Genomic DNA, 228895 nt, shown 5'->3' with positions numbered 1-228895 from the left:
AGCAACATGTGGTAATTCGGGGCGGCGAAGTAGATGACGCCTGCCTCGACCGGCTCCTTGTCCTCCACTTCGATGGCGCGGAGCCTGCACTTCGCATCGAAAATCTCGGCCAGTACGCTGTCCTTGTCCGGCGGCACATGAACGACTACGAAGATCGGCAGCGGGAATGTGGCCGGCAGCGCGGGCAGAAGCTGTGACAACGCCTCGAGCGCCCCCGCCGATGCACCGATGATGACGGCTCCGCGGGCTGGGCTGGTCATGAGTCAGTCCTTTGGTAGATTTTTTCGACCCGCACGAAATCACGAAACGCGCGGGCGTGCTCCGAGAATCTCAAGCTTTCCTTCGCGCCCAGCCCCAGGAAACCGTTTCTCAGCAAAGAGTCCTTGAACAGACCCACCGCGCGTTCCTGCAGGGCGCGATCGAAATAGATCATCACATTCCGGCAGGACACCAGATGCATTTCGCCAAAGACCTGATCGGTTACCAGGCTGTGATCCGAAAACACCACGTTACGGCGCAGGCTCTTGTCAAAGACACAGCGGTTGTAACGACTGTGATAGTAGTCCGAAAGAGAGGTCCGGCCACCGGACAGGCGGTGATTCTCGGTGAACTCGCGGACCCGCTCGGCATCGTAAATGCCTGCCTCGGCCTGTGCCAGTGCTTCGGGGTTGATGTCGGTGGCATAGAACAGGGTCCGGTCCTCCAGACCTTCCTCGCGAAACAGAATCACGAACGAGTAGAGCTCTTCGCCGGTGCTGCAGCCGGCGATCCAGATTTTCAGCGAAGGGTAGGTGCGCAGGTGCGGTATCACGCTTTCGCGGATGGCCCGGAAGTAGCTTGGATCCCGAAACATTTCGCTGACCTGGACCGTAAGGTAACGGAGCATTTGCGGCAGCATGTCTGGGTCGTGCAGTACACGCTCCTGCATGGCGGAGATGCTCGAGAAGCCGAGGTCCTGCTTTGCCTGGCGCAACCGGCGCCTGATCGAGGCCAGCGTGTAATTGCGAAAGTCGTAGTGATAACGATGATAGAGCGCCTCCAGCAGCAGGCGAATCTCGATGTCCTCGATCCTTTCGAAGGTTTCGCTCATTGCGGCATCCAGACCCGGACGAGCGACAGCAGCTTTTCCACATCCAGTGGCTTGGCCATGTAATCGTTGGCGCCGGCCTCGATGCAACGCTGCTGATCATCCGGCATGGCCTTGGCCGTCAGAGCGATGACGGGCAGTTTCTTCCAGTTCGGATTCTTGCGGATGTGGCGGGTAGCCGTCAGACCATCCATGACCGGCATCATGACGTCCATCAGCACGAGGTCGATCTGACCGTCTGGCTGGGTGGATGCGCGGTCGAGTTTCTGCAGCGCTTCCTCGCCGTTGCGTGCGATCTCGATGAGCGCTCCGCGCGGCTCGAGGATGTTGGTCAGCGCGTAGACGTTGCGCACGTCATCTTCCACGATGAGGATGCGCCGCCCTTCGAGCAGCGAATCGCGATTGCGCGCCTTGCGGATCATCCGCTGTTGTTCGTCCGGTAGCTCGGACACAACCTGATGCAGGAACAGGGTGACTTCATCAAGCAACCGCTCCGGCGACTTGGCGCCCTTGATGATGATCGACTTGGAATAGCCGCGCAGCAGCTGCTCTTCTTCCCGCGTCAGCACCCGGCCGGTGTAGATGATCACCGGCGGGAACGAGTGCTCGCGGTTCTGACTCAGCGTTTCCAGAAGTTCGAAGCCGGAGGCGTCCGGAAGCGACAGGTCAAGCACCATGCAGTCGAAGGTCTGTGTCTGGAGTAGCGCAACACACTCGGCGGCCGTTCCGGCGCCAACCGTTTCGACGTCATGCGAGCCGATGAGATTACTCACCGCTTCGCGCTGCACCGTGTTGTCTTCCACGATGAGCACGCGTCGCACGTTCTGGGAGATCTTTGCCTCGAGGGTTTTCAGTACGCCGACCAGTTCGTCGCGCTGTACGGGCTTCAACGCATAGCCGATCGCGCCAAGCGACAGGGCGCGCTCGGAATAGTCGTCGGCGGAGATGATATGAATCGGTATGTGGCGGGTCCGCACGTCGCGCTTCAGGCGGTCGAGGACCGACAGGCCGGACTGATCGGGCAGGCCCACGTCGAGCACGATGGCGCTGGGCAGGAACTGTCGAGCCAGCTGCAGTGCCTCGTGAGCGGTTTCGGCCACCAGTGCCTGGAAGTTTGATTCGCGCGCCAGATCGCGCAGGATCATGGCAAACGAGCGATCATCCTCGATGATCAGCAGCCGCCGCGCGCCCTCGTCGGACTTGAGCCGGTCGTCGTCCACGACGTTTCCCAGCGGAACGTAGGCCGAGCCTTGTGCCGGGGAAGGCAGGGAGGCAGGTGCCAAGGGCTGCGGCTGTACATCCGGAGCCTGAATGGCCACTGCGGAAGAGTCATACTGCCTTGGCAGCACAACAGTGAAGGTGCTGCCGGTCCCGGGGGTGCTCTTCAGATGCAGCGTGCCGCCGAGCAACCGGACTACCTCGCGGGAAATCGACAGCCCGAGACCGGTGCCGCCAAACTTGCGGCTGATGGTGCTATCGGCCTGATGGAAGGCTTCGAAGATGCGCGCCTGCTGCTCCTCGGCGATGCCTATCCCGGTATCGGTAACCGACAGGGCCACCTGATTGTCGCTCAGCGAACGCACGGTCAGCGTAACGCTGCCCTTGTCGGTGAACTTGATGGCATTGGCAATCAGGTTCTTGAGCACCTGTTCCAGTCGCTGGGGGTCGGTTTCAATGACGGCCGGGGCGTCAGGCAGGGTTTCCAGTGAGAATGCCAACCCCTTTTCATTGGCGACTGGATCGAACAGATGACGAAGCGAATTGACCATGCGTTCGGTGGACATCGGTTCGGGCCGGATCTCCACATGGCCCGCCTCGATCTTGGACAGATCGAGGATGTCATTGATCAGGTTCAGCAGATCATTACCCGAAGACTGGATCGTCTGCGCGTATTTGACCTGCTCGGGGGTGAGATTGTCGTCCTGGTTGTCGGCAAGCAGCTTGGCCAGAATCAACGAGGAGTTCAGCGGTGTGCGCAGCTCATGTGACATGTTGGCGAGGAAGTCCGACTTGTACCGGCTGGCCTGTTCCACTTCCTGCGCGCGGAGGTTGATCAGTTCGTTGGCCTTCTCCAGGTCGTCGCGCTGACATTCGAGTTCCTGCGCCTGCTGCTCGAGCTGCGTGTTGGTCTGCTCCAGCTCCACCTGTTGCTGCTCCAGACGGGCCTGGGATTCCTTCAATGCTCGGCTTTGCTCCTCCAGCTCCTCGTTGGAGACGCGCAACTCTTCACTCTGGACCTGCATTTGTTCAGCCTGACGCTGCGTCTCCGCCAGCAGGGTCTGGAGTTGGACGCGGAACTCGGCGGATCGGATGGCTGCCGCGATGGCACCGGACGACTGTTCCATCATCGATAGCGCTAGATCCCCGACAGGGTTGAGGAAGCCCAGTTCGAAAACGGCTTTCACTTCGCCGTCTACCATGGCAGGTGCCAGCGCGAGGTAGCGGGGCGACTGCTTGCCGAGAGCAGAACCGAAGGCAATGTAGCCTTCCGGTAGTTCTCCGACGGTAATGGCCCGATGATCCTGCAATACATGCGCGAAGAGACTGTCGTTTCCATCAAATTTGGATGGCAGGGTAACGTCTGTAGGCACGCCATATCTGCCGAGCAACTGATATTCGCCGCTGTTTTCCACGTAGATAGCGCCTGACACGGCTCCGAGATGGCTGGTAAGGAAACGCAGAATGTTTTCGCCCAGCTGTTCGGTGGATTGCTCGCCGAGGACGACCGTTCCCAGGCTCACTTGAGCGTTCTGCAGCCATTGCTCGCGCCGCCGTGCAAGCGTCGCCCGGCGGATCAGGGTAAAGATGGTCAACGTGAGTGCAATGCCCAGTGCTCCGGAGAGAGCACTGGTTATGAAGGCGACAGTGTAGGCACTATGCATCGCCTCCACGCGTTCAGCGCGAACATTGGCGGCTTCATCGCGTATCTGGAGAATCGTGCTGCGTATAGCATCCATCTCCGCTTTGCCACGCTCCAGATTGGCGCCGGCGATCGCCGCCGCCTGACCTTCACGGAGATAGATATTGAGTATCGCCTCGAGTTCGCGGAACCGCGTGTCGACGTACCCTCTCAGGTCGTCGAACCGACGACGTTGCGCATCATCCAGCCGGATCAGCGCCTCGACACGCTTCATCCGGTTCTGCACCTGCGAAACGGCTCGATTGTATGGCTCGAGGTAGCGCTTATCGCCGGTGAGCAGGAAGCCTCGCTGTCCGGTTTCCGCGTCCTGTACTTCCACGAGAAGTCGGTCGATGGCCACGATTGTCTCATGCGTCTGGGCAACGCTCTGGTGGCTTGATCTGAGCAGGTGGGTGTTATAGACGGCGACTGCTGTGCTCAACAGGAAGAACACAAATACGGCCGCGAGGCCTGCGGCAACCTTGGGGTCCAGCCCCAGTACGCCCTTGTTGGTCACTTTCGGGCTTTTTCTGTGCATTGTGACTCACGCGCTCTCAAGTCAGCGTCAGTGCACCGGGCGATCCGCAGCAGTCGAAAGAAGGACTGTCTGGACGGTGTCTCACAGTACGCTGTCGATTAAGGGTTCGCTGGAAATTCCAGAAAAATGTCTGGCGCATTCAACGGCTGGCGGCAAACCGAAGCATTGTAACAGTTTATGAAGCGCCGCCGCAGATTCGCGATGCCGTAGCATTGCGCAGGCGTGTTCGCGCCCGATCCCGCCCCGCAATGTGAAGGTGCGAATGCTAGGCAGGCATGCCCATTCGGGTTTCACCGCGCAGCTTGATAACGTCCGCACGTGGCGGCGCTCCAAACATCCGGCTGTATTCCCGGCTGAAATGCGAGGGGCTTTCATAGCCCACTCGATAGCTTGCGGTGGCGGCCTCGAGCCCTTCGCTGAGCATGAGTCGCCGGGCTTCGTGCAGACGCAGCTTCTTCTGAAACTGCAGCGGCGACATGCGCGTGACCTGTTTGAAACTGTGATACAGCGTGGACTCGCTCATGTTCACGTCTTCTGCCAGTTCGCGCACCCGCAGGGGTTCGGCAAACCGGTCCTTGAGCACGGAAATCACTCGCGAGATTCGATTGGACTGGCTATCCGCCGAGACGAATTCGCGCATCCGTGCGCCCATCGCACCGACCAGGGCACGGTAGATGATTTCGCGCTGAATCAGCGGGGCGAGTATCCGTGCATCGGTGGGGGAGTCGAGCAGTCTCACCAGCCGGGTCATGGCGTCGAGGATGCCCAGGTCCACCTGCGTGACGCATAGCCCGCAGGCGGAGTAGGGGCAGTCGCTGGGCTCCACTGCCGGTACGGCATCACCCAGCTGCAGCACCAGTTCGGCCACCTCGGCCGGGTTGATGTTGATCTTCACTGCCAGAAACGGATGTTCAGGCGACGCATCCACCACCTGCCCGTTCACCGGAAGATCGACGCTGGACACCATGTAGGTGAGCGCGCCGTAGACGATTTCCCGATCACCCAGTTGTACCGTCTTGCGCCCCTGTGCGATGACGCACAGGGAGGGTTCGTAGACGGTCGACATGCACGGAGTGGGTGCGTCCACCCGGAACAGGTCGAGGCCGGGAATATCGGTTTCATATACCCCTTCCTGCGTCACACGGGCCGAGACCAGCTCGGCCAGCTCGCGACACTCGGGCAGTACAGGCAAGGCGGGTGACTGCTGGGGATTGTCCAGCGTAAAAGGAAAGGCGGCGGTATCCATGGCATTTCTCCGAAGACGTGCACGCAGTATATACAGGATTAGGTAAGTATCATGACGGCCTCGTGACGGTTGCAGAATTAGGCAAGTATCCGACAGGATTGCGCAATCGCCCGTATCATAGGGCTCATGGCGGTGCGTTGTTTCAGGCTGATGCACGTTTTTGGACTGGTGTTCACATATGCCTGTGATTCGTTCTACAGGATCAGGCAATCATGCGGCAGTAATCCGCTACCCATGCACATGCTCGCGACCGTATCGTTCAGCCTGTTCGACGCCCTGCGTGCTGAACGACCTGTAACCATGACCCGGATCGGAAGCGAGAACGCCATGCGAACCACCACTATCAACAATGCCAAGGCAGCGATGCTCGCGGCCTTTCTTTCGGCTGTCCTGGCCGGCTGCGATGCCCGAGGCGAGGACGATGCCGCAGCCGTACCCCCTCCGGAAGTCGAGGTGGCGGTTGTCGAAGCCGAGCCGGTAACCCTGTGGGGAGCCTTCAGCGGTCGAGTTGAAGCGCCGCAGACAGTCGAGCTTCGTCCGAGGGTAAGCGGCTATATAGAGGAGGTGCGTTTTCAGGAGGGGGCTCTGGTCAGCGAAGGCGATGTACTGTTTGTCATCGACCGGCGGCCGTACCAGGCTCGCGAGCAGCTCGCCCAGGCCGAGTTGGCCCAGGCCCGCAGTCGGCTGGCATTGGCTTCCAGCGAAGCCGCCCGGTCGGAACAGCTCTGGAAGCGCCAGGCGATCTCCCGCGAAGAGTTCGAGCAGCGTAGCGCGGCAAAGCGCATGGCTGAGGCGGCGGTGGAAGCAGCCAGTGCAACACTCCAGAGTGCGCAGCTGAATCTTGCCTATACCGAGGTCAAGGCGCCGGTCAGTGGGCGGATCGGCCGCGCTGAGGTCAGCCGAGGCAATCTGGCGACGGCCGATACAACCCTGTTGTCCACACTCGTGTCGGTGGACCCGCTCTACGTCTACTTCGAAAGTGACCAGCAGACCGTGCAGGACAATCCGCATGGGCCGAAGACCCCGGTGCGCATCGGGCTGGCGGGACAGGACAATTTCCCCTTCCGCGGGCAGCTGGATTTTGTCGACAACCAATACAACCCCCGCACCGGGACCCTGCAGTATCGGGCTCGGGTAGCCAACCCGGACGGTGCGCTACGCCCCGGTCAGTTCGCTCGGGTCGAAATGCCGATCGCCTCGGCGCCCGAAGCGCTTCTGGTGGACCAGAAGGCGGTGATGACTGACCAGGACCGGCGCTATCTTTACGTGCTGAGCGACGATAACCGAGCCGAGCGGCGGGTGGTGCAGACCGGTCGCAGGGTGGACGGCATGCTGGTCGTCACGGCCGGGCTGGCAGCAGGTGAACGCGTGGTGGTCAACGGGTTGCAGAAGATCGCGTTCCCCGGCATGCAGGTTGCCCCGGCGCTGGTGACCATGCGCAGCTCGCCGGCGCCGGTGGTCGCTGCGACGATGTCTCGATGAGCTAGCGTTCCGCCTTATCCCATCTTCTTTCTGATACTGAATCGGGCGCGTCAACCGACGCGCTCCGGGGGGCTGTTGCCGTGAATATTTCGCGTTTCTTCGTAGACAGGCCGATCTTTGCTTCGGTGCTGTCGATCATCATCTTCGTGGTGGGGCTGATCAGCATCCCACTGCTGCCGGTCAGCGAGTATCCGGAGGTGGTTCCGCCGAGCGTGCTGGTGAGTGCCAGCTACCCCGGAGCCAACCCCCAGACCATTTCCGAAACCGTGGCAACGCCGCTGGAAGAAGCTATCAACGGCGTCGAGGACATGATCTACATGAAGTCGGTCGCCGGCAGCGATGGCAGCCTGGCGCTGACCGTCACCTTCGCGCTGGGTACCGATGCTGATCAGGCGCAGGTTCAGGTTCAGAACCGTGTGTCCCAGGCGCTTCCGCGTCTGCCTGAGGATGTCCGCCAGCTCGGCGTGACCACGCAGAAACAGTCGCCCAATCTGATGATGGCGGTACACTTGACCTCGCCGGACGACAGTCTGGATGCCACCTATATCCGCAATTACGCGGTACTGCACATTCGCGATGAGCTGGCGCGGATCCCCGGGGTGGGGCAGGCCGGGCTGTTTGGCTCGGGTGACTACGCCATGCGGCTGTGGATCGACCCTCAGCGAGCCGCTGCGCTGGGAGTGACGGCTGGCGACATCAGTAATGCGGTGCGCGAGCAGAACATCCAGGTCTCCGCCGGCCAGATCGGCGCGCCGCCGATGCCGGATCGCTCTGACATGCTGATTTCGATCAACGCCCAGGGCCGCCTGGAAAGCGTCGAGGAGTTCGAGAACATCGTGCTCAAGACCGGCGCTCAGGGCGAAGTTACGCTGCTCAAGGACGTCGCTCGTGTCGAGCTTGCAGCGTCGCAGGACGCCCTGCGCGCGCTGCTCAATAACCGTCAGGCGGTGGCGTTGCCGATTTTCCAGGCACCCGGGTCCAACTCCCTCGACGTGTCCGCAGCGGTTCGCGAGAAGATGGCGGAACTGGAAGGCGAGTTCCCCGAGGGTCTGAGCTGGGAGGTCGCCTACGACCCGACGGTATTCGTCAGCACATCGATCAAGGCAGTGATCATCACGTTGCTCGAAGCGGTCGCGTTGGTGGTGCTGGTGGTGATCCTGTTCCTGCAGACCTGGCGCGCATCGCTGATCCCGCTGCTGGCGGTACCGGTGTCGATCGTCGGTACCTTCGCCGTGTTGTTGATGATGGGCTTTTCGATCAACACCTTGACGCTATTTGCCATGGTGCTGGCGATTGGCATCGTGGTGGATGACGCCATCGTCGTGGTGGAAAACGTCGAGCGTAATATCGAGGCCGGACTCGCACCCCTGCCTGCGGCGCATCAGGCAATGCGTGAAGTGAGCGGCCCGATCGTGGCCATCAGCCTGGTGCTGTGCGCTGTCTTCGTACCGATGGCCTTTCTGGATGGCATCACCGGCCAGTTCTACCGCCAGTTCGCCATGACCATCGCCATTGCCACGGTGATTTCGGCAATCAATTCGCTGACCCTGTCACCGGCACTGGCTGCGACGCTGCTCAAGCCGCACGGCGCACTACCGGATCTGCCGGCGCGCCTCATCGACCGCCTGTTCGGCTGGGTCTTCCGCCCGTTCAATCGCTTCTTCCAGCGCAACGCGCAGCGGTACGAGCGGCTGGTTGGACGCAGCCTGAGCCGCCGCGGATCGGTGTTCGGGCTCTATGTGATATTGCTCGGCGGAACGGCGGTAATGTTCGGCCAGGTGCCGGGCGGCTTCATTCCAAACCAGGACAAGACCTACCTGATCGGCAGTATTCGCCTGCCGGAAGGTGCCTCGCTGGACCGTACCGAAGCCGTCGCCCGGCGCGTCAGCGAGCTGGCAATGCAGACCGAGGGCGTGTCAGACGCGCTCGCATTCGTCGGCTTCAACGCCCTGCAAGGGACGAATACGCCGAACGTCGGTACCGTGTTCATGGTGTTCGATGACTTCGATGAGCGCGACCGCACCGCGCAGGAGATATCGGACGACATCAATGCGCAGCTCGCTGGCATCAAGGAAGGTTTCGCGATCACCTTCATGCCACCGCCCGTGTTTGGATTGGGGGCTGGTTCGGGCTATTCGGTGTATTTGCAGGACCGGCGCGGAGCCGGCTACGGCGAGCTGCAGACCGCCACCAACGAGTTGGCCGGTGCCTTGAGTCAGACGCCGGGAATGTTTTACCCGTTCAGCTCCTATCAGGCCAATGTCCCTCAGCTGGATGCCGAGGTGGATCGCATCCAGGCCAAGGCGCAGGGTGTTCAGCTGGACGATCTGTTTGGCAGCCTGCAGCTGTACTTCGGCTCGCAGTACATCAACGACTTCAACCTGTTCGGCCGCACCTACCGGGTCATGGCGCAGGCCGACTCGCAGTTTCGGGACAACCCCAGCGACATTGACCATCTGTACACCCGCAACGCCAACGATGACATGGTCCCGCTCAACACCATGGTCACCCTGCGTGAAAGCTTCGGCCCGGACCCGGTGATCCGCTACAACGGCTATCCGGCGGCGGATCTCATCGGCCAATCGGACCCGTCGGTGCTGTCGTCGGCGCAGACGCTGGCCGCGGTGACGGAGGTGGCGGATGGTGTGCTGCCTGCCGGCATGACCCTGGAATGGACCGACCTGAGCTTTCAGCAGGTGACTCAGGGCAACGCGGCAATGGTGGTGTTCCCGCTGGCGCTTCTGCTGGTATTCCTGGTGCTTGCCGCGCTGTACGAAAGCTGGGTGATGCCGCTGGCGGTCATTCTCATCGTGCCAATGTGTCTGCTCGCTGCGCTGTTCGGCGTGTGGCTCAGCGGTGGCGACAACAACATTTTCGTCCAGGTCGGGCTCGTGGTGCTGATGGGGTTGGCGTGCAAGAACGCCATCCTCATCGTCGAGTTCGCCCGTGAACTCGAACTGCAAGGCCGCGATACGGTGAGTGCCGCGCTGGAAGCCAGCCGCCTGCGCCTGCGTCCGATCATCATGACCTCGGTTGCCTTCATTGCCGGCGTTGTCCCGCTGGTACTGGCCAGCGGCGCGGGCGCGGAGGTGCGCAATGCGATGGGGATCACCGTGTTCACCGGCATGATCGGCGTCACGTTGTTCGGGCTGCTGCTGACCCCGGTGTTCTACGTCGCACTGCGAAGCCTGGCCAAGCGGGGAGAGCGGAGGGCATCCGTGGCCGCCGATGAAGAGCATTCTGCAGGAGCATCCCATGTATAAGATGGCTGGCGTCATTTCTCTCGCGGGACTCCTGGGAGCCTGTGCAGTGGGGCCGGAGTACCAGTCGCCCGAGCCGATCGCATTGAAGCGCTTCACCCACGCGCCGTCGGCCACGGAGCCTTCAGGGGCGTTCGCTGCACCAGCTGATCTGCTGTTCTGGCAGGGTTTTGAAGACCCGCTGCTGGCACAGCTGATCAAGCGCACGCTGGCAGAAAACCAGAACCTTCAGGCTGCCCTGGCTCGCTATCAGGAGGCCGAGGCCCTGTTGCGGGGCGCCCGCCGTAATCAGCTCCCAAGTGTCACCGCTGGCGCTGCTGCCTCGGGTCAGCGTCTGGCCGAAGTAGAGCGACTGCCGTCCGACGAGCAACACCTTGAGCGCTATCAGGCTGGCGTGGCGCTGAGTTGGGAGCTGGATCTGTTCGGACGCTTGCGCCGGGCTACGCAGTCCAGCGAGGCCGAGCTGCAGGCAGCCGGCGCCGATCGGCAGACGCTGCAGGTGGCGCTCGCCGGCCAGGTTGCCAGCAGTTATTTCGAGCTGCGCGGGTTGCAGCAGCAATTGCGTGTCGCGCAGGACAGTGTCCGGCTGCAGCAGGCTTCGCTGGATATCGTCGGTGTGAGGCTGGAAGCCGGACGCGGCACGCTGTTCGATCAGGTGCGTGCCCGTGCCCAGCTCGACACCAACCGAGCAGCTATTCCGCAGCTTGAAGCGTCGATCGGAAGCGCCATCCACCGTATTGGCGTGTTGACCGGACAGAGCCCGACCGCATTGGCCCAGGTTTTGGCAACGCCGGGCGATCTTCCTCGCCGCCAGCCGACGATCAGCGCCGGCAGTCCCGGCGAGGTACTGCGTCGCAGGCCGGATATCCAGGCGGCCGAACGTCGCCTGGCCGCCGCCAGCGCACGCATCGGCGTTGCGACAGCGGACCTGTTCCCGCGGTTCACGCTGGACGGCCTGCTCGGCTCGCTTGCGGGCAACGGCTCGGATCTCTTCACGGGCGGGACGCGTACCGGCCGGGTGGCGCTGGGCGTGGACTGGAGCTTTCTCGACCGCGCGCAGGTGCAGGCTCGCATCGACGCTGCCGACGCTCAATCGGCCAGATTGCTCGCGGATTATCGGCAGGCCGTGCTGCTGGCGCTGGAGGAGACCGAAACCTGGCTGCTGCGCTACCACCATGCGCAGCATAGGGTGATGTTGCTGCAGAGTGCCGCGGACGCAGCAGGCCAGGCGGTCGAGCAGGCGCGTGACCGTTATGAGCAGGGGCTGATCGGTTATTTCGAACTACTGGCCGCTGAACAGGAATTTACCGCCATACGCGATGACCTGGTACGAAGCCAGACCGAGCGCGCGCTGGCCATGGTCGGCGTCTACCGCTCGCTGGCCGGCGCTCCGGACGCTGCCTAAGGCAGACCGGTGCGCAGCAGGCCGCCGCGCGCAAAAGGCTTGACCCTGAAGCCACTACAGCCTTCATGCTCGAATCATTCTTTTCAGGGAGGGCTGCTTGTGGACAGGTGTTGTGAAGACAAGGGGAGCGAACTGGCGCGGTTGCGCGACGCGCAGAGTCGTGTGCTGTACATCGTTCTGGCAATCAATGCCGGCATGTTCCTGATCGAGTTCGCCGCCGGCTGGCTCATCGGCTCCACGGCGTTGCTGGCCGACTCGCTGGACATGTTCGGTGATGCCTCGGTCTATGCGCTGACGCTGTACGTGCTGCATCGAAGTGCCCGGACCCGCGCTGGCGCAGCGTTTTTCAAGGGTACGCTGATGCTGCTGTTTGCCGTGCTGGTAATCGCGGACGCCGCGCGCAAGCTGGTGACCGGCGGTGTGCCGGAGGCGCAGTGGATGGGGCTGGTGGGCGCTGCAGCGCTTGCGGCCAATGCGCTGTGTTTCGCGATGCTCTATCGTCATCGCAGCGACGACCTGAACATGAAGTCTACATGGCTATGCTCGCGCAATGACCTGATCGCCAATTCCAGCGTGATCGTCGCTGCGGTCCTCGTTGGGCTGACGGGCACGCTGTGGCCGGACGTGATTGTCGGGCTGGCCATTGCCTTGCTGTTCCTGCACTCGGCGCGACAGGTTCTGACGGAGTCCTGGATCGAATGGCGACGGGCGTCAGCCGACGACGGAAAAACGGCTTCCATGGAGCGGGCGGACGGCTGCCGCAGCTCGGCAGGAACGCCCGCGGCCCCTGCGTGTGCAACCCCGCAAGGTGAGCACCGTTCGAGCTGTGGCCAGACCGTTCAGGACCCGGTTCCTTGTTGCGAGACCGCTACCGCCGATACCTGCCACGAGCCAGGCTTTACCCGGAGAGGTGAGTCGATGGTTGACGGCGGTGAACGTGCCGCTACGCTTTGGGAAACTGACAGCAAACCGGGATAGGTACTCTCATGCTCGAGTCTCTTCACAACAAATACCTCATGGCCCTGGGCCGCATTCTCCTGGTGCTGATCTACTTCATAGGCGGCTTCGGCCTGCTGGTTGGCGACGTACCTGTCGACTACGCCGCCTCCAAGGGCGTGCCGGCATTTGCGGTATGGATCGGATTTGCCATCAAGCTGTTCGGCGGGCTGGCGGTGATCATCGGGTTCCAGACGCGTATCGCTGCGCTATTGCTGGTTTTGTTCACACTGGGAACCGCTTTCATCTTCCATCCGTTCTGGGTAGAAGGGGAGTGGAACAGCTTCTGGAAGGAAATTTCCATGATTGGCGGGCTGCTGTTCGTAGCCGCAGTGGGACCGGGTGCGTTGAGTGTCGATGAACGCAGGCGGCCTGCGTGAGGCCAGGGTCGAGCATCATGAACCCTGATCCAGGGGAGAGCGTCGCTCCCACATGCGGAGCGACGCAAGCTTAGCAACGGGTACCCGCGGGGACGCTCGACACCCGGCTCTCAGCTACAGCGACATCTCTGCCATTGCGTCACCGGTCGGGCGGTTACTCACCGTGCTTCCAGCTCGACCGGCCCGACCAGTGAAAAGCCAGGCTTGAACTCATCCAGCAGACCAAGCAGTTCGAACAGCTTGCTCCCATCACCCTTGATCTTGATGTGCCCACTTCTGATCGCTTCGGGGAAGCTGGTCTTGCGTAACAGCACCTCGTTCAACGTGGCCCGGGTCAGCGTTACGCTCGCGGCTGCTTCATCGGACTGCCGATCGGGTAGCCAGGTAAGCGTCGCGTTTTGCAGGTTGGTGCGAATGTGTTCATCGGTGTCGGTGAAATGCCAGTTCAGGACGATATGCTTGCCGTCGGCCTTCGGGCCGTTGAGACGCACCCCGAACAGGTCGAATACCATGCCGGTCGTCAGACCCTCAAGCATGTCCCCACTCCCGCCGCTGGAGCCGCCTGAGGGCTTGCTGCTGCCGCGCAGATCCTGGGCGGCAGACAGGTACACGTCACGCCAGGGCCCCGATTCGGCCTGGTAGCCGAGCTGCTCCATGGCATCCGCAGCCAGGTCGCGCGCTTGCTGATTGCCCGGTTCTGCGAACACGGCCTTGCTCATGACCGACGCTACCCAGCGATAGTTGCCTGCTTGGTAATCGGTGCGAGCGCGCTGGATGACCTGATCGATGCCACCCATGTACTCGATCGATTTTTGTGCTTCCTCCACCGGAGGCGGCGGGTCCAGGTTCGCCGGGTTGGCGTCATACCAGCCCAGATAGCGCTGATAAATGGCCCGCGAGTTGTGCTTGAGCGTGCCGTAGTAATCACGTGCAGCCCATTCTCCAGCAAGGCTGGCTGGCAGCTTGATGGTTTCGGCGATCTCGCCGGGACGGTAGCCGTGGTTCATCAGCCGCACGCTCTGATCATGAATGAACTTGTACAGATCGCGCTGCACGGTGAGAAAATGCCTGGCGGAGTCCGTCCCCCATACCGGCCAGTGATGCTGGCCGATCAGCACATCGGTGCGATCGCCGTAGTCTGCCAGCACTTCATCGATATACCGTGACCAGCGACTGGCATCGCGAATTTCTGCCCCGCGCAAGGTGTAGATGTTGTGCAGGTGCTGGGACGTTACTTCGGCAGTGTTGAAAACGCGCTTGTCGGGAAAGTACATCATCATTTCGGCAGGCGCCTCGCTGCCAGGCGCCAGCTGAAAGTCGATGGGCACCCCGGCGATGGTCTGCACGCCGTTGTTGGTAATGATGTCAGTCGGTGCGATCAGTGTCCGTGGACCCATCGACAACCCCTTGCCCAGGCCGGTATCGACGTGGCCCTGCGCATTGATCGGCAGCGCGGTGCCATACATGTACGAGGCGCGACGGGTCATCGCGTTACCTGCGATGACGTTCTCGCTCACGGCATGCTCGAGGAACCCATCCGGTGCGTAAACCTTGACGCGGCCCTGGTCGACGTCATCCTGACTGATCACCCCCTTCACTCCGGCAAAGTGATCGGCATGTGAGTGGGTATACATTACCGCCACCACAGGCTTGTCCGATCGATGCTGGCGATACAGTTCCAGGCCGGCTTTCGCCGTCGCTGGCGTCAGCAGGGGATCGATGATGATCAGGCCTTCCTTGCCCTCCACGATGGTCATGTTCGAGAGATCCATCCCGCGGATCTGATAGATCCCGTCCACCACCTCGAACAGCCCGTGAATCGAATTCAGCCGAGCCTGTCGCCAGAGGCTGGGATTGACGGTATCCGGGGCCTGCTCTGCCTCGAGAAAATCATAGGCGCGGGTCGACCAGATGGTATTGCCCTGGGCGTCGACCAACTGATCCTCGGTGATCCGGGCAATAAAGCCGCGGCGTGCGTCCTCGAAGGATTGCTGATCCTCGAAGTCCAGCTTGTCCAGCACAGCAGCATGGGCTCGCGACGTCGCTTCAGAGGCAGGGTTGGGACCGGCCAGCAGCGATGCTGGCAGGGCGAGGCTGAGCACGGCCAGGCCGCGAGCGAGGCCCTTGGTAGTGGGAGTGCGCATGGATGGGTTCCTTCTTGTTGGTCAGATCACTCTGCCAAGCGGGAACCTATAAATCCAATGCAATCCCGGATCGCGATCAATGTGTTGAGTGCATCAAAAAAGTCGTGCGGTTAAGAATCTTCAGTCGTCTCAGCGTACCGAATTGCTCAGGGGCTCGGAGGCGGGGGAGTGCAGCTCTTACGAGGATTGTTGCTGACGCGCTGCTGGCGCGTGGCGGTGTGCCAGGAAGTGCTCGACAGCGGTACCGCTAAGCTTGCGCAACTCTTTCTGATCGACCAGCACAAGCGAGCGGTGCTTTTGAGCCAGATGCTCCAGCGCCGCGCCCGAATGCCTGCCCACCCATAGCCCGGGCAACACTTCCCGGGCGGGCTCCAGCACAACATTTTGATCTAGAAGATAAAAGAAAGTCTGCATGTCGGGTCTGACCGAGGCGCCTGTGCCCAGTTCACGCGCTGGTCAACCGTTCGTCGCGCTGACGTCAGTTTTCCGTTGTTCTCCGCCGAACGGTCGGCCTCGAACGTTTCTAAGGCTCTGGCTAGGCCTTTTCCGGCTGCTGCGCACTCTGTATGCCCACACCCGGTACGTCAGCCACTGCAAGCGGATAGGTTTGGATTTGTGCGCTGGCGCACAGTATTTTCCCTGACGGCCTGCAGGATGATGGCGATCAGGAACTAAGCCGCGGCACGCTTCGTCGATAGTTTATCGGGCATGCCCGATTCATTTGGTCGTTCGAATTGGCCAGGGAGTAGCAGTGAGAGCCTTCAACGTAGAATTCTATAAAGAATCACCACATCGGCTGATAGAAGAAATAGAAACAGCCTTCAACGCACGGTTCAGTTATGTATTGTCCGCCAATCTGAGTCAGCTGGTGTGCCTGAATCAGCATGGCGATCTCCAGCAGGCCTATGCGAAGGCCAGTCACTGCGTCTGCGACAGCGCCGCGATGCTCTCCTTCTTCAAGCTGTGCAAAAGCGAGCTGCCTCAGGTCGTGCCCATGCGGGAGCTTGCTGAAACTTTCCTCGAGAAGGCCGCGATGAATGACTGGCCGGTGACCGTCATCGGGTGCGAGCCGCGCATCGTACGCATACTGCGCCGACGTTATCCCTCGGTGACGCTCAATCACCATTACCCGCCGATACCTCATATGCACAACAGGGAGGTCCAGGAAGGATGCCTCAGATTCATTTCCGAACATCCGGCCCCGATCGTGCTGTTTTGCCTGCCCTGTCCTGCACAGGAACTGCTGGCGATGCAGACACGCGATCGCGGCAGCATAGAAGGCGTTGGCCTATGCCTGGGCAACGCACTGGATTCACTGATCGAGGAGCAGGAGCCCGCGCCAGCGTGGATGCATACCTTCAAGCTTGAACGCCTGCATGCATCTGCCCGTTCTCTGAACTGCTCGGCGACAGACCTGCTGCGTTTCGCCCCGATCGTCGTGCGTCAGTACTGGGCGAACAGATCAGAACAGAGCTTGGCGAAGCAGACGGCCGCTCCGCACGATTGACCAGCTGCCATGGCCAACCCGTCGGCGGTGACCGGGTTGGCCATGGCCATTACATGACTTCCAGCGCAAAAGCCGGATAATGGCGGCCCTATTCGTTCGTCATCCGGGTGCCCCATGGAAATCAAGGTCAACTTTCTCGACAACCTTCGCCTCGAAGCCAGGTTCGACGATTTCACTGTGGTCTCCGATCAGCCCATTCGTTACAAGGGTGACGGCTCGGCGCCGGGGCCGTTCGATTACTTCCTCGCTTCCTCGGCCCTGTGCGCGGCCTACTTCGTCAAGCTGTACTGCAATACCCGCGGGATCTCGACCGACAACATTCGCCTGTCGCAGAACAACATCGTCGATCCGGATAACCGCTACAAGCAGACCTTCAAGATTCAGGTCGAGCTGCCAGCCGACATGTCCGCAAAGGATCGTCAGGGCATATTGCGCTCGATAGACCGTTGCACCGTAAAGAAGGCCGTTCAGACCGGGCCGGACTTCATCATCGAGGAAGTGGACAATCTGGACGCCGACGCTCAGGCATTGCTGTTGCCGGAGCTGGCGACCGGAGCGGAGACCCGGATCCTCGGCAAGGATCTGCCGCTGGAGCAGACCATTGCCAACATGTCGGCGCTGCTGGCCGGTCTGGGCATGAAGATCGAGATCGCCTCATGGCGCAACATCGTGCCGAACGTGTGGTCGCTGCATATCCGCGATGCGCAGTCACCGATGTGCTTTACCAACGGCAAGGGCGCGACCAAGGAGGCAGCCCTGGCGTCTGCACTGGGCGAGTTCATCGAGCGACTGAATTGCAACTTCTTCTACAACGACCAGTTCTGGGGCGAGGACATTGCCAGCGCAGCCTTTGTGCATTACCCGAACGAGCGCTGGTTCAAGCCAGGGCGAAGGGATGCGTTGCCCGCCGGCCTGCTCGACGAGTACTGCCTGGCGATCTACAACCCGGACGGTGATCTGCGCGGTTCGCACCTGATCGACACCAATTCCGGGAACGAGGCGCGGGGCATCTGCGCGCTGCCGTTCGTGCGGCAGTCCGACGGCGAAGAGGTGTACTTCCCCTCCAATCTGATCGAGAACCTCTATCTGAGTAACGGCATGAGCGCCGGCAACACCCTGGCCGAAGCGCAGGTGCAGTGTCTGTCGGAGATTTTCGAACGGGCGGTCAAGCGGGAGATTCTTGAAGGTGAGCTCGCCCTGCCGGACGTGCCAGAGGCCGTGCTGGCCAAATACCCGGCCATCGTTGCCGGGATCCAGGGACTGGAAGAGCAGGGGTTTCCGGTACTGGTCAAGGACGCGTCGCTCGGCGGTAAATTCCCGGTGATGTGCGTCACGTTGATGAATCCGCGTACCGGCGGCGTCTTCGCTTCATTCGGCGCGCATCCCAGCTTTGAGGTTGCGCTGGAGCGCAGCCTGACCGAACTGCTGCAGGGCCGAAGCTTCGAGGGCCTGAACGACCTGCCGCAGCCAACCTTTGAAAGCCATGCCGTCATGGAGCCGAACAACTTCGTCGAGCACTTCATTGATTCCAGTGGCGTCGTGTCCTGGCGGTTCTTCAGCGCCAGATCGGATTTCGACTTCGTCGAGTGGGATTTCACCAGCCGGGCAGACGATCCCAACGCGGACGAAGCCGCTACCTTGTTCGGCATCCTTGCGGACATGGGCAAGGAAACCTACATGGCGGTTTACGACGACCTGGGCGCAGCCGCCTGTCGCATCCTGGTGCCGGGTTACTCGGAGATCTACCCGATCGAGGATCTCATCTGGGACAACACCAACAAGGCCCTTTTCTTCCGCGAAGACATCCTCAATCTGCACAGCCTGGACGACGACGCCCTGCAGGCACTCGTGGAGCGTCTTGAAGAAAGTGAGCTGGACGATTACACGGACATCACCACACTCATCGGCATTGAATTCGATGACAACACCGTGTGGGGGCAGCTGACCATCCTCGAATTGAAGCTGCTTATCCATCTGGCCCTCAAGCAGTTTGACGAAGCCAAGGAGCAGGTCGAGGCGTTTTTGCAGTTCAATGACAACACTGCCGAGCGCGGTCTGTTCTATCAGGCGCTCAATGCGGTACTCGAGGTACAGCTGGACAGCGAACTGGAACTGGCAGACTTCGAGGTCAACTTCCGCCGCATGTTCGGCAATCCGCGCATGGATGCGGTGATTGGTTCGGTGAGTGGCAGTGTGCGTTTTCATGGCCTGACGCCGACCAGCATGAAGCTGGATGGGCTGGACCGGCACCAGCGGCTGATCGACAGCTACCGGAAACTGCATGCGGCGCGGGGCAGGGCGGCAGGGCTGGCCGGCTGAGATCCACGGTGCTGTATCACCGGCATCATCAAGCCTGTCTACACTGAGGCAATCATGCCTGCTGGAGGATATCCGTGACCGCAACCAACCCCTCGCCACTGCTGCTTGGCGCCAACAACGAGCACCCGGTGGCCATCGAGCCGCGCATGGCGAACCGTCACGGCCTGATCGCCGGCGCCACCGGCACCGGCAAGACCGTTACATTGCAGGTGATGGCCCAGGCGTTTTCGGAAATGGGCGTGCCCGTGCTGGTGCCCGACATCAAGGGCGACTTTTCCGGAATCGCCAAAGCCGGTGTCATGAGCGATCGTCTGCGCGAGCGCGCCGTCCGCGTGGGTCTTGCAGACCTGCAGTTGAACGGCGCGCCCACCGTGTTCTGGGATGTGTATGGTGAACATGGGCACCCGCTGCGCCTGACCATGGCCGACTTCGGTCCGATCATGTTGGCACGCCTGCTGAATCTGAACGAAACGCAGAGTGGCGTTCTGCAAGTGCTGTTCAAGGTTGCAGACGAAAATGGCTGGTTGCTGCTCGATCTCAGGGATCTGCGCGCCATGCTTGCCTACGTGAACGAACACAGAAGCGAGATCGGGCCGCGCTACGGCAATGTCTCTCCCGCCAGTATCGGCGCCATCCAGCGTGCTCTGCTGAGCCTGGACAGTCTCGGTGGGGATGAGTTGTTCGGCGAACCGGCCGTGACGCTCGACGATTTCATGCAGACGGACCAGCATGGGCAGGGCGTGGTGAATATCCTGCATGCGGCGCGCCTGTACCGCGATAGTCCGACGGCCTATTGCAGTGTTCTGCTCTGGTTGCTCTCGGAGCTGTTCGAACAGTTGCCGGAAGTGGGCGATGCAGACAAGCCCCGCTTTGTGCTGTTCTTCGATGAAGCGCACCTGCTGTTCAATGACACGCCCAAAACGCTGGTCGATCGTATCGAGCAAGTCGTACGGCTTATTCGTTCCAGGGGCGTTGGGGTGTACTTCATCACGCAGAGCCCATTGGACGTGCCTGACGCCATCCTTGGCCAGCTGGGTAATCGAGTCCAGCATGCCCTGCGCGCCTTCACCCCCAGAGATCAGAAAGCGGTGCGTACCGCGGCACAGACCTTTCGCAGCAATCCGGAGCTGGACACCGAGGTTGCCATTACCGAATTGGGTGTGGGTGAGGCCCTCGTTTCGGTGCTCGACGACAAGGGTGTACCGACCCCCGTCCAGCGCGTGCTGATCCGCCCGCCTGCCAGCCAGATCGGCCCGATCAGCGATCAGGAGCGCCTTACGCTCGTGCAGCGCTCGGTACTCGCCGGCGCATTCGACCGGCTGCTCGACCGCGAGTCGGCCTATGAAATCCTGCAAGCGCAGGCAGAGCGGGCGTTGTCCGAAGATACGGTCGTGACCCGCCGCCAATCCGAGGCCCGGCAATCCCGAAGGCCTGCGGCAGAAAAATCCGTGGTTGGCGACTTCGTCAAACAGGCCGGGCGCAGTGCCATGCGCAGCATCGGCACTCAACTCGGCAGGCAGATCATGCGCGGGCTACTGGGCTCGTTGAAGGGGCGCTAGCCGCTACGTCACGGTCATGGCGCCAGCGGCAGCTGGCGCTTATGCTCGGTGGCATCGTACTGCTTGATGATCTTCTTCGCAGCCTCTTCGTCAACCGGCTCACCCAGGAGAAACGCGTCAATCTGCTCGTAAGCGACGCCGTGGGCGTCTTCGTCGGGGCGGCCGGGTTGAAGCTCCTCAAGGTCGGCAGTCGGTACCTTCCTCACCAGCGACGCTGGGGCGTTCAGTTCAGCTGCGATGCTCCGCACCTGGTCCTTCACCAACCCGGTCAGCGGCGCCAGGTCACAGGCACCGTCGCCAAACTTGGTAAAAAACCCCATCACTGCCTCGGCAGCGTGGTCGGTGCCCACCACCAGCCCGTTGACGAAATTGGCCAAAGTGTATTGGGCGACCATGCGCGTACGCGCCTTGACGTTACCCTTGACGAAATCACGCTTGCCAGCGTCCGCCTGTTCGCCGGCGAAGTCCTGCATCAATGCATCGACTGTCCCCTTGATGTCGACCGTGCGCAGCTCATCGGGCTTGATGAAATCCAGCGCAGCCTGCGCATCGTGCTCATCCATCTGCACGCCATAGGGCAGGCGCATGGCATAGAACCTGGCGTCGTAACCCTCCTGACGCAGCGACTCGACCGCCATCTGGCACAGCTTGCCGCCGGTTGTGGAATCAACCCCACCGCTGATGCCCAGCACCAGCGCGCGAGTGCCAGAGGCGCGGACGGTGCTTTTGATGAAATCGATCCGTCGCTCGATCTCCTGTCTTATCTCCGCCGACCCCTTGAGGGCAGGGTTGACCTGCAATGCGCTGCGAATCTCAGAGCTACGGCTCGATGCGGTGTTCATGCTTGTCTCCTCGGTGTTCAATAACGATCTACTTTAGGCGTATTCGAGACAGGTTTCACCCCGATCCCACCGCTTCGGTGGTCGATCAGGCGAGCGGGGACCCACTGGCCGATCATGAGCCCCGCCGTCCACTCCGGTTGCCTTGCTGCTCGATCATGCCAGCGCTGGCGTTCCGACATCCGTTTGTACAGAACCTACCGCCGCCTGCAGCGCCTCGACCAGCGCATCCACCTTGCCTATTGCTTCGACAGTTGACGCTGCCAGTACTTCTCCACCCACTTCCTGGCCTTCAACGGCAATGCAATGGAAATGGCTGATGCCGATGAACTCCAGGGCGGTTATCAGGTTCGGCTCCAGGTGGTTCATGTGTGCCATTTCGCCGCCGGGACCAAAGCCCACGCCGCCACGGGCGGTCAGAATCACGACATGCCGCGGCCGGTCGTTGAGCTTGGGTATGTAGGGCTCGACCGGATTGGTCTCGTCGAATTCGAGCGTCAGACCGGGCCGTACGACCTGGTCGATCCAGGCCTTGAGCGAGGCAGGCATACCGAAGTTGTAGAACGGGGTGCCGATCACCAGAACATCCGCGGCGATCAGCTCATTGGTTAGCTGATCGCTTTCGGCAAGAGCATCGTGCATCCAGGGCTCGCGCTGGGCCTCTGGCGTAAATGACGAGGCGATCCAGTCGTGGCTGGTGAAGCCAGGCGGGTGCTGACCAATGTCGCGGTAGACAACAGTGTCGGTTGGCTTTCTGGCCTTCCATTGGCTGACGAACCGGTGGGTCAGGTTGCGGCTATGCGAGTCGTGCGCGTCCCGGCCGGCCAGGCCAGGGCGAGCGCTCGCGTCGAGGTGAAGGATATGTGTCATGGTGAATCTCCTCTTTGCAGTTGAATTCATCTATCGTTAGCAGCAAGCTCAGCCTAGAAAGGCGTCGAGCGCGGGACAAACGATCTTTTTTTGCTGCTGAAGATGAGAGGAATTCATCCATGGCCCACCGCTGGCTTCCCTCGCTGTCTGCACTACGTGCCTTCGAAGCGGCCGCTCGCCATGAGAGCGCCAAGCAGGCCGCGCTGGAACTGTCGGTCACTGCAACGGCGATCAGCCATCAGATCCGAGGATTGGAAGCGTCGCTCGGCGTCGCACTGTTCGTACGCCGGCCTCGGCAGCTGGCGCTGACCGCGCCGGGACGAGAACTGCAGCAGGTGTTGGAAACCGCGTTCGACAGCATCAGCAGCACCGTGGAGCGGCTGAGCGCTGCGCCCTGTCGGCAGGCGGTCACGCTCTCCACCACGCCGGCAGTTGCGGTGCGCTGGCTGGTTTCGTGGGTCTGCATGCTGCGCGATACGCATCCGGATATTGATCTTCGCATCCACGCATCGCACGAGCCGGTCGCACTGGACGGCGTCACCGCGGACATTGCCATCCGCTACGGAGACGGGCATTGGCCAGGCCTGATCGCAGAGAAGCTGTTCGACAACACCTTCATACCCGCCTGCAGCCCCCACCTGGGTTTGAACGACGTTACCCAGCTGCCGGCACATCCGCTGATTCACTTTCGCAACGCAGGCGCGGTGTCATCGCCCATTGACTGGGCGGCCTGGCAGCGGCTGGCACGCGTCCCGGGACTGGACCTCAGCGCCGGGCTGGTATTTTCCGACGAGACCCACGCAGTGTCCGCCGCGGTGGGGGCGCAGGGCGTGGCGTTGATGAGTCGTCAGCTGATCATGGACGAGCTGAACGCCGGACGGTTGATGCAGCCCTTTGGTCCGGTGATCGAGGGCAAGCCATTCTTCCTGGTGTATCCGGAAAGCCGCCGTAGCGATCCCGCGATCATGGCCATTCGCGACTGGGTGATGGCAGTACCGGGAGGTCTGTGCTCGGTTTCTGGCTGAGCTGCAGGCGGGGAAGCGGTAGCGGGTGCTGATCGCTTCATCGGTCTAGATTGATGCACGTGGCCTGCCTTGACTGTTCTTCGCGAGGCCGGATACCGATTGCCAGACAGGCTGCCGCCGCGAACGCGGCCAGCGTGACCGGCACGCCCGCAGACGCCAGCAAGAGCCCGAACAGGGGGGTGCCTACTGTCTGGCCCACCGCCAGAACGAGAAAGGGAATACCCAGGCCCAGGTCCGGCCGATCGGGCAGCAGGTCGATGCCCTGAATCAGGTAAGCGCCTGTGGAGACAATGTACGCGGCCCCGAACACGCTTACCGAAGCAAAACCGTACACGGGCGAAATCAATGTCATGGCCAACCCCAGGATGCCGGTAGCCATCGCCAGCAGCGCAACGGCATGAACGCTCGCCTTGCCGAAGCGGGTGGTGAAAAAGCCGGTAAACGCACCGCTCAACCCGGCAATGCCAAGGGCAATCCAGGCCCAGGCGATGCTGTTCTCGGTAAAGCCGTACTCGACGCGCAGAATATCGGCACCGAAGGTCCAGACTGCGGTGCTTGCGAGCCCCATCAGAAAGGCGCTGCTGCACAGCGGCACAATGCCGGGACGCCGCAGAATGGCTAGCGAGATACCCGTCGGGCCGGTGTTATGCGCGCGGGATGGCAACGCGAACCAGACCCAGACCGTGACCGTCACACCGATCAACGAAAACAGGATGTAGACCTCACGCCATGCGCCGTGAGCGGCTATCGCTGCCACGCCGGACAACACAATACCCGCTGACGTGCCCGCGTTGATCATTCCGTTGGCCTTGGGTCTGTCGCGATCTCGGATTCGTGCGCTGACGGCTGAGGCGAGCGGAGGCGAGGTCAGGCCTGTACTCAGTCCGGCCAGCGCAATGCCCAGACCCAGCGATGGAGCCGAGGACGCCACGACCACCAGGGCCATTCCAACCGTTGCGGCCAGGCCCGCGCCAAGCGCAATTGCACGCGGGCCACGTTTGCCGACGAGCGAAAAGGCGAGAACGATTCCCGCGCAATAGGCGGCAAAGGCCCCACCGCCAATCCACCCGGCCTCGGTAACCTGCAGGCCGAGATCCGCTCGGATCTGGGGCAGCAGCAATCCATAGGCGAAGCGCGCAAGGCCGTAGGCAAGCGCGGTCAACGCGAAGGCGGCCGCGACAAGGTTGAGGCCGCGCTTCACGAGGGGCCCGTTTTCGCGGCGGCCACTAGTGAGAGAGCGGCCACCTTTGCATATTCAATAACCGGCACGCCGGTAATGCTTGCTGCTGCGGTAGCTCCTTCGAACAGCACCCATATCTGCGTGGAAAGCGCAGGGTCGTCATGGCCGAGCGCGTTTGTCACCCGCGTTGCAATCTCTTCACGGAATTCGCGTTTTTGCCTGTCGACCAGGCAGACGATCTCTGCATTTCCCTGGCCATACTCGCTCCGGGCTCGCAGCAGCATGCATCCACGGGCGCCATGCTCTTCTATCCAGCCGTTTAGCGTATCGAACAGTGATCCGACCGGGTCGGCATCGGGTGCTTCGCTATCGGACAGCTGCCTCATGAACGTGCCATGCCTCGCTTCGAGCACGGCGAGAACCAGTCCGTCGCGCGAACCGAAGTGCTTGTATAGCGTGCGAGTGGATGCTCCGCAGGCCGCAATGACCCGGTCGATGCCTACCCCGCGGAAACCGCCGGCCTCGAACACCTGCGAGGCGCCCGCAATCATTTCATTACGCTTGTTCATGGGCGAAGTGTAAAACGATCGTTGTACCCGTCAAGGCGAGCCGACGTATGGAGCACTTTCCCATCGATAAACCGAGTGCAGCAGCGCGGGATTGATTATCGACCGTATGAATGACATTCCATGCCGACCCGTCCGGCCGTGCTTAGCTTCAGCGGGTTTCGTCTCACGGGGTCGTCGTTGGTTGGTCGACCGCAGTCCAGCAAAGGCGACACAGTGTGATGCATTCAAAGTCAGCTGACCGAACGGGCTAAAAAAGACTTCAGAGTCACATTCGCGAATTGTTACCTGGAGCCTAAGCGTCTCATCGCAGCTGCGGCCACCACGACCGGGGTTTTCCCCTGTTGCATCACCCATTCGGGTGGCTACGCTCGAAGAGTGACTCTTCGGTCAGGCTCTCTCTGCCCGTCACTTTTCGGTAAAGCACCACGCTGAATCGTCAAGGTGCCCGCGAGGCTCCATGACAAAAATAATAATCGGAGGCTTTCAGTGAAAACGTTTCTTTCCACTCAATCGGTGCGCTCGGCATTGCCCGCAGCATCGTTGCTCCCCCTCGTCGTCGCGCTATCAGGCTGTCTGGGTGATTCATCAAATAATGACGATGGGCCTACCGCTCGCACCGGGACTTTCGTCGACAGCGCGGTAGCGGGTCTCGATTACGCTGCCGCATCCCATCAAGGCATGACCAACGCAAGCGGCGAATTCTCCTATGCAGAGGGCGAGTCGATTTCATTTTCGATCGGCGATCTCGCGCTTGGCTCTGCGGTAGGTCAGGAGGTGCTGACCCCGTTGAACATCGTTGATGGCGCCGCGTCTGCCGAAGACCAGCGCGTCACCAATATGCTGGTTCTGTTGCAGTCGCTCGATTCGGACGGCAACCTCAATAACGGAATCGACATCAGCGAAGCCATTCGTGACGAGATTTCCGCCAGCGCCGGCAGCCTGAGCCTCGATCAATCGACAGCGGACTTTTCGGCCAATCTCACACCGGTGCTGGACCGGCTGGAAGCGCAGGGCAGTTTCGTCGATACCGACCCGAGGCCGCGCAAGGCAGTCGCGACCGCAGACGCGCTCGAACATTTCTCTCGCTCAACCAGCCCGAGAAACGTGGTGACCACTACAGGCGGTGACCTGAGCGGCTTCGAAGCCGACCAAAATACCTGGCAGTACCTTGGCGTGCCGTATGCCAAACCGCCACTCGGCGACTTGAGATGGCGCGCGCCAGTACCTGCCGACCCGTGGGAGGGCGTTCGCGATGCGACCTCATGGCGCGATCAGGCGGCACAGAACCCTGCTCTGGAACGGTTCGGTGAAGGCGGGATGAGTGAAGACTCGCTCTACCTGAATGTCACGGCCCCCAAGCAGGCCGAGGACCTGCCGGTCATGGTCTGGTTTCATGGCGGTGGCTTCACTTCGCTGACCAGCAATACCAAGCCGTTCAATAACCCCGCTGCAGTTGCCAGCAAGGGCGTCGTTCAGGTCTCGGTCAACCATCGCCTCGGGCCGTTCGGTTATATCGCCCATCCTGAGCTGAGCGCGGAAAGCGGTTATGGCGGGTCAGGAAACTACGGACAGATGGACCTGATCATGGCGCTGCGCTGGGTGCAGGACAATATCGCCGAGTTCGGCGGAGACCCCAGCAACGTCACCATATTCGGTGAGTCTGGCGGCGGACGGAAAGTGCTCTCGCTGATGGCCTCACCAGAAGCCGCGGGCCTGTTCCACCGAGCGATTAGTCAGAGCGGCACGCTGTATCCGGATACCCGCAGCCTCGCGGCTGCCGAGGGTATCGGCAGTGATCTACAAGCGCGGCTCAACGCGGCATCGCTGGAAGAAATGCGCGAGAAGAGCTGGCTGGAGGTGGTCAGCGCCGCAGCCACCATCACGCCTTACACCAACGTCGACAACTTCTACTTGCCGACGACCGAACGCACCAGCTTCGAGACCGATACCGATAACGACGTCCCCTTCATGTTCACGGTGAACACCAACGATACGATCGATCCCATCAACACGGTAAGGGACGTGTTTCCCTGGATGGTCGATTACATCAGCGAACCGACATTCGCGACCCTGTTCAGTCATCAACCCGCCGGATGGAAAGCCCGAGGCGTGCAGGCCTATCACGGCGCGGAACTGGCCTATATGTTCAACATGCCGACAAGCGTCATCACGCACTATCAGCTGGGGCTGGTGATTGATCCTGCGACTGGTAAATCGCTTCAGATCGGAGACCTCAACGGTAACGGCGTGTCCGGTTCGGCAGGCGACCCCGCTGACATATTCGCCTCTGCCGGCTTCGATGAGACTGACGATGAGGTCATCGATCGCATGCTGACCATCTGGACCAACTTCGCCAAAACCGGCAACCCGAGTGTGGAGGGGGACATTCAGTACCCGATATACAACGCCCAGACCCAGGAGTATGTCGATCTGAGCGACACCGCTGAAGCCAAGGCGGACATCGCTGCGGAGTTTCCGGTGGAGTGAGGAACCGCTGACCTTTCAAAGACCAGGCAATAGGCCGAAGCGCGGGTTTCGGCCTCTTTGCTTGCCCCTCTGGCCGCGCGCCGACAACCGGACTTTACCGCTGCGCCTGTAACGGGTTAACGTCCGCTCATGGCAGTGAAGCCAGTGACGCAGGAGCCCATGGATGGCCCGCAGTAGACGTACGACTCCCTTCGACGATCTCATAACGATCCTCGCTCGATTGCCCTGGTGGGCAAGTGTATTGATAGGTCTGATCGCCTGGTTGACCCTCAACCCGATCGCGAACAGCCCGATGCCCGTTCCTCGCGCGGTTACGCCTAACGACATGGGCGGCGTCGTTGCCGGCCAGCTGATACGCACCTTTGCCTCCTTCGGCCAATATTTGATTCCCTTCGCTTGCCTGTTCGGTGCCATCGGCTCGGTGTTTGCCCGTGCGCGCCGGAAAAAGCTATTGGCCGATGTACAAAGCGCCACTCAACCCGGCAAGGCCATCGATGGCCTGAGCTGGCAGCAGTTCGAACAACTGGTCGGCGAAGCCTTCCGCCACCGGGGTTACGCCATCACCGAGACCGGCGGCCACGGGCCGGATGGCGGGGTGGATCTGATTCTGCGCAAGGCCGGCGAAAAGTACCTCGTGCAATGCAAGCACTGGCGCGCGCTCAAGGTCGGCGTGCCAGTCATACGTGAGTTCTTCGGTGCGATGGCCGTGGAGGGTGCAGCGGGCGGGTTCGTCGTTACCTCCGGCCAGTTCACCAAGGAAGCCAAAGCCTTCGCCTCGGGCCGGAACATTCAGCTGATCGACGGTGCTCGGCTCAAGCAATGGCTGACACAGCACCGCACCGCGCATGCGCAACCCAGGCCCACCGAGCCGGTGCAGCCCGCAGATCAACCGGCAAAGCAGGATCCAACCTGTCCGGTCTGCAACAGCGCGATGATCAAGCGATTGGCCAAGCGCGGCGCCAACGCGGGTAATCCATTCTGGGGGTGCTCGACGTACCCAGGGTGCCGTGGGGTGGTAAATGTCTGACCACAAAAAGCTCGAAGATATGTTCCTGCGTGCCGATTGGGACGATACGCCGATGCGCGCGAGGCGGGGGCGAGGCAAGCATAAGCAACTGTTGCTGTCGGTTGTGCTGGTGTGTCTCGCCTTCGGTGCCTTGGCAAATTATCTGGACTCAAGACAGTTGATTCAGCACAAGACCGCTGCGGTGAGGGCAGCTATTGCTGTTCCGCCTACGGCACCGGTTCGTCCTGAGGCGAACCAGCGGATCGCGGCTATCGGACCTATCCAGAATCGGTCCGACGATGCCGGGCAGGTTAACCGCCTGCTGAGCGAACCAGCCCGGCCAATAACCAATCCCGAGCCCAGGCAGACCGTGTTCAATGACGCCAACTACGTGCCGACGACTCGGATAAACACCATCAGCATGGCGCAGCCTCGCGTCGCGGAACCTGTCCAGCCGGTAAAACCGAAGCCTGGGTATGTGACGGTGGTGAAAGAGAGCAAGCCGGATTGCTTTTTTTTCAAGGAAGGCAGCATCGAGTGTCGGCGGTTCAAGAAAGCCGTCAAGAGTGGTCACAATCAGTCCTGCTACCGCAGTGAGAACAAGTATTCAGCGGCTTGTAAAAGAGCCGAGCTCTACAATCCAGTCAATTGACTGCTACGCCTGTGAAAGGCATTTATAACGAGAACAGATGAGCCTCAACACCAAAGCTAACGGATCCTTCGAATACCCAAACGGCAACGAAGCGCGGGTGGCCGTATTGGTCGACTGCGATAACGTCAGGCCGGAAATCCTGCCATATGCGCTGCGCGTGGTTGCCCAGTTCGGCCGCGTCACGGTTCGCCGTGGCTACGGCAACCACACCACGCTGGCTAACAAATGGCAGGAAGCATTGGTGCGTTTGGCGTTCACACCTTGCCTGCAGTATCAGTACGCATCAGGCAAGAACACAGCGGACATCGCGCTCGCGCTCGACGCCCTGGAACAGATGTTCGATCACCGTGCGGATACGTTTTGCCTGGTAACCAGCGACTCAGACTTTGCCTACCTCTGCCGCAAGCTGCGCGAGCGTGGCGCTACGGTTTGCATTGTCGGCGAAGGCAAAACTCCCGATGCGCTGCGGAACGCTAGCGATCAGTTCTTCGAATGGACGCCCGGCGAAGCCGAAGTGGAGGCGAACGCGGATTCCGCAGAGAAGGCCCCGACCAAAAAGGACACTGTGGTTAAGCCGAAAGTCACCAAGCCTGAAAGCCCCGACGCAATCGCCAAGCGCAGACCACGTTTCGTGGTCGAAGCAGTCTCTCTGCTGGCAGGCGACACGTCAGAGGGGAAGGTTGGGCTTGGCCCGTTGGGACAATATCTAAAGCGCACGGATCCCGCGTTTTCGCCTAAAGCCCATGGCCATTCTGGATTGCTCGACATGGTGAAGACCTATGATCTGTTGGAAGTCGAACAGGAACCCAGCGGAGGATGGCAGGTTTGGTTGGCAGAATCGAAGGGCGGCGGTGGCGAAGCAAGATAGTTTCAGTAGTGTTTTGGCTGCCTGACACTCGGCCTGACCGAGCTGCTGGGCAACATGAGACGGATGACAGTTTCCACTGAATAGACGGTCAATCACGGAGTGGACTCAGTTGAACGAACCAGTCGAAAGCGCCGATGTTCATCGGCCCCCATGTACACCGCGACCCCAATTACTTTTCGAAGCGGAAAAAAGAGGGCGCAATGCGCCCTCTGGGTAGCTACTTATGGCGTCACTGGTTTCGCAACCTGTCTGTCCACCATATCCCTGCCCAGCCGGCGCCAGGTCAACAGGAAGCACAGAGCGCTCGCAAGGTACAGGCAGGCCATGATGACCATGGAAGTCTGCAGGCTTTGCGCGTAGACCTGCCCACAGACTTCTTGCAGGTTCTGGTTCAACTGACCAAGTACGGCGGGGTGACACTGATTGCGCGCCAGTTCGCCAGCCGCGACCCCGAGCTCGGCGACGCCGGACTTGAAGAAGATGTCGGAGACCGCGCCAATGAACAGCGGGCCGAAGCCGTAGCCAATCAGGTTGACGAGAAGCAGCATCACGGCGGTAGCCATTGCGCGCACACGCATGCTTACCACACCCTGGCCGATCGTGTACTGAGCGGCTAGATAGCCGTACTTCACGAAGCCGGCGATGACCAGGCCGATGGCAGCGTAGAGCAGATTGTCGGTGGTGAAAGCGAAAATATAGAACGGAACCGATACTGCCAGGCCCATCGCCGGTACCCAGGCTATGGCGCCCGGATGCTTCTTGTAAATTTTGGTTGCTAGCCACCCTGTGGCGAAGGTGCCTATGGCTGCAGACAGGGCTACCGGCGTGTTGATCCAGATCGCTGCCTGGCCGGCGGTGATTTCGTAGGTGCGGACCAGAAAGAGCGACTGGAACGAGGAGATGCCGTAACCGCAGAACGCGGCAATGGTGGCGCCGGCGGTCATCAGCCAGAAAGCAGGCTTGCCCATCAGCTCATGGATGGCCTCGCCGAGGCTGGCTCGTTCTTTCTGCACGGCTTGCTGCGGATCGGTGTAGCCGCGTGGCGGCTCCTTGACCGTGAGTTTGAAAACCAGGGCGACCAGCAAGCCCGGCAGACCGACGACGAAAAAGGCGGTGCGCCAGTCGAACACGTCGGTAACCCAGCCGCCGATCAGGTTGGCGAACATGGTGCCAAGCGTCACGCCCATGGCGTAGAAACCCAGCGCCTGGGAACGTTCACGCGGGATGAAGTAGTCCGCGATCAAGGAATTGGCCGGCGGTGTACAGCCCGCTTCGCCGATACCCACGCCGACGCGACACATCAGCAGAATCCAGAATGCGCCGATGGTGATAGAGCCGATGGTGACATCCGTCGCCAGGCCGCAGAGCGCCGTCATGAGCGACCACAATGCTACGCAGACGGTCATGATCCAAACGCGATGGGCGACATCGGCAAAACGCGCCAGGGGGATGCCCACGGCTGTGTAGAGCAAGGCGAAACCGAAGCCGGTGAGAAGACCGAACTGAGTGTCCGTAATCCCGAGATCTGGCACCAGATCGGGACCGACGACCGCTAGCAGGGCGCGATCGACGAAATTCAGGATGTAGATTAGGGTCAGCGCGAAGAGCACGTAATTGCGGTACGCCTTGGAGCCGTAGCCGACCAAGTGGCCTTGGCTACCCCCATCTCTGGCAGTGGTGGCGCTCATGAACAATCCTCTTCTAGGTACGTTGTTATAAGTAGACGCAAGCTGTAAACCGCACGCTGATACTACCCGGTCCTGGCGGTGCCTGACTGGCCTGTAGAAACTTTAGAGCCCGTTCCAACGAGACCAACCCAGCCACTATATCGATATAGTGGGCACGCTGCCGCGCAGAATCGTCGAATCTGTCTCGCCGGTCATATTCAGGCCTGGGTGAATATCGAATTTCAGGGGCGCAAGAGAATCACCGCGATGCGTGACGTAACAGCGTAGCAGCGGAACGGCCTCTCGCGGTCGAGCCAGACAGCGATTTTTATTATCTGATGCCAATCCATAAGCAAATGAAATAATCAGAGCGCCACGTAACGAGAACTAAGCCAAGGACCGTACACCGGCGATTCGGACGCGGAGTCCCGTCGAGTAGACGGTAAGCCGCTGCGCAGCCGAGGGCACTCCTGCGAGTGCCCCCGTACACGTAGGACAAATTAGAACGAGAAGCGCACCCCTGCAGTCAGGTTGCGCCCTGGTAGCAATACCTCGTCCTTGATGAAGGAGGTGTGTTCGCGTGCCTTTTCGTTCAGCAGATTGTTCGCTTTCAGGTACAGCAGATAACTGGCGTCGCTGACGTCGCCGCTGTAACTCAGCCCGGCGCTGAGCATGTTGTAGCCTTCAGTCTCGCTTTCGAAGGAGGCTAGGCGATCCTGCTGGCGTATGCGATGGAACTGCAGCGAGCCATTGATCGCCGGCGTGAAGCGTTGATTCAGACGAACCCCCAACCGATCGGCGGGAATGCGAGGTAGATCTTCGCCGCCGCTGCGCAGTTCACCTCGAACGTGATCACCGAAGAAGGTCACCGCTGTGCTGGCGGTTGCCTCGAAGCGTACTTCGCCCTCTACACCGGTGAAGATCGCGTCGCGCTGGCGGTACTCGATTTCGCGCAGCTCACCGCCTACGTCACTACCGGTATCGGCTGCGTAGATGAAATCGTCGATGGCGTTGCGGAACAGGCTCACAGTGAACGTGGCCGGACCGGCCAGCTTGCTCAGGGTCAACTCGGCGTTGTACGAGGTCTCTTCGTCGAGGTCGGGGTTGCCCAGCTCCACTGTGCTGGTGGCTGCATGTGGTCCGTTGGCATAGAGCTCTTCGGCGGTCGGCAGGCGCTGAGAGCGCGACAGCCCCAAGCCAAGGGAGTAGTTGGGCCTGAAGGTCCAGACGGCTCCAGCAGAGGCTGATGTTCCCTGGTGCCGTGCGTTGTCCGCCCCGTCGGCGTCGATGTGCTGCCATTCCTGGCGCAAGCCGACTTCGTAGCGCCAGGTTCCGGTGTCGAACTCTTCCAGCAGGAACAGGCCGTGATTCCGCGTCAGCGTATGTGGGACGTACGCTTCTTCGCCGGTGGTCTCGAAGTCGCGGCGCAGCGTCTGGGCGCCGATTACGCCGCGCCAGCCGAGCAGCGAACGGTGGGTCAGTTCGACGCGCGCGTCGGTGGCGTCGTTGCTGAAGCGGGTGCCGACCACACCATTTTCGATTTCATCGTGTTCGTACTGGCTGTGACCGACGCGCACACGCACGGACTCGAACCCGGGCAGCGGTTCGCTGGCCTGGGCGCGCAGGTCCCAGCGCTTGCGCTTCATGTCGACGTAGGGCACTGCCTCATGTTCATGGTCGTGCTCGTGTTCATGCTCGTCTTCATGGCCGGCGTGCTCGTCATGCTCCTCCTCGTGGCCATGCTCGTCGTGGTCGCTGCAATGCCAATCGCGAGGTCCGTGCGTATGGCAGTCAGCGTGTTCATGGAACGGCAGGCCATAGCGGCGGTTCTGTTCGCCATAAGCCAGCCCGATGAAACCGCGGTCGCCGATGAAGCTGCCACCGAGGGTGAATGAGTCGGTGTCGTTGTATGAGCCGGTTTGTTCATCAACCGAGCCGGGGATTTCGTAATCGTCCGTCTTGCGTTTGCTCCCCTCCGCCCTGACGGTGAAGTTGCCGGCCCCGGCAGTTATGCCAAACGCGCCTGCGTGCTCGTTGGCTACGCTGTTGCCGCGCAGCTCCAGGTCGGCCTCGTACCCGTTCTCGGGAATATAGGTGGGGACTTTCCGGTCGATGACGTTGATCACGCCGCCGATGGCGCCGCCGCCATACAGCAGCGCTGCAGGACCCTTGAGTACCTCGATGCGCTCGGCAAGCAGCGGCTCGCTGGTCACTGCGTGGTCGGGGCTGACGGTGGAAGCATCGAGCACATCGACCCCATCGCTGAGCACCTTCACGCGAGCTCCATCGAGGCCGCGTATCACGGGCCGGCCCGCGCCGGCGCCGAAACTGCTTGAACGCAGTCCGGGCAAATGATCGAGGGTCTCGCCGAGGGTCGCCTCTCGCGTCATGACAAGTTCTGTTCCATTCAGTACCTGCGCTGGTACCACCATATCCTGGCTGGGCCGCGCCAGTGCGTTGGCGCTGACGATGACAGGATCGAGCTCGACGGTTTCGGCAAGCGCGCCAGTCGAGAACACGGCGAGACCGATGCCGAGGGCTAGGGGGGTTGGTTTGAGCTTCACGTTGATTCTCCAGACGTGTGACAACAGCCTTCCGAGGCGATGGAAGAGTCAGGCGGGCCGCCAATCGCGACCCGGTCGGGAGATTACAATACGTTATACTATAACTCAAATGTCGCAGCCGGTTGGTGGAGTGGTTGGCTGGCCTCGTCGGGAATGGTCAGCTGCGATTAGGAGAGAGCGTCAGAGGAGGGGCATCGCTGCCAGGCGCGGGTCGCTCACCGAGCGCAGAGGCACCTGGGACAGAGGAGGCCGGATAGGACGTTAGAATGACAACTGCCATGAGGATCGAGCTGAAAGGCTTATTCCGCCGACGGCATCGACTCCGCAGCGCCGCCATGACTCTCGGACGTTTCCATCCCGTCAAGGCTTTCAGGGCTGGTGTCGGCTGCTGGCTGATGCGAAGTAGCCACGAACATAACCGAAAGAATGAGCATGGTTATGCAGATCGCCCGCAGCAGCAGCGACGCCCCGGCGGAGGTAACGTCATCGTCGACTAGTGATCGATGCGACAGGCAGTGCAGGAGCTCCGAAGAACGCCATAGATAGACAGCGATGAGCACCATCGCTATGACAGCCAGGATATTTAGCATGTCGGCCCCTTTTTGAATCAATGTGAGAGTCAGGGGGCTCCATAGCAGAGCGTCCCTTGAAGACTCACTTGTCCGTCTAGAGCGTCACTTTTCCGTTTAGTTCTCTTATTGGTGTAGTTCAGGAAACAAGTGCCTGCCACTGTAAAGACTCTGGTGCACGATGCTCTTGGCCGCGGCGAAGGGGAGGGCCAGGCTGTAGACAGGCGCCGCTGTCAGGCGCTTCGGGCTATTACGCAGGCAGCTTGCAGGCGCTGCTTTCGGTGGACGCCGCAGGTGCCGCAGTGGCCCATATCGGGCAGCAGGTAGGCCAGGCAGCACCCTCTGCGCTGGGGGAAGGCGGTTTGCTGATCGCCAAAACTCACCGGTATCCAGTCGACGAAAGCGCTGGCCTCATTCTGGAAACCTTTCAGCCAGCTTTGCGCGAGTTCGCAGGTAGGGCCTGGTCGGGCCAGGTTCCATACCGCGGCAAAGGGCGCTCCGAGTGCCAGCGCGACGCTGCTCCAGTAGCTACCGGGGCTGACGCCGAGCATCCGTCTGAAGAACGGATACCAGTCAGTGGTCAGCTCGCTCATGCGCGCGACAAACCCCTGCTCATCCACTTCGGTCTGTCCCGCTTCCATGAACCAGCGCAGTTGCCGTTGTCCATCCTGCTCGACCGGAACGACAAAAATCTGCTCGGCCGTCGGAAGGCCGACGCGGCCATCTCGAAAAAGCCGCAGAGCAAGCGGGGCTAGCAGGCTCAACGCCAGATCCTGATGCAGGACCGAGTGGTACGCCCGCTGGAGCCTTGCGCTACTCGCGGCGGGATAGTGCTGGCGGACCTGGCCTGCCAGCAAGTCGGGCGTCTCCATGCACTGGGCCAACGAAAACAGCCTGCGTTGACCCTCATGGATAGGCTGCATTGCGAGCGCCTGAGACAGGATCAGCTCCGCATCGAGCGTGTCATGGGCGAGTCTCTGCCAGTAGCGGTCGCGCCATGAATCGGCTCGAGCACATGCATGCAGGCCGCTATGGATCATGCAAACCCCGTCTGCACTTTCCACTGCGAGCTGTACGCGCCGTTATTGTCCACCAGCGTGGCATGATTGCCCTGTTCAACCACGCGGCCGTTATCGACCACCAGAATCGAGTCTGCGTCGACGATGGTGGAGAGACGGTGTGCGATGACGATAACGGTGCGGTTATGGCCAATGCGTTTCAGCGATCGCTGGATGGCCGCCTCGGTTTCGTTGTCGACGGCACTCGTCGCTTCGTCAAGAACCAGGATCGGCGAATCCTTCAGCAGCGCGCGAGCCAGCGACAGACGCTGACGTTGTCCACCGGACAGACGCGCGCCACGTTCCCCCACGAGCGTATCCAGGCCTTGCGGCAACGCGTCTATGAACGACCAGGCTTCAGCTGTCTTTGCCGCTTCGATGATCTCACTGTCGGTCGCATCCGGCCGCCCGTAGACCAGGTTTTCCCGTACTGTCCCTTCGAACAGGTAGACGTCCTGACTGACCAGCCCGATGCAGCTGCGAAGCGACTGCAGACTGACCGCCCGGATTGGCTGTCCATCCACGAGGATGTCCCCTTGAGTGGGTTCGTAGAATCGCAGGAGAAGCTTGATCAGCGTGGATTTACCCGACCCTGTCGCACCGACAAGCGCCAGAGTATCCCCGGCGGCGATGTTGAAACTGATGTTCTCGATCCCGGCTTTGGCCCCTGGATAGATGAAACTCACGTTGCGAAATTCGACGTTGCCGCGCACCGGTGCTGGCAGGGTCTGGTTGCTCTCGTCATGAGTGAGGACCGGCTCTTCGAGCAGATTCAGAATCCGCCGCGTACTGGCCATGGCGCGCTCAAACAGGTCTATCAGCGACGCCAGGCCCGTCATGGGCCACAGCAGGCGTTGCGTCAGGAAAACCAGTACGCCGTAGGCGCCGACATTCAGCGTTCCATCCAGCGCCATCATGCCGCCGACGGTAAAGGTCGCCAGGAAGCCGGCCAGTACCGCCATGCGTATCACCGGGATGAACGCGGAGCTGATGCGAATGGCTTTGCGGTTAGCCTCCAGATAGGCCTCACTGCTCGCCTTGAGTCGCTCGGCCTCGCGGCCTTCTGCAGTGAAGCTCTTGATGGTAGCGATACCACCGAGATTGTTGGTCAGCCGGGTGGAAAGATCGCCCACCTTGTCACGCACGTCCGCGTACAGCGGGCCCGCCTTGCGCTGGAAATAGAAGGTGCCCCAGATGATGAGCGGGATAGGGGAGAAGGCCAGCAGCGCAACCAGCGGGGAGATAATGAAGAACACCGCGCCCACGGCGACGACAGTAACGACGAGCTGGACCACAGCATTCGCGCCGCCGTCCAGAAAGCGTTCCAGCTGATTGACATCATCGTTCAATGTGGCCACCAGCTGCCCCGAACTTTGCGATTCGAAGAAGCTCATGTCCAGCCGCTGGGCGTGCTCGTAGGTGTCCTGGCGCAGCTCGGACTGCAGCCGCTGGGCGAGATTGCGCCAGAGTATCTGGTACAGGTATTCGAACAGCGACTCGCCAGCCCAGATGAAGAAGGTCAGCACCGCCAATACAGCGATCTGCTGCTGCGCCGTCTCGAAACCCAGCCGGGCAACGAAACTCTGTTCCTGGTTGACGACAACGTCGATCGCCACACCGATCAGAATTTCGGGCGCAATATCAAACAGCTTGTTCATGACAGAACAGAGACTGGCGGTAATGATCTGGCGACGGTATCCGCGCGCATAGCGCAGCAGGCGTCCAAGCGCAGCGAAGCTGCTTGTGTGGGTCTGGTTGCTCATCCTTTGCCTTGACTGAATGCGTGGTGTGCGAAGAGGTGCAAAGGTTAGCGGCTTGGTGCTAAAGTTTAAAGCGAATTATTATCATCTAGATTCGTCAAAGCTAACCTCGCTGCGAGAAGGACGTCATGGCCCGAATTTCTACCGTTTCGTTGCTGCTGTGCTCCATGGTGCTGGTTGCGCCCATTGCGTGTGCGCAGGATTCCGGATTCCCTGTAGTCATCCATCACGCCTTCGGAACCACCACCGTCACCGAACGACCGGAGCGGGTGGCGACCGTGGCGTGGGCCAATCACGAGGTTCCGCTGGCTCTGGGCGTGGTGCCGGTCGGCTTCGCTGCAGCTGGCTTCGGCGACGATGATGGGGACAGTGTGCTGCCCTGGGTGGACGCCAGACTGGATGAGCTGGACGCGGCGGTACCGGTGCTATTCGACGAAGGCGACGGCATCGACTTCGAAGCGGTCGCGGCGACCCGGCCGGATGTCATCCTCGCTGCGTATTCCGGTCTCAGTCGCGCCGATTACGAGACGCTCAGCCGCATTGCGCCAGTGGTCGCCTACCCGAGCTCGCCCTGGTCCACCGGCTGGCGTGAAATGATTGCCCTCAACAGCGCCGCCCTGGGTATGCAGGAGGAGGGCGCCGCGCTGATCGATCGCCTCGAGGCGCAGATAACTGATGCCGCTGCGAGCCATCCTGAGCTCGAAGGCAAGTCTGCCATGTTCATCACGCACCTGGACCCGACCGATCTGAGCGTTCTGCCTTTCTATTCTGCAAACGACACCCGGGTCAGCTTCTTCGATGACCTCGGCATGCACTCGCCCGAGAGCGTGAAGAACCTCACGGGGAAGAATCAGTACGCCGGTTCGGTCAGTGTCGAGCAGATCGATCTGTTTGACGATGTCGATATCTTGGTCACCTATGGCGACAGCTCTCTTCTTGCACCGCTGCAGGCCAATCCGCTTCTGTCGCGGATGCCGGCGATAGAGCGCGGATCGGTGGTGCTGCTCGGCCATGGACCGTTTGCCACGGCGGCCTATCCCACCCCGCTGTCGATTCCTTTTGTGCTCGATGATTATGTCGACGCGCTCGCTGACGCAGCGCGCAGAGCAGAATGACGGCACCGGCTGCCACTGCCCCGGCTCTGGCTCGCGAGCCTAAGCAGCTAGGCAAATGGCTCGGTCTGGTGGCGATAATCGTACTGCTGCTTGCCCTCTGTACGTTGTCCATCGCAGTCGGCACGCGCGAGGTATCCTGGGCAGAAATCGTCGCCGCGCTGCAGGGCAGGGCTGACACGATCGGTGAAGCCGCCGTATCGATGCGCATTCCACGGACGATTCTGGCGGTAGTGGCTGGCAGTGCGCTGGGCCTCGCCGGCGCGTTGTTGCAGGGGATCACCCGCAACCCTCTGGCGGACCCCGGTATTCTCGGCATCAACCTCGGCGCATCATTCGCGGTAGCCATAGGGCTCGCCTGGTTCGGGATGGCCATGGCCCATGCCTACCTGTGGACCGCTATCCTCGGAGCGGGGCTGACAGCCATCTTTGTGTACAGCATCGGCTCCCTGGGTCGTGGCGGTGCCACACCGCTGAAGCTTGCCCTGGCCGGTGCAGCGACGTCGGTGGCATTGTCCTGTCTGACCATAGCGGTGGTACTGCCGCGAAACGATATCGCCGGCAGCGTCCGCTCGTGGCAGATCGGCGGGGTCGGTGGCGCCACCTACGACACGCTGCAACTGGTCGGTCCGTTTCTGCTGGTCGGTTTCGTGATCAGCCTGCTCTCCGCGCGCAGGCTGAACACGCTGGCATTGGGCGACGATCTGGCCGCCGGGCTCGGCGAGAAGGTGGCGTTCGCCCGCGGCAGCGCCGGAGCGGGCGCGATTCTCCTGTGTGGCGCAACTACCGCAGCCTGCGGCCCGATCGGGTTCGTCGGGCTCGTCGTGCCGCATATGTGCCGTCTGCTGGCGGGCATTGATCATCGCTGGCTGTTGCCGTTCTCTGCGCTGGGCGGGGCGAGCCTGCTGTTGCTGGCTGATGTACTGGGCCGCGTCATCGCCAGGCCGGGCGAACTCGCGGTCGGTGTGATAACCGCGTTCGTTGGCGCGCCGTTCTTCATCTGGATCGTCAGGCGGCACAGGGGCCGGGAGCTGTGAGCGCCGCGCTGTCCGGTCTGCATACCCGCGTGCGGCAGGGCCGTCAGCGACGGGCCCGCGCGTGGCTGGGCGTGGTGACCTTTCTGTCTCTTATCCTGATTCTCGGCGTGGCGGTTACGTTGATGCTGGGGCAGTCGTTTACGCCACCGCAGGACGTCCTGCGGGTGCTGCTCGGTGAGAACGTGCCGGGCGCCAGTTTCACCGTCGGCGAGCTGCGTCTGCCCAGGGCGGTACTTTCAGTGCTGGTGGGGCTGAGTTTCGGTCTCGGCGGGGTGGCATTTCAGATCTTGCTGCGCAACTCCCTGGCCAGCCCCGACATCATCGGCGTCAGTTTCGGCGCAAGCGCTGCGGCGGTGTTCGCGATCGTCATCCTTCAGCTCGATGGCGCGGCCGTCTCGGTTTTTTCAGTCGCTGCAGGGCTTGGGGTGGCGCTGCTGATATACGGTCTGGCCTACCGCGACGGCGTAGCGGGTTCACGCCTGATCCTCATCGGTATCGGTACATCGGCGATGATCGAAAGCTTCATCGCCTACATCCTCTCCCAGGCGCCTGCCTGGGATCTGCAGGAAGCCATGCGCTGGCTCACGGGCAGCGTCAACGCCGCACAGCTGGACCAGGCGTGGCCCGTCCTGATTTCTCTGCTCCTGTTCGGCGGTGTGCTGCTGAGCCGAGGCCGTGACCTGGACGCCCTGCGCATGGGGGATGACGCTGCGGCTGCGCTCGGTGTGCGGGTCGGTTCCACGCGGCTGACAGTGATCGTCTGCGCTGTGTGCATGATCGCAGTGGCAACCGCGGTCACCGGACCGATCGCCTTTGTCGCCTTCCTTTCCGGTCCGATCGCGGCGCGGATCATCGGGCCCAACGGCTCGCTTCTAATCCCCTCGGCTCTGGTTGGCGCCTGCCTGGTGCTGATTGGCGATTACATCGGGCAGTTCCTGTTGCCCAGCCGTTATCCGGTGGGAGTCGTCACCGGCGCGCTGGGTGCGCCCTATCTGATCTACCTCATCATTCGCGTGAATCGCAGAGGAGCGTCGTTATGACTGTCGCGCATCGCCTGGTAGTCGAAAACTTGTCTGCGGGGTATGGCGAACGGACGATCCTCGATCAACTGGATCTGGTCATAGAGCCAGGCCTCATCACCTCGATTGTCGGGGCCAATGCCTGTGGCAAGTCCACGTTGCTGCGCACCGTTTCGCGCCTGTTGTCTCCCTCCCGCGGCCAGGTGTTGCTGGATGGCAAATCGGTGCATCGTCGTCCGACTCGTGAGCTGGCGCGCACATTGGGCCTACTGCCGCAGTCGCCGCTGGCACCGGACGGCATCACGGTAGCTGATCTGGTCAGCCGCGGCCGTCACCCTCACCAGGGTCTCATGTCACGCTGGAGTCGTGAGGATGAAGACGCAGTGGTTGGAGCTCTGGAGGTCACCGGCACGACCGGTCTCGCCGACCGGGAGGTGGACGAACTATCCGGCGGACAGCGTCAGCGCGTGTGGATTGCCATGGCCCTGGCGCAGGGTACGGATGTCCTGTTGCTGGACGAGCCCACAACCTTTCTCGATGTGAGCCACCAGGTTGACGTGCTCGATCTGCTGACCGACCTCAACCGCAGCCGAGGCACGACCATCGTCATGGTGCTACACGATCTCAATCTGGCGGCTCGATACTCGGACCGACTGGTAGCGATGCAGGCCGGGCGTCTCTTCGCTCACGGGGCTCCTGAAGAGGTGCTGAGAGAGGAAGTCGTGCAATCCGTGTTTGGCCTGCGCAGCCGGGTCATAGCCGATCCTGTCTCAGGCAAGCCGATGATGCTGCCGATCGGTCGTCATCGGCTGGCAGCGGATTTGCTCTAATCTAAAGCGTAATGCATACGATTCTCATTATTGACAGCAGCGCAGCGACTGCCACAGAATGTCTCGCCTTTGCGATGGACCCTCGCTCGAGGATTCAAGGCTGCTGTTAAGTCATTGAGGATACGGAAATGAGACAGAACGAATCAGTGCCTGGGCTGGCACGCACACCCCGTCAACGCAGCAGGGGCCAAGCGCTCATATGCTGCTTCCCCCTGATTGCCGCTTCGATGTACGGGCACGCTCAAGCTGTCCAGGGTGACACTGGCTCGAGTGGTGTCTACCGGCTATCCCCGGTCATCGTCAATGCACAGGCCTACACCGATGACGACGCGAATTCTGTGGTAGCGCAGGAGCTCTGGGTTGGCGGCAAGGTGGCAACGAGTATTCTTGATACGCCTGCGTCGGTCTCTGTCATTACCGAAAAGGAAATCGAGCAGCGCGACGCGAAGACCACCGAAGAAGTATTGCAATACACCCCCGGCGTGATTACCGACTTCTACGGCACCGATGATCGCAACGACTATTTTCAGATTCGCGGATTTCAGGCTACGACCTACCGTGACGGCCTCACCCTTGGATCGATGCGCGGCGTGCGCGAAGAGCCGTTCGCCTACGAGCGGGTAGAAGTGCTGCGCGGCGCCAACTCAACGCTTTTCGGCCCGGCTGATCCCGGTGGCTCGGTCAACTTTGTCAGCAAGCAGCCTAAATTCAAGCGCTTCGGGGAAGGTTATCTGACCTATGGTTCGTTTGATCGGAAGGAGGCCGGAATCGATGTGGGCAATGCGCTGAATGCCGACGAGACATTGGCCTATCGCCTGACCGGAAAGGTTCAGGACAGCGAACGCGAGTATGATCATTCGCAGGATGACGACGAGTTCGTCATGGGCGGCCTGACATGGGAGCCGACGGCCTATACCTCTGCAACGCTGATCGCGGACTATCTCAACCGTGACACCACGCCCAATAGCGGTGGTTATCCGCTGGACCGGGAATACGACCGCAGCAACTTCTACGGTGAACCGGAGTTCAACTATCACGACGTCGAGCGCAGCAGCATCACCGGTCTGTTCACGCACGATTTCGACAACGGTCTGGTGCTGCGCAGCAACCTGCGTTACAGCGATCTGACTGACGATTTTGGTTATGTCTATCTCTCCGATTCCGCTGCCCGCACCGGCACGGTGATCGGGCGTGATTATTTCGGAACCAGCAGCGAAGCGCAGGAAGTGATCGGCAATATCATGGGTCTATACGATGCTCGCTTCGACGGTATCGACAGCAGCACGCTGGTGGGCATCGAATACCGTGATGCGTCCACCGAAGACAGCTCCTTCTACGGAAATACCGCGCCTATCGATGTCGCCGCCCCGCAGTACAGCGGAGCGCCCACCAATCTGACACCCTATAGCCGCAACAAGCAGGATTACACCACCCGCTCGGCTTTCCTTACGCAGAATCTCGCTTTCCAGGACCGGTTCATCGTCACCGCGGGCGTTCGCAACGACAACATGGATCTGTCCAGCAGAGACATTACCAATGTCACGGCGTCGGACGATTTCTCCGAAACCTCGTACCGCGGTGCGCTGACTTATCGAATCAACGACGAGATCTCAACCTACGTCAGCATGGTCGAATCGGTCGCCCCGCCTACCATTGGGGTAAACCCGGAGCGGGGTGAACAATACGAGATGGGCATAAAGTACTCCCCGGCCACGATCAACGCGCTGTTCTCCGCGGCAGTCTACGATCTGAACAAGGATGACGTGACCATCGCAGTGGTCCAGGACAATGGCAGCATTGATCGGCAGACCATCGGCGAGTCGCGTGTGCAGGGCCTGGACCTGGAGGCGCGTGCCGAGCTAACGGACACCATCAGCCTGTCCGGTGGATACTCCTACATGGAGTCGGAAGTGGTGCGCGGCACCTTGCGCAATGGCCTGTCGATCAAGGGTAACGAGTTCACCGCCGCGCCGAAGCACTCCGCCTCGCTCTGGAGTTACTACACCTTGCCCGCCTCGGGGATGAGCTTCGGCCTCGGTGCTCGTTATACCGGCTCGTACTATTTCGATGCGGCGAACACGGCCGAAAGCGAGTCGGCCACGCTGTTTGATGCCGCGTTCAGCTACGAGATCGGCCAGGGCACAGAGGTGGCGGTCAATGTCAGCAACCTCTTCGACGAGCAGCACGTCGTCGGGTCTGGCACTGCCGACTATTACAATCCCGGCAGAGAGATAAAGGCGACGCTTAGCTACGGATGGTGAGCTGAGTCCGGCCGATTCTGTCGGCGAAAGCATCTCCAGGCTTCGGATAGCGATCACCGTCGACCGCGCTCCGAAGCTCTCCGCCTGGCTCACCTGGGGTGGGCTGATGCACTGTACCCACCCGGCGTTGCGCTGGTGTCATCATCGTCAACTCCCTATCACACCCCGATCGTTTCGCTCGATCACCACCGTGGTGGATCTGGGACGCGTGACGCCATCGCTGGCCGGATAGCTGAGCGCCGGATGCTGCACATTGACCCACATCGTCCGGTAGTCCGGCGTCCAGGTGATGCCGGTTATCTCGGCACCACGCGGCCCCACCAGGAAGCGTCGTACCTCACGGCTGCTAGGGTCCGCGCAGAGCATCTGATTGCAACCGGTGCGCTGGGTATGGGGCGCGTCGTCATCGGAGTCGGTGAGAATCCACAGCCGGCCCGCACCATCGAATGCCAATCCATCCGGAGAGGAGAAGATGTCTCCCCTGATGTCGCCTGTGAGGTGGTCAGGAACCGGTTCGCCGTCGGCATCCAGAGCACCCGGGCGATCGCCGGCGAGCAGAAATAGTTGCCAGGTAAACCGGGTCGCGGCAACGTCGCCCTCCGCTTCGTGCCAGCGCAGGATCTGGCCGTGTTCGTTATGCGGCCGCGGATTGGCTGCATCCACCGGAAACCGCTCGCCACGTTCGGTGTTGTTGGTCAGCGTCACGTAGACTTCGCGTGTTTGGGGGGGAACCGCAACCCACTCCGGTCGGTCCATCGGCGTGGCGCCGGCAACATCGGCGGCACCGCGCGCGTTCAGCAGTACCGCGGCCTGGTCGGCGAAGCCGCGTTCCGGCGTCAGTCCGTTTTCACCCCAGCGAAGCGCCAGCCAGGTGCCACGTCCGTCGCTGTCGAAGCGCGCGGCATACAGGGTCCCCTCGTCCAGCAGCGTTCGGTTGGCCTCCGGTTGCTCGGGCTCATAACGACGTGAAGGCACGAACTTGTACACATACTCGCCGCGGGCATCATCGCCGGAGTAGACGGCAATGCGACCCCGTTCGTCCATGGCCACCGTCGCACCCTCTCTCCCGAGTCGACCCATTGCCGTTCGCTTCACAGGCGTGGCGTCGGGATCGAACGGATCCACCTCCACGACCCAGCCGAAGCGGTTGGGCTCGTTGACGTGGCCGGCATGTGGTGCATCCGGATCCGGGGTGGCGTCGAATCGGATATCCACTGATTCCCAGCCGTAATACCTGCTGTTCCGGCCATTGCCGACCCCATAGCGGGCGTGCGCAGGGCGAGCGGCATGGTCAGCCTTGTCGCGATTGACGAAATAGTTGTGGAAGTTTTCCTCGCACGCCAGATAGGTGCCCCAGGGCGTCACGCCCATGGAACAGTCGTTCAGGGTCCCGAGCACCGTTGCACCCTGCGGATCGCTGGCGGTGCGCATCTGCACATGGCCGTTCAGCGGGCCGGCGATACGTATCGGTGTGTTTGCGGTGATGCGCCGGTTGAATGCAGAGTCGGCGACACGTTGCCATCCCCGCTCGGCATGCCTGCGGATTTCTATCAGGCTCAGACCGTGGGCCGCCTGCTCCTTGCGCACCTGATCGGGCGGCCGTCGAACCAGACCTGCATCGTCTTCATCGAACCCGAACCCGTCGCCATGCAGGGTAGGGTTCACATACTCGTGATTGACGACCAGCACACCGTGACTATCGGGCGCGTCAGGGAAGGGAAAGAAATGCATGCCATCGTGATTGTCTCCGGCTTGAAGCAACTGGTCGCCGGCGCCGTTGGACGCGTCGGGGCGCCAGGCTGGCGCGTGCGCGAGGACAGGATCACCCCAGCGAAAGAAGGCGGTAGCGGTGTAGCCGGGTGGCACGATGACCGCGTCGAAGGTGTCCGATGTCTGCGCCGCCACGCCCTCGAAGCCAAGCAGCGCGTCCCCGGTTGCTGCGGCAACCGAGCGCAGCAGGGGGCTGGGCAGGAAGCCAGCGCAGGCGAGAAAGAGGCCGCACTTCAGAACGTTGCGCCTGCTCCGATCGACGACCTGGTCCAGTGGCTCGTTGGCTGACGGATTGATCGTCCGGTCATCACACTCCTCGAGCATCTGATTGAAGTCGTTGTTCTGCATCATCTACTCCTGAACGCGGGACTAGACAGTGTAATGTATGTCCGCCCGGCACGATCTTCACGTGGAACCCCATTCCGGCGGAATACTGCGCGTGGGGCGCCCCGTCCGCCTGTCTATAATCGGCTGGCGGTCACGGAGCAGTGGAGCCTTCATGAAAATTGTCATCGCCCCCAATTCGTTCAAGGACTGCCTGAGCGCTTCCGACGTCGCCGGTGCTATCGCAAGCGGTTTGAAGGAGGTCTTCCCAGAGGCTGAACTGATGCAATGCCCGATGGCCGACGGGGGAGAAGGCACGCTCGACGCCGTGCTCTGTGCAATGGCCGGCGAACGTCGTACTGCCAGCGTCAGCGGACCTCTTGGAGAAACGGTGACCGCGCGGTGGGGGTGGCTGCCTGAGAGCAAGACCGCCATCGTCGAGATGGCCGAGGCGAGCGGGTTGCAGCTGGTGCCGGGCGGCCGCCGCGATGCATGCCGGAGTACCACCCGAGGTACCGGCGAGCTGATCCTGGCCGCGCTCGAAACGGGCGCCCGCAATATTGTGCTTACCGCCGGCGGCAGCGCCACCAACGATGCTGGCGCAGGTATGTTGAAGGCGCTGGGCGTACGCTTTCTCGACGCAGAGGGCCAGCCTCTGCCCCCTGGGGGCCTTGCACTGGGTTCGCTGAGCCGCATCGAGCTCGCCGGGCTCGATCCACGCCTGCATGGCGTGCACTTTCAGCTCGCTGCCGACGTGAATAATCCGCTGTGCGGGCCGCGGGGCGCATCCTTCACCTTTGGCCGGCAGAAAGGCGCTACCGCGGACCAGATGGTAGCCCTGGATCAGGCGCTGCAGCACTTTGCCAGCTGCAGTGCGGCGGCCCTGGGTGAATGCCATAGCGATGTGCCGGGTGCCGGTGCTGCCGGTGGGCTTGGCTTTGCCGCCCACGCGTTTCTGGGTGCGACCTTCCGGCCCGGGGTCGAGGTGGTCGCGGAGATGGTTTGTCTCTCATCCCGTCTGGCCGCAGCGGATCTGGTCATAACCGGGGAGGGGTGCTGCGACGCGCAAACGCTGCAGGGCAAGACGCCCCTTGGGGTAGCCCGGCTGGCCCGCGAACACGATGTGCCTGTGGTCGTTCTGGCGGGGACCCTCGGGGAGGGTTACGAGGCGCTCTACGCCCATGGCATTGACGCGGCGCTGGCGCTTACGCCCGGCCCCATGACGCTGGAAGCGGCCTGTAGTCAGGCCCCGGAACTGCTTCGGCAGCGGGCGCGGGACATCGGCCGGCTGTTGCGTCTCGGCGGTCGACTGGGTCTGAGCGAAGTGAGGCGAGACTGACGCTCGCCAGCTGTCCGATCAACCCGCGGTTGAGGTCCGCCTAACTCGCCTTCGCCTTGTCCGCGTCTTCGGCTGCCAGCCGCTCCAGAAACATTGCCAGTGCCACTTCTTCGGCCTTCAGTCCCTTGCGTACCCTCGGCCTGGGCAGTGTCGATAACGATCCCAGCGTGAAGTGCTCGAGCACGGCGGGATGGATGTAGCACTTGCGGCAGACGGCAGGCGTGTTGCCCAGCTGCTTGGCGACGTCCTTCACCATGGCCACGACATGTCGTTTTGCGTCCGATTCCGGTTGCCACTCCAGCTCGCGGAGCACCGCCAGCGCCATCGCGGTCCCAGCCCAGGTGCGGTAATCCTTGGCTGTGAAGTCGGCGCCGGTGAGGATGTGCAGATAGGCGTTCACGTCGGAAGAGCTCACGGTATGGCGGTTGCCGTCCTCGTCGAGGTATTGAAACAGATTCTGCCCAGGCAGCTCCTGACACCGCTTCACCACGCGGGCAAGGCGCCGATCCTTAACACTGATCTGGTGTTCGACTCCGCTCTTGCCTCGGAACTGGAACTTGATTTCGCTACCCTTTATGTCCACGTGGCGGGTGCGCAAGGTGGTCAGTCCATAGGATTTATTCTCCTTGGCGTACTGCGTATTGCCGACGCGAATCAAGGTAGCATCCAGCAGCATCACTACCGTTGCCAGAACCTTTTCTCGGGTGAATCCAGGCTGGGCGATCTGTGCTTCTAGCTGCTTGCGCAGTTTCGGCAGAGCCTTCCCGAACGCCTGCAGGCGGGTGTATTTATCGGTATCGCGAACTTCTCGCCAGCGCGGATGATAGCGATACTGCTTGCGTCCGCGGGCGTCACGGCCGGTGGCCTGTAGATGGCCACGCGGGTCGGCGCAGATCCATACGTCGGTGTAGGCGGGCGGCACCGCCAACGCATTGAGGCGTTTGATCTCCTGCGCATCGGTGATGCGCTGGCCATCGGGGTTGAAGTACTGGAATTTGCCTCTGACCTTCCTGCGGCGGATCCCGGGCTGGGTGTCATCAACGTAATGCAAATCGCGAGGCAGGTCGGCGAGCAGCGCGAGATCGGGCATCGGCAAAGTCCTTCACAGCAGTCGGTCGGCTATAGTCCATTGACCGCAGCATGTTGCGCTCGTGCCGGACGGATCGAACAAAGAATGCGTGGCCGGTACAACTCGCACAGGCATCACTTGTCCAGACGTCGGCTATTGTTGACGCAGTCGACTGACTTCACACAGCGCAGGAGGATGATCATGCCTTATGAGATCGCACCCGATAGGCCGCCTGGGGAGGCGCCAACTCCATGAGCGATTGCCCTGCGACTCGCCGCACGACAATCGGACCGGTTCAGCTGATCGATGTCTATCAGGCTCAACCAGGCGAGCCATCGCCATGGGTGGCTATCAGTGATCAGGTCATGGGGGGTCTATCTACCGCCGCGGTGCACGCTGGCGAGCGTAACGGCTCGGCCTGCTCGTGCCTGTCAGGTCGCACGCGGCTGGAGAACAACGGCGGGTTCGTGCAGATGAAGCTCGAGATCGATCCGCACTGGCACGGCAGCGAATACAGCGGGCTGTTCATCGAACTGTGCGGCGCGGTGCACGATTACAACCTCAACATCAAGACCACCCAGCTGGACAGACCGTGGCAATCATTCCGCCACACCGTATCGGTTGGGCCGCAATGGACACGGTTTATCGTGCCGTACGCACAATTGACTGCGCATCGCACTGACGTTGAGCTGGATCCGGCTCGAATCCGCAGCGCAGCCGTCGTCGCCATTGGTTCGGCATTCGATGTCGATGTCTGCGTACGACGCTTCGGCTTCTTTCACCGAATCGACGTCCCGGACTGATCGAGCTGGAAAGCGTGAACGGGTCAGGCTTCAGCGCTGAACCCACACTTCAACGCGTCCGTTGCGCTGGGCGCCGGTTTCGCCTCCGGCCGAACCTACGGGCATGTAATGGCCGTAGCCGGTATGGCCCTGCACCACGGTGCCCATCTCGCGCAGTGCCTTTCTGACGGACAAGGCGCGCACCTCAGAGATCATCTGCGCGTGCAGTTCGTTGTTCTGCTTGTCGGCAAAGCCGATCAGCATCAGATCGCTGCCGCTTTTCCCACTTTGCATGAGAAATTGCTGAACGCGCTGCAGGTCCCGGTTCGCCTTGTTGTCCAGTTTGGTATGCCCCTCGGCGAAGCGAAAGTTGACGGACAATCGCTGATAGCGCTCGGTTAGCCGCTTGAAGGTGTCCGGCACGCTGGCGTCCTGCACAGGGTCGACGGCAAACGGGTTCTGTGAAAAGAACCCTGAAGCGGCCACGATCTCCTGTCCGGCCTGGCTCTGGGCGTACTCGATAAAAGCCTGACTCAGCGAATCAGGCGTCGTCCCGGGTGTGTAGAGATAGAGACGGCGAGACAGGGGATAATCTTCTGTCGCGACCGACAGTTTGCTGGGTTTGAGCGCGGGCGCGGTGCCGTCCGAAATCGCCAGCAGCTTGCTGGCGCCCGCCGAGGCGAAGCCGGCAAATCCGATGCCGGCCGGATCCCGGCTGACGTCCGCAGACAGTTGATCGTTGGATTCGTAGCGCAGTGCCGAACCGGTGAGGTTGTACCTGCCTGCCAGTACCAGATCCTTGAAGGTATCCCAGGTGCCGGACCGATCATCGCGCGCGTATACCCTGATCGCGAGATCAGGACCCCCGACAGCTGACCAGTTGCTGATGTCGCCGGCAAAAATCTGCGCCAGGGTTTCGATGCTGAGTTGCTCCACCGGGTTGCTTGGATGCACCAGGATCGCCAGTCCGTCGATGGCAATGATGTGTTCACTGTCCGCGCTGGTCATGTCGGCCCGGCTCGCCATCGCTTCTGCTTCATCATGCTTGATCCGCCGGGACGCTGCCCAGATGTCGGCGGTTCCGGCCTGCATCGATGTGAACCCTGTGCTCGTGCCGTGTGCAGCCACCAACACGGAAATCGGCATGCCATTCCGGGTGGCGCCGAGCACGGCTTCGTTTTCCATGCCGGTAGAGGTTGAGCCAACCGTCGATCCGGTCAGCTGTTCCAGAAAACCCGTCATCAACATCGGTGCCAGCGTCGCACCGATGGTGTTGGAGCCGTGGATCTCCAGATCGTGAGCGGACGCCAGGCAAGGTAACAGGAGCAGAGCGGACAGCAGATGACGCAGGGGACGGCGGCAGACAGGGTGCATCGGTGTTCTCGTACGGTCGGGAAGTCAGATTGGCCTGACACTGTGCGATATGAAAATGTCATTCATATGACATGACCGTGAGCGAAGCTGGAAAGGGTGAAGGTGCAGTGTCTCAAGTGTTATTTAGTCGAAGACCATGCGAGGCATGTAGAACGCCACCACCACATTGGGCAGGTCGACAATCTCGGTGACGCGCAGATCGCCGCATACCGAACACAGCATGTAGGCCTGTTCGGCGGGCACGCGCTGGGTGGCGGTGAGCCAATCGATCGCACCGCTGACTGCGTCGCGGGCGGCTTGCAGCAGGTCGGGGCCCACGCCGGTGAAGACGTCGTATCCGGCGCCATCGATATGGCGGGTCACCGGCCCGGCAGTACTGAAGCGGGGCATGGCCAGAGGCGTCTGCTTGATCAAATCAAGCTTGACGGTCACGTTCATCGCGCTTTCGATGGCCGTACCGCACACCTCGCCGTCGCCCTGCGCAGCGTGGGTGTCCCCGATCGAAAACAGCGCACCGGCTACCTCGACGGGAAGGTAGAGCGTGCTGCCGGCGCATAGATCGCGCGTGTCCAAATTGCCGCCAACGCGTCGAGGGGGGATGACCGAGTGATTACCCGGCGCTGCTGGTGCGACACCAAGGGTGCCGGCGAAGGGCCGCAATGGAATTCGGGCGTAGGTACCGAAGGCTGCCGGCGCCTGGACCTCGCGATCATAGCTCCAGAGCTGCAGCGCAGGCCTGCTGAACTGGTCGGCAAGCAGCCCGAATCCAGGAATGATGGCTGTCCAGCCGAAGCCGGAAGGAGCGAAGCTGTCCAGCGTGACGGCCAGGATGTCACCCGGCTCGGCGCCGTCCACGAAGACCGGGCCGGTCAAGGGATTTGCCCGGTCCGCGGCCAGACTGCGGACCGTATCGGCCGTAGAGTCCGGCCGGAAGTGCCCGTTGCCGGCGTCCAGACACTGCAGCTCGAGTGTGCTGCCCGGCTCGATGCGAGCTGTCGGTGCGTGGCTGTTGTCCCAGCCCAGATGGTGGCAATGGCTATGAATGGTCTTTATCGGTGAGCGTCTGCTCATGGGTGGCTCCGTCATGTGCTATGCGGTGGCGCGCCTGAGCTGTCCGGTGTGGCGCCACTGAACAGACACGCGTGCAAGCGCGTCAGGTCACCTCAGCATAGACAGTCGTGTCGCGCTGCCGCAGCCGGACGGACTGTCGGCATGCCGCTAGGTGTTTGCCGGACCGATTGCTACAATCGGCGCCTCTTTTTTTGCTGGCATGGCTTTGGTGGTGTGATGGACGCAGATCGTGAGCGCATCCTGATCGTCGAAGACGATCGGAAGCTGGCAGCGTTGATTGGCGACTTTCTCGAAAGTCAGGGGCTGGCCGTCAGTATTGAATCCGATGGAGGCGCAGCGGTGGATCGCGTGCTGGGCGACCCGCCGTCACTGGTGGTGCTTGATCTGATGCTGCCGGGCGAGGATGGGTTGAGTGTCTGCAAGCGCTTGCGCGCGGCCGGCTTCACCCGACCGATCTTGATGCTTACCGCGCGCAGCGATGATCAGGATCATATACAGGGGCTGGAGCTGGGGGCGGACGACTACGTCAATAAACCGGTGCGTCCGCAGGTGCTGCTGGCGCGTATCCGTGCGTTGCTGCGCAGACGTGGCGAGGCCGAGCAGCACGCTGCTCCCAGACGCCTCGAGTTCGGAGCGCTGACGGTCGACCACGGCCGCCGCGAAGCGTGGCTCCATGGCGAGCTGATAGACCTGACCGGAGCGGAGTTCGATCTGCTCTGGCTACTCGCCAGCAATGCCGGACGTATCCTCAGCCGGGAAGAGACTTTCGTTGCCCTGCGCGGCATCGAATACGACGGCCAGGATCGCTCGATCGACGTGCGCATCTCGCGCATCCGGCCAAAGATCGGTGACGATCCTGAGATGCCGCGGATCATCAAGACGGTGCGTAGCAAGGGTTACCTTTTCGTGGCGCCCGAGTCTGCTCAGTGAATTCGATCTTCTTTCGCATTTACGGTGGCATGCTGATAGTGCTGGTCACCGTATCGCTTCTCGGCCTGCTGATCATTCAGGTGGTCAACGGAGCTCGAGCCGAAGATTATCGCGAGCGCATCGCCAGCGGCACGTTTCGCCTCATGGCCGACAATCTAGAGCCCATGGATCACGCCGAGCGCTTGCGTGCGCTGGCGGCCTGGTCGAGGCTCATCGGGGTGCCGCTTGAGCTGGATCAGCTGGATCGGCTCGATCTGGAGTCCAACCAATGGGCACGCTTGATCCAGGGCAAGGTACTGGTGCGACCAGTGGCGCCACCGAGGGTTCGCGTCTACGCAATGGTCGATCTGGCCGAGTCGGTGGTGCTGACCGCGGACATCCAGCGCATATCGGAACAGCTTGGTCGGGCGACACTCTACCTGATCACCGATGAACTGGTGCGCTACCCGGAAGCGGCAATGCCGGAACGCCTGCAGCAGTTGCGACGGCAGAAGGGGTTCGGCTATCCGCTGCATCTGACACCGATCGATAACGGCGATCTGGACCTGGATCAGCGGCGCAGGCTGGAGGAGAGCGACACCGTCATGGCGTTGGGGCCTGAAGGTGATTCGGTGCTGCTTTATGTGAAGATTCCCAATACCAACTGGGTGCTCGGCCTCGGGCCGCTGTACCGAATGGATCCATACCCCCCGCAATTGCTACTGCTGACCGGGCTGCTGGTGCTGACCCTGAGCGGACTGTTCATATATCTGCTGGTGCGCCAGCTGGAGCAGCGTTTACGCACACTCGAATCCGCGGCTTCGCACATCACCCGCGGCAATCTTGATGCCCGGGTAAGCACGGCGGGGCAGGATTCGGTCGGGCGTCTGTCGCGTGCGTTCAATGACATGGCCAGCCACCTGCAGCGGCTGATGCGCCTGCAGCGGGAAATGATTGGCGCGGTCTCCCACGAATTGCGTACACCCGTGGCACGGCTGCGCTTCGGTCTGGAGATGGTTGAAACGGCCGGCACCGATGAAGACCGCAAGCGTTACCTGGACGGGATGGACGGCGATCTCAGTGAGCTCGACATGCTGGTCGACGAAATTCTCACCTACGCGCGTCTGGAGCAGGGCGCTCCGGCCCTGACCCTGGTACCGATCGACGTTCCGGCTCTGGTCGAGCAGGTCATCGCTGAGCTGAGCCCGCTGAGTGGCGTGATCAGGCTTGAGCATAATGATCAGACCCAAGGGCGTGGCACTCAGGTGGACGCCGAGCCGCGGTACCTGCAGCGCGCCGTTGCCAATCTGGTGAGCAATGCAATACGACACGCCACTGGACAGATACTGGTAACTACGCGGGTCGAGCACGGGCGCTGTCGAGTGTCGGTGGAGGATGATGGACCCGGCATCCCCGAAGCCTATCGTGAGCGGATATTCACGCCCTTCCTGCGGCTGGATGACAGCCGTACCCGCGCATCAGGCGGTTATGGTCTGGGTCTTTCGATCGTGCGCAGGGTGCTCTTCTGGCACCAGGGCCGCGCCCGCGCCGAGCAGTCGCGGGTGCTTGGCGGGGCGGCCTTCATTCTGGACTGGCCAGCGCGGCGATCCTAGTTGCAGTGACCGTTGACCAGCAGGCGGAACGCCTGGGACGCCGGGGCCGGGTCGGGCGTGCGTCCACAGATGAGGTCGCAGTAGATAGCGCCTTCACCGATGCGAACGATGAAGTACGCCAGACTTTCAGCATCCATCTCCGGATTGATCCGACCTGCACGTATTTCCTTTTCGAACATCTTGGTCCAGGTGTCGACCAGCCGCTGCTGCAACCCCGACACGTTCGACGTCAGCAGTTGCAGACCCCATTGCGGCTCGTTGCGCAGAAAATCATGCATGGGGCGCGCTTCGATCAGGGCAACATTGATGTCCGTGTAGATCTGGGTCAGATAGTCGATGCCGGTCAGGTCCGGATCCGTCTCGGCCCGGGCAATAGCCTCATCGTAGATGTTTCGGTAGAGCGACCAGAGTATCTCCCCCATCAGCAGATCCTTGTTGCCTACCCAGCGCATCAGAGTTGCTCGCCCCACATCCAGCTCCTCTGCCAGCAGTGACAGGTTGAGACGCCGTCCTTCGAGCCACCAGCGACGAGCCATCTTGAACGCACTCAGCGGAGTAGCGCGTTCATCAGATTTGCGTTGGGACAGGGCCATTGCCAATGGGGTCTGGTTGCTCATATTGATTGCCTATTCGAGAGCCGGGAGAAATAACCAGGCGCTATGGTAGCCCGAGCGATACCAAGAAGAGAAGTGTCTTGTCAGTGGTTCATGTATAAGACGAAGGTCTAAGCAGAGCGTTTGCAACCAGCTGTTACACCTTTCGACTTCACTGTCAATTTTGCCTCTTGGCGAGACAGTTCGATGATCGGGTGTCAATGCGTTGACATCGGTCTGCTGAATGTTCGGGCGATTGACGCTGCCACCACAAACACGTTCAAGTTGCGCTGCCGATCGCTTGCTAGGGTCAGGGAGATGCCTTTGCGTCGCTTTGACAATAACAACAAGCCCGGCAGGCCGGGTCAGGAGATCCTCATGCAACCCACTCAGCTGTCTCTTGCGGTTCGTGGTTCCATCATTTTCGCGGCTTCTCTGGCTCTGGCTGCCTGCATTGGCGGCGATTCGTCCAATGATCCACCACCGCCGGTGACACAGGGTTGTGGCGATTCGGACAGCGCAGTGCGGGTCAACGCGATGTGCGTCGAGCGCTTCGAGCTACCCAGTGAGGCCACGCCCGCCAACACACCCGGCACACCGGGCGTTTCGGTGAGCAATCCCAGGCTCGTTACGCACCTTGGTGCTGACGCTGATCTGAACAAGGCGCTGTACGTTCGCTATGCGCTCGCCGATCAGAGTGACCGTCAGCCGGACGCCATTCTGGTTGCGGTACCCGGCACTCTGGGCGGATCGCACAACTATCTGCGCCTGGCAGAAAACCTGATGGAGCGCGCAGCAGCTCAGGACATGGTGGTCGAGGTGTGGGGATTCGAGCGCCGCTCGACGTTGCTTGAAGATACCGATGGGCTGGATGTGGCTGAACGCGAAGGGGACCCGGAGATCGCGGTCGACTTCCTGTATGGCGACGAACTGGGTCTGGAGTTGTCTCCGGAGCTGGACCGCCGTGCGGTTTTTTACGATCAGGCTGACGTGCCTTTCATGGCCAACTGGTCGCCGCAGGTGCACTCCTTCGACATCGATGCAGTGGTCGAGCGGGCGCGCGAAACTGCCCGCAATGGCAATGTGTTCCTGGGCGGCCATTCTGCCGGCGCAGGATTCGTGACGCGCTACGCTGCCACCGATTTCAATCTGAGCTACGAAGGCGCGCAGGAGCCCGGCTTTGCCAAGCTGCGGGGCATGGTGTTGTTCGAAGGCACCGGCAGCTCGGTCTCCACCGCCGCGCCAAGCGACGCTGATCTGGATGCAGTTATCGCGGCAGCGGACGGAGGGATGTACGCAGCGGCCACCGCCGGTGGCCCGGCGTACATCGTCGCGCCGGGCCTGGGTCCTCGGCAGGTCGCCTCGACGGAAGTGTCGGGTCTGCAGATGGCCGTTGAAGAAACCATCAACGGCAGCCAGGCGCTGCTGCAGAGGGCATTCGGCGAGGACCGCAACGGTCGTACCAACAGCGTCTATCAGCAGGTGGCGAATTTCAATGACCGGCCCGTGCCGGTGACCGCGGGTAGCTCGGTCGGTACCTTCCAGGATGACGATAACTCGGACAGCCCCGTGTTCTACGCCATCTCGATTGGTGCGCCCGGCACGCTGAACGCCGAAGGGTTGCTTGAGTGGCTGGATAACGACCAGCCGCTGCCAGCGTCGGTATTGAACGACAATGGCCCGGCGCCTTCGTCGATGCTGACCACGCCACGCTACTGGGGGCAGGAGGTCGAGCCGACCAATCTGGGACGGCTTACACCGGCGTTCTACGCCGATCCGAGCAATTTCAGCGACTGGTATTATCCATCAACCGGTCTGACCCTTGGCAATGGCAGCACTGGCGGCGCCAATCTCGGCCTGGACACCAGCGCGTTATCGTTGCCGGTCGAGTTGGGTGGGCGTGGCCGGTCGGACATCGTCAATCAGACCCAGGCGAGGAGTATCGATATTCCGGTCATCGCCTTCGGCGGCAGTAACGGTCTGGCTCCGTTGCCTGGCTCCTGGCGCGGAATAGCCAATTCGATAGCCCCGTGTGCGGCACAAAGTTGTGAGGTGGGCACCCCAAGAATGCTCAGTGGCGCGGCAGATCTGAGCGCCTTTCCGCAGTTTGGCGGTGCCGAAGGCGGCTTCGAGGTCTACATCAGTGAAGGCTATTCGCATAACGACGTGCTGACCGCCGATAACGATGAGACCAACAACGTCATCGGGCCGCTGCTTTCGTTCATCGAACGCAACGCGCAGTAAGTCGATCGCGGAAAAGTAAGACCCGGCCTTGCGCCGGGTCTTTTTTTGGATGCTGTCAGCCCCGACCGATGAAGGGCATTTTCGTCGCCATGATGGTCATGAACTGAATGTTGCTTGCCAGTGGCAGGCCGGCCATATGCACCACCGCATTGGCGACGTCCTCGACATCCATCACCGGCTCCGGCGCAATGACACCATGCGCTTGCGGCACACCGCGCTGCATGGGAGCGGCCATGTCGGTCGCAGCATTGCCGATGTCGATCTGTCCGCAGGCAATGTTGTACTGGCGCCCATCCAGCGAAGTTGACTTGGTCAGACCGGTCATGGCGTGCTTGGTCGACGTGTAAGGCGCGGAGTTCGGCCGCGGGGCATGGGCGGATATCGAGCCGTTGTTGATGATGCGCCCTCCCATCGGATCCTGCTTTTTCATCATGCGAAACGCCTGCTGCGTACACAGGAAAGCGCCGGTCAGGTTGGTGTCGACCACGGCTTTCCACTGCTCATAAGACAACTCTTCAAGCGGAAGGGGTGGGGCGCCGGTACCGGCGTTGTTGAACAGCACGTCCAGTCGCCCGAAGCGCTCCTCGAGCGTCGCGAACAGTGCTCTGACCGATTCCGGATCGCCGACATTGGTTACCACGCAAAGGGTATGGACTGCCAACTCGCCTGCCTGCCGTGCCGTCTCCTCCAGAGCCGCGATACGTCGGCCGGCCAGTACTACTTTATAGCCTGCCCGAAGCAGAGCGAGGGCCGTGGACCGGCCGATACCGGTGCCGGCGCCGGTGACCAGGGCGACTTTGGTGATGGTGTTCATTGTATTCCTTATGCAGAGCAAGGCAGAGCGTCTGGTTGTAGTGCAAATCCCGCCGCGCGGCAAGGCAAGCGTTGGGTTCCGTCACGAAAAAGGGCCGCGCCTTGCGGCTGCGGCCCGTTCGTGGACGGTGTTCAGGAGGCAACCGTGTGGCTTATTGGATGCCCTTCTTCTGCACGTCCCAATCGGAGTCGGTGCACAACTCGCAGTTCGAGCCATAGAAGGTGCTTTCTGCGTTGGAATCGCCCATCAGGTGGAAGCGATACCACGCCGTAGAAGGCCCCCGATACCCACCGCCGTCCCCAACCGGCTCGAAATGTCCGACGCCATCGAGGTTGCCCCAGAACACCGGAACATTGGCGTTACGGAATACCGGTCGACCGTTCAGGGTCGGCCCCGCTAGCGTATCGTTGCTGCCGGTCATCAGGAACATCGGACCGTTCTGGTTGCTCTGCGACGAGGTCTCGTGGCCCAGGCCAAGCACGTAAGGCTGGAATGGCGCAGTCGCGGTGATTCGGCTGTCCTGGCCAGCCATTAGCGAGCCGCCGCCGCCCTGGGAGTGCCCGGAAGAACCGACTCTGTTCAGGTTGAGATTGCCAGCGTAAGCGCCGCTGCTGAGTCCGTTGAGCGTTTCCAGACGGTCCAGGCAGGCGAGCATTTCCTGGCCGCTGCCCGCGTCCGATGTGGTGGCCGCAGCGACGACGAAGCCATGACTTGCCCAATGATCGAGCAGATCCGCGTAAGTGCTCGGGGATCCGCCGGTGCCGTTGCCCCAGATGATGACGGGATGGTCCAGGTCGTTCTCGCCAAGTGTCGAGGGCCTGTAGACCTGGCACCCTGTGCCCTGGCGCTCGTTGGTTGTGGAGAAGGGTCCACGGGCAGCAAAGTCCGCTACCGCTGGAAAGCCGGATTCGACTTCCCCGGTCGGCGGGGGGGTGGGGTTTCCTGCGAAGGCGGTGGTGGAGACAAGCAACCCGAGCGCAAGGCCGGACAAGGTGAACAGGGGTGATTTCATCATGTTCTCTCTAGATTGGAATTGTTGTAGATCCATGACAGAGCGCAATGGTGAATCCAACTTCAGTGCTCGGCACCCGGTTACCCTAGTGTCGCCATGCGGCACGGGCACTCACCTATTCGGGTGAAATATCCATACAAATCAAATATATAGAATCATACCGATATCGTTCTCATATTGTTTTGATCCACAAAAAAGCCGGCGACTTCCGTCGCCGGCTCGGAGCTGACCCGCTACGGGATCAATTGATGCCCTTGCGCTCGACGTCCCAGCGGAAGTCAGTGCACAGTTCGCAACCGCTTCCATAGAAAGTGGATTCTGCGCTCTGATCATCCATCAGGTGGAAACGCATCCAGGCAGTGGACGGGCCGCGGTAGTCGCCGCCGTTGCCGACCGGTTCAAAGTGACTGGCGCCACGGCGCTCACCCCAGAAAACCGGGACGTTGGCGCGACGGAAGACCGGGGCGGCGTTCAGGGTCGGGCTGGCGATGGTATCGCTGCCACCGGTCATCAGGAACATCGGGCCGTTCTGGTTGCTCTGCGAAGATGAGCGGTGACCCAGCCCGATGGTGTAGGGTTGGAACGGCGCGGTGACGGTGACACGGCTGTCCTGGCCAGCCATGATGCTGCCGCCGCCGCCCTGCGAATGGCCGGCAGTGGCCACGCGGTTGACGTTGAGATTACCGGAATAGGTGCCGAAGCTGCGGCCGTTCTGCTCTACAAGATAGTCGAGGCAGGCAATCATCTCGCGACCCGAACCGGCGTTGGAAGTGCGCGCCGCTGCTACCACGAAGCCATGGCTGGCCCAGTGCTCCAGCAGGCTGCCATAGGTAGTCGGCGAGGATCCCGTGCCGTTACCCCAGATAATGATCGGGTGTTGACGGCCTTCCGCGCCGAGTGTGCGGGGGCGATAGACGCGGCAGCTGGGACCTTCGTTGCCACTGGTGGTCGCGAAGGGACCGGATGCGGAAAAGCTGGAAACGCCAGGGAAGCCAGTGCCGGTATCACCACCACCACCTGTATCGGGATTGCCTGCGAGCGCACATGCCGAGAACATCAGGCCCAGGGTGAGGCCGCTGTACTTCATTAGGGGTGCTTTCATCGTAGTCTCTCTCTTTTACTTGTTGTGGGACGACGCGCCGTTCAATAGCTAAGCCAGCCGCAATGTCGACGCCGGGCCAAGGTAACGCCGGAGGGCGGCGGGTTCACTCGCCTATTCGGGTTAAAAAAGGAACAACACTGCAAGAACGTTCAGATGAGGAAGTTTTAATCATCAATGGTCGGTTTATCGTGCCCGGCTGGTCCTGGGGCCTGGCCGCTCTGGTGCGGTCGTCAGCCATAAAAAAACCGGCTGCCAAGGCAGCCGGTTTTCTTGCCAATACCTCGTCAGGGATTCGCTCAGTTGATGCCCTTGCGACGGACGGTCCAGCTGCGGTCTGTGCACAGACCGCAGTTGCTGCCGTAGAACGTGCTCTGGGCGCTGCTGTCGTTCATCAGATGGAAACGGAACCAGGCAGTGGAGGGACCGCGATAGCCGCCGGCATTGCCAACTGGCTCAAAGTGGCTGGCGCCATTGAGCTCGCCCCAGAACACCGGAACATTCGCGCGGTTGAACACCGGTGCGGCATTCAGAGTCGGGCTGGCGATGGTGTCGCTGCCTCCCGTCATCAGAAACATCGGTCCGCTCTGGTTGCTCTGCGAAGACGAACGATGGCCTAGCCCGATGGTGTAGGGCTGGAACGGCGCAGTCACGGTGATGCGGCTGTCCTGTCCGGCCATGATGGTTCCACCACCGCCTTGGGAGTGGCCCGCCGCGCCCACCCGGTTGACGTTCAGGTTGCCGGCATAGGTGCCGGTGCTTCTGTTGTTCTGCTGTACCAGATAGTCCAGGCAGTCGATCATCTGCTCGCCAGAGCCTGCGTTGGAGGTACGCGCGGCGGCCACTACGAAGCCATGGCTGGCCCAGTGCGTAAGAATGCCGCTATAGGTGCTGGGCGAGGCGCCGGTGCCATTACCCCAGATGATGATCGGGTGATCGCGGCCCGCTTCGCCGAGGGTGCGAGGACGGTAGATCGTGCAGCTTGGACCTTCATTGCCACTGGTAGTCGCAAACGGACCGGAACGGCTGAAGTCGGAAACGGCGGGGAAATCGCCGCCATCGCCCGGATCGGTCGGGGGTGGAGTGGGGTTGTTAGCCAGCGCAGCGGTAGACAGCAGCAGGCCGAGTGCGAGGCCGGTAAGTTTGCAAGCAGGTGCATTCATGACGTCATACCTTCAGGAAATTGTTGTTATTTGCCTGGAGTGCTTGGCGGGCTGCCAACTGCAGCACTCTGGTCAGCGAATGTAGGCCCTTGTCATGAATTTGAAACTCGCCTGTTTGGGTGAACGGCTGGTAACTGGTGGCTATAAAGCGCGATCATGCACAAAGTTCGAAAAAAGGCCGGACGACAAGGAACTCTTGGGCAGGCCCGGTTGTCACGCCTATCCGGCGCGTACGCCTTCGAGGGTGGCGAACGAGATATCCTTCGCGGTCAGCAGGAAATCCTGAAGATAGGGCGACTCGAGCATCTCCTCGCGCACGGCTGCGTAGAGGGTGCCGAACAGCCCATTTTCTCCGAGCCGCTGCGTAGTGACATAGCCGCGCTGCATGTATTCGGCCATGGCCCAGTTGGGCAGGCAGCAGACACCGCGCCCGGAGGCGACAAGCTGCATCATCATCACGGTCATTTCGGCGTTGCGGATGGCCGAAGGCTCGATGCCTGCCGGATCAAGAAAGTGTTTGAACACATCCAGACGTTCGCGCTCGACCGGGTAGCAGATCAGTGTTTCGCCGGCCAGGTCTTCCGGCTTTACGTGATTGCGGCTGGCGAGCGGGTGCTGATTGCTGACAGCCAGCAAAGCTTCGTAGGTAAAAAGCTGCACATAGGTAATGCCGGGAATGTCTTGCGGGTCCGAAGTGACCACCAGATCCAGGTCACCTCGAGCCAGAGCGGGCAGGGGCGCGAAAAAATAGCCTGAAGCGAAGTCGACGTCTACCTCCGGCCACGCATTACGAAACTGATCGATCGTCGGCATCAACCACTGAAAGCAGCTGTGGCATTCGATCGCCATGTGCAATCGTCCAGCCTGACCTCCCGCGAGCCGATGCAGGTCGCGCTCGGCCTGGCGCAATTGAGGCAGCAGGTTATCGGCTAGCCGAAGCAGCCTCAGGCCAGCGCTGGTGAAGCGCACCGGTCTGGACTTCCGTACGAACAGCGGCAGCCCCAGGCGCTCCTCCAGATCCTTGAGCTGATGGGAAAGTGCGGACTGCGTGAGGTGTAACCGTTCGGCAGCCTCGACCAGGCTATCGGCCTCGCGCAGGGCCACCAGCGTCTTCAGATGACGTATCTCGAGCATGATGCCTTCTCGCAACGTGAGCGTCATTGAAGCGTAACACGCTGGAATTGAGATGCTTTCATTTTCGCAGCGTCACCGGACGCAATGTTCGGCCAGCCGGGCGGAGCCTACCGCAGCTTCTACTGCCAAGCCGCAGGCTGTACAGTAGCGGGCTTCAGCCAGCAGGGGTAGGTCATGCAGGAATTGTTGTTGCACTGTCGTCCGGGATTCGAGGGCGAGGTCGCCGCCGAAATGCAGGACATCGCGGCCATGCAGGGTATAGCTGGATACGCCATCGCGTCGGCAAACGCTGCATTGGTTCGGTTCGTGTGCCCGGCTGAAGGCGATGCCGAAGCCCTGATGCGTCAGATCGATTTCAGTCAGCTGATTTTCGCTCGGCAGTGGGCGGTGGGAAGCTGGCTTGATGTCTCTCCGGAAGACCGCATTGCTCCCATCATTACCGCCTGCTCCAAGGGGCCTATCGCTTCCTCCGTGTGGCTGGAAACTGCCGATACCAACGACGGCAAGGCCATGGCTGCTCTGACCAAGAAACTCGGTCGACCATTGGAGTCAGCGCTTACCAAGACGCGTTTCGTGCGCCCCAACAAGGTGGACGCACCACGCCTGCATGTATTGTTCGAAAGCGGCGAGCGAATTTTTGTCGGCTGGTCCTGGGCGGATAACGCCGCACCCTGGCCCATGGGTATTCCGCGGCTGAAGGTGCCGCGTGAGGCGCCGAGCCGCTCTACATTGAAGCTCGAAGAGGCCTGGCATCATTTCATTCCCCGCGACGAATGGGACGCCCGGCTTGCACCCGGCATGACCGCCGTGGATCTGGGTGCAGCGCCCGGCGGTTGGACCTGGCAGCTGGTCAATCGACACATGAAGGTGACAGCTGTAGACAATGGCCCCATGGCGCGCAGTCTGATGGACAGCGGGCAGGTCGAGCACGTTGAGGCCGACGGCTACCTGTTCAAGCCAAAAAAGCAGGTGAACTGGATGGTCTGCGACATCGTCGACAAGCCTGCGCGTAGCAGCGCCTTGCTTGCCCGTTGGGTCTCGCGGGGCTGGTGCCGTGAAGCGATCATCAATTTCAAGTTGCCAATGAAGCAGCGGTATCAGGAAGTATTGCGCTGTCTGGAGCATGTGCAGGCCGCACTGGACGAGGCAGATATTACCGCCTCGATTGCCTGCAAGCAGCTGTATACCGATCGCGAAGAAGTGACCTGCCACGTTCGAATATTACGCGCCGGTAGTTATCGGGCTGTATAGACTGACCTGCTTAGTTCGACGTCTCGCAGGTTCGATACAGGGCAGGGCGGGTCCGGCCTGTTTGCCGCCATGCCCGCACTGAGTCGCTCCGGGAGCATGGCAGCCGAGCGGGGACTCAGAGCGGCTCGAGCAGCGTGATCTTTTCCTCTTCCATCAGCATCGCGCGAAAGGCGCTGATGGTGTCCTTGCGCTCGGCGGAGTTTTCCCAGCGCTCCCATGAGTGGCGGTTCTGCCAGGTGACCATGACCACGCGATGGTTGGGCCGCTCCAGATCGCGAAACGACTCGCCGGAGATAAAACCGGGGGACTGCACCGCTTGTTGAATGACTCTACGGGCGGCTTCTTCGTAAGGCTGCTCCAGGCCGTCGGCAATGATGCGCTGGATGAGAACTCTGATCATGGTAAATCCTTGTGGTGTATCCAATCTGTACGAATGTGACGGATCTAGTTTCGGCCGCGCCGGCGCGGCTGGCAAGACCTGCGGGTTTTCCGGATAATCCGGCTTTCACATCCCCACTGGTGGCGTATGACTGATCAGGCGCGCAAGCAACTCGACACAACCGGACTGACCTGTCCCGAGCCGGTGATGATGCTGCACAACGCTGTGCGCGATTTGTCGCCAGGCGAGCTGGTGGAGGTACGTGCAACGGATCCTTCGACCCAACGCGATATTCCGCGGTTTTGCTCGTTTCTCGGTCACGAGCTGATCGAGCAGGACGAAGCGGGCGGCGTCTACCGATACATTATCCGCAAGGCCGGCTAGACACTAGCGGCGCTCCTGCCAGCCTGGCTGGCCCGGTTGCATCTGGCAGGCGCCGAGTACGTCCTGCCAGGCCTTGCTGTGGGACGCGATACTCCGTTGATAGCGTTCCCATAGCCCATCCTGTTCTCCGACCAGTTCATCGATATAGCGCGCCACTGCCGGACTTGCGCCATCCACGTTGCTCAACTCGTTCAATGCCGCCTGCCAAGGCTCTCCCAGCCGTTGCGCCTGTGCCATCTGCGGTTGTACCTCGCCGGCATAGAAAAGGCCGAACACGTTGAGCAGGGTCCGCGAGCGATCGGTGGCGGTGCCCATCGGGCATACATAACCGGCGGGTCTGGCACGCAGCATCGCGGTGGCCTGATCGAGCGTATGAGTCAAGCGCGCCAGGCTGTGGATAAGCTCGCCGCTGCGCTGGTCACGAGCGAGCGTGGCGAACAGGGGTTCGGTCTGTGGACGATCAGGCGGCAACCGGTCGGGAAGGTCTGAGCCAATCGCAGCCAATTGGCGAAGCGCATCGATGCCCGGGGGGTGCGGTAATGCCGTGTCGCTGACCGGAAGCGGCTGATCTGCAAACCGCAGAAAGTGGGAAAACTCCTCGCTGCCTGCCAGGGAATTCCAGAACCGGCGCGTGAGGTTGTCACGTTTCACGTCGGCGATACGCTGGAGCTCACTTGTCAGTCCCTCGCGTCCCGGCTGATCGGCGATGACGTCCAGACAGCTGTCCAGCGCCCGCAAGAGTTCTCCTTCGAATCCCAGCAGCGTGCTGGGTGCCATGAGGCGGCCGAGACTGCTGTTGCGTTCGGCTATCAGTTGCTGAAACGGCCCGCAGTCGCGACTGTCCACCAGCAGATCGAGGATGCTCAGGCGCAGTTCGGGGATGGGTTGCACAGCCTGACGGCGAGATGGCGGTCGATACGCGGTGAGACGCTCGACGCGCCAGGGCTCCCATTCCTGATCCAGCACCCGACCCACGCGCTCGAGATAGTTGTCCATCTGACGGCTCGCTTCCGGCTCCCGACTGCAACCAGCGAGCAAGCCGGACAGCGTGACGAGCACGGCGAGTAAAACGGCATTGCGCATGACACCTCCGTGGACCGGTATCGACTGGCGTGGTCAGGTTGCTGCGCTGGTCCGCTCGCTGCGTCTGGTCAGTGTGCGTTTGTGCCGACCCCCGACGATAGCCAGACGGATGGACAGAAAGACTGCCGCCGCCGTCAGTCCGAAAATCAAACCCTGCCAGAATCCTGCGGGGCCCTGCGCAGGCCCGAGCAAATCCGTGAGGCCCAGAACATAACCGACCGGCAGACCGATCATCCAGTACGCGATCATGGTCAGCAGCATCGGCAGACGGGTGTCCTGATAGCCTCGCAGGGCGCCGGCGCAGGCTACCTGAACCGCATCGGAAAACTGGTACAGCGCCGCATAGAAAAACAGCGAGGAAGCCAGAGCAACTACGGCCGCGTCATTGGTATACAACCTGGGGATCCAGTCGGCCAGACCGAGCATCAGGCTTGCAGCCAGAACCGCATAGATCAGGGCTACTGCAATGCCCATCTTGGCCGCGAACAAACCCGCCCGCGCACCGTGCAAGCCAAGGTTGTGGCCGACCCTCACGGTGATCGCCAGCCCAAGACTGAAAGGCACCATGAAGGTCAGCGATGAGAAATTCAGGGCCACTTGATGGCTGGCCACAACCACTGCGCCGAGCCCACCAATCAGCAGCGCAATGACGCAGAACATGCTCGTTTCGGCGAACAGCGCAACGCCGATGGGCAACCCCAGCCCAAGCAGATGACCCTGGGTGGGCCAATGCGGCCAGTCGAACCGCTCGAACAGACGACTGGGTCGATACAGGGGGGTTCTGGCCAGATAGACCACCATGCAGACCAGCATGAAGTACATGACGATCGCAGTGGCCCAGCCGCAGCCAGCCGCGCCCAGGGCAGGCAGGCCAAGCTTGCCGTAAACAAGGATATAGTTGACCGGTACGTTCAGTGCGAGGCCGAGAAAGCCGATGACCATGGTCGGTTTGGTTCGCGAGAGGCCGTCGCTCAGGCCGCGCAGAGCCTGGTAGCCGGCGATGGCCGGAAAGCCCGCGGCCACGCCGTGAAGATAGTCGACGGTGATCGGGATCAGCTCGGCCTGGACATCCATGACCCGGAGGATCGGCTCGACCGATACCAGAAACAGCGCGCACAGGGCGCCGACACCCACGCCCAGCCAGGCCCCCTGGCGCACCAGTGCGCCGGTTTCCGGCAGGCGGCCGGCGCCGTTGCTGGCAGCCACCTTCGAGGTGATGATCATCAGCACGCCGGTGAGAAACAGGAAAGTGGGTACCCAGAAGGCGTTGCCCAGCGCTACTGCGGCGAGGTCCTCAGCGCTGACGCGGCCCGCCATCGCGGTGTCGACGAAGCCGAGCAGAGTATGCGCCATCTGGGCAGCGATGATGGGCAGGGCAAGCCATATGAGGCCGCGCAGTTCTGATACACTGCGCCGCCAGCGGGTGTGGGTCTGGGTCATGAATTATGATTTGCCGGAAAAGCGCCTCATCCTAACAACTTGACCACCTTTGTCCACTGACGATGATGCACGACTGCCAGGATCTGGTTCGCCTGTTCGCGATCTGCTTTGAAACCGAATACTCCACCGAGCTGGTGGGCGGTGCAGACGAGCCTGAATACCTTCCTGCGAGCGAAGGTCGACCTTTGCACCGTATTGTTTTCACCCGCGATTATTTTCGCAGCGCGCTGCATGAAGTCGCGCACTGGTGCGTGGCCGGGCCCCAGCGCCGTCAGTTGCCCGACTTCGGCTATTGGTACGCACCGGACGGTCGCAGTGCTGCACAGCAGCAGGCCTTCGAGTCGGTAGAGGTGAGGCCTCAGGCGCTCGAATGGCTGTTCTGCGCGGCCGCAGGGCATCCATTCCGAGTCAGTCTGGACAATCTCAGTGGCGAGGCGACCGACGCCGAGCCGTTCAAGCGCAACGTGGTGGCGCAGGTCCAGCGCTATCTGCGCGATGGCGTTCCGGCACGGCCTGCGCGCTTCGCCGAGGAACTCTCGCGATTCTATCGCGGTGGCGAGCAGCTATCGGCAGACGCTTTCGAACTAGCCCGTCTCTGATCGGAAGTAGACAGCTGCGGTGAGCTGGTCGGAGAATACCCCCTGACCTGTCCGGAGCCCGCGCATGCATATCGTTGCCGACGAAAATATCCCGCTACTCGATGAGTTCTTTGCCGACTTTGGGCGCATTACCCGGATGCATGGCCGCAGTATCGATCGCCGTGCGCTCGAGGACGCTGATGTGTTACTGGTGCGCTCGGTCACGCCGGTATCAACCGCTGTGCTTGCTGGCACCCCGGTCCGCTTCGTCGGCACCTGCACCATAGGAACTGATCACCTCGACCTGCCAGGGCTCGCCGCGAGCGGCGTGAATACCGCAAGTGCGCCGGGATGCAATGCGCGTGGTGTCGTCGAGTACGTGCTGAGCTGTCTGCTGGTGTTCGCCGAGCGCAGCGGGCGAGAGTGGCGCGGCCTGACCGCTGGCATCGTCGGTGTTGGCGAGGTGGGCGGCAGGTTGGCGGCTACGCTGGAGGCTCTTGGAGTTCAGGTGCTGCGCTGCGACCCGCCCCGGCGTGATCGGGGGGAGCCAGGCTTCGTTGAAATCGAGCAGCTCCTCGCCGAATCGGACATCGTATCGCTTCACGTTCCCTTGAGTTTCGGCGGTGATCATCCCACCCGTCATCTGCTCGACTCGACACGACTCGGTCTGCTGCGCCCCGGCGCCTGGTTGATCAACAGCAGCCGTGGTCCGGTCATCGATAATGCAGCCTTGCGGCAGTTGCTCGAGCTACGGGCCGATCTGCAGGTGGCGCTGGATGTCTGGGAACACGAGCCGGACGTCGATATCGATCTGGCGGCCAGCTGCGCTCTGGCCACGCCACATGTTGCTGGTTACAGCCTCGACGGTAAGCTGCGCGGAACCGAGCAGATCTACCGCGCGCTGTGCGATCACCTCGGTGCGCCGGTGGAGAAGAGCCTGGAGTCCCTGTCTCCCCATCAGGGTACCGGCGCGCTGACCTTCGATGCAGCGACGCCGGCGAGCTGGGCGCTGGCCAAGGCTCTGCGCTGCGTGTACGACGTACGAGATGATGATGCGCGCATGCGCGCCATGTTGGCTGGAGCGGCCGGCGTCGCTCAACGAAAGGAAGGATTCGATCGGTTGCGCAAGGACTACCCGCTGCGCCGGGAATGTGGTGGATTGACGGTCGGTTTCACCGATCAGCCTGGTGGTTCCGGTACCGGGGACGATACCGGGGAATGCCAGGCGCTGCTTGCGGCGGCGGGGTTCAGCGCGGCGCGCCGGATCGCACTTCGATAGCAGGCGGAGCCCAGTGTCGATGAAGGGTTTCGCAGGCCTGCTGAATCATGTCTTCGGTGATCGGGATTTCCCGGCCTCGCTCATCAATCAAATAGCCTACGGGCTGTTCTTCATGGGCCTCGGGGGCCACGTCGCGGGAGCTGTATGTCTTCCGGGCGTGTAAACTCATGCTCTAACTCCTTGTGTCAGCCGGGTAAGCGCGCTGCCGAGGGGCAGCTCGTCATCTGTGGCCAGCATATGGCACAACGATGACTCATTTGTGACTGCCGATCCGCCTGGAAAATTCCATGACACAGCCGTTTCGCCTTGGCCTATTGATCAACCCGCTCGCCGGCGTCGGAGGGCAGGCTGCACTCAAGGGGTCTGACGGGGTCGCCGAAACGGCGCTGGCGATGGGGGTGCGGCCGCGCGCGCATGAGCGCGTGCACCAGGCTCTGGTCCCGCTAATGCCGCTCGCCAGCAAGCTCGAGCTCTACGCGGCCCCTGGCTCGATGGGCGCAGACCTGTGCGAAGAGCTGGGGCTCGCCCACCGGGTGGTCGGTGAGCTTGAGGGTGATGCTACGTCTGCGAGCGACACCCGGCGGCTGGCGGCCGAGTTGGCAGGGCAGGGGCTCGATCTGCTGCTGTTTGCCGGTGGCGATGGCACTGCGAGGGATATCTGCGCGGTACTGGGCGAGAGCCAGCTGGTACTGGGTGTCCCCGCCGGGGTGAAGATTCACTCGGGAGTCTATGCGGTCAATCCCAGGGCCGCAGGTGAATTGGTGAGTCTGCTGATTCAGGGCGATCTGGTCCGGCTGGCTGAAGCGGAGGTGCGCGATATCGACGAGGATGCGTTTCGCGCCGGGACCGTTCGCACCCGGCACTTCGGTGAGTTGCGAGTGCCCGAGGAAGGACGCTTTGTGCAACAGGTGAAGCAGGGAGGGCGGGAGCAGGAAACGCTGGTGCTGGATGATATTGCTGCCTGGCTGCAGGAACAGCAGGATGCGGGAATTGGCTGGATTCTCGGGCCCGGTTCGAGCAACTACGAGCTATTGCAGTCACTGCATCTGGAAGGCACCTTGCTGGGCGTGGACGTCATGCGCGGCAATGAGGTGCTGCTGCGCGATGCCACCGAGCAGCAGCTGTGGGAGCTGGTGAGCGAAGGCGGCGAATGGAGAATCCTGGTGTCGGCCATTGGTGGCCAGGGTCATATCCTCGGCCGGGGCAATCAGCAGATCTCACCGCGTATCGTTCGCGCCGTCGGCCTTGATAACCTGCTTGTCGTGGCGACCAAGACCAAGCTGAGAACGCTGGCCGGCCGCCCGTTTCTGCTCGATAGCGGCGATCCGCAGCTGGATCAGGACCTCACCGGTCTGCGTCGGGTACTGAGCGGATACCGCGAGGAAATGCTCTATCCGGCGAGCTGGAAGGCAGAGTAGCTCGCCGTCCGCCATTGGCGGTCGCCCGCGGCTCTGCTATCGCGCCCGGGTGCCCTGGGGGAATGGTCGGCGTGGACCGCTCGGGCAGCGGACATGCCCGCTGAGCAGGATGCGTCGGGGTCGCAAAAAAAGCCGGGCATATGCCCGGCTTGTATCGTTGCGTCTTCTCTTACCGGTAGTTGCCGGCACGCAGAGCCGCGATGCGCTCTTCCAGCGGCGGGTGGGTGACCAGCAGGCCAGCCAGCCCCTTCTTCAGGTTGCCGTTGATTCCGAAGGCGGTCAGTTCGCCAGGCATTTCCACAGGAATGCCCTGTTCGGCACGCAGACGCTCCAGAGCGGCGATCATGCTGCCCGAGCCGACCAACTGAGCACTGGCTGCATCCGCACGGAATTCGCGCTGCCGCGAGAACCACATCACGATGATGCTTGCCAGCAGACCCAGCACCAGTTCTGCGACGATGGTCGCGATGAAATAGCCGATGCCCGGCCCCGAGCCTTCGTTACGAAACACCGCACGATCGACGAAGTTGCCGATGATACGGGCGAAGAACATCACGAAGGTGTTGACCACACCCTGGATCAGGGTCAATGTCACCATGTCGCCGTTGGCAACGTGGCCAATCTCGTGGGCCATTACCGCTTTGACTTCCGCAGGGCTGAAGCGCTGCAACATGCCTTCCGATACCGCTACCAGCGAGTCGTTCTTGTTCCAGCCCGTGGCAAAGGCATTGGATGCGCGGGACGGAAAGATCGCGACCTCCGGCATCCCAATGTTAGCCTTCTGCGCCAGCTCAGCGACAGTATCGACCAGCCACTGCTCCTGCCGCGTCTGCGGCTGCGTGATCACGCGGGCACCTGTGCCGCGCTTGGCCATCCATTTGGACAGAAACAGCGACACGAACGCACCGGCGAAGCCGATCACGGCGCAGAAGATCAGCAAGGCCTGCAGATTCATGCCTCCCTGACCGTCGTGGATCGTACCCACGCCAAGCAGACTCAAGGTAATACTGGCAACCATGACAATTGCCAGGTTGGTCGCCAGAAACAGCAAAATGCGCATCATCGTGAACGTGACTCCGAATAATAATGGGGCGGGAGCGCGTCGCTGAAGGCGGCTCGATCCCTTACTGCAGTTGCGTATATTGGGTGAAAGCGTACCGCTTTCAATCGGCGATCTGTTTCAAGGTGTATCGCTCAAACGGCCGGCTTAGACCGTGTGAAGCACCGCTGTACAACGTCAGCCAGCTGCGTGGATGAGCCGCTCGCCAGAGCCTCTCGCAGCTGCTGCGCCAGGGTGGCCTTCTGCCGCGCAATGCTGGGAGGCAATTGCGAATCCATCATCTCGCGCGAGGGCGTTGCGAGTAGCACGAACGCGCGCTCGGTGAGGTAGCACTGATCAAGGCCGTCCTGACGGATGACATCGGCGTACCGCAGAAAGCCTTCTTCGGCTAGCCACAGCATGGCGCTGTAACAGGCCTGGTGCCTGGGCGCAGGCACGCCAAAGTCGTCCGGTTCCTGCGGGCCGATCAGGTCTTCGACGAACAAAATGCTCGGCTGCGGAAAGCTGCGATACAGCGCGAGCAGTATGCCGGCGACATCTCGGTAGAAGTCTTCGATATGCAGGTCAGCCATGCGCGCGCAGCCTTCGTCGGCAGTCTTTACTGCCGGTAGCTCTTGAGGAAGTTGGCAATGCGACCGATCGCTACCTCCAGATCGTCCTTGCGGGGTAACGAGACGATGCGGAAGTGATCGGGCCAGGGCCAGTTGAAGGCGGTACCCTGTACAACGAGGATCTTCTCCTTGAGCAGAAGATCCAGCACCATTTTTTCGTCGTTGTGGATCGGATACACCTTCGGATCGAGCTTGGGAAACAGGTACAGGGCGCCCTTGGGCTTGGTACAGCTCACCCCGGGTATCTCGTTGAGCAATTCCCAGGCGATGTCACGCTGCTCGAGCAGGCGGCCGCCCGGCAGGATGAGGTCGTTGATGCTCTGATACCCGCCCAGCGCGGTCTGGATCGCATGCTGAGACGGCACGTTGGCGCACAGGCGCATCGAGGCGAGGATATCGATGCCTTCGATGTAGCTCTGGGCGATGTGCTTGGGGCCGCTGATGATCATCCAGCCGGAACGGAAACCGGCGACCCGGTAGGACTTGGACAGGCCGTTGAAGGTCAGGCAGAGCACGTCGGGTGCAACAGCAGCCAGCGACTCGTGCTCGGCACCGTCGTAGAGGATCTTGTCGTAGATCTCATCGGCGAAGATGATCAGATTGTTCTCACGCGCAACCTGAGCCAGCTGTTCCAGCATGTCGTGGGAATACACCGCTCCGGTCGGGTTGTTCGGGTTGATGACCACGATCGCGCGAGTGTTGGGGGTGATCTTGCTGCGGATGTCTTCGATATCCGGATACCAGTCCGATTCTTCATCGCACAGATAATGTACCGGTTTACCACCAGACAGGCTGACGGCGGCCGTCCACAGCGGATAATCCGGTGCCGGAATCAGCACTTCGTCGCCGTTGTTCAATAGCCCCTGCATGGACATCACGATCAACTCGGACACACCGTTGCCGAGATAGATGTCTTCGATGGTGACACCCGGAATACCCTTGGTCTGGGTGTAATGCATGACCGCCTTGCGCGCCGAGAACAGCCCTTTCGAGTCGCTGTACCCCTGCGCGGTGGGGAGGTTCAGGATCACGTCCTGGAGTATCTCCTCGGGCGCTTCGAAACCAAAGGGTGCAGGGTTGCCGATATTCAGCTTGAGAATCCGGTGTCCTTCTTCTTCAAGACGCTTGGCGTGACGCAGGACGGGCCCGCGAATGTCGTAACAGACATTGGCCAATTTATTGGACTTGCTAACCTGCATGGTGCTTACCTTGTCGATCCAGGGGGCTATAGTGAGGCGGGGCGGCCGGGCGCCGGCGCAACGGCAAAGCCGCATCATACGTCCTGCGGCAGCCACTGGGAAAGCCTGAACATGACAACTTGCGGAGCCGATATGAATAAAGTCAGCAAGACCGAAAACGCCTGGCGCGAGCAGCTCAGCGATGAGCAGTTCCAGGTCTGCCGCCTCAAGGGCACGGAGCGGCCTTTTACTGGCGAGTACTACAACAACACCACGCCAGGGACCTATTCCTGCGTATGTTGCGATGCGCCGCTGTTCGAGACACGTACCCAGTTCGACGCCGGCTGTGGCTGGCCCAGCTACTACGAGCCGATCGATCCCGCTGCGGTCGTGGAGGCCGAGGATTTCAGCCACGGCATGCATCGGACAGAGGTCCTGTGTGCTCGATGCGATGCGCATCTGGGGCATGTTTTTCCCGATGGGCCGCCCCCCACCGGACTGCGCTACTGCATCAATTCGGTCGCTATGAAGTTCGCGCCTGCAGGAACCGCAAATTAAATTGCGTACAATCTAATTGACTGCAATTCAAATACTGCTAGTCTGGACGCTTCAACGAGGAGAGCGTCCATGGCTACCAATATTCTTCATATTCCCTGCAAAACGATCGACGGTCGTGAAGTCCGTCTGGCTGATCTGGAAGGCAAAGCGTTTCTGATCGTCAATACCGCGAGCAAGTGTGGCTTTACTCCGCAGTACAAGGGACTCGAACAGCTGTGGAAAACCTACGGCGAGCGCGGGCTTCGCGTGGTCGGCTTTCCCTGCAACCAGTTCGGCGCGCAGGAACCCGGCAGCGAAGAGGAGATCTCCGAATTCTGCGAGCTCAACTTTGGCGTCAGCTTCCCCCTGTTCGCCAAGGTCGACGTCAACGGTGATGCAGCGCATCCTCTGTTTGTCGAATTGAAGAATCAGGCACCCGGCGTGCTTGGCAGCAAGGGCATCAAGTGGAACTTCACCAAGTTTCTGGTCGATGCGAGCGGTGAGAAGGTCATGCGTTATGCGCCGACCACGTCCCCTGATGATCTGACCGACGATATCGAGAAGCTGCTGTCTTGAGTGCGGTCAACCCGGACTGGCTGTCGCTTGACAGCCAGTTGTGTTTTCAGCTGTACGCGAGCTCCCGAGCGATCACCCGCCTGTACAAGCCTCTGCTCGACCCGTTGGGACTTACCTATCCCCAATATCTGGCTATGCTGGTGCTCTGGGAGTGGGAGCGTCAGCCTCCCGCTGCACCGACCGTACGGGCGCTGGGTGAGCGGCTGCGACTCGATTCCGGAACGCTGACGCCGTTACTCAAGCGCATGGAACAGCTGGGCCTGGTTGAGCGTCAGCGCGGGCATGGCGGCGACGAGCGCCAGGTGCATCTGAGACTGACCGATACCGGCAGTCGATTGCGGGAACAAGCCGAAGATATTCCTCGCAAGCTGGTGTGCTCTACCAGTATGTCGACCAGGGACGTCATGGCGCTGCGCGATCAATTGTCGGCTCTGCTGCAGCAGATAGGCGAGGTAGATTGATCGCGATGCCCGCGCTGTCGGTGCCCCGGCCTGGATGCGATGCTCAGCGTTCGGTATGGCCCAGCCACTTTTCAAGCAATTCCTGCAGATCTTCCCGCTTGAACGGCTTGGCAAGGTAATCATTCATCCCCGCTTCTTCACACCGCTGACGGTCCTCGTGCAGGGCATTGGCCGTCAGGGCAATGACGGGCGTGCCTTGCCAGCGCGGGTCGGAACGCATGCGCCGAGTGGTTTCATAGCCATCCATGACCGGCATGTTGCAGTCCATCAGGACCAGTTCGTAGTCTTCCTCTTCGAGACGGGCAAGGGCCGCTTCGCCGTGTTCGGCGACCGCGACCTGGTAGCCAAGACGACTGAGCATCCCCTTGGCTACCATCTGGTTGACCATGTTGTCTTCCACCAGCAGGATGCGCTGGCCGGTTGGGTTGGGTAGCGCAGTGCCTGGCTGGCTGGGTGCTGCCTCGACGACGAACAGCTCTTCGATTGCGCGTGCCAGTCGCGCGCGCGAGGACGGGCTCGCCACCTGCTGATGGATCCCGCGCCTGCGTGCCTCATCGGATCCCAGCAGCCGCGAGTAGGGGCAGACCAGCAGGCGCGGTACGTGGCTATGCCGATCGACGAGTCGGTCCGCCAGCGCCACGCTATCGATCAGCCAGAAATCCGCAGGCGGGCACTCGGGGAGGGTTGCATCGTGGGTGTACTCGATCAATTCACAACGCATCTGCCAATGTTCGAGCTGTTCAAGCAGCACCGGACCCTGCTGTCGCCCCTTTCGATTGAACAGCACAACGGAACGTGGTGCGGGGAAGGCGAAGGTGGGCACCATCATATGCGTGGCGAGCGGCAGGCTGACGGTGAACACGCTCCCTTCGTCAAGCGTCGACTCGACCTTGAGCCGACCACCCATGGCTTCGGTCAGGCTTTTGCACAAGGTGAGCCCTAGACCGGTGCCGCCAAAGCGTCGGGATATGTTGGCATTGGCCTGGGTGAAGGGGCTGAATATCTCGCCGAGGGCCTCACGGGCGATCCCGATGCCGGTGTCGCGAATGATCACATGCACCCATTGCTCGGCGGCGCGGCGCTTCTCCACCTCCACGCGAATCGCAACGTGTCCCTGTTCGGTGAACTTGAGTGCGTTCGAAAGAAGATTGCTGACGATCTGCCGGATGCGTGTCGGGTCACCGACGAGCATACCGGCGAGCGCCGGATCGATTCGGCAGGTCAGCTCGATATCCTGCTTGCCGACGTTCTGCGATAGCAGGCTGGCGGTCTCCTCGATAAGCGCGCCGAGATCGAATGGGATCAGCTCCAGCTGAAGCTTGCCCGCTTCGAATTTGGACAGGTCGAGTATATCGTTGAGCAGCGCGACCAGTACCTTTCCGGAATCGTAGGCGATTGTCAGTTGCTGGCGCTGTTCGTCGTTGAGCGGGCTGTCCAGCGTCAGACCGATCATGCCCAGCAGGCCGTTGATCGGCGTGCGGATCTCATGACTCATGTGCGCAAGGAACGCCGAGCGTGCGCGGGCCATGCTCAACGCCTCTTCACGCGAACGCTCGAGCTCCTGGTTGGAGAGCCGCAGCTGGATGTTGGCGTCCTGCAGTTCGGTGGTGCGCGCCTCGACGATGATTTCGAGCTCTTCCAGATACTGGCGCAGGCGTTCCTCTGCACGCAGCTTCTGTCGCATGTTGACGTCGATACTCTGCAGCTGGCGATTGATCACCTCAACCAGTGCACCGATCTCGTCACGCTGATGCCCGGGCGGGCAGGGCAGACGGCTGCGTTCTTCTTCCGCACGCATGTTCAGCAGATCATTGATCAGACGGACCAGCGGTTTGGTCAGCATGCCGTAGAACAGCACCACCAGAATCAAGGACAGCACGAGGCTGAGGACGAAACCGGACAGCATGGTCACGCCCGCGCGGCGCAGGAAGCTGGCGCCCTGGTGGAAGGTGTCCACTTCGATGATCAGGTGGCCGAGCAGCTCATTGGGCGCATGTTGCACGTACAACGGCTGGGCGTACTCGCGGCGTCGGTCGAACAGGGCATCGCTCACCGTCCGATACGGGCTGGAAGCCATGGGCCTGCTGACGCTGGCCAATGCAATCCCATTGTTGTCGATGATCTCGGCCCGCACGATCGGTGGCGCCTGAAGCAAGCCGTTGACCAGCTCGGCGGCCAGCTCCGCGTCGATGTTATAGGCAATGCGCGAAGCAGGGCCGAGGCTTACGTTGATCTGTGCCTGAATCTCCCGATCGATCGCGGCGGTTTCGGACTGATAATCCAGCGCCACCTGAACCAGACCCAGCAGGGTACCGAGAATGAATGCAGCCAGAACACCCAGGCGAGCCTGTTTGAAGGAAAGACGATTGGTGAAGCGAATATTCATGGGGCGGCGGCGCATCCTGCTGGCGTATCTAAGGCGGAGCTTAGCGCACAACCGCGGTGCAGCAGGAAGGAAAATCCACTTTGCCGCATCCCCGGTATCATGGACGATAATCTCCCTGACTTACTGAAACGAGAGACAGTCCATGTCAGCAAGCAGCATCGAGCAGTTCATGCAGCGCGTCAGCGCGTTCCTTGATCGTTACGAAAAGGTCTTGCCGCGGCAGGCCTCGCCTGTCGACTGGCCGACCGTCGTTGCAGCGCGCTGGATGGCCGAAGGAGACGGAGGCTGGCTGCGTCCGTTGACGGTCGACCTGAGCACGACCCTTGGCGACCTGGTCGGCGTCGATCGGCAAAAACAGCTGCTTGAAGCCAACACGCGGCAGTTCGTCAACGGCCTGCCGGCCAACAATGCGCTGCTCTGGGGCGCCCGAGGCACGGGCAAGTCGTCGCTGGTCCGTGCCCTGCTGGCGGGGTATGCGGCCGACGGACTGCGTCTGATCGAGATAGACAAGCAGGACCTCGTCCATCTGCCTGCAGTGGTCGAGGCGGTTAAGGCGTTGCCCTGGCGTTTCGTACTGTTCTGCGATGACCTGGCCTTCGAGGCCGACGACAGCGCCTACAAGACACTCAAGACAGTGCTGGACGGTACCCTTGAGGCCACTCCGGACAATCTGCTCCTCTATGCGACCTCCAATCGGCGCCATCTGTTGCCTGAGCAGCGCAGCGACAATCTCGGTGCAACCATGGTCGACGGCGAGCTGCATCCGGGCGAGGCGATCGAGGAGAAGGTCGCGTTGTCCGATCGGTTCGGTCTGTGGGTGTCGTTCTATCCGTTCAGCCAGGAGCACTACCTGAACGTGGTGAAGCACTGGCTGGAAGTGCTGGCGGTGCGTCACGAACTGCATTGGGCCTGGAGCGAATCGCTGGAGCTGGAAGCGCTTCGATGGGCCACCGCGCGTGGTAATCGCAACGGCCGATGTGCCTACCAGTTCGCCCGGGCGTGGACCGGGCGTGCGCTGTTGGGTACCTGATTACGTACGCGGGGTCATCTTGGCTAGCAGCCGCTGTTCGTCCGCCAGCAGGTTGGCGATACCGGAGCGGTCGCTGACGCGGCGAAGCAGGCCGGCCAGACCTGGCCAGCGGTTGGAATCGATGGCTTCGCCGCCGTGGGCCATATTGATCAGCTGGCTGGCAACGGCGATGTCGGCCAGGCTGTAATCGCCCAGAAAGTAGTCGCCGGTTCCCAGCTCGCTTTCCAGATAATCGAACAGCGGCGGCAAATGCTCGGTCAGTGCCGTCGCAATCGCCCCTTCATCACACGCTTCACCAATCAGTGGCTTGAGTACGCGATTGCGAAAGCAGGTAAAGGTTGTCAGCGGAGCCAGTTCGTAGTCTGCGAACTTTTCCAGCCAGCGCACGCGGGCGGCCTGCTGAGGGGACGTGCCATACAGACCCAGTGGACCGCGAGTCTCGTCGAGATACGAAGCAATCACGGATGAATCGGCGAGGGTGAAATCACCCTCCTTGATCGCTGGGATTCGGCCTAGCGGACTGATCTCGTAGAACCAGTCGGGTTGCTTGAAGGGCGCCTGCGGGACCAGTTCGTGCTGGATGTGGTGTTCTGCGAGGATGATGCGAATCTTGCGCACGAACGGCGAGAGGATGGCGCCGTAAAGGGTCAGGGACATGGGCAGTTTCCTGGTCGGGCCCGCGCGCGGAGCGCGGGTCAGTCGTCGTATACCGCTTTTTTCTTCCAGGCCTCGTCATCGGCTTCGAGCGCCTGCAAGCCGGCTCCAAGCTCGCTGGAATCGCCGGCGTTGGCCTGCTCGGCGCGGATGGCTGCCTGCTCTGCTTCGGCGTGGAGCTGCTTGAACTGCGCCACCCGATCGGCGTACGCCGGGTTGTTCTGCTTCTGAAGATAGGCGATGGCGCGCTCGTACTGCAACTTCGCCACGCGTGGCTTGCCCTGCTGCAGGGCCTGACGTGCCACTGACTGGAACATGTCGAGCGTTATCGTCATCAGGTGCTGGCGGATGATCACCGACCAATGCTGCATGGCGGACTTGTCCAATAAACCGTCCTGGTGCGCCTGGCTGATAAGTTTGTGAAGATTCTCCAGCAAGTTTCTGATTTCCTTGGCTTGTGCTTCGTTTGAAACGGCCACAGGCGGGTTGTCGACGGCAGCTTCACCAAGGCTGAGCTGGTCGTTGACCTGCTCCAGTTGCCGCGCGGCTCGCTCGTTCTTGCGGTCGAGGCGCGTAAGCTCGGTCAGAAAATGCCGTTCGATGGTGAGCAACAGCATCTTGAGTTCCACGGACATGAACTGGCCAGGTAACTGCGCAGCCACTGCGCCGCAATGCTTGACCTTTGCATTGAGCTCCGCAGTCTGGCGGGCGCGCTCGAGTCTGGCGCGTTCCAGGCTATGGCTTATGAAACCGATGCTGATCAGAATCAGCACACCGATCGCTACCAGGCCGCCAATCAGTAGTGGGGACATCGTGCCGCCTCTCTTGTAATGCCCGATCTGGTGCACAGTGCACTCAGCCGGATGGACTATCACTTTAGAATCATTCAACCGCTCATTTCTTGCAAGCATTGGCTGTGCCAAACGGATGGCCGGCCGACCGGCTGACCGGAAAGCCATCGGATGCGCGCCGCGACTCTGAACTGGCATCGGTCAGCGTCTTGCCGTAAGGTAAAAGCGTCCTGAATGACAGGTCCAGGTAGATTTTCAGCAGGTTGAAAAAAACCTGAGAAAATATCGAGTTGAGGGGTTGACGGTGTCTGGGGGCATGCCTAAAATGCGCGCCACTTGCAGCGAACAAGACGGCGGAACAGGCGGTCTGAAGCGCGGCAGGTAGCCAGGGTTAACACCTCGGCACTGTGAAGTCCGGATACGTCCCCTTCGTCTAGTGGCCTAGGACACCGCCCTTTCACGGCGGTAACAGGGGTTCGAGTCCCCTAGGGGACGCCACTTCGGCGTCAGATTTGCGGGAATAGCTCAGTTGGTAGAGCACGACCTTGCCAAGGTCGGGGTCGCGAGTTCGAGTCTCGTTTCCCGCTCCAAATTCAAGAAAACCGCCCACGTGGCGGTTTTTTTGTGTCCGGGGTTCGGCCACAGACCGAAAACCGCAGAGCAGGCAGACAGATGGTCCGCCTGCCGGTGGGGCTCGGGTCAGCGGCCCTGCATCGCCAGCCGGGCGGCAGCCCAGTCGAAGGCCTCACCACGTGCTTCGGTCTCGGCGCGTTGCTCATCCAGCGCCTGATACAACGTGATTTCCTCGTCGGGCATGAAGTGCAGGCAGTCCCCACCGAAATACCACAGGAGATCCCGCGGAATCATGTGCGCCAATTGCGGGTAGCGCGCGATGATCTGACAGAGAATGTCCTGCCCCTGATAAAGCGCATCGTCCGAGCCCACCTCGAGCTGGCTGATCAAGTCGTCAAAACGCTCGAGGAACAGGATATTGCTTTCCTCCGGCACCTGCTCCATCAACAGCGCCTGGGCGCGCAGCGTGTCGAACAGGCTCTTCAGGAGAGCCAGGTGGTAGGCGTGGTAAGGCTGTTTCGGGTTCATGTCTGCTCCTCGTTCAAGCGCGGCAGTCTAGCAAAGCCGGGGCCAGGTTGCCGCAGCAAGTTCACGGCTGAGTCCGGCAGGCTATTGCTCGCCCAGAAAGCCCCCGGACTGGCGCGCCCATAGCTGTGCATACAGGCCCCCGCGTGCGATCAGCTGGTCGTGGGTACCGTCTTCGACAATCCTGCCCTGGTCCATGACGATGAGCCGGTCCATCGCCGCGATCGTGGAGAGGCGGTGGGCGATGGCAATCACCGTCTTGCCGGCCATCAGTTCATTGAGGCTGTCCTGAATCGCCGCCTCGACCTCGGAGTCCAGCGCCGAAGTGGCTTCGTCCAGAATAAGGATTGGCGCGTCCTTGAGCATGACCCGTGCGATGGCGATGCGCTGGCGCTGACCTCCGGACAGCTTGACGCCGCGCTCCCCGACATGGGCGTCGAATCCGCAGCGGCCGCTGGCGTCGTTCAGCTCGGCAATGAACAGATCGGACTTCGCCTGCCGGGCGGCATCCAGCATCATCGTTTCGGTTGCATCGGGGCGGCCGTACATGATGTTGTCACGCACTGAGCGATGCAGCAGGGATGTGTCCTGCGTCACCATGCCGATGTGCTCTCTCAACGAATCCTGCCTGACCTCGGCGATGTTCTGTCCGTCGATCAGAATACGACCGCCCTCGACGTCATAGAAGCGCAGCAGCAGGTTGACGAGCGTCGACTTACCTGCCCCCGAGCGGCCGACCAGGCCGATTTTCTCGCCGGGCCGGATGTGCAGGTCAAGATGCTCCATCACGCCATGGCCCTTGCCATAGTGAAAGCGCACGGCGTCGAAGCGGATCTCCCCGCGGGTTACCTGCAACGGGGCGGCACCGCTCTGGTCCTCGACCCTATGCGGCCGGGAAATCGAGCCGATACCGTCCTGTACCGTGCCGATGTTCTCGAACAGTGCGGACAGCTCCCACATGATCCATTGCGACATGCCCCACAGACGCAGCACCAGACCGACGGCAACGGCCACGCCCCCTACGCTGATTGCCTCGACGATCCAGAGCCAGATCGCCAGCCCGGCTACGCCAAGCAGCAGGAAGCCGTTGAGCAGATACAGGGAAAAATATACCAGTGTCACCAGCCGCATCTGCTGGTAGACCGTGCGCATGAAGCCGTCCATGCCCTCGCGGGCATAGTCCGACTCCCGCCGGGCATGAGAAAACAGCTTTACTGTCTGGATATTGGTATAGCTGTCAACGATGCGCCCGGTCATCACCGAACGTGCGTCGGCCTGCTTCTCGGCAACGCGCCCCATAATAGGGATGAAGTACTTCATCAGGACGATGTATCCGGCGAGCCAGATGATCATCGGCAGCGTCAGGCGCCAGTCCGCGGAGCCCACTGCCACCAGTGTGCCGATGAAGTAGATCAGCACGTAGTTGAGCACATCGATCAGCTTGATCACGCATTCTCGCACCGCCAGCGCAGTTTGCATCAGCTTGGTAGCGATGCGCCCGGCGAACTCGTCCTGATAGAAGGCCATCGACTGCTTGAGCAGGTAGCGGTGAACCATCCAGCGGATGCGCATGGGGTAATTGCCCATCAATGTCTGATGGGTGAGCAGCGAGTTGACCAGAATCAGGCACGGCAGCAACCCTATGACGATGAACGCCATGCCGGCGAGTTTCCAGCCTTCGGTCTGGAGAAAGGTTTCGCGGTTCTGCTCGGACAGCCAGTCGACGATATTGCCGAGAAAGCTGAACAACCAGACCTCGGCTATGGCAATTCCCGCCATCAGCACTGCGGCGGCGATCAGATACGGCCACGAGCCACGCGTGTAATACAGACAGAATCCCAGGAGACTGCGAGGAGGCTCTGCCGGCTCGGCGGCAGGAAACGGATCTAGGCGACGTTCGAACCAGCGAAACAGCATTGGTGTACCCGGGGGCTATGAAGCGGACGGGCATTATCGTGGCAGTGCCGGGTTTGGCTCAATAGTGGGCGGTTACCAAACCGGGCAGCCGGAGGGCCGCCCGGCGAGTCGATCAGTCGAGTTCCTGCAGGATCAGGTCGGCTAGCACGCGGGAGCCGGCGGCAGTCGGGTGGATGCCGTCACTGGCGATGTATTGCGCTTCGTTGCCGTTGAAGGCATCGCGCACATCGATGAAGGTCACGCCCATTGCCGGATAGTTGGCTGCCTTGTAGTCCATGCTGTATTGATTGATTTCACGCAGCTCCGCGGCCTGGCCGGTGGCGTTGTAGTAGCCCAGAAAGATGATGTTCTCGATTCCGTCCGCTTTCATCTGCTGGACCAGCGAGGCGATTTCCGCTTCCAGGCTGTTGAGCAGGGGCATGCAGGCACTGAGTGAAGGGCGGCAGCTGTTGAGCTGGATGTCATTTCCGCCACCATTGAAGATGACTGTGTCGATGCCCGACTTGGACGCGTTGGCGTACTGTCGAGGAATGGCGTAGCGGCGGCTGCAGATCAGGTTGCCACCGATCATCTGGCAACCGGAGCGGGCGTGACTATCGACGACCTCGTCCAGATCCTGCTCGAGGTAGCGCCGAATGTCGCCGCTCAATGCAAATACTGAGTCGCCCACTATGAGCGTGTCGCCGGCATTGACGGGTGGGTTGCCGGCGTGGCCGGCGGCCGAGAAGAGCAGGGCAAATGCGGCGGGGAGAAGGGCGTTACGCAAATGAGCGAAGCTGAACATGGCGTTTCCTCTGGATGTTATTGTCGAGCGAAACCGGCCCTTGAGACAGTATCCGGTTTCGCCTCGACAGCTTAATCCAGCGATTCAGAGCCACCATCGCGCAAACGGGTGGTTCGGGATAATCCGTGATCGAAAGCTCAGGTGCGCCGTGCCTTGTTCAGCGTCTCGGCGATCATGAATGCCAGTTCAAGCGACTGGTCAGCGTTCAGCCGTGGGTCGCAGTGAGTGTGGTAGCGATCAGACAGCCCGTCTTCGGTCACCGGGGTAGCGCCGCCGATGCATTCGGTGACGTTCTGCCCGGTCATCTCGATGTGTATGCCGCCAGCCCAGGTACCCTCGGCGCGGTGCACGGCGAAGAACTGCTCTACCTCACCCAGGATCTGCGCAAAGTCGCGTGTCTTGTAGCCGCTGGACGCCTTGATCGTGTTGCCGTGCATGGGATCCGAGCTCCACAGCACCTGTTTGCCCTCACGTTGCACGGCACGCACCAGTCCCGGCATGTGCGCTTCGACCTTGTCCGCCCCCATTCGCACAATCAGGTTCAGCCTTCCGCTGTCGTTCGACGGGTTGAGGATTTCGATCAGGCGAAGCAACTCATCCGGATCGGTGCTGGGTCCGACCTTGACCCCGATGGGGTTGTTGATACCGCGCATGAACTCTACATGCGCGCCATCGGGTTGCCGGGTGCGGTCGCCGATCCAGAGCATGTGCGCTGAGCAGTCATACCAGTCGCCGGTCAGGCTGTCGCGACGCGTGAACGCCTGCTCGTAATTGAGTAGCAACGCCTCGTGTGCAGTGAATAGGGAGGTTTCACGCAACTGCGGGCTGTTCACCTCGTCGAACCCGCAGGCACGCATGAAGGCGAGGGATTCATCGATACGATCGGCAAGATGCTGGAAGCGTTCGCTCGTCGCGCTGCTGGCCACGAAATCGAGATTCCATTGATGGACCTTGTCCAGGCTGGCGAAGCCGCCCTGGGCGAAGGCGCGCAGCAGGTTCAGCGTCGCCGTCGCCTGGTGATAAGCCATCAGCAGGCGCTGCGGATCCGGAGCACGTCCAGCCGCCTCGAAGGCGATGCTGTTGACAATGTCGCCGCGATAGGCCGGGAGCGTTACGCCGCCCTGCGTCTCGTCGCCGGCCGAGCGCGGCTTGGCAAACTGGCCGGCCATGCGTCCAACCTTGACCACCGGACAACTGGCGGCAAAGGTCATGACCACTGCCATCTGCAACATGACCTTGAACGTGTCGCGAATCTTGGTCGCCGAGAATTCCGCGAAGCTTTCGGCGCAGTCACCACCCTGCAGCAGGAAGGCGCGGCCCTCCGTCACCTCGGCAAATTGCCTTCGCAGCTCCCGCGCCTCGCCAGCGAAGACCAGCGGTGGATAGTTCGCCAGCGTCTGTTCGACCTGCGCAAGCGCTTGCGCGTCGGGATACACAGGCTGTTGAAGGATCGGCTTGCTGCGCCAGCTGTCAGGTGTCCAGGAATTCATACGTAATCTGCTTGGAAGGATTCAGGTGATCAGCATCGAATGGTACGCTGAGTGATGATATCCCGACACCCCGAATCCTATCTCCGCCGTTTGCTGGGCTACGTCCGACGACTGATGATGAGCGACTCCGAAACCCTTCTTGAACGCATAGGCGACGACTTCGGCGAGCTGAGGGTTACGCAGCTCGGTGCTTACCGCTTCCTGTACTTCGGCGAGCAGACCGAGCAGAGCTGTTGCCTGACGGTTGATCCGGGCTGGCTGGAATACGATTACACCCGCGCCATGCTTCTGGGCAACTACTGGGCGCCGGCTGAGGGCGGCGACATGCTGCTGCTCGGCCTGGGCGGCGGCAGCCTCGCCAACTGTCTGATCGATCACTTTGAGCCACAGCGCGTGGTGGCTGTCGAGTTGCGGCCCGCGGTGATCGGTATCGCCCGCTCGCACCTCGGGCTGACCAGCGACCCTAGACTGAAAGTCATTGCGGCGGATGCTCAGCAGTTCGTGACAACGACCGCAGAGCGTTTCGGTCTGATCTGCGTGGACCTGTACATGGAAGGCGGGCTGTCGCGGCTGCAGTTGCAGGGGGCCTTCTTCGAAGGATGCCGGAAGCTGCTGAAGCCCGGAGGGGTGCTGGTGATCAATCAGTGGCAGCTTGCCGAAAGCGGGCAGCCTTATGCGTCGCGGATGTTGCTCGACCTGTTCGGCGACCAGTATCTGCAGGCTCCGGTCGAAGAGGGCAACATCATCCTGGTGGTCCCGGCAGACGGGATCCTCGAGCTGGATCGGCCGGCCATGAATGGCTGGGCTGACGCACTCGAGCCGCAACTGGGCTATTCACTCAGACCCTATATTCACGCCTTGCGCCGCGCGTGCGACGCACCCGCGGCTGACCTGTCGTGATCAGGCGCGTTGCTGCTGGCCGGTGAAGCGCAGCATGTCTCCGCAGCGCCGGCATTGATAGCGTCGACCGCGCCCCACCCAGGCATGACGTTGTGGCGTGAAGGGAACGGGCGCCGGGCAGCCGCATCGATAGAAGTATCGGGTCGCTCTACGCGCGGGGACGGGATAGTCATGGCAGCGCTTGGGTGGAAGGCCGTACACCTCGGTCATGATGGCTTTCCACTCCGGCCCATGGGGGCGGATGCGTGAGCCGAACACTGCGTCGGCAATCAGGTGCGCAACTTCGTGCGGCACTGTCTGCTGCAGAAAGTCCTCGGTGTTGTCCTGGTACATCTGCCTGTTGAATCTCAGCAGATTTCGCGAAAGGTAGGCCACCCCGGCGCGCTGTCCGCGCAGATCCAGCGTGACGCGCGGCCGCTCGAAGCGCCGACCGAAGTGCGCTTCGGCCAGATCATAACAGCGCTCGAGACATTCCAGTATGCGATCCATGCCGCAAGTATACGGCTGAAACCCCTGTTCCAGAAGGCTAGCCCGACTGACAGTCAGAAAATGCCGCTGTCCAACCCCGCGGCCATGTACAGTCCAAGCTCCTGCGCCTGGTCAGCGAAGGATTCCTGCCAGCTCCCCTGCAAAACGAGAGGATCCTGCGCCCAATTCCAGCGCAGACCCGTGACGATGCTCTCGACTGCCCGACGCGTACCCGTGCCATCCATGCCGGCGCGGATGTACAAGGCGCAGGGCAACCCTTGCTTGACGTCCAGCACCGGGTAATAGCAGCGGTCAAAGAAATCCTTCAACGCTCCGCTCATGTAGCCGAGATTCTCGGTGGTGCCGAGGATGATTGCATCGGCGGCCAGCACGTCGTCCGGCTGCGCTTCGAGTGGGGGGATCCAGAGAGCCTGGACATCGCTCAGGTCAGGATGTTGCGCGCCGCGCAGAGCCGCTTCGGCGAGCCTTCGCGTATTATCCGAAGGCGCATGCGCGACGATGAGTAGCCGCTTGCCGGCCATTGAGACCTCCGCTGGTCAGCGGCTGCCCCAGACTCTGGCGACAGCCTTGTCGGTACCCAGCCAGGCGACCAGCGAGCCGAAGGTGCCGAGTAGTCCGAATACCGACACGGGTATCCACACCGAGCTATCGGTCTTTCCCGGAAGCCATACTGCCAGCGAGATCGCCAGGCCGATGAAAAGCACGCTCATGATCCAGAGGATCAGGCGACTTTTGCGAGTATAGGCATAGGGTTTGGGGCTGTCTTCGAGGGGCGACAGAATGGGCGAGAAAATTTGTCTGGCAGAAGCCTTTATGCTGGACATCGTGGCGCGACCATTTTGTGATTGATTAGTTCCGTTGATGCGAGTGTAGCGGCTCGGTGAGTGAAAATTAAGTGTCACCAGACGTACGGTGATGGCTTCGTGCGATCAGCCAGCGACCGGGCTGCGCCGGGTGGCAGCTGACTTTCATATAAGCTAAGGTGCTTACAACAGTAAGGATTAGAGCCATCGGAGAGGCTGGACCGGAAGAGACCGCTAGGGGGGATACGGATCCATGATTCCGATTTTGCTGCCCATCGGCGCATTGCTCACGGGTGTGGCGTTGCTGTTGCTGGGTACGGGGTTGATGAACACGCTGCTGGCGCTGCGAGGCAGTGCCGAAGGATTCAGCGACCAGACGCTGGGTCTGCTCGGGTCAGCCTACTTTCTGGGCTTCATCCTGGGCACGTACGTGTGTCCCAGGCTCATCAGGCGCATGGGACACATACGTTCCTTCGCCTTCTTCTGCGCGGCCACCGCCGTATCGCTTCTACTGCATGGGCTGATCATTGATGCCTGGATCTGGTTCCTGCTGCGTCTGTTGACAGGGGTCAGCCTGGTCGGCCTTTACATGGTTATCGAAAGTTGGCTCAACACGCAGGCGCCGAACGATCGCCGCGGCCAGGTGTTCGCGGTATATATGGTGGTCAATCTCGTGGCACTGGCGCTTGCGCAGCAGATGTTGCGCATTGATAGTCCATTGCTATTCACCCTCTTCGCCGTCGGTGCGATCTTTCTGGTGCTGGCGATCATGCCAGTGGCTATGACCAAGCTGCCCCAGCCCATGATCAGCGACACCCCGGCTATGTCGCTCAGGCACCTATGGGACGTGGCACCCGTTGCGTTCTCCGGCGCGTTGCTTTCCGGTGTGGCCATGGGCGCATTCTGGGGGCTTGGTGCGGTATGGGCCGGCCGCATGGGGATGGAAACCAAGGATATCGCCAGCTTCGTCTCTTTGGTCATCATCACCGGTGCGGTCATGCAATGGCCGTTGGGCCTGCTCTCCGATCGCATCGATCGTCGCGTCGCACTGGCGTTGATCTCCGGAATCTCCGCTGTGGGCGGCCTGCTGATGGCGGTCCTCGGCGCGCACGGCAATGCCATGCTGATCGGCGCGGTGGTGTTTGGCGCCGGCGCCTTTGCTGCCTATCCCGTGGTGGTCGCCCACCTGGTGGACCATCTGCATCAGGAAGAAATTCTCGCTGGCAGCTCCGCCTTGCTGCTCGTGCAGGGCGCCGGCTCCGCATTGGGTCCGACTCTTGCCGGGGCCCTGATGAGCGCTACTGTGCCCACCGCGTTGCCGCTGTTCTTCGCGGTGATGTTCGGCCTGTGCGCCGCATTCAGTCTGCTGCAGTCGCGCAAGGTCAAGGACGTCATCGTCGATGAGCCTGCGCATTTCGTACCCATGGTTCGTACTTCGACCGCCTCGCTGGAGATGATGGCCGAAGACCAGATGACGTCCGCAGAGACGACACACGATACCGAGGCCGACCCCGGCCCTGACACCCTTTACACCCAGGACACTGCCAATCAAGAGGAAACCATCGAACGCCGATCGACAGGATGACTGCGATCGGCCACAAGGAGTAAGGCAAGATGATTCTGGCAACCGATCTGGATGGAACGTTTCTGGCTGGTGATCCGGAGAATCGCCAGCGGCTTTACAATCTCATCAGCGCCCACCCCGGCATCAAGCTGGTTTTCGTGACGGGCCGCGGCCTGGAGGTGGTCGTTCCACTGCTGTCCGACCCACTCATTCCTAGGCCCGACTATATCGTTTGCGACGTCGGCGCGACCCTCGTGGACGGCGCAAGCCTGCAATCTGTCTACCCCCTGCAAAGCGAAATCGAAAGCCGGTGGCCGGGGGAGCAGACCATCGTGCAGCGTCTATCCGGGCTTCCCGGGCTGGAGCGTCAGACGGTTCCGCAGCAGCGACGCTGTTCGTATTTCTGCGATGAGGGTGCGATCAGCGATGAGCTCAGAGCAGCGGTCGCCGAGTTGGGCTGTGATCTGCTGTTCTCCGCCGACATGTACCTCGATGTGCTGCCGCCTGGCGTAAACAAGGGCAGCACCCTGCGCAAGCTGGTCGAACATCTGGGGGTCTCCGAAGAGGACGTACTTGTCGCCGGGGACACGCTCAATGATCTGTCGATGTACGAGCAGGGGTTCAAGGGCGTCTGCGTCGGTGAATCTGAGCCAGCTCTGCTCGAAGCGACCCATGACCGCGCCCGCGTTCTGCATGCCCGACTCAGCGGCTGCGGTGGCATTCTCGAGGCGATCGCCCACTTCGGCTTTCTGGGTCCCCTGGGGGTGGACTTCGAGTTGCCCGACATCACTGCGCAGGGCAGGGCGCAGCTGGTTATGGTCTATCACCGTCTGCCGTACGAAGAGGTGATCGAACATGACAGCGTGGTCCGGCGGCCACCCTCTTCACCTAACGGCATCATACCGACGTTGCTGAGTTTCTTTGATCACGGACAGAAGGGTTCCTGGGTCGCCTGGTCGGTCCACGACCCACGCGAGGGCAGGGCATTCGAAGTGCATACCCAGGTGGATAACGAGCGTTATCCGAATCTGGTCGCCGCGCGCGTGGCACTGACCAAGCAGGACGTCGACATATTCTACAAGCGCTTTTCCAAGGAGGCGTTCTGGCCTACCTTGCACACCTTCTGGGAAAGAGCGGTATTCCGCGAAGAAGACTGGCAGGTGTTTCTCAAGGTCAATCGACTGTTTGCCGAGCGCACCGCCGCCGAGGCCGCTGAGGGGGCGCTGGTCTGGCTGCACGATTACAACCTGTGGATGGTTCCCTCGTTCCTGCGACGGCTGCGTCCGGATCTCACCATTGCGTTCTTCCACCACACCTACTTCCCTTCTGCAGACGTGTTCAACGTTTTGCCGTGGCGACGCGAGATCATCGGCAGCCTGCTGCAGTGCGATTACATCGGCTTCCACATTCCCCGGCAATCGGAAAATTTTGTCGATGTGGTGCGCGGCGTTGCGCCACTGGAGGTGCTTGAAACCCGGGCCTGTGCACCGCGTTATCAGACCTTCGGCTGTGCCGTGGGTATCGAGGCGATGACCACCGCCATATCGGTTCATGGGCGTTACATCGGTCTGGGGGCGCATCCGGTAGGCCTGGATGTGGGCCGGGTCCGGCAGGTAGTGGAGGAGCCCGAGTGCCAGAAGCTGATGGAGGAGCTGCGTCGGCAGCTGCGTGGCGTGCGGGTCGTGCTCTCGGTCGAACGACTGGACTACACCAAGGGCATTCTCGCCAAGCTACTGGCCTTCGAAGCGTTGCTCGACGCTCATCCGGAACTGGTCGGCAAGGTCTCGCTGCTTACCATATGCGTCCCGGCAGCGAAGGAAATGACCGTCTACGAGACGCTTCTCGCAGACATCGAGAGAGCGGTGGGGCGCATCAATGGGCGTTTCTCGCGGGTGGGCTGGACCCCGGTTCAGTTTTTCTATCGTGCCTTCCCTTTCCGCGAGCTGGTGCCGTATTACCTGATGGCCGATGTCATGTGGATCACGCCGTTGCGCGACGGGCTGAACCTGGTGGCCAAGGAATATGTCGCCACCCAGGGCTTGTGCGAAGGGAGTGGGGCGCTGGTGCTATCGGAATTCGCCGGCAGCGCGGCGGAACTGCATGGTGCGCTGCTGACCAATCCGCACGATCCCCACGACCTGCGTGACACCTTGTACGTAGGACTGACACTGGGCAAGGCGGAACGACAGGCGCGACTCCGTGAGCTCTACGCGACGGTAAGCCACAACGATATTCAACGATGGGGGGACGAGTTCCTGCAGGCGGTCAGAGACACCCGACAAGCGAGTGCGGCGTTTCTGTACGAGGCAGCCAGCTGAATGCAGATGCAATGAGCAGAAAGCCCGGCCGGACGGCCGGGCCTATCTGATCACTCGCTTATCTGTTCGATGCGGTAGATCGCTGTTGTGCCGCTGACTTCATTGCCGACCACCAGCAGCGCATCACCTGTGGGGGAATCGTCTGCCGAAACAAACAGCAAACCTTCCGGGCCGAGATCGCCTGCGGCGGGGAGGTTGGTTTCCGGATCCAGCGTCCAGTCGTCGCGACTATTGAAATAGTCCATGAACTCTGGCGCCTGCGGATTGGTGATGTCGTACGCCATGATGCCGCCCATGCGTTCCAGTCCGACGAACGCGAACGTCTTGTCTCCCAGCTTGCCAAGCGTCAGCCCTTCGGGCTCGGGGCCCTTCGCATCGCTGCGGCTGTCGAAGGCATCGCCTTCATCGTGGCCGGAGTTGAAGTAGGTGGCGCAGGGAATGCTGCGATCACTTCCCAGGCGGCAGGCGTCGCTGGCCAGGTACTGCTCTATGGCATTGCCGGAGTCCCATACCAGTGCGCCGTCCGCGCCCCAGATCGAGAAGGAGCGGCCGCCATAGGCGTAGAGCCGGTCATACACCAGTCGGTCGCCGGCGGGGTTCTCGGTGCCGGTGGCGTCGAACAGCAACGGAGCGCCGGCAGCATCCTTGCGATAGCCTTCAACCCAGGTAATGTTCAAGCGTCCCAGATTGTTGTCTGCGCGGCAGTCGCCAGGATCGGCTTGCGTAGCACCACAATAGGAGAACGTGTCAGCATTCAGCAGGGCGCCTGCAGCAAGCCCGCGCAACTGCGGCGGGAGATCATCGCCAGCGCGGCGATCAAAGCCATCCACATGCACCAGATGCTTCACTCGGAACTCTTCCACAAAGCCCTGACTCGCGTCACCGGCCCAGTACTGGTCATTGTCTTCGCCCCAGGCGCGGGCGTCGCCTTCGTTGGCAGTGACCAGATAGGTCTGATCGTCCGCCGTGTAGCCGGCAATGCTGTCCGGCTGATACATCCCGACAACGCCCGGCCAGGCGCGGATGTTGATTTCACCGTCATCGTCGCTGGCGTCGATCCCGTTGGCATTCACACCGAAAACCTTGGTGCCTAACGGAACGATATCGGTCACGGTGGCGCTCTCTATGTCCACCATAGCCAGGGCATTGTTTTCCTGCAGTGCGACCCATGCTTTGGTGCTGTCTGTCGACACCGCAATGTATTCGGGTTCAAGATTCCTCGAGGCGACATCAGCATTGGGGCCGTACAGGCGCACGCCGGCCTCCAGCAGTTGCGCTTCGCGGCCATTGAATGACTCGAAGGTTGCAGTGGAGACGGCGCCAAGTGCGCGCTCGGCGAGCGCAACGATGCTGATGGAGCCTTCTGGGTCACTGCTGTAGTCGTCGCTTGGCTCTGCTTCGTTGGCGACCAGAATGTAGCGTCCGTCCGGCGTAAAGGTGAGCATATCGGGCAGCGAGCCAACCATCACGCTGTCAAGCAGCTCATGCGTCGCCGCGTCATACAGGCCAACGTAGCCAGGGTCTGTCTTGTCATCTGCTTCGATGGCAACCGCTATCAGTCCGTCGCGATAGGCCACGCTGTTGACCACGGCGCCGGGTGCGATGTCTTCTACGGTCAATGTCTTGACCAGCTCAGGAGCTGTCGCATCGCTCGCATCGATTATATCGATCGCTCCCTTTTGCGCGTTGACTATAAAAATCTGCCGGTTCACCGGATCAAACGCCGGGATCTCGGCAGCACTCGCATCGAACACGCCGGAGCTGTAGCGGCCCAGCAAACTCAGGCTGATGCGGTCAGGTGTGGTGACTTCTGGCGCAGGGGTTGGTGCCGGGGCGACCGGCGCCGGGTCATCCGAACTGTCGCTGTTGCAGCCGGCCAGGGCGGCGAGCACCGCCGCGGCGGTGGCAGTCATGATCCACTTTTGCATGTGTCTGTCCTTGTCGATGTGAAAGTCCATGACATTCATACGCAACCGGTCTTACACCACGGTTTCCACTTGATGACGAAAACGTGAAGTGTTCAGCGTCGAGCTGACGATCGGGCAGGCGTGTCGGGTACACTCTCCGAATGACTACCGTTACGTCGGAACAACTGTTGCCAGAAGGCTTCGATGCGTTGCTCCTGGAAATACTCCAGGAGTCGCCGGACGGCACCGATGAGTTCGGGCTGATCAGACGCATCGCCCAGGAGCGGCCCGACTCGCTCTTCGCAGCGCCTGGAGCGCTGCGCGACCCTCTGAAGCTGTTCCAGCTGCATTTTCTCTTGTTCCATACGCTGTATCGATTGTCAGACACGCTGGCTGCCTCGGGAATACAAGTGCACATTCATGCGCTGCGGATCGCCATCGAGCACCGTTCGCCGTCTGCTCCCGGGCTGACGTGCACCGATCCGCTGCGCGCGTATTATCTGGACTGGTCGGAGTGGGCGAGGACTCACGAAGCAGACGTGCAACGGCTCCTGGACAGCTTCTGGCGCGGGCACCAGCAAAGCCAGCCGCCCGATGACGATGTGGATGCGGCTCTGATGCTGTTCGAGCTGGAAGCACCGGTGGATCGCACGACGATCAGGAAGCGCTACCGCCAACTGGTGAGCAAACATCATCCTGACAGAGGCGGCGATACAGAGCGTTTGCAGGCGATCAACGCCGCGTTGCTAATACTGGAACGCTATTACCCGGCGCGCTGAAGTCGCCAATCAGCCTAACCGCCCGGGTTTTCTCGGAAACGTTTTTGACTATAGTCATGGCATGGGCATGCGACATTCCGTCACAGCCCTGGCCCGGTGGGGACCGCGCGTCACCCGCCGAGCGAGAATAATAATCAGGAGGTCAGACCATGATCCATCACGTTGTGGGACTCTTCACCCATCCCGGCCAGGAGTGGCGGGACATCAAGGGCGAGGAACGCACCATCGGTCCCATGTATCTCATTCACGTTCTGGTGCTCGCCGCGATCCCCGTGGTGTCGGCGTACATCGGCACTACACAGGTCGGTTGGGCAATCGGCACTGTCGAGCCTGTGCGTCTGACTCAGGCCAGCGCGATGTACATGACCGTGCTGTCCTACATCGCCATGCTCGCAGGTGTCGTCGTGATGGGCGCCTTCATCCACTGGATGGCGCGTACCTACGATTCGACCCCCACCTTCAACGACTGCCTGGTGTTCGCCGCATATACAGCTACGCCGCTGTTCATTGCAGGCCTTTCAGCGCTCTATCCGAACCTGTGGCTGGCGATGATCGTGGGTACCGCTGCGATTTCCTATACCGTCTACCTGCTGTATCAGGGCATTCCGATCTTCATGGATATCCCCAGCGAAGAGGGTTTCCTGTTTTCCAGCTCGATTCTTGCGGTGGGCCTGGTGGTGCTGGTAGGCATGATGGCCACAGCCGTCATCTTCTGGGGCTTCGGTATCGGTCCCGTCTATCTGCGCTGAGCTTCTGCGGCAACGCAACGCCCCTTGTTGGTCTGTAAAGGCCGGCGGGGGGTGTTGTTTTTATGGCCACGGTTTACGGGTAACATAGCGCCTTTCGATCTACCCGGACTTGCCCTGCCATGACCAGCCTGAGTGTCAATCAGAACAAACTGCAAAAGCGCCTGCGTCGCCTGACTGCCGAGGCGGTCACCGACTACCACATGATCGAGGAAGGCGACAAGATCATGGTATGTCTGTCCGGTGGCAAGGATAGCTATACCTTGCTGGACATGCTGCTACACCTGCAGAAGGTCGCTCCGGTACGGTTCGAGCTGGTTGCCGTGAACATGGATCAGAAGCAGCCCGGTTTTCCCGAGCATGTTCTGCCCGCGTATCTCGAGCAGCTGGGCGTTGCGTACTACATTCTCGAGCGTGACACCTATTCAATCGTCAAAGAGAAGATTCCCGAAGGCAAGACGACGTGTTCGCTCTGCTCGCGCCTGCGCCGGGGGAATCTGTACACGTACGCAGATGAGATCGGCGCGACCAAGATGGCGCTGGGACACCATCGTGACGACATCGTCGAAACGTTCTTCCTGAACATGTTCTACGGCGGCAACCTCAAGGCGATGCCACCCAAGCTGCGCGCCGACGACGGGCGTAACGTGGTGATTCGACCGCTTGCGTACTGCAACGAAAAGGACATTGCCGCCTACGCCACCATGCGCGAATTCCCCATCATTCCTTGCAACCTCTGCGGCTCTCAGGAGAACCTGCAACGCAAGGTAGTCAAGGAAATGCTCCAGGGCTGGGAGCGTGAAACGCCCGGGCGTGTAGAAAACATCTTCCGCGCGTTGCGCCACGTCCAGCCCTCCCAGTTGGCCGATACCGCACTGTTCGACTTTGCCAACCTGCGTATCGATGACGAGGCGACACCCCGTTTCCTCAATGTCATGAATCTGTGAAGACGGATCCCGATGCGCGATTACGCCTGGCTACATGAATTCTGTCTGAATCGGTTTGGTTCGGCGGCCGCACTCGAAGCCAGCCTGCCGGTTCCGGCGTCGGACGCGACGTTGCGCACGATGCCCGACGATCGTTATCTCTCGTTGATGGCACTGCGGATCTTTCGCGCGGGCCTCAAGCACAGCCTGGTTGACGCGAAGTGGCCGGCGTTCGAAGAGGCCTTCTTCCGATTCGATCCCGAGAAAGTGGTGCTCATGGGCGGCGAACATATCGAGCGCCTGATGCAGAACCCCCGGATCATCCGTCATCTGGGCAAGCTACGCAGCGTGCCTCGAAATGCACAACTCATGCTCGATTTGCGGGAGGAGCAGGGCGGGGCCGGTGCAGCAATTGCCCAATGGCCGGTAACCGACATCGTCGGGTTGTGGCGTCTGCTGTCCCGGCGCGCGAGCCAGATGGGCGGTCTGTCGGCTCCCCGATACTTGCGTATGGTCGGCAAGGACACCTTCGTGCCCACCAACGACGTGGTTGCTGCGCTGGCAGCGCAGAAAATTGTCGACCGAGTGCCGAGCAGTCAGCGCGACCAGGCGGCAGTGCAGGCAGCGTTCAATGTGTGGCGCGAGCAAAGTGGCAGGCCGATGTGCCAATTGTCGGTAATGCTGGCCCATACAGGAAATCATTAAACAATCATTCTGATAGCAGCGGGCTTGACCCTAGCGTGCGCGTAAGGCACTGTTTTGACAGTCTCTTTCGGCCGGGGTGTGGAATGGGTGTCAGGTTTCGGCAATGCGCAGCGCTGGCGGTGATGGCACTTTTGGCGGGGTGCGCAAGCACGCCTGCACCGGTCATTGATACCGCTGCGGAGATACCGGTCAGTCAGTCGCCGATCTCGACCCTGCATGACGACGTTCTCTTCGAGGCGTTCAGCCATGTCGGTACGCCCTACCGCTACGGAGGATCCTCCCCCAGCACCGGCTTCGACTGCAGCGGCCTGATTCACTATGTCTACAACAAGGCCGCCGGGGTCACGCTGCCCCGTACCACGTCCGGACTGTATACCCTGCAGTCTGCACATCCGAAGACGCCCCTGCAGCCTGGTGATCTTCTGCTCTTTGCCACCAGCGGTCGCAAGGTCGACCATGCCGGCATCTATGTTGGCGACGGGCGATTCCTTCATGCCCCAAGCTCGGGCGGCAAGGTTCGTGTGGACAGCCTGCACGCCGGCTACTGGCAGCGCAGCTATCTTGGATCGCGACGCGTTCTGGATTGACCAGGTCGCCAGTTGGTTTGGCCGGTGCGGTTGGTCAGGTCTCGCTTCACTGCACTGCCACACGCAGCAACGTCACCCAGTTGTACGTGGCATGCGCCAGGACGCATAGCCAGAGCTGGTCATAGCGCCAGCGAAGCCATCCGAGAAACAGGCCCAGCATGCCGATCACCAGAACGCCGCCCGGGCTGTAGAAGCTGTGCAGCAGAGAGAAAATCAGTGTGGTGGCGGGAAGCGCCACCAGCAGGCCCGGCCGTGTGCGCTGCAGGCCGCGGAATAGCCAGCCGCGGAAGATCCATTCTTCGGCCATCGGCACCCAGAGCACCGCAAGCATCAGCCCGGCGAGGAATCGGCCGCCACTCAGCTCGAGTAGTGGTGTGATTGCCTGAGGCGCTGCGTTGCCCTCGGGCATCACGCCGCGGTCGGGCAACCTGATATCGATCCAGTCTGCCAGTGGGTCGGCGAGCCAGACCATCAGCACGGCACCGGCCATCCCGATCAAGGCACCGGTAACGCTCCACCGCCTGCCGAACATCCACTGCAAGGTATCGCGTGGTTGCAAGACCCGGGCGAGCCCGAGCCCGCCGAGCATGATCAGAGCGGCGAACAGGGCATCGAGAATCAGGAACTGTGTGTCGATGTGGAAATAGTGTCCCAATTCGCGCATCAGCCATCCGGCCAACTGGTGCGCAAGCAGGCCCAGTGCTGCGTAGGCTATTGCCATGCGCAGCACAATCAGCGCGTCGTCGAGCGCCGATCGGCTGGGGTCCGGTAATGCGATGAATCGACGCATCAGCTCAGGGCACGAACGCGCTCGGCGAGCCGCCCGCTATCAGCCAGTTCGACGAACTCGTCACCGAGCCTGCGACTGGCATCCATCGCCTTGCGCCAGTAGGCTTCCCGCGCTGCGTCATCGCCCATGAAGCGGGTAAAGTCCTTGCGATCCGGGAGCTTGCCGTAGGGCAGGGAGGCCAGGTATTCCTTTGACGGTGCCAGTAGCAGCACATCCTTCAGTTGCTCGCGGTCTCCCCGTCGCCAGGGCAAGGTCTTGTCGAACCAGCCCGGCACGACCCGGTCGATGAAATGCGGATACAGCACCACGCCGGGCGCCTGGTAAGGCAAGTCCAGGTGATAGTCGAGCAGGCCCCCGTCGCGATATACGCCTGGTTCCCCGCCTGGAATATCACACCCGGGGATATTGCGGACTGCCTCCATGACCATCGGAATCGAGCCGGATGCGAGCAGCGCCGGGCGCAGGTTATCGATGCGCAGCGCGACATGCCGGCTGGGAAAATCTCTCAGTTCTGCGAGAGGCGGCAGATCACGCGGGTCATGCAAGATGATGCGCTCGAAGTAACGTTTGAGATATCGACGCCCAAGCAGATTGGCCCCGATGACCCCGCCCAGCCCGATGCCGAGGCGGGAACGGGTGTCGTGCCGCAGCAGCCCCAGACAGCCGACGACCACGACGTTCAGGTGATAGAGCGGGTTGTTCAGCAACTCGGCGAAGCGGCCTTCGAGCAGCTGGTCAAGCATGTCGCCGCAGCGGCGGCTGATGTCCGCGACGCTGATGCCCTTGGGGAAGCGCTGCGTGGTATACAGCTCGCCGAGCTGACGAATACCCTCTACCGGATCCGGCAGGCACGCGGCAGCGAAGCGCCAGCTGCCGATCGAGGCACCGATCAGGCTTCTTGGTTGCTGCGCACGTGGCAGCCACTCGCCGAACAACGCCAGGTCCAGCCCCTGGATGCCAAGCGCCTTGGGGCCGCCGGCCGCTCCGGGGATCATGTGCACGTCCGCCGGACTCAAACCCTGTTCGCGGATATGCTCCAGAGCGCGCCGGCCGGCGCGCAGCGTCAGCGCGGGGGCGGCGACATGAATGGCGGTCATCGGGATATTCTCAAGCGTGTCCGGCTGCCTTTTAAGCTTGGCTTCAGCTTCGCGGTATAGGCTTTGAACGTGTCCAAAAAACCGGAGAGTTATACCATGAAAATATTGTTGCCGTTGCTGTTCCCCGTTCTGCTTGCCACCGCCGCTACCGCAGTCCAGGCAGACGATGATGTTCGGGTCGATGAGGCCACCAGGCTGCAACAGGAAGGCAAGATCCAGTCTTTCGACAGCCTTAACGAAAAGGCGCTCAAGGCGCGTGCCGGCGAGATTACCGACACCGAGCTTGAACAGGAGCATGGACGCTACGTGTACAAGGTGGAGGTGCGTGATGGGCAGGGCGTTGACTGGGATCTGGAGCTCGATGCGAGCAACGGAGAAGTTTTGCAGAATCGTCAGGACGACTGAGCGCCCGCTGGCCCGCGCCAGCCTGTTCACAGCCTTGCTGGCATTGCCATGGCTGGTGCAAGCCGGCCGCGAGGTCAGTCAGGACGAGGCCCTGCAGCTCGCCGAAGACGGCGAGCTGCAGCCGTTGCAGTTGCTGGTTGACGACGCACTTGTCCGGCATCCGGGCCGCCTCCTGGAGGCGGAGCTGGAGGCTGAGGATGGGAGGTATGTTTACGAAATCGAGATCGTGACACGCAACGGTCGCGTGATGGAGCTGGAGTACGACGGGCGTACGGGCGAGCTGCTGGAAGTGGATGAGGAAGATTGATGCGTCTGTTGCTGGCTGAAGACAACGTGGCTCTGGCCGATGCCCTCTGCTCGATGCTGCGAGCAGCCGGGTATGTCGTCGACTGGCGCACCGATGGCCGCGACGTAAAGCTGCTTGGTGAGATCGAACCCTACGATGTCTGCGTTCTCGACCTGGGCCTGCCCGGGTTGAGCGGACTGGACATCCTGCGTGCATGGAGGACGGCAGCCCTTGCGCTACCGGTGCTGGTGCTGACCGCCCGTGGCAGCTGGAGCGAACGCGTTGAAGGATTGCGCGCGGGCGCTGACGATTATCTGCCCAAGCCCTTCCATGAGGAAGAGCTGCTGCTGCGACTGCAAAACCTGCTGCGCCGCGCGAACGGTTCTCGGCCTGGCGCTCGTCTGTCCGCCGTGGGGCTTGAACTGGATGAGCAGACGCAACACGTGCGCACGGGCGAAGCCGATATCCCGCTATCCGGCGCCGAATTCCGTCTGCTGCGCTACTTCATGCTCAATGCAGGTCAGGTTCTGTCCAAGTCGCGCCTCGCCGAGCATCTCTATGACCACGACACTGAGCGTGACTCGAATGTCATCGAGGTGCTGGTCAACCATCTGCGCCGGAAATTGGGCCGGGATGCGATCGAAACCCGCCGCGGCCAGGGGTATGTGCTCAAGGGCTTGATGCCGTGAACAGTATCGGGCGGCGGCTTGGGCTGGGGCTGGTTGCCATTCTGCTGGCAACCGTCGTACTGGTCGGGCAGGGCAGCGTCTGGCTCTTCGATCGCGCCCTGCGCAGCTATCTGGAAGACGTGCTGCAAAGCCAGACGGACAGCTTGCTGGCCGCGCTCGACCCCGGCCCAGATGGGCTTTACCTGGACCGCCTGCGCATCGACCCGGATTACCAGCGACCGTTTTCCGGCCGCTATTTTGTGATCAATGCAACCGAGCGCTGGCGTTCACGGTCGCTCTGGGACCATCGACTACCGCTGGACGGTAACGGGTTGAGTGCTGACCTGGTCGATGGGCCGGGTAATCAACGACTGCTGACGCGCTCGGGCAGATATGTAGTGCACGGCGAAGCGGTGACGATCACTGTCGCGCTGGACTACACCCCGGTTCTGAACTCGCTGGCTCGCGCCCGCTGGTGGGTGTGGGGGTTGGGGGGACTGACGATTGCTCTGAGCGTTCTGCTGCAACAGACCCTCCTGCGTCGGGCGCTGGGCCCGCTGCGCCAGGCCCGGGAGCAACTGGCCGACTGGCGCAGCGGCAAGCGTGTGGCGCTGGACGAAGCAGTGCCTGTCGAATTGCGCTCTCTGGTGATGGAAATCAACCACCTCGGCAGGCAGATCGACGCGGTGCTCGAGCGGTCTCGCACCGCCCTCGGAGATCTGGGCCATGGACTGAAAACACCGCTGGCAGTGATTGAATCGACGCTCTCGCGCATGGGTGATAGTCCGTATTCCGACTCGCTGGGGCGAATGCGCGAGCAGGTTGAGGCGATGCGCAATCAGTTGCAGCGCGCATTGCAACGGGCGCGGCTGGCTCCCGAGCGGCAGGCAGGGGACCGGCTGGACCCCGGTCGGGATCTGCCGTGGCTGGTTGCCTCCCTGTCTGTGGCCCACAACGAGGGTGTGAGCATCGAACTCGATGGCGACGCCGACCGCCCCTGGCCATTCGACCGTGACGATATGCTCGAACTGGTGGGCAACCTGCTGGACAACGCCTGCAAGTGGGGCCATCGGTCAGCGAGACTCGCCTGGCATGCAGCGCCGGACGCATTCGAACTCAGCGTGGATGACGACGGCCCGGGTCTGAGCTCGGCCGAGCGTTCGCTAGCGCTGGGCCGTGGGATGCGTCTGGACGAACGTGTCGATGGGCATGGCCTGGGTCTGGCGATCGTCAGCGACCTGGTGGAGGCATACGCGGGGAGCCTCCAGCTCGATCAGTCGGAGGCGGGCGGGTTGCGAGTGAGGATCAGGCTGCCGTACCGGCAGCCTGTCACCTAGATGTGCGCAATGTCGATGTCGACCAGCAGCAGGTGCCGGCTGTCGTCGATGAACAGTCCCGAGGTCATGCAGTACTGGTTGGTGGTTGCGTCGCGATAGCGATTGGACAGTATCACACGGCTGTCTTCACCGGCTTCTGCGAGGATCTGATAGAAATACGGGCGCCACGACCAGTTGTGGTCCAGATAACGCGGATCGGCCCGCCATTGCCGGTCAGTCCATTCATAATTGGGCGAAATCTGCGTGCCATGTGCGTCGCACAGAAAACAGCGGATCAGCCAGGGATATTGCCTGGGCGAGGGAAGCTGGGTCGGCTGAGCACCACTGGCCAGCCACTCTCGCAACTCGCTGAACAGCTGGGCCAGCGAGCCGCGCAGGCTCGATAGCTTGGCGCGCTCGGCGAGCTTGTCGTGTACGTAGCGGTCGCGTAGCGCGGAAAAGGTGCCCTGAACCGCGTCGTCGGGGAGGAAGTTCTCTTTCGGCCTGGCGAACAGATAGCCCTGAACGTAGCGTGCGCCGCATTCGAGGGCGAAGTGCAATTCCGCTTCGGTCTCGACGCCCTCTGCAATGATCCAGCACCCGCTCTTTTCCGCCATGAGCGCCAGGGCGCGCACGAAGTCACCGCTGTTGCCGGTGCCACTGGCCGCCTTGCGAAACAGCTGTATGTCGAGCTTGAGGATATCCGGCTCCAGTGCCAGCACCCGGTCAAGCATCGAGTAGCCGGCGCCGAAGTCATCAATGGCGATACGGATGCCCGCCTGCCTGTAGCGCTGCACGACATCCTTGAGCTGATGAATGTCCCCCTGCAGCTCGGTAATCTCGAACACTACCTGTTCCGGCGGCAGACCGATTTCGGCCATCAGTGCCAGGCTGGGCAGGGGAGCGCCAGGTTCGAGCCGGCTTACCCACAGCGGCGAGATGTTCAGGCTCAGGAAGCCTGCCGGATTGTCCCGAAACCGTTCCAGTGCCAAACGGCGAATCGTGCGATCGAGCTCCAGCAGGTCGTCGGGGTCCACGTTCGGGTCGGTAAACAGCGGGCCGGCGCTGCGCACGTTGCCGTCGTCGTCGCGCAGGCGTGCAAGCGCCTCGTAACCGGCGATCCGGCCGGTAGCGGTATCGATCAACGGCTGGAAATAGGGCAGCGGCTGGCCGTCCATTCATATTCTCCTCAAAGGTCAGTTGCCCGCACGCAGATGCAAGATTGTAGCCAAGCAAACGAGGTAATGCTCGGCGCACGTTTCGAACGGACATACGTACGTCACGGGTCGAATCTCGCGCCACGTGACCCAGCGTGGGGCACGAGACCGCTTCGCTTGGTATGAGGTTTGCACTGCATTGGCCTCAGGGAGGTGGACATTGCGCTTCGCTGGTGCAAGGCCCTGCGGTCATCTGCCAACTCCTATGTTAACTAACTGATTTAAATCTAGAAAAATGGCTTCGTGCGTGGCGTGAAGGACAGGCTTATCTCGGGCGGAGGCACTATTTATGCCCGCCGATGGTGCGCCGGCCTTCGATCTGCTTCAGCGTGGTGCATAAACTCAGGGCATGGAACATGGAAAACCTGCAAAGCGCTGTGGACACGCTCATCCATGGTGCAAACACTCTTTTTATCCTCATGGGCGCCATCATGGTTCTGGCCATGCATGCCGGCTTTGCTTTTCTGGAGGTCGGCACTGTCCGCCAGAAGAATCAGGTCAACGCACTGTCCAAGATCATCAGTGACTTTGCCGTCTCCTGCCTGGCCTATTTCTTCATTGGCTACTGGATCGCCTACGGCGCACACTTCTTCACAGGTGCCGAGCACCTCGCGGAAAACAACGGCTATGCACTGGTCAAGTTCTTCTTCCTTATGACCTTTGCCGCTGCGATCCCGGCGATCATCTCCGGCGGCATCGCCGAGCGTGCACGATTCACGCCGCAACTCTGCGCGTCGCTGTTCATCGTCGGATTGATCTATCCGTTCTTCGAAGGGGTCGTCTGGAACGGCAATCTCGGTATGCAGGACTGGTTGCAACAGCGCTTTGGCGCAGGCTTTCACGATTTTGCCGGCTCCGTGGTGGTTCACGCGATGGGGGGCTGGCTGGCCCTTGCCGCTGTGTTGCTGCTCGGCGCCAGGCGCGGCCGATATCGTGATGGTCAGGTCGTTGCGATACCGCCGTCGAATATCCCCTTTCTCGCTCTGGGTGCATGGATCCTCACCATCGGCTGGTTCGGCTTCAACGTCATGTCCGCGCAGACCATCGATGGTATCAGCGGCCTGGTGGCGGTCAATTCACTTATGGCGATGGTGGGCGGCATCATTGCTGCGCTGGTAGTTGGTCGCTGTGACCCGGGTTTCTTGCACAACGGTCCGCTCGCGGGTCTGGTTGCGGTGTGCGCGGGCTCTGACGTCATGCATCCGCTCGGCGCACTGGTTACCGGCGTAATCGCCGGAGCGCTCTTCGTCTGGACGTTCATCCTCACCCAGAACCGCTGGAAGATCGACGATGTACTGGGTGTATGGCCGCTGCACGGGCTATGCGGCGCCTGGGGCGGTCTGGCCGCGGGGATCTTCGGCAGCAAGGCCCTGGGTGGCCTGGGTGGGGTAAGCATCGCAGCGCAGGTCGTCGGTACACTCGGCGGCATCGTGGTGGCCTTCGTAGGTGGCCTGCTGGTATACGGGCTGATCCGCGCCGTCGCCGGTATCAGGCTGAGCGAAGAGCAGGAATTTCAGGGTGCCGATCTGTCGATACACAGGATTCCTGCAGTATCTGACGACTGATCTGCTGCATAACGAAAAAGCCCGGACATGTCCGGGCTTTTTTTGGCTGCCAGACCTAGCGTAGCGTGATGGTGTAGTTGAGGATCAGGCGGTTCTCGTTGATGTCGCGGATCGCATCGGAGCGCACCATCGCGTTACGCCATTGCAAAGCCACATTCTTCAGCGGACCGGACTGGATGGTGTAGGTAAAGTCGATATCCCGTTCCCATTCGCTGCCATCGTCGGTCGTGGCGAGATCGATATCCGTGCCCTTGACGTAGCGAACCAGACCCTTGAGCCCTGGCAGGCCCAGGCCGGCAAAATCGACATCGTAGCGGGCCTGCCATGAGCGCTCGTCGGGGCGTGCAAAGTCGAGAATCTGCACATAGTTGGCGAGATAGGGATTGTTCTGGCTCAAGTAGGGGAACGAGGTATCCCCGTCGCTGTGCTGATAACCCAGCCGGAACGTATGCGCTCCGGTACCGGCCGACAACATCAGCGACTTCATCTTGTGGTCGATGGTCAGCGGTTGGTTGCCCTCATCGCTGGTGTCGAAGTAAGCGAAGTTGGCCCCCAGCGTCCAGTCCCCGACAGGCTGAGCCACGATCAGGTTGATCAGATTCTGGGCGTAAACGTCTTCAAGCTCGGCGCGCCAGAGACCCAGCGTCGAGTTGATCGGTGCGACCTTGTAAGTGCCGCCGAGATAATTGAAACGGTCCGACGACCCGCCAACGGTCGCGCCGATGTCTTCCAGGTTGCTGCTGTTGAGGTAATTGACCTGACGCAGTTGACCGGCCTGGATGTCCAGCCCCGGAATTTCACCGACACCCAGCGCCGCGCCCTTGTAGGTCTGCGGCAGGAGACGGATGTCGCTGGCCTGGGCAACCGGTACGGTAGGGATGATTCCGCCTACCTTGAGTTCGCTCTCCGAGAGCTTGGCTTTGCCGGTGAACAGGATATGGCTGTAATGATCGGGACCTTCGTCGCCGAAGCTGTTGGGCAGCAGCAGTGTGCCGGCCCGGTCGTCGGCCGAATCCAGCTTGACCCCCAGGGCTGCGTGCACGTCCAGCCCCAGCCCTTGATCCCCGTGGGTGTATCCGGTCTTGCCACGGAAGATGAAGCCCTGAGCCCATTCTTCTGCCTTGGACTGGGCGCCGGCATCCCGAAGGTCTCGATTGAAGTACAGATTACGCAGCTGCAGCGTGGCAGTCGCATCGTCGGTAAGGCTCATGGCGATAACCGGCGTACTCGGAACGGCAAGGCTAAGGGCCACAGCGGCGGCGAGGGCGTGGGGTTTCACATGCTTCATTATTGTTCTCCTGTGTGATCATGTGCGGGCCGGAGCCGAGCCGGATCGCGGAGTTCAATAAAGCATGCAAGGGCCGGGCGGGCCCTAATACATTGGTCGAACGGTCATGCTTGCGTCATCGCGCTGTCATCTTCGCCATCGCCTTCCTTGGCCGTGAAAAGGCCGGTCTTGAGCATTCGCGCACTGGGGCGGCGGGTTCCGCAGTCCGGCGCCCCGGTCTGTTAGACATTAGTCGCATGTCACATGCCGTTGGCGAACGCCGGGTCACTCATGTCGATCTGCGCACGGACAGGCTTGAGCGCTTCGGCATAGCGCAGCAGCACGTCGAGGTTGTATTCGAGGCGCGCGCGCACCCGACGATCATCCTCGGAGACCGGCTCAGGCATGTTCATTACCTGCTCCACACCCCTGACGATCAGATGCTCCGGTATATAGCAGAGCCGGCAGTTCTTGTAGCTCGAGGCGCGCAGTTCGCTGATCGGATAGGCACCACCGACGCCGGCCGAAACGCCCGTGAGCATCGCAGGCTTGTGGGCCAACTGTGTCTTGCTCGCATACAGGAAAAAATTCTTGATGGCGGGGCTGGCCATGCCGTGATACTCGGGCGAGAGGATCACCAACGCGTCAGCGCGGGTCAGCTGTTTTTCGAACATCCCCCACGGGCCTACGTCGTCCGCCGGCCACAGCGGCAGTGGATAGCTGCCCAGGTCAATCACGGCAATGTCGTCCAGCGGAAGCGCAAAACGCTGATGCAGCGTCTGCCTGATGAATCGTGCGACCTTGGCTGTCTGGCTATTGCTACGGTTGCTGCCTGCCACAATGGCGATCTTGAGCATGCTGTTCCTCCTCTTTTGGGTCGATGCTAATCGCCCCTGGGGGCGGTTAACAGCCGAAAAAGCCGATCAAACCTATCAAAGGCAGCCAGCGACCCGGATGGTGCTTTTTGACAGCCGCGCAGGCTTGCTTCAGAGTACGCGCCCTTCGGCCGACTGGCCCCAATTCGAGGATCGAGATCGATGAATGCCGTGGTTGCCGCCGTCGCGGTGATGTTGGTTCTGAGTTTGTGTCGGGTGCACGTGGTCGTTGCGCTGATCATTGGCGCGGTTACCGGCGGGTTGTTGGGCGGGCTGGGACTGGAGGCGACTCTGGAAGCGTTTCAGGATGGCCTGGGCAAGGGCGCCAATGTGGCCCTGAGCTATGCCTTGCTCGGTGCATTTGCGGTGGCCATTGCCAAGTCAGGGCTGGCCCACGTTGTGGCTGACAAGGCGCTTGGGCTGGTCAACAGCCGAGCGCAGGACGGTCACGGGATGCTCAAGGGGTTGCTGATTCTGGTGCTGGGCGGGGTCGCCGTATCGTCGCAGAACATCCTGCCGATCCACATCGCGTTCATCCCGCTGCTGGTACCACCGCTGCTCTATGTGATGGGGCGTCTGAATCTCGACCGTCGTCTGGTGGCCTGCGTGCTGACGTTCGGCCTGATCACGCCCTACATGTTCCTCCCGGTAGGCTTTGGCGGCATTTTTCTGAACGACATTCTGCTGGCCAACGTGACCGAGAGTGGAGCGGATGTCGCAGATGTAAACGTGATGACGGCCATGGGGCTGCCTGCGCTGGGCATGCTGCTGGGACTGCTGGTGGCGATCTTCTTCACCTATCGCAACCCGCGCCACTACGACACGGCCAGCGTCGGTCAGGCGGACACGGTACACAATGCTTCTCGGCCGCGGGCATTGCTGGTTGCGCTGGTGGCCATCGTCACCGCGTTCGTCCTGCAGCTGTGGCTCGACTCAATGATTATCGGTGCATTGGCAGGCTTCGTGATCTTTTCTGTATCTGGCGTGGTGCGCTGGAAAGAGGCGGATGACGTGTTCACCGAGGGGATGAAGATGATGGCGATGATCGGCTTCATCATGATCACCGCTGCGGGGTTCGCCGAAGTGATGCGGGCGACCGGCTCGATTCAGACACTGGTGGATGGTTCGGCCGAGCTGATTGGTGGCAACAAGGCGCTGGCAGCGTTGCTGATGCTGTTGGTCGGACTGTTGATCACCATGGGCATCGGGTCGTCTTTTTCGACCATTCCGATCATCGCAGCCATCTACGTCCCGCTGGCCATGCAGCTTGGCTTCAGCCCTCTGGCTATAGTTGCTCTGGTGGGCACTGCCGCTGCGCTGGGTGATGCCGGCTCACCGGCGTCGGATTCGACGCTCGGGCCAACTGCAGGCCTCAATGCTGACGGTCAGCACAACCATATCTGGGATACGGTTGTGCCGACCTTTCTGCATTACAACCTCCCGCTGCTCGCGTTCGGCTGGCTGGCAGTGATGGTCCTCTGATCAGCGTTCCCCGGTCGACGGCGTCATCTCCTCCTTGGAGAAGTCGTCGACTTCGATAACGGCACGGCGCGCACTGTGCGCCTGCCGGATCACATCGGCATCTTCCTTGGTGATGATGTCCGCGGCAATCGCCACGGCCAGCATGTCTGCGTCATTGTCGTAAGCGAGATTGCCTTCCTTGATAGAGCGGGCCATGCGCTTCTCGACTGCGTCAGCCTGGATGACCTTTTCCAATGCGTGATTGAGCAGACCGGTAACATCGTTCGGGTCGTTGCTGCGGAAGCAGCCTGCGATCAGGCGGTCACGCGCCGCGCCAGGCGTCATCAGCCGGCGGGCCACTTCCGCGCCGATGCGGTCGGACGGCGGCGTCACCTGCCGGCCCAGCGGCATGACCAGAATCCGCAGCAGCACCCCGGCCCAGCGCAGCGGGAAATTGCGCAGAATGTCGTCCATCGCCTCCTCGCAGCGGGCCAGTGCATCGCGAACGCTCCATTCCAGAAACGGCAGATCCTCGTCGGGACGGCCCTGGTCTTCAAAGCGCTTGAGTGCCGCGCTGGCCAGGTACAAATTGCTGAGCATGTCGCCGAGGCGCGCAGAGAGACGCTCACGGCGTTTGAGTTCGCCGCCCAGCACTAGCATCGTGGTATCGGCGAGGGTTGCGAAGCACGCGGACAACCGCGATATGTGGCGGTAGAAAAAACGGGTTTCCACATGCTCCGGCACGCTGGCCAGGGCGCCCCCGGTCAATCCCAGCAATAGACTCGCTGCAGCGTTGCTGGTAGCGAAGCCAACGTGCTCGAACAGCAGCCTGTCGAAGCGGCGCAGTCCGCGCTCACGATCCTCGTCCTGGGTCGCCAGCATTTCGTCCAGAACATACGGATGGCAGCGGATGGCGCCCTGGCCGAAGATCATCATGTTGCGAGTGAGAATGTTGGCGCCTTCGACGGTGATGGAGATGGGCACCGACTGATAGGCACGGCCCAGATAGTTCTTCGGGCCCATGCAGATGCCCTTGCCGCCGTGTATGTCCATGGCATCGTTGATGCACTGGCGCATGCGTTCGGTGAGGTGATACTTGACCACCGCCGACAGTACCGACGGTTTCTCGCCCAGATCGACCGCACCCGCCGTCATGGCCCGGGCGGCGTCCATGATGTAGGTGTTACCACCGATCCGCGCGAGTGCCTCCTGCACACCTTCGAATTCGCCGATCGGCAGGCCGAACTGCTGACGGATGCGGGCGTAGGCGCCTGTCGTCATGCTGGCCATCTTCGCGGCGCCGGTGCTACCGGCAGGCAGAGAGATCGAACGGCCCACGGACAGACAGTTCATCAGCATGACCCAGCCCTGGCCGATCATGTCCTGTCCGCCGATCAGGTAGTCCATGGGAATGAAGACGTCCTTCCCGGAGTTTGGCCCGTTCATGAATGCCGCATTGAGCGGGAAGTGCCGACGACCGATATCGACGCCGGGGGTGTCCGTGGGGATCAGCGCCAGGGAGATTCCGAGCTCTTCCTGATCGCCGAGCAGGTTGTCCGGATCGAATACCTTGAATGCCAGCCCCAGCAGTGTGGCCACCGGGCCGAGGGTGATATAGCGTTTTTCCCAGGTGACGCGCAGTCCGAGGACCTCTTCGCCCTGCCAGTGTCCATGGCAGACGATGCCACGGTCGGGCATGGCCCCTGCATCGGAACCGGCCTCCGGCGAGGTAAGGGCGAAGCAGGGCACTTCCTGCCCGGCGGCAAGGCGCGGAAGGTAATGATTTTTCTGTTGCTCGGTGCCGTATTGCAGCAGCAGTTCGGCCGGGCCCAGCGAGTTGGGGACCATGACCGTGGAACCCAGATCACCACTGCGGCTTGCCAGCTTCATGACGATCTGCGAATGCGCATAGGCGGAAAACCCCTTGCCGCCGAACTCGGTGGGGATGATCAGACCGAAGAACCCGTTACTGCGCACGAAATCCCACACGTCCTCCGGCAGATCCTGCAGGTGCGTGGTGAGCTCCCATTCACTGGTCATGCTGCAAAGCTGCTCGACGGGACCGTCGATGAAGGCCTGCTCCTGCTCGGTCAGCTGCGGTTTCGGGTAGTCATGAAGCTGCGTCCAGTCCGGCCGCCCACTGAACAGCTCACCGTCCCACCACACGGTGCCCGCGTCGATGGCTTCCTTTTCGGTATCCGACAGGGGAGGCAGCACTTTCTGAAACCACTTGAAGAGAGGAGCGCTGATGTTGTCTCGACGCCAGTCCGCCATGTTGAGCGGAATCGCCAGACCAAGAAACACAGCCCAGAGCAGCAGCATGATCAACCAGTGGGTCGGGCTGAACAGCGTCATTGCCAGAAGATAGAGACCTACCACCAGACAGCCATTGAGCAAGCCGCTGCGTACGTAGGCCAGTCCTGCCAGACAGAAAAACAAACCGATCAGCCAAACCAGCGTGACCATTGCGCGCTCCTTTCGTCATTTTTGCTTGTAACCAGCATAGTCGCTTTGGTCGCAAGCATCGAAGGAGGCAGGAAAGAAAGCGGGCGCCAGAGGCGCCCGCGGTACTGCGGTGTCGATCAGTGTTCGATGTGATCCAGATCGTAACGGATGGTCTTGCCGGCCATGTAGTAATGGAAGCAGGCCCATACGTTAACGAAGGCGGCGCCGATCAATGCATAGCGCAGACTTTCGATGCCCACCGCATCGCGCATCAGGTCGCTGACAATGCCGATCAGCTGCGGACCGAAGCCCAGACCGAACAGGTTCAATACCAGCAGCATGATGGCCGAGGCGAGCGCGCGGCTACGCAGCGGAGTAAGACTCTGGATCATGGCGAAGCTGGGCCCGAGGTAGAATGCGCCCAGGAACACGGCCGGCATGTAGCAGACCAGCGCCCAGAAGGTGCTGTCGACCAGATAGAAAGCAATGATGAACGGAATGGCGAGAAACTTGGCTACGCCGACGATCCAGGCATTCCAGGCCATGTTCCGCGCAGCGGCCTTGTCGGCCAGCATGCCGCCGATCCAGGCGCCCAGGCCCCCGACGATGCCCATGACCGGACCGAGGAACAGACCGACCTGAGTGGCGGTGAGGCCGTGGTTGCGGATCAGGAACGCGGGGTTCCAGACGATGGTGCCATAGCCGACCAGCGCGGTCAGGGTCACCCCTATGACGACGTGGCGGGTGGTTCGTACGCGCCAGAGGACGGCGAAACCTTTCTTGATATCGACCTTGCCGCGCGGTGGCGGTGGAACCCCGTCGGCGAAGCCGCGCGGTGGTTCGATCATGGTGAAGCGCACCAGCAGGGCGATCAGCAGGCCAGGCAGACCAACCACGAAGAACGCTGCCCGCCAACCCCAAGCATCTGCCACGAAGCCGCCGACGAGAAAGCCGATCATGATCCCGAAATACACGCCCAGGGCGTAGATCGACATGGCGCTGGAGCGCTGCTCTTTCGGATACAGGTCCGACAGCATGGAGTGCGACGGTGGGCTGGAGCCGGCTTCCCCGATGCCGACACCGATACGTGCGATGGCAAGCTGCCAGAAGTTCTGGGCCAGACCGCAGACCGCGGTCATCGCACTCCAGATGGCAATGGACCAGGCGATGATGTTGCGACGGTTGGACCGGTCGGCAATGACCGCGATCGGGATACCCAGGGTGGCGTAGAAGAGGGCAAAGGCGATGCCTGACAGGAAGCCCAGCTGGGTGTCCGACAGAAGCAGATCGGCCTTCAGTGGCTCGATCAGGATCCCGACGATATTGCGGTCAACGTGACTCGAGGTGTAGGCAGCGACGAGCAGAATAAGAGCGTAGCGGCGATAAGCTGGCGTAATGCGGCGAGCGATGTCCTCGTCGAACCCGCCCGGGGGTGAATCTGGCGTTTGGGCCATGACATTCTCCGGTGTCGTTGTTTTTGTGAACACGAGAATAGGGGCTCGGATGAAGCGGAACAACGGACCGGCGAGTCACATTTGTAGCAATTTTGTAAGTGCGACCGGTCGCCGCAGCGGAGCATCGGTTGTCATCCAAGGGGTTGAAAACCGGTCCGTTGGCCCCATTGAGATGGGTCACCATCGGCAAGTGAGTGATGCATGACAGCGGCGATCAGTATTCAGGGGCTGACCAAGACCTACGGCAACGGGTTCACCGCGTTGCGTGGGATCGATCTGGAAGTGAAGCAGGGCGATTTCTTTGCATTGCTCGGGCCCAACGGGGCCGGCAAGTCGACCACCATCGGCATCCTTTCCTCGCTGGTCAACAAGACGGCAGGTACGGTGCGCGTATTCGGACACGACATTGACTCCGATCTGATGGCTGCCAAGCGCTGCATCGGCGTGGTGCCGCAGGAATTCAATTTCAGTCAGTTCGAGAAGACCTTCGACATCCTCGTCAATCAGGCTGGTTACTACGGGATTCCGCTGCGCCAGGCGCGCGAACGTGCCGAGCATTACCTGAAGCGCCTCGGCCTGTGGGACAAGCGGGACGTACCCTCGCGCATGCTGTCTGGCGGCATGAAGCGCCGGCTGATGATTGCTCGCGCGCTGATTCATGAGCCCAAGCTGCTGATACTGGATGAGCCCACCGCAGGGGTCGACATCGAGATTCGCCGGTCGATGTGGCAGTTTCTGCAGGAGATCAATGCGCAGGGCATCACTATCGTACTGACCACGCACTATCTGGAGGAAGCCGAACAGCTCTGTCGGCACATCGCGATCATCGATCAGGGTCGCATCATCTACAACACCAGCATGCGCAAGTTGCTCAAGGAGCTGCACGTCGAAACCTTCCTGCTCGACACCCGTGACACACTCACGGCTGCGCCGCTGCTGGACGGCTTCCCGTGCGCGCTCGCCGACGAGCACACCCTTGAAGTGCAGGTGGAGAAGGAGCAGGGGCTCAACCAGCTGTTCGTCGAGCTTGGACGACACGGAATCGAGGTGCTCAGCCTGCGCAACAAGAGCAATCGCCTGGAAGAACTGTTCCTCGCGCTGGTCGATGACAACGCAGAAAAGGGAGCGCAGGCATGACCTATTGGCGCAACAGCTGGATCGCGTTTACCACCATCCTGAACAAGGAGATCCGCCGGTTTACGCGCATATGGCCGCAGACGCTGCTCCCCCCGGGCATCACCATGGCGTTGTACTTCGTCATCTTCGGCAATCTGATCGGCAGTCGGATCGGCACCATGGACGGTTACGAGTACATCGATTACATCGTGCCGGGCCTGATCATGATGTCGGTCATCACCAACAGTTACTCGAACGTGGTCTCGAGTTTCTTCAGTACCAAGTTCCAGCGTTCCATCGAGGAGTTGATGGTTGCCCCTGTCTCGCCCCATGTCATCCTGCTCGGATACACCTTCGGAGGGGTTGCCCGAGGCCTGGCCGTGGGGTTCATCGTCACCCTCATGTCGCTGTTCTTCACCCGCCTGAACGTCCAGCACATCGGTCTGACCATAGCCGTGGTGTTCTTCACCTCGCTGGTGTTCTCGCTGGGCGGCTTCATCAATGCGGTGTATGCACGCACCTTCGATGATATCTCGATCGTTCCGACCTTCGTGCTTACGCCGCTGACCTACCTGGGCGGTGTGTTCTACTCGATCAACATGCTCCCCGAGTTCTGGCAGGGCGTGTCGCTGATCAATCCGATCCTGCACATGGTTAACGCGTTCCGCTACGGCATACTGGGCGTTTCCGACATCCCCATCGCTACCGCGCTGATCCTGATGGCCGTGTTCATTGCGGTGCTGTACGGCTACAGCTATCGGCTGCTGGTGCGTGGCACGGGCATGCGTCAGTAAGTCTGGGGGCCGGGCCCGGCTCAGGCGGCCATCCGCCGCAGGGGTCGGGAAGTCTGATTCAGCCGCCGGACAATAACTAGCCTGAAGGTCGCCCGACGGGTATCCTGCCGCTCTGATCGAAGGGAGACCCGTCATGTCGCAACAGCATCCGGCCGAGCAATCGCCTCTTGGAAAATCCAGCGCGTACGTCAGCGTGTACACGCCGTCGCTGCTGTTTCCGATCGCGCGCGCGCCGAAGTGGCAGGAGCTTGGCCTGGACGCGGACCAGCTGCCGTTTCATGGAGCCGACATCTGGAATTGCTATGAACTCTCCTGGCTGAATCCGTCCGGCAAGCCCGAGATCGCTGCAGCCGAGTTCATCTTCCCGCTGCGCGGCGGCCGAATCGTCGAATCCAAGTCCTTCAAGCTGTACCTCAACTCGTTCAACCAGACCGTGTTCAGCGACCGGCGCGAAGTGTTGCGCACACTGGAGTCGGATCTGTCTGTCGCCGCTCAGGGGCCGGTCATGGTACGCCTGATGAACATGGGACAGTTGCACCAGTTGGGTATGGGGCAGATGCCCGGAACCTGCCTGGACGATCTGGATGTGAAGATCGATCAGTACGAGTACAACCCCGGCCTGCTGCAGCTGGCGGCATCCGGTGAGGTCGCTCGCGAGCATCTGTTCAGCCATCTGCTCAAGTCCAACTGTCCGGTCACCGGACAGCCTGACTGGGCGTCGGTATCGATCCGTTATGCGGGGCAGCGTATCGACGGCGCGAGCCTGTTGCGTTACCTGGTTTCGTTCCGACAGCACTCTGACTTTCACGAACAGTGCGTCGAGCGGATTTTCTGTGACCTGCAGAGTCTGTTGGGGAAGAACGCCGAGCTGACGGTATATGCCCGGTATGTCCGGCGTGGCGGTCTGGATATCAATCCCTACCGCTCGACCGAGCCGGGCATGCCGGAAAACTTCAGGCTGGCCAGGCAGTAGCGAGGCGTCTCATACGCCGATGTCGACCAGGGTCTGCATGACGCTTCGCAGCGTGCCGGCTACACGCGGGTGACTGGCCTCGAAGCGCTCGACCATTAGATTGACTCCATCGACGAGCGTCGGGTCTGCTTCCGCTTGTTCCTGTGCCTCCATGGCGATTACCCGTGCCTCCAGGTTGGTAGCAAGTTCCTGAAGCGACTGGCGCTCCTCGGGGGTTAACGGCGCTTCCGGATCAGTCAGGGTTTCCTGCAAGTGCTCGAGCTGTACTTTCAGACGGTTGGCTGGCATGGATGGCTCCTTCAAGCGAGAATTCTGCCCCCACTATAGCCGTTCGCAGTGCCTGGCGTCGCTGCGAAGCAATGGCTCCGGTACATCCCTGCGGCCATGCCGGCTTTCGATATCGTCAAGGCAGCCGGGTAGTTCCGAAATGCCGTCGATCACATAATGCGCGCCTGCGTTCATCAAGCGCACGGTCGCCGCCATGCGTAGCCTGTCCTGCTCCAGAGGCAGATGTTTGTTCCAGTCGCTCAGATCGATGCCCGGCAAGAGTCCGCCCAGTGCGATGCCGACCGTCCAGAATCCGGCATTCAAACCGGCTGCCACGCCTTCCAGCGAAGCCGTGACGAACAGGCAGCGCCGTAGTTCGGTTGCGCCGACGCGCAGGGCGGCGTGAACTGGCATGTCGGGAGAGGGCAGAGGACGCTCGTCGCGGCCAGGTGGTACCAGCAGGAGCGGACGCCAGCTGTCCAGGCCATGCTTGAGCGATGCGTTGGACGCCCACCGGTCGACGCTGCTGTCGATGATTGCCACCGGCACGTCGAGGCTGAGCAGGTGGTCAAGGGTGGACTGCGTGTGCTCGAACAGGCGTACGGGTGGCGGGGAGTCTGAAATCACAGGCCTGAGCAGCGTGCCGACGAGGTCAAAGACCACAGCCTGAATGGAAGTGGCTGGCATGGCAGACTCCTTCTGACGGTTTTGCTGCAGTGTGCGTCAACCGCGTGACCGTTTCGTGACAGCGCCGTGCACCCTGTCTTGTTGTGAAAACGCGGCGCCCGTTAGAGAATGTCTGCCGGCGTGTCGAGCGCCTCACTATTACGGAGAGCCTGATGAACCTGTGCAAGCGCGTCCTGTCGTTCTGTCTGCTTGGTGGAGCCGGTATTCTTGCCGCCGTCCCTGCTCACGCCCAGGAGGGATTCGACGATTATTCGGAAAGCCAAGCCAATCCCGACCCGTGGGAGCCAGTCAACCGGGCGGTTTTCAGCTTCAACGACACCGTGGACCGGTTTACCCTCAAGCCCGTCGCGCAGGCCTACGATAAGGTCGTGCCGGAGCTGGTGAATGACGGCGTGAGTAATTTCTTCGCCAACCTCGGCGAGCCGAAGAATTTGGTCAACGACGTGCTGCAGCGCAAGTTTCATGATGCGGGCGTCGATACGGCACGCTTTCTGTTCAATACCACGCTGGGTGTAGGTGGCTTGTTCGACGTCGCAACCCGGATGGGTCTGCGACGCAACGATGAAGATCTCGGGCAGACACTGGGCAGCTACGGTGTGCCGAGCGGCCCGTACGTCGTACTACCGCTGCTGGGCCCATCGACCCTGCGTGACGGCCTGGTACGGATTCCGGAAGGGTTTGCCGGTTATACCTATCCCGATCAGGTCGACCATGTGCCGACGCGCAATACCGCCTTCGGGATGGACATGGTCGATACCCGCGCGGCGCTGCTCGGGCAGGAACGTCTGATCCGCGGAGACCGCTACGTATTCATTCGCAACGCCTATCTGCAGAATCGTGAATACAAGGTCAAGGACGGCGTCGTCGAAGACGAATTCTGAAGGCGGTCGGCAGCCCGGGTTCAGCCCAGGCTGTCGAAGCGTATTCCGAGCGTGAACCGGCCGGATTCATCCTGAGCGCAGCGCAGCACGCTGCCCCTGGCCTGAAGGCCTGGCAGATGCGGATTGGGTGAAGGGATGGCGACCTCGACCGCAGTCCCCACGGCCACTGCCTGATGGGCAGTGGCCTGCATGCCCTGACTGGATAGATCGTGGCACTGCACGGTCAGCACCTCGCCAAGCTCCGGCAACTTCAATCTGGCCGTCGCTTCCACCTGCATCCGCATGAAGTCGCGTTTTTCGTCATACTGCTGGTCGTGAAATGACATGACCTTCTCCCTAGAATGCCCGCTCGGGCTGACGTGATGCGCCCCCTCATGCTAGTGGGAGCACCATTGCGTTACAAGCGTATGGTGCTGCCGGGAACGGTTGCCTGTGCGCACGTATGGGAGTACTGTTTGCCCCCAATATAAGGTCGGCTCGCCCGGCGACATACAAACACACCCCTGTGACCGCGAAATGCCTGATACCGCGGTAATGACGTAGGGACTCTATGCAGCTTCCTGGCACGACATTGCTGGTAATTGATGACGACGCAGCAGTCCGTGAGCGCGTCGCCACCTCGCTGGAAGAAAGTGGTTTCAATGTTCTGCAATCGGGGCTTGCCACCGACGGGCTGGCGTTGCTCGGTCGGCAGCGTCCCGACCTGGTACTGTGCGACCTGCAAATCTCCGACATGAGCGGCTTCGAGCTGCTACGCCAGATCACCGAACGTGATCCGGACATGCCCGTGATCGTCGTGTCCGCCGCAGGTAGCATGGGCGATGTGGTAGAAGCCCTGCGCCTGGGCGCGAGCGATTATCTGATCAAGCCGGCCGATTCGGCTGTCATCGAGCACGCCGTGCGTAGATCGCTGGACCGTGCCAGCCTGCGTCTCGAAAATCAGCGCATTCGCGAACGCCTCGAGCGGGTCAACCGCGAACTCGAGCATCATCTCAAGGAGCTGAAGGACGATCAGGCCGCCGGGCGGCAGGTGCAGCTGAACATGCTGCCGGCTTCGCCGTGGAATAGCGGCGAATACCGGCTCGAACATCGGATCATTCCTTCGCTCTACCTGTCCGGCGACTTCGTCGACTACTTCCGGGTATCGGACACACAACTTGGCTTTTACCTTGCAGACGTCTCCGGTCACGGCGCTTCCTCGGCGTTCGTCACGGTTCTGCTGAAGTTCATGACGACGCGTCTGATGTATGAGCAGCGCAAGCAGGACACGTCCGGCCCCGTCGCTTTCAAGCCGTCGGATGTGCTCGGTCACATCAATCGCAGCCTGATCGCCTGCAAGCTGGGCAAGCACGTGACCATGCTTGGCGGTGTGATCGACGAGGCCACTGACACCTTGACCTACAGTATTGGCGGCCACTTGCCGCTGCCTGTGTTGTACGCGGACGGTCAGGCGCGGTATCTGCTGGGCAAGGGTCGCCCGGTCGGTCTGTTCGAGGATGCCAGCTACGAAGACCATCAGATCGAGCTGCCGGAGCGGTTCAGTCTCACTCTGTGTTCGGATGGTGTGCTCGATTGTCTGGAAGGGGCTACGCTTAGGGAAAAGGAACAGCGTCTGCCCGCTCGGGTTGCCGAGGCCGGTGGCGAACTGCGTCGCTTTATGGAGCGGCTGGGTCTGGATGCGTCCAGGCCCATGCCGGACGACATTTCAGTCTTGGTGCTTAGCAGGAACCCGGCATGATGAGTACCGGCAAGATCCAGTTCGCGGAAGCGGAGGGAACCTTCGTCCTCAAGTTCATTGGCGACGTGAGGCTGACGCTCTGCGCGGCGCTGGATGCCTACATTGAAAAGATCTTCAGCGCCCTGACGTTCGAGTCGATCATCATTGACCTGACTGAAACCGAGGGCATAGACAGCACGTCTCTGGGTCTGCTCGCGAAACTGTCGATCCTGTCCAAGCAGAAGGTCGGTCTGTTGCCGACCCTCGTTTCCGATCACGAAGACATGAACCGACTGCTCTACAGCATGGGATTCGATCAGGTGTTCAACATTGTTTCCAAGGCCGCCCCGAGCAATGCGGAGCTTGAGGATCTGCCAGGCCAGATCCTTTCCGAGGAGCTGGTGCGCGACAAGGTGCTGGAGGCTCACCGCATTCTGATGAACCTCAACGAGAACAATCGCGAAGCCTTCCGTGACCTCGTCAGTTCGCTGGAATCAGGCCGCTGACGCCGCCCGTTCCGCCATGACTTTCTCCAGCCTGATCTGATCGGCCGCGAAGGTGCGGATGCCCTCCGCGAGCTTTTCCGTGGCCATCGCATCCTCGTTGTGTTCCCAGCGGAACGTTTTCTCGTCGAGCTGCTCGAGGGCGTCTTCGCAGCCGCTGGTGAGCAGGGGAGAGGGCTTGAGTTCGCCCTGCTCTTCGGCGAGCTGGGTGAGCAAGGCTGGGCTTATGGTCAAGCGATCGCAGCCGGTAAGCGCTTCGATCTGCCCGATGTTGCGAAAGCTCGCGCCCATCACCACTGTTTCGTACAGGTGCTGCTTGAAGTAGCGGTAGATGCGCGCGACAGACTGTACGCCCGGATCGTCGACGCCACTGAAATCACGCCCATCCCGCTGCTTGTACCAGTCATAGATGCGGCCGACGAAAGGCGAGATCAGAAACGCGCCGGCGTCCGCGCATGCCTGTGCCTGAGCGAACGAGAACAGCAGCGTCAGGTTGCACTGTATGCCTTCCTTCTCCAGTTCACGCGCGGCTTGGATACCTTCCCAGGTGGAGGCGATCTTGATCAGTACGCGATCCCGGGTGACGCCGAATTGCTCGTATCGCTCGATCAGATTGCGGGCCTTGTCGAGAGTCGCAGCCCGGTCAAAGGACAGTCGGGCGTCAACCTCGGTCGACACCCGGCCCGGTACGAGCTTTACAATCTCGCTGCCAAGGGCGACCGAAAAGTGGTCGCATGCCTCGGCTACCGGATTGGCGCTGGTCTTTGCCCGTGCGATGGCGTCGTCGAGAAGGTGATGATAATCGGCCTGACCGGAGGCTTTGAGCAGGAGGGACGGGTTGGTGGTTGCGTCCTGGGGGCGGAGCTTTTCAATCGCCTGGATGTCGCCCGTGTCGGCAACGATCAGGGTGTGCTGCTTGAGGCTGTCTAGTTTGCTTGTCATCGGTAGGGTCATGTCAGTGGGTATGTCCTGACCTTACCTCAGCGCCGTCAGGCGGGGCAATCCCGCTGCTCCAGACGGGCATTCATCGCGGCAGTCAATTCATCATAGAGTGCAAGCGGGTCGTGGCAACGGTGAATCTCGCTGCTCAGCTGGCGACGGAAATGTCGGGCACCGGGCAGACCCTGGAAGAGCCCCAGCATATGTCGGGTGATGTGGTGCATCTGACCACCCTGATCAAGGTGCCGCACTATGTACGGGCGCATGGCGTGCAGTACCTCTATGCGACCGGGCGCCGGAGAGGTATCGCCGAACGCCAACTGGTCGATGGCGGCAAGCAGGTACGGATTGTGATACGCCTCCCTACCGACCATGACGCCATCAACGTGCCCGAGCGCTTCCTGCATGCTGGCCAGCTCGGTGAACCCGCCATTGATGATTATTTCGAGTTGGGGAAAGTCGCGTTTGAGTTGATGCACGACTTCGTAGCGAAGGGGTGGGATGTCCCGATTTTCCTTCGGTGAAAGACCCTCGAGGATGGCGATGCGCGCATGGACGATGAAGGTGTCGCAGCCGGCTTCATGAACGGTGGCGACGAAGTCATGCAGCTGTGCATAGCTGTCCCGCCCGTTGATGCCGATGCGGTGCTTGACGGTGACGGGCAGGGAGCAAGCGTCCAGCATCGCCTTGACGCCGTCGGCAACCAGTTCGGGATGGGCCATGAGGCAGGCGCCGATCAGGTTGTTCTGAACCCTGTCGCTGGGGCAGCCTACGTTCAGATTCACCTCGGCGTAGCCATACCGTTCGGCAATCGCCGCGCACTGGCCCAGCTCCATCGCATTGCTCCCGCCGAGCTGCAGCGCCAGCGGCTGTTCAGCGGCAGTAAAACCCAGCAGCCTCTCACGATCGCCGTTCAGAACGGCTCCGCTGGTGACCATCTCGGTGTAGAGCAGGGCATGCCGGCTGATAAGACGAGCGAAGTAGCGGTAGTGCCGATCGGTCCAATCCATCATTGGCGCCACGCAGAAGCGCCGGGACGGGCCGGGGCGGCGAAGAGGGGGCGTATGGGCTGAGCGTGGCATGGCGTGTCCGGCGGGTCGACAAACAGCCGGCTATTTTGCCTGATCGCGCCAGCGGTGCAACCACGGACCGATCAGTGAAAGCGACGCCCGGGTGGGCGTCGCTCATGAGGGATCAGGTACGGAAGCGGCTTACCAGTCCGTCGATCTGCTGACCGAGCTGCGCAAGATGCTGGCTGGCCTGCGCGGTCTGCTGGGCGCCGTCAGTGGTCTCCCGAGCCAACTCCGCTGCCTCGGTCACGTTGCGGTTGACGTCTTCGACTACGGTCGACTGCTGCGTGGTTGCGCTGGCAATCGAGGCATTGAGCGCCACCATCTGCTGCATGGACTGGGCGATGAGGTCCAGCGCCTCACCAGCAGCATTGGCCTGCTCGACGCTCAGCTCGGAGTATCGGCTGCTTTCGTTGATCACGTTGACCACGGTCTGCGTGTTGGTCTGCAGTTTGGTGATCATGTTGTGAATTTCTTCGGTCGACTTCTGCGTGCGTTGAGCGAGGTTGCGTACTTCATCCGCTACCACAGCGAAGCCGCGACCCATCTCACCGGCGCGTGCCGCTTCGATTGCTGCGTTCAGGGCGAGCAGATTCGTCTGCTCGGCAATGTTGCGGATCACGTCGAGCACCGAGGTGATCTCGTTCGCATCGGTGGACAGCGTTTCCATGTGGGCAACCGCGGTCTTGACGCTGGTCGACAGGTGACCGATCTGTTCGATGGTACGGGTGACCTGGGTACGCCCGTTGTTGGCGCCTTCGTTGGCGTTTTCTACTTCCTGGGCAGCGGCGTTGGCGTTCTGCGCGACGTCCTGGACGCCGTAGGTGATCTCGTTGATCGCTGTGGCCATCAACTCCATCCGCTCCGATTGCCGGGTCATGTCGCGCAGGCTGTTGTTGCTGATACCGTCGAGCTGCTGGCTGGCGCTGATCAGCTGGCGGGCACTGTCACCCAACTGCTGGACCAGGCTGCGCAAGTTGCCGGTGAACTGATTGAAATGACGGGCGATGAGCGACAGTTCGTCATGAGCGTCGTCGTCCAGTTTGCGGGTCAGGTCACTTTCGCCGCTGGCGATGTTGCGCATCGCCTCGACGATACGGTTCAAAGGTTGCGAGATACTGGTGCCGATGATGTACAGGATGATGACCATGATCACGATCAGCCCAAGCACGATGGCCGACGACTGCAGGGCCTGCTGCACCACCTTGGCGCGCATGTCATCCAGAAAGATCCCGGTGCCGACCATGTAGCCCCACGGGGTAAAGTGCTTGAAAGCGGCAAGCTTTCGGGACCCGGGGTCTTCCCCGGGCGTCTGGCCGGGCTTGGCCCAGCTGTATTCGAAACTGGCTGTGCCTTCCTTGCGCGCCAGTGCCACCATTTCCTTGATCACCGATACGCCATGCTGGTTGTTCATGGTCGAGAGGTCGGTGCCCTCGGTCTGGGGTGCGAAGGGGTGCATGATCATGATGTTGTTCATGTCATTGATCCAGAAGTACTCGTTGCCGCTGTAGCGCAGCCCGCGCAGGGCGGTGAGGGCTTGCGACTTGGCTTCGGCTTCGCTTAATTCGCCGCGCTGTTGCATGCCGTGGTAGTGGGCAAGCAGATCGTGCGCCACTTCCACCAGATGTGTCGCCTTGGTCACTTCGCCGTTGCGAATCTCCGTGCGCAGGTGGGTGAGTGACACGGCTTCCAGAGCCAGCATGCTGATCAGGGCCACGATCAGAATCAGCCAGATCCGTTGACGGATGTTAATGCTGCGCAACAGCTTCATTGAGTCTCTCCCACTTCCTGCGATCTTTATTCTTCTGTGGCGTCCGGTGTATCGGGCCCGAGACAAGCCGTTAAGAGCTATATCGACACGAGCCGTTAAAACCTGAATGTTTTTTTGCGTTGATATCGTTTTGACGTCAGATTATTGGCCGATGCAATCCGTTACCGCAACCTCCTTTCGGCGGCAATCAATCCAGCCGATGAGTGGTCAAAACAGAGGTCAATTCTGCCAGCGAGCCACACAGCGCACATAGCTCGCCTATACTTCGATGATGGCGCCATGCCATTACACTTACAAGAGAATGCTATGTCGTTACTCGGTCGCGCGCTTTTGCTGTGGTGCATGGCCTCATGCGCGCTGGCAGAGCCGGTGCCCGTGCGGGTAGGAGGGTACGTTTTTCCGCCGTTCGTTCAGGTGAGCTCGGATGGTGAGTGGAGCGGCGTCACACTGGATGTCGTCAGTGAGCTTAATGCCATGCAGAGTGCGTATCGGTTCGAATTCGTTCCGACTGCGGCGGCCCGTCGCTACGGTGAGCTTGAAGCCGGCCATTACGACATGCTGTTTTTCGAGAATCCGGCATGGGGCTGGCAGAGTGAAGACATACAGAGTCTGGAGGGAGCGGTGCTCGGCAGGGCGTTGTTCATAGCGCGGGCGGTGGACGGCCGGGGCCAGGAGTATTTCGACGTCCGTCAGGATAAGCGGATTGCCCTTTTCAGCGGCTATCACTACGCCTTTGCCGGCTTCATAGCCGACCCGGCGCATCTGCGCGATGCGCACAATGCGGTGCTGACATTCTCGCAGGAGAGCAATATCCAGATGGTGTTGCGCCGGCGGGTGGACTTGGCCGTGGTCACCGAATCATTCCTTGAAGCCTATCTGTCGCGTCATCCGCAGTATCGCAGCCGTCTGCTGGTAGCGGACGAAGCGGACCAGTATTACCAGCATTTCCTGGTGATGCGCAGCGGGGCGGAACCGGGTCTGGAGCGAATGAAGGCGTACCTTGATCGATTGCAGGATTCCGGCGTGCTGGCACGAATACTCGAACGCAACGGCATCAACCAGGCGCAGCCGTAGCCAGCGGCAGCATACGCTTCTTGCTACATCTGTCCCCTTGGCAGCGCCTACGGTTTGGTTAGAATGCGCGCGTCGGCACTTTCCAGTTCGATCCGGGTCTACCCGTCGTCTCCCCCCCAAAGGATTCCCTATGTTGTCGCTTTACAAATTGTGTTCTGTCACTGCGCTATGTGCCGCAATCGGTTTTCAGAGTTCCTTCGCGTTTGCCGAGCGAGAAGTTTCGGGTGAAATGGCGTCTTCTATAACGACCTCGGAGGATCTGGCCGGCCGCGTGGTGATGGGCTGGATCGAAAAGGGCCGTATTCTTCCCGAGCGTGCTGCGGTCAAGATCAAGGTCGATTCGGGCGCGCTCACATCATCCATGCATGCGGTGAACATCAAGAAGTTCAAGCGAAAGGGCAAGGACTGGGTACGCTATGACGTGCCAGTGCGCGATGCCGAGTCCGAAGAGATGGTCACCATGGAATTCGAGCGGCCGGTGTTCCGCCGCGTACTGATTCGTGGCGCCGGTGGCGAGGAGCGCCGTCCCGTCGTGAAGATGTCGATCTGTCTGGGCGATCAGGTGTATGAGGAGCAATTCACTCTGCGCGACCGTGGCGACATGACCTATCCGGTATTGATCGGCCGCCGCACCATCGAACACATCGGGCTGATCGACGTTTCGCAAACGTTCATGCTGCCATTGGATTGCCCCAAGGCTGCCGATGACGACGAGCGAAGCAAGCAAGCCCGAATGAAGGCGGATGAATCACTGGTCGATGACAGCCATATCGACGACCCTGAGGAAGAGTCGGACGACAGCGACGACTGATCGCCGCAGGCGGCCCGGTTCCGGGCCGCTCGCCTTTTACCACATCAGATCGTCTGGCACCTTGAACGCGGCGTAGGGATCGTCTTCACCCGGCGCGTCCGATTCAACCTTGGCAATGACGACCGGCCAGTGCGGTACGCGCTCCATCACCTTCTGCGCAACATCCAGAGGGATGAGTTCAAGATTGCCGGAAAGCCGCACGATCGCCAGTTGCCCGCGGCTGAGCCTGTCGAATTGCTCGGCGGTCACGTGGATTTTCTTGATCTTGTTCTTCATGGCGAACTGATATGGCGTTTCGCCGCCGGAGCGGTCGATCTTCGCCTGTTCTATCAGTTGCTTGGCTTGCGCCTCGCGCTCCTTGCGGGCACTTTCCTCGCGCCGCTGCTGGTTCAACTGCCGGTCGCGCTCTGCCTTTTCCGCGCGCGCTTTCTCCACCGCCTCGGCGGCGTTCTGCTTCTTCTCGGGCTCGTTCCTGGCTTCTTTTTTCTTGGCCCGCTGGGCCTGCTTGAGCTTTTTCTCGTCGACCAGTCCGGCCTTGAGCAACTGGGCTTGAAGGGAATTGACCATGCTGTGGAGCTACCTGCTTCTGGGCTGGATTGAAGTGGCGATTCTAGCGTTAATCCTGGTTCTTTTCCTGCGCTTCGAGCTCGGCCTGTCGGAGTTTGATACGTTTCATCTTTTCCGGGTCGATGGGTTGCTTGTTCGCGGTATCGCGGAGCACGAGCAGGCTGCCGACAATCAATGAGACGGCCGCGAGCAGAAATAACCAACCGATCAAGGGCATGAGGTGCGCTCCGTGTGACGCGTTGCGGTGAAGATGTCTAAGCTGGAGTCTAGTCGACCAGTCAAGGCAAGCCCATGCTCACCCCGCAATTGTTGGATACGCTCAAACGCCGCGAAACCACGCTCTGGATCAATCCGCTACGAAGTCCCTCCCGGCCAGTGTTCGATCCGGCTCTGGTGGAGCAGGCTGCTCGACGCTTCCAGCGCGCGGGAGGCCTGCTGGCCCGGACCGTACGGTCGCTGGCCGGCGGGGATGGTCTGGTGGAATCGCCGTTGATCGATGCCGAGCCCTTGCGGCAGGCGCTTGCCGGGGAGGGCCGGTGGCTGATCAAGGCCGACCACCGTATGCCCCTGGCGGGGTCGGTGAAGGCGCGTGGGGGATTCCATGAAGTGCTGGCCTATGCCGAGCGCGTTGCGCTCGAAGCCGGGTGGGACGGAGAAGATTTTGCCTCACTGGCCGAGCCGCGGTGGCGCAGTCTGTTTGATGAACACCGTCTTATCGTGGGGAGCACCGGCAACCTGGGCATCAGCATCGGGCTACTGTCCCGCGCGCTTGGCTTCAATGCCCAGGTCCACATGTCTCGAGACGCCAGCGAATGGAAGAAGAAGCTCCTGCGAGACGAAGGCGCGGAGGTCGTCGAGCATGACGGGGACTACGCCGTGGCGGTGCAGGCGGGGCGCCGTGAAGCCGAGGCCGACGAGCACGCACATTTTGTCGATGACGAACGGTCCGAGCTGTTGTTTGCCGGCTACGCAGTGGCCGGCGAGCGCCTCGCCTCGCAATTGTCTGCGCAGGGGATAGAGGTTTCGTCGAAGCACCCGTTGCTGGTGTACCTGCCGTGCGGCGTGGGCGGTGCGCCCGGAGGTATTACCTTCGGCCTGAAACAGGTGTTTGGCGAATCCGTACACTGCTGGTTCGCCGAGCCGGTGGAATCTCCGAGTGTACTGGTTCAGCTCGCCGCGGGGCTCGACTCGCCGGTGTCGGTGTACGACGTCGGGCTCGACAATCAGACACTCGCCGACGGGCTCGCCGTCGCACAGGCCTCGATGCTGGCCTCACGCTGCATGCTCGACAGCTTGGCGGGCGTCTTCACCGTATCCGACGAGGCGCTGCGGGGGTACCTGCGACTGGCTCAGGAGCGCCTGGGAGAGCGGCTGGAGCCATCGGCCACGGCGGGCTTCGCCGGGCCGCATTGGCTGGGCGAGGCCGCCGGGCGCGCCTGGTGCGAGGCCAACGGGGTCGATTTGCACGCCGCAACGCACGTGTTGTGGAGTACCGGGGGAGGGCTGGTCCCTGACGAGGTGTTTGCCGGCTGGGTGAAAGCAGAAGAGCCGGAATGAATCCGGCCCCGGGGTGTCACGATCCCGATGCCAGCTTGCTGGTAATCTGCGCGACCAGCTCGCCCTGATGCCGTGCAACGGTCAGCTCATCATCGCTTGGTTGCCTGGAACCGTCTCCGCCAGCCAGCGTGCCGGCCCCGTAGGGGGTGCCGCCTCGTACTTCGGAAATATCGAACATCTCCGGAATGCCGTAGCCGATGGGTACGATGACCATGCCATGGTGGGCCAGGGTGGTCCAGGTCGAGGTGATGGTCATCTCCTCACCACCACCCGTGCCTGTCGAAGTGAACACGCTGGCGACCTTTCCGCGCAGAGAGCCCTTGGCCCAGAGGCCGCCGGTCTGGTCGAAGAAGGTGCGCATCTGGCCGCTCATGTTGCCGAAGCGGGTAGGCGTGCCGACGATGATGGCATCGTAGTCAGCCAGTTCACCCGGTGATGCGACCGGAGCGGGTTCATTGGTCTTGCCGCCGGCTGCCTTGAAGGCTTCTTCGGGCATGGTTTCCGGCACGCGCTTGATGCTGACATCAATACCTGTCACACGCCGCGCGCCCTCGGCAACGGCATTCGCCAGGATCTCGACGTGCCCATACATCGAGTGGTACAGCACAAGAATCTTCGCCATGCTTTTCTCCGATTGATTGACGTGCCCCCAGTGTAGGAAAGATTGTCGATCAGGGTCGGAGCGATTGCCCCAAAGCATCGATGGTGTAGCAGATCAGCGCATCGGCATCAGGCAGGCCGCTGGTCGTCTTGTCGGGTTGGCGGGTTTCCATGATCACGCCGTGCAGTGCGCCACGCAGGTAATAGGCAGTCATCATCGGATCGCGGACGCGCTCCGCACTCAGGCTGCCATCGGCGACACCGCGTTGCAGCGCTTCTACCATCAGGCCCATCACCTCCTCGGCGCAGCATTGCAGCGCTGCACTGTGTTCATCTTCCTCACTGAGATGCGGGAAGGTGTTGATCTGAGTCAGGACGTCGAAATAGTGCGATTCCTCTCGGCTGAAATCGTAGTAGGCGCGACCGAAAGCGCCCACCTGGTCAAGACCCAGTTCTGCCTCGCTGATAGCGCGGACAAACCGATCACGCAGGCATGCCACGGATCGCAGCATGATGCCGCGCATGATGGCGGCCTTGTCCCTGAAATACACGTAGAGCAGGGCGCGACTCAGCTGCGCCGTCTTCGCAATCTCGTCCATCGAGCACTTGTCATAGCCCTTGGTAAAGAACACCTCTTCGGCCGCGTCGAGAATGCTGCCCCGACGCTCCTGTTTTTCCCTTTCGCGGCGTTCATCGACGCTCATAGCTTTCCCCAACCCATGGTGATGTGCAGCCCACGGAGAGAGTGTGCGCAGCGTATTGACAATGTGTCAATAACTGACAATATGTTAATCATCGTTCAGCTCTCCCGGAGCCCAAGCCATGTTGATCATCTCCCGCCTCCCCCGGTTCACCCTGTCCATTGTCGCTGGCGCGCTCGCAGCGTCGCTGCTGGCGGGGTGCGGCGCAGAGCAGAATGCCGACGCAGCGCAAGCGCCTGTGCTGCGGCCGGTGCCGGTGCGTGTGACTGAGGTCAGTCTTGCGCAGGCGACCGAGCCACTCAGGTTTGCAGGCGTGGTCAGGGCACGGCAGCGCGCAGGGTTGACCTTTCAGGTGGGCGGCGTGCTAAAGGAGCGTTCGGTCGAACTGGGGCAGCGGGTCGAAGCCGGGCAGGTGCTGGCTCGGCTGTACAATCCCGAATTACTGCCTGCCCGCGATGCGGCCAGGGCGAAGCTGGCTGAGCTTCAAGCGCAGACCGCTCAGGCCGAACGGGATCTGCAACGTGCCGAACAGCTGTTCGAGCGCGGTGTGGTGTCGACGCAGCAGCGCGAGCAACAGCGCTCGCGACTTGAAGCCCTGCAGGCCGGGGTGGCCAGTGCCCGTGCATCATTACGGCAGACCGAGCAGCTTCAGGGCGAGACCGAACTGCGTGCGCCCTTTGCCGGCAGCATCGAAGCATTGAGTGTCGAACCGGGCGAATTCGTGTCGCCCGGGCAACCCGTGATGCGTCTGGCTGCGTCCGATGGTCACGAGGTGGAAGTTCGCGTACCGGCGCGCCTGCTTGTCGGGCTGGAAACCGGGCAGTCCGTGCCGGTGTGGAACAGTCTGAGCGGCGAACAGGGTGCAGGGCGGGTGATCGAAATCGGCCTCGGCTCTTCAACAGGCGGGTCGCTCTATCCCCTTGTGATCGGCGTCGAAGGCGATCTGGCCCGGTCCGGCGATGGGGTGGAGGTGGGGCTGCTGGCAACCCGTCTGCCGCAGACCACTGTCCCGGTGTCGGCGATCATGCGCTCACCCAATGGCCTGGCGGTGTTCCGCATCGAGCAGGACCGTGCACGCCGGGTTGCAGTGCAGGTGAGTGCGTTGCAGGGGGAGCGGGCTGTCCTGCAGGGTGACGCCCTGACCACGGGCGACAAGGTGGTGTATGCCGGTCTCACCCGCCTCGCCGAGGGCGATGCGGTGGAGCTGCTGCCATGAACGCGGCTTTTCTCATGCGGCCACGGCTGGTCGGCATGATCATGATCATGCTGAGCCTGCTCGGCGTAGCGTCCTACCTGACCATGGCCCGCCAGGAGGACCCGAGTTTCCCCTATCGGACCGGGATGATCACGGTCATCTATCCCGGCGCCATGGCCGAAGCAGTCGAGAGACTGATCCTCGATCCATTGTCAGATGAGCTGTCGCAGGTGGAGGAAATCGAGCATTTTGTTGCGACAGCGCGCTCCGGCGTGGCGCTGGTCACGATCACGCTGGAAGACAAGATCTACGCAACGGACCCGGCCTGGGACCGCGTCCGTCAGGCGATGGATCGGGCGCACCTGGAATTTCCATCCGGCGTCGGCCAGATGGCGCTGGACGATCGACTGATCGACATCCCGGCGGTGATCCTTGCCGTGCGTGGTGATGCCTCGCTGGTACGCCTGAGCGAGGAGGCAGAACGGCTCAAGCGACAACTGGCAGACCTGCCGGGCCTGTCGCGTGTGGAACTGTCAGGGGATGTCGACGAGCAGATCACCATCGCCATCCGCGACGCCGAGCTGCAGCGACTGGGTATTTCGCCGGCGTATCTTGCGCAGTTGCTGGCGCAGCGTAACCAGGTGATACCGGGTGGTTTCGTGCAAGCCGGAGGCAAGCGGCTGGGAATTCTGCCCAATAGTGAATTCGCCGATCTGCAGGCATTGCGAGCAACCCAGGTGCCGCTGCCGGATGGGGCCAGCGTGCCGCTGGCGTCGATCGCCGACATCTGGCGCGGACCGCAGGAGCCGATGCAGCCGCGGGCCTGGTACGATGGCGAACAAGCGGTCCTGGTGGAACTGACCGCCCAGCGCGGCCAGGTGGACGCGATTCGCTTCGGTGCGGCGCTGCGCGAACGACTCGACCTGGTACGCGCAGATTTCGAGCCGCTGCAGATTGAAGAGATGTACTTCCAGCCCGATCAGGTCAAGGAGCGGCTGGATGGCCTGGAGGGCAACCTGCTGGGGAGCGTGGCGATCATCGTCGCCGTGGTACTGCTGGGTATGGGGTGGCGCATGGGGGTGCTGGTGGCGGCGATGCTGCCGCTTGTGGCGCTGATCAGCCTTGGTCTCTACGACCTCGGCGGGGGCATCCTGCATCAGATCGCGGTCATCGGGATGGTCATATCCCTCGGCATCCTGATCGATAACGCCATCGTCATGGTGGAGAACATTCAGGATCGTCTCAATCGCGGCGAGACTTCGCGCGATGCCGTGCGCAACGGCGTGCGCGAGCTGGCCGGGCCGCTGGGGGCGTCCACCGCCACGACGCTCGCAGCCTTCATGCCCATGCTGCTATCCAAGGGCGGGACAGCGGATTTCACCCGTGGCATTCCGGTGATGATCATGCTCACGCTGGTGGTCAGTTATCTGCTGGCGATCAGTGTCGCGCCGTTGCTGGCCGGTCGCTTTCTCAAGCCCTCGAAGACCAGCCGAGGCGATCGGATGGAAGCACTCGGTTCACGCCTGGCAGACATCACCACCCGAGCGCCGCGCCGCGTCATTTTGCTCGGCCTGGTGGTGGTCATTGCCAGCCTGGGGCTGACACCGTTCATGAAGCTGCAGTTCTTCCCCAATGCCGATCGACCGCAGGTGGTCGTCGAGCTGTACATGCCGGAGGGAACCGATCAGCAGCGTACCGAGACGGTGGCAGCCGAGCTGGAACAGATGATTCGGCAGCGGCCGCACGTGTCGTCCGTGCACCGCTTCGTCGGCTCGGCCGGTCCGAGCTTCTACTACAACCTGATGCGTGCGCCGGAAGCGCCGAATCGCTCCCGTCTGGTGATCACCACCGAATCGTTGGCCGACACCAGCGGCGTTATTCATTGGGTGCGCCGACATGTGGCAGAGACCATGCCGGAGCTGGACGTGGTGGCGAGCACGCTCGGGCAGGGCCCGCCGCGTGCAGCCCCGGTGGAGGTGCGGGTGTATCACCATGATGATCGGCAAAGAATAGCTGCGGCAGAGCAGGTGTTTACTCTGCTCAAGCAAAGCGAAGGGGCGGTGGACGTGCGGCATGATGTCGATCTGGGCGTACCGGTCCTGAAAGTTGATGTGGACGATGCGCTCGCGCAGCGCTATGGCGTTACACGGGCCGATGTGGCGCGCACGCTGTTCACGCAGAGCCTGGGCTTTACCGCCGAGCAATACCGCCAGGAACTGGATCCGATCCCGCTGGTGCTGCGTTCGCGCGAAGGCACACAGCAGAGTATCGAACGGCTGATGTCGGCGCAGGTGTTCAATGCCGAGGGGCAGGGTGTGCCGTTGACTGCGGTTGCGCGCATCGCAGCCGACTGGCAGCCAGCGTCGATCCGTCAGCGTGACGGCGTGCGACTGTACACAGTGACTTCCGGGCTTGAAGACGGCTACAGCTTCAGCCAGGTACTCGATCAAATGCAGACGCGACTCGAGACAGAGCCCTTGCCAGCCGGCGCTCGTCTCGAACTGGGCGGTGACGCTGAAGGCTCGGGCGACGCCAACCGTGCGCTGTTCACCACGGCACCCGTCGGCGTTCTGCTACTGCTGTTCTTCCTGCTGCTGCAGTTCAATTCCTTCCGCCGGGTAGGGATCATCCTGCTTACGGTGCCGCTGGCCAGCGTCGGGGTGTTCCCGGGACTGGTGCTGTCCGGTTCGCCTTTTGGCTTCCAGTCGGTGCTGGGCATCATCGCGCTGGTCGGCATCGTGGTGAACAACGCCATCGTGCTGATCGATGTGGTGGATCAGCGTCTGGCCGAGGGCCGGTCGATTGGCGAGGCGGTTGCCGAAGCCGTAACGCGTCGAACTCGGCCAATCCTGCTGACCACGGCTACCACCATCGCCGGACTGTTGCCGCTCGCGTTTTCGTCTTCGACGCTATGGCCGCCGATGGCCTGGGCGATTATTTCGGGGCTGCTGGCGTCAACCGTGCTCACCTTGCTTGTGGTTCCGGCGGTGTGTCGTCTGTCATTGGCATCGGACGCAACGGATGATTCAGGAGCGGTTATCGACGCGGCTTGAGTCCGGCGGCAGCGGAGTTGCGAGAGCGTGACAAAAATAACCGCTAACTGCTTGACTCGCCTTGGGGAATGGTTAAAATGCGCGCCAGTTCAGATGACAGGGTGCACCCCACCCGTACCGTTCGCGGAGTCGCTGGGCCAACGCGCAGCGGTAGTTCAGTCGGTTAGAATACCGGCCTGTCACGCCGGGGGTCGCGGGTTCGAGTCCCGTCCGCTGCGCCACTATTCGATTAAAAAAGCGACCTTTGGGTCGCTTTTTTCGTTTCAGGCGCCGCTGTCGGAGTTACAGCTCGGTCTGCTTGCCGGTGAACTTGGTGACCGGCTTCTCGGTATCCTCACCCAGGCGCTCGGCGAACACCTTAAGGGCGCCGATGAGTGGCGTAAGCGAAGCCCAGAGTTTGTCGTCGTGTAGCATCTTGTATGCGCCGGTGATGCCAGGCGCATCCTCACGCTTGTTCTGTGGTGCGTGTCGGCTCAGCTCTGTCATGGCATCCTTCAGCCCGAACACCACCTTGTAGAATTCCCCTGGCTCGATACGCGATAGCGCCATGAGCAGAATCGACAGGTTCTGAACCGCGTTGAGGGAGCCTTCCTGATTGAGTCCGTCGACCAGCACCTTGGTCACTTCGCTCTTGGATGACACCAGATCGTTGGCAAAGCGCAGAACGCCGCCTTCATGCAGGCTTTGCAGCAATCGCTCGAGCTCTTCGTGCGCGTCGGGACCGATGGGCGTGGGTTTGACGTCATAATCGATTGGTTCTGCCATCAGAATTTCTCCGGCTGAGGTGCGTGAACGGGCGGTTCCACGTAGTCCGGTTGCATCCATTTCACTTCCACGGGTACGCCTTCGTTCGGTGTGCGCCTGCCGTTGCGGAAGTTGTGAGCCGGCAGCGGCGACGGCCCCCGCTCGCGGGGCAACACTTCGAGCTTGACCGCCGTTTCCTTGTAAGCCGGCGTGTTCACGTCCGGGTCATGGTGTTCGCCAGTCAGGAGGTTGAGCCCCGGCTTGCCCTGGTGAATCGGCATGAACAGCGTCTTGCCGCGTACCCGCTCGGTCACGAGGGCCTGGACGTCCACTGACCCTCTGCGCGAGGTCACGCGAACCCAGGTGCCGTCTTCGATTCCGTTTTCCTTGGCCAGCTCCGGGCTGACCTCGACGAACCAGTTGGGGGACAGAGGTAACACGCGATCGCCGCGTCCGGTTTGATTATCGCCCTGGAAATGTTCAAGCATACGCCCGTTGTCCAGCATCAGATCGTATTCGGCGTCCGGACCCTCGGCCGGCTCTTTCCATTCCAGCGGGAACAGCACGGCCTTGCCGTCCTCTGTATGGAACCCGTCGGTATAAAGCAGGGGCGTGTCGGTGCCATCTTCGCGGACCGGCCAGCACTGGGACTTCCAGCCTTCCAGCCGGTCGTAGCTGACGCCGCGGAACATGTCGGAGATTTGCGCGCATTCGGCCATGATTTCGGAGGGGTGTGTATAGCCCCAATCGTGACCCATTCGTTTGGCCAGATCGGTCAGAATCTCCCAGTCCGGGCGGCTGTCACCCAGTGGCGGCATGACCTGGTAGAAGCGCTGAATGCGGCGCTCGGTGTTGGTGAAGGTGCCTTCCTTTTCCACGCTGGGGCAGGCCGGCAGCACCACATCGGCGAACTGGGCGGTGCGGCTGAGGAAGATGTCCTGCACCACCATGAACTCCAGCCCGGTGAAGGAGCTGTGAACCCTGCGGCTGTTGGCGTCGGAGAAGGCGGTCTCTTCGCCGATGATGAACATCGCCTTGAGCTTGTCGGTGCCGGCATCCTGGACCATCAGGAAGTTGTCCGAGCCTACTTCGTCTGAAAGCTGCTCGGGCGGGACGCCCCAGGCTCTGGCCCACTTGGCTCTAACTGCCTCGTCGGTGACCTTTTCGTAGCCGGGATACATGTTCTTCAGGCAACCGAAGTCGCTGGCGCCCTGTACGTTGTTGTGACCCCGCATGGGATAGCCGCCGGTACCCGGCTTGCCATAGTTGCCAGTGACCAGCAGCAGATTGGACAGCGACGTGCTGGTGTCGGCGCCATGGCTGTGCTGCGTAATGCCCATGGCCCACAACAGGCAGACCGATTCAGCTGCGGCGATCATCTCCGCCGCGTCGATCAGTTGCTGCCTGGGGATGCCGGTCTTCTCGGCGGCGAAATCCATGGTGAACGGTGCAAGCGACTGGTGGAACTCCTCGACCTGATTGACCTTGGTTCGCAGGAACTCGGTATCAGCCAGGTCATTGTCGAGGATGTAGCGCGCCATCGCCGAGGCCCAGATCATGTCTGTGCTGGCGTTCGGCCGCAGGAAGATATCGGCACGCTCGGCCATCTCGTGCCCGCGCACGTCTGCAACGATCAGCTTCTGGCCGCGCAACTTGCGCGCCGCCTTGAGCTTGGAGGCGATGACGGGGTGATTCTCGGAAAGATTGCTGCCGACGATGACGATCAGGTCGGCCTTCTCCATGTCGGCGATGCTCCCGGCATCACCGCCGTAACCCACTGTGCGAAAGAGTCCCTTGGTTGCGGGGTTCTGGCAGTACCGGGAGGAATTGTCGACGCTGTTGGTGCCGATGATCAGGCGGGCGATCTTCTGCGTCAGATAGGCTTCTTCGTTGCTGGCCTTGCTCGAGCCGATGAACCCGATCTTTTCAGGCCCCTCGGTGTCGCGGATTTCCATGAATCGTCGCGCCACCAGATCCAGTGCTTCGTTCCAGCTCGCCTCGCGAAATTTGCCGTTCTCACGGATCAGCGGCGTCGTCAGACGCTTGGGGTCATTGACGAAATCCCAGGCAAACTTGCCCTTCACGCAGGTAGATATGCCGTTGGCCGGCGCATTTTCCACTGGTTGCACCTTGAGGATCTGTCGATCACGCGTCCACATCTCGAAGGAGCAGCCGACGCCGCAGTAAGTGCAAACGGTCTTGGTGCGCTTTACCTCCGGCTGCCGCCAGTGCTTGTCCATGACCGAAATCGCAGTGATCGGCTTGGCGCTGATCGTGCGTTCGACGGTCTTGACCATGTCGATCATCGGACGCTTCACCTCCTGGGGAATGGACGTGAAGGGGCCCGCATCGGGCTGCATGGTCTTTTCCATCAGCGCATTGCAGGGACACACGGTCACGCAATGCCCGCAACTCACGCAGCTTGATCCCTCGATGGTGTCGCCGCCATCCCACAGCACGCGCGGACGCTCCATGGTGAAGTCGATGCTCAGCGTTTCGTTCACCTCGACATTCTGGCAGGCCTCGACGCAGCGTCCGCAGAGGATGCACTGGTCGGGATCGTAGGTATAGAACGGGTTGGAATGGTCCTTCTCGTGCGGCGTGCGCTGGAATTCATAACGCTGAATCGGAATGTCCATGCTCACGACCGTGTCGTGAAGGGTGCAGTCGTTGTTGTTCTCGCAGACGGTGCAATACAGCTCATGCTTGGCGAGCAGACGGTCCATCCCTTCGCCGCGTGCGGTCTGCGCCTGGCCGGTGCTGGAGAGCGCCAGCCCCTCGGAGGTTTTCAAGGTGCAGCCGCGCTGCAGCTCGCCATCGACCAGCACCCAGCAGGTATCGCAGGTCTGCAACGGTCCCAGAGACGGGTGATAGCAGACATGCGGCAGATCGATGCCGTGTTCGCCGAGGAATTCGACCAGAGGCTGATCCGCTTTGCCGGTCAGTGTCTGTCCGTCGTAGATAATCGTGCAGTCTGTCGCTTTGCTCATCAGGGCACCTGTTATGGGGCCTGGTGCTCATCCGGCTTGGACCTTCCTGGCATCCTGCGCCTTCTTCGAAGCGCTCTGGCAACAGATGGTGAGGTCGCACCATCGCGAACGAACCACTGCTCCCGCCGGCGAACCGGCGTTGCCAAACGAGCGAACCCTGGCCATCTGGTCTAGGACGACGTTTTGGTGGTCTCGCTTTCGGATTGGGACTGGTATGGGAAAGATTCGTTCACGGCTACCGGACCGGTTTCCGCCTGCTGCCGGCTGCAGCGTCCCCGCGCAGCCTGAGCGCCTAGCGATGAGGGTGGCTGCGGCCGACATGGCTGCCGTCGGACTCCGACGGCGTCAGCGCACCAGTGGTTTTCAATTGCCCAAGGATTGCGCAGTGGTCGATGTCCTGCGAGCCGGCACATCGATCCCGTAGCTGAGCCAGCTGAGCCTGCAGTTGATGGAGGGCATCGATGCGTGTCTGCACATGGCGCATGTGCTCGTCGATCAGACTGTTCACCGAATCACAGCTCTCGCTCGGCTGGTCACGCAGGGACAGCAAGCGTCTGATCTCCTCCAGCGTCATGTCCAGAGAGCGGCAGTTGCGAATGAACGTCAGCCGCTCTACATGTTCGCGCCCGTAGATTCGATAGTTGTTCGCCAGGCGGGACGGGGCAGGGACCAACCCCTCACGCTCGTAGTAACGAATGGTTTCTACCGGGCACGCCGTGACGGCGGCCAACTCTCCGATCCTCATGACGCGACTCCTGACAGACTGTCCCGTTTCATGGTGACGACTGGCAGGCGTTGTGGCAAATCCGCTATCCGCAATGCACCGCCGAACCGCAATCTCCGTTGACGCCTTGTTACAAAACTTCTAACCTTGCGCCTGCTTCAGGTGCCCGCCAATGATTCGGTGGGTGAAACTGGGAAGCCGGTACGCTCGATGAGCAAACCCGGCGCTGCCCCCGCAACGGTATACAAGTGCCGCCAGCCATCTGGCCGGCAGCGATCGCTCAGACCACTGTGCCTCGGCATGGGAAGGTGCAATCGCCGAATCGACGATCCATGTGATGGATCATTCACTTGTGAGCCCGGAGACCGGCCTGACGCTTTCACAGCAGAGCGGCGGGCTTCTGCGGGTGTGCGGCTCGCGTGCCGTCTGCCAGCGTTGTTCGCCCCTGCATTACCAACAGCAGGGTCGTGCGGGTAGGCACGACGGAGCAGCCAGACACCAATGAATACTCTTCTTTCCGCCTCGGTCGCCGCGGCCATCTTCGCTATTTCCACGTCATCCGTAGCAAACCCCTATCGCCTCGACGATCAGGTGGTCACGGCCACCCGAACCACTCAGAGCACCACCCCCGGTATCGCCGCGACCAGTGTGATCGGCCGTTACGAAATCGAGCGTCTGCAGGCCAACAATGTGCCGGATCTTCTGCGCCGGGTACCCGGACTCAGCCTGACAAACACGGGCGGCGCGGGCAAGAATACGACGGTCAGCATTCGAGGCAGCAACAGCAACCACGTACTGGTACTGATCGACGGCGTGCGCACGGGATCGGCCACAACCGGTGATGCGGCCTGGCAGAACCTGCCGGTCGAGCTGATCGAACGCATCGAAGTTGTGCGAGGGCCGCGCTCCAGTCTGTACGGTTCGGAAGCGATCGGTGGCGTCATCCAGATATTCACCCGACGCGGTGAACAGGACGGCGTCACGCCCTATGCATCGATCACCGCCGGCAGCCACAACCATCACGCCGGCAGTGCGGGTGTGTCGGGCGGACAGGGCAGCGCCTGGTACAACCTTGGCGTCAGCAGCCTGGATACGCGTGGCATTGATGCGCGGCCGGGCTCACCTGCACCGGAGCCGGACCATGACGGGTATCGCGAATTGTCGGCCAGCCTCAACGGCGGCTATCGCTTCGACAGCGGTCTGGCGCTGGATGGCTATCTTACCGAAGTGCGCTCGCACAACGACTTCGATTCCGGCCGCCTCGCCAATGCCGATAACGTGCTCAAGACCTATGGAGCGCGAGCAGCCTTTGCTCCGCTCGAGCCCTGGCAGGTCACGTTGCAGGCAGGGCGCAGCGAGGACAAGCTCGATACCTTCAATGGCAGTGTGTTCAACACACGCATCGATACCCGTCGCGACAGCTTCGGTTGGCAGAACGACCTGCAGGTCGGCACGGATCAGTTGCTGACCCTCGGCTACGATTATCTCGAGGATTCGGTCAACGGCACCACGGACTTCCGTGAAGACAGCCGGGACAACCACGGCGTGTATGCCCAATACCTCGCCGACTTCGGCCGCCATAGCTGGCAACTAGGCGTACGCAGCGACGACAACCAGGAGCATGGCCGCCACAATACCGGCAGTATCGGCTATGGGTTTGCCGTCAACCGCGCCATTCAGGCGACCGCCAGCTATGGCACCGCCTACAAGGCGCCCACCTTCAACCAACTCTACCATCCCATCAACGGCAACCCCGGTATCACTGACGAGACCTCTCGCAACGTCGAGGTGGGCCTGAACGGGAATCATGGTTGGGGAGACTGGTCCGTCGCGGTGTTTCGCAACGAGATCGAAGACCTGATTGCCTACTTCAACCAGGGCGACGGGCTCCGCGCCTACAACATCGATCGTGCGGTGATCCGTGGCATCGAGTTTGATGTAGGCAGCCAGTGGCAGGGTTGGGACTGGCGCGGCAATCTCACCTTGCAGGACCCGGCCAATCGGTCCAACCGCGCGAATCAGGGTGATCTCCTGGCGCGCCGCGCCGAGCAGTTGTTCAATCTGGACGTAGACCGCCGCTTCGGCTCGATCGGCGTCGGAGCCAGCCTGCATACGGAAGGCCGTCGTTGGGACAATGCAGCGAACACCAACGAATTGTCTGGCTACAATACAGTCGATCTGCGCGCGCAGTACTGGTTCAGCCATGCCTGGCGCGTTCAGGTCAGCGTCACCAACCTGTTCGACAATGATTACGAAACCGCTCGCACCTATCAGCAGCCGGGGCGGGCAGGCTATCTCACCTTGCGCTACCAACCGATCTGAACAGTTGACTTATAACGACAGCAAAAAAGGGGAAACACATGCTCGAACTTTCAAAACGTAGCCAGATTGCGGTCGGCATTGCGCTGGTCCTGCTGATGGCAATGACACGCGGCAGCCATTTCAATCTGGTCGACCTGCCGAGCGCCTCATGGGCGGTGTTCTTCCTCGCTGGCGTGCTGCTGCGCCCGCGCTGGGTTTTCCCTGCGTTGTTCCTGCAGGCAACCTTCATGGATGTGATGAGCGTCGGCTGGACCAATGCCGGCCACCATTGCATGACCGTTGCCTACTGGATGCTGGTTCCGGCCTACGGTGCCCTCTGGTTCGGCGGTCGCCTCTACGCCCGCTGGCATCAGGATAGCGTCCGCAGCCTGTCGACGTTGGCAGCTGTCATGGCAGGCAGCGCGCTGGTGTGTCAGCTGTTCTCCAGCGGCGGGTTCTACTTCTTCTCGGGCCGGTACGCCGAGCCGACCTTCGTCGGCATGCTTGAACGCATCGCCGTCTACTACCCGCAGTACCTGTCGACCATGGCGTTTTACGTCGCTATCGCTGCGCTGTTGTACGCCGCATTCTACGCTGCCGCGCCGCTTCGTGGCGGGCAGGATCACCGCGTGTGAGCGACGCCGAGCGGGATGAACGTCACCGCCTGCGAATGCAGCGCAAGAAGGCGGTGATGGACGAGAAGATTGCCCAGGCGCAGGACGAGCACGGTCTGTTGCTGGTGCTGACGGGCAACGGCAAGGGCAAGAGCAGTTCTGCTTTCGGTATGGCCGCTCGCTCGCTCGGCCATGGTTACAAGGTGGGTATCGTCCAGTTCATCAAGGGTGCGCGGAGCACCGGCGAGGAGACGTTTTTCCGTCTTTTCCCTGACGAAGTCCGCTATCACGTGATGGGCGCCGGCTTTACCTGGGAAACCCAGGACCGCAAGGACGACATGGCCAAGGCTCAGGCTGCATGGGCTGTGGCCGTGGAGCTGATGAGCGATCCGGACATCGCCCTGGTGGTGCTGGATGAGCTGAACATTGCGCTGAAGTACCGTTATCTCGAGGTTGAGCAGGTGGTGAAGGACATCGGCTCTAGGCCGATGCATCAGCACGTGGTGGTGACCGGACGCGGCGCCCCGCCCGAGTTGATCGAAGCCGCTGACACGGTGACCGAGATGGGCGTGGTCAAGCACGCCTTCAAGGCGGGCATCAAGGCTCAGAAGGGAGTGGAGTTTTGACCGATCGCACATGCCCGGCGCTGCTTGTCGCGGCACCGGCTTCAGGGCAGGGCAAGACCACGGTTACCGCTGCGCTGGCCCGACTGCATGCCCGCGAAGGGCGTCGCGTGCGGGTCTTCAAGTGTGGCCCGGACTTTCTCGATCCGATGATCCTCAGGCGCGCCAGCGGCCAACCGGTCTATCAGCTTGACCTGTGGATGATTGGCGAGCAGGAAAGCCGGCGCATGCTCTGGGAAGCCGCGGGCGAGGCCGATCTGATTCTGATCGAAGGCGTGATGGGTCTGTTCGACGGCAACCCGTCGGCGGCGGATCTCGCTCGGCGGTTCGGCGTGCCGGTGATGGGCGTTATCGACGGGTCGGGCATGGCGCAGACCTTTGGTGCGATGGCTCATGGGCTGGCGCATTTCCAGCCAGACCTGCCGTTCTCCGGCGTGCTGGGCAACAAGGTGGGCAGCGCGCGTCACGGCGAGATCCTGCGCGACAGCCTCCCGGCGGGTATGCACTGGTACGGCGCACTCCCGCGCAGCGAAGACGTCACACTGCCCAGCCGGCATCTTGGCCTGGTGCAAGCCGATGAACTGGCCGATCTCGATGCCCGTCTGGATGCAGCAGCTGACGCCTTGCTGGCGAGTGCCGGTGCGACGCTGCCGGCAGCGGTAAGCTTTTCTGGCGAGCCGCGCGCACCCGAGGCGCGGGTGCTGGAGGGCGTGCGCATTGGGGTGGCACGCGACGCGGCATTCGCGTTTCTCTACCAGGCCAACCTGGATGTGCTTCAGTCCCTGGGCGCCGAGCTCACGTTTTTCTCTCCCCTGACGGACGTGGCGATGCCCGAGGTTGATAGCCTCTATCTGCCAGGTGGCTATCCCGAGCTGCATCTGGAAGCGCTGTCGGCGAATGCATCGATGCTGGGATCGATCCGTCAGCACCAACGCGCGGGCAAGCCGATCCTTGCCGAGTGCGGCGGCATGCTCTATCTGTCTGAGACGCTGACGGATGCAGAGGGCAGGACCGCGGAACTGGTCGGGCTGGTGCCGGGCCAGGTAACGATGCAAAAACGTCTGGCCGCGCTGGCGCTGCAGGAAGTCGATCTGCCAGAAGGCCGGCTGCGCGGGCACACCTTCCATCATTCGTCCATGCACTGCGAGCTCCCTTTCCTGGCGCGTGGCGAATGTCCGAACTACAAGCGCACGGCCGAAGCGGTGTATCGCATCGGTCGCCTGACGGCTTCCTACATTCATCTATATTTCCCCGGCAACCCGGCTGCGGTGGCGGCGCTGTTCAAGCCATGAGTAACCAGGCCTTTTCCGACGCCGAACGTGCGGCTGTTTACCGTGCCATCCGGGAGCGGCGTGATATGCGCCATTTCTGCGGCGGCGAGGTGGCGCCCGAGGTGCTGGCCCGACTGCTTCAGGCTGCCCACCATGCGCCGAGCGTCGGTTTGATGCAGCCCTGGCGGTTTCTTCGCATTTCCCAACTCGAGCGTCGCCGCATGATTCATGCGCTGGTCGAGGCCGAGCGTCGGCTGACCGCCGAGGCGCTGGGTGAACGGGGCGATGACTTCATGCAACTCAAGGTAGAAGGCATCCTCGACTGCGCAGAGTTGTTGATCGCCGCGCTTCCGGACGGGCGTGACAAGCATGTATTCGGTCGCCGCACGCTGCCGGAAATGGATCTGGCTTCACTTTCCTGCGCGATCCAGAACATGTGGCTGGCTGCACGTGCCGAAGGTCTGGGGATGGGCTGGGTGTCGTTGTTCGACCCTGCTGCGCTCGCAGAGCTGCTGAACATGCCATCCGACGCCAGGCCGGTTGCCGTGCTGTGTCTCGGACCGGTGGCCGAGTTCTACACGCGGCCCATGCTGGAGCAGGAGGGCTGGGCCCAACCCCGTCCTTTGGAAGAACTGGTGTTTACAGACAGTTGGGGGCAGCAATGAAGGGACCGCAGCGTATCGTCTGCCTGTCTACCGAAACCTGTGAAGTGCTCTATCGTCTGGGCGAAGACCGGCGCATAGCCGGCATTTCCGGCTTCACCGTGCACCCGCCTCAAGCCCGCCGGGAAAAGCCGAAGGTGTCCGCCTTTACCAGCGCGAAAACGGAGAAGATCCTGGAGCTCAAGCCGGACCTGGTGCTAGGTTACTGTGACCTCCAGGCGGGCATAGCCGCCGAACTGGCCCGGGAAGGGCTTGAAGTTCATCTGTTCAATCAGCGCGATATAGCCGGCATCCTGCGGATGATCGAAACCCTCGGCGCGCTGGTTGGCTGCACCGCGCGCGCGGCCGATCTGGTAGAGACCCTGAGCGCTCGGCTCGACCTGGCCCGTCAGCAGGCGGCCACCTTGTCGGCCAAGCCCCGCGTCTACTTCGAGGAATGGAACGACCCGCTCATCTCCGGCATTCGTTGGGTCAGCGAGTTGATCGATATCGCCGGTGGCGAAGACTGCTTTGCGGAGCTGAGCCATCACCCCCGAGCAAGACAGCGATACATCAACGATCCGCAGGAGGTGGTACGTCGTGCCCCGGATTTGATTATCGGTTCGTGGTGCGGCAAGCGGTTTCGTCCCGAACAACTGAGCGAGCGCGAGGGCTGGCAATCGATTCCCGCGATCCAGCATGGCCAGGTCCATGAGATCAAATCGCCGGACATCCTCCAGCCGGGCATATCGGCGTTGACGCTGGGCCTCGATCAGCTGCAGCTGCGGGTCCGTGAAGCTGCTCAGAGGATGAGTTGATGGCCCCCCTGATGCTCGGCGCTATCCTGCTGGATCAACTGTTCGGTGAGCCGCGTCGCTGGCATCCGCTGGTCGGCTTCGGCTGGTTGGCCTCGGCTATCGAGTTGCGTTTCAACCGCGGCCACCCCCGGCGCAAGCGGGGAATAGTGGGGTGGTCGCTGGCGGTGCTCCCACTTACCTTTGTGGCCTGGCTGCTGTCCAATCTGCCCGGTATCGGCTGGCTGGTCGAGATGGTGCTGCTGTATCTGGCGATCGGAATGCGCAGCCTCTCGGAACATGCCATGCCGATCGTCCGCGCCCTGGGTGCGGGCAACCTGGAGGCCGCTCGCGAGCGGGTGGGCCGTATCGTCAGCCGCAATACTCAGTCCCTTGATGAGGCCGGCGTCGCCCGCGCGACCACCGAGTCGGTACTGGAAAACGGCAGCGATGCCGTGTTCGCGGCGTTGTTCTGGTTCGCCATCTTCGGCGGTCCGGGCGCGGTGCTATATCGGCTGGCCAATACGCTGGACGCCATGTGGGGCTACCGTAACGAACGCTTTCTGCATTTCGGCTGGGCTGCCGCGAAAATCGATGATCTGCTCAACTACCTTCCGGCACGCCTGGTCGCGTTCACCTATGCCCTGTGTGGCAAGACGCGACTCGCCCTGACCTGCTGGGCCCAACAGGCGCCGCTTTGGGACAGCCCCAACGCCGGGCCGGTAATGGCTTCCGGCGCCGGGGCGCTGGGCGTGAGTCTGGGGGGCGCTGCCACGTACGACGGCGCGGTCCACCATCGTCCGCTGCTTGGCGCCGGCCCGGAACCGGCCGAGGTCGACATCCTGCATGCCCTGCGTCTGGTGCGCCGCAGCGTGATGCTCTGGGTGGTAGTCGCATTCATTATCTGGGGGCTGAGCCATGCTTGAGCATGGCGGGCGGTTGCGACGGGCCGCGCTGGAGTACGGTATTCCTACTGGGGACTGGCTCGATCTCTCTACCGGCCTGGCGCCCTACGCCTGGCCGCTTGCATCGGTTCCGCCGGATATGTGGCACCGGCTGCCCGAGGAGGGGGACGGACTGGAAGAGGCTGCCTGTGCCTATTACGGCGCGCGCTTCCTGCTGCCGGTAGCCGGTTCCCAGGCTGCCATCCAGTCTTTGCCGGGCCTGTTCCGGGGTTGTCGTGTGGGTATCGTCGAGCCCTGCTACGCCGAACACCGGCGCGCCTGGGAGATGGCGGGCTTTGCGCCAATATCGCTTGCTTCCGAAGCGGACGTGGATACTCGTCTGGAGCAGCTCGACGTGCTTGCGCTGGTCAATCCCAACAACCCGACCGGGCGGTTGTTCACGGTCGAACAGCTGCTCCACTGGCATGCAGCGCTGGCCCGGCGCGATGGCTGTCTGATCGTCGACGAAGCCTTTGTTGATACAACGCCTGAACACAGTCTGGCGAGCTACTCGCACCTGCAAGGCCTGATCGTCCTGCGTTCGCTCGGCAAGTTCTTCGGCCTCGGCGGGGCGCGGTTGGGTTTTGTACTGGCCGGCGAGTCGGTCCTGCTGCAGCTGGCAGAGACGCTCGGCCCGTGGACCGTCAGCGGACCCACTCGCCATGTCGGCCAGCGTGCGCTGGCGGACCGCTCGACACAGGACAGGTGGAGAAGTCGGCTCTTGGCAGACGGGGAGCGCCTGGCGGCGCTGCTGTGCGCTCGGGGCCTGAAACCTGCAGGAGGCTGCGCGTTGTTCCAGTGGATCGAACATCCCGACGCGCGCGCGCTGCAGGACTGCCTCGCTCGACAGGGCGTGCTCATTCGTCTGTTCCCGGAGCGCGCGGCAGTACGCATTGGCTTACCCGGCGATGAGTCCGGTTGGCGTCGCCTGGACACGGCGTTGCAAGCGTTTGCGGAGGTCAGCTGACATGTCGACCATCATGGTCCAGGGCACGACGTCGGATGCCGGCAAGAGCACGCTGGTTACCGCGCTGTGTCGCTGGCTGGTGCGCCAGGGGGTCAGCGTGGCGCCGTTCAAGCCGCAGAACATGGCGCTCAATTCGGCCGTCACGGTCGACGGCGGTGAGATCGGCCGCGCTCAGGCGGTCCAGGCCGAGGCCGCTGGCGTCGCGCCGCATACCGACATGAACCCGGTGCTGCTCAAGCCCAATACGGACACCGGCGCGCAGGTGATCATCCACGGGCACGCGGTCGGCTGCATGGACGCGCGTGCCTATCATGCCTACAAGCCGGAAGCGATGCGGGCAGTGTTGGCCTCCCACGAACGTCTTCGCCAGCGCTATCAGGTGGTCATGGTAGAGGGCGCAGGGTCACCGGCAGAGATCAACCTTCGTGAGGGCGATATCGCCAACATGGGCTTTGCTGAAGCGGTGGACTGTCCGGTGTTGCTGATCGCCGATATCGACAAGGGCGGGGTATTCGCCCATCTGGTCGGCACGCTGGAGCTGCTGTCGGCGAGCGAGCGCGCCCGGGTCCGTGGGTTCGTGATCAACCGCTTTCGCGGCGATGTCAGCCTGCTGCAACCGGGCATCGACTGGCTCGAGGCGCGGACCGGTATACCGGTGCTCGGCGTCTTGCCCTATCTTCACGACCTTCATCTCGAAGCAGAAGATGCGGTCAATGCCAGCCAGCCATGCAAACCTGCAGTTGCGCTAAAGGTCGTGGTGCCGGTGCTGCCGCGCATCAGCAACCACACCGATTTCGATCCGCTGCGCCTGCATCCACAGGTGGACCTGACGCTCGTTCGTTCGGGCGAGCCGATCCCACCCTCGGACCTGATCATTCTGCCCGGATCCAAGAGCGTGCGGTCGGATCTCGCGTTCCTGCGCCGGGAGGGCTGGGAGCAGGCCATAGCTCGGCATCTTCGCTACGGCGGCCGCCTGCTGGGCATCTGTGGCGGACTGCAGATGCTTGGCCGTCGCGTCTGCGATCCGCTGGGGCTCGAGGGGCCGCCGGGGGATTCCGCCGGGTTCGGCCTGCTGGATTTTTCGACCACATTGCAACCGGAGAAGCGACTGGCCAACGTCTCGGGACGGCTGGCACTGCATGGCGCTGCGGTGCGCGGTTACGAGATCCATGCCGGGGTCAGCGCCGGCCCGGCGCTCGGTCACCCACTGCTGCGACTCGATGACGGGACGCCGGATGGTGTTCTGAGCAGCGACGGCCAGATCGCCGGCACCTATCTGCATGGACTGTTCGAAGGGGCCGAGGCAAGCACCGCGCTGCTGACATGGGCCGGACTGAAGCAGGTTGAGCAGCACGATTACGCAGCCCTGCGCGCCCGCGACATTGATCGCCTTGCCGACTTGATAGAGGGGTATCTTGATCTGCGCAAGTTGCGTGAGCTAATTGGTGTAACCCTATGATTGAATTGATATTGGGCGGCGCTCGTTCCGGCAAGAGCCGCCTCGCTGAGCAGACTGCCGACGCGTCGGGTCTGGCGGTCACCTATGTTGCCACCAGCCAGCCGCTGGACACTGCGATGGCCGAGCGGATAGCCCATCATCGCGATCGACGTCCCGCGCACTGGGCGCTGATCGAGGAGCCTGTCGCGCTGGCCGAGGCTCTGCTTCGATCTGCGCGGGACGATCGCTGCATTCTGATCGACTGCCTGACACTGTGGTTGACCAACCTGCTCCTGCATGATGATCCGCAACGCTTGGCCATCGAGCGCGCTGCGCTGGTTGATGTGCTGCCCACGCTGCCGGGCCATATCATCATGGTGAGTAATGAGACCGGTCTCGGAGTGGTGCCGCTGGGGGAGCTGTCCCGCCGCTATGTCGATGAGGCCGGTATGCTGCACCAGACCCTCGCGGGCCTGAGCGACCGAGTTACCTTCTGCGTGGCCGGTCTGCCAATGATCCTCAAAGGGGAGCGCAGATGACCTGCTCATGGTGGGAAGGTGCGGCGGCAGTGCCTGACGAAGAACGCCAGCTCCACGCCACTGCGCGACAGACGGAGCTGACCAAGCCGCCAGGGTCGCTGGGGCGGCTGGAAGAGGTCGCCATCACTCTGGCTGCGCTGCAGGGTCGCGAGCGACCTGACGCCGAGCGCCTTGCCATTCATATCTTCGCCGCTGACCATGGGGTGGTCGCTGAGGGCGTTTCGGCATTTCCGCAGGCCGTGACCGGACAGATGCTGGCGAACTTCGCCAATGGCGGTGCGGCGATCAACGTGCTGGCTCGCTGTCTGAATGCACACCTGCGCGTGTTCGATCTGGGGCTTGCCGCGCCGGTCGAGCCGCTCGCAGGTGTCAGTCAATTGAACATTGCTCCGGGCTCGACGAATTTCTGCAGCGCCCCGGCGATGACCGACGCGCACTGCAATCAGGCACTGGAAGCGGGCCGTGACGCACTCGACGCGGCAGTAGCTGATGGTCTGGATATCTACATCGCCGGCGAAATGGGCATTGGCAATACCACTAGCGCATGCGCGCTGGCCAGCGCGCTGCTCACGCTTGCGCCCCGCGATCTGGTCGGGCCGGGCACTGGACTGGATGCCCGCGGCGTGGAGCGCAAGCTGGCCGTCATCGAGCGGGGCCTGGCCCTGCACAAGCAGAGAACGGATGCACCGTTCGACGCCCTGGCCTGCCTCGGCGGACTGGAAATCGCCGCGCTGACAGGCGCCTATGTGCGCGCCGCCCAGCGCGGCGTACCGGTACTGGTCGATGGCTATATCTGTTCGGTTGCAGCGCTCTGCGCCGTGCGACTGAACGCGACGGTCCGACCGTGGCTGCTGTTTGGCCACCGCAGCGCCGAACCGGGTCATCGCCACGTGCTTGAGGCTCTCGCGGCAAAGCCTCTGCTCGATATAGACATGCGCCTGGGCGAGGCCAGCGGGGCGGCGGCTGCCGTGCCTCTGCTGCGACTGGCGTGCGCCCTGCACAACGACATGGCCACCTTTGCCGAGGCGGCGATATCGAGCGGGTCGCCCGCGTGATCCTCGAGCTGCTGCGCCATGGGGAGACCGAGCGGGGTGGAGGCTTTCGCGGCAGCGTCGATGACCCGTTGACGTCCGCTGGCTGGGCACAGATGCGCGCCGCAGTCGATGGTCTGAACGGTTGGGACGCCGTTGTGTCTTCTCCACTGCAACGGTGTGCCGCCTTTGCAGCCGAACTGGCAGACTCGCGTGGGGTCGCAGTGGATATTCGCCCGGACTTGCGCGAGCTGCACTTCGGCTTGTGGGAGGGCAGACATCCGGCCGACCTGATGCTCGATCAGGCCGATGAGCTCGGCCAGTTCTGGAATGATCCGTACGCTTACACGCCGCCGCAGGCCGAGCTTGTCGCTGCGTTCCGCCAGCGGGTCATCGCTGAGCTGGCCTCGCTGGCCCTGCGCTATGCCGGTCAGCGATTGCTGGTCGTCACCCATGCCGGGGTCATGCGTCTGCTGCTGGCTCGGGCTCGCGAACTGGCCGATCGTGATCTGTTGCAAGTGCAGGTAGGCTACGCAGAGCTGGTCCGCCTGCACCGGTACGAAGACGGCACCCTGAAAGAGGAAAAAGCATGACCCCGCTGATGATCGCCCTGCAGTTTCTCACCGCCATTCCTATTCGTCTGTCGCGGTCGCCGAAGGCAGAGGAATCCGGTGCCTCACTGCTGTGGTATCCGGTAGTGGGTTTCCTCGTCGGTCTGTTGCTGCTGCTTGTCCAGTGGTCCGTCGCCGGGTTGCCGATCCTGCTCCAGGCGGCGCTGGTGCTGGCATTCTGGGTGGCGTTGACCGGTGGCCTGCATCTCGACGGACTCGCGGATACGGTAGATGCCTGGGTAGGCGGTCACGGCGACCGTGAGAAGACCCTGGCGATCATGAAGGATCCGGCCAGCGGGCCGATGGGCGTCCTTGCGCTGGTGCTGGTACTGCTCATCAAGTTCGCCGCACTGGTGACGGTCATCGAGATGAATCTGTGGTGGGCCTTGCTGATCGCGCCCTGGATAGGCCGCTGGCTGCTGCCGGCATTGCTTCTGACCACCCAGTACGTTCGCCCTGGCGGCCTGGGACAGGTCTTGAGCGAGCACATCCCGCGTATCTGGCTTCCAGCTGTACTGTTCGTTCACGGCTTTGCAATGATGGTCATCGGTGGATTCGGCTGGCTGCTGGCGGTATTGCTGCTGGGGGCCGTGTGGCGCGCGCTGATCAAGCGCCGAGTGGGCGGAACGACCGGTGACACCGCCGGTGCGCTGGTCGAGCTTGGCGAAGCGCTGGCACTGGTCGGCCTGGTGTGGGCGAATGGACCGTTCGTCTCTTGAGTGAACTTTCCCAAACGCGCTTCATCTGATTGTAATGTAAGGACAATAGCGTCGAGTCGAGGCCCTGTTTGGCCTCGCTCATACAATCAGGAGAACGCGCATGAATGATTACGTAGAAGAACTCATCGAGCAGCATGCTCAGGAATGGGACCAGGAAGTCGAAGACGCGGAAGAGATGTAACGCTTCCGCTCCGCTGCTGCGCTGCTTCCCCGGAAATCGGCAGTCGACAGTGTCCTAGCCTTCCCTGGTGATTGCCTCACTGCGCAATCGCCGAAAATCCCGTCTATAACCCCCCGGAGCCTGTCCGGTCCAGCGCCGAAACGCGCGCTGAAAAGCCGCCGGCGACGAGAATCCCAACAGGAACGCTACCTCTCCCAGCGCCATGTCCGTGTCGCGGATGTAACTCAGCGCCAGATCCCGACGGGTCTCGTCGACAATATCCTGAAAGCGAACATTGTCTTCCGAGAGCAGCCGTCTGCGTAATGTCCACGATGGTTGGCCGAGTTGCCGGGCTACCTCGCTGAGGGTGGGCAGGCGGCGATGCAGCTCCGGCGAAACAATATCAGCCACTCGGTCGCGCAGCCGTCGTACCCGGCTCAGCCGGTCGTGCCGCGCCTGACACACCGCGAGGAGCTCGGCATGCGTCGCCGGCGCAGCCTGCACCAGCGGTAGCTGGAGGCTGGCGGGCTCGAATATCAGCTGGTTGTCGGACTGCCCGAACAGCACCGGGCAGTCGAAAAAGTCGGGGTAGTCTGACGCGTACGCCGGCTCGGGGAACTCGATGTGCACTTCACGCAGCCGCGCCCGCCCACCGGTGAGATGCCGGGCGATGGTCGCCCGCGAGCACAGCGCTGAATCGACCACGAACAGGTTGTACTGGTTGTAGGGGCTGATGGAGTAGAAGCGCAGTGCTGGCGCAGTGAAGCTGGAATGACCGCGGTAGTTCTGGCTGGTCAGCCGTTCATAGCGTACCAGTGTTCGAAATGCCTCCCCGAGCGTAGGCGCGCATGCAGCGGTTATTCCGGGCAATCCGAGATGGCTGGCGTGACTATGGCGTCCCATCAGCAAACCGATCGCCGGCTCACCGCTCAACTGAATCGCTGCATTGCCCAGTCGCATGAACCGGGGAATGCTGATGCGTGCTTCCCCGGTGCTCAGCAGGGCATCGTCGATCTCAAACCGCTGGAATAGGGCAGCACTGTCATGGCCAAGGGCACCCAGCGCCGTGCGCAGGCTGTAGAGATAGCCAACAGAAATATCGCCAAGCTTCATCTGCGCTTCCGGGGAGAGGCTGAACAAGGTTGTAATTAGCGGCTATTTAACTGTCAGTCAGGGTGATTGAGCAAGCCGGCAAGCGGGCCTATCGTCTTGCTCCATGACCCGGGCGGCACGGACCGCCAGGCACCTGATGATGAGTCACTGGAGCGACACATGAGCGAACATAGCCTGTACCCGAATCTTCTTGCCCCGCTGGACCTGGGCTTCACCACCCTGAAGAACCGTACCCTGATGGGCTCCATGCACACGGGTCTGGAGGAGCGGGCGCACGGCTTCGAGCGCATGGCGGCGTATTTCGCCGAGCGAGCTCGAGGCGGCGTCGGCCTCATCGTCACCGGCGGTATCGGGCCGAACGACGAAGGTAGCGTCGCCCACGGCGCCGCGAAGATGACCACGCCGGAAGAGGCTGAGCAGCACAAGGTGGTCACCGCCGCGGTACACGAGGCGGGTGGCAAGATCTGCATGCAGATCCTCCATGCAGGGCGTTATGCCTACAGTCCCAAGCAGGTGTCGGCTAGCGCCGTGAAGGCGCCGATCAACCCGTTCACGCCGAAGGAGCTGGACGAAGCGGGTATCGAGAAGCAGATCGCTGACTTCGCCACGTGCGCCAGTCTGGCGCAGAGCGCCGGGTATGATGGTGTCGAGATCATGGGCTCGGAAGGCTACTTCATCAACCAGTTCCTGGTCGCCCACGTGAACAAGCGCACCGATCGCTGGGGCGGGAGCTATGAGAACCGCATGCGGCTGCCGGTCGAGATCGTGCGCCGGGTGCGAGAAGCTGTTGGGCCGAATTTCATCATCATCTACCGTCTATCCATGCTTGACCTGATCGAGGGCGGCAGCACCTGGGATGAGGTGGTCCTGCTTGCCAAGGCTGTCGAGCAGGCCGGCGCTACCCTGATCAACACCGGAATAGGTTGGCACGAAGCGCGAATTCCGACCATCGCGACCAAGGTGCCGCGCGCGGCATTCACTCGCGTCACCGCCAAGCTCAAGGGGGAGGTGACGATTCCGCTGGTCACTACCAACCGCATCAACACGCCAGAGGTCGCCGAGCGTGTGCTGGCTGACGGTGAAGCGGACATGGTCTCGATGGCACGTCCTTTCCTGGCCGATCCGGAATTCGTCAACAAGGCGGCCGAGGGTCGCGCTGACGAGATCAACACCTGCATCGGTTGCAACCAGGCCTGCCTGGACCACACCTTTGGCGGGAAATTGACCAGCTGCCTGGTCAACCCGCGCGCCTGCCATGAAACCGAGCTCAACTATATCCCCACCACCCAGGTGAAAAAGATCGCTGTGGTAGGGGCTGGTCCGGCCGGGCTGGCGGCGGCGACGGTTGCAGCCGAGCGGGGCCACGCGGTCACCCTGTTCGATTCGGCTGATGAGATCGGTGGGCAGTTCAACGTGGCCAAGCGCATACCCGGCAAGGAAGAGTTCTATGAAACGTTGCGCTATTTCGCCCGCATGATCGAAAAGCATGGCGTGCAGCTGAATCTGGGCCGCCGGGTGACAGCCGCTGATCTTACCGGTTTCGACGAAGTCATACTGGCCACTGGCATCAAGCCGCGTACGCCGGAGATTCCCGGAATTGATCACCCCAAGGTGATCGGCTACCTGGACGCCATTCTGGGGCGCAAGCCTGTGGGGCAGAAGGTCGCGGTGATTGGGGCAGGGGGCATCGGCTTTGACGTGTCGGAGCTGCTGACGCACCAGGGGGATCACCCCAGTCTGGATGCCGATCTGTTCTGGAAGGAGTGGGGCATCGACCCCGCTCTGGAAGCGCGCGGCGGCATTGCAGGCGTCCAGGCGCAGCCGCACGCTCCGGCGCGCGAGGTCTATCTGATGCAACGCAAGGCTACCAAGGTGGGCGATGGCCTGGGCAAGACCACCGGGTGGATTCATCGTACCGGATTGAAGAACAAGCAGGTGAAGATGCTCAATGCGGTCCAGTATCTGGGGATCGACGACGCCGGACTTCGTGTTCGGCTGGGCGAGTCGCCCGAGCCTCAGGTGCTGAATGTCGATACCATCGTGATCTGCGCCGGCCAGGATCCGCTGCGTGAACTGGAGAGCGGGCTTCGTGAGGCGGGCAAGCCGGTGCACCTGATAGGGGGAGCTGACGTGGCGGCCGAACTCGATGCCAAGCGCGCCATCGATCAGGGTTGTCGCCTTGCTGCGGCCATCTGACGGCTGGGGTGTTCCCTTCGCATAGCGCGGCCACGCGGCCATCCACCTGATCTGACCGGCGTGTCGTAGGAAGTCGGCTTGCGGGCAGTCCACTCACGGGCGCCTGCAGGCCGCACGAGCGGGGGGCTGTGCCAAATCCGTCACATCGCCAGATGGCCTTTTGGCCTACACTTGCGCGACCTGCGTGCATTTGTCCGAAAATTTGCACAAAGTGGACATTCCTGGGCAATACTGGCCGACAGCATCGCAAGAAGGACTTGGCGGAGAACACATGAACACGGCAACCAAACCATTGCTGACTGAAGCGGTGATGTTTTTTTCCGAGCGCGGGATTTGCAAGGAGATGCTGTATCCCGAGTTCGAAGCGCTGCTCGACGGGCTGATGGGTACGCCCGATTTCGCAGACGAAACCATGGAAGCGGTCTTCCTCCAGATCAACAATCGTCTGCAGATCCGTGCAGCGGTGTTCTTCACCCTCGATTTCGATGACGACGGCTTCGTCAACCGGCTGTGGAATCTCCCGCTGCGCAGCATTGCCGAGAAGGCCGGCCGTGGGCCGGACATGGGCGGCGGACCAATCCGTCTGGTCTGTCTCGGCTTTACCAATCAGACGCAGTACAAGCCACACCTGTGGAAGCCGGGCCAGAGGAATGGCCGCTCCGATCTGGCCTGGCTGAAGGACGCGGTACGCCGCAACGCGCTGGGTATCGTGGGCGAAGACGAGGAGGCGCGGGCGCTTCTGGCCTCGGAACGCCTGCAGGTGGCTGCTGAAGATGCCTGGTACGGTGGCGGCAATTCGATCGAGCCCTCTGCTTCGACACCCGCCCCGGAGCCGGAATTAACCGAGCCTGCCGCCCCCGAGGCGCCGGCGGATAACGCGCAGGAGCGGGAACAGGAGCGGGAAGATTTTCAGCGCAAGCTGGCTCTGTACACGCGGCAGATCCAGTCCCTGCAGGAACAGCTGCGCGCTATGCAGTCAGCTCATCAGGTCGAGCTTGAGCGGCTGCGGGAAGAGCATGCCGACCACCAGAAAGTGGCACAGGGCGAGCTGATGGACGTGAAGCAGGAGCTCGCCGCCCAGCAAAAGGCGAATGCAGCGCTCAAGCGGGATCTGGGCCGACTGCAGAACCGCACCTCGGTGGAATAATCGGGTCGGGCCAGCCGTCAGGCATAACCAGCAATCTTGGCGCGTCGCAGTAGTCGCGGCGCGACTCGTTTATCAACATAACCGGCGCACCTGGCCGCGAGAAAGGCTCTGCGGCGAGCGACCCGCTGAAATCGGCGGACATGGCCGGGGGCGCCAGCCAACGCTTGTGAGGCAGGGCGATCCAGCCTGAGGGCAATGCTTCCTCCAACGCTCTTCGATAACACCATTCATGACGCCACGCCGGAACCCCGGCCTGCTCCGCAGGTGCCATCTCCCTGCCAGCGGGGTAGAACAGGCAACCCTGCAGCCAGGCGCAGGAGCGATCGATCTGCGGCAGGCCGACCAGGCGGTCTGCATGCCGTGTAGCCAGCGGTAACTGATGGCTGGCAAGCCGGTCGACCTTTATGTCCAGGCGGTCTTTCGGATCCGGGCCCCACCAGGCGCTGTGGGCGCTGCACGGACCGCATGCATCGAGCTCAGGACGCCCAAGGTAGAACTTGATCGCCAGCTCGAAATGGATCACCGCGCCATCGGCGGCTTCGATTATCAGGTCCAGTTCGCCCAGGCTGCGGCGCTGGTGGCGTACCGGCACGTTATGTGCGATGACCCGGATGTCCGGCGCCAACTCCAGAAGCACCTGCCACAAACGTTCGTAATAGCGGCCCAGCCGGTAGTCAGTGGACTCGCCGAATTTCGCCGTCAATCGCACGGGATCGTCATCGAGCTGTCGGAGAGCGTGATGCAGTCGTTCGGGGTCGTCGCGCCACAGACTGCCGGCGAGCGGATCACGCACCGACATGCTGCCGTCGGCGAGCAGGGGTGGTGCTTCGGCGATCCAGGCCAGATCGCGACAGATCGGCTGCACTAAATGCGCTAACGGCATACCGGGCCTATTTGCCAGTACCGGGCTGGCTGCGGATAATCGGAGGGCTTCCCGGGCAGTGTCCTGCATGTCCGGAGTTCCGACAAGACGACAAGAGAGACAGGTATGGAGCAATTCCGCAACATCGGCTTGATCGGACGCCTCGGCAGCGGCCGCGTGGTCGACACGCTCAAGCGCCTGAAGCGGTTCCTGGTGGATAGCGGCCATAGCGTGATCCTCGAGGACTCGGTGGCGGACCTGCTGCCAGGGCACCAGCTGCAGGTGTGCTCGCGCAAAATGATGGGCGAGATTTGCGATCTGGTCATCGTCGTCGGCGGAGACGGGAGCCTGCTGGGCGCCGCGCGCGCGCTGTGCCGGTACAACGTGCCGGTACTCGGGGTGAACCGCGGCGGCCTGGGCTTTCTGACGGATATCTCCCCGGATGAACTCGAGAGCCGCGTGGGCGAAGTGCTCGCCGGCCAGTACCTGGTGGAGAACCGCTTCCTGCTGGATGCCTTTGTACGCCGCGGGGATGAGCAGCTGGGTACCAGCGAGGCGCTCAACGACGTGGTCCTGCACCCCGGCAAGTCGGCCCGCATGATTGAATTCGAGCTCTATGTCGACGGTCAGATCGTGTATAGCCAGAAGTCGGATGGACTGATCGTGGCGACCCCGACAGGATCCACTGCGTATGCACTGTCCGCGGGTGGGCCGATCATGCATCCAAAGCTCGATGCGGTGGTGCTGGTCCCGATGTTTCCGCACACGCTGTCCAGCCGGCCGATCGTGGTCGACGGCAACAGCGAGCTGAAGATCATCATCTCCAAGCAGAGCGGTATCTATCCGCAGGTCAGTTGCGACGGGCAGGTGCACATCGCATGTGCCCCGGGGGACAGCATCACCATTCGCAAGAAGCCGCAGAAGCTGCGGCTGCTGCATCCGCTGGATCATAATTTCTATGCGATTTGCCGGAGCAAGCTGGGCTGGGCGAGTCGACTCACGGAGTAATCGATGCACGAGCGGGAGTACCAGGGCTACGACATCATTGGCGATATACACGGGTGCGCGAATACGCTGGTCCGACTGCTCGAGCAGATGGGCTATGCCCGTACGCAGGGAGTTTGGCAGCACCCCGACCGCCAGGCGCTGTTCCTGGGCGACATTATCGACCGCGGGCCCCGCATTCGCGAGTCGCTGCACCTCGTGCACGATATGGTCGAAGCGGGACATGCCCGGTGCATCATGGGCAACCACGAGTTCAATGCGCTGGGCTGGCACACACCGGGCCCGGCTGGGAGCGGTCGGCCCCATGTGCGGGAGCACAACGAGCGGCAGCTGAGACAGATCCGCGCCACCCTCGATCAGTTCGCCGACTGGCCGGACGAGTGGGAGTATTTTCTGGAGTGGTTTCACACCCTTCCACTATATCTGGACATGGGCGAATTCCGCCTGGTGCATGCCTGTTGGGATCATGGGCTTATCGATGCTTTTCGGGGTATGTATCCGGATGGCTGCATCGACGTCGACTTCATTCAGGAATCGGTTTATCCGGGCACCTTCGCGTATCAGGTTCAGGACCGCCTGCTGCGCGGAACCGGTATGCCGTTGCCACATGGCCTGAAGATGACCGGCCGAGACGGCATTACGCGGTCGTTCTTTCGCACCAAGTTCTGGGAAGAGGATCCGCAGACCTACGGCGATGTGCAGTTTCAGCCCGATCCCCTGCCCGAAGACATCGCGGCCCGTCCATTGAGCGATTCACAGAAGGCTGAGCTGATGCTGTATGGCCCCGACGAGCCGATCCTCTTCGTGGGGCACTACTGGCGCGAAGGGCGCCCGCATCCGATCCGTCCGAACCTCGCTTGTCTGGATTACAGCGCGGTGAAATTTGGCAAGATGGTGGCCTATCGGTGGGACGGCGAGGCAAGGCTCGAGCGTGATCACTTTGTCTGGGTCGACGTACCCCGTTGGGGATGAGGTAACGATGTACCGAGCGATGCAATGTCCATTGGACGAAGATCTCCGCCAGCTCACCCGGTTCCTGCGCAGCCGTGGTCTGGTTCATCGGATAACCGAGGAGGGTGGTCGTCAGGTAGTATGGACCGTGGACGAAGCCGATGCCCAGGTGGTGCGGGCCGTGTATGAGCAGGGCGTGCCCGACGTCGCCGAGCCGGCAAAGCCGACCCCGAGCATGGCGCCGGCCAGCGGGGCAATGTTGCGCAGGATCCCGCTGACCCTGGCGATTCTGGTCGTCACCGGATTGGTTGCGCTGTGGACCGGGCTGGGCACGCGCGCGGAAACGATCATTCATCTCACATTCACACCCCTGGCAGCTACGGGTTATCTGGCACCGGATCTCGACTTTTCACAGCCATGGCGTGTGTTGAGTCCGATCTTTCTGCACTTCGGTCTCCTGCATCTCACGTTCAACGCACTCTGGTACTGGGAGCTCGGGCGCCGGATCGAGCTTTACTCCGGCAGTCTCTGGTTGCTGGGGCTGACCGTCCTGTTCGGTCTGGCGTCAAATCTGGCGCAATGGCTCGTCAGCCCGGATGCGGTGTTCGGCGGACTCTCGGGCGTGCTGTACGGTCTGCTTGGCTACTGCTGGATCTATCAAATGCTGGCGCCGAACGTATTCTTTGCGCTGCCCAAGGGTGTGGTGATACTCATGCTCGTATGGCTGGCGCTGGGGGTCTCCGGGCTGATTACACTGGCCGGCCTGGGGCAGATCGCCAACGCTGCACACATCGGCGGGCTGGTCTCCGGCTGCATCGCCGGGGCGATCGCAGGAGCACTGCAGCGCGGGCGCTGAACGCGCTACAATAGCGCGGTCAATCAGCTCCGGAGCGACTCATGACCACTTTTCTCGACATGCTGCGCAGCATTACCGCCGACACCTACGCAACGTTCAAGACCGCGGTGGAGCTCGGCAAATGGCCGGACGGCCGCAAGCTGACCCAGGAGCAGAAGGAAATGTGTCTGCAAGCGATGATCGCCTGGGAGCAGGAAAACCTTCCCGAGGAAGAGCGCACCGGCTACATGCCTCCCCAGCACTGCAAGTCGGAAACCAAGACCATCCCCAATATTCTGTTCTCGACTGGTTCGGACACGCTGCACTGATGCTGTCGGCCAGCGGTACCCTGCGCAAACTCAAGGGCGAGCTGCGCGCGGGCAGCAGTGAACCGGTTCAGTACAGTCTCCCGCTTGGTGAACAGCTGATCCCGCTGAATGAATGGCTAGGACGTACCGTCCGGCTGCAGGCCTCTGGCGATATTCATTGCTCCCACTGCGGCCGACGCACGCGCAAGAGCTACAGCCAGGGCTACTGCTACCCGTGTTTCACGCGTCTGGCGCAGTGTGACCTGTGTATCGTCAGCCCCGAGCGCTGCCACTACGAGCACGGTACCTGTCGCGATCCTGCCTGGGGCGAGCAGTTCTGCATGACCGACCATATCGTCTACCTGGCCAATTCGTCCGGGCTGAAGGTCGGTATCACCCGCGCTACCCAATTGCCCACCCGGTGGATCGATCAGGGCGCCAGCCAGGGACTGCCGATCATGCGCGTTCCTGCGCGTCAGCACTCCGGGATGGTCGAAGAGCTTCTGCGTCAACAGGTGGCAGACAAGACCAATTGGCGCGCGATGCTTCAGGGCGAACCGGATCCGGTCGATCTGTCCGAACAGCGCGATGCGATTCTCGACCGGGCGCAGCCAGGGCTCGCTGCGCTGCATCAGCGCTTCGGCATCCAGGCCTTTCAGCCCCTTGCCGATGCGGAACCCCTGACCATCAACTATCCGGTCAGCGCCTACAGCCCTAAGCCCAAATCGGCGAACCTCGACAAGGAGCCGATGCTCGAGGGCACGCTTCTGGGCATCAAGGGTCAATATCTGTTACTCGATACTGCGGTCATCAATATCCGCAAGTACACCGCCTACACTATGGCTTTCAGCGTCGTCTGAGCGCTACCGGCACAGGATCTACCCATGCGTACCGAACAACCGAAGACGATCTATCTCAAGGATTATCAGCAGCCTGACTATTGGATTGATGAAACGCACCTGACCTTCGAACTTTTCGAGGATCACGCTCTGGTTCACAGCCGGCTGGCGATTCGAGTCAATGCGCACAAGTCAGGGGCAGCGCGGCCGGAGCTGGTGCTGGACGGGCAGAATCTCGAGCTGATGTCCGTGGAGCTCGATGACGAGAGGCTGGCCAGCGGCGATTTCCAGTTGGACGAAGACACCTTTCGTCTCCAGCCGGGCCGCGACAGTTTCGATCTGTCGATTACCACGCGTATCAAACCGCGGGAAAACACCGCGCTGGAAGGGTTGTATCAGTCAGGGTCGATGTTCTGCACGCAGTGCGAGGCCGAGGGCTTTCGCAAGATTACCTATTATCTGGATCGGCCTGATGTGATGAGCCGGTTCACCACCACCGTGATTGCCGACAAGGGCAACTACCCGGTGCTGCTATCGAACGGTAACCCGATTGCCCGCGGCGAGCATGACGGCGACCGTCATTGGGTGACCTGGGAAGACCCATTCCCCAAGCCTGCCTATCTGTTTGCCCTGGTCGCCGGTGACCTGTGTCTGATCCAGGACAGTTTCACCACCATGAGCGGCCGCACCATCGACCTGCGCATCTATGTTGAGCCGGATAACCGTGAGCAGTGCGGCCACGCCATGGACAGCCTGAAGCGATCTATGCGTTGGGACGAGGAGGTCTACGGGCGCGAGTACGATCTGGACATCTTCATGATCGTCGCGGTGAACGACTTCAACATGGGGGCGATGGAAAACAAGGGCCTCAACGTGTTCAACTCGAGCTGCGTGCTCGCGCACCCCGACACCGCGACAGACGCGGCGTTTCAGCGTGTCGAGGCGGTGGTGGCTCATGAGTACTTCCACAACTGGTCGGGCAACCGAGTCACCTGCCGCGACTGGTTTCAGCTGTCACTGAAGGAAGGCTTCACCGTATTTCGCGATGCCGAGTTTTCCGCCGATATGAACTCGGCGACGGTCAAGCGGATCGAGGACGTAGGCTTCCTGCGTGCAAACCAGTTCGCCGAAGATGCAGGTCCGATGGCTCACCCGGTACGCCCGGACTCGTTCATCGAGATTTCCAATTTCTACACGCTGACCGTTTACGAGAAGGGCGCCGAAGTGGTGCGGATGCTGCACACGTTGCTCGGCCCTGAGGGCTTCCGCAAAGGCACTGATCTGTACTTCGAACGGCACGATGGCCAGGCTGTGACATGCGATGACTTCATCAAGGCACTCGAGGACGCCAACGGGGCCGATTTCAGCCAGTTCAAGCGTTGGTACAGCCAGGCGGGGACGCCTCGCCTGAGTGCTGAAGGGCGCTGGGACGCGGCAACCGGGACGTTTTCACTGCTGTTCCGCCAAAGTTGTCCGCCGACTCCCGGTCAGAGCGAAAAACTGCCGTTTGTCATCCCGGTGCGCATGGCCCTGCTGGACGCACAGGGTCGGGAGATGCCGCTCCGGTTGGCTGGCGAAGCAGAGGAGCGCGGGATGGAAACCGTGCTGTCGGTAACCGAGGCCGAGCAGCTCTTCACGTTCACCGATCTCGCCGAAGAACCGCTGCCTTCGCTGCTGCGTGGTTTCTCCGCGCCGGTCAGGCTGAGCTATCCCTACCACCGCGACGACAGGGTGTTCCTCGCCAAGCACGATCCGGATGGGTTTAATCGCTGGGAAGCTGCGCAAAGTCTGGCGGTTGATGTCCTGCAGGGACTGGTTGAAATCCACGTCGCTGGAAGACCGCTGATGATGGATCAGCGCCTGATAGACGTGTACAGCACTGTGCTCGCCGATGAGACGCTCGATCCGGCCATGGTGGCTGAGATCATCCGATTGCCGTCCGAAGCTTACCTCGTCGAGCTGGCTGAACAGGCCAACGTGGACGCCATCCACAGTGTTCGTGACTGGGTCCGGCGCGAGCTGGCAACCACGCTCGAAGAGCAGCTGTGGGGGATCTACCGACGCCTCGATGAACCTGTGCCGTACCGCGCCGAGGCGATCCAGTTTGCTCGTCGCAGTCTGAAGAACACCGTGCTCGGCTACCTTATGCTGACCGAATCGCACAATGCGGTCGCAGCGTGCGTTCGGCAGTTCGTCGAGGCCAACAACATGACCGATCGTCAGGCGGCGCTGGTTGCACTGGTCAACTCGCCCTTCGAGGATCAGCGTCGTGCGGCGCTGACCGAATTCGCGGAGCGCTGGAAGGACTATCCGCTGGTGATGGATCAGTGGTTCAGCATTCAGGCCGGATCGCCTGCCGCCGACGGTCTGGCGCGCGTTCAGGAACTGATGGAACACCCGCTGTTCACCCTGCGCAATCCCAACAAGGTCCGCTCGTTGATCGGTGCCTTTGCCAATCAGAATCTGGTCAACTTCCACCGCGGCGACGGGGCCGGCTATCGCTTCCTGGCCGACCAGATCCTCCTGCTGGACGGCACCAATCCGCAGATAGCTTCACGCCTGGTCACACCGCTGTCTCGCTGGCGCAAATTCGATCCGGATCGCCAGGCGCTGATGAAGCAGGAGCTTGCCCGAATTCTCGGCAAGCCGGATTTGTCGCCTGACGTTTATGAGGTGGTCAGCAAGTCATTAGCCTGAGCAGAAAACCAGGGGCCGCCTGTTCCGAGAGGCGGCCCGCTGCGACCGTGAGACACATTGACCGTTTCTTAACAAAAGATTACTCATCCCTATTGGTGGAGCTACTCGATTCAAATTACTATGACTTGCCCTGACTCAGAGCAGGGCGTCAGATAATAACAATCGGGGGTTGGTATATGCGTGAGCCCAACATGCGGCGCGCTCAATCCTTTGCTCAGGCCAGCTCTGCCAGCCAGCCTCTCAAAGGTCGCAAGTCTTCTGTTTCACTTCCATTTTTTCGAGTTTTGGGGATAGCCGCCGCGATCGTCTGTGGGCCCGCATCTCTGGCATTTGCACAGGAAGCCGCCGACTCCCAGACTCGTCCGGCAGTCATGTCGCTCGAATCCAGCACTTCGCTCCTGCTCGACTCGGCCCGTGCCGGTGACCGCCTGGTGGCGGTCGGCGTTCGTGGTCATATCGTCTACTCCGACGATCAGGGCGAAACCTGGATCCAGGCGCAGGTACCAGTGCGCCAACTGATCGCCGCCGTACACTTCGTCGACGACAAGAACGGCTGGGCGGTCGGGCACGATTCCCTGATCCTGCACAGTTCCGATGCAGGTGAAACCTGGTCCATTCAGCATCGCGATCCCGAACTGGCCGAAGCGCCCGATCCAGACGCGGGCGGCCTGCTCGAAAAACCTCTCATGGATGTGTGGTTCCGCGATGCCAATCATGGCCTTGCTGTGGGCGCCTACGGGCTGGCCCTGCGCACGCGGGACGGCGGGGCGACCTGGGACGATATCAGCTTCGATATCGATAACCCGGACGGACTGCACTACAACGCCATCGCCGAGATCAAGGGCGCCGGTCTGTTCGTCGTCGGCGAGATGGGTACCATGTACCGGTCGGCCGATCTGGGCGATACCTGGGAAACCTTGCAGGATCTGCCGTATGACGGCTCCTGGTTTGGCGTATCCGGCACTGGCGAGGCCAACGGCGTGCTCGCCTGGGGTCTTCGCGGCAACCTGTTTCGTTCGGATGATTTCGGCAACAGCTGGCAGCAGGTCGAGTTGATGACGCCGAACAACGGCCCGCTGGAATCCACCTTGTCGGGTGGTGGTCTGACTGCCGACGGCAGCATCGTCATTGTCGGCACCGGTGGCGTGGTTGCCACCAGCCAGGATGGCGGTCGCAATTTCGATGTGAGCATTCGTCCTGATCGCGTCTCGCTGGCTTCTGCGACGACAACCGACGACGACCATCTCCTTCTGCTGGGCCAGCGCGGGGCGATCAAGACCTCCGCAGACGGCTCGACTACCCAACAATAATTACGCACCAGGAGACTCTGGATGTCACAGTTTGAGCACGAAGACGCTACCTTCATGGAGCGTCTGGTCTTCAATAACCGTCTGTTCGTGGTGCTGGCGTTTTCCGTCATTACCGTCGTATTAGGCTACTTCGCGGCGCAGATCCGTCCCGATACCAGCTTTACCAAGATGATCCCCCTTGAGCATCCGTACATCGTCAACATGCTCGAGCATCAGGATGATCTGGCCAGCCTGGGTAACTCGATTCGTATTTCGGTGGAGATCAAGGAAGGCGACATCTTCACCACCGAGTACATGGAAACCCTCAAGCGCATCAACGATGAGGTGTTTTTCCTGCCGGGTGTGAGCCGTTCAGGTCTGCGTTCTCTGTGGACACCGAACGTGCGGTGGACCGAGGTGACCGAATACGGCTTCGATGGCGGCCCGGTCGCCAACCGCCCGGCCTACCTGAACGAGGACGACCTGGAGGAGCTGCGTGTCAACGTACTCAAGTCCGGCGAAATCGGCCGCCTGGTCGCCAACAACTTCAAGTCCTCCATCATCGAGGTTCCGCTGCAGGAGTTCTACCCGAACCCGGAGAACCAGAGCGAACTGCTGCGACTGGACTACGGCGACTTCTCCGAGCAGCTCGAAGAGAAGATTCGCGACCAGTTCCAGAACGAGAATCCCAATATCGAGATCCATATCGTCGGCTTCGCCAAGAAGGTCGGCGACCTGATCGATGGCCTCACCGCGGTCGTTGCGTTCTTCGGTATTGCGTTCGTGATCACGTTCATCCTGCTGTTCTGGTTCACCCGCTGCATGCGCAGTACCGTCGCGGTGCTGATGACTACCGTCATCGCGGTGATCTGGCAGTTAGGCCTGATGCGCCTGGTCGGCTTCGGTCTGGATCCGTATTCGATGCTGGTGCCATTCCTGATCTTCGCCATCGGTATTTCGCACGGGGTCCAGAAGATCAACGGTATCGCGCTGCAGTCGAGTGACGCGGACACCGCTCTGCTGGCCGCCCGCCGGACCTTCCGCCAACTGTTCCTGCCCGGCATGATCGCGATTCTTGCTGACGCGGTAGGCTTCATTACGCTGCTGGTCATCGATATCGGCGTTATCCACGAACTGGCGATCGGCGCCTCGATCGGTGTGGGTGTCATCGTCTTCACCAACCTGATCATGCTGCCGGTAACCATTTCCTACCTGGGCATCAGCAAGAAGGCCGTTGCACGCAGCAAGGAAGACGCCGTGCGCGACCACCCCTTCTGGCGCAACATGGCGTTCGTGGCGCACCCGAAGGTCGCTCCTATCGTCGTGGTCGTTGCGCTGGTGGCTGGTGTTGGCTGCTTCTTCTACCAGAAAGCCAACATTCAGATCGGTGACCTGGATCCGGGTGCGCCTGAGCTGCGTCCGGACTCGCGTTACAACCTGGACAACGATTTCATCATCCGCAACTACTCGACCAGCTCGGACATTCTGGTGGTGATGGTCGAAACGCCGCCGGAGATGTGTTCGTCCTACGAGACGATGGAAGCGATCGATCAGCTCGAGTGGCGCATGAACAACCTGCCGGGCGTCCAGTCAGCGGTCTCGCTGGTGACCGTCGCCAAACAGGTGATCATGGGCAACAACGAGGGCAACCTGAAATGGCAGACCCTGTCGCGCAACCAGGACAACCTGAACAACGCCATCAGCCGGGCTCCGGAAGGCATGTTCAACTCATCCTGTTCGCTCGCTCCGGTCATGATCTTCCTCAATGACCACAAGGCCGAGACGCTCAAGCGCGCCACTGCCGCGGTCGAGGATTTTGCCGAGGAGTACAATACCGAGAACCTGAAGTTCAAGCTGGCTGCGGGCAATGCTGGTATCGAGGCAGCGACCAACGAAGTCATCGCCAGCTCTGAAATGCTGATTCTCGCTCTGGTGTACATCTGGGTTGCGATCATGTGTTACGCCACCTTCCGTTCCTTGCCGGCGACCATCTGCATCGTTCTGCCGCTGGTTCTGACCTCGGTACTGGGCAACGCACTGATGGCATTCCTTGGTATCGGGATGAAGGTCGCGACCCTGCCGGTCATTGCGCTGGGCGTGGGTGTCGGTGTTGACTACGGTATCTACATCTACAGTCGACTGGAGACATTCCTGCGGCAGGGCATGGCACTGCAGCCGGCTTACTACGAAACGCTGCGTTCGACCGGCCGTGCAGTACTGTTCACCGGTCTGTGCCTGGCCATCGGCGTAGTGACCTGGGTGTTCTCCGCGATCAAGTTCCAGGCCGACATGGGCTTGATGCTGACCTTCATGTTCCTGGTCAACATGATCGGCGCGCTGCTGTTGCTGCCGGCTCTGGCTCGGTTCCTGATCGACCCGGCGAAGGTGCGTGCCAAGCAAGCGTCGAAGCTGACTCACTAAACTGCAGCATCGAAAACCCCGCTCCGGCGGGGTTTTTTTTGCCCGCCGCAGGCGATTTTCTTCCGTTTTTACCGCTCTTGTATCACTGTGCTGATTAACAAAAGATAACCCCCCTCCGGTTGGCCCCCCTGGTAATGCCCGCTAGTATTGATGGTCATGCCGTATTGCGGCTGTCCTATAAGAATAAGGGGGATGTCCTATGCGTAAGCCCAACCAGCGGCTCGTCTCGTCCTTTGATTCGATTGATGGCAGAAGCCGGTCGAACGAAGGCAGTACACTATCACTCACTCGCCAGATCGCGGTTGCGCTTAGTCTCGCCGGCGCGATGGTATGTCTTCCCATGGGAACGGCCCACGCCCAGGGTCCCCACGATGATACCCGTCCTGCGGTGATGTCTTTGAAGGCCGCGCAAACGCTGTTGCTTGACATCGGACGGGCCGGCGATCGCCTGGTCGCGGTAGGCGCCCGTGGCCATGTGGTCTATTCCGACGACAAGGGCGACACCTGGATCCAGGCTCCTGTACCGACCCGCGCCATGCTGACGGCTGTTCACTTCGTCGATGACAGGAACGGTTGGGCTGTGGGTCATGATTCGCTGATCCTGCGCACCAGCGATGCTGGCGAAAGCTGGGAGATCCAGTATCGCGATCCGGAGCTGGAAGAGGCCATCGACCCAGACGGTCCCGGACTTCTGGAGAAACCGCTGATGGACGTATGGTTTCGAGACGTCAACACCGGTTTCGCCTTCGGAGCCTATGGCCTCGCGTTACGCACCGATGACGGCGGGGAAACCTGGAATGACATTACCTACGACATCGACAACCAGGATGGCTTTCATTACAACGCGATCACCCGAGTGGGCGAGCAGGGCCTGTTTCTGGTAGGCGAGATGGGCACCATGTATCGCTCGCGCGATCTGGGTGAGACCTGGGAGACCATCGAAGAGATGCCCTATGACGGTTCGCTGTTCGGAGCAACCGGTGTAGGCGAAGAGGACGTGGTGTTCATCTGGGGCCTGCGAGGCAACATGTTCCGCAGCAACGACTTTGGCGACAGCTGGGAACAGGTCGAGCTGGACACGCCGCATAACGGCCCGCTGGAAGCCACGCTGTTCGGCGGCACCGCCACTGACGACGGCAAGATCGTGGTCGTGGGCGCCGGCGGGGCAGTGGTCACCAGCGAAGACCAGGGGCAGACGTTCGAAGTCGCTTTCCGTCCCGACCGGTCGACATTGGCTACCGGGAAGGTGCTGGAGAGTGGACAGGTTCTGCTTGTAGGTCAGCGCGGCGCAATCAAGGCTGACTCCAACGGCCTGCCCGCTCAATTATAAGAATTCTGGAGACTCCGGATGTCCAAACAACATGAGACCGCTCCATTCATGGAGCGGTTGATCTTCAAGAACCGTATCGCCGTCTTGCTCATCTTTGCGCTGCTGACGATATTCTTCGGATATCAGGCAGCGCAGGTCAGGCCCGATACCAGTTTCGAAAAAATGATTCCTCTGAAGCACCCCTACATCGTCAACATGATCGAGCACGAAAACGATCTGGCGAACCTGGGTAACTCGATCCGCATCGCTGTAGCGATCGAAGATGGCGACATCTTTTCTACCGAGTACATGGAAACCCTCAAACGCATCAATGACGAGGTGTTCTTCCTTCCTGGGGTGGATCGATCCAATCTCCGGTCCCTGTGGACGCCGAACGTTCGCTGGACGGAGGTGACCGAGTACGGGTTTGATGGCGGCCCTGTTGCCAATCGTCCTGCCTATGTCACCGACGACGATCTGGAAGAGCTGCGCGACAACGTACTCAAGTCGGGTGAGATCGGTCGTCTGGTAGCGAACAACTTCAAATCCACCATCATTGAAGTCCCGCTGCAGGAGTCGTATCCCAATCCGGACAACCAGAGCGAACAGATTCGCCTGGATTACGGCGAGTTCTCGCGGCAGCTCGAGGAGAAGATCCGCAGCGAATTTCAAGCCGAGAACCCGAACATCAGCATCCATATCGTCGGCTTCGCCAAGAAGGTTGGTGATCTGATCGAAGGTATCATCAAGGTACTGATGTTCTTCGGCGCCGCGCTGCTGATCACCTTCGTTCTTCTGCTGATCTTCACCCGCTGCCTCAAGAGCTCGATCACCACGCTGATCTGCTCGGTCATTGCGGTAGTCTGGCAGCTGGGCTTGTTGCGCACACTGGGTTTTGGCCTGGATCCGTATTCGATTCTGGTACCGTTTCTGGTCTTCGCCATCGGTATTTCCCACGGTGTTCAGATCATCAACGGCATGGCCATCGAATATGCCCACGCTGAAGATGCCAACACGGCGGCGCGTAGGGCGTTCCGAGCGCTGTACATTCCCGGCATCGTCGCACTGGTGTCCGACGCGGTCGGTTTCGTTACGCTGCTGCTGATCGAGATCGAAGTTATCCGTGAGCTGGGCATTGCGGCATCGATCGGTGTGGGCGTGATCATCCTGACCAACCTGATCCTGCTGCCCATCCTGATGTCGTATATCGGAATGAGCAAACGGGCTGTGGAGCGCAACCGCCTGCTGGCGAGCCGCCCGCAGCGCCTGTGGCTGACCATCTCCAAGTTTGCCCACCCAACGGTAGCGCCGATTTCCGTCGTCCTGGCGATCCTGGCATTTGCCTTCGGCATTTATCATGGCAAGAACGTTGAAATCGGTGACCTTGATCCGGGTGCTCCGGAGCTGCGACCCGACTCACGCTACAACCTCGACAACGATTTCATCATCTCCAACTATTCGACCAGCTCGGACGTTCTGGTGGTGATGGTGTCGACGCCTCCGGAGATGTGTTCGGCATACGAAACCATGGAAGCGATCGACCAGCTCGAATGGCGCATGGTCAACATGCCTGGTGTTCAGTCGGCGGTGTCGATGGTCACTGTAGCCAAGCAGGTCATCATGGGTAACAACGAGGGCAGCCTGAAATGGCAGACCCTGTCGCGTAACCAGGACAACCTGAACAATGCGATCAGCCGTGCTCCGCAAGGCCTGTTCAATGCATCGTGCTCGCTGGCTCCGGTAATGCTTTACCTCAACGATCACAAGGCCGATACGCTTGAGCGGGTGACCGCTGCCGTCGAGGACTTCGCCGAGGAATACAATACCGAGGGACTCGAGTTCAAGCTGGCTGCAGGTAATGCTGGCATCGAGGCGGCGACCAACGTCGTGATCGAGAAGTCGCAGACCAAGATGCTGCTGACGGTGTACGCCGTGGTGATCTTCATGTGTCTGATCACCTTCCGTTCGATTCGCGCGGTGCTGTGCATCATCATACCGCTCGCGTTGACCTCGGTGCTGGCCAACGCGCTGATGGCCTTCCTCGGGATCGGTGTGAAGGTTGCAACGCTTCCGGTCATCGCGCTGGGGGTAGGTATCGGGGTCGACTACGGGATTTACATCTACAGCCGACTCGAGACGTATCTGCGTCAGGGGCTGCCTTTGCAGGAAGCCTACTATGAAACGCTGAAGACGACGGGTAAGGCGGTGACCTTCACCGGCTTCACCCTGGCCATTGGCGTGGCGACCTGGATCTTCTCTGCGATCAAGTTCCAGGCTGACATGGGTATCCTGCTGACCTTCATGTTCCTGTGGAACATGTTTGGCGCACTGTGGTTGCTGCCAGCACTGGCTCGCTTCCTCATTCGGCCCGAAAAGCTGCGAGAGTAAACGCAGCGCAGCAAAAAGCCGCTCCCAGGGAGCGGCTTTTTTTATCCTTCAGTTGCGGGTGTCAGCCGTCTTTCAATGCTGACACTCTGAAGGGCTGCTGGATCACGGCAGGTGGCTGCGGACAGCTCCGGACACCTTACCAGCCTGTCGGGACAGCTTCGCACCCTGGCCAAGCGCGGCCAGCTTCAGTCCGGTGCCGAAAAGGCCACCGCGACGATGCGATTTGCGCAGGCGGGGCATGTGCGCATGTTTCTTTGCGCTTTCCAGACCTGCGATGGCGCCCAGGCTTGATAGCCCCTTGTGTGACTTCATTCGCTTGCTCCCGCCGATCACCGAAGCGATAAGCGCGATGGCGCCAACTGCAATCAGGGCCGTGGCCACCGGGTGCTGCGCGGCGCGGGTATACAAGCTGCTCTGTTTGACATGTCCCGGATACTGACCGGATGCCTTACCGTCTTGAACGGTACCTACGTCTGAGTTTTGCAAGGTGCCTCCTCGATGCTTATCAGGTCGCCCACTCTGGACGATGTCGTAAATGAAGGTACGGCTAACTAGGTCGGCCAGGCGAGGGGTCACCTGAGCCATGCGCGTGAACATCTTCGAATTGCCGATGTACACGTCACGCTGCGGATGCACCGCAGCATGGAGGATCGCCTGCGCTACAACGTCGGGGCTGTAGACCGGCGGTGGAAACGAGGGCGCCGAGGGCAGGTAGCTCTTGGCGTGGTCGTTGAACATCGTATTGATCGCCGGTGGTCTGACCAGCGTCACGGACACCGGTGCGCCGGCCTCCTGCAACTCGACTCGCAGCACATCGGTCAGTGCCTTGACGGCGTGCTTGCTTGCGCTGTAGCTGGAGTGAAAGGGCATCGGTGCGGCGGATTCCACGCTGCCGATGTTGATGATCGCACCGCCCTTGTCGCGCAAGTGGCGGGCAGCAATGTTCGAGCCGTACATGGTGCCGAAGAAGTTGGTCTGCATAACCTTCTCCTGGTCCTCGTCGCTGACCTCGTCCAGACGACCCCACACCGCACTCCCGGCATTGTTGATCCAGGTATCAAAACCGCCGAACTGTGTAATGGTCTGGCTGGCGACGCGCTCGAGGTCCTCGCGCTTGCCGACATCGCCGACCAGATGCTTGACGGTATCGCCGGCATCGAGCTCGCGTTCGATTTCCTTGAGCGCTTCTTCGTTGCGTGCAACCAATACCAGCCGCGCACCGGCCTCGGCCGCCATCCGGGCGGTGGCTAATCCGATCCCGCTGGATGCGCCAGTAATGACGATGACCTGTTCGTGGAGCGGTTTGAGTTTCACGTGCATTGGACCTCCTTGCTGCGCCGACCGGGGCCGACGATTGGTGGACTTCCTCAGTAGAAGTCGCAGGACCGCAAGGGGTTCCATCAACAGGATGAGCGGTACACGGCCCGCAGTGGCGTCCTCGGGTAACTAGACGTCGGGGTAGAGGCTTGCGAGCTGTTCCGGGGGAGTCTCTCCGGCCCGCTTGCGACTCTGTACCACCATGCGGACGGCGCGCCACAACGGCTTGCCGCGCCAGGGTGTTTCCAGCTGACCGAAGAGACAGGCGTTGAGGTCGTCCAGCGCCTCGGCAAGCTCGGGATAGGGATGAGTAAGACCAATCAGACCGTCGCTGTGCTGCTGTCGCGCCCAGGTCTCCAGCGCCTTGCGCGCCTCGGCGGGCTGGTTTCCGCGACAGGCTGCCTGCAGGTCGCCCAGCGGATTGTCGGGCACATTGTCATCCAGACTTTCCTCCTCTTCAGGCAGGTCCAGCTGGTACAGCTTCCTCCGCGCCCGATACAGCAATGCAAGGGCGGCGGCGAGCCCGAGACTGAGCAGCAGGCAGGCAAGCTGCCAGGGCCACAGAAGCGGTGCAGGCCCAGACTCCTGCACTGCTACGGTGGGCTCCGCAGCACCGGTGCCATCAAAGCTTTTATCGTTCCGGACGTTGAGCGCGACCGGATCCAGTCGTGAGGTGCGCAATCGGTCCTGGGTGGTGTCCCACCAGTGCACTTCCAGGGCGGGCAGGGCGTAGGTGCCGTCTTGCTGCGCGACCAGCGCAGAGCTGTCCTGTCGTTTGCCGCGGATGCCCAGGTCACGGATCTGGTTGTCCAGGCGAGGCTGGTCGTCGTATTGACGCAGGTTGCGATCCGCTCCATTGATGATGCTGTGCAGCGCAGGCAATTGACTTGCAGTCAGCCCCTCTGCCTCCAGCGTCAGCGTCCGCGTCAATGGCTCACCGGCCAGCAGGTCGATGCCGGGGTCGGGCTGCCATTGCTGGGTCAGAGACAGGTCACGCGCCGGCAGCCAGGGAGCGCCACGCGGGTAGGCATCGGGCACCGGCCGGACATCCAGCACGATGTTCGGCGAGCGCACCTGGACGACCTTGCCGGTCCTGGCGGAGAAGCGCTCATCCGGGTTGCGCGGCTGCAGGATGGTTGCGCTGAACAGCTGAGAGGGGATCTCCAGCGACCCGCTCTGCTGCGCGAAGATCGCGTAGCGCACCTCGATGACACCATGCTTCACGCCGTTGATGCGCTTTTCGTAGTGCCGTGGCGGGCCCAGGCTTTCCACCCGGGCCTGGGGTATGGCCAGTCCGCTTAGCGTCGAATCATCGTATAGAGACACGGAGTGGTACACCCGCAGGGTCAGCAGGGCCTGGGCCTGCACATACGGGTTTTCGACGTCGACCTCGCTGTCGATGAATACCGGTGCCATGTCCGCGACCGGGTCGGATGCGGCTTCGGCTGCCGAAAGAACCCGCAGGCTGATCGGGTCGCTCATGGCGGTCCCCAGGCTCACCGGAGGAATTACCACAAAACCGGTTCGCTTCGGGACCAGCGTCAAGACCCAGCGGGCGACCGGCTGAGTCTTGCCATCGATATCCACCATCAGACTCAGCTGCCGCGTATCACGTATCTCGAACAGCTCTTCGAGCACGCTGAGATCCGGCTGGCTGAAGCGATTGGCCGCTGCACTTTCCAATGTCAGCTCAAACGTTTCGCCTTCGATCAGCCGGGTTCTGTCCACGCTTGCGCCCAAGGCTGCGTGAGAAACAAGCGGTAGCATGGCGAGCAGCCAGCAGATGAGCCATCGGATCATGGTTGTTGTCCTTGCTGTTGCTGCATGTGCTGGTAGAGAAACTTGCGCCGTAGCAGCTCGGCAGGGTTGTCCGGAATCTCCTCGAGCCATTGGCGAAGCGCCTGGGCCTGCTCGGTCTGGCGTGCCGCGGCAACCGGATCAATCGTAGCTGCGCCGCTGCCCGACTCGCCGCCATTCATCGAGGAGGCTGCGTCTGCATCCTGCGCACTGCCGGCGACAGGGTCGCCGCCGGCCTCGCCGGATTCCGCCGAGCGCTGCTGGGCCGAGTCGTCTGCTGCATTGGTGTCCTGTGGGGACGGGTCCTGCGCAGCCGAGTCCTGCGAGCTCTGCGTTTCCCGCTCATCTCCACTCCCATCACCTCGGTCATCGCTTTCACCTTCGCCGGGAGGGGTGTCGGTGCCTGATTGCCGAGCCTGCTCGCGCAGTGCTTCGAGCAGCGCCTCGACCTTGCTGCGATTGTGCCTCGCGGCTTCGTGCTCCGGGTCACGGGTCAGCGCTTGCTCGAAAGCCTCCAGCGCCGCTTCGTAACGCTCGGCCATCGTCAGGGCGGTGCCGTAGTGAAAATGGTGGGCGGCGTTCTCCGGCTCCCGGGCGACTACGTCGGCATAGGCGTCGACCGCGGCCGGGAAGCGCTTGGCCTGATAGAGCGACCAGGCTTTCCACGCAGGGTCTTCGAAACGTTCTGCGGCTTCCAGAGGGCGGCGCTGCTCCAGTAACACGGCGCCTTGCTGATCGGGGCGCTGCCACCAGTCAGCCCAGGCTGCCTCGACAGGTGCGGGAAGAACGCCAATCAGCACCGCGACGCCCAGCCAGCCTCGCCGTGCACCCAGCGCTGCTATCGGCAACAGCAGCAACAGGAGCCAGTGGCCCTGTTCGCGGGAAACCAGCTGCTGCCCCTGTTGTACTGCCCCTGGGGATTGCCGCAACGACAGGAGCTGTTCCAGATCGTCATCGGTCGTGGTTACCCGGTGGTAGGCACCGCCGTGCCGGCGGACAACGGCGGCCAGCGCCTGGCTGTCGAGCCGGGGCACGAGAATGCGGCCGGCGGTATCGCGTTGAAATCCACCATCAACGTTCGGAACAGGCGCGCCGGCCTGAGTGCCGATGCCGAGGATGGCCAACTGGGGGCCCAGCTCCGCCGCGTGTCTGTCCAGAACGTCCAGCTGTTCCCTGTTGCTGCTGCTGGTGAGCAGAAGAATCTGCGAGCTTGCCGGGGGCAGGTCGGCGATCATCTCTCGGGCGAGCGTCAATGCAGCGTCCAGACTGTTGCCTTCAGCCGGCATGATGGCCGGTTCCAGGGCCCCGAGCAGGTTGGTCAGTGTTGAGCGGTCGTGACTCAACGGGGTCACCCGATGGGCGCTTCCGGCATAGGCTACCAGCGCAAGTCTGTGGTCGGCTGCCAGCCGGATTACATCATGAACCTTATGACGGGCGCGCTGCAGACGACTGGGGGTGACGTCAGTGGCGAGCATCGCTGGTGTCACTTCCATAACCAGCACAATGGCTGCGTGGTTGGTGGAGTCGCCCTTGTACGGCACAGACCACGACGGGCCGGCGAGCGCAATGATCGCCAGTAACCACGCGCAGCCAAGCAGCAGGTATCGTCCACGCGGGCGGTCACTCGCCACGCGTTGCAGCAATCGTGGTTGCATGGCGGAGGGTAGAATCGCTTCCCAGCCCGAGCGCCTTTGCGATCGCTGATACAGCAGCCAGCACACCGCCACGGCTGGCAAGATGGCCAGCAGCCACGCCGGCCGCGCCAAGCTGAACATCAGGTGTTCAAACAGCATCGCGGCCTCCGTGCCAGGCCGCCCAGGCCAGACTTGCCAGCAGCGCGAGACCCAGGGGCCAAGGGTAAAGCGGCGTTGCTGCGCGTACGGGTGCGCTGTCATGCAGCGCTGGCTCGAGCTGGTCCATGCTGGCGTGAATGCTCTCGAGATCCTCTGCGTCGCGGGCTCGGAAGTACCGGCCACCGGTCAGGTGAGCAAGCTCCTTGAGCGTGTCCTCATCGAGGTCTACCGACGGGTCGGCCTGGTCCAGAAGCCCGGCAGGGGACTGGCCGGCCGCGCGCTCGGCGCCGACGCCTATCGTAAAAATCCGGATCTGCTGTTCGGCAGCCAGCCGGGCCGCCTGCAGCGGCGACAGTCTTCCGGCAGTGCTGGCGCCGTCCGTTATGAGGATCATCACGCGGCTGGTAGCGGGTTGGTCCGCGAGGCGTTTGATGGACAGCCCGATGGCATCCCCGATCGCGGTTTCCCGCCCGGCAAGACCGATGAACGATTCGTCCAGCCACTGGGAAACGGCGTCGCGATCGAGCGTCAGGGGAGCCTGGACATAGGCACTGGATCCGAACAGGATCAGGCCAACCCGGTCGCCATGGCGACGCTCGATAAACTCGCCCAGAAAATGCTTGAGTATCGTCAGCCGATCGACGTCTTCGCCGTCGAGCTGCATGTCGCGATATTCCATGCTTCCCGAAAGATCGACCGCAAGCATCAGGTCGCGTCCGCTCGACGGCACCGACAGCGGCTCTCCGAGCCATTCCGGGCGAGCCGCCGCGCTCACCAACAGCAGCCACACGGCGATGGTCAACAGGGATAACCGGGCTACTTGCGTGGACTCGCCCTGGGTGGCCGGGATCTGCTGCAGCCTCGGCAGGAAGCTCACCTGCAGCGCCGCGCTACGCCGATTGTCGGCGGGTAGCCAGCGCCGCAACAGCCAGGGCAGCGGCAGGGCCAGAAATGCCAGAGGCCAGTGGAAGTCAAACATTCTGATGGCGCATCCAGCGTTGCAGCTCGCGCACCAGTGCGCGGCGCTGGGACTGGGTGAGATGGGCGGTGGGCCGATAGAGCTCTCCGGCAAGGGGTTGCAGCGCCACGCGTTCAACGTTCGGACTGCTCTGGCACAAATAGTCGAGCCAGGCTTCGCCATACAGTCGAGTGGCCTCATCCCGGCCCTGGGCCTTGAGCAATCGCTTGATCAAGGAATTGTGCGCAGTGAGCCAATCGCGGTCAGTCAACTGACCGGAGATTCTCTGCAGCTCCTGCTGGGCATGGCTGCGCCGGTCGCCTCGGCGGCGCAGCCGTCGCGCCGCGAGCGGTAGCAGGATGCACAGCAATACTGCCGCCGCGATCAGCACCCACCATCCCGGTGCGAGGGGCCACCAGGACACGGCCGGCGGGCTGGATGGATGGATCAGCTGTTGCGCCAGCGCCTCGTTCATGTCCGTGCTCTTGCGGCTGTGCCGCCGAGCATGTTGCGCAGCTGCTCGACAGGGGAGTGGGCCGTTTCCAGCGGATTGAGCGTGCAGCGCAGGCGGCTGGCGAGGCGCTGCCAGGCCTGCTGACGGCCGAGGAACTGAGCGTGATAGGCATCACGCACACTGTCATCACTGGTATCGATGGTCAGCGTTTCGCCTCCCTGTGTGAATGCCAGCGAACCGTGACGTGGCAGCTCGGCATCGAGCCGATCATGTACCGGGAGCAGAATCAGGTCATTGTGGGCCGCCAGCGGCACCAGCAGACTCTGCTGCATGAGATCGATTGCCGCGTGATCACACAGAAGGTAGAGGATGCTGCCGGGGCGGATGATCTCCCGGCTGTGACGCAACGCCAGATTGAGCGGCTCGCTGAGGTCCGGGGCAGGGCTGCTCTGCGCCGGATTCAGACGCCCGTTGGCTTCCAGCAGCAGACGGAACAACTGCAGGATGGCGCCGCGGTTGCGGCGGGGTCGGACCTCGTGGCAGATCCCCGGGGCGAAAACCATCCCACCGACGCGATCGTTGTGGCTCAGTGCCGTCCAGGCGATCAGGGCACTGGCCTCGGCCACCAGAGAAGACTTGAAGTAGCGCTGGCTGCCGAAGCAGAGTCGATTGCTCTGCTCGCAGATGATGAACACCGGGCGCTCGCGCTCCTCGTTGAATACCTTGGTGTGCACTTTCTGGCTGCGAGCCGTGACCCGCCAATCGATGTTGCGGATGTCGTCGCCCGGCTGGTAGGCGCGAACCTGATCGAAGTCCACGCCGCGTCCCCGCAGTCTCGAATATTGCCTACCCGCCTGGCGGCTGGTTCGCATGGGGCGGCTGAACAGGGGCAGCTGCTGGCAGTGCTGACGTGCGCCGAGAAGCGTGTCCAGGGTCACATCGATGACCACGCCAGGCGATTCGGATGTCATGGTCAGACCACGGCAACCGATTCAACCAGCAGGGCAATCGCCCGGTCGGCATCGATACCCGCCGCCTCGGCCTCGAAGCTGAGCATCAACCGGTGGCGCAGCACGTCATGCACCACTGCCTGCACATCTTCGGGGCTGACGAAGTCGCGACCGGCGAGCCAGGCATGCGCGCGGGCGCAGCGGTCGAGCGCAATGGTGCCGCGCGGGCTTGCGCCCAGTTGCAGCCACTCGGCGAGCTGCGGGTGATACATCTCCGGACGACGGGTCGCCATGACCAGCTGGATCAGATACTCCTCCACAGCATCGGCCATGAACATCTCGAGAACCTCCTGCCGCGCAGCGAAGATGGTCGTCTGGCTGACCTTGTTGTTCATGCGCGGTTCGATTCCCTGCGCCTCGCCGCGTGCCAGATGAAGGATGCGGCGCTCGAGTGCCGCGTCCGGAAAGCCGATACGAACGTGCATCAGGAATCGATCGAGTTGCGCTTCGGGCAGCGGGTAGGTGCCTTCCTGTTCGATGGGATTCTGCGTGGCCATCACCATGAACAACTCGGGAAGGGGGTAGGTCTGCCGGCCGATGCTCACCTGCCGCTCGGCCATCGCTTCGAGCAGCGCGGACTGCACCTTGGCGGGGGCCCGGTTGATCTCGTCTGCCAGCACCAGATGATGAAAGATCGGGCCCTGCTGGAAACTGAAACTTGCCGTTTCGGGACGGTAGATCTCAGTGCCGGTGATATCCGCAGGCAGCAGGTCGGGCGTGAACTGCACTCTGTGGAAGTCCGCTTCGATGCCTTCGGACAGCACCTTGATCGCCTTGGTCTTGGCTAATCCCGGTGCACCCTCTACGAGCACGTGCCCGCCGGCGAGGAGACAGATCAGCATGCGATCGATGAGCACTTCCTGGCCAAAAATCTGCTGGTTCAGAAACGACTTGAGCTCGAGGAGCGAATCGCGGTGGGTCATGGGTGCGTCCATCAACAACTGGGAATTCCCTGGAATCGACACTTTACCTAAATACGCTTGGTCTAGACTAATTCCCGACGACAAATTGTTAACTCGAGCGCATGCGCGAATCACGGCGACGCTCCACCTGGATGGCACACCCAACCTGCCGGAGGCAACAATGGCTTTGATCCTGGCCAGCAGCAAACAGGAACTTCTGGAGATTCTTACCGAACGTCTGCAATCGCTGGTCGAAACGGGCGACGAACAGGACATCGCCCGATTCACCCGGCACTTCTTCGGCATCGTTCCGCTGGAGGAACTGCTCACCCGGCATGATTCGGACCTGCTTGGCGGCACGCTGTCCTTCTGGCGCTTCATGCAGCAGCGCTCCGGCCCCACCGAAAAGCTCCGGGTGTTCAACCCCGACACGCAGCAACATGGCTGGCAGACCACGCACTCGGTCATCGAGATGTTGCATCCGGACTCGCCGTTTCTCGTGGATTCCATACGCATCGAACTCAAGCGCCAGGGGCTGACGGTTCACACGCTGCAAAACAGCGTGATGAAGGTTGAGCGTGACGAGCGTGGCGAGCTGGTCGCCGTGCATGATGCGTCCACGCCGGTCGATGAGCGGGTTCGCGCCGAATCGGTTATCTACATAGAAGTCGAGCGCTGCGCTACCGCCGGCGGCCTCAAGGCTATCGAGCACGGCCTGATGGAAGCGCTGGGGCATGTCAGGGCTGCCGTGGGCGACTTCCCGGTCATGCAGGAGCGCCTGCGAGACGTGATCAACACCCTCGCCGATGATCAGCCGAGCTACTTCGACGAAAGCGAGCGCGCCGAGGCGATGGACTTTCTGCAATGGCTGCTGGCCGACCATTTCACCTTCCTGGGGTATGAGCGGTTCGCCATAAGCGAAGGCTTGAGCGAGCAGCGCCTGGGCGTGCAATCGGAACACAGCCTGGGGGTGCTGGCGCTCGATCAATGGGATGACTCGACCGAGGAGCTACCTGACACGGTCATCAGTTACCTCCAGCAGCCGCTGCTGCTTTCGTTCGCCAAGGCCTCGCATTTCAGCCGCGTGCACCGTCCGGCCTATCCGGACTACGTGTCGATCCGGGAGGTGGATGCAGAGGGCAACGTGCTCCTCGAACACCGCTTCATGGGGCTGTACACCTCGAAGGTGTATCGAGACGGGGTGGACCGCATTCCCTACCTGCGCCGTAAGGTCGAGGCGGTACGTAATGAGCTGGGGCTCGACCCGGACAGCCACCTGGGCAAGGAGCTCGACCAGACCCTGCAGGTGCTGCCCCGCGATGATCTGTTCCAGATGTCCCCGGAGGTCCTGCGCGAGACCGCCATCGGCATCGTGCAGATGCAGGAACGGGCCCGGATTCGTGTGTTTCTTCGCCGCGGAAACTACAGCCGCTTCTATTACTGCCTGGTATTCGTGCCGCGCGATCTGTATTCGACGGACATCCGACTGAAGATTCAGGCAGTGCTGATGGACCGGCTGCAGGCTACCGAATGCGAATTCTGGACCTATTTTTCCGAATCCATCCTTACCCGAACCCAGTTCATCCTGCGGATCGAGCCCTCGCGCATTGAGCACGACATCGATCATCAGCAGATCGAGCGGGACGTCATTCAGGCCTGCCGCGATTGGCATGACGACTTCCGCGACCGGCTCGAGGACAGCCTGGGGGAGGCGGAAGCGGTGATCGCCTGGGCGAACTTCGGGGAGAGCTTCCCGGCAGGCTACAGCGAACGCTTCACCACGGCGTCTGCCGTGGTCGACCTACGCCATCTCCTGTCACTCAGCGAGGCCGATCCACTGGGTATGAGCTTTTATCAGCCGCTCACGCAGCAGCAGGGGGTTCTGCATTGCAAGCTCTACCACATGGGAGAGCCGCTTCCGCTCTCGGACATCATGCCGATACTGGAGAACCTTGGCTTGCGCGTGATGGGCGAGTTTCCCTTCCGTATCGTCGGTGCGGACGGGCGCACCTACTGGATTCACGATTTCGAGTTCACCTACGCACTGGAGAGCACCCGCGATCTGCAGGAGGTCAACCAGCTGTTTCGCGATGCCTTCATCACCATCTGGCGCGGGCAGGCAGAGAACGACGCCTTCAATCGGCTGGTGCTGCTGGCCAACATGTCCTGGCGCGACGTGGCGCTGCTCAGAGCCTATGCGCGCTACATCAAGCAGATCCGCATGGGCTTCGAACTGCCATACCTTGCCAGCACGCTGGTTTCGCACTGGGATATCGCGCACGAGCTGGTGCGGCTGTTCAAGACGCGCTTCTACCTTGCGCGCAAGGCCAGCGCCGCCGAGCTGGAAGACAAGCTCGAGGCCGCGATCATCGGTGCGCTCGACGGTGTGGCGGTACTCAACGAAGACCGGATCCTGCGTCGCTATCTGGATCTGATCAAGGCCACGCTGCGTACCAACTTCTATCAGAATGATGAGCGGGGGCAGCCCAAGGAGTACATCAGTCTCAAGTTCGATCCGCAGCGGATCCCGGAACTACCGCTACCCCGGCCGATGTATGAGATCTATGTGTACTCGCCGCGCTTCGAGGGCGTGCATCTGCGCGGCGGCAAGGTCGCCAGGGGGGGCTTGCGCTGGTCTGACCGCGAGGAAGACTACCGTACCGAGGTGCTCGGGCTGGTCAAGGCGCAGCAGGTCAAGAATGCGGTAATCGTACCGGTCGGCGCAAAGGGCGGCTTCGTCCCCCGGCGCCTCCCCCTGGGAGGCAGTCGCGACGATATTCAACAGGAGGCCATCGCCTGCTACCGACTGTTCATCCGCGGCCTGCTCGACCTGACCGACAATCTGGTGGAAGGCGAGGTGAGCCCACCGGCGCAGGTGGTTCGCTACGATGACGATGATCCCTACCTGGTCGTGGCTGCAGACAAGGGCACTGCGACCTTTTCCGACATAGCGAATTCTATTGCGGCCGAGTACAACTTCTGGCTTGGCGACGCCTTCGCCTCGGGTGGTTCCGCTGGCTACGATCACAAGAAGATGGGTATCACTGCGCGCGGCGCCTGGGTCTCCGTCCAGCGGCATTTCCGCGAGCGCGGGGTGAACATTCAGGAAGAGCCGATCACGGTGATTGGCATCGGCGACATGGCCGGTGACGTATTCGGCAACGGCATGCTGCTCTCGCGCCAGCTCAAGCTGGTCGCTGCGTTCAATCACATGCACATTTTCATCGATCCGGATCCGGATCCCGAGCGCAGTTTCGAGGAGCGCCAACGCTTGTTCGATCTTCCTCGTTCGAGCTGGACCGACTATGACGCCAGTCTTATCTCCGAAGGCGGCGGAATCTTCGAGCGCAGCCTGAAACAGATCAGACTGACCGCGCGGATGAAGGAGCTGTTCGATATCGATGCCGATACGTTGACGCCGGCCGAGCTGATCAATCGTCTGCTCAAGGCGCCGGTCGATCTGCTGTGGAATGGCGGCATCGGTACCTACGTGAAAGGCAGTGGCGAAACCCATGCCGAAGTGGGTGACAAGGCCAATGACGCCCTGCGGGTGGACGGCCGCGATCTGCGTTGCCGCGTCGTCGGGGAAGGCGGCAACCTCGGCATGACCCAGCTCGGGCGTATCGAGTACGCATTGAATGGCGGCGGCGTGAATACGGACTTCATCGACAACGCCGGCGGCGTCGATTGTTCCGATCACGAGGTGAATATCAAGATCCTGCTCAACGAAGTGGTCGCGGCGCAGGACATTACGCTCAAGCAGCGAAATGAACTGTTGGCGAGCATGACCGAGTCGGTAGCCGGTCTGGTGCTGGATAACAATTACAAGCAGACCCAGGCCATCAGCCTCGCGCAGCGACAGGCGACCAAGGCGATGGGCGAATATCGGCGGTTCATCAATGCCATGGAAACGGCCGGCAAGTTGAACCGATCACTGGAGTTCATCGCTGCAGACGACACCCTTGCCGAGCGGTCTGCGCAGGGCGGCGGACTTACCCGGGCGGAGCTGTCGGTTCTGATCTCGTACTCGAAGGCCGATTTGAAAGAGACCCTGGCGGCGTCCGATCTGCCTGACGATCCGTACATGAGTCGCGAGCTCAAGACGGCCTTCCCGCCGATGCTGGTGGATCGGCACGGCGACGCCCTGGAACAGCACCGCCTGCGCCGGGAGATCATCGCCACCCAATTGGCCAACAACCTGGTCAACCACATGGGGATCACTTTCCTGCGGCGGTTGCAGCAGTCCACCGGTGCGCCGCCCGGCGATATCGCTCGCGCCTATGTCGTAGGACGGGATGTGTTCGGGCTGGAGGATCAGTTCGCGCGTATCGAAGCGCTCGACCATCAGATCCCGGCGGACATCCAGATGGATCTGATGGACGATCTCATGCGCCTTGGCCGGCGCTCGGCGCGATGGTTCATCCGCAACCGGCGGCTGGGATTGAAGCCCGAGCAGGAAGTTGCTCATTTCGCGCCGCGGATCGCCGAGCTGACCGAGCAGGCCGACGTCCTGTTCGAAGGTCCGGTCCGGGACGTCTGGGAAACCCGTTTTGATCAGTACTGCCAGGCTGGTGTGCCGGAATCCATCGCGCGTTTCGTTGCCGGCACCGGTCATTTCTTTACCATGCTCGGCATCATCGAAGCGGCTGACGAAACAGGTCAGCCCACCGAGCGCGTCGCACAGGTGTTCTTCTCGCTCGGCAGCGAGCTGCAGATGCCGTGGTTCACGCAGGTGGTCACCGGCCTGCAGGTCGACAGCCACTGGCAGGCCCTGGCGCGCGAGAGCTACCGCGATGATCTGGATTGGCAGGTACGAAGCATGACGGTCTCGGCATTGCAGCTCGCCGGAGAGGATCTCACGCCACAGGAGATCGTCGAGGTATGGTTGGACCGCAACCAGTTCCTCCTTCAGCGCTGGCGTGTCATGCTCGCCGAATTGAAAAGCGCGAGCAGTCATGACTACCCGATGGTGGCGGTGGCAATGCGCGAACTGCTGGATCTGGCGCAGAATGCCCGCCAGACTGCCATGGGAGCGCTATGCAACAACTGATCATCGACATCGCTCTGCCTGCCGACCGGTATCTTGCCTGGTATCGCGGCAGTGCCCAGCGTGTGTTGATGCACAGTCGGGATGGCCGGCGGGTGAGCCTGCCGGCGCATCATTTGCGTCCCTTTCTCACGCATGACGGCGTTTACGGGGCCTTCGTCATGCGTTTTACCGATGACGGCAAACTACTCTCCCTGGAGCGCCTGGACAGCTAAACCGGTATACTCGCGCCACATTTTTTTCCGGGACTTCGATACATGTATTCCTCCTTGCGCTCGCTCATGTTCCGCCTGCCGGCTGAAACATCACACGATCTGGCTCTGGACATGATCGGCGCCGCCGGGCGGCTGGGTATCGCGGAGCGCCTTGCCGGGCCCAGGCTTTCCCGGCCTGTCTCATTGCTGGGAATGACCTTCGACAACCCGGTCGGACTCGCCGCCGGACTGGACAAGAATGCCGTCGCGGTCGACGGCATGGCCGCGCTGGGCTTCGGTTTTGTGGAGGTTGGCACCGTCACCCCCAGGCCGCAGCCAGGCAATCCCAAGCCGCGTCTTTTCCGGCTGCCTGAGGCCCAGGCGATCATCAACCGAATGGGTTTCAACAATCTGGGCGTCGACGCGCTGCTCGAGCGCCTCGATGCCGTGCGTTACCGCGGAGTGCTCGGCATCAATATCGGCAAGAACGCAGTGACACCGGTGGAGAACGCGGTCGATGACTACCTTCATTGTCTGCGCCGGGTCTACGATCGAGCGAGCTATGTGACGGTGAATCTGTCGTCGCCCAACACACCCGGCCTCCGTACCCTGCAGTATGGCGATACGCTGAAGGTGCTGCTCGAGCAGATCAAGGGCTGTCAGATGCAGTTGGCGGGCGAGCGGGGCCGTTACGTTCCCATCGCCATCAAGATCGCCCCGGACATGACTAGCGAAGAACTCGAACTGGTCGCTTCGACCTTGTTGGAGCAGGGCATGGACGCCGTCATCGCGACCAACACCACGCTGGATCGGACTGCAGTGGAAGGACTTGAACACGCGACTGAAGCGGGCGGACTGTCTGGGGCGCCGCTTACGGCGGCTTCGACGGAAGTCATTCGTACACTGGCCGGCACGCTGGCCGGGCGCATGCCGATCATCGGCGTCGGCGGGATATTCAGCGCAGCGGATGCCGTCGAGAAAGTCCGCGCCGGGGCAAGTCTGGTGCAGATCTACAGCGGTTTCATTTATCGCGGGCCTGAGCTGATCCGCGAGTGCGTCGAGGCGCTTGCTTCGATGGATCGCTGAAACAAGTGGCCCCCGCATGACGGGGGCCGGTGGGCCGTTAGGCCCGGCGCTTGGGAAGAGCGCCCTGGGAGAAAATCGGCAGTATCAGGAAGGCTTTAGCCTACAGCATGCATCTCGTTCAGGCGGTGCACGCCGGAAATGCCCGTAAACCCGGCCCAGTGATCGGCCCGGCCTTCACGCCACCCGTTGATCCAGTTCTGTCGTACATCGGGGCTGGCGAAGGGGCAGGAATCTTGTGATTTACCATGAACACCATGTTGATAGCCGCGCAGAAATGCTCGTTCCATCGGATCACGCTTGAGTCTTCTCATAGGGTAGAGCCCTCATGTGGTGTTGAAACCCTGGCTGCCTGGCGGCAGTCAGGTGCAGCTGCGGGCCGATCCCGCCGCTGCCGGAGCTTCCTGTTGCAGGTCGCCCCAGAACGGGTCTGAACACAAGTCATTGGGTTGTTGTACCCTAACCTGACAGCGCCGGCCAAAGATCGATTTGGTATAGGTAGCGTCCTCATTAAGCGTCTGGACCATATCCAGGCAATGCAACTTCGGAAAATCAAGCACATGCGTAACAATCTAGAATTCTTTGTGACCTGTCCGAAAGGCATTGAAGGGCTATTGCTTGAGGAGTTGCGTACCCTCGGCGCGGAGTCGGTGAAAGAAACGGTCGCCGGGACCAACGTCATAGCCGACCTTGCATTTGGTTACCGCTGCTGCCTCTGGTCGCGTCTGGCAAACCGTGTTCTGTTGATCCTCGACCGCTTTCCCGCCGATACGGCGCAGAGCCTGTATGACGGCATGCGTGCCATCGATTGGCGAGAGCACCTTACTGCCTCGGGTACGCTGGCGGTCGATTTCAGCGGTACGCTGACCGGCGTCGACAACACCCATTTCGGTGCCCTCAAGGTCAAGGATGCCATCGTCGATGCGTTGCGCGAGGCGGACGGTACGCGGCCGTCGGTCGACAAGATCGCTCCACATCTGCGGGTCAATGTGCACTGCCGCAGCGGCCAGGCGCAGGTTGCCATCGATCTGTCAGGGAACAGCCTGCATCAGCGGGGATACCGCTTGCAGCAGGGCGCGGCGCCGCTCAAGGAAAACCTTGCCGCGGCCATTCTGATCCGCGCCGGCTGGCCACAGCTCGCCAAGGCAGGCGGTGCGCTGGCTGACCCGATGTGCGGGTCAGGTACCTTCCTGGTTGAAGCAGCCCTCATGGCCGCAGACGTCGCGCCGAATCTGCATCGGGTCAGTTGGGGCTTCTCACGCTGGCTGCAGCACGTGCCGACCATCTGGGAGCCTTTGCTGGCCGCTGCGCGGGACAGGGCGGAAGCGGGGCTCGCCGGCTCGCCCCTATGGATTCGCGGCTACGAAGCCGATCCGCGGCTGCTTCAGCCGGTGCGCAACAACATACAGCGCGCAGGACTCAATGAATGGGTCAAGGTCTATCAGGGTGAACTGGCCACCTTTGCCCCCAGCCCTGATCGCGGTCAGGCCGGCCTGATCGTGACCAATCCTCCCTACGGCGAGCGTCTGGGCGATACCGCAAGCCTGGTCTATCTGTATCAGAAGCTGGGCGAGGTCCTCAGGGAGCGTTGCCAGGGCTGGCAGGCAGCGATCTTCACCGGCAATCCCGATCTGGGCAAGCGAATGGGCATTCGTAGTCACAAGCAATATGCGCTGTTCAACGGGGCGATACCCTGCAAGCTGCTCATGATGGACCTGTCCCCGGAGCGGTTCGTTACCGGCAAGGCCGAGCCATCCGGCGAGGCAACCAGGGAGACGTCACAGCCCGACCGCAACGCGCCGGCCAGACTCAGCGAATCGGCGCAGATGTTCGCCAACCGGCTGCGAAAGAACCTCAAGCTGCTGGGAAAATGGGCCCGGCAGAACGAGATCAGCTGCTACCGCCTGTACGATGCGGATATGCCGGAGTTCTCCGTCGCGATCGATCTGTATGATGACTGGGCACACGTGCAGGAGTATGCGGCACCGGCCACCATCAGTGAGGACAAGGCACAGTCGCGGCTGCAGGATGTACTGGCTGCGCTGCCTGATGTGCTGGGAATCCCTGCCGACCAGGTAGTGCTCAAACAACGGCAGCGCCAGGCCGGAAAGCAGCAGTATCAGCGGATGGACCGCCGTGGACAGTTCATGGAAGTCAATGAAGGTCGGGTTCGCCTGTTGGTCAACCTCACTGACTATCTGGATACGGGGCTGTTCCTGGACCATCGCCCTCTGAGGCTGCGTATTGCCTCCGAAGCTGCCGGCAAGCGGTTCCTCAATCTGTTCTGCTATACCGCCAGTGCCAGTGTTCATGCCGCCGCGGGTGGGGCGCGGCGCACCACCAGTGTGGATCTGTCACGAACCTACCTGGACTGGGCACGGCGCAACCTGTCGCTGAACGGTCTGTCCGATCTGCACCAGCTGGTTCAGGCTGACGTCATGCAGTGGCTGGAAGAAGATCGCGGCGAATACGAGTTGATCTTCATCGATCCCCCGACCTTCTCGAACTCGAAGCGGTTGGACGACATCTTCGACGTGCAGCGTGATCACGTGCATCTGATCAACCTTGCCATGGCCAGACTGACACAGCGCGGGGTGATGTATTTCTCGAACAATTTCCGTCGGTTCAAGCTCGATGAAGGCTTGCAGCGGGCTTACCAGATCGAGGATATCAGCGCCCAGACACTCGACCGGGATTTTCAGCGCAATACGCGTATCCACAAGACCTGGCGTATTACCCGTCGCGAGTGATGCCCCAAGCACCGTATAGCAAGCACATCCCTTGCAGGCGCGGGCATGACCGCGAAGGGTTTGGGTCTGGGTGGGGTCGGCCAGTCCGCTTTCGCGCCCAGGTGCGCTCCTACACTGAGCCGGGGGCCGCATTGTAGGAGCGAGCATGACGGCGGGCCGGAAACCGCATGCTCTATTGTTGGTAGACCTTTACTGCTTGGTAGCGATATCGGTCGGGACCCGGCGGAAGACGTCCTGAAGAACCAGGTCCATGGCATGTCGGCTGCCGCCGGCGGCCGGATGATTGACGATGGCTGTCACTGCCCAGCTTTGCCCATTGGCGTCCTGGGTAATGCCGGCGATGGCCCGCACCGAGCTCAGTGACCCGGTCTTGATGTGCGCACGTCCGGCCACCGGGGTATTGCGCAACCGTTTGCGCATTGTGCCATCCATCGCAGCCAGCGGCATGGAGGCGATGAATTCCGATGCGTAGGGGCTTTTCCATGCCGCCTCGAGCAGCTGGGCCATCTCACGCGCGGTTAGTCGCTCGCTGCGCGACAGCCCGGAGCCGTTCTCCATCACCAGTGCGTCGGGGGCGATGCCCTTGTCCGCCAGCCATTGATTGATGATCCGTGTTGCTGCCTTGTGATCGTCCGCATCGACTGGACTGCGCTGCTCGCGGCCTATGGTCAGAAACAGCTGGCGCGCCATGGTGTTGTTGCTGAACTTGTTGATCTCCCGCACCACGGTTACCAGGTCAGGAGAGGTGCTCCGGGCAAGCAATCTGGCCCCAGCCGGAGCCTTGTCGACGCGCGTGGCGCCGGCGATGCTGCCGCCCATCTCGTACCACAGAGTGCGAATAAGACTGGCCGTATAGGTCTGAGCGTTCAGGGCGGAGAGATAGCGTTCGGCGGAACAGCCCTGGTGAATGGCACCGGTCAGGCGCATCTGAGCGTGATTGCCGTTATCGGTCAGGCCATAGGTGACATTGGGCCAGGGGCAAGACTTCACCGGGGGCAGCAGCTTGACCTGGTTGATGATCTGCAACTCGGGCAACGCTGGGTCGAGGTGAACTCGGATGCCGCCTGCCTCGCCATATGTCTTGAGATTGAACAGTTTGAGGTTGGTCAGCAACGGGTCCGGTTCCACCAGAAACGGACGGCTGGGATCGTTGCCGTCATCGCGGAAGGCGGGCAGGTCCACCGGCATGCGCAAATCGCCCGGTTGCAGCACCAGATCGCCGGTCACCTCACGAACGCCGGCGGCCCGCAGATCGCGCAGCATTAACCAGATGCGTTCCATGGTCAGTTTCGGATCGGCATCTCCTCGGAACACCAGATCACCGTTCAGTTTTCCATCGCGTATCGGGCCGGTGCCGTAAAACTCACTGCGCCACTGGTACGTAGGACCCAGGAGCTCAAGTGCCGCGTAGGTGGTTACCAGTTTCATCGTCGAGGCAGGATTTACCGCCTGATCGGCATTGACGTATTGCGCCATGCCCTGACCTTCCAGAGGAATCACCGCGAGCGAGAACGCCGAGGCAGGGATCTTCGCGTTGGCCAGCGCCGAGCGGACCTGAGCGGGAAGGGTGCCCGAGTCGGCCGCAACGGTCGCTACCGGCGCAGCAAGCAGGGCGATTGCGGGAATCAGGTAACGCAAAGAAAACTTCAACGAGCCGATCATGATGGGCTGAATACTCCAGGGCGGACAGCGGCCGGGCCCCCGCTCGCAGGCAGGGTGTTCTAATGACGCCATCATCACGCAAAAGCGTGCGGGCGCATAGGGTCAGGCGATTGACGGTAGTCTTATGACGCCTGGTCTCGCAGGGGCTCTGCAGCGGGCGTTGGCAGCTTGAAGAATGTGCGGGCGGTGCGGGTCGTGTGGCGAGCCAGATCGGTTACCGATTCATGCCTGCAAGTGGCCACGGTTTCCGCGACAGCGCCTATGAACGCCGGTTCGTTACGCCGGTTTCTGGGCTTCGGATCGAGTGTGCGCGGAAGCAGCCAGGGTGCGTCCGTTTCCAGCATGAGGCGGCCAGCAGGAATATTCGGAACCAGTTCGAGCAGATGGGTGCCCCGCCGCTCATCGCAGATCCAGCCGGTGATGCCGATGTGCAGGTCCAGATCGAGATAGGCAAACAGGGCCTCGCGTCCGGCGGTGAAGCAGTGCACCACCGCTGCGGGGAGTTGATCGCGGTAGTCCTTGAGGATGTGCACGAGCTGTTCGCTGGCGTCGCGCTCGTGCAGAAAGACAGGAAGCTGAAGTTCGACGGCGAGCTGAAGCTGCTCCTCGAGTGCCTTGATCTGAGAAGAACGCGGAGAAAAATCTCGATTGAAGTCCAGGCCGCATTCACCAATCGCGCGGACCGGATCAGCATTCGCCAGCTCGCGAACCTCGTCACTCAACTCAGAGGTCCAGTGGCGCGCTTCGTGAGGATGAATGCCTGCGGTACAGAAGAGTCGGTCAGGCTGCGTGCTGCAGAGGTCCTGAACCGCTTTTGCTGTATGGGATGACGTGGATGTCAACACCATCTGACTGATACCGGCCTGCCAGGCTCGTTCAAGAACGGCCTGGCGGTCGGCGTCGAAGGCGGCGTCAGTGAGATTGACGCCGATATCGATCCAGTCCACTGCTCAGCCCTGGCGGGGCTTTGGCGCAGGTTTCGGTTTGCCGGCGAAATCCTTGCGCGGTGCGCGGCGCGGCGGGCGATCGCTCTCGCCGGGCGGTGCCGGCCAGGAGCGGATCTGCAGCGCTACGCCGTTGATCTCCACATCAGCCAGGCGACCCAGTGTGGCGTCGTCCAGCTGCGGCAGATACACGCCGGTGTGCTCGGTAAACATCTTGATGTGACCGATCTGCTGGCGCTGAAGCCGACCATGCTTGACCAGCGCATCAACCAGCGGCTTGGGCATCAGATTGTTTGCGCGGCCACCCTGAACCTTGTAACGGACCAGACCGGAATCGCGATCATCTGCACCTTCGCGGCGCGGCGGCGCGGCAGGCAGATCTGCCACCGGCTCGACGAGTGTTTTGGCGCCTGGCAACACGCTCAGCAACGCGGCAACCAGTTCTTCCGGATCCATGTTGGTCAGTTCCAGCAGATCGCGAACCAGTTGCTGATGCAGCGCGCCGGTATTTTCTCGCGCGCTGTTCAGGCGTGCAGCCAGCTTGCTGAGTCGACCGCTGCGAACGGCATCGGCACTGGGCAGGGCCTGCGGCTGGATCTTCTGACCGGTGGCTTTCTCCAGCACGTGCAGAAGACGGCGCTCACGCGGGGTGGCGAACAGGATCGCGGTGCCCGAGCGGCCGGCCCGGCCGGTACGACCGATACGGTGAACGTAGGACTCGCTGTCGTGCGGCAGATCATAGTTCAACACGTGCGAAATACGCTCGACGTCCAGGCCGCGGGCCGCCACGTCGGTGGCCACAACGATGTCCAGCAACCCTCGCTTGAGGCGGTCGACCACCTGCTCACGCAGTTGCTGGCTAAGGTCGCCATTGAGCGCAGCAGCAGCGAAGCCGCGCGCCTCGAGACGCTCTGCCAGCTCAAGACTAGCCGTCTTGGTGCGGACGAATACGATCATCGCCTCGACCGGCTCGACTTCGAGCAGGCGGGTCATGGCATCGAGCTTGTGATGATTGGACACTTCCCAGACCTTCTGGGTGATGGTGTCCAGACTGCTGCTCACGCCGCTGTGCAGGCGAATTTCCTTGGGGTCGCGCATGTGCTTGCGCGCCACGGTGCGCACGCCGGCCGGCATGGTTGCGGAGAACAGTGCCTTCTGGGTGGCTTCCGGAACCTTTTCGAAGACGGCGTCGAGATCATCGGCGAAGCCCATCTTGAGCATTTCGTCAGCTTCGTCGAGCACCAGGAAGCGCATCGAATCGAATTTGATGCTGCCGCGGCGCATGTGGTCGGTCAGACGACCCGGCGTAGCGACGACAACATGGGCTCCACGCTCGAGCGCCTTGAATTGCGGCGCGAAAGCCGAGCCGCCGTACAGCGCCAGCACGGAGAAACCGCGCATGTTCTGCGCATAGCGCTGCAGTGCTTCGGCTACCTGCAGTGCGAGCTCCCGCGTGGGAGTCAGGATCAAAGCCTGCGTGGCGCGCAAGCTGACGTCGATGCCGGCCAGAACCGGCAAGGCAAAGGCGGCTGTCTTGCCGGTGCCGGTCTGAGCCAGACCCAGCAGATCCTGCCCAGCCAGCAGAGTCGGAATCGCCTCTGCCTGAATCGGAGAAGGTGTTTCATAGCCCAGGCTGCTCAAAGCCTGGAGGAGCGGTGCAGGCAAGCCGAGATCGGCGAAATGCACTGCCGCCGGAGCGGTATCGGACATACGGGAGATAAACCTTGGGGGAAAGAGTCGAATAGTATACGCGCAACACAGGGGATTTGCCGCAAGCTTTTTCCGCGGCTGGCCTTCCCCGCAAAGGCCTGTCAGGCTGACAAACGGACACACAAGAGGAGGACCGTATGGGACGCCTTGTCGAAGGTACATGGCACGATGAATGGTATGACACCAAGAGCACCGGAGGCGCCTTTGTACGGGAAGACGCCGGCTTCCGCAATCAGGTAGAGACCGGCGGTCGGTTTGCGCCGGAGTCGGGCCGCTACCACCTGTATGTCTCGCTGGCCTGTCCGTGGGCGCATCGCACGCTGATCATGCGCTCGCTAAAAGGGCTGGAGCCGCATATCGATGTCACCGTGGTGCATCCGCATATGCTGGAGCAGGGCTGGACCTATGACCCCGCCGAGCCGCTCTACGGCCACACCCGTCACCATGAGCTATACACCCACGCCAAGTCAGACTACACCGGGCGAGTGACGGTGCCTGTGCTCTGGGACAAACGGGACGAGACCATCGTCAACAACGAGTCGGCAGAGATCATCCGCCTCTTCAATAGCGCCTTCGACCAGCTCACCGGCAACCGCGATGATTATTATCCGGCCGACCTGCGCGAGACCATCGATGCGATCAATCATCGGGTCTACCACGAGATCAACAACGGGGTGTACAAGACCGGCTTCGCGACCGCGCAGGAGGTGTACGAGAAGGAATGCCTGAAGCTGTTCGACGCGCTGGATTGGGTCGAGGACATTCTGAGCAAGCAGCGCTACCTGGCTGGAGACAGAATCACCGAAGCCGACTGGCGTTTGTTCACCACGCTGGTGCGCTTCGATCCGGTGTATCACGGACATTTCAAGTGCAACATCCGCCGTATACAGGACTACTTCAACATGTCCGGCTACCTGCGTGAGCTGTATCAGTGGCCGGGGGTGGCCGATACGGTGAACTTCGAGCACATCAAGCAACATTATTACTACAGTCACGAGCACATCAACCCAACCCGCATCGTGCCGCTGGGCGAGGGCATGGACCTGAACGAGCCGCATGGCCGCGGTGCGCCGCCCTCGGAATGGATGGGCATGTAGCCAGGTGCCGTGCCGGCCCGCTCAATACTCGATCGACACGATCCAGTACAGCTTTTCGCCGGCCGGCGCCCGCACTGTTACCTCGTCATCGACCTGCTTGCCGACCAATGCCCGAGCCATCGGGCTATCGATGCTTATGTGCTGCCTCTTCGGGTCGATTTCGTCGGGGCCGACAATCCGTACCTGAAGCGGAACGCCATCCTCATCTTCAAGCGTCACGCGTGCGCTGAAATACACCTTCTCCGGGTTGGACGGTGGTTGGTCCACCACCTTGAGATTTTCCAGTCGCTTGCGCAGGAAGCGAACCCGGCTGTCGATTTCCCGCAGCATCTTCTTGCCGTAGGTGTACTCGGCGTTTTCCGAGCGATCGCCCTGCGCAGCCGCTTCGCTCACCGCCTGCGTGACCACAGGCCGGCGCACGTTCCAGAGCTCATGCAGCTCGTCGCGCAGGCGCTGCGCCCCGTCGGCGGTTATCAGCGGTGTACCGGCCGAACGCGGAGGTCGGTAGCGGCTCATGTTCCGTTACCCTGATTGATCAGTCGCATCGGGCTCTGGTTGACCACTGCGCGCGTCCCCAGTGCGCCAGCGACGCCGATCAGCACGGCACTGCCAAACGGCACCAGCAGCCATGCCAGCCAGTGCGGTTGCCACTGAAGGTCCATTACCTGGCTGTAAAGCCCCCAGGTGATCAGTTCGGCGGCGAATATCGCCAGGACGCCAGCGAGCGCGCCAAGCAGCGCAAACTCCATGCGGTTGGCCCGTCGGAGCAGGCTTCGTCCGGCACCGAGTGTGCGCAGCAGGGCGCCTTCGTAGAGCCTTTCATCCAGTGTGGCCTGCAGGGCTGCGAAGAGCACCGTAAAGCCTGCCAGCAACACGAACAGCAGTACGTACTCCACCGCCAGGGTCACCTGCGCGAGGATGTCTCTGATCTGTGCAAGGATGGCCTCGACCTCCAGGAGCGTCATGGCCGGGAATTCCCGTGACAGGCTGCGCAGTGCTTCGCGGTTTTCACTCGGCAGGCTGAACGCCGTGAGAATGGTCGTCGGGGCGTCATCGAGCGTGCCTGGCGAGAAAATCATGTAGAAGTTCGGGGTGAAGGTGTCCCACTGCACCTCGCGGATGCTGGTGACGCGCGCTTCCAGGCGGCTGCCGGCAATGACGAAGGTCAACAGATCATCGATCTTCACGCCCATGCCGTCGGCGAGTTCCGCTTCGATCGATACCATCGGCTCGCCGGTCTCCTCGACCTCGTTCCACCAGCTGCCTTCTACCAGCGTGTTGTCTGCCGCCAGATCAGGAGCGGAGGTGAGACTGAGATCGCGATTGATGGCGCGGTCGGCCTGGCTGTCCTTGGTGACCAGCGCGCGCACCGGTTGGCCGTTGACCTCGACCAGCCGGCCTGGCGTGACCGGATACAGCGGCGCGGCTACCGCGCCGATCTCGTTGAGCTTGGCGCGAAAAGCGGATTCCTCGGACGGTAGGATGTTCAGCGCAAAATGGTTGGGAGTGTCCTCGGGCAGCTGGGTCTGCCAGGCATCCAGCAGTTCGGTGCGCAACAGCACGATTACCAGCATCGACATGATAATCAAACCGAACGACAGGATCTGGCCGGCGGCGGTAACCGGTTGCTTGAGCAATTGTCCGCTGCCCAGCCGCCAGGCGAGGCTGGCATTACGGAGGCGCTTGCCGGCGAAACGCAGCAGCGCCCATGCCACTGCGCCCAGCACGAGCGCTGCCACGGCCCCGCCCAGCACTACCGCCAGTGTGAGTTTCAGATTGCCGGTGAACTGCCACATCAGCAGGGCCAGCGCGGTGAGAGCCAAACCGTAGATAACCCAACCGCTGCTGGGCAATGGCGCCAGGTCCCGGCGCAGCACTCGCAGGGGCGCGACGCGTCCGAGCCGCAGCAAGGGGGGGAGAGCAAAGCCGGCCAGTGCGATCAGTCCGGTGCCGGCGCCGACCAGCAGCGGCTTGATCCCGGGTGCCGGCATATCCGGCGGCAGCAGGTCCTTGAGCAGCCACACCAGTCCCGCCTGCATGCCCCAGCCAAGCGTCACGCCGATCAGCGTCGCGAGCAGCCCAAGGCAGGCCAGCTGGATGAGAAACAGCGACATCACACGCCGGCGACTGGCGCCCAGACAACGCAGCAGGGCGCTGGTATCGAAATGGCGGCTGGCAAAACGGTTTGCCGACAGCGCAACGGCGACGCCCGCCAGGACGACCGCTGCGATGCTCGCCAGACCGAGGAACTGACTGGCGCGGCCCAGTGCGCTGCCGATCTGCCGGTTGTCGTCCGACACGCTGGTCAATCGCTGATTGTCTTCCAGGCGTGGGCCGATCCAGTCGGCATACTGCTGCCGCTGTTGCTCGGAGCCGGCTAGCAATAGACGGTAACGAACCCGGCTGCCAGGCTGGATGATCCCCGTGGCACCCAGGTCCTGGAGATTCATCAGTACCCGGGGCGTGAGGCTGTAGAAGTCACCCGCCCGGTCTGGCTCGTGTGTCAGTACGGCGCTGACGGCCAATTCGCTCATGCCCACTTCGAGATTCTCGCCGACCGAGCTGCCCAGCACGTTCAATAGTCGGGCCTCGGTCCAGATGGTACCCCGCGGTGGAACGCCGGCGGCAATGCGCTCCTCACCGAAAGGTCCGTCAGCCGTGCGCACCTCGCCGCGCAGGGGATATCCGTCGCTCACCGCCTTGACGCTGGACAGTTGCATGTCCTCGGTGCTGGCTATGACGCTGGAAAACTCGACCATCTCCGAGTGTGACATTCCAAGCGCCCGGGCTTGCTCGAGAAAGGCTGGGGGCAACTCGGCTCGCGACGATACAACGAGATCCGCGCCGAGAAATTCTGCTGCCCGGCTGCTCATCCCGCGCTCGAGCCGGTTGGTGAAGAAGCTGATCGCGGTGCTGACCAATACCGCGATGATCAGAGCCACCAGCAGCACCTTGAGCTCGCCCGCACGCCAGTCGCGGGCCAGGAGCCGTGTGGCCAGCACCCAGGTCGATGCGCTGCGGCTCATGTCGGTTGTACCAGGCGACCGGCTTCAATGTGCAGGGCGCGCTGACAGCGTTCGGCAAGTCGCGCGTCATGAGTGACCATCACCAACGTCGTCCCCTGTTCCCGATTGAGCTCGAACAACAGATCGGTAATACGTTGACCCGTGGCAGCGTCGAGATTGCCGGTGGGCTCATCGGCGAAAAGGATGGCCGGGTCGCTGGCGAAGGCACGTGCGATGGCGACTCGCTGCTGTTCTCCTCCGGACAATTGCCTTGGATAATGCGTGGTGCGTTCGCCCAGTCCCACCCTCGAGAGCAGCAGGCGGGCTCGCTCGGCTGCGTCACGTCGCCCGTGCAGCTCCAGCGGAAGCATGACGTTTTCCAGCGCTGTCAGGCTGGCGAGCAACTGGAAGGACTGGAACACGAATCCGACGTGCTCGGCTCGAAGCGCGGCGCGCTGATCTTCATCAAGCGAACCGAGCGACTGCCCAGCAAGCTGCACATCTCCGCCGCTGGGTAGATCGAGACCGGCAAGCAGGCTGAGCAGGGTGGACTTGCCCGAGCCAGAGGCTCCGACGATCGCCACGCTGCCGCCGCGCTCGATACTCAGGCTGACATCGTCAAGGATGGTCAGCTCGGCTTCCGAGCTGTGCACGACTTTGCTAAGGTGGCTGGCAACGATGACGCTATCCGACATGAGTACTGCCTTATGAAGTCGCTGAGAAATGGCCTGCTGTTCGCGTTGCTGTCATTCACCACGGCAACCGCGTCGGCTCAGGGCATACTGATCGTCGGCGATAGTATCAGTGCCGCTTTCGGTCTGGAAATCGAGCAGGGTTGGGTGCACCTGCTGCAGAAGCGTCTCAAGGAGGAGGGTTACGACGCCCCTGTGGTGAACGCATCGGTTAGCGGAGACACCACTGCCGGCGGGCTGGCGCGCCTGCCACGGCTGCTGGAGCAGCACGATCCGGAACTGGTGGTGATTGAACTGGGGGGCAATGACGGCCTGCGCGCGCTGCCTCCCGCCAATATGCAACAGAATCTTTCGGCCATGGTAGAACGGTCCCGGGAAGCAGGGGCCGATGTTGTTCTTCTGGGCATGATGATTCCCCCCAACTACGGCTTACGGTACACCCGTGCGTTCTCGGAGGTCTTCAGCACAGTGAGCGATCAGTACGATGTGCCGCTGATTCCCTTTTTGCTCGAGGGTATCGGTGACCGGCCGCAACTGATGCAGGCCGATCGCATTCACCCGACAGCCAAGGCACAGCCGCAAATTCTGGAGAACGCCTGGCCCGTCATCGAAGGGTGGCTGGACGACCGATGATGAACGGTGCGGAGAGTATGCTGCGGTGACGATAGCGTGGATGGCCAGGCGCTGGTGCGTGGTCGAACAGGACGATCAGCACGACCTGTTCGTCAGTGACCCGTGGCATATGCATCTGGCGGACGTCAATGTGCGGTTGGATGTGCCCCGGGAGCGTACCCTGTGCGGCGACCTGTTGCCGGCTCGGCCGGTATACCGTGAGCTGGTCAGGCCGCTACTGAAGGTGCTCTGTCCACAATGTCAGGCCACAGCACGCAGCCTGCGCGCACGGCCCGCTGACCCATCACGCAAACTGGCCGCCGCCGATTCCGCTTCGGGAAACGGACAGATCGATCTTTACACCGACAGTGGAGCGAGCGGTCAATGATTCGGAAACGTCAGTCCAGTCTGGTGGGGCTATTCGTGGCGCTGTTGTCAGGGTCGGTGCTGGCAACGGATTACCCCCTGCCCGGCGGCGGCGAACATCTCGTCGGGTCGCTGCGCACGGTAGAGGCTCAATTCGAAGATACCTTCGAGACGCTGGGAGAGCGGCACGGTTTCGGTCATCTCGAGCTGCTGGCTGCCAACCCGGGCATCGATCCCTGGTTGCCGGGGGCGGGCAGCGAGATTGTGCTGCCCGGGCTGCATGTTCTGCCCGAGGCACCCCGTGAGGGTATCGTGGTCAACCTGCCCGAATACCGGCTGTACTACTTCGCGCAGGACGACGGTGAGGTCGTCACCTATCCCGTAGGCATCGGGCGGGAAGGCTGGTCGTCACCGATTGGCGAAACCCGCGTGGCCCGCAAGCAGGCTAACCCATCCTGGTATCCGCCCGAGTCGGTCCGCAAGGAACATGCGGAAGAGGGTGATTTTCTGCCGGCCGTCGTACCCCCGGGACCGGACAACCCCATGGGCCCGTACAAGATGAATCTGGCCTTGAGCGGCTATGTGATTCACGGTACGAACAAGAATTTCGGAATCGGGATGCGGGTCAGCCACGGTTGCTTTCGTCTGCGCAACGACGACATCAGCGCCCTGTTTCCACAGGTCCCGGTCGGTGCCAGAGTGACCATCGTCAACCAACCCTACAAGCTTGGCATTCACCAGGGGGAGTTGTACCTGGAAGTGCATACGCCGCTGGACGAGGATGGGCGACCCTCGAGCCTGGATCGTCAGGCGGCCATTCAGGCGCTGCTGGAAAGCAAACCGGAGTTGACCGATCGATTCAGGCTGGACTGGCGACAGATTCGCGACACGGTGTATGCCGAAGAGGGTATCCCGCAGCGAATCGGAACGCCGTTCAAAGCGCAGGCGGCGCCCCTCCGGTAGGGGAGCCGCCGGCATCAGCCTTTACTTGCGGCTGGCGCGCTCAAGCATGCGCATGGCACGCTGGTTCGCTTCGTCGGCGCTCTGCTGAGCCCGCTGAGCAGCGGTCAAGGCTTCCTCTGCTTTGCGATAAGCCTCATCGGCCCGGGCTTGCGCCCGCGCAGTAGCGCTTTCGCTGGCGGTCAGGCGGGAGGTGGTTTCTTCGCTCTGCTTGGTATTGGCACAGCCAACGGCCAGGATGGCGGCAAGGGAAACAGCTGACATTTGAAGCACGGTTTTCATGGCATACCTCGTTTTGATGATGGAGCCAGGTTCATGTGGCCTGGTGAGTCTAGCAAAGACGTCCTGAATCGAGATGACGCAAGTCATAAATAGGCGATCTTGCGAGATATTCAAGAGCGTGACCCTGTGCCTGCGCTGTTTGTCTTCGCATGCCGCTGCGGTAAGGTGTTGCTCCAGGCATAACTACAATCACAAGGAAGCACTCATGTTGGGAAATCTCGGCCTGCTAGCCGGACTGGCGCTGCTGATCTACATGGCCCTGCGTGGCGTCAACATCTTCATCGCTTCACTGGTCTGCGCGCTTGTAGTCGCTGTGACCAACGGACTGCTCATCCCCAAAACACTGCTGGAATACTACCCGTCAGGGCCGCTTGGAGCGTTTTCGTTCGCTGGCCGGTTCTTCCTGCTGTTTCTCTGCGGTGCCATCTTCGGCAAGGCCATGGCCACCAGCCAGGCGGCCAAGAGCATCGCGCTGGCGATCACCCGGAGCCTCGGGGTCAAGCACACGCTGCTGGTCGGCATGAGTGTATGCGCGCTGCTCACCTACGGTGGGGTGGTGGTGTTCGTCGTGGTGTTCACCATGTATCCGCTGGGCATCACGCTGATGCGTGAAGCGAACCTGCCCAAGCGGCTCTGGGCCGCAGCGACGTCGGTTGGAGCGGGCACCTTTACCATGACGGCGCTGCCCGGCACGCCGTCGATCCACAACGTCATTTCCGCAAGCTCCCTGGGTACAGACCTGTTTGCTGGCGGCTGGATCGGCATCTTCGCGGCGCTGATCATGGGTGGTCTTGGCATGTGGTACGTCGAACACGGCTGGCGCAAGGCGCGGGCAACCGGTGAAGGGTTTGTGGAGAACGCTCAGGATCGTCGTATGGAACAGCTCGCTGGCGATCCGAGCGAAGCGCCCCCGTGGTATCTGGCGATCATCCCGCTGGTCGTGGTACTGGGTGTGATCATGCTGCCGCGGCTGCTCATCGCTCTCGGTGACTGGTCTACCAGCGATAGCCTGCTGGCAGAATCCCTGCGGTTCTCCCAGGCTCAGCCGATCATATGGCCTAGCCTGGCGCTGATCATCGGATCGCTGGTCTGTCTGGTGTTGTTTCGGGGCATGCGTCGCAAAATGGGGCAGGTGTTCGGGCAGGGCGCTGAAGATTCGATCATGCCGCTTATCAATACCGCTGCGGTCATCGGTTTCGGTGGTGTGGTTACCCAGACCGCAGGCTTTTCCCAGTTTGCCCAGTGGATGCTGAACGCGGATCTGCCGCCGCTGCTGTCGGTATTCGCGTCAGCCAGTGTGGTATCGGCTATCGTCGGTTCGTCTTCGGGCGGTTTGCAGATATTCATGCAGTCGTTGGCACCGCACTATCTGGAAATGGGTATCGAACCCGAAATCCTGCACAGAATCGCGGCGATCGCCTCTGGCGGGCTGGATTCGTTGCCGCATTGCGGTGCTGTCATCGCCACCTTCGTCATCATGGGGCTGACTCATCGCGAAGCGTACAAGGACATGTTTGCGGTCACGGTGGCGATTCCGGTCATCGCGTGCCTGGCGTCAATTGCGCTTCTTATGGCGCTGGGGATGGGTTGACCTTCAGTCAGAATTGTCTGCCCTTTCAGGAATTTAACGCTGAAGGGGCTGTCAATTTAAACTCGCGCATGCGCAATAATAATAGACCCGCCAGGAGGTCACATGAGCCAGGACACACCCATCATCCACGACCCCACGTCGAAGCAGTTCTACATCACTGTCGATGGTGCACGCGCATACCTGGCCTACATGGACCTCGGCAAGCAGACGCTGGATATCTATCGAACGTTCGTGCCTGACGAATTACGCGGGAAGGGCATCGCCGCCCGTCTGGCTGAGCATGCGCTACAGTATGCCCATGCGCGGGGTTATACGGTGATTCCGTCGTGCTCGTACGTAGAGCGCTACATGCAGCAAGCTCCCGAGCAACGCGGCCGAGCCTGACGCACGGATACAAAAAAACCCGCCTTGGCGGGTTTTTTCGCTTTCGTCAGACGCCGCGGGACCGGTTGGGCAACACATCCTTGAGCTTGGCATGCATGCTGCGCACGCTGCTGACCGTGGTGTCCCAATCGATACAGGCGTCCGTCACCGACACGCCATACTTGAGCTCTTTCAGATCCCTGGGGATCGATTGGTTGCCCCAGCCGATGTGGCTTTCCACCATCAGGCCAATTATTGAATTGTTGCCCTCGAGAATCTGGTTGGCGACGTTGTCCATCACCAGAGGTTGCAGACCCGGGTCCTTGTTGGAGTTGGCGTGGCTGCAATCGACCATGATGTTCGACGCGATGCCGGCCTTCTCCAGATCCTTCTCGCAAAGCGCCACGCTCACCGAGTCGTAGTTCGGCTTGCCATTGCCCCCACGCAGTACAACATGGCCGTACTGGTTCCCCTTGGTGGTAACGATCGAGACCTGGCCATCCTGGTTGATACCCAGAAAACGATGCGGGCTGGAGACCGATTGCAAGGCATTGATCGCAACCGTCAGGCTGCCGTCGGTGCCGTTCTTGAAGCCGACTGCCGAGGAAAGCCCCGATGACATCTCCCGGTGGGTCTGCGATTCGGTCGTGCGGGCGCCGATGGCAGACCAGGAAATCAGATCCTGCAGATACTGGGGCGAGATCGGGTCCAGCGCTTCGGTTGCCGTAGGCAGTCCCATGGCGGTCAGATCGCACAACAGCTGGCGGCCGATATGCAGCCCGTCCTCCACCTTGAACGAGTCATCGAGATACGGATCGTTGATCAGTCCTTTCCAGCCCACGGTGGTGCGAGGCTTCTCGAAGTACACCCGCATCACCAGATACAGGGTGTCGGCAACCTCCGCTGCAAGCTCCTTCAGGCGCCGCGCATAATCCTTGGCCGCTTCGATATCGTGAATGGAGCAGGGACCAATGACGATGAACAGGCGGTGATCCTTGCCGTCGAGGATGTCGCGGATGACCTGGCGGCTTTCCACCACGGTCCGTTCCGACGCTTCGCCCATCGGAATCTTCGCCTTGAGTTGGGCGGGGGTGATCAGCACCTCGTTGGAGGCAACGTTCAGGTCATTAACGGGTAAATCAGCCATCATCGGTCTCGGGAAGTTATACAGGCTGCCAATAGGCGAGCACTTTTCAATAGTCGTCACAGCTTAATCAAGGTTGCCCAGCGAGGCTAGCCCGAACTCCGGATTACACCCATATAGGCTGTCAATCGACGGCGAGCCGGCGGGCTTTGTCGCGTTGGTGACTGTCTCCGAACCCAAGCTGGTTTACCATCAACAGATAAAACCATGCACACAGAGAAGAAGAGGATCCCATGCAAGACACTACAGCGCGGATTGGCGTCATCGGCACCGGAGCCATCGGTGGGTTTTATGGTGTCATGCTTGCCCGCGGAGGCAACGACGTACACTTCCTGCTGCGCAGCGAATATCAGGCGGTGCGAGACAACGGCATCACCATCGATAGCATGGTACTGGGGCAACTGAAAGCCGAGTCGGTCAACGCCTATCAGGATGTGGCCGACATGCCGCCGTGCGACTGGCTGCTGGTCGGTGCCAAGGCCACCAGCAATGCGGATCTTGCGCCCATCATCGCCGCCGCAGCCGCGCAGAACGCAAAGGTGATCCTCCTGCAAAACGGGTTGAACAACGAGGAAGACCTGCGTCCGCTACTCCCCGAGCACATTCATCTGATCGGTGGGCTGTGTTACGTGTGTCTGTTTCGCGAAGGACCTGGCGTGGTCAAGCATCAGGCCAACGGTCTGATCGACCTCGGGTACCATTCCGGTCCCGCCGACAGCGAACAGGCTCAGGCGATCATCTCAGAGGCCGCGCAGTTGTTCATTGGCTCCGGCGTTCAGGCTCGGCCAATGGCCAACGTGGACGCCGCCCGCTGGCAGAAACTGGTGTGGAACGCTGCCTTCAATGGTGTGCATGTACTGCTCAACGCTGGCACGAAGGACCTGCTGAACGATCCTTCCAGTAGGGCGCTGGTCGAGAGCCTGATGGCCGAGGTGGTTGCGGCTGCCCAGGCTTGCGGGCATGACATGCCACCGGACTATCCTGCCAAGCTGCTCAAGGCCACCGAGCAGATGCCCGACTATTACGCCAGCATGTACCACGACTGGCTGCACAAGCGCCCGATGGAGCTGGACCGTCTTTACGGGGAGGCTCTGCGGCAGGCCTCCGCAGCGGGTTGCAGCATGCCGAAAACCGAGGCATTGTTGCACATGCTGCAGTACATCGAGGACAGCTACCTCAAGGCGAAATAAGGAGAAATCATGCCCGTCCTGCTCGGTGACAAACTGGTCATCGCCATCTCGTCCCGAGCGCTGTTCGACCTGGACGAAAGCCACCGGGTCTACGAGCAGGAGGGGCTGGAGGCGTATCGGCTATATCAGATCGAGCGGGAGGACAGCCCGCTCGAGCCTGGCGAAGCGTTTACGCTGGTCGAGAAACTTCTCAGAATCAATCAGTTGCTCGACGGCGACACACGCGTCGAGGTCGTGCTGCTCTCGCGCAACAGTGCCGATACCGGGCTCAGAGTCTTCAATTCGATTCAGCATTACAATCTCGGTATCACCCGCGCCGCCTTTGCTGGCGGACGCAGTCCGTTCACCTACATTCCAGCGTTCGGCTGCCATCTGTTCCTCTCCACGCATGCCGAAGACGTACGCAGTACCCTGGAGGCGGGCTTCGCGGCCGCCACGATTCTGCCGGCCAAGCGTCCGCGCGAACAGCGCGATGAGCTGCGTATCGCCTTCGATGGCGACGCCGTGCTGTTTTCCGATGAATCCGAGCAGGTGTTTCAGCGCGAAGGCCTGGAAGCGTTCCAGGCGAGCGAGCTGGCTTCGGCCCGCGAACCGCTTCGCGGAGGTCCCTTCAAACCGTTCCTGGCTGCGCTCAACCGTATTCAGAGCGAATTCCCCAACGGCGACTGCCCTATCCGTACCGCACTGTTTACGGCGCGCAGCGCGCCGGCGCATGAGCGGGTCATCCGTACCTTGCGCGAATGGAATATCCGACTGGATGAGTCGCTGTTTCTGGGTGGGCTGGACAAGTCGGAATTTCTCCGCGCGTTCGGCGCCGACCTGTTTTTCGACGACCAGGAAGGTCACTGTCAGCGCGCAGTGGGCTTCGTGCCGACGGGACACGTTCCCCATGGCATCAGCAATCTCAAGGCTCGTTCATGACGTTCTGATGCCGATGCACCGCGACGTTTCGTCGAAAGAATAGCCAGTCCTGCCAGTTCTGGTCTAACCTCAGCTGAAAACCGAGCATATGGTTATATGGATCTCGGCCGTTCAGGCAGAATGACAAGGGGAAAGGCAACCATGAAGCTGCAGCAACTGCGCTACATCTGGGAGGTCGCACATCACGATCTCAATGTCTCGGCAACCGCCCAAAGCCTCTATACCTCCCAGCCCGGTATCAGCAAGCAGATCCGGCTGCTCGAGGACGAGTTGGGCGTGGAGGTGTTTTCTCGCAGTGGCAAGCACCTGACCCGTGTCACACCGGCCGGTGAGAGAATCATCGCCACAGCCGGTGAGATCCTGCGCAAGGTTGAAAGCATCAAGCAGATTGCCCAGGAATTCAGCAACGAGCGAAAGGGAACGTTGACGCTCGCCACTACCCATACCCAGGCACGCTACGCCTTGCCCCCCGTCATAAGCCGCTTCATCAAGCGCTATCCGGACGTGTCGCTGCACATGCATCAGGGCACGCCCATGCAAATCTGCGAGATGACGGTCGATGGCACGGCGGACTTCGCCATCGCCACCGAAGCGCTGGAACTGTTCGCCGATATGGTGATGATGCCGTGCTACCGCTGGAATCGTTGCGTCATTGTTCCCCGTGGCCACCCGCTTGCCGGTATCGACAAGCTGACCCTCGAGGCTCTGGCCGAATACCCGCTGGTGACCTATGTGTTCGGGTTCACTGGTCGCTCCAAGCTGGACGAGGCATTCCTCAACCGTGGTCTGACGCCCAAGGTTATTTTCACCGCAGCGGACGCCGACGTGATCAAGACCTATGTGCGGCTGGGACTGGGGGTGGGCATCGTCGCGCATATGGCTGTCGACCAGGAGCTGGATTCGGATCTGGTCACCATCGACGCCAGCGAGCTCTTCGAGTCGAGCGTCACCAAGATCGGCTTCCGTCGCGGAACATTTCTACGTGGATTCATGTACGACTTTATCGAAGCTTTCGCGCCCCACCTGACACGCGAACGCGTCGATCAGGCGCTGCAGTGCCACAATCGCGTCGAGCTGGACGAGCTGTTTGAAGGGGTGAAGCTGCCGGTGCGTTGAAAGCCCGACGTGCGTATTGGGCTGGAAGCTCCAGACTGAAAGCTGGACGACTCGGCGCTGTGTAAAGCTGAACGATCGGTGCATTTCTGCAGCACGCCGTCTCGGTTTCCGTTCAGCCTCCAGCCTCCAGCTTTCAGCTTTCAGCTTTCAGCTTTCACCCTTTGGCGATAAGATTTCCCGCGTGCAGCCCGCATTCCTTCTGCGTCGCTTCCTCCCACCACCAGCGTCCCTCGCGCTCGTGCTGGTTGGGCAGGACAGGGCGGGTGCATGGCTCGCAACCGATGCTGACGAACCCACGCTCATGCAGCGGGTTATATGGAATCTCCAGCATGCGGATGTAGTTCCAGATGTCTTCGCTGGTGTAGTTGGCCAGCGGATTGAACTTCATCAGGGTCTTGCCCGGACCGCTGAAGCCGGCGTCGACTTCGATGACCGGCACGTGGCTACGGGTGCCCGGACTCTGGTCTCGGCGCTGGCCGGTTACCCACGCATCGACGGTGGCGAGTTTGCGGCGCAGCGGTTCGATCTTGCGGATCCCGCAGCATTCGCCGTGCCCGCTTTCGTAAAAGTCGAACAGGCCCTTCTTTCTCACATACTCGTCCAGCACGTCACGGTCCGGGGACAGAACCTGCAGTGAGAGTTTGTAGTGTTTGCGCACGGTTTCCAGAAAGCGGTAGGTCTCAGCGTGCAGTCGCCCGGTGTCGAGCGTAAAGACCTTCACATCGGGGTTGATCTTCCAGGCCATATCCAGCACAACGATATCGTCCGCGCCGCTGAAGGATATCCACAGATCATCGTAGTGTTCCATCGCCAGCTGCAGTATCTGCTGAGGCGACTTGCCGGCGTACTCTTCGGCCAGGCGGGGCACGTCGAGGGAATCGATTGGCATCAGGCTATCTCCGTTCTATGGCGAGCTACGTGGGCTGCCGTTTGCGCGAGAGTCTAACAAAGCTGCCTTAGCACATCCGCTTTTATTTATTCATATTGTTATGCCTTTCTGGCGTAGTCCGCGGCGCGGACGGCATTGCGCCCTGACGCCTATGCCGGTAGATTGTCGCGCAATTCGAACCGACGTTTCAGGAGTGTCGACTGTGGAAATCGCTTGCCTTGATCTCGAGGGTGTACTGGTTCCGGAAATCTGGATCGCCTTCGCCGAAAAAACCGGTATTGCCGAGCTGCGGGCGACCACGCGCGACATCCCGGACTACGATGTGCTGATGAAGCAGCGCCTGCGAATCCTCGACGAGCATGGTCTGAAGCTGTCGGACATTCAGGAGGTGATCGGTACGCTCAAGCCCCTTGATGGTGCCGTCGAGTTCGTCAATTGGCTCCGCGAGCGCTTCCAGGTGGTGATCCTGTCAGATACCTTCTACGAGTTTTCCCAGCCGCTCATGCGGCAGCTGGGCTTTCCCACGCTGCTGTGCCATCGCCTGATTACCGATGAAACCGATCGCGTCGTCGATTATCAATTGCGCCAGAAGGACCCCAAGCGTCAATCCGTAATTGCGCTCAAGAGCCTGTATTACCGGATCATCGCTGCCGGCGACTCCTACAACGACACCACGATGTTGTCCGAGGCCCATGCCGGCATCCTCTTCCATGCACCGGACAACGTTATCGCGGAGTTCCCGCAGTTCCCGGCGGTGCATACGTTCGAGGAGCTCAAGCAGGAGTTCATCAAGGCGTCGAATAGGCCGTTGAGCCTGTAAGCGGGGCGGCCAAGGGGAGGTCAGGACCGGAAGGTTGTTATCGGTTTAGGGGCTGAAGGCTAAAGGCTAAAGGCTGGAAGGGGTAGATCGAGAGCTCAGCATAAGCGGTGCTTGACTCGCTCCTTGCGAAGCTCATGATTGTCCAGCCTCCAGCCTCCAGCCTCCAGCCTCCAGCCTCCAGCCTCCAGCCTCCAGCCTTCAGCCCAACGCCTCCATCAGCATCCTGACCTTGGTCAACGTCTCCTGATATTCGGAATCCATTTCCGAGTCGGCGACGATCCCACCTCCGCCCCAGAGAAACAGCTCGTCGCCCTGCCGCAGCAGTGTGCGGATGGCGATGTTCATGTCCATCTGACCTTCGCATCCGATGTAACCGATGCTGCCGCAGTAGAGGCTGCGGCGAACCGGCTCAAGCTCTTCGATAATCTGCATCGCGCGGATCTTCGGCGCACCGGTAATCGAGCCGCCAGGGAATGCCCCTGCCAGTAAGCTCAGGGCATCCTCACCTGGCGCAAGCTGACCACGGACGCTGCTCACCAGATGATGCACGTTGGGATAGCTTTCAACCGCGAACAACTCCGGCACCCTCACGCTGCCAGGACTGCAGGTCTTGCTCAGATCGTTGCGTAGCAAATCGACGATCATCACGTTTTCCGCTCGGTCCTTCGCGCTCTCCTGAAGCTGTCGAGCCAGCATCTCGTCTTCGTTCCGTGCGCGGCCTCGCGGGCGAGTGCCCTTGATCGGCCGTGTCTCCACGACGCCGTCGCGTAACTGCAGAAATCGCTCGGGAGACAGGCTCATGACGCTGCCTGCGGCGAGCTCCATATAGGCGGAGAACGGGGTGGGGCAGGCCTTGCGCAGACGCGCATACGCACCAAGCGAATCGCCCTCGCACTGGGCCCGGAAACGCTGTGCGAGGTTTATCTGATAGCAGTCTCCCGCATGAATATAGCTCTGAATACGCTCGAACGCCGCGCGGTATTGGTGCTGCGGTTGATCGGCAGCGAAGGCTGATGCCAACGCAAACGGCTGAAGATCCTGATCAGTACCGCGCAGTCGCTCCAGTACGGTGTGATGAGTGTCCACCGGCAGCGCCGGATGGGCGACCAACCAGCATTTTCGCAGCAGGTGGTCACTGACGACGCTCCACAGGTAGATCCCCAACCCCAGGTCAGGGAAGTCGACGTCCAGGCTGGCCTGATGTGGGAGTCGTTCCAGCCGCCTGGCGAAATCGTAGGCAAGGTATCCGACTGCACCTGCCCCGAACGGCAGATCGATGCCTCCCGGCCACGTCGGCGCACCGAGGTCGTACAGCGCAACTCTGATGCGATGCAGTGTCTGTTCGCCCGACTCGTCCGGCAGCGGTTCAATCCGCTCCGAGGGGCCTGCGCAGAGGATGCTGTAGCGGCTGAACGGGGCAGGGCCCGCAGCCGAATCCAGCAGTATGGGATAACCAAGGGGCCGAACGCTGTCGAGCCGCGGGAGCGGATCGACAGCATAGGGCAGCTCGGTAAGGGTGTAGTGCATGGGGCAGGCGGAGCGGCTTACTCCGCAGTCGGCTCGACAGGGGCGTCTGCCTGGGGAGCGGGCTCGATCGCTGCAGCGAAATGCTTCTGCGAAAAGGCCATCCGCTCTTCGGGTGACTCGGTACGTCCCGCTTTCTTCAATGCGGCGATGTGATGCTCGACGATGTGGCAGCGCTTTGTCAGTCCGTCATCATTGGCGATCTGGATGTTCAGGCCTGGACGGGCGTTGAGCTCCAGGATCAGCGGGCCCTTGTCCTGATCTAGAACAAGGTCGACGCCGATGTAACCCAGGCCAGACAGCTCATAGCAACGGGTCGCCAGGAGCATGAACCCGTCCCAGTCCGGTAACTGCACACCATCAACGGGATTGGTGGTATCGGGGTGCTTGGTGATCTTGCTGTTCAGCCAGGTGCCCTTCAACGTCAGTCCCGTCGCCAGATCCACACCTACACCGATTGCTCCCTGGTGCAGGTTTGCCTTGCCGCCCGACTGACGCGTGGGCAGACGCAGCATGGCCATGACCGGGTAGCCCATGAGCACGATGATGCGGATATCCGGCACGCCTTCGTAGCTGATGCTCTTGAAGATCGGATCGGGCGTCACGCGGTACTCGATCAGAGCGCGATCACGGTGACCGCCGAGGGAAAACAGCCCTGAAAGAATGCTCGAGACATGGTGCTCGATTTCTTCGTGGCTGATGATTTTCCCTGACACGGTCTTGTAGCGCCCTTCGAAGCGATCGCCGATTACCATGATGCCGTCACCACCGGCACCCTGGGCCGGCTTGATGACGAAGTCGCGGTAGGGCGCGACGATCTTTTCGAGATCGTCGATGCCCTTTTCGGTTTCAATGATGCCGTACAGGTCCGGCACATGAATGCCGGCGGCAATGGCACGCTCCTTGGTCAGGATCTTGTCGTCCACGACCGGATAGAGGTGCCGCTTGTTGTACTTGAGCACATAGTCCGCGTTGCGGCGGTTGATGCCCATTACGCCAGCCGCACTCAGAGCCTTCCAGGTCTTCCACAGAAACATGTTGTCTCCTCAGCCCTGTTTGGTCAGCGCCTTGAAGCGCATCAGTTCGGTCAGGCGGTAGCCGCGGTAGCGGCCCATGGCGAGCATGAAGCCCACCAGTACCAGCAGAATCGCCGGGAAGGTGAACACGAAGTACGCCAGTTCCGGAATGGTCATCAGCAGATGCGCCAGGGTGGCCGCGATGATGGTGCCAACCGCTACCTTGAACGATGCGGCGCCGCCACGCTCCTCCCAGTTGATCGAGAGACGTTCGATGGTCATGGTCAGGATCACCATCGGGAACAGCGACACTGACAGGGCACGTTCGATGCCTAGCTTATGGCTGAACAGACTGATCACCGCGATGATGATCACAACGAAGGTCAGGACGATGGACAGGCGCGGCAGCATCTGCAGTTTCAGATGCTCGAGATACGAGCGCAGCGACAGGCCCAACGCGGTAATCAAGGTGAAGAGGGCAATGCCCCAGCCCACCTGAGTCTCACGAAATGCCAGCGAAATCAGAACCGGGGTAAAGGTACCCAGCGTCTGAATGCCGATGAGATTGCGCAGTACCAGAATGACCAGGACGCCAATCGGAATCATGATCATCACGCGGTAGACCTGCTGTGCGTGCAGCGGCAGACCGTAGAGGGAATATTCGAGCAGCGCGTTCGAGCTGTTCTCGGTGGTCATCTGCGCCAGGCGCAGCGCGTTCATTTCGCTGTTGTTGATAGTGATATTGAGCTGACCGCGACGGCCGCCATCGATGGCAAACATCGGCTGCGGGCCGACCCACCACACCAACCGGTTGTCGGGGATACCCTGCTGTCCTGTTTCCGGGTGGAAATACAGCCAGTTTTCACCGTTGTGGCTACGCAGCCAGAGCTCGGGCTCCTGGTTGGCCAGCGGCTCCAGGCGAACGGTGTGGACCAGTTCAAGCGGAATGCGCGCGTTGGATAGCAGCACGTCGATGACCCGCGCCTTGCCCATCGGCGAGGTGTCCCCGCCAAGCAACAGGCGGACATTGTCGTCGGTGGTGTCGTTGACGCGGCGAATCGCTTCGGTAATGAATGTTTCGATGTCAGCCGAGTGCTGGCGAATGGGGCTGATCAAGGCGTCGGCCGCGATCTGTTCGGGCCCCTCCAGCTCGATCGGCTCGCGGGGAGCGAGCGGCGGCACCTGCGGCTTTTCGGTGCTGTAGCGCTGTGTCAGGACGAGGCGGTAGTACAGCGCCTGGGTGCCGCTGGAACGTCGGGCCGACCAGGTTACCCGGCGGTTGCCGTCCACCTGGTTGATGCTGACGCCGTAATTGTTCGAGATGAAGCTTTCGTTGAGCGCGGTGTAATCCTGATTCAGCGGTGGAATGAACAGCTGAGCCTTGACCGGCACACCGGCCGTTGCCTGAAATTCAAGCCGGGCATCGAGACTCCAGATGTTGTCCGTCTCGTCCTCGGTAAGCGGGATCTCCAGAATGTAGATCTGGTAGCCAGTAATCAGCAGGCCCAGACTCACCATCAGGGCGATCAGAATCTTCAGGTGCAGGTTGATCGATTGCATATTGTTCTCGGCAACGGTTTTAGGCAGTGCGCGTGCGTGACGTCCTGGCAGCACGAAGCGCAACAGGGCGGCATATTAGCATGTTGCATTGCCGCCTCGTAGTGACTGTGGGAATCTCGATCGAAGGGTTTTACCAAAGTCGAACAAGGACATTGTTGACAATCCACTGGCGGGCCGCGCATCCTTTGCGCTGATTTCCCGGTGGCGGTCCCGCTAATACCCAGAGGTTGTCGACAATTGGCAGATTCGGCCCAGCTTGTTACCTCACAGACGCTGTCGGATGGCGCCTTCGAACGCATCCAGACGGCGATCGTGCAAGGCGACATTCCTCCAGGCGCGCGCATCAGCGAGCAGTTCCTGAGCAGCACGTTCGGTATCGGCCGCGGACCTCTGCGCGAGGCGATTCGGCGACTGGAGGGCCGTCGACTGGTAGTGCGTATCCCGCACGCCGGCGTCCGGGTCGTGTCATTGTCATACGAAGAACTCATCGAGCTGTACCATGTCCGCGAGGCGCTTGAAGGCATGGCCTGTCGGCTCGCCGCGCAAAACATGACGGATGATGAAATTGTCGGCCTGCGCACTGTGCTGGCCGAACATGAACAGCATAGCGGGCTTCGGGCGAATCAGTCCTATTATCAGCAGGAAGGTGATCTAGACCTGCATTATCTTATTATCCAGGGCAGCAAGAATCGCACCTTGAGCGACATGCTCTGTGGTGACCTCTATCACCTGGTGCGGATGTACCGCTACAGGTTCTCGTCGACGCCCAAGCGTCCGCAACAGGCTTTCGCCGAACATCACCGAATCATCGAAGCCATCGCCGATCGCGATGGCGAACTCGCGGAAATGCTCATGCGCCGGCATATCAGCGCATCGCGCCGCAACATCGAGCGTCGCCTGCTGGAGCAGGATGACCCATCGCTTTCCTCAGGAGGACATTGCTGATGTCAAAGACCCCGGGCCAACGCTTCCGCGATGCGGTTGCCGAAGAACATCCCTTGCAGGTGGTGGGCGCCATCAACGCCAACCACGCACTTCTCGCCAAGCGCGCCGGTTTCAGGGCGATCTACCTTTCCGGAGGCGGCGTGGCCGCCGGCTCGCTGGGCCTGCCCGATCTGGGGATTTCCGGGTTGGACGATGTGCTCACGGACGTGCGTCGCATTACCGACGTCTGCGACCTGCCACTGCTCGTCGACGTCGATACCGGCTTTGGCTCCAGCGCCTTCAACGTGGCGCGTACGGTGAAGTCGATGATCAAGTTCGGTGCGGCGGCGATGCATATCGAGGATCAGGTCGGCGCCAAGCGCTGCGGGCACCGCCCCAATAAGGAGATCGTCTCCCAGCAGGAGATGGTCGATCGCATCAAGGCCGCCGTCGATGCCCGGACCGATGATAGCTTCGTCATCATGGCACGTACCGATGCGCTCGCAGTCGAAGGACTCAATGCAGCACTCGACCGCGCTGCCGCCTGTGTGGAAGCCGGTGCCGATATGGTGTTCCCTGAGGCGATCACCGAACTCGACATGTACAGGACCTTTGCTGACCGCGTGAAAGCGCCGATTCTGGCAAACATCACCGAATTCGGCTCCACTCCTTTATATACGACCGACGAGCTCGCCTCGGCCGACGTCTCGCTGGTGCTGTATCCGCTGTCGGCGTTCCGCGCCATGAACAAGGCCGCGGAGAACGTCTACACCGCGATCCGCCGCGACGGAACGCAGAAGAATGTGATCGACACCATGCAGACCCGAATGGAGCTGTACGATCGGATCGACTATCACGATTACGAACAGAAGCTCGACGCACTGTTCGCGCAGAAAAAATCCTGAGCGGGCACGGCCCACCTCTTTGCAAGGAGAATGAACATGGCAGAAGCAAAAGTACTCAGCGGGGCAGGTCTGCGCGGCCAGGTCGCTGGCAAGACCGCGTTGTCGACCGTTGGCAAGTCGGGCTCGGGCCTGACATATCGCGGTTACGACGTGAAGGACCTAGCCGAGACCTGCCAGTTCGAGGAAGTGGCCTATCTGATTCTCAAGGGTCAACTGCCGAACCAGGCTGAACTCGATAGCTACAAGGCAAAGCTCAAATCGCTGCGCACGCTGCCGCAGGCGCTCAAGGAAGTGCTCGAACGCATCCCTAAGGATGCTCACCCGATGGACGTCATGCGCACCGGCGCGTCGATGCTCGGCAACCTTGAGACCGAAGCGGATTTCAGTCAGCAGCAAGACGCGACCGACCGCCTGCTCGCAGTGTTCCCGTCGATTATCTGTTACTGGTATCGCTTCAGCCATGATGGCGTGCGGATCGACGAGAACACCGATGATGATTCGATCGGCGGTCATTTCCTGCACATGCTGCGTGGTGAAAAGCCCAGCGCGCTTCACGAAAAGGTGATGCACGTTTCGCTGATTCTCTATGCAGAGCATGAATTCAACGCGTCGACCTTCACAGCGCGCGTCTGCGCCTCGACGCTCTCGGACATGCACAGCTGCGTAACGGGCGCCATCGGCTCCCTGCGCGGGCCGCTGCACGGCGGTGCCAACGAGGCGGCGATGGACATGATCGAGCGCTTCAAGAGCCCGGAACATGCCGAAGAGGAAATGATGGGCATGTTGCAGCGCAAGGAAAAGATCATGGGCTTCGGTCATGCGATCTACAGCACCTCGGACCCGCGTAACGAGATCATCAAGCAGTGGTCGGAAAAGCTCGCCCAGGATGTTGGTGACACCGTGTTGTACCCGGTTTCGGTTCGCTGCGAAGAAGTCATGTGGCGTGAAAAGAAGCTGTTCTGCAACGCCGACTTCTTCCATGCCTCGGCCTACCATTTCATGGGCATCCCGACCAAGCTGTTCACCCCGATCTTCGTGATGAGCCGCCTGACTGGCTGGGCTGCGCACGTGATGGAGCAGCGCGCAGACAACCGCATCATTCGTCCGAGCGCCGAATATACCGGGCCGGAGATGCGTGCGGTCGAGCCGATCGAAAAGCGCTAAAGGCTGGCGTCGGTGAGATTGGAGTCAGGTGGCGTTGCCGACCGCCTGTTCCAGACACGCTGTGGATACGTCCCTGTACGCTCGGCGATGCCCATCCCTGGGCATCGCCGGTCTGAAACAGTCGATCGACAACGCCACCCAACGCAGCGTGCAGCTTCGACGTCTCGGAACCCTTATTTTAGAGCAGCGCTCCTAGGCAGCTGTCTCTCAACGACCTGATGAGCCTGATAAACCATGAACACTGAATACCGCAAGAAGCTCCCAGGCACAGACCTGGACTACTTCGATACCCGAGAGGCGGTTGAAGCCATCGAACCCGGCGCCTATGACGGTTTGCCGTACACCTCGCGCGTACTCGCGGAGAACCTTGTGCGCCGCTGCGATCCGGCCACGCTGACCGAATCGCTCAAGCAGCTCATCGAACGCCGCCGCGACCTGGACTTTCCCTGGTACCCGGCACGGGTGGTGTGTCACGACATCCTGGGCCAGACCGCGCTGGTTGACCTGGCGGGGCTGCGCGATGCCATTGCCGAGCGGGGCGGTGACCCGGCGAAGGTCAATCCGGTGGTGCCGGTTCAACTGATCGTTGACCATTCACTGGCAGTCGAATGCGGCGGCTTCGATCCGCAGGCATTCGAGAAGAATCGCGCGATCGAAGATCGCCGTAACGAAGACCGCTTCCATTTCATCGACTGGACCAAGTACGCCTTCGAGAACGTCGATGTGATCCCCCCGGGCAACGGCATCATGCACCAGATCAACCTGGAAAAGATGTCACCTGTCATTCAGGCGCGCGATGGCGTCGCCTTTCCGGACACCTGCGTCGGTACTGACAGTCACACCCCGCATGTCGACTCGCTCGGCGTCATCGCCATCGGTGTAGGCGGGCTGGAGGCTGAAAGCGTCATGCTCGGCCGCGCGTCCTGGATGCGACTGCCGGACATCACCGGCGTCGAGTTGACCGGCCGGCCACAGCCGGGCATCACCGCAACCGATATCGTGTTGGCGCTGACCGAGTATCTGCGCAAGGAAAAGGTCGTCGGTGATTATCTCGAGTTCTGTGGTGAAGGTGCCGCGTCGCTGACCCTCGGCGACCGGGCCACTATTTCCAACATGGCGCCGGAATACGGCGCCACGGCGGCGATGTTCTTCATCGATCAGCAAACCATCGACTACCTGCGTCTGACCGGTCGCGAAGAAGAGCAGATCAAGCTGGTCGAGACCTATGCCAGGCACACCGGCCTCTGGGCCGACAGCTTGAAAGGTGCTCGCTACGAGCGGATGTTGCGCTTTGATCTGTCCAGCGTCGTGCGCAACATGGCAGGACCTTCCAACCCGCACGCCCGTGTCGCCACAAGCGACCTGGCTGCGCGCGGCATCGCCGGCAAGTGGGACGAAACAGACGGCGAAATGCCTGACGGCGCGGTCATCATTGCTGCGGTAACCAGCTGCACCAACACCAGTAATCCGCGTAACGTGATCGCTGCAGGTCTCCTCGCACGCAAGGCCAACGAGCTCGGCCTGACCCGTAAGCCCTGGGTCAAGTCTTCCCTGGCACCCGGTTCGAAAGCCGTGCAGCTGTATCTGGACGAGGCGGGCCTGACCGATGAACTGGAAAAGCTCGGGTTCGGCATCGTCGCCTTCGCCTGCACCACTTGTAACGGCATGTCCGGCGCGCTGGATCCCGATATCCAGAAAGAAATTCTGGACCGCGACCTGTATGCCACCGCCGTCCTGTCTGGCAACCGCAACTTCGACGGGCGGATTCATCCCTACGCCAAGCAGGCGTTCCTCGCTTCGCCGCCGCTGGTCATCGCCTATTCGATCGCCGGGACCATTCGCTTCGATATCGAGAAGGATGTGCTCGGCGTGGCGGATGGCCGCGAAATCCGCCTGAAGGATATCTGGCCGACCGATGAAGAGATCGACGCGGTGGTGAAGGCATCGGTCAAGCCTGAGCATTTCCGTCAGGTGTATATCCCGATGTTCGATATTCACCGTGACACCAGCAATATCGTGGAGCCGCTCTACGAATGGCGTCCGATGAGTACATATATTCGCCGCCCGCCATACTGGGAAGGAGCGCTGGCTGGTGAACGCTCCCTCAAGGGCATGAGGCCGCTGGCGGTGCTGGGCGACAATATCACCACCGATCATCTCTCACCGTCGAACGCGATCCTGATGGACAGCGCCGCGGGCGAGTACCTGCACAAAATGGGTCTGCCGGAAGAGGACTTCAACTCCTATGCAACCCACCGCGGCGACCACCTCACTGCCCAGCGAGCGACCTTCGCCAATCCGAAGTTGCTCAATGAGATGGTGATGGACGAGCACGGCAAGGTGAAACAGGGCTCGCTGGCGCGCATCGAGCCGGAAGGCAAGGTCACGCGCATGTGGGAAGCCATCGAGACCTATATGGAGCGCAAGCAACCGCTGATCATTATTGCCGGGGCAGACTATGGTCAGGGTTCTTCGCGTGATTGGGCGGCCAAGGGTGTTCGGCTGGCTGGTGTCGAAGCGATCGCCGCAGAGGGGTTCGAGCGCATTCATCGTACCAATCTGATTGGCATGGGCGTGTTGCCGCTGGAGTTCAAGCCGGGCACGACTCGCAAGACACTGGATATCGACGGTACTGAAGTATTCGACGTACTGGGCGACCGCACTCCGCGCGCGGAACTTACCCTGGTAATCAACCGCAAGAACGGCGAGCGAGTAGAAGTACCGGTGACCTGTCGACTGGATACAGCGGAAGAGGTGTCCATCTATAACGCCGGTGGTGTGCTGCAGCGCTTTGCCAACGACTTCCTCGAAGCCGAGGCGCAAGCCTGAGGCGCAACCAGGCCTGGCCGGCGGACGACTCTGCGGCCAGGCCAACTCACGCATCAACAGAGGATAGGATTCATGCCTCACGCACCCCAGATTCGCATTCCCGCCACCTACATGCGCGGTGGCACGAGCAAAGGCGTATTCTTCCGACTGGAAGACCTGCCCGAGCGCGCCCGGGTACCGGGTCAGGCGCGGGATAACCTGCTCATGCGCGTCATCGGCAGCCCGGATCCGTACGCCAAACAGATCGACGGGATGGGCGGGGCCACGTCCAGTACCAGCAAGACGGTGATCGTCAGCCGCAGCAGCCAGCCCGACCATGACGTCGATTACCTGTTCGGCCAGGTGTCCATCGATAGCGCCTTTGTCGACTGGAGCGGCAACTGCGGAAACCTGTCGTCTGCGGTGGGTCCGTTCGCGATCGCCTCCGGGATGGTCGATGCCTCGCGCGTACCGCACAACGGCCTGGCGACGGTGCGCATCTGGCAGGCGAACATCCGCAAGACCATTATCGCGCATGTCCCGATCACCGACGGCGAGGTACAGGAAACCGGTGATTTCGAGTTGGACGGGGTGACCTATCCGGCGGCCGAGGTGCAAATAGAGTTTGTCGATCCGGCCGACGAGGGGGAAGGCGAGGGCGGTGGTTCGATGTTTCCAACCGGCAACCTCATGGATGACCTGGAGGTGCCGGACGTCGGTACCCTGAAGGCGACCATGATCAATGCCGGCATTCCCACAATCTTCGTCAGCGCCGAAGAAATTGGCTACAGCGGGACCGAATTGCAGGAAGCCGTCAATGGCGACACGGCGGCGCTGGCGCGCCTAGAAAAGATCCGTGCCTATGGCGCCGTTCGCATGGGCCTGTTCAGGCATATCGATGAGGCGCTCAAGCGTCAGCACACGCCCAAGGTCGCTTTCGTGGCTCCGCCGGCAGATTATGTTTCCTCGAGTGGCAAGCAGGTGCAGGCAGCGGAGGTTGATCTGCTGGTACGCGCGATGTCCATGGGCAAGCTGCATCACGCGATGATGGGAACCGCTGCCGTGGCAATCGGCACCGCGGCAGCCATTCCCGGCACGCTGGTAAATCAGGTCGCTGGCGGCGGTCTGCCTGCATCGGTGCGCTTCGGGCATCCTTCGGGGACGCTGCGCGTCGGCGCTCAGGCCATCGAGCAGGACGGCGTCTGGACCGTTACCAAGGCAAGCATGAGCCGCAGTGCGCGGGTGCTGATGGAAGGGTGGGTGCGCATTCCTGGCGACGCGTTCTGATCGGCTTGTGGCCTTCGATTATCTCGACCTGGAGTATTCGCAATGAATCTTGATCTTAGCGGCAGGCGCGCTCTGGTGTGTGGCGCCAGCCAGGGGCTGGGAGCTGCTTGCGCCCACCAGCTTGCCAGTCAGGGCGCAACAGTTGTGGTGCTGGCGCGCACGGCTGACAAGCTCAGGGAAGTGAGCCGGCAGCTTCCTGCCGCTCAGGGCCAGCGTCACGGCTTCATAGCGGTGGATGCGAGTGACCCTGCTGCACTGGTTGATGCCGTTCGGCAGGAAATCGATCGCGGCGGCGCGTTCCATATCTGGATAAACAATACCGGCGGGCCTGCACCAGGCCCCGCCCATCTCGCAGACCCCACAGCCTACGCGGCGGCGTTCACTCAGCATCTGGTAGCTGCGCAGTCGCTGCTCCAGCAACTGCTTCCCGGCATGCGCGAGGCTGGCTACGGTCGCATCGTCAACGTGTTGTCGACCTCGGTGAAGCAGCCTATCGCCAATCTCGGTGTATCGAACACGATGCGAGCAGCTGTCGCCAACTGGGCCAAGACCCTGGCAGGCGAACTGGCTGCAGAGGGCCTTACTGTCAACAACGTACTGCCGGGCTTGACCCGTACTGCTCGCCTGGACAGTCTGATAGCTCATATCGCTCAGACAACCGGTCGCAGCGTGGAACAGGTCACTGCGGGCATGCTGGCGAGTATCCCCGCCAGACGCTTCGCTGAGCCGCAGGAGTTCGCCAATGCGGTTGGATTTCTTGCATCGCCGGCTGCGGCGTTCATCAACGGCGTAAACGTGCCGGTAGATGGCGGCAGCACCGGGAACCTCTAGCCGCTGAGGCGCTTGCGCAGGGTGCCGGAGGCCGGCACCCGCGTGGCGTCAATCGTGCAAGTGTTCGCACGCGTGAAGCGTGTTCTCGAGTAGACAGGCGCGCGTCATCGGGCCCACACCGCCCGGCACGGGCGTGATCCACGCTGCCCTTTCCGCCGCTGGGGCAAACTCCACGTCGCCGCACAGCCGCCCGTCTTCCATACGATTGATGCCTACGTCGATGACGATAGCGCCGGGTTTGATCCACTCACCCTTGACCAATCCCGGTTTGCCCGCGGCCACTACCACCAGATCCGAGCGACGCACGTGATCTGCCAGATCTCGGGTAAATCGGTGCGTGACCGTGGTGGTGCAGCCGCCAAGCAGTAATTCCAGCGCCATAGGGCGTCCGACGATGTTCGATGCGCCAACAACGGTGGCGTCCAGCCCGTAGAGATCAACGCCGGTGCTCTTGAGCAGACGCATGATGCCAAGCGGGGTGCAGGGACGTAGCAGCGGCATGCGCTGGGCAAGTCGGCCGATGTTGTAGGGGTGGAAACCGTCAACGTCCTTGTCCGGACGGATACGCTCGAGGAGCAGGGAAGCGTCCAGATGCGCAGGAAGCGGCAGTTGAACCAGGATACCGTCGATCTCGGGATCCTCGTTGAGCGCATCGATCAGACCCAGAAGTGTGTTCTGGCTGGTGTCCGCGGGCAGGTCGTGCGACCGGGAAATAAAGCCTACCTCCTCGCAATCCTTGCGCTTGTGCGAGACATAGACCTGAGAGGCAGGGTCCTGGCCCACCAGAATCACTGCCAGGCCGGGTATCCGCAGGCCCTGATCCTGGCGGACTCTGACGTGTGCGGCGATCTCCTTGCGCAGGCTGGCGGCGATCTGCTTTCCATCGATGAGTTTGGCGTTCATTGGGTTCCTGACGCAGACAAAAGAATGCGGGAATTGTCGCATGGCGGGGGCACAGGCAAAAGGGTGCAGCCGGCTCGATGCATAACTTCCTCAAATATCTAAAAAAAATGCGGATGCGCCGTTGACGTGCCGGAAGTGGCTGAGTATGATTCGCCCCGCTTCACAAACACAGCGATACCGGTTTGGAAGGCGACCAAGCTTCACCGTCTATTCGGGCTTCGGCTTGCATGACGGACATTTTCAGATACCCTTGCGGGATTCGTGAATGTGCTCAAGGCGCCCGTAGCTCAGCTGGATAGAGCATCCGCCTTCTAAGCGGATGGTCGCAGGTTCGAGTCCTGCCGGGCGTGCCATGGCACAATCGTCTGGAAACATGAAGCAAGAGTAATGGTGGGCGTAGCTCAGTCGGTAGAGCACAGGATTGTGGCTCCTGGTGTCGTGGGTTCGATCCCCATCGTCCACCCCATTTCTCGGCACGCCAGACTTCGGTCTGGCGTTGTCATTTTCAGTACCCCTGCAGTACCGTGTTGCGGACGTGGTGGAATTGGTAGACACACCAGATTTAGGTTCTGGCGCCGCAAGGTGTGAGAGTTCGAGTCTCTCCGTCCGCACCATCTTTTCGTGCTCTGTTTTCTCGACGCTTCCTAGCTTCTCCCTATGCTTGCAGTCCTTGCGCATCGCCTCTGTAGGCCGCTCCGTGGCCGTTAGCCGACATAACGCTCGCGCGGGCATTGTCGCGATGATGACTTATGGATGGCAAGCGACTAGAATGTCGTCCCTTTAGAATTCGCCCAATTACTCTGTTCTGTTCAACGAGGACTATCCATGCAAGTTTCGGTTGAAACCACCTCCGGCCTTGAGCGCCGCATGACTGTTGGCATTCCTGCCGAGCGCATCGAAAACGAAGTCAACAAGCGTCTGCAGCAAACCGCCAGCCGTGCTCGTGTCGATGGTTTCCGCCCCGGCAAGGTGCCGATGAGCGTCATCCGCAAGCGTTTCGGTGGCTCCGCGCGTCAGGAAGTGATTGGTGAGGTGATTCAGTCCTCGTTCTATGAAGCAGTCATGCAGGAAAAGCTGAATCCTGCCGGCGCGCCAAGCGTCGAGCCCAAGCAGCTTGAAGAAGGCAAGGACTTCGAATACGTTGCCACCTTCGAGGTGTATCCGGAAGTCAAGTTGGCTGATTTCAGCGCCATCTCGGTCGAGCGTGTCGAATCGGACGTGACTGATGCAGACGTCGAAAAGATGCTCGACATCCTGCGCAAGCAGAACACCTCGTTCGAAAACGTCGACCGTGCTGCACAGGACGGCGATCAGCTGACTGTCGATTTCACCGGTCGTATCGACGGCGAGGCATTCCAGGGCGGCACCGCGAGCAACACTCAGATTGTCCTCGGATCGGGTCGCATGATCCCGGGCTTCGAAGACGGCCTGGTCGGTGCGAAGGCCGGAGAATCCCGTACGCTGAGCGTCACCTTCCCCGAGGATTACCAGAATCTTGAGCTCGCCGGTAAGGCCGCGGAGTTCGAGGTCATGGTCCATGCTGTTGCAGAGCCGGCGCTGCCGGAACTCAACGATGAGTTCTTCGCCCGGTTCGGCGTAGAAGAGGGTGGCCTGGAAGGTTTCCGCGCCGAAGTTCGCAAGAACATGGAGCGCGAACTGCGTCAGGCGATCAAGTCCAAGACCAAGACCCAGGTTATGGACGGTCTGCTGGCCACCAATGACGTCGATGTGCCGAAATCGCTGATCAGCAGCGAGATCGATCGTCTGCGTCAGCAGGCTGTGCAGCAGTTCGGCGGCGCCAATATCAAGCCCGAGCAATTGCCCGCTGAGCTGTTCGAGGAACAGGCCAAGCGCCGTGTCAGCCTGGGTCTGATCGTCGCCGAAGTGGTCAAGCAGAACGACATCAAGCCGGACAATGATCGCGTACGCAGCATGGTTGAGGACCTGGCTTCTGCTTACCAGGAACCGCAGCAGGTGATCAATTGGTACTACCAGAACGAGCAGCAACTGGCGGAAATTCAGTCGGTTGTGCTGGAAGAGCAAGTGGTGGATACTGTGTTGCAGAAGGCTAAGGTAACTGATAAGCAGGTTGCCTACGAAGACGCCGTCAAGCCTGCCCAGCCCGCTGGGGCACAGGGTGGCGAGGCGGAAAGCAGCGCTGACGAGTAATCTCGTCGCTCAATTACGCAGCGCATGAGCCAGCCTTCGGGCTGGCTCTCGTGTTTCTGCGACAGGCTAATCGGAGTGACATCAATCCATGACCCATAACAGCTTTACCCAGTTTCCGCCGGATATTCAGGCTGCAGGTGGTCTGGTTCCAATGGTTGTTGAGCAGTCTGCGCGGGGCGAGCGCTCCTACGACATCTACTCGCGCCTGCTCAAGGAGCGGGTGATCTTTCTGGTGGGTCAGGTCGAGGACTACATGGCCAATCTGGTCGTGGCGCAGTTGCTCTTCCTCGAGTCGGAAAATCCTGACAAGGATATTCACCTGTACATCAACTCGCCGGGCGGGTCGGTCACTGCCGGGATGGCGATCTACGACACCATGCAGTTCATCAAGCCGGACGTCAGCACCCTGTGCATCGGTCAGGCCTGCAGCATGGGTGCGTTCCTGCTGACCGGCGGTACCGCGGGCAAGCGTTTCAGTCTGCCGCATTCGCGCCTGATGATTCACCAGCCGCTGGGCGGCTTCCAGGGCCAGGCTTCGGACATCGAGATTCATGCGCGCGAGATTCTCTTCATCCGCGAGCGTCTGAATCAGATCATGGCACACCACACTGGCCAACCACTTGATGTGATCGCTCGTGATACTGATCGGGATCGCTTCCTGAGCGCGACCGAGGGTGTCGAATATGGTTTGATCGATCGTGTTCTGGACAACCGAGCGGTGCTCGGCTGACCGATACCGTCCATCGTCTGACATGGGGGCCGCGCACCGCGAGGCCCCTGTTTTCCCGCTTTTCAGCGTTGGAAAGCGGGCCGCATTGACTGGGTCGAGCTTGCAAACCGGCGCATATGCCTTCATCTTTGTTTCAAGAGCGACTGTAAGTAGGGGTTTTCAATGACCGATATGACTGGGAAGGGTGACGATAGCGGCAAGCTGCTGTATTGCTCCTTCTGCGGCAAGAGCCAGCATGAAGTGCGCAAGCTGATTGCCGGCCCCTCCGTGTTTATCTGTGACGAGTGTGTTGACCTGTGCAACGACATCATTCGTGAGGAAGTGCAGGACAGCCAGGCCGAAACCAGCGGGCACAAGCTGCCTTCGCCAAAGGAAATCAGCGGCATTCTGGATCAGTACGTCATCGGCCAGCTGCGCGCGAAAAAAATTCTGTCGGTTGCCGTGTACAACCATTACAAGCGCCTTAATCAGCGTGAAGGCAAGGACGAGGTTGAACTCGGCAAGAGCAATATCCTGGTCATTGGTCCTACCGGTTCAGGCAAGACGCTGCTGGCCGAGACGCTGGCCCGTCTGCTCAACGTGCCTTTCACCATCGCTGATGCGACTACGCTGACCGAAGCTGGCTATGTCGGTGAAGATGTCGAGAACATCATCCAGAAGCTGTTGCAGAAGTGCGACTACGATGTTGAAAAGGCGCAGATGGGTATCGTCTATATCGACGAAATCGACAAGATCTCGCGCAAGTCGGACAACCCCTCGATCACGCGTGACGTGTCGGGTGAGGGCGTTCAGCAGGCCTTGCTGAAGCTGATTGAGGGCACCGTGGCATCGGTGCCGCCGCAGGGTGGCCGCAAGCATCCGCAGCAGGAGTTCCTGCAGGTCGATACGCGCAACATCCTGTTCATCTGTGGTGGGGCCTTTGCCGGTCTGGAAAAGGTCATCCGCGACCGTTCCGAGAAGAGCGGCATCGGTTTCAACGCGTCTGTCCGTAGCAAGGACGAGGGGAAGAAGGTCGGTGAAGCGCTGAAGGACGTTGAGCCGGAGGATCTGGTGCGTTTCGGTCTGATTCCGGAGTTCGTCGGGCGCCTTCCGGTTATCGCGACGCTTGACGAGCTGGATGAAGCCGCGCTGATGCAGATTCTGACCGAGCCGAAAAACTCGCTCACCAAGCAGTACGCGAAGTTGTTCGAAATGGAAGACGTCGAACTGGAATTCCGCCCCGACGCGCTGAAAGCGGTTGCGCACAAGGCGCTGGAACGCAAGACGGGCGCCCGTGGATTGCGCTCCATTCTCGAAAACGTCCTGCTCGATACCATGTACGAGATTCCGTCGGCAGAACACGTCAGCAAGGTTGTAATCGATGAGAACGTGATCAATGGTGACGCCAAGCCGCTGATGATCTATGAATCAATGGAGCAGCCGCCCAAGGCTATTCCGGAAGACTGATTCGCTCCGCTGTCCCGTCAGCGCGGCCTCGGCCGCGCTGACGACTGTCGTGTTTTGTCTGCCCAGGTGTTCCACGTTGTGTTGCAGCATGTGAGGCGGCTTGTTTTTTGTCCCCACTGCCCCCATCTTTGATCCAAGAACATTTCTATTACGGGTGTGCGCGAGCGTGACACCCCCTGCGAGCGAGTTCCTGCCATGACGACTCCCAGCGACTTTCCCTTACTCCCCCTGCGCGATGTGGTGGTCTACCCCCACATGGTCATTCCTCTCTTCGTCGGCCGGGAACGGTCCATCGAGGCCCTCGAGGCGGCCATGTCCGGCGACAAGCAGGTTCTGCTGGTCGCTCAGCGCAATCCAGCTGACGACGACCCCGGGCGCGCGGAGCTCTATGGCTTGGGTACCGTTGCGACGATCCTGCAGTTACTCAAGCTGCCCGATGGGACCGTCAAGGTGTTGGTGGAAGGCGAGCAGCGCGCGCGCATCGCTAGCATGCGTGAAGAAGATGGCTATCAGTTGGCTTCCGCCGAATTGCTCAGCGAAGCGGCCCTGGATGAACGCGAAGGCGAAGTGCTGGTTCGCAGTCTCATGAGCCAGTTCGAGCAATTCGTACAGTTGGGCAAGAAGGTGCCAGCGGAGGTGGTTTCGTCCCTGTCGAGTATCGAGGAGCCGAGCCGTCTGGTTGACACCATGGCCGCGCACCTCACGCTCAAGCTTGAGCAGAAGCAGGAAATCCTGGAGATCCTGCCGCTGCGAGAGAGAGTCGAACACGTCCTCGGTGTGCTGGACGGAGAGATCGACCTGTTGCAGGTGGAAAAGCGTATCCGTGGGCGGGTCAAGAAGCAGATGGAGCGCAGCCAACGCGAGTACTACCTCAATGAGCAGATGAAAGCCATTCAGAAGGAAATGGGCGGGCTTGATGACAGCGGCGGCGAGCTGGAAGATCTGAAGAAGAAGATCGATGACGCCGGCATGTCCGAGGAAGCGCAGGCGAAGGCCATGGCAGAGCTCAACAAGCTCAAGATGATGTCACCGATGTCGGCGGAAGCCACGGTCGTTCGTTCCTATATCGACTGGCTGAGCAATGTTCCCTGGAAAAAGGCCAGCAAGGTCCGCAACGACCTCGATCATGCCGAGCAGGTTCTGGAGGCCGATCACTATGGCCTCGACGAGGTAAAGGAGCGGATTCTGGAATACCTCGCCGTGCAAAAGCGTGTTCGCAAGCTCAAGGGTCCGGTTCTATGCCTGGTTGGACCACCCGGCGTGGGCAAGACCTCACTGGGTGAGTCGCTTGCGCGGGCCACCAACCGCAAGTTTGTGCGCATGGCTCTGGGCGGGGTACGCGACGAGGCCGAAATTCGCGGGCATCGTCGGACCTACATCGGTTCCTTGCCGGGCAAATTGATTCAGAAAATGACCAAGGCCGGGGTCCGCAACCCGCTGTTCCTGCTCGACGAGATCGACAAGATGGGGCAGGACATGCGAGGCGACCCGTCGTCGGCGCTGCTGGAGGTGCTCGATCCCGAGCAGAATCACGCCTTCAACGACCACTATCTTGAAGTGGATTACGATCTGTCGGACGTGATGTTCATCTGCACGTCGAACTCTATGAATATTCCCGCGCCGCTGCTTGACCGCATGGAGGTCATCCGGATACCGGGGTACACGGAGGACGAAAAGGTCAACATCGCCCAGCGGTATCTGGTGCCCAAGCAGGTCAAGAATAACGGGTTGAAGAAGGACGAGCTGGTATTCGACGGAGACTCGATCCGGTCGATCATTCGCTATTACACACGCGAGGCTGGCGTACGGGGCCTCGAGCGGCAGATCGCCAAGCTCTGTCGCAAGGTGGTCAAGCAGCAGGTCGGCAAGGGCAAGGGTAAAGCTGAGCCGGTTGTCCTCAACGAGCCCCTCATCGAAGAATTCCTCGGCGTTCGCAAGTTCAAGTACGGCCTGGCCGAAGAGTCGGATCAGGTCGGCCAGGTGACGGGTCTGGCCTGGACGCAGGTTGGCGGTGAATTGTTGCACCTGGAGGCCGTTGCCGTCCCGGGCAAGGGCCGCCAGATCAAGACCGGGTCGCTCGGCGACGTTATGCAGGAGTCCATCAGCGCGGCGCTCACGGTCGTGCGTAGCCGTGCCGCCAGCCTTGGCATTGCTGCAGACTTCCATGAGAAGCACGACCTGCATATCCACGTTCCCGAGGGCGCCACGCCGAAGGATGGCCCCAGCGCCGGTGTCGGCATGTGTACCGCTCTGGTCTCGGCATTGACCAACATACCGGTGCGTGCCGAGGTCGCGATGACCGGGGAGATAACCTTGCGCGGACAGGTCCTTCCCATCGGCGGGCTGAAGGAAAAACTGCTGGCTGCACACCGTGGCGGGATTCGTACTGTAGTCATTCCGCATGACAACGTGCGGGACCTCAAGGAAATTCCCGAGAACATCAAGAAGGACCTGGACATCAAACCGGTCAAATGGATTGACGAAGTGTTGCAGATTGCGCTGCAATACGCCCCGGAGCCATTGCAGGAAAGGGTTGAAGAGATGGCTGCAAAGGATGACAATCGCGATGCTGACGCTAAGGAGCGAATCAGCACGCACTGAATGTGACGCCGGTCAAATCCGCAGGTGAGAGGGCTTTCTGATTTGACCGCCGGGGCATAAGCATTCCTTGACATGGTTTTTGGGCCCTTGATATAAAGCGTGCTTCGACCCAAGCAGGTATGCTGACTGGCTACAGCTTTGCTTAAGACCAAAAGCTTACATAACGACTAACAAACTCATTTATTGGATAAAGGGGACTTAGAGTGAACAAGTCTGAATTGATCGATGCCATCGCTGCATCCGCGGATATCCCGAAAGCTGCTGCCGGTCGTGCTCTTGACGCCGTCATCGAATCCATCACTGGCGCTCTGAAGGATGGCGATTCGGTTGTTCTGGTTGGTTTCGGTACTTTCGCCGTCAAGGAACGCGCCGCTCGTACCGGCCGTAACCCGCAGACTGGCAACCCGATCGAGATCAGTGCTGCCAAGATCCCCGGTTTCAAGGCTGGTAAGGCACTGAAGGACGCAGTCAACTGATTGCGCCCTGACTGAAAGGGCGTGTGACGTGAAAGTTGGTCAGATGTATCCGGAGCCAACACCGGCACAGGATCTCCAGAAGATCCGGACCGATTTCTGAGAGTTCACGGCCCGTCAGTCCCAAGAAGGCGCATCAACTACGATGCGCCTTTTTTGTTTCCGGACGGTTTCCGGAGCTAATACAAGACAGCAGGACCGCCGCCACAGGGCAGGGCGGACAATTTTGGGGGCATGATGCTGCAAACAATGCGGGACAATGCGCAGAGCTGGGTCGCCAAGGTGATCGTCGGCGTCATTGTGCTGATATTCGCCTTGACCGGCTGGGAGTCGATCAGCCGTTTCACGAGCGACGAAGACAAGGCTGCCGACGTCAACGACATCACCATCACCCGGGCGGAGCTGGAGCAATCTGCATCGCTGCAGCGTCGCCAGCTGGTTGAGCAGATGCGTCAGATGGGCAACGACATCGACCCCAGCATGATCGACGAAAATCTGCTGCGTGCTTCAGTGCTCGATAGTCTGATCGAGCGAGCGCTGTTGATCGACGCAGCACAGAGCGCGGATCTGCAGATCACCGAGGGCATGATCGACCAGCTCATTCTGTCCACACCGGATTTCCAGGCAAATGGCGAATTCGATGCCAATCGGTTCGACGCTGCCATTCGCAATATGGGGCTGGGCTCGAGAATGGCGTTCCGTGATCTGGTTCGTCAGGAACTGCTGCTCGCCCAGTATCGCAACGCGTTCCAGGCAACGGCGTTCGCCACGCCTGCAGAGAATGAGCGCCTTGCTCGTCTGGAGAACCAGACCCGCGACTTTTCGGTGATTGAAGTGCCGTTGCAGAATGATGGCATCGAGGTCAGCGAAGAGGAAGCCAAGGCCTATTATGAAGAGAACACGCAACGCTTCATGACCGCAGAGAAGGTGGTGCTGGAGACGCTGACGCTGTCGCGTAGTGATTATTTCGACGAGGTTGCAGTAGATGAAGAGGCGCTCGAAGCGTTGTATCAGCGCGAGATCGGCAATCTCAGCGAGCAGCGCCGCGCATCGCACATCCTGTTCGAGGTGAACGACGAGACTACCGAAGAAGAAGCGTTGGAACAGGCACAGGCGGTTCGTCAGCAGCTGGAGCAGGGTGACGAGTTCGACGCACTGGCCGAGCAACACTCCGACGATCCCGGCAGCGCCAGTCAGGGTGGAGACCTGGGCTTCACTGCACGCGGCGACTTCGATGAGGCCTTTGACGAAGCACTATTTGCGCTGGACGTCGGAGATGTCTCCGACCCGGTGCTGACGACCTACGGTTATCACCTGATCAAACTGACCGAAGCCAAGGCGCCCGACGTACCATCACTCGATGAAATGCGGCCGCGTCTGGTGGAAGAGCTGAAGACCGAGCAGGTGGAGCGGCGGTTCGTCGAGGCAACGCAGGAGCTTGCCAATCTGGCCTACGAGTCCTCGGATCTTGAACAGCCTGCGCGCGAGCTGGGCCTCGAAATCGAAACCGTCGGTCCGGTCGAGCGGTCCGGAGGAGAGGGGATCACTGCCAACCCGCGAATCATGATGGCCGCGTTTGACGAGGAGGTGCTGGTCGAAGGGCGCAACAGCCAGCCGATTGAGCTCGATGCGGAAACCGTCGTGGTATTGCGGGTCAAGGATCATCAGCAACCGCGCCAGCGCCCGTTGGACGAAGTGCGTGCGGAGGTGGAGGACCTTGTTCGTTATCGCAAGGCCACCGAGGAGACCGAGCAGCTTGCAGAGACCCTCGTAGCCCGGATGCGCAGTGGCGAACAGGATCAACAGGCAGTCGCTGAGCAACTCTCCACCAGTTGGGAGCGCCACGAGGCGGTGGGTCGTTCCTCCAATTCTCTGCCCGCTGGTCTTGTGCGCAGTGTGTTCGCACTGCCTCGGCCTACGGAGAACGAGGAGGTATATGGCCAGGTGCGTCAGACTGACGGTTCACGTTGGCTGGTTCGGCTCACCGGGGTAGCCACGCCGATCGATGCAGCTGAGGAAGCCAGCAACGAGGCGTATCAGCAGTTTGTTAGCGGTCAGACCGGCGACCAGGACTTCTCCGCGGTTCAGGAGCACCTGCGCGAGCAGGCCGAGATAGAGCGTTACTGATCGAGCAGCAGCCGGTGAAAGCCGGCGCGCCGCCAAAAAAAAAGCCGCATGAGCGGCTTTTTTTTATTGCGGGCGGGCCTACTCTTCGAGGTTGCCCATGGCAGTGATATTGAAACCGCCATCCACATACATGATTTCGCCGGAAATGCCCGAGGCGAGGTCTGAGCAGAGAAACGCGCCAGCGTTGCCGACCTCATCGATGGTCACGTTGCGGCGCATTGGTGTCTGGCGTTCGTTATGCGAGAGCATCTTGCGGAAGCTCTTGATGCCTGATGCCGCCAGCGTGCGAATGGGACCTGCGGATACCGCGTTGACCCGAGTGCCTTCCGGACCAAGGCTGGTAGCCAGATAGCGCACGCCTGCTTCAAGGCTGGCTTTGGCCATGCCCATCACGTTGTAGTTGGGCATGGTACGTTCTGCACCGAGATACGACAGCGTCAACAAGCTGCCGTTACGTCCTTTCATCATGCCGCGACCGGCCTTGGCCAGGGCGACGAAGCTGTAGGCGCTGATGTCATGTGCGATGCGGAAGCCTTCCCGGGTCGTCACGTCGGTAAAGTCTCCGTCGAGTTGATCGCCCGGAGCGAACCCCACTGAATGCACGATGCAATCCAACCCATCCCATTTCTTGCCCAGCTCAACGAATACCTGTTCGATTTCGGCGTCGTCAGCAACGTCGCAGGGAAAGCACAGCTCCGGGCCCGAGCCCCACTCGCTGGCAAATCCCTCGACCCGAGCCTTGAGCTTTTCATTCTGATAGGTAAAGGCGAGTTCGGCACCTTCCCGATACATTGCTGCGGCGATGCCCGAGGCGATTGACAGCTTGCTGGCTACGCCAACGATGAGGACGCGTTTACCGGTGAGAAATCCCATGCTTGGTTCCTATGCTGGGCCTGTTTCGTCAGGCCGTGTTGTGTTCGACCGGGTGGGCAAAAGCCGCTTCGAGTAACTGGCGAGTATAGCCATGTTGTGGCGAAGCGAATATTTCCTGCGCCGGCCCCTGTTCTACGATCTCGCCATGACGTATCACCATCAGCTGATGGCTGAGCGCCCTGACCACCGCGAGGTCGTGGCTGATAAACAGATAGCTCAGATTGTGCCTGTGCTGCAGATCACGCAACAGTTCGACCACCTGACCCTGTACTGTCCGGTCCAGCGCCGATGTTGGCTCGTCCAGCAGAATCAGCGAAGGCTTCAGCACCAGTGCTCGCGCGATAGCCACGCGCTGACGCTGGCCGCCTGAGAACTCGTGCGGATACCGGTGGCGACTCTCTGGGTCCAGACCTACCTCTTCCAGAGCCTGTATCACCATCTGCTCACGTTCCTGGGCAGTGCCGATACGGTGAATCTGCAGTCCCTCACTGATGATCTGCGCAATCGACATTCGCGGACTCAGGCTGCCGTACGGATCCTGGAAAACCACCTGAAACTGCCGGCGCATCGGACGCACGGCGTTCTGGCTCAGACCATCCAGACGCTGTCCGTTGCACTCGATCAGTCCCTGGCTTTCCACCAGACGCAACAATGCCATGCCTAGCGTGGTCTTCCCCG

Annotated in this window: 195 protein-coding genes, 6 tRNA genes, 1 pseudogene and 1 riboswitch (2 of these 203 cut by a window edge); of the genes and pseudogenes, 114 read left to right on the top strand and 88 right to left on the bottom strand. The window is 61.3% G+C overall.

The window, feature by feature from the left end; translation table 11 throughout:
• The 4 genes from KEM63_RS10350 to KEM63_RS10335 form a co-directional block, all read right to left on the bottom strand.
• Window positions 1-260 carry the 5' portion of a chemotaxis protein CheB gene (locus KEM63_RS10350; protein WP_223651372.1) on the bottom strand. It extends 313 nt beyond the left edge of the window, so the window shows 260 of its 573 coding nt (coding positions 1-260); its start codon is at window positions 258-260; its stop codon lies beyond the left edge, outside the window.
• Window positions 257-1090, bottom strand: coding sequence for a CheR family methyltransferase (locus tag KEM63_RS10345; protein ID WP_223651369.1), 834 nt, complete (start codon window positions 1088-1090; stop codon window positions 257-259). Before KEM63_RS10345 ends, KEM63_RS10350 begins: the two co-directional genes overlap by 4 nt.
• A complete protein-coding gene (locus KEM63_RS10340) occupies window positions 1087-4524 on the bottom strand; it encodes a response regulator (protein WP_223651367.1) in 3438 nt (1145 codons plus the stop codon). The genes KEM63_RS10345 and KEM63_RS10340 overlap by 4 nt, the downstream gene beginning before the upstream one ends.
• A gap of 265 nt (window positions 4525-4789) precedes the next feature.
• Entirely contained in the window at window positions 4790-5770 is a 981-nt protein-coding gene (locus KEM63_RS10335) for an AraC family transcriptional regulator (protein WP_223651365.1), read from the bottom strand.
• 300 nt (window positions 5771-6070) lie between these two features.
• Between KEM63_RS10335 and KEM63_RS10330 the strand changes: the two genes are divergently transcribed.
• The 5 genes from KEM63_RS10330 to KEM63_RS10310 all read left to right on the top strand — a co-directional run bounded on the left by KEM63_RS10330 (window position 6071) and on the right by KEM63_RS10310 (window position 13293).
• Entirely contained in the window at window positions 6071-7252 is a 1182-nt protein-coding gene (locus tag KEM63_RS10330) for an efflux RND transporter periplasmic adaptor subunit (RefSeq protein WP_223651363.1), read from the top strand.
• A gap of 80 nt (window positions 7253-7332) precedes the next feature.
• Window positions 7333-10515 carry an efflux RND transporter permease subunit gene (locus tag KEM63_RS10325; protein ID WP_223651362.1) on the top strand — a complete coding sequence of 1061 codons (3183 nt, stop codon included), beginning with the start codon at window positions 7333-7335 and terminating at the stop codon, window positions 10513-10515.
• Entirely contained in the window at window positions 10508-11917 is a 1410-nt protein-coding gene (locus tag KEM63_RS10320; protein ID WP_223651361.1) for an efflux transporter outer membrane subunit, read from the top strand. Before KEM63_RS10325 ends, KEM63_RS10320 begins: the two co-directional genes overlap by 8 nt.
• A 99-nt stretch (window positions 11918-12016) precedes the next feature.
• Window positions 12017-12895, top strand: coding sequence for a cation efflux transmembrane domain-containing protein (locus tag KEM63_RS10315; protein ID WP_223651360.1), 879 nt, complete (start codon window positions 12017-12019; stop codon window positions 12893-12895).
• Between the two features lie 8 nt (window positions 12896-12903).
• Entirely contained in the window at window positions 12904-13293 is a 390-nt protein-coding gene (locus tag KEM63_RS10310) for a DoxX family protein (protein ID WP_223651359.1), read from the top strand.
• A gap of 158 nt (window positions 13294-13451) precedes the next feature.
• Here the strand turns inward: KEM63_RS10310 and KEM63_RS10305 are convergent, their stop codons facing one another.
• Both KEM63_RS10305 and KEM63_RS10300 read right to left on the bottom strand, forming a co-directional pair.
• Window positions 13452-15437 carry an alkyl/aryl-sulfatase gene (locus KEM63_RS10305; RefSeq protein ID WP_223651358.1) on the bottom strand — a complete coding sequence of 662 codons (1986 nt, stop codon included), beginning with the start codon at window positions 15435-15437 and terminating at the stop codon, window positions 13452-13454.
• 177 nt (window positions 15438-15614) lie between these two features.
• A complete protein-coding gene (locus KEM63_RS10300) occupies window positions 15615-15851 on the bottom strand; it encodes a hypothetical protein (protein ID WP_223651357.1) in 237 nt (78 codons plus the stop codon).
• 337 nt (window positions 15852-16188) lie between these two features.
• Between KEM63_RS10300 and KEM63_RS10295 the strand changes: the two genes are divergently transcribed.
• From KEM63_RS10295 to KEM63_RS10285, 3 genes are all read left to right on the top strand, one after another.
• Window positions 16189-16944 (top strand): WecB/TagA/CpsF family glycosyltransferase, encoded by a 756-nt coding sequence (locus KEM63_RS10295; protein WP_223651355.1) that lies wholly within the window; start codon window positions 16189-16191, stop codon window positions 16942-16944.
• A gap of 114 nt (window positions 16945-17058) precedes the next feature.
• Window positions 17059-19263 carry an OsmC domain/YcaO domain-containing protein gene (locus KEM63_RS10290; RefSeq protein ID WP_223651349.1) on the top strand — a complete coding sequence of 735 codons (2205 nt, stop codon included), beginning with the start codon at window positions 17059-17061 and terminating at the stop codon, window positions 19261-19263.
• 74 nt (window positions 19264-19337) lie between these two features.
• Window positions 19338-20822, top strand: a complete 1485-nt coding sequence (locus KEM63_RS10285; RefSeq protein WP_223651348.1) for a helicase HerA-like domain-containing protein — start codon at window positions 19338-19340, stop codon at window positions 20820-20822.
• Between the two features lie 14 nt (window positions 20823-20836).
• On the opposite strand, the gene nadE is transcribed toward KEM63_RS10285, so the two are convergent.
• On the bottom strand, window positions 20837-21664 hold the full coding sequence (gene nadE / locus KEM63_RS10280) for an ammonia-dependent NAD(+) synthetase (RefSeq protein WP_223651347.1): 828 nt from the start codon (window positions 21662-21664) through the stop codon (window positions 20837-20839).
• Between the two features lie 153 nt (window positions 21665-21817).
• On the bottom strand, window positions 21818-22531 hold the full coding sequence (locus KEM63_RS10275) for an FMN-dependent NADH-azoreductase (RefSeq protein WP_223651345.1): 714 nt from the start codon (window positions 22529-22531) through the stop codon (window positions 21818-21820).
• A gap of 119 nt (window positions 22532-22650) precedes the next feature.
• On the opposite strand from KEM63_RS10275, the gene KEM63_RS10270 reads away from it, so the two are divergent.
• Window positions 22651-23556 (top strand): LysR substrate-binding domain-containing protein, encoded by a 906-nt coding sequence (locus KEM63_RS10270; RefSeq protein ID WP_223651344.1) that lies wholly within the window; start codon window positions 22651-22653, stop codon window positions 23554-23556.
• A 37-nt stretch (window positions 23557-23593) separates the two neighbouring features.
• On the opposite strand, the gene KEM63_RS10265 is transcribed toward KEM63_RS10270, so the two are convergent.
• Both KEM63_RS10265 and KEM63_RS10260 read right to left on the bottom strand, forming a co-directional pair.
• Window positions 23594-24757, bottom strand: a complete 1164-nt coding sequence (locus KEM63_RS10265; RefSeq protein WP_223651342.1) for an MFS transporter — start codon at window positions 24755-24757, stop codon at window positions 23594-23596.
• Window positions 24754-25305, bottom strand: coding sequence for a TetR/AcrR family transcriptional regulator (locus KEM63_RS10260; RefSeq protein WP_223651340.1), 552 nt, complete (start codon window positions 25303-25305; stop codon window positions 24754-24756). The genes KEM63_RS10265 and KEM63_RS10260 overlap by 4 nt, the downstream gene beginning before the upstream one ends.
• Window positions 25306-25791: 486 nt before the next feature.
• Here KEM63_RS10260 and KEM63_RS10255 point away from each other — a divergent pair, with 486 nt between their 5' ends.
• The 4 genes from KEM63_RS10255 to KEM63_RS10240 all read left to right on the top strand — a co-directional run bounded on the left by KEM63_RS10255 (window position 25792) and on the right by KEM63_RS10240 (window position 30318).
• Window positions 25792-27792: a carboxylesterase/lipase family protein gene (locus KEM63_RS10255; protein ID WP_223651338.1), complete on the top strand. Its 2001-nt coding sequence runs from the start codon at window positions 25792-25794 to the stop codon at window positions 27790-27792.
• A gap of 163 nt (window positions 27793-27955) precedes the next feature.
• Window positions 27956-28819 carry a restriction endonuclease gene (locus tag KEM63_RS10250; RefSeq protein WP_223651336.1) on the top strand — a complete coding sequence of 288 codons (864 nt, stop codon included), beginning with the start codon at window positions 27956-27958 and terminating at the stop codon, window positions 28817-28819.
• Window positions 28812-29450, top strand: coding sequence for a hypothetical protein (locus tag KEM63_RS10245; protein WP_223651334.1), 639 nt, complete (start codon window positions 28812-28814; stop codon window positions 29448-29450). Before KEM63_RS10250 ends, KEM63_RS10245 begins: the two co-directional genes overlap by 8 nt.
• Window positions 29451-29487: 37 nt before the next feature.
• The gene (locus KEM63_RS10240) at window positions 29488-30318 is read left to right on the top strand and encodes an NYN domain-containing protein (protein WP_223651333.1); all 831 of its coding nucleotides are present in this window, start codon (window positions 29488-29490) and stop codon (window positions 30316-30318) included.
• 221 nt (window positions 30319-30539) lie between these two features.
• Here KEM63_RS10240 and KEM63_RS10235 read toward each other — a convergent pair whose 3' ends face one another.
• The 5 genes from KEM63_RS10235 to KEM63_RS10215 all read right to left on the bottom strand — a co-directional run bounded on the left by KEM63_RS10235 (window position 30540) and on the right by KEM63_RS10215 (window position 37939).
• Window positions 30540-32006 (bottom strand): spinster family MFS transporter, encoded by a 1467-nt coding sequence (locus KEM63_RS10235; protein ID WP_223651331.1) that lies wholly within the window; start codon window positions 32004-32006, stop codon window positions 30540-30542.
• 479 nt (window positions 32007-32485) lie between these two features.
• On the bottom strand, window positions 32486-34549 hold the full coding sequence (locus tag KEM63_RS10230) for a TonB-dependent receptor (RefSeq protein ID WP_223651329.1): 2064 nt from the start codon (window positions 34547-34549) through the stop codon (window positions 32486-32488).
• 299 nt (window positions 34550-34848) lie between these two features.
• Complete coding sequence (locus KEM63_RS10225) at window positions 34849-35139, bottom strand: hypothetical protein (RefSeq protein WP_223651327.1); 291 nt, start codon at window positions 35137-35139, stop codon at window positions 34849-34851.
• Window positions 35140-35351: 212 nt separating this feature from the next.
• On the bottom strand, window positions 35352-36158 hold the full coding sequence (locus KEM63_RS10220; protein ID WP_223651325.1) for a (2Fe-2S)-binding protein: 807 nt from the start codon (window positions 36156-36158) through the stop codon (window positions 35352-35354).
• Complete coding sequence (locus tag KEM63_RS10215) at window positions 36155-37939, bottom strand: ABC transporter ATP-binding protein (RefSeq protein ID WP_223651323.1); 1785 nt, start codon at window positions 37937-37939, stop codon at window positions 36155-36157. The genes KEM63_RS10220 and KEM63_RS10215 overlap by 4 nt, the downstream gene beginning before the upstream one ends.
• A 125-nt stretch (window positions 37940-38064) precedes the next feature.
• Here KEM63_RS10215 and KEM63_RS10210 point away from each other — a divergent pair, with 125 nt between their 5' ends.
• The 5 genes and pseudogenes from KEM63_RS10210 (at window position 38065) to KEM63_RS10190 (ending at window position 44195) form a co-directional block, all read left to right on the top strand.
• On the top strand, window positions 38065-39051 hold the full coding sequence (locus KEM63_RS10210; protein WP_223651321.1) for an iron-siderophore ABC transporter substrate-binding protein: 987 nt from the start codon (window positions 38065-38067) through the stop codon (window positions 39049-39051).
• The gene (locus KEM63_RS10205) at window positions 39048-40085 is read left to right on the top strand and encodes a FecCD family ABC transporter permease (RefSeq protein ID WP_223651319.1); all 1038 of its coding nucleotides are present in this window, start codon (window positions 39048-39050) and stop codon (window positions 40083-40085) included. The genes KEM63_RS10210 and KEM63_RS10205 overlap by 4 nt, the downstream gene beginning before the upstream one ends.
• Complete coding sequence (locus tag KEM63_RS10200) at window positions 40082-41125, top strand: FecCD family ABC transporter permease (RefSeq protein ID WP_223651317.1); 1044 nt, start codon at window positions 40082-40084, stop codon at window positions 41123-41125. The genes KEM63_RS10205 and KEM63_RS10200 overlap by 4 nt, the downstream gene beginning before the upstream one ends.
• On the top strand, window positions 41122-41934 hold the full coding sequence (locus tag KEM63_RS10195; protein ID WP_223651315.1) for an ABC transporter ATP-binding protein: 813 nt from the start codon (window positions 41122-41124) through the stop codon (window positions 41932-41934). The genes KEM63_RS10200 and KEM63_RS10195 overlap by 4 nt, the downstream gene beginning before the upstream one ends.
• A 199-nt stretch (window positions 41935-42133) precedes the next feature.
• Window positions 42134-44195, top strand: a pseudogene (locus tag KEM63_RS10190) (TonB-dependent siderophore receptor).
• Between the two features lie 147 nt (window positions 44196-44342).
• On the opposite strand, the gene KEM63_RS10185 reads toward KEM63_RS10190, so the two are convergent.
• Window positions 44343-46313 (bottom strand): PhoX family protein, encoded by a 1971-nt coding sequence (locus KEM63_RS10185; protein ID WP_423747788.1) that lies wholly within the window; start codon window positions 46311-46313, stop codon window positions 44343-44345.
• Window positions 46314-46464: 151 nt separating this feature from the next.
• Between KEM63_RS10185 and KEM63_RS10180 the strand changes: the two genes are divergently transcribed.
• Window positions 46465-47628 carry a glycerate kinase gene (locus tag KEM63_RS10180; RefSeq protein WP_223651309.1) on the top strand — a complete coding sequence of 388 codons (1164 nt, stop codon included), beginning with the start codon at window positions 46465-46467 and terminating at the stop codon, window positions 47626-47628.
• A 40-nt stretch (window positions 47629-47668) separates the two neighbouring features.
• Here KEM63_RS10180 and KEM63_RS10175 read toward each other — a convergent pair whose 3' ends face one another.
• A complete protein-coding gene (locus tag KEM63_RS10175; RefSeq protein ID WP_223651308.1) occupies window positions 47669-48718 on the bottom strand; it encodes a DNA topoisomerase IB in 1050 nt (349 codons plus the stop codon).
• Window positions 48719-48948: 230 nt separating this feature from the next.
• Here KEM63_RS10175 and KEM63_RS10170 point away from each other — a divergent pair, with 230 nt between their 5' ends.
• On the top strand, window positions 48949-49500 hold the full coding sequence (locus tag KEM63_RS10170; RefSeq protein WP_223651307.1) for a CIA30 family protein: 552 nt from the start codon (window positions 48949-48951) through the stop codon (window positions 49498-49500).
• Window positions 49501-49530: 30 nt separating this feature from the next.
• Here KEM63_RS10170 and KEM63_RS10165 read toward each other — a convergent pair whose 3' ends face one another.
• Both KEM63_RS10165 and KEM63_RS10160 read right to left on the bottom strand, forming a co-directional pair.
• Window positions 49531-50853, bottom strand: coding sequence for a substrate-binding domain-containing protein (locus tag KEM63_RS10165; protein ID WP_223651306.1), 1323 nt, complete (start codon window positions 50851-50853; stop codon window positions 49531-49533).
• Window positions 50854-50976: 123 nt separating this feature from the next.
• Window positions 50977-51924: an acetamidase/formamidase family protein gene (locus KEM63_RS10160; protein ID WP_223651305.1), complete on the bottom strand. Its 948-nt coding sequence runs from the start codon at window positions 51922-51924 to the stop codon at window positions 50977-50979.
• 216 nt (window positions 51925-52140) lie between these two features.
• Here KEM63_RS10160 and KEM63_RS10155 point away from each other — a divergent pair, with 216 nt between their 5' ends.
• Both KEM63_RS10155 and KEM63_RS10150 read left to right on the top strand, forming a co-directional pair.
• Entirely contained in the window at window positions 52141-52854 is a 714-nt protein-coding gene (locus KEM63_RS10155; RefSeq protein WP_223651304.1) for a response regulator, read from the top strand.
• Window positions 52851-54446: an ATP-binding protein gene (locus tag KEM63_RS10150; protein WP_223651303.1), complete on the top strand. Its 1596-nt coding sequence runs from the start codon at window positions 52851-52853 to the stop codon at window positions 54444-54446. The genes KEM63_RS10155 and KEM63_RS10150 overlap by 4 nt, the downstream gene beginning before the upstream one ends.
• Here KEM63_RS10150 and KEM63_RS10145 read toward each other — a convergent pair.
• Window positions 54443-55063, bottom strand: coding sequence for a QsdR family transcriptional regulator (locus KEM63_RS10145; RefSeq protein WP_223651302.1), 621 nt, complete (start codon window positions 55061-55063; stop codon window positions 54443-54445). The two genes, KEM63_RS10150 and KEM63_RS10145, sit on opposite strands and share 4 nt — an antisense overlap.
• A 354-nt stretch (window positions 55064-55417) precedes the next feature.
• Here KEM63_RS10145 and KEM63_RS10140 point away from each other — a divergent pair, with 354 nt between their 5' ends.
• Window positions 55418-57283 (top strand): alpha/beta hydrolase, encoded by a 1866-nt coding sequence (locus KEM63_RS10140; RefSeq protein WP_223651301.1) that lies wholly within the window; start codon window positions 55418-55420, stop codon window positions 57281-57283.
• Window positions 57284-57338: 55 nt separating this feature from the next.
• Here KEM63_RS10140 and KEM63_RS10135 read toward each other — a convergent pair whose 3' ends face one another.
• From KEM63_RS10135 to KEM63_RS10115, 5 genes are all read right to left on the bottom strand, one after another.
• Complete coding sequence (locus KEM63_RS10135) at window positions 57339-58097, bottom strand: SDR family oxidoreductase (RefSeq protein WP_223651299.1); 759 nt, start codon at window positions 58095-58097, stop codon at window positions 57339-57341.
• 151 nt (window positions 58098-58248) lie between these two features.
• Window positions 58249-59112 (bottom strand): poly(ethylene terephthalate) hydrolase family protein, encoded by an 864-nt coding sequence (locus KEM63_RS10130; RefSeq protein ID WP_223651297.1) that lies wholly within the window; start codon window positions 59110-59112, stop codon window positions 58249-58251.
• 238 nt (window positions 59113-59350) lie between these two features.
• Entirely contained in the window at window positions 59351-60211 is an 861-nt protein-coding gene (locus KEM63_RS10125; RefSeq protein ID WP_223651295.1) for a poly(ethylene terephthalate) hydrolase family protein, read from the bottom strand.
• A gap of 296 nt (window positions 60212-60507) precedes the next feature.
• Entirely contained in the window at window positions 60508-61371 is an 864-nt protein-coding gene (locus tag KEM63_RS10120) for an alpha/beta hydrolase family protein (RefSeq protein WP_223651294.1), read from the bottom strand.
• 219 nt (window positions 61372-61590) lie between these two features.
• Complete coding sequence (locus tag KEM63_RS10115) at window positions 61591-62505, bottom strand: LysR family transcriptional regulator (RefSeq protein WP_223651292.1); 915 nt, start codon at window positions 62503-62505, stop codon at window positions 61591-61593.
• Window positions 62506-62679: 174 nt separating this feature from the next.
• On the opposite strand from KEM63_RS10115, the gene rlmM reads away from it, so the two are divergent.
• The gene (gene rlmM, locus KEM63_RS10110) at window positions 62680-63756 is read left to right on the top strand and encodes a 23S rRNA (cytidine(2498)-2'-O)-methyltransferase RlmM (protein WP_223651290.1); all 1077 of its coding nucleotides are present in this window, start codon (window positions 62680-62682) and stop codon (window positions 63754-63756) included.
• Window positions 63757-63871: 115 nt separating this feature from the next.
• On the opposite strand, the gene KEM63_RS10105 is transcribed toward rlmM, so the two are convergent.
• Entirely contained in the window at window positions 63872-64156 is a 285-nt protein-coding gene (locus KEM63_RS10105) for an antibiotic biosynthesis monooxygenase family protein (protein WP_223651288.1), read from the bottom strand.
• 126 nt (window positions 64157-64282) lie between these two features.
• Here KEM63_RS10105 and tusA point away from each other — a divergent pair, with 126 nt between their 5' ends.
• Window positions 64283-64519, top strand: coding sequence for a sulfurtransferase TusA (gene tusA, locus KEM63_RS10100; RefSeq protein WP_223651280.1), 237 nt, complete (start codon window positions 64283-64285; stop codon window positions 64517-64519).
• Window positions 64520-64522: 3 nt separating this feature from the next.
• Here the strand turns inward: tusA and KEM63_RS10095 are convergent, their stop codons facing one another.
• Together KEM63_RS10095 and KEM63_RS10090 are read right to left on the bottom strand one after the other, a co-directional pair.
• Window positions 64523-65602, bottom strand: coding sequence for a DUF3080 family protein (locus KEM63_RS10095; RefSeq protein WP_223651279.1), 1080 nt, complete (start codon window positions 65600-65602; stop codon window positions 64523-64525).
• Between the two features lie 33 nt (window positions 65603-65635).
• Window positions 65636-67042, bottom strand: a complete 1407-nt coding sequence (locus KEM63_RS10090) for an MATE family efflux transporter (RefSeq protein ID WP_223651277.1) — start codon at window positions 67040-67042, stop codon at window positions 65636-65638.
• 65 nt (window positions 67043-67107) lie between these two features.
• On the opposite strand from KEM63_RS10090, the gene KEM63_RS10085 reads away from it, so the two are divergent.
• Window positions 67108-67641: an elongation factor P hydroxylase gene (locus KEM63_RS10085; protein ID WP_223651275.1), complete on the top strand. Its 534-nt coding sequence runs from the start codon at window positions 67108-67110 to the stop codon at window positions 67639-67641.
• Window positions 67642-67705: 64 nt separating this feature from the next.
• Entirely contained in the window at window positions 67706-68899 is a 1194-nt protein-coding gene (pdxB, locus tag KEM63_RS10080; protein ID WP_223651273.1) for a 4-phosphoerythronate dehydrogenase PdxB, read from the top strand.
• On the opposite strand, the gene KEM63_RS16990 is transcribed toward pdxB, so the two are convergent.
• Window positions 68868-69068 carry a PA1571 family protein gene (locus tag KEM63_RS16990; RefSeq protein WP_341481918.1) on the bottom strand — a complete coding sequence of 67 codons (201 nt, stop codon included), beginning with the start codon at window positions 69066-69068 and terminating at the stop codon, window positions 68868-68870. The two genes, pdxB and KEM63_RS16990, sit on opposite strands and share 32 nt — an antisense overlap.
• A gap of 118 nt (window positions 69069-69186) precedes the next feature.
• Here KEM63_RS16990 and KEM63_RS10075 point away from each other — a divergent pair, with 118 nt between their 5' ends.
• Window positions 69187-70317 (top strand): ATP-NAD kinase family protein, encoded by a 1131-nt coding sequence (locus tag KEM63_RS10075; protein ID WP_223651271.1) that lies wholly within the window; start codon window positions 69187-69189, stop codon window positions 70315-70317.
• A gap of 169 nt (window positions 70318-70486) precedes the next feature.
• Here KEM63_RS10075 and htpX read toward each other — a convergent pair whose 3' ends face one another.
• The 3 genes from htpX to KEM63_RS10060 all read right to left on the bottom strand — a co-directional run bounded on the left by htpX (window position 70487) and on the right by KEM63_RS10060 (window position 73187).
• Window positions 70487-71380 (bottom strand): protease HtpX, encoded by an 894-nt coding sequence (gene htpX, locus KEM63_RS10070; RefSeq protein WP_223651270.1) that lies wholly within the window; start codon window positions 71378-71380, stop codon window positions 70487-70489.
• Window positions 71381-71511: 131 nt separating this feature from the next.
• On the bottom strand, window positions 71512-71949 hold the full coding sequence (locus KEM63_RS10065; protein ID WP_223651269.1) for a hypothetical protein: 438 nt from the start codon (window positions 71947-71949) through the stop codon (window positions 71512-71514).
• Window positions 71950-71975: 26 nt separating this feature from the next.
• A complete protein-coding gene (locus KEM63_RS10060) occupies window positions 71976-73187 on the bottom strand; it encodes a pyridoxal phosphate-dependent aminotransferase (protein ID WP_223651268.1) in 1212 nt (403 codons plus the stop codon).
• 132 nt (window positions 73188-73319) lie between these two features.
• Here KEM63_RS10060 and msrB point away from each other — a divergent pair, with 132 nt between their 5' ends.
• From msrB to KEM63_RS10045, 3 genes are all read left to right on the top strand, one after another.
• On the top strand, window positions 73320-73724 hold the full coding sequence (gene msrB, locus KEM63_RS10055; RefSeq protein ID WP_223651267.1) for a peptide-methionine (R)-S-oxide reductase MsrB: 405 nt from the start codon (window positions 73320-73322) through the stop codon (window positions 73722-73724).
• Window positions 73725-73793: 69 nt separating this feature from the next.
• Window positions 73794-74279 carry a glutathione peroxidase gene (locus KEM63_RS10050; protein WP_223651266.1) on the top strand — a complete coding sequence of 162 codons (486 nt, stop codon included), beginning with the start codon at window positions 73794-73796 and terminating at the stop codon, window positions 74277-74279.
• Window positions 74276-74740 (top strand): MarR family winged helix-turn-helix transcriptional regulator, encoded by a 465-nt coding sequence (locus KEM63_RS10045; RefSeq protein ID WP_223651265.1) that lies wholly within the window; start codon window positions 74276-74278, stop codon window positions 74738-74740. The genes KEM63_RS10050 and KEM63_RS10045 overlap by 4 nt, the downstream gene beginning before the upstream one ends.
• Window positions 74741-74783: 43 nt before the next feature.
• On the opposite strand, the gene KEM63_RS10040 is transcribed toward KEM63_RS10045, so the two are convergent.
• Window positions 74784-77126 carry an ATP-binding protein gene (locus KEM63_RS10040; protein ID WP_223651264.1) on the bottom strand — a complete coding sequence of 781 codons (2343 nt, stop codon included), beginning with the start codon at window positions 77124-77126 and terminating at the stop codon, window positions 74784-74786.
• 142 nt (window positions 77127-77268) lie between these two features.
• Here KEM63_RS10040 and KEM63_RS10035 point away from each other — a divergent pair, with 142 nt between their 5' ends.
• A complete protein-coding gene (locus KEM63_RS10035; RefSeq protein WP_223651262.1) occupies window positions 77269-78156 on the top strand; it encodes an ATP-binding protein in 888 nt (295 codons plus the stop codon).
• Here the strand turns inward: KEM63_RS10035 and KEM63_RS10030 are convergent, their stop codons facing one another.
• Together KEM63_RS10030 and KEM63_RS10025 are read right to left on the bottom strand one after the other, a co-directional pair.
• On the bottom strand, window positions 78157-78813 hold the full coding sequence (locus KEM63_RS10030; protein WP_223651260.1) for a glutathione S-transferase family protein: 657 nt from the start codon (window positions 78811-78813) through the stop codon (window positions 78157-78159).
• 38 nt (window positions 78814-78851) lie between these two features.
• Entirely contained in the window at window positions 78852-79622 is a 771-nt protein-coding gene (locus KEM63_RS10025) for a hypothetical protein (protein WP_223651258.1), read from the bottom strand.
• A gap of 401 nt (window positions 79623-80023) precedes the next feature.
• Here KEM63_RS10025 and KEM63_RS10020 point away from each other — a divergent pair.
• Window positions 80024-80099, top strand: a tRNA-Glu gene (locus tag KEM63_RS10020).
• Between the two features lie 16 nt (window positions 80100-80115).
• Window positions 80116-80191: transfer RNA gene (locus KEM63_RS10015), tRNA-Gly, on the top strand.
• Between the two features lie 109 nt (window positions 80192-80300).
• On the opposite strand, the gene KEM63_RS10010 is transcribed toward KEM63_RS10015, so the two are convergent.
• The 4 genes from KEM63_RS10010 to KEM63_RS09995 all read right to left on the bottom strand — a co-directional run bounded on the left by KEM63_RS10010 (window position 80301) and on the right by KEM63_RS09995 (window position 84890).
• Entirely contained in the window at window positions 80301-80702 is a 402-nt protein-coding gene (locus tag KEM63_RS10010; RefSeq protein WP_223651256.1) for a PA2817 family protein, read from the bottom strand.
• An 81-nt stretch (window positions 80703-80783) separates the two neighbouring features.
• Window positions 80784-82616, bottom strand: a complete 1833-nt coding sequence (locus KEM63_RS10005) for an ABC transporter ATP-binding protein (RefSeq protein ID WP_279346626.1) — start codon at window positions 82614-82616, stop codon at window positions 80784-80786.
• A gap of 112 nt (window positions 82617-82728) precedes the next feature.
• The gene (locus tag KEM63_RS10000) at window positions 82729-83400 is read right to left on the bottom strand and encodes an SGNH/GDSL hydrolase family protein (RefSeq protein WP_223651255.1); all 672 of its coding nucleotides are present in this window, start codon (window positions 83398-83400) and stop codon (window positions 82729-82731) included.
• A gap of 137 nt (window positions 83401-83537) precedes the next feature.
• A complete protein-coding gene (locus tag KEM63_RS09995) occupies window positions 83538-84890 on the bottom strand; it encodes a class II 3-deoxy-7-phosphoheptulonate synthase (RefSeq protein ID WP_223651253.1) in 1353 nt (450 codons plus the stop codon).
• 117 nt (window positions 84891-85007) lie between these two features.
• Between KEM63_RS09995 and KEM63_RS09990 the strand changes: the two genes are divergently transcribed.
• The gene (locus tag KEM63_RS09990) at window positions 85008-85790 is read left to right on the top strand and encodes a spermidine synthase (protein WP_223651251.1); all 783 of its coding nucleotides are present in this window, start codon (window positions 85008-85010) and stop codon (window positions 85788-85790) included.
• Here KEM63_RS09990 and KEM63_RS09985 read toward each other — a convergent pair whose 3' ends face one another.
• Genes KEM63_RS09985 through KEM63_RS09975 form a run of 3 tightly spaced genes read right to left on the bottom strand, consistent with a single transcriptional unit; the run spans window position 85791 to window position 87103 of the window.
• A complete protein-coding gene (locus KEM63_RS09985; RefSeq protein WP_223651249.1) occupies window positions 85791-86279 on the bottom strand; it encodes a SprT family zinc-dependent metalloprotease in 489 nt (162 codons plus the stop codon).
• Between the two features lie 53 nt (window positions 86280-86332).
• Window positions 86333-86800 carry a flavodoxin family protein gene (locus tag KEM63_RS09980; protein ID WP_223651247.1) on the bottom strand — a complete coding sequence of 156 codons (468 nt, stop codon included), beginning with the start codon at window positions 86798-86800 and terminating at the stop codon, window positions 86333-86335.
• A gap of 15 nt (window positions 86801-86815) precedes the next feature.
• Window positions 86816-87103: a hypothetical protein gene (locus KEM63_RS09975; protein WP_223651245.1), complete on the bottom strand. Its 288-nt coding sequence runs from the start codon at window positions 87101-87103 to the stop codon at window positions 86816-86818.
• A gap of 232 nt (window positions 87104-87335) precedes the next feature.
• Between KEM63_RS09975 and KEM63_RS09970 the strand changes: the two genes are divergently transcribed.
• The gene (locus tag KEM63_RS09970; protein ID WP_223651243.1) at window positions 87336-88667 is read left to right on the top strand and encodes an MFS transporter; all 1332 of its coding nucleotides are present in this window, start codon (window positions 87336-87338) and stop codon (window positions 88665-88667) included.
• A gap of 29 nt (window positions 88668-88696) precedes the next feature.
• Window positions 88697-90964 (top strand): glucosylglycerol-phosphate synthase, encoded by a 2268-nt coding sequence (ggpS, locus tag KEM63_RS09965; RefSeq protein ID WP_223651241.1) that lies wholly within the window; start codon window positions 88697-88699, stop codon window positions 90962-90964.
• Between the two features lie 50 nt (window positions 90965-91014).
• Here ggpS and KEM63_RS09960 read toward each other — a convergent pair whose 3' ends face one another.
• A complete protein-coding gene (locus tag KEM63_RS09960) occupies window positions 91015-92892 on the bottom strand; it encodes a choice-of-anchor I family protein (protein ID WP_223651238.1) in 1878 nt (625 codons plus the stop codon).
• 140 nt (window positions 92893-93032) lie between these two features.
• Between KEM63_RS09960 and KEM63_RS09955 the strand changes: the two genes are divergently transcribed.
• The 5 genes from KEM63_RS09955 (at window position 93033) to KEM63_RS09935 (ending at window position 96614) form a co-directional block, all read left to right on the top strand.
• Entirely contained in the window at window positions 93033-93650 is a 618-nt protein-coding gene (locus KEM63_RS09955; RefSeq protein WP_223651236.1) for a DNA-J related domain-containing protein, read from the top strand.
• 149 nt (window positions 93651-93799) lie between these two features.
• Window positions 93800-94399 (top strand): Yip1 family protein, encoded by a 600-nt coding sequence (locus tag KEM63_RS09950; RefSeq protein ID WP_223651234.1) that lies wholly within the window; start codon window positions 93800-93802, stop codon window positions 94397-94399.
• A 119-nt stretch (window positions 94400-94518) separates the two neighbouring features.
• Window positions 94519-95343: a tRNA 2-thiocytidine(32) synthetase TtcA gene (gene ttcA / locus KEM63_RS09945; RefSeq protein WP_223651232.1), complete on the top strand. Its 825-nt coding sequence runs from the start codon at window positions 94519-94521 to the stop codon at window positions 95341-95343.
• Between the two features lie 12 nt (window positions 95344-95355).
• Window positions 95356-96027 (top strand): DNA-3-methyladenine glycosylase I, encoded by a 672-nt coding sequence (locus KEM63_RS09940; protein WP_223651230.1) that lies wholly within the window; start codon window positions 95356-95358, stop codon window positions 96025-96027.
• A gap of 83 nt (window positions 96028-96110) precedes the next feature.
• The gene (locus KEM63_RS09935) at window positions 96111-96614 is read left to right on the top strand and encodes a C40 family peptidase (RefSeq protein ID WP_223651228.1); all 504 of its coding nucleotides are present in this window, start codon (window positions 96111-96113) and stop codon (window positions 96612-96614) included.
• 46 nt (window positions 96615-96660) lie between these two features.
• Here KEM63_RS09935 and KEM63_RS09930 read toward each other — a convergent pair whose 3' ends face one another.
• Together KEM63_RS09930 and KEM63_RS09925 are read right to left on the bottom strand one after the other, a co-directional pair.
• On the bottom strand, window positions 96661-97404 hold the full coding sequence (locus KEM63_RS09930; protein WP_223651226.1) for a type II CAAX endopeptidase family protein: 744 nt from the start codon (window positions 97402-97404) through the stop codon (window positions 96661-96663).
• Window positions 97404-98501: a patatin-like phospholipase family protein gene (locus KEM63_RS09925; protein WP_223651224.1), complete on the bottom strand. Its 1098-nt coding sequence runs from the start codon at window positions 98499-98501 to the stop codon at window positions 97404-97406. The genes KEM63_RS09930 and KEM63_RS09925 overlap by 1 nt, the downstream gene beginning before the upstream one ends.
• Window positions 98502-98597: 96 nt before the next feature.
• Between KEM63_RS09925 and KEM63_RS09920 the strand changes: the two genes are divergently transcribed.
• From KEM63_RS09920 to KEM63_RS09905, 4 genes are read left to right on the top strand one after another with little or no spacing between them, the layout of a single operon-like run.
• The gene (locus tag KEM63_RS09920) at window positions 98598-98906 is read left to right on the top strand and encodes a PepSY domain-containing protein (RefSeq protein WP_223651222.1); all 309 of its coding nucleotides are present in this window, start codon (window positions 98598-98600) and stop codon (window positions 98904-98906) included.
• A complete protein-coding gene (locus KEM63_RS09915) occupies window positions 98863-99213 on the top strand; it encodes a PepSY domain-containing protein (protein ID WP_223651220.1) in 351 nt (116 codons plus the stop codon). Before KEM63_RS09920 ends, KEM63_RS09915 begins: the two co-directional genes overlap by 44 nt.
• Window positions 99213-99881: a response regulator transcription factor gene (locus tag KEM63_RS09910; RefSeq protein WP_223651218.1), complete on the top strand. Its 669-nt coding sequence runs from the start codon at window positions 99213-99215 to the stop codon at window positions 99879-99881. The genes KEM63_RS09915 and KEM63_RS09910 overlap by 1 nt, the downstream gene beginning before the upstream one ends.
• Window positions 99878-101197, top strand: coding sequence for an ATP-binding protein (locus KEM63_RS09905; RefSeq protein WP_223651216.1), 1320 nt, complete (start codon window positions 99878-99880; stop codon window positions 101195-101197). The genes KEM63_RS09910 and KEM63_RS09905 overlap by 4 nt, the downstream gene beginning before the upstream one ends.
• On the opposite strand, the gene KEM63_RS09900 is transcribed toward KEM63_RS09905, so the two are convergent.
• Entirely contained in the window at window positions 101194-102354 is a 1161-nt protein-coding gene (locus KEM63_RS09900; protein ID WP_223651214.1) for an EAL domain-containing protein, read from the bottom strand. The genes KEM63_RS09905 and KEM63_RS09900 overlap by 4 nt on opposite strands.
• A 395-nt stretch (window positions 102355-102749) precedes the next feature.
• Between KEM63_RS09900 and KEM63_RS09895 the strand changes: the two genes are divergently transcribed.
• A complete protein-coding gene (locus KEM63_RS09895) occupies window positions 102750-103958 on the top strand; it encodes an ammonium transporter (RefSeq protein ID WP_223651211.1) in 1209 nt (402 codons plus the stop codon).
• A 55-nt stretch (window positions 103959-104013) separates the two neighbouring features.
• On the opposite strand, the gene KEM63_RS09890 is transcribed toward KEM63_RS09895, so the two are convergent.
• Together KEM63_RS09890 and KEM63_RS09885 are read right to left on the bottom strand one after the other, a co-directional pair.
• Entirely contained in the window at window positions 104014-105246 is a 1233-nt protein-coding gene (locus tag KEM63_RS09890) for an OprD family porin (RefSeq protein WP_223651209.1), read from the bottom strand.
• A 239-nt stretch (window positions 105247-105485) separates the two neighbouring features.
• Complete coding sequence (locus KEM63_RS09885; protein ID WP_223651207.1) at window positions 105486-106082, bottom strand: NADPH-dependent FMN reductase; 597 nt, start codon at window positions 106080-106082, stop codon at window positions 105486-105488.
• A gap of 180 nt (window positions 106083-106262) precedes the next feature.
• On the opposite strand from KEM63_RS09885, the gene KEM63_RS09880 reads away from it, so the two are divergent.
• A complete protein-coding gene (locus tag KEM63_RS09880) occupies window positions 106263-107582 on the top strand; it encodes a Na+/H+ antiporter family protein (RefSeq protein WP_223651206.1) in 1320 nt (439 codons plus the stop codon).
• Here KEM63_RS09880 and KEM63_RS09875 read toward each other — a convergent pair whose 3' ends face one another.
• Both KEM63_RS09875 and KEM63_RS09870 read right to left on the bottom strand, forming a co-directional pair.
• Complete coding sequence (locus KEM63_RS09875) at window positions 107583-110027, bottom strand: acyl-CoA dehydrogenase (protein ID WP_223651203.1); 2445 nt, start codon at window positions 110025-110027, stop codon at window positions 107583-107585. It abuts the gene before it with no gap.
• A gap of 116 nt (window positions 110028-110143) precedes the next feature.
• Complete coding sequence (locus tag KEM63_RS09870; protein ID WP_223651201.1) at window positions 110144-111460, bottom strand: spinster family MFS transporter; 1317 nt, start codon at window positions 111458-111460, stop codon at window positions 110144-110146.
• A gap of 201 nt (window positions 111461-111661) precedes the next feature.
• Here KEM63_RS09870 and KEM63_RS09865 point away from each other — a divergent pair, with 201 nt between their 5' ends.
• From KEM63_RS09865 to queF, 3 genes are all read left to right on the top strand, one after another.
• Window positions 111662-112597, top strand: coding sequence for an ABC transporter ATP-binding protein (locus KEM63_RS09865; RefSeq protein WP_223651199.1), 936 nt, complete (start codon window positions 111662-111664; stop codon window positions 112595-112597).
• The gene (locus KEM63_RS09860; protein ID WP_223651197.1) at window positions 112594-113370 is read left to right on the top strand and encodes an ABC transporter permease; all 777 of its coding nucleotides are present in this window, start codon (window positions 112594-112596) and stop codon (window positions 113368-113370) included. Before KEM63_RS09865 ends, KEM63_RS09860 begins: the two co-directional genes overlap by 4 nt.
• 133 nt (window positions 113371-113503) lie before the next feature.
• A complete protein-coding gene (queF, locus tag KEM63_RS09855) occupies window positions 113504-114343 on the top strand; it encodes an NADPH-dependent 7-cyano-7-deazaguanine reductase QueF (RefSeq protein ID WP_223651195.1) in 840 nt (279 codons plus the stop codon).
• Window positions 114344-114352: 9 nt separating this feature from the next.
• On the opposite strand, the gene KEM63_RS09850 is transcribed toward queF, so the two are convergent.
• Window positions 114353-114631, bottom strand: a complete 279-nt coding sequence (locus tag KEM63_RS09850) for a DUF4404 family protein (RefSeq protein WP_223651193.1) — start codon at window positions 114629-114631, stop codon at window positions 114353-114355.
• A gap of 33 nt (window positions 114632-114664) precedes the next feature.
• Window positions 114665-115297, bottom strand: a complete 633-nt coding sequence (locus KEM63_RS09845) for a hypothetical protein (protein ID WP_223651191.1) — start codon at window positions 115295-115297, stop codon at window positions 114665-114667.
• A 152-nt stretch (window positions 115298-115449) separates the two neighbouring features.
• Between KEM63_RS09845 and KEM63_RS09840 the strand changes: the two genes are divergently transcribed.
• Window positions 115450-116178 carry an MlaA family lipoprotein gene (locus tag KEM63_RS09840; RefSeq protein WP_223651189.1) on the top strand — a complete coding sequence of 243 codons (729 nt, stop codon included), beginning with the start codon at window positions 115450-115452 and terminating at the stop codon, window positions 116176-116178.
• A gap of 20 nt (window positions 116179-116198) precedes the next feature.
• On the opposite strand, the gene KEM63_RS09835 is transcribed toward KEM63_RS09840, so the two are convergent.
• Window positions 116199-116504: a PilZ domain-containing protein gene (locus KEM63_RS09835; protein WP_223651187.1), complete on the bottom strand. Its 306-nt coding sequence runs from the start codon at window positions 116502-116504 to the stop codon at window positions 116199-116201.
• 224 nt (window positions 116505-116728) lie between these two features.
• Between KEM63_RS09835 and KEM63_RS09830 the strand changes: the two genes are divergently transcribed.
• Together KEM63_RS09830 and rssC are read left to right on the top strand one after the other, a co-directional pair.
• Window positions 116729-117916 carry a PP2C family protein-serine/threonine phosphatase gene (locus tag KEM63_RS09830; RefSeq protein WP_223651185.1) on the top strand — a complete coding sequence of 396 codons (1188 nt, stop codon included), beginning with the start codon at window positions 116729-116731 and terminating at the stop codon, window positions 117914-117916.
• Window positions 117916-118401, top strand: coding sequence for an anti-sigma factor antagonist RssC (rssC, locus tag KEM63_RS09825; protein ID WP_223655858.1), 486 nt, complete (start codon window positions 117916-117918; stop codon window positions 118399-118401). The genes KEM63_RS09830 and rssC overlap by 1 nt, the downstream gene beginning before the upstream one ends.
• Here rssC and tal read toward each other — a convergent pair.
• From tal to KEM63_RS09810, 3 genes are all read right to left on the bottom strand, one after another.
• The gene (tal, locus tag KEM63_RS09820) at window positions 118390-119340 is read right to left on the bottom strand and encodes a transaldolase (RefSeq protein ID WP_223651183.1); all 951 of its coding nucleotides are present in this window, start codon (window positions 119338-119340) and stop codon (window positions 118390-118392) included. The two genes, rssC and tal, sit on opposite strands and share 12 nt — an antisense overlap.
• Window positions 119341-119387: 47 nt before the next feature.
• Window positions 119388-120419, bottom strand: a complete 1032-nt coding sequence (gene dusA, locus KEM63_RS09815; protein ID WP_223651181.1) for a tRNA dihydrouridine(20/20a) synthase DusA — start codon at window positions 120417-120419, stop codon at window positions 119388-119390.
• Window positions 120420-120531: 112 nt separating this feature from the next.
• Window positions 120532-122178 (bottom strand): methyl-accepting chemotaxis protein, encoded by a 1647-nt coding sequence (locus tag KEM63_RS09810; RefSeq protein ID WP_223651179.1) that lies wholly within the window; start codon window positions 122176-122178, stop codon window positions 120532-120534.
• 306 nt (window positions 122179-122484) lie between these two features.
• On the opposite strand from KEM63_RS09810, the gene KEM63_RS09805 reads away from it, so the two are divergent.
• Together KEM63_RS09805 and rloA3 are read left to right on the top strand one after the other, a co-directional pair.
• The gene (locus tag KEM63_RS09805; protein ID WP_223651176.1) at window positions 122485-123252 is read left to right on the top strand and encodes a substrate-binding periplasmic protein; all 768 of its coding nucleotides are present in this window, start codon (window positions 122485-122487) and stop codon (window positions 123250-123252) included.
• Between the two features lie 229 nt (window positions 123253-123481).
• Window positions 123482-124063, top strand: a complete 582-nt coding sequence (rloA3, locus tag KEM63_RS09800) for a retropepsin-like aspartic peptidase RloA3 (RefSeq protein ID WP_223651174.1) — start codon at window positions 123482-123484, stop codon at window positions 124061-124063.
• 36 nt (window positions 124064-124099) lie between these two features.
• On the opposite strand, the gene KEM63_RS09795 is transcribed toward rloA3, so the two are convergent.
• Together KEM63_RS09795 and KEM63_RS09790 are read right to left on the bottom strand one after the other, a co-directional pair.
• Complete coding sequence (locus KEM63_RS09795; protein ID WP_223651172.1) at window positions 124100-124630, bottom strand: DUF2058 domain-containing protein; 531 nt, start codon at window positions 124628-124630, stop codon at window positions 124100-124102.
• Window positions 124631-124679: 49 nt separating this feature from the next.
• Complete coding sequence (locus KEM63_RS09790) at window positions 124680-124847, bottom strand: DUF2897 family protein (protein WP_223651170.1); 168 nt, start codon at window positions 124845-124847, stop codon at window positions 124680-124682.
• A 74-nt stretch (window positions 124848-124921) separates the two neighbouring features.
• On the opposite strand from KEM63_RS09790, the gene KEM63_RS09785 reads away from it, so the two are divergent.
• Window positions 124922-126187 (top strand): D-serine ammonia-lyase, encoded by a 1266-nt coding sequence (locus KEM63_RS09785; protein WP_223651168.1) that lies wholly within the window; start codon window positions 124922-124924, stop codon window positions 126185-126187.
• 16 nt (window positions 126188-126203) lie between these two features.
• On the opposite strand, the gene wrbA is transcribed toward KEM63_RS09785, so the two are convergent.
• Together wrbA and KEM63_RS09775 are read right to left on the bottom strand one after the other, a co-directional pair.
• Window positions 126204-126809 (bottom strand): NAD(P)H:quinone oxidoreductase, encoded by a 606-nt coding sequence (wrbA, locus tag KEM63_RS09780; RefSeq protein ID WP_223651166.1) that lies wholly within the window; start codon window positions 126807-126809, stop codon window positions 126204-126206.
• Window positions 126810-126858: 49 nt separating this feature from the next.
• Complete coding sequence (locus KEM63_RS09775; RefSeq protein ID WP_223651164.1) at window positions 126859-127491, bottom strand: TetR/AcrR family transcriptional regulator; 633 nt, start codon at window positions 127489-127491, stop codon at window positions 126859-126861.
• A gap of 118 nt (window positions 127492-127609) precedes the next feature.
• On the opposite strand from KEM63_RS09775, the gene KEM63_RS09770 reads away from it, so the two are divergent.
• The 3 genes from KEM63_RS09770 (at window position 127610) to KEM63_RS09760 (ending at window position 131957) form a co-directional block, all read left to right on the top strand.
• Window positions 127610-128704 carry an efflux RND transporter periplasmic adaptor subunit gene (locus tag KEM63_RS09770; RefSeq protein ID WP_223651162.1) on the top strand — a complete coding sequence of 365 codons (1095 nt, stop codon included), beginning with the start codon at window positions 127610-127612 and terminating at the stop codon, window positions 128702-128704.
• Window positions 128701-131736, top strand: a complete 3036-nt coding sequence (locus KEM63_RS09765; protein WP_223651155.1) for an efflux RND transporter permease subunit — start codon at window positions 128701-128703, stop codon at window positions 131734-131736. The genes KEM63_RS09770 and KEM63_RS09765 overlap by 4 nt, the downstream gene beginning before the upstream one ends.
• Before the next feature lie 144 nt (window positions 131737-131880).
• Window positions 131881-131957: transfer RNA gene (locus tag KEM63_RS09760), tRNA-Asp, on the top strand.
• A gap of 61 nt (window positions 131958-132018) precedes the next feature.
• Here the strand turns inward: KEM63_RS09760 and KEM63_RS09755 are convergent.
• The 3 genes from KEM63_RS09755 to cadR all read right to left on the bottom strand — a co-directional run bounded on the left by KEM63_RS09755 (window position 132019) and on the right by cadR (window position 136215).
• A complete protein-coding gene (locus KEM63_RS09755; protein WP_223651153.1) occupies window positions 132019-132501 on the bottom strand; it encodes a helical membrane plugin domain-containing protein in 483 nt (160 codons plus the stop codon).
• The gene (gene fdhF, locus KEM63_RS09750; RefSeq protein WP_223651151.1) at window positions 132501-135470 is read right to left on the bottom strand and encodes a formate dehydrogenase subunit alpha; all 2970 of its coding nucleotides are present in this window, start codon (window positions 135468-135470) and stop codon (window positions 132501-132503) included. Before fdhF ends, KEM63_RS09755 begins: the two co-directional genes overlap by 1 nt.
• Before the next feature lie 292 nt (window positions 135471-135762).
• On the bottom strand, window positions 135763-136215 hold the full coding sequence (gene cadR / locus KEM63_RS09745) for a Cd(II)/Pb(II)-responsive transcriptional regulator (protein ID WP_223651149.1): 453 nt from the start codon (window positions 136213-136215) through the stop codon (window positions 135763-135765).
• Window positions 136216-136337: 122 nt separating this feature from the next.
• Window positions 136338-136582: riboswitch (cobalamin riboswitch) on the top strand.
• 113 nt (window positions 136583-136695) lie between these two features.
• On the opposite strand from cadR, the gene btuB reads away from it, so the two are divergent.
• From btuB to KEM63_RS09680, 13 genes are read left to right on the top strand one after another with little or no spacing between them, the layout of a single operon-like run.
• On the top strand, window positions 136696-138516 hold the full coding sequence (gene btuB, locus KEM63_RS09740; protein WP_223651147.1) for a TonB-dependent vitamin B12 receptor: 1821 nt from the start codon (window positions 136696-136698) through the stop codon (window positions 138514-138516).
• A 38-nt stretch (window positions 138517-138554) separates the two neighbouring features.
• Window positions 138555-139130: a hypothetical protein gene (locus KEM63_RS09735; protein WP_223651146.1), complete on the top strand. Its 576-nt coding sequence runs from the start codon at window positions 138555-138557 to the stop codon at window positions 139128-139130.
• A complete protein-coding gene (gene cobO / locus KEM63_RS09730) occupies window positions 139127-139735 on the top strand; it encodes a cob(I)yrinic acid a,c-diamide adenosyltransferase (RefSeq protein ID WP_223651144.1) in 609 nt (202 codons plus the stop codon). The genes KEM63_RS09735 and cobO overlap by 4 nt, the downstream gene beginning before the upstream one ends.
• Window positions 139732-141024: a cobyrinic acid a,c-diamide synthase CobB gene (locus KEM63_RS09725; RefSeq protein ID WP_223651135.1), complete on the top strand. Its 1293-nt coding sequence runs from the start codon at window positions 139732-139734 to the stop codon at window positions 141022-141024. Before cobO ends, KEM63_RS09725 begins: the two co-directional genes overlap by 4 nt.
• A complete protein-coding gene (bluB, locus tag KEM63_RS09720) occupies window positions 141021-141668 on the top strand; it encodes a 5,6-dimethylbenzimidazole synthase (RefSeq protein WP_223651133.1) in 648 nt (215 codons plus the stop codon). The genes KEM63_RS09725 and bluB overlap by 4 nt, the downstream gene beginning before the upstream one ends.
• Complete coding sequence (locus tag KEM63_RS09715) at window positions 141665-142462, top strand: cobalamin-binding protein (RefSeq protein WP_223651131.1); 798 nt, start codon at window positions 141665-141667, stop codon at window positions 142460-142462. The genes bluB and KEM63_RS09715 overlap by 4 nt, the downstream gene beginning before the upstream one ends.
• Window positions 142459-143364: an adenosylcobinamide-phosphate synthase CbiB gene (gene cbiB / locus KEM63_RS09710; protein ID WP_423747787.1), complete on the top strand. Its 906-nt coding sequence runs from the start codon at window positions 142459-142461 to the stop codon at window positions 143362-143364. Before KEM63_RS09715 ends, cbiB begins: the two co-directional genes overlap by 4 nt.
• On the top strand, window positions 143357-144349 hold the full coding sequence (cobD, locus tag KEM63_RS09705; RefSeq protein ID WP_223651127.1) for a threonine-phosphate decarboxylase CobD: 993 nt from the start codon (window positions 143357-143359) through the stop codon (window positions 144347-144349). The genes cbiB and cobD overlap by 8 nt, the downstream gene beginning before the upstream one ends.
• 1 nt (window position 144350) lies before the next feature.
• Window positions 144351-145808: a cobyric acid synthase gene (locus tag KEM63_RS09700; RefSeq protein WP_223651125.1), complete on the top strand. Its 1458-nt coding sequence runs from the start codon at window positions 144351-144353 to the stop codon at window positions 145806-145808.
• Complete coding sequence (gene cobU, locus KEM63_RS09695) at window positions 145805-146326, top strand: bifunctional adenosylcobinamide kinase/adenosylcobinamide-phosphate guanylyltransferase (RefSeq protein ID WP_223651123.1); 522 nt, start codon at window positions 145805-145807, stop codon at window positions 146324-146326. Before KEM63_RS09700 ends, cobU begins: the two co-directional genes overlap by 4 nt.
• Complete coding sequence (cobT, locus tag KEM63_RS09690) at window positions 146323-147381, top strand: nicotinate-nucleotide--dimethylbenzimidazole phosphoribosyltransferase (RefSeq protein ID WP_223651121.1); 1059 nt, start codon at window positions 146323-146325, stop codon at window positions 147379-147381. Before cobU ends, cobT begins: the two co-directional genes overlap by 4 nt.
• Window positions 147378-147950 carry a histidine phosphatase family protein gene (locus tag KEM63_RS09685; RefSeq protein ID WP_223651120.1) on the top strand — a complete coding sequence of 191 codons (573 nt, stop codon included), beginning with the start codon at window positions 147378-147380 and terminating at the stop codon, window positions 147948-147950. Before cobT ends, KEM63_RS09685 begins: the two co-directional genes overlap by 4 nt.
• Entirely contained in the window at window positions 147947-148687 is a 741-nt protein-coding gene (locus KEM63_RS09680; RefSeq protein ID WP_223651118.1) for an adenosylcobinamide-GDP ribazoletransferase, read from the top strand. Before KEM63_RS09685 ends, KEM63_RS09680 begins: the two co-directional genes overlap by 4 nt.
• A gap of 235 nt (window positions 148688-148922) precedes the next feature.
• Here KEM63_RS09680 and KEM63_RS09675 read toward each other — a convergent pair whose 3' ends face one another.
• Window positions 148923-149960: an AraC family transcriptional regulator gene (locus KEM63_RS09675; RefSeq protein WP_223651116.1), complete on the bottom strand. Its 1038-nt coding sequence runs from the start codon at window positions 149958-149960 to the stop codon at window positions 148923-148925.
• A gap of 159 nt (window positions 149961-150119) precedes the next feature.
• On the opposite strand from KEM63_RS09675, the gene KEM63_RS09670 reads away from it, so the two are divergent.
• Entirely contained in the window at window positions 150120-152156 is a 2037-nt protein-coding gene (locus KEM63_RS09670) for an NADPH-dependent 2,4-dienoyl-CoA reductase (protein WP_223651114.1), read from the top strand.
• A gap of 271 nt (window positions 152157-152427) precedes the next feature.
• The gene (locus tag KEM63_RS09665) at window positions 152428-153303 is read left to right on the top strand and encodes a hypothetical protein (RefSeq protein WP_223651113.1); all 876 of its coding nucleotides are present in this window, start codon (window positions 152428-152430) and stop codon (window positions 153301-153303) included.
• Here KEM63_RS09665 and KEM63_RS09660 read toward each other — a convergent pair.
• Complete coding sequence (locus KEM63_RS09660; RefSeq protein WP_223651111.1) at window positions 153257-154186, bottom strand: DUF1853 family protein; 930 nt, start codon at window positions 154184-154186, stop codon at window positions 153257-153259. The genes KEM63_RS09665 and KEM63_RS09660 overlap by 47 nt on opposite strands.
• A 105-nt stretch (window positions 154187-154291) precedes the next feature.
• On the opposite strand from KEM63_RS09660, the gene KEM63_RS09655 reads away from it, so the two are divergent.
• From KEM63_RS09655 to KEM63_RS09610, 10 genes are all read left to right on the top strand, one after another.
• Complete coding sequence (locus KEM63_RS09655; RefSeq protein ID WP_223651109.1) at window positions 154292-155173, top strand: NAD(+) kinase; 882 nt, start codon at window positions 154292-154294, stop codon at window positions 155171-155173.
• Between the two features lie 3 nt (window positions 155174-155176).
• Window positions 155177-156142 carry a metallophosphoesterase gene (locus tag KEM63_RS09650; RefSeq protein WP_223651107.1) on the top strand — a complete coding sequence of 322 codons (966 nt, stop codon included), beginning with the start codon at window positions 155177-155179 and terminating at the stop codon, window positions 156140-156142.
• A 19-nt stretch (window positions 156143-156161) separates the two neighbouring features.
• Window positions 156162-156977, top strand: a complete 816-nt coding sequence (locus tag KEM63_RS09645) for a rhomboid family intramembrane serine protease (RefSeq protein WP_267461144.1) — start codon at window positions 156162-156164, stop codon at window positions 156975-156977.
• Window positions 156978-157018: 41 nt separating this feature from the next.
• Entirely contained in the window at window positions 157019-157285 is a 267-nt protein-coding gene (locus KEM63_RS09640) for a YeaC family protein (protein ID WP_223651103.1), read from the top strand.
• On the top strand, window positions 157285-158124 hold the full coding sequence (locus KEM63_RS09635) for a DUF2797 domain-containing protein (protein WP_223651101.1): 840 nt from the start codon (window positions 157285-157287) through the stop codon (window positions 158122-158124). Before KEM63_RS09640 ends, KEM63_RS09635 begins: the two co-directional genes overlap by 1 nt.
• Before the next feature lie 24 nt (window positions 158125-158148).
• A complete protein-coding gene (pepN, locus tag KEM63_RS09630; protein WP_223651098.1) occupies window positions 158149-160800 on the top strand; it encodes an aminopeptidase N in 2652 nt (883 codons plus the stop codon).
• 176 nt (window positions 160801-160976) lie between these two features.
• On the top strand, window positions 160977-162110 hold the full coding sequence (locus KEM63_RS09625; protein ID WP_423747786.1) for a WD40/YVTN/BNR-like repeat-containing protein: 1134 nt from the start codon (window positions 160977-160979) through the stop codon (window positions 162108-162110).
• 21 nt (window positions 162111-162131) lie between these two features.
• Entirely contained in the window at window positions 162132-164510 is a 2379-nt protein-coding gene (locus tag KEM63_RS09620) for an efflux RND transporter permease subunit (RefSeq protein WP_223651094.1), read from the top strand.
• A gap of 340 nt (window positions 164511-164850) precedes the next feature.
• Window positions 164851-165840 carry a WD40/YVTN/BNR-like repeat-containing protein gene (locus KEM63_RS09615; protein ID WP_223651092.1) on the top strand — a complete coding sequence of 330 codons (990 nt, stop codon included), beginning with the start codon at window positions 164851-164853 and terminating at the stop codon, window positions 165838-165840.
• An 18-nt stretch (window positions 165841-165858) separates the two neighbouring features.
• A complete protein-coding gene (locus KEM63_RS09610) occupies window positions 165859-168207 on the top strand; it encodes an efflux RND transporter permease subunit (RefSeq protein WP_223651090.1) in 2349 nt (782 codons plus the stop codon).
• A gap of 102 nt (window positions 168208-168309) precedes the next feature.
• Here KEM63_RS09610 and KEM63_RS09605 read toward each other — a convergent pair whose 3' ends face one another.
• The 7 genes from KEM63_RS09605 to KEM63_RS09575 all read right to left on the bottom strand — a co-directional run bounded on the left by KEM63_RS09605 (window position 168310) and on the right by KEM63_RS09575 (window position 176459).
• A complete protein-coding gene (locus tag KEM63_RS09605) occupies window positions 168310-169527 on the bottom strand; it encodes an SDR family oxidoreductase (RefSeq protein WP_223651088.1) in 1218 nt (405 codons plus the stop codon).
• 126 nt (window positions 169528-169653) lie between these two features.
• Window positions 169654-171324, bottom strand: a complete 1671-nt coding sequence (locus tag KEM63_RS09600; RefSeq protein ID WP_223651087.1) for a BatD family protein — start codon at window positions 171322-171324, stop codon at window positions 169654-169656.
• On the bottom strand, window positions 171321-173114 hold the full coding sequence (locus KEM63_RS09595) for a VWA domain-containing protein (RefSeq protein ID WP_223651085.1): 1794 nt from the start codon (window positions 173112-173114) through the stop codon (window positions 171321-171323). The genes KEM63_RS09600 and KEM63_RS09595 overlap by 4 nt, the downstream gene beginning before the upstream one ends.
• Window positions 173104-174093, bottom strand: coding sequence for a vWA domain-containing protein (locus tag KEM63_RS09590; protein ID WP_223651083.1), 990 nt, complete (start codon window positions 174091-174093; stop codon window positions 173104-173106). Before KEM63_RS09590 ends, KEM63_RS09595 begins: the two co-directional genes overlap by 11 nt.
• A complete protein-coding gene (locus KEM63_RS09585) occupies window positions 174086-174547 on the bottom strand; it encodes a DUF4381 domain-containing protein (RefSeq protein WP_223651081.1) in 462 nt (153 codons plus the stop codon). The genes KEM63_RS09590 and KEM63_RS09585 overlap by 8 nt, the downstream gene beginning before the upstream one ends.
• Window positions 174544-175497, bottom strand: coding sequence for a DUF58 domain-containing protein (locus tag KEM63_RS09580; RefSeq protein ID WP_223651079.1), 954 nt, complete (start codon window positions 175495-175497; stop codon window positions 174544-174546). Before KEM63_RS09580 ends, KEM63_RS09585 begins: the two co-directional genes overlap by 4 nt.
• A gap of 2 nt (window positions 175498-175499) precedes the next feature.
• Window positions 175500-176459 (bottom strand): AAA family ATPase, encoded by a 960-nt coding sequence (locus KEM63_RS09575; protein WP_223651076.1) that lies wholly within the window; start codon window positions 176457-176459, stop codon window positions 175500-175502.
• A gap of 160 nt (window positions 176460-176619) precedes the next feature.
• On the opposite strand from KEM63_RS09575, the gene KEM63_RS09570 reads away from it, so the two are divergent.
• From KEM63_RS09570 to KEM63_RS09560, 3 genes are read left to right on the top strand one after another with little or no spacing between them, the layout of a single operon-like run.
• Window positions 176620-181488, top strand: coding sequence for an NAD-glutamate dehydrogenase (locus KEM63_RS09570; protein ID WP_223651074.1), 4869 nt, complete (start codon window positions 176620-176622; stop codon window positions 181486-181488).
• Window positions 181476-181700: a DUF2835 domain-containing protein gene (locus KEM63_RS09565; RefSeq protein WP_223651073.1), complete on the top strand. Its 225-nt coding sequence runs from the start codon at window positions 181476-181478 to the stop codon at window positions 181698-181700. The genes KEM63_RS09570 and KEM63_RS09565 overlap by 13 nt, the downstream gene beginning before the upstream one ends.
• 42 nt (window positions 181701-181742) lie before the next feature.
• The gene (locus KEM63_RS09560; protein ID WP_223651071.1) at window positions 181743-182765 is read left to right on the top strand and encodes a quinone-dependent dihydroorotate dehydrogenase; all 1023 of its coding nucleotides are present in this window, start codon (window positions 181743-181745) and stop codon (window positions 182763-182765) included.
• Between the two features lie 95 nt (window positions 182766-182860).
• Here the strand turns inward: KEM63_RS09560 and rmf are convergent, their stop codons facing one another.
• Window positions 182861-183076 carry a ribosome modulation factor gene (gene rmf / locus KEM63_RS09555; RefSeq protein WP_223651069.1) on the bottom strand — a complete coding sequence of 72 codons (216 nt, stop codon included), beginning with the start codon at window positions 183074-183076 and terminating at the stop codon, window positions 182861-182863.
• Between the two features lie 246 nt (window positions 183077-183322).
• Here rmf and rlmKL point away from each other — a divergent pair, with 246 nt between their 5' ends.
• Window positions 183323-185512, top strand: a complete 2190-nt coding sequence (gene rlmKL, locus KEM63_RS09550) for a bifunctional 23S rRNA (guanine(2069)-N(7))-methyltransferase RlmK/23S rRNA (guanine(2445)-N(2))-methyltransferase RlmL (RefSeq protein ID WP_223651067.1) — start codon at window positions 183323-183325, stop codon at window positions 185510-185512.
• 189 nt (window positions 185513-185701) lie between these two features.
• On the opposite strand, the gene dacB is transcribed toward rlmKL, so the two are convergent.
• The 3 genes from dacB to KEM63_RS09535 form a co-directional block, all read right to left on the bottom strand.
• Window positions 185702-187174, bottom strand: coding sequence for a D-alanyl-D-alanine carboxypeptidase/D-alanyl-D-alanine endopeptidase (gene dacB, locus KEM63_RS09545; RefSeq protein ID WP_423747785.1), 1473 nt, complete (start codon window positions 187172-187174; stop codon window positions 185702-185704).
• A 122-nt stretch (window positions 187175-187296) separates the two neighbouring features.
• Window positions 187297-188121: a TatD family hydrolase gene (locus tag KEM63_RS09540; protein WP_223651063.1), complete on the bottom strand. Its 825-nt coding sequence runs from the start codon at window positions 188119-188121 to the stop codon at window positions 187297-187299.
• A 3-nt stretch (window positions 188122-188124) separates the two neighbouring features.
• Window positions 188125-189828, bottom strand: a complete 1704-nt coding sequence (locus KEM63_RS09535) for a DEAD/DEAH box helicase (RefSeq protein WP_223651061.1) — start codon at window positions 189826-189828, stop codon at window positions 188125-188127.
• Between the two features lie 137 nt (window positions 189829-189965).
• Here KEM63_RS09535 and KEM63_RS09530 point away from each other — a divergent pair, with 137 nt between their 5' ends.
• Entirely contained in the window at window positions 189966-190925 is a 960-nt protein-coding gene (locus tag KEM63_RS09530) for a glutathione S-transferase family protein (protein WP_223651059.1), read from the top strand.
• A 21-nt stretch (window positions 190926-190946) separates the two neighbouring features.
• Here KEM63_RS09530 and greB read toward each other — a convergent pair whose 3' ends face one another.
• From greB to KEM63_RS09515, 3 genes are read right to left on the bottom strand one after another with little or no spacing between them, the layout of a single operon-like run.
• On the bottom strand, window positions 190947-191441 hold the full coding sequence (greB, locus tag KEM63_RS09525) for a transcription elongation factor GreB (protein ID WP_223651057.1): 495 nt from the start codon (window positions 191439-191441) through the stop codon (window positions 190947-190949).
• On the bottom strand, window positions 191438-193951 hold the full coding sequence (locus tag KEM63_RS09520; RefSeq protein ID WP_223651055.1) for an ABC transporter permease: 2514 nt from the start codon (window positions 193949-193951) through the stop codon (window positions 191438-191440). Before KEM63_RS09520 ends, greB begins: the two co-directional genes overlap by 4 nt.
• The gene (locus KEM63_RS09515; protein ID WP_223651052.1) at window positions 193948-194625 is read right to left on the bottom strand and encodes an ABC transporter ATP-binding protein; all 678 of its coding nucleotides are present in this window, start codon (window positions 194623-194625) and stop codon (window positions 193948-193950) included. The genes KEM63_RS09520 and KEM63_RS09515 overlap by 4 nt, the downstream gene beginning before the upstream one ends.
• Window positions 194626-194637: 12 nt before the next feature.
• Between KEM63_RS09515 and KEM63_RS09510 the strand changes: the two genes are divergently transcribed.
• Genes KEM63_RS09510 through KEM63_RS09500 form a run of 3 tightly spaced genes read left to right on the top strand, consistent with a single transcriptional unit; the run spans window position 194638 to window position 196563 of the window.
• Window positions 194638-195255, top strand: coding sequence for an arylesterase (locus tag KEM63_RS09510; protein ID WP_223651050.1), 618 nt, complete (start codon window positions 194638-194640; stop codon window positions 195253-195255).
• 40 nt (window positions 195256-195295) lie between these two features.
• Window positions 195296-195622 carry a hypothetical protein gene (locus KEM63_RS09505; RefSeq protein ID WP_223651048.1) on the top strand — a complete coding sequence of 109 codons (327 nt, stop codon included), beginning with the start codon at window positions 195296-195298 and terminating at the stop codon, window positions 195620-195622.
• Window positions 195619-196563 carry a L,D-transpeptidase family protein gene (locus tag KEM63_RS09500; protein ID WP_223651046.1) on the top strand — a complete coding sequence of 315 codons (945 nt, stop codon included), beginning with the start codon at window positions 195619-195621 and terminating at the stop codon, window positions 196561-196563. The genes KEM63_RS09505 and KEM63_RS09500 overlap by 4 nt, the downstream gene beginning before the upstream one ends.
• 21 nt (window positions 196564-196584) lie before the next feature.
• On the opposite strand, the gene KEM63_RS09495 is transcribed toward KEM63_RS09500, so the two are convergent.
• Window positions 196585-196842 carry an Lpp/OprI family alanine-zipper lipoprotein gene (locus KEM63_RS09495; RefSeq protein ID WP_223651044.1) on the bottom strand — a complete coding sequence of 86 codons (258 nt, stop codon included), beginning with the start codon at window positions 196840-196842 and terminating at the stop codon, window positions 196585-196587.
• 205 nt (window positions 196843-197047) lie between these two features.
• Here KEM63_RS09495 and KEM63_RS09490 point away from each other — a divergent pair, with 205 nt between their 5' ends.
• Window positions 197048-198433: a GntP family permease gene (locus KEM63_RS09490; protein WP_223651042.1), complete on the top strand. Its 1386-nt coding sequence runs from the start codon at window positions 197048-197050 to the stop codon at window positions 198431-198433.
• Window positions 198434-198535: 102 nt separating this feature from the next.
• The gene (locus KEM63_RS09485; RefSeq protein ID WP_223651040.1) at window positions 198536-198817 is read left to right on the top strand and encodes a GNAT family N-acetyltransferase; all 282 of its coding nucleotides are present in this window, start codon (window positions 198536-198538) and stop codon (window positions 198815-198817) included.
• A gap of 46 nt (window positions 198818-198863) precedes the next feature.
• Here KEM63_RS09485 and KEM63_RS09480 read toward each other — a convergent pair whose 3' ends face one another.
• Window positions 198864-199943, bottom strand: a complete 1080-nt coding sequence (locus KEM63_RS09480) for a 3-deoxy-7-phosphoheptulonate synthase (RefSeq protein WP_223651038.1) — start codon at window positions 199941-199943, stop codon at window positions 198864-198866.
• Window positions 199944-200173: 230 nt separating this feature from the next.
• On the opposite strand from KEM63_RS09480, the gene KEM63_RS09475 reads away from it, so the two are divergent.
• From KEM63_RS09475 to cysB, 3 genes are all read left to right on the top strand, one after another.
• Window positions 200174-201130 (top strand): putative 2-dehydropantoate 2-reductase, encoded by a 957-nt coding sequence (locus KEM63_RS09475; RefSeq protein ID WP_223651036.1) that lies wholly within the window; start codon window positions 200174-200176, stop codon window positions 201128-201130.
• 9 nt (window positions 201131-201139) lie between these two features.
• The gene (locus tag KEM63_RS09470; RefSeq protein ID WP_223651034.1) at window positions 201140-202051 is read left to right on the top strand and encodes a 5'-nucleotidase; all 912 of its coding nucleotides are present in this window, start codon (window positions 201140-201142) and stop codon (window positions 202049-202051) included.
• Window positions 202052-202192: 141 nt separating this feature from the next.
• Window positions 202193-203167 (top strand): HTH-type transcriptional regulator CysB, encoded by a 975-nt coding sequence (gene cysB / locus KEM63_RS09465; protein WP_223651032.1) that lies wholly within the window; start codon window positions 202193-202195, stop codon window positions 203165-203167.
• 154 nt (window positions 203168-203321) lie between these two features.
• Here the strand turns inward: cysB and KEM63_RS09460 are convergent, their stop codons facing one another.
• The gene (locus tag KEM63_RS09460) at window positions 203322-204056 is read right to left on the bottom strand and encodes a phosphoadenylyl-sulfate reductase (RefSeq protein ID WP_223651024.1); all 735 of its coding nucleotides are present in this window, start codon (window positions 204054-204056) and stop codon (window positions 203322-203324) included.
• A 202-nt stretch (window positions 204057-204258) separates the two neighbouring features.
• Between KEM63_RS09460 and thrH the strand changes: the two genes are divergently transcribed.
• Window positions 204259-204876, top strand: coding sequence for a bifunctional phosphoserine phosphatase/homoserine phosphotransferase ThrH (thrH, locus tag KEM63_RS09455; protein ID WP_223651022.1), 618 nt, complete (start codon window positions 204259-204261; stop codon window positions 204874-204876).
• 198 nt (window positions 204877-205074) lie between these two features.
• On the opposite strand, the gene pabB is transcribed toward thrH, so the two are convergent.
• From pabB to rloB, 3 genes are read right to left on the bottom strand one after another with little or no spacing between them, the layout of a single operon-like run.
• Window positions 205075-206403 (bottom strand): aminodeoxychorismate synthase component I, encoded by a 1329-nt coding sequence (gene pabB / locus KEM63_RS09450; protein ID WP_223651020.1) that lies wholly within the window; start codon window positions 206401-206403, stop codon window positions 205075-205077.
• Window positions 206404-206420: 17 nt separating this feature from the next.
• The gene (locus tag KEM63_RS09445) at window positions 206421-207437 is read right to left on the bottom strand and encodes an alpha-L-glutamate ligase-like protein (RefSeq protein ID WP_223651018.1); all 1017 of its coding nucleotides are present in this window, start codon (window positions 207435-207437) and stop codon (window positions 206421-206423) included.
• A gap of 9 nt (window positions 207438-207446) precedes the next feature.
• Window positions 207447-208976, bottom strand: coding sequence for an osmotic stress tolerance membrane protein RloB (rloB, locus tag KEM63_RS09440; RefSeq protein ID WP_223651016.1), 1530 nt, complete (start codon window positions 208974-208976; stop codon window positions 207447-207449).
• 237 nt (window positions 208977-209213) lie between these two features.
• On the opposite strand from rloB, the gene KEM63_RS09435 reads away from it, so the two are divergent.
• The 6 genes from KEM63_RS09435 (at window position 209214) to KEM63_RS09410 (ending at window position 216895) form a co-directional block, all read left to right on the top strand.
• Window positions 209214-209921, top strand: a complete 708-nt coding sequence (locus KEM63_RS09435) for a GntR family transcriptional regulator (protein WP_223651013.1) — start codon at window positions 209214-209216, stop codon at window positions 209919-209921.
• Window positions 209921-210805 carry a methylisocitrate lyase gene (gene prpB / locus KEM63_RS09430; protein WP_223651011.1) on the top strand — a complete coding sequence of 295 codons (885 nt, stop codon included), beginning with the start codon at window positions 209921-209923 and terminating at the stop codon, window positions 210803-210805. Before KEM63_RS09435 ends, prpB begins: the two co-directional genes overlap by 1 nt.
• A 36-nt stretch (window positions 210806-210841) precedes the next feature.
• Window positions 210842-211969 carry a bifunctional 2-methylcitrate synthase/citrate synthase gene (gene prpC / locus KEM63_RS09425; RefSeq protein WP_223651009.1) on the top strand — a complete coding sequence of 376 codons (1128 nt, stop codon included), beginning with the start codon at window positions 210842-210844 and terminating at the stop codon, window positions 211967-211969.
• Window positions 211970-212203: 234 nt separating this feature from the next.
• Window positions 212204-214798 carry a Fe/S-dependent 2-methylisocitrate dehydratase AcnD gene (acnD, locus tag KEM63_RS09420; RefSeq protein ID WP_223651008.1) on the top strand — a complete coding sequence of 865 codons (2595 nt, stop codon included), beginning with the start codon at window positions 212204-212206 and terminating at the stop codon, window positions 214796-214798.
• Window positions 214799-214870: 72 nt separating this feature from the next.
• Window positions 214871-216064 carry a 2-methylaconitate cis-trans isomerase PrpF gene (prpF, locus tag KEM63_RS09415; protein WP_223651003.1) on the top strand — a complete coding sequence of 398 codons (1194 nt, stop codon included), beginning with the start codon at window positions 214871-214873 and terminating at the stop codon, window positions 216062-216064.
• 42 nt (window positions 216065-216106) lie between these two features.
• Entirely contained in the window at window positions 216107-216895 is a 789-nt protein-coding gene (locus tag KEM63_RS09410; RefSeq protein WP_223651001.1) for an SDR family oxidoreductase, read from the top strand.
• Between the two features lie 48 nt (window positions 216896-216943).
• On the opposite strand, the gene folD is transcribed toward KEM63_RS09410, so the two are convergent.
• Window positions 216944-217798: a bifunctional methylenetetrahydrofolate dehydrogenase/methenyltetrahydrofolate cyclohydrolase FolD gene (folD, locus tag KEM63_RS09405; protein WP_223650999.1), complete on the bottom strand. Its 855-nt coding sequence runs from the start codon at window positions 217796-217798 to the stop codon at window positions 216944-216946.
• A 276-nt stretch (window positions 217799-218074) separates the two neighbouring features.
• On the opposite strand from folD, the gene KEM63_RS09400 reads away from it, so the two are divergent.
• The 9 genes from KEM63_RS09400 to KEM63_RS09360 all read left to right on the top strand — a co-directional run bounded on the left by KEM63_RS09400 (window position 218075) and on the right by KEM63_RS09360 (window position 227344).
• Window positions 218075-218151 (top strand) — tRNA-Arg (locus KEM63_RS09400).
• A 37-nt stretch (window positions 218152-218188) separates the two neighbouring features.
• A tRNA-His gene (locus KEM63_RS09395) sits at window positions 218189-218264 on the top strand.
• Window positions 218265-218327: 63 nt separating this feature from the next.
• Window positions 218328-218412 (top strand) — tRNA-Leu (locus tag KEM63_RS09390).
• Between the two features lie 211 nt (window positions 218413-218623).
• On the top strand, window positions 218624-219967 hold the full coding sequence (gene tig / locus KEM63_RS09385) for a trigger factor (RefSeq protein ID WP_223650997.1): 1344 nt from the start codon (window positions 218624-218626) through the stop codon (window positions 219965-219967).
• An 88-nt stretch (window positions 219968-220055) separates the two neighbouring features.
• Complete coding sequence (clpP, locus tag KEM63_RS09380) at window positions 220056-220697, top strand: ATP-dependent Clp endopeptidase proteolytic subunit ClpP (RefSeq protein ID WP_223650995.1); 642 nt, start codon at window positions 220056-220058, stop codon at window positions 220695-220697.
• 162 nt (window positions 220698-220859) lie between these two features.
• Window positions 220860-222143, top strand: a complete 1284-nt coding sequence (gene clpX / locus KEM63_RS09375; RefSeq protein ID WP_223650993.1) for an ATP-dependent Clp protease ATP-binding subunit ClpX — start codon at window positions 220860-220862, stop codon at window positions 222141-222143.
• A 195-nt stretch (window positions 222144-222338) separates the two neighbouring features.
• A complete protein-coding gene (lon, locus tag KEM63_RS09370) occupies window positions 222339-224744 on the top strand; it encodes an endopeptidase La (RefSeq protein WP_223650990.1) in 2406 nt (801 codons plus the stop codon).
• A gap of 203 nt (window positions 224745-224947) precedes the next feature.
• The gene (gene hupB, locus KEM63_RS09365) at window positions 224948-225220 is read left to right on the top strand and encodes a nucleoid-associated protein HU-beta (protein WP_223650988.1); all 273 of its coding nucleotides are present in this window, start codon (window positions 224948-224950) and stop codon (window positions 225218-225220) included.
• A 231-nt stretch (window positions 225221-225451) separates the two neighbouring features.
• Window positions 225452-227344: a SurA N-terminal domain-containing protein gene (locus KEM63_RS09360; protein WP_223650986.1), complete on the top strand. Its 1893-nt coding sequence runs from the start codon at window positions 225452-225454 to the stop codon at window positions 227342-227344.
• 78 nt (window positions 227345-227422) lie between these two features.
• On the opposite strand, the gene fabI is transcribed toward KEM63_RS09360, so the two are convergent.
• Window positions 227423-228217, bottom strand: a complete 795-nt coding sequence (fabI, locus tag KEM63_RS09355; RefSeq protein WP_223650984.1) for an enoyl-ACP reductase FabI — start codon at window positions 228215-228217, stop codon at window positions 227423-227425.
• A 28-nt stretch (window positions 228218-228245) separates the two neighbouring features.
• Window positions 228246-228895, bottom strand: the end of a protein-coding gene (locus KEM63_RS09350; RefSeq protein ID WP_223650982.1) for an ABC transporter ATP-binding protein. It continues 970 nt past the right edge of the window; only the last 650 of its 1620 coding nucleotides appear in the window; its start codon lies off the right edge, out of view; it ends in the stop codon at window positions 228246-228248.

This window comes from Halopseudomonas nanhaiensis (genome assembly GCF_020025155.1).
Classification (GTDB): domain Bacteria; phylum Pseudomonadota; class Gammaproteobacteria; order Pseudomonadales; family Pseudomonadaceae; genus Halopseudomonas; species Halopseudomonas nanhaiensis.
Note: the sequence above shows the minus strand (reverse complement) of the source record. Positions and strands in the feature narration are given on the sequence as shown.

Bases quoted from the DNA above. Each gene is read 5' to 3' on its own strand.
- KEM63_RS10345 (WP_223651369.1), bottom strand. From the start codon at position 1,090: ATGAGCGAAACCTTCGAAAGGATCGAGGACATCGAGATTCGCCTGCTG.
- KEM63_RS10340 (WP_223651367.1), bottom strand. From the start codon at position 4,524: ATGCACAGAAAAAGCCCGAAAGTGACCAACAAGGGCGTACTGGGGCTG.
- KEM63_RS10335 (WP_223651365.1), bottom strand. From the start codon at position 5,770: ATGGATACCGCCGCCTTTCCTTTTACGCTGGACAATCCCCAGCAGTCA.
- KEM63_RS10330 (WP_223651363.1), top strand. From the start codon at position 6,071: ATGACCCGGATCGGAAGCGAGAACGCCATGCGAACCACCACTATCAAC.
- KEM63_RS10320 (WP_223651361.1), top strand. From the start codon at position 10,508: ATGTATAAGATGGCTGGCGTCATTTCTCTCGCGGGACTCCTGGGAGCC.
- KEM63_RS10310 (WP_223651359.1), top strand. From the start codon at position 12,904: ATGCTCGAGTCTCTTCACAACAAATACCTCATGGCCCTGGGCCGCATT.
- KEM63_RS10305 (WP_223651358.1), bottom strand. From the start codon at position 15,437: ATGCGCACTCCCACTACCAAGGGCCTCGCTCGCGGCCTGGCCGTGCTC.
- KEM63_RS10300 (WP_223651357.1), bottom strand. From the start codon at position 15,851: ATGCAGACTTTCTTTTATCTTCTAGATCAAAATGTTGTGCTGGAGCCC.
- KEM63_RS10290 (WP_223651349.1), top strand. From the start codon at position 17,059: ATGGAAATCAAGGTCAACTTTCTCGACAACCTTCGCCTCGAAGCCAGG.
- nadE (WP_223651347.1), bottom strand. From the start codon at position 21,664: ATGAACACCGCATCGAGCCGTAGCTCTGAGATTCGCAGCGCATTGCAG.
- KEM63_RS10275 (WP_223651345.1), bottom strand. From the start codon at position 22,531: ATGACACATATCCTTCACCTCGACGCGAGCGCTCGCCCTGGCCTGGCC.
- KEM63_RS10270 (WP_223651344.1), top strand. From the start codon at position 22,651: ATGGCCCACCGCTGGCTTCCCTCGCTGTCTGCACTACGTGCCTTCGAA.
- KEM63_RS10260 (WP_223651340.1), bottom strand. From the start codon at position 25,305: ATGAACAAGCGTAATGAAATGATTGCGGGCGCCTCGCAGGTGTTCGAG.
- KEM63_RS10250 (WP_223651336.1), top strand. From the start codon at position 27,956: ATGGCCCGCAGTAGACGTACGACTCCCTTCGACGATCTCATAACGATC.
- KEM63_RS10245 (WP_223651334.1), top strand. From the start codon at position 28,812: ATGTCTGACCACAAAAAGCTCGAAGATATGTTCCTGCGTGCCGATTGG.
- KEM63_RS10240 (WP_223651333.1), top strand. From the start codon at position 29,488: ATGAGCCTCAACACCAAAGCTAACGGATCCTTCGAATACCCAAACGGC.
- KEM63_RS10235 (WP_223651331.1), bottom strand. From the start codon at position 32,006: ATGAGCGCCACCACTGCCAGAGATGGGGGTAGCCAAGGCCACTTGGTC.
- KEM63_RS10225 (WP_223651327.1), bottom strand. From the start codon at position 35,139: ATGCTAAATATCCTGGCTGTCATAGCGATGGTGCTCATCGCTGTCTAT.
- KEM63_RS10220 (WP_223651325.1), bottom strand. From the start codon at position 36,158: ATGATCCATAGCGGCCTGCATGCATGTGCTCGAGCCGATTCATGGCGC.
- KEM63_RS10215 (WP_223651323.1), bottom strand. From the start codon at position 37,939: ATGAGCAACCAGACCCACACAAGCAGCTTCGCTGCGCTTGGACGCCTG.
- KEM63_RS10210 (WP_223651321.1), top strand. From the start codon at position 38,065: ATGGCCCGAATTTCTACCGTTTCGTTGCTGCTGTGCTCCATGGTGCTG.
- KEM63_RS10205 (WP_223651319.1), top strand. From the start codon at position 39,048: ATGACGGCACCGGCTGCCACTGCCCCGGCTCTGGCTCGCGAGCCTAAG.
- KEM63_RS10195 (WP_223651315.1), top strand. From the start codon at position 41,122: ATGACTGTCGCGCATCGCCTGGTAGTCGAAAACTTGTCTGCGGGGTAT.
- KEM63_RS10185 (WP_423747788.1), bottom strand. From the start codon at position 46,313: ATGCAGAACAACGACTTCAATCAGATGCTCGAGGAGTGTGATGACCGG.
- KEM63_RS10180 (WP_223651309.1), top strand. From the start codon at position 46,465: ATGAAAATTGTCATCGCCCCCAATTCGTTCAAGGACTGCCTGAGCGCT.
- KEM63_RS10175 (WP_223651308.1), bottom strand. From the start codon at position 48,718: ATGCCCGATCTCGCGCTGCTCGCCGACCTGCCTCGCGATTTGCATTAC.
- KEM63_RS10170 (WP_223651307.1), top strand. From the start codon at position 48,949: ATGAGCGATTGCCCTGCGACTCGCCGCACGACAATCGGACCGGTTCAG.
- KEM63_RS10165 (WP_223651306.1), bottom strand. From the start codon at position 50,853: ATGCACCCTGTCTGCCGCCGTCCCCTGCGTCATCTGCTGTCCGCTCTG.
- KEM63_RS10160 (WP_223651305.1), bottom strand. From the start codon at position 51,924: ATGAGCAGACGCTCACCGATAAAGACCATTCATAGCCATTGCCACCAT.
- KEM63_RS10155 (WP_223651304.1), top strand. From the start codon at position 52,141: ATGGACGCAGATCGTGAGCGCATCCTGATCGTCGAAGACGATCGGAAG.
- KEM63_RS10145 (WP_223651302.1), bottom strand. From the start codon at position 55,063: ATGAGCAACCAGACCCCATTGGCAATGGCCCTGTCCCAACGCAAATCT.
- KEM63_RS10140 (WP_223651301.1), top strand. From the start codon at position 55,418: ATGCAACCCACTCAGCTGTCTCTTGCGGTTCGTGGTTCCATCATTTTC.
- KEM63_RS10135 (WP_223651299.1), bottom strand. From the start codon at position 58,097: ATGAACACCATCACCAAAGTCGCCCTGGTCACCGGCGCCGGCACCGGT.
- KEM63_RS10130 (WP_223651297.1), bottom strand. From the start codon at position 59,112: ATGATGAAATCACCCCTGTTCACCTTGTCCGGCCTTGCGCTCGGGTTG.
- KEM63_RS10125 (WP_223651295.1), bottom strand. From the start codon at position 60,211: ATGAAAGCACCCCTAATGAAGTACAGCGGCCTCACCCTGGGCCTGATG.
- KEM63_RS10120 (WP_223651294.1), bottom strand. From the start codon at position 61,371: ATGAATGCACCTGCTTGCAAACTTACCGGCCTCGCACTCGGCCTGCTG.
- KEM63_RS10115 (WP_223651292.1), bottom strand. From the start codon at position 62,505: ATGCTCGAGATACGTCATCTGAAGACGCTGGTGGCCCTGCGCGAGGCC.
- rlmM (WP_223651290.1), top strand. From the start codon at position 62,680: ATGCAGGAATTGTTGTTGCACTGTCGTCCGGGATTCGAGGGCGAGGTC.
- KEM63_RS10105 (WP_223651288.1), bottom strand. From the start codon at position 64,156: ATGATCAGAGTTCTCATCCAGCGCATCATTGCCGACGGCCTGGAGCAG.
- tusA (WP_223651280.1), top strand. From the start codon at position 64,283: ATGACTGATCAGGCGCGCAAGCAACTCGACACAACCGGACTGACCTGT.
- KEM63_RS10095 (WP_223651279.1), bottom strand. From the start codon at position 65,602: ATGCGCAATGCCGTTTTACTCGCCGTGCTCGTCACGCTGTCCGGCTTG.
- KEM63_RS10090 (WP_223651277.1), bottom strand. From the start codon at position 67,042: ATGACCCAGACCCACACCCGCTGGCGGCGCAGTGTATCAGAACTGCGC.
- KEM63_RS10085 (WP_223651275.1), top strand. From the start codon at position 67,108: ATGCACGACTGCCAGGATCTGGTTCGCCTGTTCGCGATCTGCTTTGAA.
- pdxB (WP_223651273.1), top strand. From the start codon at position 67,706: ATGCATATCGTTGCCGACGAAAATATCCCGCTACTCGATGAGTTCTTT.
- KEM63_RS16990 (WP_341481918.1), bottom strand. From the start codon at position 69,068: ATGAGTTTACACGCCCGGAAGACATACAGCTCCCGCGACGTGGCCCCC.
- KEM63_RS10075 (WP_223651271.1), top strand. From the start codon at position 69,187: ATGACACAGCCGTTTCGCCTTGGCCTATTGATCAACCCGCTCGCCGGC.
- htpX (WP_223651270.1), bottom strand. From the start codon at position 71,380: ATGATGCGCATTTTGCTGTTTCTGGCGACCAACCTGGCAATTGTCATG.
- KEM63_RS10065 (WP_223651269.1), bottom strand. From the start codon at position 71,949: ATGGCTGACCTGCATATCGAAGACTTCTACCGAGATGTCGCCGGCATA.
- KEM63_RS10060 (WP_223651268.1), bottom strand. From the start codon at position 73,187: ATGCAGGTTAGCAAGTCCAATAAATTGGCCAATGTCTGTTACGACATT.
- msrB (WP_223651267.1), top strand. From the start codon at position 73,320: ATGAATAAAGTCAGCAAGACCGAAAACGCCTGGCGCGAGCAGCTCAGC.
- KEM63_RS10050 (WP_223651266.1), top strand. From the start codon at position 73,794: ATGGCTACCAATATTCTTCATATTCCCTGCAAAACGATCGACGGTCGT.
- KEM63_RS10040 (WP_223651264.1), bottom strand. From the start codon at position 77,126: ATGAATATTCGCTTCACCAATCGTCTTTCCTTCAAACAGGCTCGCCTG.
- KEM63_RS10035 (WP_223651262.1), top strand. From the start codon at position 77,269: ATGTCAGCAAGCAGCATCGAGCAGTTCATGCAGCGCGTCAGCGCGTTC.
- KEM63_RS10030 (WP_223651260.1), bottom strand. From the start codon at position 78,813: ATGTCCCTGACCCTTTACGGCGCCATCCTCTCGCCGTTCGTGCGCAAG.
- KEM63_RS10025 (WP_223651258.1), bottom strand. From the start codon at position 79,622: ATGTCCCCACTACTGATTGGCGGCCTGGTAGCGATCGGTGTGCTGATT.
- KEM63_RS10010 (WP_223651256.1), bottom strand. From the start codon at position 80,702: ATGAACCCGAAACAGCCTTACCACGCCTACCACCTGGCTCTCCTGAAG.
- KEM63_RS10005 (WP_279346626.1), bottom strand. From the start codon at position 82,616: ATGCTGTTTCGCTGGTTCGAACGTCGCCTAGATCCGTTTCCTGCCGCC.
- KEM63_RS10000 (WP_223651255.1), bottom strand. From the start codon at position 83,400: ATGTTCAGCTTCGCTCATTTGCGTAACGCCCTTCTCCCCGCCGCATTT.
- KEM63_RS09995 (WP_223651253.1), bottom strand. From the start codon at position 84,890: ATGAATTCCTGGACACCTGACAGCTGGCGCAGCAAGCCGATCCTTCAA.
- KEM63_RS09990 (WP_223651251.1), top strand. From the start codon at position 85,008: ATGAGCGACTCCGAAACCCTTCTTGAACGCATAGGCGACGACTTCGGC.
- KEM63_RS09985 (WP_223651249.1), bottom strand. From the start codon at position 86,279: ATGGATCGCATACTGGAATGTCTCGAGCGCTGTTATGATCTGGCCGAA.
- KEM63_RS09980 (WP_223651247.1), bottom strand. From the start codon at position 86,800: ATGGCCGGCAAGCGGCTACTCATCGTCGCGCATGCGCCTTCGGATAAT.
- KEM63_RS09975 (WP_223651245.1), bottom strand. From the start codon at position 87,103: ATGTCCAGCATAAAGGCTTCTGCCAGACAAATTTTCTCGCCCATTCTG.
- KEM63_RS09970 (WP_223651243.1), top strand. From the start codon at position 87,336: ATGATTCCGATTTTGCTGCCCATCGGCGCATTGCTCACGGGTGTGGCG.
- ggpS (WP_223651241.1), top strand. From the start codon at position 88,697: ATGATTCTGGCAACCGATCTGGATGGAACGTTTCTGGCTGGTGATCCG.
- KEM63_RS09960 (WP_223651238.1), bottom strand. From the start codon at position 92,892: ATGCAAAAGTGGATCATGACTGCCACCGCCGCGGCGGTGCTCGCCGCC.
- KEM63_RS09955 (WP_223651236.1), top strand. From the start codon at position 93,033: ATGACTACCGTTACGTCGGAACAACTGTTGCCAGAAGGCTTCGATGCG.
- KEM63_RS09950 (WP_223651234.1), top strand. From the start codon at position 93,800: ATGATCCATCACGTTGTGGGACTCTTCACCCATCCCGGCCAGGAGTGG.
- ttcA (WP_223651232.1), top strand. From the start codon at position 94,519: ATGACCAGCCTGAGTGTCAATCAGAACAAACTGCAAAAGCGCCTGCGT.
- KEM63_RS09940 (WP_223651230.1), top strand. From the start codon at position 95,356: ATGCGCGATTACGCCTGGCTACATGAATTCTGTCTGAATCGGTTTGGT.
- KEM63_RS09935 (WP_223651228.1), top strand. From the start codon at position 96,111: ATGGGTGTCAGGTTTCGGCAATGCGCAGCGCTGGCGGTGATGGCACTT.
- KEM63_RS09930 (WP_223651226.1), bottom strand. From the start codon at position 97,404: ATGCGTCGATTCATCGCATTACCGGACCCCAGCCGATCGGCGCTCGAC.
- KEM63_RS09925 (WP_223651224.1), bottom strand. From the start codon at position 98,501: ATGACCGCCATTCATGTCGCCGCCCCCGCGCTGACGCTGCGCGCCGGC.
- KEM63_RS09920 (WP_223651222.1), top strand. From the start codon at position 98,598: ATGAAAATATTGTTGCCGTTGCTGTTCCCCGTTCTGCTTGCCACCGCC.
- KEM63_RS09915 (WP_223651220.1), top strand. From the start codon at position 98,863: ATGCGAGCAACGGAGAAGTTTTGCAGAATCGTCAGGACGACTGAGCGC.
- KEM63_RS09910 (WP_223651218.1), top strand. From the start codon at position 99,213: ATGCGTCTGTTGCTGGCTGAAGACAACGTGGCTCTGGCCGATGCCCTC.
- KEM63_RS09900 (WP_223651214.1), bottom strand. From the start codon at position 102,354: ATGGACGGCCAGCCGCTGCCCTATTTCCAGCCGTTGATCGATACCGCT.
- KEM63_RS09895 (WP_223651211.1), top strand. From the start codon at position 102,750: ATGGAAAACCTGCAAAGCGCTGTGGACACGCTCATCCATGGTGCAAAC.
- KEM63_RS09890 (WP_223651209.1), bottom strand. From the start codon at position 105,246: ATGAAGCATGTGAAACCCCACGCCCTCGCCGCCGCTGTGGCCCTTAGC.
- KEM63_RS09885 (WP_223651207.1), bottom strand. From the start codon at position 106,082: ATGCTCAAGATCGCCATTGTGGCAGGCAGCAACCGTAGCAATAGCCAG.
- KEM63_RS09880 (WP_223651206.1), top strand. From the start codon at position 106,263: ATGAATGCCGTGGTTGCCGCCGTCGCGGTGATGTTGGTTCTGAGTTTG.
- KEM63_RS09875 (WP_223651203.1), bottom strand. From the start codon at position 110,027: ATGGTCACGCTGGTTTGGCTGATCGGTTTGTTTTTCTGTCTGGCAGGA.
- KEM63_RS09870 (WP_223651201.1), bottom strand. From the start codon at position 111,460: ATGGCCCAAACGCCAGATTCACCCCCGGGCGGGTTCGACGAGGACATC.
- KEM63_RS09865 (WP_223651199.1), top strand. From the start codon at position 111,662: ATGACAGCGGCGATCAGTATTCAGGGGCTGACCAAGACCTACGGCAAC.
- KEM63_RS09860 (WP_223651197.1), top strand. From the start codon at position 112,594: ATGACCTATTGGCGCAACAGCTGGATCGCGTTTACCACCATCCTGAAC.
- queF (WP_223651195.1), top strand. From the start codon at position 113,504: ATGTCGCAACAGCATCCGGCCGAGCAATCGCCTCTTGGAAAATCCAGC.
- KEM63_RS09850 (WP_223651193.1), bottom strand. From the start codon at position 114,631: ATGCCAGCCAACCGTCTGAAAGTACAGCTCGAGCACTTGCAGGAAACC.
- KEM63_RS09845 (WP_223651191.1), bottom strand. From the start codon at position 115,297: ATGCCAGCCACTTCCATTCAGGCTGTGGTCTTTGACCTCGTCGGCACG.
- KEM63_RS09840 (WP_223651189.1), top strand. From the start codon at position 115,450: ATGAACCTGTGCAAGCGCGTCCTGTCGTTCTGTCTGCTTGGTGGAGCC.
- KEM63_RS09835 (WP_223651187.1), bottom strand. From the start codon at position 116,504: ATGTCATTTCACGACCAGCAGTATGACGAAAAACGCGACTTCATGCGG.
- KEM63_RS09830 (WP_223651185.1), top strand. From the start codon at position 116,729: ATGCAGCTTCCTGGCACGACATTGCTGGTAATTGATGACGACGCAGCA.
- rssC (WP_223655858.1), top strand. From the start codon at position 117,916: ATGAGTACCGGCAAGATCCAGTTCGCGGAAGCGGAGGGAACCTTCGTC.
- tal (WP_223651183.1), bottom strand. From the start codon at position 119,340: ATGACAAGCAAACTAGACAGCCTCAAGCAGCACACCCTGATCGTTGCC.
- dusA (WP_223651181.1), bottom strand. From the start codon at position 120,419: ATGCCACGCTCAGCCCATACGCCCCCTCTTCGCCGCCCCGGCCCGTCC.
- KEM63_RS09810 (WP_223651179.1), bottom strand. From the start codon at position 122,178: ATGAAGCTGTTGCGCAGCATTAACATCCGTCAACGGATCTGGCTGATT.
- KEM63_RS09805 (WP_223651176.1), top strand. From the start codon at position 122,485: ATGTCGTTACTCGGTCGCGCGCTTTTGCTGTGGTGCATGGCCTCATGC.
- rloA3 (WP_223651174.1), top strand. From the start codon at position 123,482: ATGGCGTCTTCTATAACGACCTCGGAGGATCTGGCCGGCCGCGTGGTG.
- KEM63_RS09795 (WP_223651172.1), bottom strand. From the start codon at position 124,630: ATGGTCAATTCCCTTCAAGCCCAGTTGCTCAAGGCCGGACTGGTCGAC.
- KEM63_RS09790 (WP_223651170.1), bottom strand. From the start codon at position 124,847: ATGCCCTTGATCGGTTGGTTATTTCTGCTCGCGGCCGTCTCATTGATT.
- KEM63_RS09785 (WP_223651168.1), top strand. From the start codon at position 124,922: ATGCTCACCCCGCAATTGTTGGATACGCTCAAACGCCGCGAAACCACG.
- wrbA (WP_223651166.1), bottom strand. From the start codon at position 126,809: ATGGCGAAGATTCTTGTGCTGTACCACTCGATGTATGGGCACGTCGAG.
- KEM63_RS09775 (WP_223651164.1), bottom strand. From the start codon at position 127,491: ATGAGCGTCGATGAACGCCGCGAAAGGGAAAAACAGGAGCGTCGGGGC.
- KEM63_RS09770 (WP_223651162.1), top strand. From the start codon at position 127,610: ATGTTGATCATCTCCCGCCTCCCCCGGTTCACCCTGTCCATTGTCGCT.
- KEM63_RS09765 (WP_223651155.1), top strand. From the start codon at position 128,701: ATGAACGCGGCTTTTCTCATGCGGCCACGGCTGGTCGGCATGATCATG.
- KEM63_RS09755 (WP_223651153.1), bottom strand. From the start codon at position 132,501: ATGGCAGAACCAATCGATTATGACGTCAAACCCACGCCCATCGGTCCC.
- fdhF (WP_223651151.1), bottom strand. From the start codon at position 135,470: ATGAGCAAAGCGACAGACTGCACGATTATCTACGACGGACAGACACTG.
- cadR (WP_223651149.1), bottom strand. From the start codon at position 136,215: ATGAGGATCGGAGAGTTGGCCGCCGTCACGGCGTGCCCGGTAGAAACC.
- btuB (WP_223651147.1), top strand. From the start codon at position 136,696: ATGAATACTCTTCTTTCCGCCTCGGTCGCCGCGGCCATCTTCGCTATT.
- KEM63_RS09735 (WP_223651146.1), top strand. From the start codon at position 138,555: ATGCTCGAACTTTCAAAACGTAGCCAGATTGCGGTCGGCATTGCGCTG.
- bluB (WP_223651133.1), top strand. From the start codon at position 141,021: ATGAGTAACCAGGCCTTTTCCGACGCCGAACGTGCGGCTGTTTACCGT.
- KEM63_RS09715 (WP_223651131.1), top strand. From the start codon at position 141,665: ATGAAGGGACCGCAGCGTATCGTCTGCCTGTCTACCGAAACCTGTGAA.
- cobD (WP_223651127.1), top strand. From the start codon at position 143,357: ATGCTTGAGCATGGCGGGCGGTTGCGACGGGCCGCGCTGGAGTACGGT.
- KEM63_RS09700 (WP_223651125.1), top strand. From the start codon at position 144,351: ATGTCGACCATCATGGTCCAGGGCACGACGTCGGATGCCGGCAAGAGC.
- cobU (WP_223651123.1), top strand. From the start codon at position 145,805: ATGATTGAATTGATATTGGGCGGCGCTCGTTCCGGCAAGAGCCGCCTC.
- cobT (WP_223651121.1), top strand. From the start codon at position 146,323: ATGACCTGCTCATGGTGGGAAGGTGCGGCGGCAGTGCCTGACGAAGAA.
- KEM63_RS09680 (WP_223651118.1), top strand. From the start codon at position 147,947: ATGACCCCGCTGATGATCGCCCTGCAGTTTCTCACCGCCATTCCTATT.
- KEM63_RS09675 (WP_223651116.1), bottom strand. From the start codon at position 149,960: ATGAAGCTTGGCGATATTTCTGTTGGCTATCTCTACAGCCTGCGCACG.
- KEM63_RS09670 (WP_223651114.1), top strand. From the start codon at position 150,120: ATGAGCGAACATAGCCTGTACCCGAATCTTCTTGCCCCGCTGGACCTG.
- KEM63_RS09665 (WP_223651113.1), top strand. From the start codon at position 152,428: ATGAACACGGCAACCAAACCATTGCTGACTGAAGCGGTGATGTTTTTT.
- KEM63_RS09660 (WP_223651111.1), bottom strand. From the start codon at position 154,186: ATGCCGTTAGCGCATTTAGTGCAGCCGATCTGTCGCGATCTGGCCTGG.
- KEM63_RS09655 (WP_223651109.1), top strand. From the start codon at position 154,292: ATGGAGCAATTCCGCAACATCGGCTTGATCGGACGCCTCGGCAGCGGC.
- KEM63_RS09650 (WP_223651107.1), top strand. From the start codon at position 155,177: ATGCACGAGCGGGAGTACCAGGGCTACGACATCATTGGCGATATACAC.
- KEM63_RS09645 (WP_267461144.1), top strand. From the start codon at position 156,162: ATGCAATGTCCATTGGACGAAGATCTCCGCCAGCTCACCCGGTTCCTG.
- KEM63_RS09640 (WP_223651103.1), top strand. From the start codon at position 157,019: ATGACCACTTTTCTCGACATGCTGCGCAGCATTACCGCCGACACCTAC.
- KEM63_RS09635 (WP_223651101.1), top strand. From the start codon at position 157,285: ATGCTGTCGGCCAGCGGTACCCTGCGCAAACTCAAGGGCGAGCTGCGC.
- pepN (WP_223651098.1), top strand. From the start codon at position 158,149: ATGCGTACCGAACAACCGAAGACGATCTATCTCAAGGATTATCAGCAG.
- KEM63_RS09625 (WP_423747786.1), top strand. From the start codon at position 160,977: ATGCGTGAGCCCAACATGCGGCGCGCTCAATCCTTTGCTCAGGCCAGC.
- KEM63_RS09620 (WP_223651094.1), top strand. From the start codon at position 162,132: ATGTCACAGTTTGAGCACGAAGACGCTACCTTCATGGAGCGTCTGGTC.
- KEM63_RS09615 (WP_223651092.1), top strand. From the start codon at position 164,851: ATGGGAACGGCCCACGCCCAGGGTCCCCACGATGATACCCGTCCTGCG.
- KEM63_RS09610 (WP_223651090.1), top strand. From the start codon at position 165,859: ATGTCCAAACAACATGAGACCGCTCCATTCATGGAGCGGTTGATCTTC.
- KEM63_RS09605 (WP_223651088.1), bottom strand. From the start codon at position 169,527: ATGCACGTGAAACTCAAACCGCTCCACGAACAGGTCATCGTCATTACT.
- KEM63_RS09600 (WP_223651087.1), bottom strand. From the start codon at position 171,324: ATGATCCGATGGCTCATCTGCTGGCTGCTCGCCATGCTACCGCTTGTT.
- KEM63_RS09595 (WP_223651085.1), bottom strand. From the start codon at position 173,114: ATGCTGTTTGAACACCTGATGTTCAGCTTGGCGCGGCCGGCGTGGCTG.
- KEM63_RS09590 (WP_223651083.1), bottom strand. From the start codon at position 174,093: ATGTTTGACTTCCACTGGCCTCTGGCATTTCTGGCCCTGCCGCTGCCC.
- KEM63_RS09585 (WP_223651081.1), bottom strand. From the start codon at position 174,547: ATGAACGAGGCGCTGGCGCAACAGCTGATCCATCCATCCAGCCCGCCG.
- KEM63_RS09580 (WP_223651079.1), bottom strand. From the start codon at position 175,497: ATGACATCCGAATCGCCTGGCGTGGTCATCGATGTGACCCTGGACACG.
- KEM63_RS09575 (WP_223651076.1), bottom strand. From the start codon at position 176,459: ATGACCCACCGCGATTCGCTCCTCGAGCTCAAGTCGTTTCTGAACCAG.
- KEM63_RS09570 (WP_223651074.1), top strand. From the start codon at position 176,620: ATGGCTTTGATCCTGGCCAGCAGCAAACAGGAACTTCTGGAGATTCTT.
- KEM63_RS09565 (WP_223651073.1), top strand. From the start codon at position 181,476: ATGCAACAACTGATCATCGACATCGCTCTGCCTGCCGACCGGTATCTT.
- KEM63_RS09560 (WP_223651071.1), top strand. From the start codon at position 181,743: ATGTATTCCTCCTTGCGCTCGCTCATGTTCCGCCTGCCGGCTGAAACA.
- rmf (WP_223651069.1), bottom strand. From the start codon at position 183,076: ATGAGAAGACTCAAGCGTGATCCGATGGAACGAGCATTTCTGCGCGGC.
- rlmKL (WP_223651067.1), top strand. From the start codon at position 183,323: ATGCGTAACAATCTAGAATTCTTTGTGACCTGTCCGAAAGGCATTGAA.
- dacB (WP_423747785.1), bottom strand. From the start codon at position 187,174: ATGATCGGCTCGTTGAAGTTTTCTTTGCGTTACCTGATTCCCGCAATC.
- KEM63_RS09535 (WP_223651061.1), bottom strand. From the start codon at position 189,828: ATGTCCGATACCGCTCCGGCGGCAGTGCATTTCGCCGATCTCGGCTTG.
- KEM63_RS09530 (WP_223651059.1), top strand. From the start codon at position 189,966: ATGGGACGCCTTGTCGAAGGTACATGGCACGATGAATGGTATGACACC.
- greB (WP_223651057.1), bottom strand. From the start codon at position 191,441: ATGAGCCGCTACCGACCTCCGCGTTCGGCCGGTACACCGCTGATAACC.
- KEM63_RS09520 (WP_223651055.1), bottom strand. From the start codon at position 193,951: ATGAGCCGCAGCGCATCGACCTGGGTGCTGGCCACACGGCTCCTGGCC.
- KEM63_RS09515 (WP_223651052.1), bottom strand. From the start codon at position 194,625: ATGTCGGATAGCGTCATCGTTGCCAGCCACCTTAGCAAAGTCGTGCAC.
- KEM63_RS09510 (WP_223651050.1), top strand. From the start codon at position 194,638: ATGAAGTCGCTGAGAAATGGCCTGCTGTTCGCGTTGCTGTCATTCACC.
- KEM63_RS09505 (WP_223651048.1), top strand. From the start codon at position 195,296: ATGGCCAGGCGCTGGTGCGTGGTCGAACAGGACGATCAGCACGACCTG.
- KEM63_RS09500 (WP_223651046.1), top strand. From the start codon at position 195,619: ATGATTCGGAAACGTCAGTCCAGTCTGGTGGGGCTATTCGTGGCGCTG.
- KEM63_RS09495 (WP_223651044.1), bottom strand. From the start codon at position 196,842: ATGAAAACCGTGCTTCAAATGTCAGCTGTTTCCCTTGCCGCCATCCTG.
- KEM63_RS09490 (WP_223651042.1), top strand. From the start codon at position 197,048: ATGTTGGGAAATCTCGGCCTGCTAGCCGGACTGGCGCTGCTGATCTAC.
- KEM63_RS09485 (WP_223651040.1), top strand. From the start codon at position 198,536: ATGAGCCAGGACACACCCATCATCCACGACCCCACGTCGAAGCAGTTC.
- KEM63_RS09480 (WP_223651038.1), bottom strand. From the start codon at position 199,943: ATGGCTGATTTACCCGTTAATGACCTGAACGTTGCCTCCAACGAGGTG.
- KEM63_RS09475 (WP_223651036.1), top strand. From the start codon at position 200,174: ATGCAAGACACTACAGCGCGGATTGGCGTCATCGGCACCGGAGCCATC.
- KEM63_RS09470 (WP_223651034.1), top strand. From the start codon at position 201,140: ATGCCCGTCCTGCTCGGTGACAAACTGGTCATCGCCATCTCGTCCCGA.
- cysB (WP_223651032.1), top strand. From the start codon at position 202,193: ATGAAGCTGCAGCAACTGCGCTACATCTGGGAGGTCGCACATCACGAT.
- KEM63_RS09460 (WP_223651024.1), bottom strand. From the start codon at position 204,056: ATGCCAATCGATTCCCTCGACGTGCCCCGCCTGGCCGAAGAGTACGCC.
- pabB (WP_223651020.1), bottom strand. From the start codon at position 206,403: ATGCACTACACCCTTACCGAGCTGCCCTATGCTGTCGATCCGCTCCCG.
- KEM63_RS09445 (WP_223651018.1), bottom strand. From the start codon at position 207,437: ATGTTTCTGTGGAAGACCTGGAAGGCTCTGAGTGCGGCTGGCGTAATG.
- rloB (WP_223651016.1), bottom strand. From the start codon at position 208,976: ATGCAATCGATCAACCTGCACCTGAAGATTCTGATCGCCCTGATGGTG.
- prpB (WP_223651011.1), top strand. From the start codon at position 209,921: ATGTCAAAGACCCCGGGCCAACGCTTCCGCGATGCGGTTGCCGAAGAA.
- prpC (WP_223651009.1), top strand. From the start codon at position 210,842: ATGGCAGAAGCAAAAGTACTCAGCGGGGCAGGTCTGCGCGGCCAGGTC.
- acnD (WP_223651008.1), top strand. From the start codon at position 212,204: ATGAACACTGAATACCGCAAGAAGCTCCCAGGCACAGACCTGGACTAC.
- prpF (WP_223651003.1), top strand. From the start codon at position 214,871: ATGCCTCACGCACCCCAGATTCGCATTCCCGCCACCTACATGCGCGGT.
- KEM63_RS09410 (WP_223651001.1), top strand. From the start codon at position 216,107: ATGAATCTTGATCTTAGCGGCAGGCGCGCTCTGGTGTGTGGCGCCAGC.
- folD (WP_223650999.1), bottom strand. From the start codon at position 217,798: ATGAACGCCAAACTCATCGATGGAAAGCAGATCGCCGCCAGCCTGCGC.
- tig (WP_223650997.1), top strand. From the start codon at position 218,624: ATGCAAGTTTCGGTTGAAACCACCTCCGGCCTTGAGCGCCGCATGACT.
- clpP (WP_223650995.1), top strand. From the start codon at position 220,056: ATGACCCATAACAGCTTTACCCAGTTTCCGCCGGATATTCAGGCTGCA.
- clpX (WP_223650993.1), top strand. From the start codon at position 220,860: ATGACCGATATGACTGGGAAGGGTGACGATAGCGGCAAGCTGCTGTAT.
- lon (WP_223650990.1), top strand. From the start codon at position 222,339: ATGACGACTCCCAGCGACTTTCCCTTACTCCCCCTGCGCGATGTGGTG.
- KEM63_RS09360 (WP_223650986.1), top strand. From the start codon at position 225,452: ATGATGCTGCAAACAATGCGGGACAATGCGCAGAGCTGGGTCGCCAAG.
- fabI (WP_223650984.1), bottom strand. From the start codon at position 228,217: ATGGGATTTCTCACCGGTAAACGCGTCCTCATCGTTGGCGTAGCCAGC.